The 227,358-nt window shown below is 68.9% G+C and carries 215 protein-coding genes, 3 tRNA genes and 5 pseudogenes (2 of these 223 cut by a window edge); 135 read left to right on the top strand and 88 right to left on the bottom strand.

What is annotated here, in order from left to right; all coding sequences use genetic code 11:
• From G6N45_RS14060 to G6N45_RS14080, 5 genes are all read left to right on the top strand, one after another.
• Nucleotides 1-781 carry the final stretch of a 2-oxoacid:acceptor oxidoreductase subunit alpha gene (locus G6N45_RS14060; RefSeq protein ID WP_179965179.1) on the top strand. The gene continues 1,178 nt to the left of window position 1, outside the view, so the window shows 781 of its 1,959 coding nt (coding positions 1,179-1,959); its start codon lies off the left edge, out of view; its stop codon occupies nt 779-781.
• Nucleotides 778-1,854, top strand: coding sequence for a 2-oxoacid:ferredoxin oxidoreductase subunit beta (locus G6N45_RS14065; RefSeq protein WP_163722865.1), 1,077 nt, complete (start codon nt 778-780; stop codon nt 1,852-1,854). Before G6N45_RS14060 ends, G6N45_RS14065 begins: the two co-directional genes overlap by 4 nt.
• 46 nt (nt 1,855-1,900) lie before the next feature.
• Entirely contained in the window at nt 1,901-2,503 is a 603-nt protein-coding gene (gene mobA / locus G6N45_RS14070; RefSeq protein WP_163722866.1) for a molybdenum cofactor guanylyltransferase, read from the top strand.
• A gap of 967 nt (nt 2,504-3,470) precedes the next feature.
• Entirely contained in the window at nt 3,471-3,794 is a 324-nt protein-coding gene (locus G6N45_RS14075; protein WP_057149005.1) for a transglycosylase family protein, read from the top strand.
• Between the two features lie 217 nt (nt 3,795-4,011).
• The gene (locus G6N45_RS14080; protein WP_057148833.1) at nt 4,012-4,515 is read left to right on the top strand and encodes a transglycosylase family protein; all 504 of its coding nucleotides are present in this window, start codon (nt 4,012-4,014) and stop codon (nt 4,513-4,515) included.
• A 7-nt stretch (nt 4,516-4,522) separates the two neighbouring features.
• On the opposite strand, the gene G6N45_RS14085 is transcribed toward G6N45_RS14080, so the two are convergent.
• Nucleotides 4,523-5,674: an FAD-dependent oxidoreductase gene (locus G6N45_RS14085; RefSeq protein WP_163722867.1), complete on the bottom strand. Its 1,152-nt coding sequence runs from the start codon at nt 5,672-5,674 to the stop codon at nt 4,523-4,525.
• A gap of 38 nt (nt 5,675-5,712) precedes the next feature.
• Here G6N45_RS14085 and G6N45_RS14090 point away from each other — a divergent pair, with 38 nt between their 5' ends.
• From G6N45_RS14090 to G6N45_RS14150, 13 genes and pseudogenes are all read left to right on the top strand, one after another.
• Entirely contained in the window at nt 5,713-7,698 is a 1,986-nt protein-coding gene (locus G6N45_RS14090; protein WP_163722868.1) for a S9 family peptidase, read from the top strand.
• Nucleotides 7,699-7,709: 11 nt separating this feature from the next.
• The gene (locus G6N45_RS14095) at nt 7,710-8,960 is read left to right on the top strand and encodes a saccharopine dehydrogenase family protein (protein WP_163722869.1); all 1,251 of its coding nucleotides are present in this window, start codon (nt 7,710-7,712) and stop codon (nt 8,958-8,960) included.
• A 45-nt stretch (nt 8,961-9,005) separates the two neighbouring features.
• Nucleotides 9,006-9,599, top strand: coding sequence for a DUF937 domain-containing protein (locus tag G6N45_RS14100; protein WP_163722870.1), 594 nt, complete (start codon nt 9,006-9,008; stop codon nt 9,597-9,599).
• A 27-nt stretch (nt 9,600-9,626) separates the two neighbouring features.
• Nucleotides 9,627-12,293, top strand: coding sequence for a valine--tRNA ligase (locus G6N45_RS14105; RefSeq protein ID WP_163722871.1), 2,667 nt, complete (start codon nt 9,627-9,629; stop codon nt 12,291-12,293).
• Complete coding sequence (gene folC, locus G6N45_RS14110) at nt 12,290-13,708, top strand: bifunctional tetrahydrofolate synthase/dihydrofolate synthase (protein ID WP_163722872.1); 1,419 nt, start codon at nt 12,290-12,292, stop codon at nt 13,706-13,708. The genes G6N45_RS14105 and folC overlap by 4 nt, the downstream gene beginning before the upstream one ends.
• Complete coding sequence (locus G6N45_RS14115) at nt 13,705-14,094, top strand: DUF4233 domain-containing protein (protein ID WP_163722873.1); 390 nt, start codon at nt 13,705-13,707, stop codon at nt 14,092-14,094. The genes folC and G6N45_RS14115 overlap by 4 nt, the downstream gene beginning before the upstream one ends.
• 91 nt (nt 14,095-14,185) lie before the next feature.
• Nucleotides 14,186-14,596, top strand: coding sequence for a nucleoside-diphosphate kinase (gene ndk / locus G6N45_RS14120; RefSeq protein WP_057148841.1), 411 nt, complete (start codon nt 14,186-14,188; stop codon nt 14,594-14,596).
• Between the two features lie 310 nt (nt 14,597-14,906).
• Nucleotides 14,907-17,843, top strand: coding sequence for a ribonuclease E (locus tag G6N45_RS14125; RefSeq protein ID WP_163722874.1), 2,937 nt, complete (start codon nt 14,907-14,909; stop codon nt 17,841-17,843).
• A 161-nt stretch (nt 17,844-18,004) separates the two neighbouring features.
• On the top strand, nt 18,005-18,328 hold the full coding sequence (rplU, locus tag G6N45_RS14130; protein ID WP_043410733.1) for a 50S ribosomal protein L21: 324 nt from the start codon (nt 18,005-18,007) through the stop codon (nt 18,326-18,328).
• Nucleotides 18,329-18,345: 17 nt separating this feature from the next.
• The gene (gene rpmA, locus G6N45_RS14135; protein WP_163722875.1) at nt 18,346-18,612 is read left to right on the top strand and encodes a 50S ribosomal protein L27; all 267 of its coding nucleotides are present in this window, start codon (nt 18,346-18,348) and stop codon (nt 18,610-18,612) included.
• 93 nt (nt 18,613-18,705) lie between these two features.
• Nucleotides 18,706-20,154 carry a GTPase ObgE gene (obgE, locus tag G6N45_RS14140; protein WP_163722876.1) on the top strand — a complete coding sequence of 483 codons (1,449 nt, stop codon included), beginning with the start codon at nt 18,706-18,708 and terminating at the stop codon, nt 20,152-20,154.
• The gene (gene proB / locus G6N45_RS14145; RefSeq protein ID WP_163722877.1) at nt 20,151-21,251 is read left to right on the top strand and encodes a glutamate 5-kinase; all 1,101 of its coding nucleotides are present in this window, start codon (nt 20,151-20,153) and stop codon (nt 21,249-21,251) included. Before obgE ends, proB begins: the two co-directional genes overlap by 4 nt.
• A 65-nt stretch (nt 21,252-21,316) precedes the next feature.
• A pseudogene (locus tag G6N45_RS14150) lies at nt 21,317-22,854 on the top strand (IS1182 family transposase).
• Nucleotides 22,855-23,013: 159 nt separating this feature from the next.
• On the opposite strand, the gene G6N45_RS14155 reads toward G6N45_RS14150, so the two are convergent.
• Genes G6N45_RS14155 through G6N45_RS14165 form a run of 3 tightly spaced genes read right to left on the bottom strand, consistent with a single transcriptional unit; the run spans nt 23,014 to nt 25,027 of the window.
• On the bottom strand, nt 23,014-23,610 hold the full coding sequence (locus G6N45_RS14155; RefSeq protein WP_163722878.1) for a hypothetical protein: 597 nt from the start codon (nt 23,608-23,610) through the stop codon (nt 23,014-23,016).
• A 5-nt stretch (nt 23,611-23,615) separates the two neighbouring features.
• Nucleotides 23,616-24,452 carry an NAD-dependent protein deacetylase gene (locus G6N45_RS14160; protein ID WP_163722879.1) on the bottom strand — a complete coding sequence of 279 codons (837 nt, stop codon included), beginning with the start codon at nt 24,450-24,452 and terminating at the stop codon, nt 23,616-23,618.
• 35 nt (nt 24,453-24,487) lie between these two features.
• The gene (locus G6N45_RS14165; protein ID WP_163722880.1) at nt 24,488-25,027 is read right to left on the bottom strand and encodes a cysteine hydrolase family protein; all 540 of its coding nucleotides are present in this window, start codon (nt 25,025-25,027) and stop codon (nt 24,488-24,490) included.
• Nucleotides 25,028-25,070: 43 nt separating this feature from the next.
• On the opposite strand from G6N45_RS14165, the gene G6N45_RS14170 reads away from it, so the two are divergent.
• Entirely contained in the window at nt 25,071-27,113 is a 2,043-nt protein-coding gene (locus G6N45_RS14170; RefSeq protein WP_163722881.1) for an NAD(+) synthase, read from the top strand.
• Nucleotides 27,114-27,123: 10 nt separating this feature from the next.
• Here G6N45_RS14170 and G6N45_RS14175 read toward each other — a convergent pair whose 3' ends face one another.
• The 3 genes from G6N45_RS14175 to G6N45_RS14185 are packed head-to-tail and all read right to left on the bottom strand — an operon-like array spanning nt 27,124 to nt 29,454.
• Nucleotides 27,124-27,732 (bottom strand): cation efflux transmembrane domain-containing protein, encoded by a 609-nt coding sequence (locus G6N45_RS14175; RefSeq protein ID WP_163722882.1) that lies wholly within the window; start codon nt 27,730-27,732, stop codon nt 27,124-27,126.
• An 18-nt stretch (nt 27,733-27,750) separates the two neighbouring features.
• Nucleotides 27,751-28,566, bottom strand: a complete 816-nt coding sequence (locus tag G6N45_RS14180) for an enoyl-CoA hydratase/isomerase family protein (RefSeq protein ID WP_163722883.1) — start codon at nt 28,564-28,566, stop codon at nt 27,751-27,753.
• Between the two features lie 24 nt (nt 28,567-28,590).
• On the bottom strand, nt 28,591-29,454 hold the full coding sequence (locus G6N45_RS14185; protein WP_163722884.1) for a ribokinase: 864 nt from the start codon (nt 29,452-29,454) through the stop codon (nt 28,591-28,593).
• A gap of 23 nt (nt 29,455-29,477) precedes the next feature.
• Here G6N45_RS14185 and G6N45_RS14190 point away from each other — a divergent pair, with 23 nt between their 5' ends.
• From G6N45_RS14190 to G6N45_RS14200, 3 genes are read left to right on the top strand one after another with little or no spacing between them, the layout of a single operon-like run.
• Nucleotides 29,478-30,737, top strand: a complete 1,260-nt coding sequence (locus G6N45_RS14190; protein WP_163722885.1) for a glutamate-5-semialdehyde dehydrogenase — start codon at nt 29,478-29,480, stop codon at nt 30,735-30,737.
• An 18-nt stretch (nt 30,738-30,755) separates the two neighbouring features.
• Complete coding sequence (locus tag G6N45_RS14195; protein ID WP_163722886.1) at nt 30,756-31,643, top strand: AAA family ATPase; 888 nt, start codon at nt 30,756-30,758, stop codon at nt 31,641-31,643.
• Nucleotides 31,643-33,076, top strand: coding sequence for a vWA domain-containing protein (locus G6N45_RS14200; RefSeq protein WP_163722887.1), 1,434 nt, complete (start codon nt 31,643-31,645; stop codon nt 33,074-33,076). The genes G6N45_RS14195 and G6N45_RS14200 overlap by 1 nt, the downstream gene beginning before the upstream one ends.
• Nucleotides 33,077-33,155: 79 nt before the next feature.
• On the opposite strand, the gene G6N45_RS14205 is transcribed toward G6N45_RS14200, so the two are convergent.
• From G6N45_RS14205 to G6N45_RS14220, 4 genes are read right to left on the bottom strand one after another with little or no spacing between them, the layout of a single operon-like run.
• A complete protein-coding gene (locus G6N45_RS14205) occupies nt 33,156-34,394 on the bottom strand; it encodes an NAD(P)/FAD-dependent oxidoreductase (RefSeq protein ID WP_163722888.1) in 1,239 nt (412 codons plus the stop codon).
• The gene (locus G6N45_RS14210) at nt 34,391-35,776 is read right to left on the bottom strand and encodes an NAD(P)/FAD-dependent oxidoreductase (RefSeq protein WP_163722889.1); all 1,386 of its coding nucleotides are present in this window, start codon (nt 35,774-35,776) and stop codon (nt 34,391-34,393) included. Before G6N45_RS14210 ends, G6N45_RS14205 begins: the two co-directional genes overlap by 4 nt.
• Nucleotides 35,773-37,194: an FGGY family carbohydrate kinase gene (locus tag G6N45_RS14215; protein ID WP_163722890.1), complete on the bottom strand. Its 1,422-nt coding sequence runs from the start codon at nt 37,192-37,194 to the stop codon at nt 35,773-35,775. Before G6N45_RS14215 ends, G6N45_RS14210 begins: the two co-directional genes overlap by 4 nt.
• Nucleotides 37,191-38,681, bottom strand: a complete 1,491-nt coding sequence (locus G6N45_RS14220; protein ID WP_163722891.1) for an amino acid permease — start codon at nt 38,679-38,681, stop codon at nt 37,191-37,193. The genes G6N45_RS14215 and G6N45_RS14220 overlap by 4 nt, the downstream gene beginning before the upstream one ends.
• A 140-nt stretch (nt 38,682-38,821) precedes the next feature.
• On the opposite strand from G6N45_RS14220, the gene G6N45_RS14225 reads away from it, so the two are divergent.
• The 6 genes from G6N45_RS14225 to G6N45_RS14250 are packed head-to-tail and all read left to right on the top strand — an operon-like array spanning nt 38,822 to nt 42,854.
• Nucleotides 38,822-39,550: a GntR family transcriptional regulator gene (locus tag G6N45_RS14225; RefSeq protein WP_163722892.1), complete on the top strand. Its 729-nt coding sequence runs from the start codon at nt 38,822-38,824 to the stop codon at nt 39,548-39,550.
• Nucleotides 39,551-39,593: 43 nt separating this feature from the next.
• Entirely contained in the window at nt 39,594-40,226 is a 633-nt protein-coding gene (nadD, locus tag G6N45_RS14230; protein ID WP_163722893.1) for a nicotinate-nucleotide adenylyltransferase, read from the top strand.
• Complete coding sequence (gene rsfS, locus G6N45_RS14235; protein ID WP_163728423.1) at nt 40,223-40,603, top strand: ribosome silencing factor; 381 nt, start codon at nt 40,223-40,225, stop codon at nt 40,601-40,603. Before nadD ends, rsfS begins: the two co-directional genes overlap by 4 nt.
• Entirely contained in the window at nt 40,600-41,277 is a 678-nt protein-coding gene (gene gpgP, locus G6N45_RS14240; RefSeq protein WP_163722894.1) for a glucosyl-3-phosphoglycerate phosphatase, read from the top strand. The genes rsfS and gpgP overlap by 4 nt, the downstream gene beginning before the upstream one ends.
• Nucleotides 41,267-42,013, top strand: coding sequence for a diglucosylglycerate octanoyltransferase (gene octT / locus G6N45_RS14245; RefSeq protein WP_163722895.1), 747 nt, complete (start codon nt 41,267-41,269; stop codon nt 42,011-42,013). Before gpgP ends, octT begins: the two co-directional genes overlap by 11 nt.
• A 1-nt stretch (nt 42,014) precedes the next feature.
• Nucleotides 42,015-42,854 carry a DegV family protein gene (locus tag G6N45_RS14250; RefSeq protein WP_163722896.1) on the top strand — a complete coding sequence of 280 codons (840 nt, stop codon included), beginning with the start codon at nt 42,015-42,017 and terminating at the stop codon, nt 42,852-42,854.
• Between the two features lie 3 nt (nt 42,855-42,857).
• Here the strand turns inward: G6N45_RS14250 and G6N45_RS14255 are convergent, their stop codons facing one another.
• On the bottom strand, nt 42,858-43,571 hold the full coding sequence (locus G6N45_RS14255) for a helix-turn-helix transcriptional regulator (RefSeq protein WP_163722897.1): 714 nt from the start codon (nt 43,569-43,571) through the stop codon (nt 42,858-42,860).
• Between the two features lie 105 nt (nt 43,572-43,676).
• Between G6N45_RS14255 and G6N45_RS14260 the strand changes: the two genes are divergently transcribed.
• Both G6N45_RS14260 and G6N45_RS14265 read left to right on the top strand, forming a co-directional pair.
• Nucleotides 43,677-44,189, top strand: coding sequence for a DUF2231 domain-containing protein (locus tag G6N45_RS14260; protein ID WP_246228688.1), 513 nt, complete (start codon nt 43,677-43,679; stop codon nt 44,187-44,189).
• Nucleotides 44,190-44,214: 25 nt separating this feature from the next.
• Nucleotides 44,215-44,640, top strand: a complete 426-nt coding sequence (locus G6N45_RS14265) for a hypothetical protein (RefSeq protein ID WP_163722898.1) — start codon at nt 44,215-44,217, stop codon at nt 44,638-44,640.
• 8 nt (nt 44,641-44,648) lie between these two features.
• On the opposite strand, the gene G6N45_RS14270 is transcribed toward G6N45_RS14265, so the two are convergent.
• On the bottom strand, nt 44,649-45,698 hold the full coding sequence (locus G6N45_RS14270; protein ID WP_163722899.1) for an NAD(P)H-dependent amine dehydrogenase family protein: 1,050 nt from the start codon (nt 45,696-45,698) through the stop codon (nt 44,649-44,651).
• Nucleotides 45,699-45,729: 31 nt separating this feature from the next.
• On the opposite strand from G6N45_RS14270, the pseudogene G6N45_RS14275 reads away from it, so the two are divergent.
• Nucleotides 45,730-46,164 (top strand): annotated as a pseudogene (locus tag G6N45_RS14275) (SDR family NAD(P)-dependent oxidoreductase); the annotation flags it as partial.
• A 30-nt stretch (nt 46,165-46,194) separates the two neighbouring features.
• Complete coding sequence (locus tag G6N45_RS14280) at nt 46,195-46,443, top strand: hypothetical protein (protein ID WP_163722900.1); 249 nt, start codon at nt 46,195-46,197, stop codon at nt 46,441-46,443.
• 73 nt (nt 46,444-46,516) lie between these two features.
• Here G6N45_RS14280 and G6N45_RS14285 read toward each other — a convergent pair whose 3' ends face one another.
• Nucleotides 46,517-46,933: a hypothetical protein gene (locus G6N45_RS14285; RefSeq protein WP_163722901.1), complete on the bottom strand. Its 417-nt coding sequence runs from the start codon at nt 46,931-46,933 to the stop codon at nt 46,517-46,519.
• 1,194 nt (nt 46,934-48,127) lie between these two features.
• Between G6N45_RS14285 and G6N45_RS14290 the strand changes: the two genes are divergently transcribed.
• The 12 genes from G6N45_RS14290 (at nt 48,128) to G6N45_RS28040 (ending at nt 55,087) form a co-directional block, all read left to right on the top strand.
• Nucleotides 48,128-48,277 carry a hypothetical protein gene (locus tag G6N45_RS14290; protein WP_163722902.1) on the top strand — a complete coding sequence of 50 codons (150 nt, stop codon included), beginning with the start codon at nt 48,128-48,130 and terminating at the stop codon, nt 48,275-48,277.
• Nucleotides 48,278-48,612: 335 nt separating this feature from the next.
• On the top strand, nt 48,613-49,845 hold the full coding sequence (locus G6N45_RS14295; protein ID WP_163722903.1) for a hypothetical protein: 1,233 nt from the start codon (nt 48,613-48,615) through the stop codon (nt 49,843-49,845).
• An 89-nt stretch (nt 49,846-49,934) separates the two neighbouring features.
• Complete coding sequence (locus G6N45_RS14300; RefSeq protein WP_163722904.1) at nt 49,935-50,108, top strand: hypothetical protein; 174 nt, start codon at nt 49,935-49,937, stop codon at nt 50,106-50,108.
• A 158-nt stretch (nt 50,109-50,266) separates the two neighbouring features.
• Nucleotides 50,267-50,446, top strand: a complete 180-nt coding sequence (locus tag G6N45_RS14305; protein ID WP_163722905.1) for a hypothetical protein — start codon at nt 50,267-50,269, stop codon at nt 50,444-50,446.
• Between the two features lie 88 nt (nt 50,447-50,534).
• Complete coding sequence (locus tag G6N45_RS14310; RefSeq protein ID WP_163722906.1) at nt 50,535-50,996, top strand: hypothetical protein; 462 nt, start codon at nt 50,535-50,537, stop codon at nt 50,994-50,996.
• Between the two features lie 196 nt (nt 50,997-51,192).
• A complete protein-coding gene (locus G6N45_RS14315; RefSeq protein WP_163722907.1) occupies nt 51,193-52,029 on the top strand; it encodes a phage major capsid protein in 837 nt (278 codons plus the stop codon).
• 121 nt (nt 52,030-52,150) lie between these two features.
• Complete coding sequence (locus G6N45_RS14320) at nt 52,151-52,345, top strand: hypothetical protein (RefSeq protein WP_163722908.1); 195 nt, start codon at nt 52,151-52,153, stop codon at nt 52,343-52,345.
• Between the two features lie 712 nt (nt 52,346-53,057).
• Complete coding sequence (locus tag G6N45_RS14325) at nt 53,058-53,423, top strand: hypothetical protein (protein ID WP_163722909.1); 366 nt, start codon at nt 53,058-53,060, stop codon at nt 53,421-53,423.
• A gap of 58 nt (nt 53,424-53,481) precedes the next feature.
• Nucleotides 53,482-53,742: a hypothetical protein gene (locus G6N45_RS14330; RefSeq protein ID WP_163722910.1), complete on the top strand. Its 261-nt coding sequence runs from the start codon at nt 53,482-53,484 to the stop codon at nt 53,740-53,742.
• Between the two features lie 142 nt (nt 53,743-53,884).
• Entirely contained in the window at nt 53,885-54,277 is a 393-nt protein-coding gene (locus G6N45_RS14335; RefSeq protein WP_163722911.1) for a Gp19/Gp15/Gp42 family protein, read from the top strand.
• Nucleotides 54,274-54,615: a hypothetical protein gene (locus G6N45_RS14340; RefSeq protein WP_163722912.1), complete on the top strand. Its 342-nt coding sequence runs from the start codon at nt 54,274-54,276 to the stop codon at nt 54,613-54,615. The genes G6N45_RS14335 and G6N45_RS14340 overlap by 4 nt, the downstream gene beginning before the upstream one ends.
• A gap of 226 nt (nt 54,616-54,841) precedes the next feature.
• Nucleotides 54,842-55,087, top strand: a complete 246-nt coding sequence (locus G6N45_RS28040; RefSeq protein WP_246228689.1) for a phage tail termination protein — start codon at nt 54,842-54,844, stop codon at nt 55,085-55,087.
• A gap of 393 nt (nt 55,088-55,480) precedes the next feature.
• On the opposite strand, the gene G6N45_RS14350 is transcribed toward G6N45_RS28040, so the two are convergent.
• The gene (locus tag G6N45_RS14350) at nt 55,481-57,031 is read right to left on the bottom strand and encodes a recombinase family protein (protein ID WP_163722914.1); all 1,551 of its coding nucleotides are present in this window, start codon (nt 57,029-57,031) and stop codon (nt 55,481-55,483) included.
• On the opposite strand from G6N45_RS14350, the pseudogene G6N45_RS14355 reads away from it, so the two are divergent.
• Nucleotides 57,022-57,447, top strand: a pseudogene (locus G6N45_RS14355) (short-chain dehydrogenase); the annotation flags it as partial. The gene G6N45_RS14350 and the pseudogene G6N45_RS14355 overlap by 10 nt on opposite strands.
• Nucleotides 57,448-57,450: 3 nt before the next feature.
• Here G6N45_RS14355 and G6N45_RS14360 read toward each other — a convergent pair.
• The 3 genes from G6N45_RS14360 to G6N45_RS14370 are packed head-to-tail and all read right to left on the bottom strand — an operon-like array spanning nt 57,451 to nt 60,229.
• Complete coding sequence (locus G6N45_RS14360) at nt 57,451-58,443, bottom strand: acyl-CoA dehydrogenase family protein (RefSeq protein ID WP_163722915.1); 993 nt, start codon at nt 58,441-58,443, stop codon at nt 57,451-57,453.
• Nucleotides 58,440-59,579 carry an acyl-CoA dehydrogenase family protein gene (locus tag G6N45_RS14365; RefSeq protein WP_163722916.1) on the bottom strand — a complete coding sequence of 380 codons (1,140 nt, stop codon included), beginning with the start codon at nt 59,577-59,579 and terminating at the stop codon, nt 58,440-58,442. Before G6N45_RS14365 ends, G6N45_RS14360 begins: the two co-directional genes overlap by 4 nt.
• Nucleotides 59,579-60,229 (bottom strand): hypothetical protein, encoded by a 651-nt coding sequence (locus G6N45_RS14370; RefSeq protein WP_163722917.1) that lies wholly within the window; start codon nt 60,227-60,229, stop codon nt 59,579-59,581. The genes G6N45_RS14365 and G6N45_RS14370 overlap by 1 nt, the downstream gene beginning before the upstream one ends.
• A gap of 108 nt (nt 60,230-60,337) precedes the next feature.
• On the opposite strand from G6N45_RS14370, the gene G6N45_RS14375 reads away from it, so the two are divergent.
• The 3 genes from G6N45_RS14375 to holA are packed head-to-tail and all read left to right on the top strand — an operon-like array spanning nt 60,338 to nt 63,575.
• Nucleotides 60,338-61,162: a ComEA family DNA-binding protein gene (locus tag G6N45_RS14375; RefSeq protein WP_163722918.1), complete on the top strand. Its 825-nt coding sequence runs from the start codon at nt 60,338-60,340 to the stop codon at nt 61,160-61,162.
• On the top strand, nt 61,159-62,625 hold the full coding sequence (locus G6N45_RS14380; protein ID WP_163722919.1) for a ComEC/Rec2 family competence protein: 1,467 nt from the start codon (nt 61,159-61,161) through the stop codon (nt 62,623-62,625). The genes G6N45_RS14375 and G6N45_RS14380 overlap by 4 nt, the downstream gene beginning before the upstream one ends.
• Entirely contained in the window at nt 62,622-63,575 is a 954-nt protein-coding gene (holA, locus tag G6N45_RS14385) for a DNA polymerase III subunit delta (RefSeq protein ID WP_163722920.1), read from the top strand. The genes G6N45_RS14380 and holA overlap by 4 nt, the downstream gene beginning before the upstream one ends.
• Before the next feature lie 7 nt (nt 63,576-63,582).
• On the opposite strand, the gene rpsT is transcribed toward holA, so the two are convergent.
• Nucleotides 63,583-63,843: a 30S ribosomal protein S20 gene (rpsT, locus tag G6N45_RS14390; protein WP_163722921.1), complete on the bottom strand. Its 261-nt coding sequence runs from the start codon at nt 63,841-63,843 to the stop codon at nt 63,583-63,585.
• 198 nt (nt 63,844-64,041) lie between these two features.
• Here rpsT and G6N45_RS14395 point away from each other — a divergent pair, with 198 nt between their 5' ends.
• From G6N45_RS14395 to G6N45_RS14405, 3 genes are read left to right on the top strand one after another with little or no spacing between them, the layout of a single operon-like run.
• Nucleotides 64,042-65,676, top strand: coding sequence for a circularly permuted type 2 ATP-grasp protein (locus tag G6N45_RS14395; protein ID WP_163722922.1), 1,635 nt, complete (start codon nt 64,042-64,044; stop codon nt 65,674-65,676).
• 13 nt (nt 65,677-65,689) lie between these two features.
• A complete protein-coding gene (locus tag G6N45_RS14400; RefSeq protein WP_057148878.1) occupies nt 65,690-66,664 on the top strand; it encodes an alpha-E domain-containing protein in 975 nt (324 codons plus the stop codon).
• 32 nt (nt 66,665-66,696) lie between these two features.
• On the top strand, nt 66,697-67,536 hold the full coding sequence (locus G6N45_RS14405) for a transglutaminase family protein (protein ID WP_057148879.1): 840 nt from the start codon (nt 66,697-66,699) through the stop codon (nt 67,534-67,536).
• Here the strand turns inward: G6N45_RS14405 and G6N45_RS14410 are convergent.
• Both G6N45_RS14410 and G6N45_RS14415 read right to left on the bottom strand, forming a co-directional pair.
• The gene (locus tag G6N45_RS14410) at nt 67,520-68,380 is read right to left on the bottom strand and encodes a ribonuclease Z (RefSeq protein WP_163722923.1); all 861 of its coding nucleotides are present in this window, start codon (nt 68,378-68,380) and stop codon (nt 67,520-67,522) included. The genes G6N45_RS14405 and G6N45_RS14410 overlap by 17 nt on opposite strands.
• Before the next feature lie 38 nt (nt 68,381-68,418).
• Nucleotides 68,419-68,994, bottom strand: a complete 576-nt coding sequence (locus G6N45_RS14415) for a mycothiol transferase (RefSeq protein ID WP_163722924.1) — start codon at nt 68,992-68,994, stop codon at nt 68,419-68,421.
• An 84-nt stretch (nt 68,995-69,078) separates the two neighbouring features.
• On the opposite strand from G6N45_RS14415, the gene G6N45_RS14420 reads away from it, so the two are divergent.
• Nucleotides 69,079-69,507: a CBS domain-containing protein gene (locus tag G6N45_RS14420; protein WP_057149008.1), complete on the top strand. Its 429-nt coding sequence runs from the start codon at nt 69,079-69,081 to the stop codon at nt 69,505-69,507.
• A gap of 64 nt (nt 69,508-69,571) precedes the next feature.
• Nucleotides 69,572-70,177: a GNAT family N-acetyltransferase gene (locus G6N45_RS14425; RefSeq protein WP_163722925.1), complete on the top strand. Its 606-nt coding sequence runs from the start codon at nt 69,572-69,574 to the stop codon at nt 70,175-70,177.
• A gap of 1 nt (nt 70,178) precedes the next feature.
• On the opposite strand, the gene G6N45_RS14430 is transcribed toward G6N45_RS14425, so the two are convergent.
• Nucleotides 70,179-70,766: a type II toxin-antitoxin system PemK/MazF family toxin gene (locus G6N45_RS14430; protein WP_163722926.1), complete on the bottom strand. Its 588-nt coding sequence runs from the start codon at nt 70,764-70,766 to the stop codon at nt 70,179-70,181.
• 44 nt (nt 70,767-70,810) lie between these two features.
• On the opposite strand from G6N45_RS14430, the gene lepA reads away from it, so the two are divergent.
• The 4 genes from lepA to G6N45_RS14450 all read left to right on the top strand — a co-directional run bounded on the left by lepA (nt 70,811) and on the right by G6N45_RS14450 (nt 75,011).
• Nucleotides 70,811-72,721, top strand: a complete 1,911-nt coding sequence (lepA, locus tag G6N45_RS14435; RefSeq protein ID WP_163722927.1) for a translation elongation factor 4 — start codon at nt 70,811-70,813, stop codon at nt 72,719-72,721.
• Nucleotides 72,722-72,728: 7 nt separating this feature from the next.
• The gene (locus tag G6N45_RS14440) at nt 72,729-73,388 is read left to right on the top strand and encodes a sensor domain-containing protein (protein ID WP_163722928.1); all 660 of its coding nucleotides are present in this window, start codon (nt 72,729-72,731) and stop codon (nt 73,386-73,388) included.
• A gap of 159 nt (nt 73,389-73,547) precedes the next feature.
• Nucleotides 73,548-74,282: a sensor domain-containing protein gene (locus G6N45_RS14445; protein WP_163722929.1), complete on the top strand. Its 735-nt coding sequence runs from the start codon at nt 73,548-73,550 to the stop codon at nt 74,280-74,282.
• A gap of 36 nt (nt 74,283-74,318) precedes the next feature.
• Complete coding sequence (locus G6N45_RS14450) at nt 74,319-75,011, top strand: sensor domain-containing protein (RefSeq protein ID WP_163728429.1); 693 nt, start codon at nt 74,319-74,321, stop codon at nt 75,009-75,011.
• 35 nt (nt 75,012-75,046) lie between these two features.
• Here the strand turns inward: G6N45_RS14450 and G6N45_RS14455 are convergent, their stop codons facing one another.
• The 3 genes from G6N45_RS14455 to G6N45_RS14465 form a co-directional block, all read right to left on the bottom strand.
• On the bottom strand, nt 75,047-76,504 hold the full coding sequence (locus G6N45_RS14455) for an APC family permease (RefSeq protein WP_163722930.1): 1,458 nt from the start codon (nt 76,502-76,504) through the stop codon (nt 75,047-75,049).
• 114 nt (nt 76,505-76,618) lie between these two features.
• A complete protein-coding gene (locus tag G6N45_RS14460) occupies nt 76,619-76,888 on the bottom strand; it encodes an ANTAR domain-containing protein (protein ID WP_163722931.1) in 270 nt (89 codons plus the stop codon).
• Between the two features lie 75 nt (nt 76,889-76,963).
• Nucleotides 76,964-78,973, bottom strand: a complete 2,010-nt coding sequence (locus G6N45_RS14465; RefSeq protein ID WP_163722932.1) for a glycoside hydrolase family 15 protein — start codon at nt 78,971-78,973, stop codon at nt 76,964-76,966.
• Between the two features lie 89 nt (nt 78,974-79,062).
• Here G6N45_RS14465 and G6N45_RS14470 point away from each other — a divergent pair, with 89 nt between their 5' ends.
• From G6N45_RS14470 to G6N45_RS14490, 6 genes are all read left to right on the top strand, one after another.
• Complete coding sequence (locus tag G6N45_RS14470) at nt 79,063-79,281, top strand: hypothetical protein (protein ID WP_163722933.1); 219 nt, start codon at nt 79,063-79,065, stop codon at nt 79,279-79,281.
• Between the two features lie 109 nt (nt 79,282-79,390).
• The gene (locus G6N45_RS28400) at nt 79,391-79,483 is read left to right on the top strand and encodes an Ms4533A family Cys-rich leader peptide (RefSeq protein ID WP_350355961.1); all 93 of its coding nucleotides are present in this window, start codon (nt 79,391-79,393) and stop codon (nt 79,481-79,483) included.
• A gap of 133 nt (nt 79,484-79,616) precedes the next feature.
• Entirely contained in the window at nt 79,617-80,654 is a 1,038-nt protein-coding gene (locus G6N45_RS14475; protein ID WP_163722934.1) for a sulfate ABC transporter substrate-binding protein, read from the top strand.
• A complete protein-coding gene (gene cysT, locus G6N45_RS14480; RefSeq protein ID WP_163722935.1) occupies nt 80,651-81,496 on the top strand; it encodes a sulfate ABC transporter permease subunit CysT in 846 nt (281 codons plus the stop codon). The genes G6N45_RS14475 and cysT overlap by 4 nt, the downstream gene beginning before the upstream one ends.
• Nucleotides 81,493-82,305 carry a sulfate ABC transporter permease subunit CysW gene (gene cysW / locus G6N45_RS14485; protein WP_163722936.1) on the top strand — a complete coding sequence of 271 codons (813 nt, stop codon included), beginning with the start codon at nt 81,493-81,495 and terminating at the stop codon, nt 82,303-82,305. Before cysT ends, cysW begins: the two co-directional genes overlap by 4 nt.
• A gap of 31 nt (nt 82,306-82,336) precedes the next feature.
• Complete coding sequence (locus G6N45_RS14490; protein WP_163722937.1) at nt 82,337-83,410, top strand: sulfate/molybdate ABC transporter ATP-binding protein; 1,074 nt, start codon at nt 82,337-82,339, stop codon at nt 83,408-83,410.
• A gap of 1 nt (nt 83,411) precedes the next feature.
• Here the strand turns inward: G6N45_RS14490 and G6N45_RS14495 are convergent, their stop codons facing one another.
• From G6N45_RS14495 to G6N45_RS14510, 4 genes are all read right to left on the bottom strand, one after another.
• Nucleotides 83,412-83,684 (bottom strand): metal-sensitive transcriptional regulator, encoded by a 273-nt coding sequence (locus G6N45_RS14495; RefSeq protein WP_163722938.1) that lies wholly within the window; start codon nt 83,682-83,684, stop codon nt 83,412-83,414.
• Nucleotides 83,685-83,804: 120 nt separating this feature from the next.
• A complete protein-coding gene (locus tag G6N45_RS14500) occupies nt 83,805-84,539 on the bottom strand; it encodes a sirohydrochlorin chelatase (protein WP_163722939.1) in 735 nt (244 codons plus the stop codon).
• Nucleotides 84,518-85,213: a phosphoadenylyl-sulfate reductase gene (locus G6N45_RS14505; RefSeq protein WP_275998305.1), complete on the bottom strand. Its 696-nt coding sequence runs from the start codon at nt 85,211-85,213 to the stop codon at nt 84,518-84,520. The genes G6N45_RS14500 and G6N45_RS14505 overlap by 22 nt, the downstream gene beginning before the upstream one ends.
• 18 nt (nt 85,214-85,231) lie before the next feature.
• Entirely contained in the window at nt 85,232-86,905 is a 1,674-nt protein-coding gene (locus G6N45_RS14510) for a nitrite/sulfite reductase (RefSeq protein WP_163722941.1), read from the bottom strand.
• Between the two features lie 342 nt (nt 86,906-87,247).
• Here G6N45_RS14510 and hemW point away from each other — a divergent pair, with 342 nt between their 5' ends.
• The gene (gene hemW, locus G6N45_RS14515; protein WP_163722942.1) at nt 87,248-88,435 is read left to right on the top strand and encodes a radical SAM family heme chaperone HemW; all 1,188 of its coding nucleotides are present in this window, start codon (nt 87,248-87,250) and stop codon (nt 88,433-88,435) included.
• Here hemW and G6N45_RS14520 read toward each other — a convergent pair whose 3' ends face one another.
• Nucleotides 88,436-89,296 (bottom strand): LLM class F420-dependent oxidoreductase, encoded by an 861-nt coding sequence (locus G6N45_RS14520; RefSeq protein ID WP_163722943.1) that lies wholly within the window; start codon nt 89,294-89,296, stop codon nt 88,436-88,438. It abuts the gene before it with no gap.
• Between the two features lie 47 nt (nt 89,297-89,343).
• On the opposite strand from G6N45_RS14520, the gene G6N45_RS14525 reads away from it, so the two are divergent.
• The 6 genes from G6N45_RS14525 (at nt 89,344) to G6N45_RS14550 (ending at nt 95,632) form a co-directional block, all read left to right on the top strand.
• A complete protein-coding gene (locus tag G6N45_RS14525; protein ID WP_163722944.1) occupies nt 89,344-89,730 on the top strand; it encodes a nuclear transport factor 2 family protein in 387 nt (128 codons plus the stop codon).
• Nucleotides 89,731-89,782: 52 nt separating this feature from the next.
• Nucleotides 89,783-90,658 carry a 1-acyl-sn-glycerol-3-phosphate acyltransferase gene (locus G6N45_RS14530; protein WP_246228690.1) on the top strand — a complete coding sequence of 292 codons (876 nt, stop codon included), beginning with the start codon at nt 89,783-89,785 and terminating at the stop codon, nt 90,656-90,658.
• A 171-nt stretch (nt 90,659-90,829) separates the two neighbouring features.
• On the top strand, nt 90,830-91,930 hold the full coding sequence (locus G6N45_RS14535; RefSeq protein WP_163728434.1) for a VOC family protein: 1,101 nt from the start codon (nt 90,830-90,832) through the stop codon (nt 91,928-91,930).
• A complete protein-coding gene (locus G6N45_RS14540) occupies nt 91,927-92,868 on the top strand; it encodes a fumarylacetoacetate hydrolase family protein (protein WP_163722945.1) in 942 nt (313 codons plus the stop codon). The genes G6N45_RS14535 and G6N45_RS14540 overlap by 4 nt, the downstream gene beginning before the upstream one ends.
• Nucleotides 92,865-94,424 carry a bifunctional 3-(3-hydroxy-phenyl)propionate/3-hydroxycinnamic acid hydroxylase MhpA gene (gene mhpA, locus G6N45_RS14545; RefSeq protein WP_163722946.1) on the top strand — a complete coding sequence of 520 codons (1,560 nt, stop codon included), beginning with the start codon at nt 92,865-92,867 and terminating at the stop codon, nt 94,422-94,424. The genes G6N45_RS14540 and mhpA overlap by 4 nt, the downstream gene beginning before the upstream one ends.
• Nucleotides 94,421-95,632 (top strand): cytochrome P450, encoded by a 1,212-nt coding sequence (locus G6N45_RS14550; RefSeq protein ID WP_163722947.1) that lies wholly within the window; start codon nt 94,421-94,423, stop codon nt 95,630-95,632. The genes mhpA and G6N45_RS14550 overlap by 4 nt, the downstream gene beginning before the upstream one ends.
• A 13-nt stretch (nt 95,633-95,645) precedes the next feature.
• Here the strand turns inward: G6N45_RS14550 and G6N45_RS14555 are convergent, their stop codons facing one another.
• Nucleotides 95,646-95,960 carry a type II toxin-antitoxin system VapB family antitoxin gene (locus G6N45_RS14555; RefSeq protein ID WP_163722948.1) on the bottom strand — a complete coding sequence of 105 codons (315 nt, stop codon included), beginning with the start codon at nt 95,958-95,960 and terminating at the stop codon, nt 95,646-95,648.
• Between the two features lie 152 nt (nt 95,961-96,112).
• Here G6N45_RS14555 and hrcA point away from each other — a divergent pair, with 152 nt between their 5' ends.
• From hrcA to G6N45_RS14605, 10 genes are all read left to right on the top strand, one after another.
• Nucleotides 96,113-97,144, top strand: a complete 1,032-nt coding sequence (hrcA, locus tag G6N45_RS14560) for a heat-inducible transcriptional repressor HrcA (RefSeq protein ID WP_057148931.1) — start codon at nt 96,113-96,115, stop codon at nt 97,142-97,144.
• A gap of 57 nt (nt 97,145-97,201) precedes the next feature.
• Nucleotides 97,202-98,347 carry a molecular chaperone DnaJ gene (gene dnaJ / locus G6N45_RS14565; protein ID WP_163722949.1) on the top strand — a complete coding sequence of 382 codons (1,146 nt, stop codon included), beginning with the start codon at nt 97,202-97,204 and terminating at the stop codon, nt 98,345-98,347.
• 9 nt (nt 98,348-98,356) lie between these two features.
• Nucleotides 98,357-99,097, top strand: a complete 741-nt coding sequence (locus G6N45_RS14570; RefSeq protein WP_163722950.1) for a 16S rRNA (uracil(1498)-N(3))-methyltransferase — start codon at nt 98,357-98,359, stop codon at nt 99,095-99,097.
• A gap of 101 nt (nt 99,098-99,198) precedes the next feature.
• Nucleotides 99,199-100,260: a PhoH family protein gene (locus tag G6N45_RS14575; RefSeq protein WP_163722951.1), complete on the top strand. Its 1,062-nt coding sequence runs from the start codon at nt 99,199-99,201 to the stop codon at nt 100,258-100,260.
• A gap of 8 nt (nt 100,261-100,268) precedes the next feature.
• Nucleotides 100,269-100,859: an rRNA maturation RNase YbeY gene (gene ybeY / locus G6N45_RS14580; protein ID WP_163722952.1), complete on the top strand. Its 591-nt coding sequence runs from the start codon at nt 100,269-100,271 to the stop codon at nt 100,857-100,859.
• Nucleotides 100,856-102,166, top strand: a complete 1,311-nt coding sequence (locus tag G6N45_RS14585; protein ID WP_163722953.1) for a hemolysin family protein — start codon at nt 100,856-100,858, stop codon at nt 102,164-102,166. Before ybeY ends, G6N45_RS14585 begins: the two co-directional genes overlap by 4 nt.
• Nucleotides 102,163-102,480: a cytidine deaminase-like protein gene (locus G6N45_RS14590; RefSeq protein WP_163722954.1), complete on the top strand. Its 318-nt coding sequence runs from the start codon at nt 102,163-102,165 to the stop codon at nt 102,478-102,480. Before G6N45_RS14585 ends, G6N45_RS14590 begins: the two co-directional genes overlap by 4 nt.
• Entirely contained in the window at nt 102,477-103,379 is a 903-nt protein-coding gene (gene era, locus G6N45_RS14595; RefSeq protein ID WP_163722955.1) for a GTPase Era, read from the top strand. Before G6N45_RS14590 ends, era begins: the two co-directional genes overlap by 4 nt.
• Nucleotides 103,380-103,499: 120 nt before the next feature.
• Nucleotides 103,500-103,907 (top strand): hypothetical protein, encoded by a 408-nt coding sequence (locus G6N45_RS14600; protein WP_163722956.1) that lies wholly within the window; start codon nt 103,500-103,502, stop codon nt 103,905-103,907.
• Nucleotides 103,897-104,358, top strand: coding sequence for a pyridoxamine 5'-phosphate oxidase family protein (locus G6N45_RS14605; protein ID WP_163722957.1), 462 nt, complete (start codon nt 103,897-103,899; stop codon nt 104,356-104,358). Before G6N45_RS14600 ends, G6N45_RS14605 begins: the two co-directional genes overlap by 11 nt.
• On the opposite strand, the gene G6N45_RS14610 is transcribed toward G6N45_RS14605, so the two are convergent.
• The 11 genes from G6N45_RS14610 to G6N45_RS14665 all read right to left on the bottom strand — a co-directional run bounded on the left by G6N45_RS14610 (nt 104,345) and on the right by G6N45_RS14665 (nt 130,224).
• Complete coding sequence (locus G6N45_RS14610; RefSeq protein ID WP_246228691.1) at nt 104,345-105,127, bottom strand: phthiotriol/phenolphthiotriol dimycocerosates methyltransferase; 783 nt, start codon at nt 105,125-105,127, stop codon at nt 104,345-104,347. The two genes, G6N45_RS14605 and G6N45_RS14610, sit on opposite strands and share 14 nt — an antisense overlap.
• A 13-nt stretch (nt 105,128-105,140) precedes the next feature.
• Nucleotides 105,141-106,535 carry a cytochrome P450 gene (locus G6N45_RS14615; RefSeq protein WP_163722958.1) on the bottom strand — a complete coding sequence of 465 codons (1,395 nt, stop codon included), beginning with the start codon at nt 106,533-106,535 and terminating at the stop codon, nt 105,141-105,143.
• A gap of 80 nt (nt 106,536-106,615) precedes the next feature.
• Complete coding sequence (locus tag G6N45_RS14620) at nt 106,616-107,506, bottom strand: SDR family NAD(P)-dependent oxidoreductase (protein ID WP_246228692.1); 891 nt, start codon at nt 107,504-107,506, stop codon at nt 106,616-106,618.
• 20 nt (nt 107,507-107,526) lie between these two features.
• Nucleotides 107,527-109,929 (bottom strand): MMPL family transporter, encoded by a 2,403-nt coding sequence (locus tag G6N45_RS14625; RefSeq protein ID WP_163722960.1) that lies wholly within the window; start codon nt 109,927-109,929, stop codon nt 107,527-107,529.
• Nucleotides 109,859-111,175 carry a phthiocerol/phthiodiolone dimycocerosyl transferase family protein gene (locus tag G6N45_RS14630; RefSeq protein ID WP_163722961.1) on the bottom strand — a complete coding sequence of 439 codons (1,317 nt, stop codon included), beginning with the start codon at nt 111,173-111,175 and terminating at the stop codon, nt 109,859-109,861. The genes G6N45_RS14625 and G6N45_RS14630 overlap by 71 nt, the downstream gene beginning before the upstream one ends.
• Nucleotides 111,172-112,335: an FAD-dependent monooxygenase gene (locus tag G6N45_RS14635; RefSeq protein WP_163722962.1), complete on the bottom strand. Its 1,164-nt coding sequence runs from the start codon at nt 112,333-112,335 to the stop codon at nt 111,172-111,174. Before G6N45_RS14635 ends, G6N45_RS14630 begins: the two co-directional genes overlap by 4 nt.
• Nucleotides 112,332-119,720, bottom strand: a complete 7,389-nt coding sequence (locus tag G6N45_RS28045; RefSeq protein WP_246228693.1) for a non-ribosomal peptide synthetase — start codon at nt 119,718-119,720, stop codon at nt 112,332-112,334. The genes G6N45_RS14635 and G6N45_RS28045 overlap by 4 nt, the downstream gene beginning before the upstream one ends.
• Nucleotides 119,614-127,173 carry a type I polyketide synthase gene (locus tag G6N45_RS14650; RefSeq protein ID WP_163722963.1) on the bottom strand — a complete coding sequence of 2,520 codons (7,560 nt, stop codon included), beginning with the start codon at nt 127,171-127,173 and terminating at the stop codon, nt 119,614-119,616. The genes G6N45_RS28045 and G6N45_RS14650 overlap by 107 nt, the downstream gene beginning before the upstream one ends.
• Complete coding sequence (locus G6N45_RS14655; RefSeq protein ID WP_246228694.1) at nt 127,163-128,170, bottom strand: glycine/sarcosine N-methyltransferase; 1,008 nt, start codon at nt 128,168-128,170, stop codon at nt 127,163-127,165. Before G6N45_RS14655 ends, G6N45_RS14650 begins: the two co-directional genes overlap by 11 nt.
• A 55-nt stretch (nt 128,171-128,225) precedes the next feature.
• Entirely contained in the window at nt 128,226-128,711 is a 486-nt protein-coding gene (locus G6N45_RS14660; protein WP_163722964.1) for a CAP domain-containing protein, read from the bottom strand.
• A gap of 10 nt (nt 128,712-128,721) precedes the next feature.
• Nucleotides 128,722-130,224, bottom strand: a complete 1,503-nt coding sequence (locus tag G6N45_RS14665; protein WP_163722965.1) for an amidase — start codon at nt 130,222-130,224, stop codon at nt 128,722-128,724.
• Between the two features lie 63 nt (nt 130,225-130,287).
• Between G6N45_RS14665 and recO the strand changes: the two genes are divergently transcribed.
• Genes recO through G6N45_RS14685 form a run of 4 tightly spaced genes read left to right on the top strand, consistent with a single transcriptional unit; the run spans nt 130,288 to nt 132,559 of the window.
• Entirely contained in the window at nt 130,288-131,124 is an 837-nt protein-coding gene (gene recO / locus G6N45_RS14670) for a DNA repair protein RecO (protein WP_057148941.1), read from the top strand.
• Entirely contained in the window at nt 131,057-131,953 is an 897-nt protein-coding gene (locus tag G6N45_RS14675) for a decaprenyl diphosphate synthase (protein WP_163722966.1), read from the top strand. Before recO ends, G6N45_RS14675 begins: the two co-directional genes overlap by 68 nt.
• A complete protein-coding gene (locus tag G6N45_RS14680) occupies nt 131,953-132,363 on the top strand; it encodes a hypothetical protein (RefSeq protein ID WP_163722967.1) in 411 nt (136 codons plus the stop codon). The genes G6N45_RS14675 and G6N45_RS14680 overlap by 1 nt, the downstream gene beginning before the upstream one ends.
• On the top strand, nt 132,338-132,559 hold the full coding sequence (locus tag G6N45_RS14685) for a hypothetical protein (protein ID WP_179965181.1): 222 nt from the start codon (nt 132,338-132,340) through the stop codon (nt 132,557-132,559). The genes G6N45_RS14680 and G6N45_RS14685 overlap by 26 nt, the downstream gene beginning before the upstream one ends.
• Here G6N45_RS14685 and G6N45_RS14690 read toward each other — a convergent pair.
• Both G6N45_RS14690 and G6N45_RS14695 read right to left on the bottom strand, forming a co-directional pair.
• Nucleotides 132,556-132,954: a Fur family transcriptional regulator gene (locus tag G6N45_RS14690; protein ID WP_057148945.1), complete on the bottom strand. Its 399-nt coding sequence runs from the start codon at nt 132,952-132,954 to the stop codon at nt 132,556-132,558. The genes G6N45_RS14685 and G6N45_RS14690 overlap by 4 nt on opposite strands.
• Nucleotides 132,951-133,316 (bottom strand): ArsR/SmtB family transcription factor, encoded by a 366-nt coding sequence (locus G6N45_RS14695; RefSeq protein WP_163722969.1) that lies wholly within the window; start codon nt 133,314-133,316, stop codon nt 132,951-132,953. The genes G6N45_RS14690 and G6N45_RS14695 overlap by 4 nt, the downstream gene beginning before the upstream one ends.
• An 87-nt stretch (nt 133,317-133,403) precedes the next feature.
• Here G6N45_RS14695 and G6N45_RS14700 point away from each other — a divergent pair, with 87 nt between their 5' ends.
• A complete protein-coding gene (locus G6N45_RS14700) occupies nt 133,404-134,798 on the top strand; it encodes a glycine--tRNA ligase (protein ID WP_163722970.1) in 1,395 nt (464 codons plus the stop codon).
• 1 nt (nt 134,799) lies between these two features.
• On the opposite strand, the gene G6N45_RS14705 is transcribed toward G6N45_RS14700, so the two are convergent.
• Nucleotides 134,800-136,776 (bottom strand): TPM domain-containing protein, encoded by a 1,977-nt coding sequence (locus tag G6N45_RS14705; protein ID WP_163722971.1) that lies wholly within the window; start codon nt 136,774-136,776, stop codon nt 134,800-134,802.
• A gap of 79 nt (nt 136,777-136,855) precedes the next feature.
• On the opposite strand from G6N45_RS14705, the gene G6N45_RS14710 reads away from it, so the two are divergent.
• From G6N45_RS14710 to G6N45_RS14720, 3 genes are all read left to right on the top strand, one after another.
• Nucleotides 136,856-138,142 (top strand): deoxyguanosinetriphosphate triphosphohydrolase, encoded by a 1,287-nt coding sequence (locus G6N45_RS14710; RefSeq protein ID WP_163722972.1) that lies wholly within the window; start codon nt 136,856-136,858, stop codon nt 138,140-138,142.
• Between the two features lie 7 nt (nt 138,143-138,149).
• Complete coding sequence (gene dnaG / locus G6N45_RS14715) at nt 138,150-140,090, top strand: DNA primase (protein WP_179965371.1); 1,941 nt, start codon at nt 138,150-138,152, stop codon at nt 140,088-140,090.
• Between the two features lie 61 nt (nt 140,091-140,151).
• Nucleotides 140,152-140,445, top strand: a complete 294-nt coding sequence (locus tag G6N45_RS14720; RefSeq protein WP_163722974.1) for a DUF7155 family protein — start codon at nt 140,152-140,154, stop codon at nt 140,443-140,445.
• Here the strand turns inward: G6N45_RS14720 and G6N45_RS14725 are convergent.
• On the bottom strand, nt 140,442-140,711 hold the full coding sequence (locus G6N45_RS14725) for a hypothetical protein (RefSeq protein ID WP_057148949.1): 270 nt from the start codon (nt 140,709-140,711) through the stop codon (nt 140,442-140,444). The genes G6N45_RS14720 and G6N45_RS14725 overlap by 4 nt on opposite strands.
• A gap of 176 nt (nt 140,712-140,887) precedes the next feature.
• Here G6N45_RS14725 and G6N45_RS14730 point away from each other — a divergent pair.
• Nucleotides 140,888-140,960, top strand: a tRNA-Asn gene (locus G6N45_RS14730).
• Nucleotides 140,961-141,022: 62 nt separating this feature from the next.
• On the opposite strand, the gene mbp1 is transcribed toward G6N45_RS14730, so the two are convergent.
• Nucleotides 141,023-141,265, bottom strand: a complete 243-nt coding sequence (gene mbp1 / locus G6N45_RS14735) for a microaggregate-binding protein 1 (protein ID WP_057148950.1) — start codon at nt 141,263-141,265, stop codon at nt 141,023-141,025.
• A 161-nt stretch (nt 141,266-141,426) separates the two neighbouring features.
• Here mbp1 and G6N45_RS14740 point away from each other — a divergent pair, with 161 nt between their 5' ends.
• On the top strand, nt 141,427-141,756 hold the full coding sequence (locus G6N45_RS14740; RefSeq protein ID WP_163722975.1) for a hypothetical protein: 330 nt from the start codon (nt 141,427-141,429) through the stop codon (nt 141,754-141,756).
• Nucleotides 141,757-141,786: 30 nt separating this feature from the next.
• Nucleotides 141,787-142,257, top strand: a complete 471-nt coding sequence (locus G6N45_RS14745) for an LppP/LprE family lipoprotein (protein ID WP_163722976.1) — start codon at nt 141,787-141,789, stop codon at nt 142,255-142,257.
• Nucleotides 142,258-142,260: 3 nt separating this feature from the next.
• Here G6N45_RS14745 and G6N45_RS14750 read toward each other — a convergent pair whose 3' ends face one another.
• Entirely contained in the window at nt 142,261-144,222 is a 1,962-nt protein-coding gene (locus G6N45_RS14750; protein ID WP_057148953.1) for an acyl-CoA dehydrogenase family protein, read from the bottom strand.
• A gap of 102 nt (nt 144,223-144,324) precedes the next feature.
• Between G6N45_RS14750 and G6N45_RS14755 the strand changes: the two genes are divergently transcribed.
• Nucleotides 144,325-145,035, top strand: a complete 711-nt coding sequence (locus G6N45_RS14755) for a VIT1/CCC1 transporter family protein (protein ID WP_163722977.1) — start codon at nt 144,325-144,327, stop codon at nt 145,033-145,035.
• A gap of 4 nt (nt 145,036-145,039) precedes the next feature.
• On the opposite strand, the gene G6N45_RS14760 is transcribed toward G6N45_RS14755, so the two are convergent.
• Both G6N45_RS14760 and G6N45_RS14765 read right to left on the bottom strand, forming a co-directional pair.
• A complete protein-coding gene (locus G6N45_RS14760; protein ID WP_163728448.1) occupies nt 145,040-146,251 on the bottom strand; it encodes an MFS transporter in 1,212 nt (403 codons plus the stop codon).
• Nucleotides 146,252-146,295: 44 nt separating this feature from the next.
• Nucleotides 146,296-146,736 carry a MarR family winged helix-turn-helix transcriptional regulator gene (locus tag G6N45_RS14765; protein ID WP_163728450.1) on the bottom strand — a complete coding sequence of 147 codons (441 nt, stop codon included), beginning with the start codon at nt 146,734-146,736 and terminating at the stop codon, nt 146,296-146,298.
• A 106-nt stretch (nt 146,737-146,842) separates the two neighbouring features.
• On the opposite strand from G6N45_RS14765, the gene G6N45_RS14770 reads away from it, so the two are divergent.
• The 6 genes from G6N45_RS14770 to G6N45_RS14795 all read left to right on the top strand — a co-directional run bounded on the left by G6N45_RS14770 (nt 146,843) and on the right by G6N45_RS14795 (nt 153,592).
• Entirely contained in the window at nt 146,843-148,900 is a 2,058-nt protein-coding gene (locus G6N45_RS14770; RefSeq protein ID WP_163722978.1) for an ABC transporter ATP-binding protein, read from the top strand.
• Nucleotides 148,897-149,733: a CbiQ family ECF transporter T component gene (locus G6N45_RS14775; protein ID WP_163722979.1), complete on the top strand. Its 837-nt coding sequence runs from the start codon at nt 148,897-148,899 to the stop codon at nt 149,731-149,733. The genes G6N45_RS14770 and G6N45_RS14775 overlap by 4 nt, the downstream gene beginning before the upstream one ends.
• A gap of 18 nt (nt 149,734-149,751) precedes the next feature.
• The gene (locus G6N45_RS14780; protein ID WP_163722980.1) at nt 149,752-151,269 is read left to right on the top strand and encodes a TldD/PmbA family protein; all 1,518 of its coding nucleotides are present in this window, start codon (nt 149,752-149,754) and stop codon (nt 151,267-151,269) included.
• The gene (locus G6N45_RS14785) at nt 151,266-152,639 is read left to right on the top strand and encodes a metallopeptidase TldD-related protein (protein WP_163722981.1); all 1,374 of its coding nucleotides are present in this window, start codon (nt 151,266-151,268) and stop codon (nt 152,637-152,639) included. Before G6N45_RS14780 ends, G6N45_RS14785 begins: the two co-directional genes overlap by 4 nt.
• An 8-nt stretch (nt 152,640-152,647) precedes the next feature.
• Nucleotides 152,648-153,490 carry a carboxymuconolactone decarboxylase family protein gene (locus G6N45_RS14790; protein ID WP_163722982.1) on the top strand — a complete coding sequence of 281 codons (843 nt, stop codon included), beginning with the start codon at nt 152,648-152,650 and terminating at the stop codon, nt 153,488-153,490.
• A gap of 28 nt (nt 153,491-153,518) precedes the next feature.
• Nucleotides 153,519-153,592, top strand: a tRNA-Ile gene (locus G6N45_RS14795).
• A 112-nt stretch (nt 153,593-153,704) separates the two neighbouring features.
• Here the strand turns inward: G6N45_RS14795 and G6N45_RS14800 are convergent.
• From G6N45_RS14800 to G6N45_RS14815, 4 genes are all read right to left on the bottom strand, one after another.
• Nucleotides 153,705-154,343, bottom strand: a complete 639-nt coding sequence (locus G6N45_RS14800; protein WP_163719582.1) for a hypothetical protein — start codon at nt 154,341-154,343, stop codon at nt 153,705-153,707.
• Between the two features lie 461 nt (nt 154,344-154,804).
• Nucleotides 154,805-155,458 carry a DedA family protein gene (locus G6N45_RS14805; protein WP_163722983.1) on the bottom strand — a complete coding sequence of 218 codons (654 nt, stop codon included), beginning with the start codon at nt 155,456-155,458 and terminating at the stop codon, nt 154,805-154,807.
• A 7-nt stretch (nt 155,459-155,465) separates the two neighbouring features.
• Nucleotides 155,466-156,275 (bottom strand): L,D-transpeptidase, encoded by an 810-nt coding sequence (locus G6N45_RS14810; RefSeq protein ID WP_246229102.1) that lies wholly within the window; start codon nt 156,273-156,275, stop codon nt 155,466-155,468.
• A 102-nt stretch (nt 156,276-156,377) separates the two neighbouring features.
• A complete protein-coding gene (locus G6N45_RS14815; protein WP_246228695.1) occupies nt 156,378-157,208 on the bottom strand; it encodes an adenylate/guanylate cyclase domain-containing protein in 831 nt (276 codons plus the stop codon).
• 9 nt (nt 157,209-157,217) lie between these two features.
• On the opposite strand from G6N45_RS14815, the pseudogene G6N45_RS28050 reads away from it, so the two are divergent.
• A pseudogene (locus tag G6N45_RS28050) lies at nt 157,218-157,507 on the top strand (hypothetical protein); the annotation flags it as partial.
• On the opposite strand, the gene G6N45_RS14825 reads toward G6N45_RS28050, so the two are convergent.
• Both G6N45_RS14825 and G6N45_RS14830 read right to left on the bottom strand, forming a co-directional pair.
• Nucleotides 157,429-160,005 carry a cellulase family glycosylhydrolase gene (locus G6N45_RS14825; RefSeq protein ID WP_163722985.1) on the bottom strand — a complete coding sequence of 859 codons (2,577 nt, stop codon included), beginning with the start codon at nt 160,003-160,005 and terminating at the stop codon, nt 157,429-157,431. The pseudogene G6N45_RS28050 and the gene G6N45_RS14825 overlap by 79 nt on opposite strands.
• Before the next feature lie 202 nt (nt 160,006-160,207).
• Entirely contained in the window at nt 160,208-160,489 is a 282-nt protein-coding gene (locus G6N45_RS14830; RefSeq protein WP_163722986.1) for a hypothetical protein, read from the bottom strand.
• A gap of 169 nt (nt 160,490-160,658) precedes the next feature.
• Here G6N45_RS14830 and G6N45_RS14835 point away from each other — a divergent pair, with 169 nt between their 5' ends.
• The 5 genes from G6N45_RS14835 to G6N45_RS14850 all read left to right on the top strand — a co-directional run bounded on the left by G6N45_RS14835 (nt 160,659) and on the right by G6N45_RS14850 (nt 164,674).
• Nucleotides 160,659-162,188 carry a S53 family peptidase gene (locus G6N45_RS14835; RefSeq protein WP_246229103.1) on the top strand — a complete coding sequence of 510 codons (1,530 nt, stop codon included), beginning with the start codon at nt 160,659-160,661 and terminating at the stop codon, nt 162,186-162,188.
• Nucleotides 162,185-163,378 (top strand): zinc ribbon domain-containing protein, encoded by a 1,194-nt coding sequence (locus G6N45_RS14840; RefSeq protein WP_163722987.1) that lies wholly within the window; start codon nt 162,185-162,187, stop codon nt 163,376-163,378. Before G6N45_RS14835 ends, G6N45_RS14840 begins: the two co-directional genes overlap by 4 nt.
• Nucleotides 163,375-164,100, top strand: coding sequence for a hypothetical protein (locus G6N45_RS14845; protein ID WP_163722988.1), 726 nt, complete (start codon nt 163,375-163,377; stop codon nt 164,098-164,100). The genes G6N45_RS14840 and G6N45_RS14845 overlap by 4 nt, the downstream gene beginning before the upstream one ends.
• 45 nt (nt 164,101-164,145) lie before the next feature.
• Nucleotides 164,146-164,310 (top strand): DUF7160 family protein, encoded by a 165-nt coding sequence (locus tag G6N45_RS28455; protein WP_456093949.1) that lies wholly within the window; start codon nt 164,146-164,148, stop codon nt 164,308-164,310.
• Nucleotides 164,311-164,377: 67 nt separating this feature from the next.
• Entirely contained in the window at nt 164,378-164,674 is a 297-nt protein-coding gene (locus G6N45_RS14850) for a hypothetical protein (protein ID WP_220100579.1), read from the top strand.
• A gap of 7 nt (nt 164,675-164,681) precedes the next feature.
• Here the strand turns inward: G6N45_RS14850 and G6N45_RS14855 are convergent, their stop codons facing one another.
• The gene (locus tag G6N45_RS14855; RefSeq protein ID WP_163722989.1) at nt 164,682-165,173 is read right to left on the bottom strand and encodes a DUF427 domain-containing protein; all 492 of its coding nucleotides are present in this window, start codon (nt 165,171-165,173) and stop codon (nt 164,682-164,684) included.
• Between the two features lie 71 nt (nt 165,174-165,244).
• On the opposite strand from G6N45_RS14855, the gene G6N45_RS14860 reads away from it, so the two are divergent.
• Nucleotides 165,245-166,699 carry a peptide MFS transporter gene (locus G6N45_RS14860; protein ID WP_179965182.1) on the top strand — a complete coding sequence of 485 codons (1,455 nt, stop codon included), beginning with the start codon at nt 165,245-165,247 and terminating at the stop codon, nt 166,697-166,699.
• Here G6N45_RS14860 and G6N45_RS14865 read toward each other — a convergent pair.
• From G6N45_RS14865 to G6N45_RS14875, 3 genes are all read right to left on the bottom strand, one after another.
• Nucleotides 166,671-168,320 carry an alkaline phosphatase D family protein gene (locus G6N45_RS14865; RefSeq protein ID WP_163722990.1) on the bottom strand — a complete coding sequence of 550 codons (1,650 nt, stop codon included), beginning with the start codon at nt 168,318-168,320 and terminating at the stop codon, nt 166,671-166,673. The genes G6N45_RS14860 and G6N45_RS14865 overlap by 29 nt on opposite strands.
• Before the next feature lie 67 nt (nt 168,321-168,387).
• A complete protein-coding gene (locus tag G6N45_RS14870) occupies nt 168,388-168,861 on the bottom strand; it encodes a hypothetical protein (RefSeq protein WP_163728462.1) in 474 nt (157 codons plus the stop codon).
• Nucleotides 168,862-169,150: 289 nt separating this feature from the next.
• Entirely contained in the window at nt 169,151-170,119 is a 969-nt protein-coding gene (locus tag G6N45_RS14875) for an aldo/keto reductase (protein ID WP_163722991.1), read from the bottom strand.
• Between the two features lie 66 nt (nt 170,120-170,185).
• Here G6N45_RS14875 and G6N45_RS28255 point away from each other — a divergent pair, with 66 nt between their 5' ends.
• Complete coding sequence (locus tag G6N45_RS28255) at nt 170,186-172,738, top strand: M4 family metallopeptidase (RefSeq protein WP_264060016.1); 2,553 nt, start codon at nt 170,186-170,188, stop codon at nt 172,736-172,738.
• Here the strand turns inward: G6N45_RS28255 and G6N45_RS14885 are convergent.
• Entirely contained in the window at nt 172,718-173,716 is a 999-nt protein-coding gene (locus tag G6N45_RS14885; RefSeq protein ID WP_163722992.1) for an alpha/beta fold hydrolase, read from the bottom strand. The genes G6N45_RS28255 and G6N45_RS14885 overlap by 21 nt on opposite strands.
• Nucleotides 173,717-173,764: 48 nt before the next feature.
• Between G6N45_RS14885 and G6N45_RS14890 the strand changes: the two genes are divergently transcribed.
• Nucleotides 173,765-174,418, top strand: a complete 654-nt coding sequence (locus tag G6N45_RS14890; protein WP_163722993.1) for an AzlC family ABC transporter permease — start codon at nt 173,765-173,767, stop codon at nt 174,416-174,418.
• Nucleotides 174,411-174,740, top strand: a complete 330-nt coding sequence (locus tag G6N45_RS14895; RefSeq protein WP_163722994.1) for a branched-chain amino acid transport AzlD family protein — start codon at nt 174,411-174,413, stop codon at nt 174,738-174,740. Before G6N45_RS14890 ends, G6N45_RS14895 begins: the two co-directional genes overlap by 8 nt.
• Before the next feature lies 1 nt (nt 174,741).
• Here G6N45_RS14895 and G6N45_RS14900 read toward each other — a convergent pair whose 3' ends face one another.
• Nucleotides 174,742-175,365 carry a TetR/AcrR family transcriptional regulator gene (locus tag G6N45_RS14900; protein ID WP_163722995.1) on the bottom strand — a complete coding sequence of 208 codons (624 nt, stop codon included), beginning with the start codon at nt 175,363-175,365 and terminating at the stop codon, nt 174,742-174,744.
• Nucleotides 175,366-175,411: 46 nt separating this feature from the next.
• Between G6N45_RS14900 and G6N45_RS14905 the strand changes: the two genes are divergently transcribed.
• The 3 genes from G6N45_RS14905 (at nt 175,412) to G6N45_RS14915 (ending at nt 179,163) form a co-directional block, all read left to right on the top strand.
• Complete coding sequence (locus G6N45_RS14905) at nt 175,412-176,446, top strand: 3-ketosteroid-9-alpha-monooxygenase, oxygenase component (protein ID WP_163722996.1); 1,035 nt, start codon at nt 175,412-175,414, stop codon at nt 176,444-176,446.
• The gene (locus tag G6N45_RS14910; protein WP_163722997.1) at nt 176,443-177,516 is read left to right on the top strand and encodes an NAD(P)H-dependent amine dehydrogenase family protein; all 1,074 of its coding nucleotides are present in this window, start codon (nt 176,443-176,445) and stop codon (nt 177,514-177,516) included. Before G6N45_RS14905 ends, G6N45_RS14910 begins: the two co-directional genes overlap by 4 nt.
• Before the next feature lie 222 nt (nt 177,517-177,738).
• Nucleotides 177,739-179,163, top strand: a complete 1,425-nt coding sequence (locus tag G6N45_RS14915; protein WP_163728468.1) for an HNH endonuclease signature motif containing protein — start codon at nt 177,739-177,741, stop codon at nt 179,161-179,163.
• A 23-nt stretch (nt 179,164-179,186) separates the two neighbouring features.
• On the opposite strand, the gene G6N45_RS14920 is transcribed toward G6N45_RS14915, so the two are convergent.
• A complete protein-coding gene (locus G6N45_RS14920; RefSeq protein WP_163722998.1) occupies nt 179,187-179,879 on the bottom strand; it encodes a hypothetical protein in 693 nt (230 codons plus the stop codon).
• A gap of 95 nt (nt 179,880-179,974) precedes the next feature.
• The gene (locus G6N45_RS14925) at nt 179,975-181,198 is read right to left on the bottom strand and encodes a cytochrome P450 (protein WP_163722999.1); all 1,224 of its coding nucleotides are present in this window, start codon (nt 181,196-181,198) and stop codon (nt 179,975-179,977) included.
• Between the two features lie 164 nt (nt 181,199-181,362).
• Between G6N45_RS14925 and G6N45_RS14930 the strand changes: the two genes are divergently transcribed.
• Nucleotides 181,363-181,938 (top strand): TetR/AcrR family transcriptional regulator, encoded by a 576-nt coding sequence (locus G6N45_RS14930; protein WP_163723000.1) that lies wholly within the window; start codon nt 181,363-181,365, stop codon nt 181,936-181,938.
• Here the strand turns inward: G6N45_RS14930 and G6N45_RS14935 are convergent.
• Genes G6N45_RS14935 through G6N45_RS14955 form a run of 5 tightly spaced genes read right to left on the bottom strand, consistent with a single transcriptional unit; the run spans nt 181,905 to nt 187,667 of the window.
• Nucleotides 181,905-182,645 (bottom strand): SDR family NAD(P)-dependent oxidoreductase, encoded by a 741-nt coding sequence (locus G6N45_RS14935; protein ID WP_163723001.1) that lies wholly within the window; start codon nt 182,643-182,645, stop codon nt 181,905-181,907. The two genes, G6N45_RS14930 and G6N45_RS14935, sit on opposite strands and share 34 nt — an antisense overlap.
• A 30-nt stretch (nt 182,646-182,675) precedes the next feature.
• Nucleotides 182,676-184,280, bottom strand: a complete 1,605-nt coding sequence (locus G6N45_RS14940; RefSeq protein ID WP_163723002.1) for a dipeptide ABC transporter ATP-binding protein — start codon at nt 184,278-184,280, stop codon at nt 182,676-182,678.
• Complete coding sequence (locus G6N45_RS14945) at nt 184,277-185,155, bottom strand: ABC transporter permease (protein ID WP_163723003.1); 879 nt, start codon at nt 185,153-185,155, stop codon at nt 184,277-184,279. Before G6N45_RS14945 ends, G6N45_RS14940 begins: the two co-directional genes overlap by 4 nt.
• Nucleotides 185,152-186,120: an ABC transporter permease gene (locus G6N45_RS14950; RefSeq protein WP_163728472.1), complete on the bottom strand. Its 969-nt coding sequence runs from the start codon at nt 186,118-186,120 to the stop codon at nt 185,152-185,154. Before G6N45_RS14950 ends, G6N45_RS14945 begins: the two co-directional genes overlap by 4 nt.
• 5 nt (nt 186,121-186,125) lie before the next feature.
• A complete protein-coding gene (locus G6N45_RS14955) occupies nt 186,126-187,667 on the bottom strand; it encodes an ABC transporter substrate-binding protein (protein ID WP_163723004.1) in 1,542 nt (513 codons plus the stop codon).
• A gap of 105 nt (nt 187,668-187,772) precedes the next feature.
• On the opposite strand from G6N45_RS14955, the gene G6N45_RS14960 reads away from it, so the two are divergent.
• From G6N45_RS14960 to G6N45_RS14970, 3 genes are read left to right on the top strand one after another with little or no spacing between them, the layout of a single operon-like run.
• On the top strand, nt 187,773-188,291 hold the full coding sequence (locus tag G6N45_RS14960; protein ID WP_275997541.1) for a hypothetical protein: 519 nt from the start codon (nt 187,773-187,775) through the stop codon (nt 188,289-188,291).
• Nucleotides 188,282-189,319: a glycoside hydrolase family 183 protein gene (locus G6N45_RS14965; RefSeq protein WP_163728475.1), complete on the top strand. Its 1,038-nt coding sequence runs from the start codon at nt 188,282-188,284 to the stop codon at nt 189,317-189,319. The genes G6N45_RS14960 and G6N45_RS14965 overlap by 10 nt, the downstream gene beginning before the upstream one ends.
• Nucleotides 189,316-190,401 (top strand): NAD(P)H-dependent amine dehydrogenase family protein, encoded by a 1,086-nt coding sequence (locus G6N45_RS14970; protein ID WP_163723006.1) that lies wholly within the window; start codon nt 189,316-189,318, stop codon nt 190,399-190,401. The genes G6N45_RS14965 and G6N45_RS14970 overlap by 4 nt, the downstream gene beginning before the upstream one ends.
• A gap of 6 nt (nt 190,402-190,407) precedes the next feature.
• On the opposite strand, the gene G6N45_RS14975 is transcribed toward G6N45_RS14970, so the two are convergent.
• On the bottom strand, nt 190,408-191,496 hold the full coding sequence (locus tag G6N45_RS14975) for a class I SAM-dependent methyltransferase (protein WP_163723007.1): 1,089 nt from the start codon (nt 191,494-191,496) through the stop codon (nt 190,408-190,410).
• Nucleotides 191,497-191,564: 68 nt separating this feature from the next.
• Here G6N45_RS14975 and G6N45_RS14980 point away from each other — a divergent pair, with 68 nt between their 5' ends.
• Complete coding sequence (locus tag G6N45_RS14980; RefSeq protein ID WP_163723008.1) at nt 191,565-192,212, top strand: SHOCT domain-containing protein; 648 nt, start codon at nt 191,565-191,567, stop codon at nt 192,210-192,212.
• Here G6N45_RS14980 and G6N45_RS14985 read toward each other — a convergent pair.
• Both G6N45_RS14985 and G6N45_RS14990 read right to left on the bottom strand, forming a co-directional pair.
• Nucleotides 192,206-192,826, bottom strand: coding sequence for an MBL fold metallo-hydrolase (locus tag G6N45_RS14985; RefSeq protein ID WP_163723009.1), 621 nt, complete (start codon nt 192,824-192,826; stop codon nt 192,206-192,208). The two genes, G6N45_RS14980 and G6N45_RS14985, sit on opposite strands and share 7 nt — an antisense overlap.
• Nucleotides 192,823-193,908 (bottom strand): S-(hydroxymethyl)mycothiol dehydrogenase, encoded by a 1,086-nt coding sequence (locus G6N45_RS14990; protein WP_163723010.1) that lies wholly within the window; start codon nt 193,906-193,908, stop codon nt 192,823-192,825. The genes G6N45_RS14985 and G6N45_RS14990 overlap by 4 nt, the downstream gene beginning before the upstream one ends.
• Nucleotides 193,909-193,954: 46 nt before the next feature.
• Between G6N45_RS14990 and G6N45_RS14995 the strand changes: the two are divergent.
• From G6N45_RS14995 to G6N45_RS15020, 6 genes and pseudogenes are all read left to right on the top strand, one after another.
• Nucleotides 193,955-194,221, top strand: a pseudogene (locus tag G6N45_RS14995) (dioxygenase family protein); the annotation flags it as partial.
• 128 nt (nt 194,222-194,349) lie between these two features.
• Complete coding sequence (locus tag G6N45_RS15000; RefSeq protein WP_163723011.1) at nt 194,350-195,960, top strand: LuxR family transcriptional regulator; 1,611 nt, start codon at nt 194,350-194,352, stop codon at nt 195,958-195,960.
• 90 nt (nt 195,961-196,050) lie between these two features.
• Nucleotides 196,051-197,130, top strand: coding sequence for a class I SAM-dependent methyltransferase (locus G6N45_RS15005; protein WP_163723012.1), 1,080 nt, complete (start codon nt 196,051-196,053; stop codon nt 197,128-197,130).
• Nucleotides 197,131-197,134: 4 nt separating this feature from the next.
• A complete protein-coding gene (locus tag G6N45_RS15010; protein WP_163723013.1) occupies nt 197,135-198,100 on the top strand; it encodes a homocysteine S-methyltransferase family protein in 966 nt (321 codons plus the stop codon).
• 12 nt (nt 198,101-198,112) lie between these two features.
• On the top strand, nt 198,113-198,937 hold the full coding sequence (locus G6N45_RS15015; RefSeq protein ID WP_163723014.1) for a serine hydrolase domain-containing protein: 825 nt from the start codon (nt 198,113-198,115) through the stop codon (nt 198,935-198,937).
• Nucleotides 198,938-199,065: 128 nt separating this feature from the next.
• Nucleotides 199,066-199,578 carry a DUF3145 domain-containing protein gene (locus G6N45_RS15020; protein ID WP_057149031.1) on the top strand — a complete coding sequence of 171 codons (513 nt, stop codon included), beginning with the start codon at nt 199,066-199,068 and terminating at the stop codon, nt 199,576-199,578.
• Between the two features lie 5 nt (nt 199,579-199,583).
• Here the strand turns inward: G6N45_RS15020 and G6N45_RS15025 are convergent, their stop codons facing one another.
• Together G6N45_RS15025 and G6N45_RS15030 are read right to left on the bottom strand one after the other, a co-directional pair.
• Nucleotides 199,584-200,483 (bottom strand): diacylglycerol kinase, encoded by a 900-nt coding sequence (locus G6N45_RS15025; protein WP_163723015.1) that lies wholly within the window; start codon nt 200,481-200,483, stop codon nt 199,584-199,586.
• Nucleotides 200,480-202,060: an FAD-binding oxidoreductase gene (locus tag G6N45_RS15030; RefSeq protein ID WP_163728478.1), complete on the bottom strand. Its 1,581-nt coding sequence runs from the start codon at nt 202,058-202,060 to the stop codon at nt 200,480-200,482. Before G6N45_RS15030 ends, G6N45_RS15025 begins: the two co-directional genes overlap by 4 nt.
• Nucleotides 202,061-202,113: 53 nt before the next feature.
• Here G6N45_RS15030 and G6N45_RS15035 point away from each other — a divergent pair, with 53 nt between their 5' ends.
• Both G6N45_RS15035 and G6N45_RS15040 read left to right on the top strand, forming a co-directional pair.
• The gene (locus G6N45_RS15035) at nt 202,114-202,692 is read left to right on the top strand and encodes a TetR/AcrR family transcriptional regulator (RefSeq protein WP_163723016.1); all 579 of its coding nucleotides are present in this window, start codon (nt 202,114-202,116) and stop codon (nt 202,690-202,692) included.
• Nucleotides 202,689-204,227 carry a glycerol-3-phosphate dehydrogenase/oxidase gene (locus tag G6N45_RS15040; RefSeq protein ID WP_163723017.1) on the top strand — a complete coding sequence of 513 codons (1,539 nt, stop codon included), beginning with the start codon at nt 202,689-202,691 and terminating at the stop codon, nt 204,225-204,227. Before G6N45_RS15035 ends, G6N45_RS15040 begins: the two co-directional genes overlap by 4 nt.
• Before the next feature lie 7 nt (nt 204,228-204,234).
• On the opposite strand, the gene G6N45_RS15045 is transcribed toward G6N45_RS15040, so the two are convergent.
• The 7 genes from G6N45_RS15045 to aceE all read right to left on the bottom strand — a co-directional run bounded on the left by G6N45_RS15045 (nt 204,235) and on the right by aceE (nt 213,794).
• Nucleotides 204,235-205,665 carry an acyl-CoA carboxylase subunit beta gene (locus G6N45_RS15045; protein ID WP_163723018.1) on the bottom strand — a complete coding sequence of 477 codons (1,431 nt, stop codon included), beginning with the start codon at nt 205,663-205,665 and terminating at the stop codon, nt 204,235-204,237.
• 15 nt (nt 205,666-205,680) lie between these two features.
• Nucleotides 205,681-206,934, bottom strand: a complete 1,254-nt coding sequence (gene kasB / locus G6N45_RS15050) for a 3-oxoacyl-ACP synthase KasB (RefSeq protein WP_163723019.1) — start codon at nt 206,932-206,934, stop codon at nt 205,681-205,683.
• A gap of 63 nt (nt 206,935-206,997) precedes the next feature.
• Complete coding sequence (gene kasA, locus G6N45_RS15055) at nt 206,998-208,248, bottom strand: 3-oxoacyl-ACP synthase KasA (protein WP_057148524.1); 1,251 nt, start codon at nt 208,246-208,248, stop codon at nt 206,998-207,000.
• Complete coding sequence (gene acpM / locus G6N45_RS15060) at nt 208,245-208,541, bottom strand: meromycolate extension acyl carrier protein AcpM (protein WP_043410381.1); 297 nt, start codon at nt 208,539-208,541, stop codon at nt 208,245-208,247. The genes kasA and acpM overlap by 4 nt, the downstream gene beginning before the upstream one ends.
• Before the next feature lie 63 nt (nt 208,542-208,604).
• On the bottom strand, nt 208,605-209,531 hold the full coding sequence (locus tag G6N45_RS15065; RefSeq protein ID WP_163728481.1) for an ACP S-malonyltransferase: 927 nt from the start codon (nt 209,529-209,531) through the stop codon (nt 208,605-208,607).
• 143 nt (nt 209,532-209,674) lie between these two features.
• Nucleotides 209,675-210,964 carry a PucR family transcriptional regulator gene (locus tag G6N45_RS15070; RefSeq protein ID WP_163723020.1) on the bottom strand — a complete coding sequence of 430 codons (1,290 nt, stop codon included), beginning with the start codon at nt 210,962-210,964 and terminating at the stop codon, nt 209,675-209,677.
• A 40-nt stretch (nt 210,965-211,004) separates the two neighbouring features.
• Nucleotides 211,005-213,794, bottom strand: a complete 2,790-nt coding sequence (gene aceE / locus G6N45_RS15075) for a pyruvate dehydrogenase (acetyl-transferring), homodimeric type (protein WP_163723021.1) — start codon at nt 213,792-213,794, stop codon at nt 211,005-211,007.
• Nucleotides 213,795-213,970: 176 nt separating this feature from the next.
• On the opposite strand from aceE, the gene G6N45_RS15080 reads away from it, so the two are divergent.
• The 4 genes from G6N45_RS15080 to G6N45_RS15095 all read left to right on the top strand — a co-directional run bounded on the left by G6N45_RS15080 (nt 213,971) and on the right by G6N45_RS15095 (nt 215,736).
• Nucleotides 213,971-214,549: an Rv2240c family protein gene (locus G6N45_RS15080; RefSeq protein ID WP_163723022.1), complete on the top strand. Its 579-nt coding sequence runs from the start codon at nt 213,971-213,973 to the stop codon at nt 214,547-214,549.
• A 108-nt stretch (nt 214,550-214,657) separates the two neighbouring features.
• The gene (locus G6N45_RS15085; RefSeq protein ID WP_048419171.1) at nt 214,658-215,083 is read left to right on the top strand and encodes a DUF3052 domain-containing protein; all 426 of its coding nucleotides are present in this window, start codon (nt 214,658-214,660) and stop codon (nt 215,081-215,083) included.
• Nucleotides 215,084-215,090: 7 nt separating this feature from the next.
• Nucleotides 215,091-215,552: a peroxiredoxin gene (locus G6N45_RS15090; protein WP_163723023.1), complete on the top strand. Its 462-nt coding sequence runs from the start codon at nt 215,091-215,093 to the stop codon at nt 215,550-215,552.
• 112 nt (nt 215,553-215,664) lie between these two features.
• A tRNA-Val gene (locus tag G6N45_RS15095) sits at nt 215,665-215,736 on the top strand.
• A 4-nt stretch (nt 215,737-215,740) separates the two neighbouring features.
• On the opposite strand, the gene G6N45_RS15100 is transcribed toward G6N45_RS15095, so the two are convergent.
• Nucleotides 215,741-217,450: an amidohydrolase gene (locus G6N45_RS15100; RefSeq protein ID WP_163723024.1), complete on the bottom strand. Its 1,710-nt coding sequence runs from the start codon at nt 217,448-217,450 to the stop codon at nt 215,741-215,743.
• A 36-nt stretch (nt 217,451-217,486) separates the two neighbouring features.
• On the opposite strand from G6N45_RS15100, the gene G6N45_RS15105 reads away from it, so the two are divergent.
• Nucleotides 217,487-218,455 (top strand): cobalamin biosynthesis protein, encoded by a 969-nt coding sequence (locus G6N45_RS15105; protein WP_163723025.1) that lies wholly within the window; start codon nt 217,487-217,489, stop codon nt 218,453-218,455.
• On the opposite strand, the gene G6N45_RS15110 is transcribed toward G6N45_RS15105, so the two are convergent.
• From G6N45_RS15110 to G6N45_RS15120, 3 genes are read right to left on the bottom strand one after another with little or no spacing between them, the layout of a single operon-like run.
• The gene (locus tag G6N45_RS15110) at nt 218,409-219,212 is read right to left on the bottom strand and encodes an SURF1 family cytochrome oxidase biogenesis protein (protein WP_163723026.1); all 804 of its coding nucleotides are present in this window, start codon (nt 219,210-219,212) and stop codon (nt 218,409-218,411) included. The two genes, G6N45_RS15105 and G6N45_RS15110, sit on opposite strands and share 47 nt — an antisense overlap.
• A gap of 2 nt (nt 219,213-219,214) precedes the next feature.
• Nucleotides 219,215-219,709: a low molecular weight protein-tyrosine-phosphatase gene (locus G6N45_RS15115; protein ID WP_163723027.1), complete on the bottom strand. Its 495-nt coding sequence runs from the start codon at nt 219,707-219,709 to the stop codon at nt 219,215-219,217.
• Nucleotides 219,702-220,379 carry an HAD-IA family hydrolase gene (locus G6N45_RS15120; protein WP_163728484.1) on the bottom strand — a complete coding sequence of 226 codons (678 nt, stop codon included), beginning with the start codon at nt 220,377-220,379 and terminating at the stop codon, nt 219,702-219,704. Before G6N45_RS15120 ends, G6N45_RS15115 begins: the two co-directional genes overlap by 8 nt.
• Nucleotides 220,380-220,466: 87 nt before the next feature.
• Between G6N45_RS15120 and G6N45_RS15125 the strand changes: the two genes are divergently transcribed.
• Genes G6N45_RS15125 through G6N45_RS15135 form a run of 3 tightly spaced genes read left to right on the top strand, consistent with a single transcriptional unit; the run spans nt 220,467 to nt 223,427 of the window.
• The gene (locus G6N45_RS15125) at nt 220,467-221,600 is read left to right on the top strand and encodes a Nif3-like dinuclear metal center hexameric protein (protein WP_163728498.1); all 1,134 of its coding nucleotides are present in this window, start codon (nt 220,467-220,469) and stop codon (nt 221,598-221,600) included.
• Nucleotides 221,590-222,327 (top strand): zinc ribbon domain-containing protein, encoded by a 738-nt coding sequence (locus tag G6N45_RS15130; RefSeq protein WP_163723028.1) that lies wholly within the window; start codon nt 221,590-221,592, stop codon nt 222,325-222,327. Before G6N45_RS15125 ends, G6N45_RS15130 begins: the two co-directional genes overlap by 11 nt.
• Nucleotides 222,324-223,427 carry a bifunctional RNase H/acid phosphatase gene (locus G6N45_RS15135; RefSeq protein WP_163723029.1) on the top strand — a complete coding sequence of 368 codons (1,104 nt, stop codon included), beginning with the start codon at nt 222,324-222,326 and terminating at the stop codon, nt 223,425-223,427. Before G6N45_RS15130 ends, G6N45_RS15135 begins: the two co-directional genes overlap by 4 nt.
• Here the strand turns inward: G6N45_RS15135 and G6N45_RS15140 are convergent.
• A complete protein-coding gene (locus G6N45_RS15140) occupies nt 223,418-224,002 on the bottom strand; it encodes a type II toxin-antitoxin system RelB family anti-toxin (RefSeq protein ID WP_163723030.1) in 585 nt (194 codons plus the stop codon). The genes G6N45_RS15135 and G6N45_RS15140 overlap by 10 nt on opposite strands.
• A gap of 47 nt (nt 224,003-224,049) precedes the next feature.
• On the opposite strand from G6N45_RS15140, the gene G6N45_RS27715 reads away from it, so the two are divergent.
• Complete coding sequence (locus G6N45_RS27715) at nt 224,050-224,967, top strand: NAD(P)/FAD-dependent oxidoreductase (protein WP_170312449.1); 918 nt, start codon at nt 224,050-224,052, stop codon at nt 224,965-224,967.
• On the top strand, nt 224,964-225,593 hold the full coding sequence (locus G6N45_RS27720) for a class I SAM-dependent methyltransferase (protein ID WP_170312450.1): 630 nt from the start codon (nt 224,964-224,966) through the stop codon (nt 225,591-225,593). Before G6N45_RS27715 ends, G6N45_RS27720 begins: the two co-directional genes overlap by 4 nt.
• A 4-nt stretch (nt 225,594-225,597) precedes the next feature.
• Here the strand turns inward: G6N45_RS27720 and G6N45_RS15150 are convergent, their stop codons facing one another.
• On the bottom strand, nt 225,598-225,813 hold the full coding sequence (locus tag G6N45_RS15150; protein WP_163723031.1) for a hypothetical protein: 216 nt from the start codon (nt 225,811-225,813) through the stop codon (nt 225,598-225,600).
• A gap of 200 nt (nt 225,814-226,013) precedes the next feature.
• Between G6N45_RS15150 and G6N45_RS15155 the strand changes: the two genes are divergently transcribed.
• Nucleotides 226,014-227,294, top strand: a complete 1,281-nt coding sequence (locus G6N45_RS15155) for an HNH endonuclease signature motif containing protein (RefSeq protein ID WP_163723032.1) — start codon at nt 226,014-226,016, stop codon at nt 227,292-227,294.
• On the opposite strand, the gene G6N45_RS15160 is transcribed toward G6N45_RS15155, so the two are convergent.
• Nucleotides 227,291-227,358, bottom strand: partial view of a VOC family protein gene (locus G6N45_RS15160; RefSeq protein ID WP_057148538.1) — the 3' end only. Its footprint extends 352 nt past the window's final position; the window shows 68 of its 420 coding nt (coding positions 353-420); the start codon falls outside the window, past its right edge; the stop codon is at nt 227,291-227,293. The genes G6N45_RS15155 and G6N45_RS15160 overlap by 4 nt on opposite strands.

Here is a 227,358-nt window from a genome sequence, read left to right on the forward strand (position 1 = left end):
CTGCTTCGACGTGGCGGTGGAGGCGGTGCGGATCGCGATCAACTACCACACGCCGGTGATGATCCTGTCCGACGGCGCGATCGCCAACGGTTCGGAGCCGTGGCGCATCCCCGACGTCACCGACACCTCCGCGTACCCGCCCATCGAGCACACCTTCGCCAAGGAAGGTGAACCGTTCCAGCCGTATGCGCGTGACCCCGAGACACTGGCCCGGCAGTTCGCCGTGCCCGGCACCCCCGGGCTCGCGCACCGCATCGGTGGACTCGAGTCGGCCAACGGCTCGGGCAACATCTCCTACGAGCCCAAGAACCACGACCTGATGGTGCGGCTGCGGCAGGAGAAGATCGCAGGCATCAGCGTCGAGGATCTCGAGGTCGACGATCCCAGCGGTGACGCGGACCTGCTGATGCTGGGCTGGGGCAGCAGCTACGGCCCGATCGGTGAGGCCTGCCGCCGCGCCCGGCGCAAGGGCATCAAGGTCGCCCACGCCCAACTACGTCACCTCAACCCCTTCCCGGCCAACCTCGGCGAGGTGCTCGCCCGCTACGCCACCGTCGTCCTGCCGGAGATGAACCTCGGGCAGCTGGCTCTGCTGCTGCGTGGGCGCTTCCTCGTCGACGTGCAGTCGGTGACGAAGGTGGAAGGGATGGCGTTCCTGGCCGATGAGGTCGAGGGCATCATCGACGCCGCGCTGGACGGGACGCTCGGCGAGAAGGAAAACGAGAAGGCGAAGTTCGCGCGGCTGGCTGCGGCCACCGTCGAGACCGGAGTGAACGCATGACCGACGTGATAGGCAGCGACCTCGGGCTGACGCCGCTGACCAAGACCAGCCTGGTGCCGGCCACCGACGAGCCGCAGAAGGCCAAGGACTTCACCAGCGATCAGGAAGTGCGCTGGTGCCCGGGGTGCGGTGACTACGTCATCCTCAACACGATCCGCAACTTCCTGCCCGAGCTGGGCCTGCGGCGGGAGAACATCGCGTTCGTCAGCGGCATCGGCTGCTCCAGCCGGTTCCCGTACTACCTGGAGACCTACGGCTTCCACTCCATCCACGGCCGCGCCCCGACCATCGCCACCGGTCTGGCGCTGGCCCGTCAGGACCTGTCGGTCTGGGTGGTCACCGGTGACGGCGACGCCCTGTCGATCGGCGGCAACCATCTGATCCATGCGCTGCGCCGCAACGTCAACCTGACGATCCTGTTGTTCAACAACCGCATCTACGGCCTGACCAAGGGCCAGTACTCGCCGACCTCCGAGGTCGGCAAGGTCACCAAGTCGACGCCGATGGGCTCGCTCGACTACCCCTTCAACCCGGTGTCGCTGGCATTGGGCGCCGAGGCGACCTTCGTCGGGCGCGCGCTCGATTCCGACCGCAAGGGCCTGTCGGAGGTGCTGCGCGGCGCCGCCGAGCACCGCGGCGCCGCACTGGTCGAGATCATGCAGGACTGCCCGATTTTCAACGACGGCTCGTTCGACGCGCTGCGCAAGGAAGGCGCCGAGGAGCGTCTGATCAACCTGCGCCACGGCGAGCCCATCACGTTCGGCGCCGACGCCGAGTACTGCGTGGTCAAGTCGGGTTACGGACTGGAGGTCGCCAAGACCGCCGACGTGCCGGCCGACCAGATCGTCGTGCACGACGCGCACCTGCAGGACCCCGCGTACGCGTTCGCGCTCTCGCGGCTTTCCGAGCAGAACCTCGACCACATGGTCATGGGCATCTTCCGCCAGGTGAGCAAGCCGACGTACGACGACGCAGCGCGTCAGCAGATCACGGAGGCGCGCGAAGCCCGGCCGCACGACACCGCGGCGCTGCAGGCGCTGCTGCGCGGCAAGGACACCTGGTCGGTCGACTGACCGGTCTTCGGCTCGAAGGGCGGCCCGCTGGGCTAACGTCACGCCTGTGACGTCTTCGCTGCCGCTGGCCGCTGTCATCCTCGCCGGTGGCGCCTCCCGGCGCATGGGCCGGGACAAGGCCACCCTGCCGTTCGACGGCCCGGACGGGCCGACCACGCTGGTCGAACGCGTGGTTTCGATTGTGCGGAGCCGCTGCGAACCGGTGTTCGTCATCGCGGCGCCGGGGCAGGCGCTGCCTGAATTGCGGGCCACGGTGCTCCGTGACGAGGCGCGCGGCGTCGGACCGCTGCTGGCCACCGGACGCGGACTTCGCGCGGCTGCCGACGCGGGTTTCGCGCATGCGTTCGTGTGCGCCGTCGACATGCCCGAGCTCACCACCGACGTCATCGACATCCTTGCCGGGCCGGCGCAGCGGCTCGGAAACGACATCGTGTTGCCCTGGGATGGCCGGGACCACTATCTGGCGGGCATCTACCGCACCGCGCTGTATCCCGTCGTCGACCAGCTGGTCGCCGCGGGCGCGCGCAGCATGCGCGCGCTCGTCGACGCAGTGGACACGCAGCGGATCGTCATGCCTGAGCAGGTTGCGCTGACGAACGTCAACACCGAGGCGGATCTGGCGTCCATCGTCCCGCCGCGATTGCACTAGCAAATTCGCAGAATATGCACGCCGAATAACTACCCGAACTCTGTGAATTCCCGGCACTGAAATTTCTACACCGTTCGGTGATCGAAAAGGTCGTGAATTGTCTCCTCGAACATCGGGCGACGTCGGACCGCTCGGGCCGCCGTAGGAGCGGAAACGCATTGCGCCGCAATGCCGCTGATGTCCATGGGTGCCGAAAGACCGATCGAATAACGCCTTTTCATCCGTCCCGCAACCGTGTTTCTGCCGCCGCTCGTGCATCTGAAGGATGGACGAACGTCGTCCAACAGCTCCGCGGGCAGCCGATCCCTGCCGCATGTCGTCGTAATGTTTTCTCCCGCAGGGGAATCGAAGTCCCCCAGCCGCAACGATAACAGTCATAGATCTCCACAACCGTTCACTCGCAGCAGATTTCGCTTGTCTCGCAGGGGGAATGGGCAAGGAGTCTCAGCGAAGTCGCGAGACCTCAGGAGGCCCGTGGCGGCCGATGCGCGACCGGAAAGGGACTTTCAACGCGTCGAACTCGGCGGAGGGGCGGTTCGGCACGTGGCCCAGCTCACAAAATGATCGTGATTTGGCTCACGGACCAGTGCGGGCCGACCGTCCCACGCGGCGCCCGAAAACCCGCGAATGACCTGCGTCAACACCTGACCGTGCGCGTCGTGATCCTTCCGTGATCTGCCCGCGACCGCGGCGACATCAAGATGACTTTGCTTAGCCAGGTTTGTACGGTCCCAAACAGCTTCTAACGGAGCAAATAACTCAAAACCACGAACCAGCGTGTGTGTGGGCCACGAGAGGCGCGTCAGCCTCCACCGGCCACCGGGTCGATCCCGGTGAGGTCATCTGCGACCTCCCCAGTCGCACCCGACCGAGACGGTGCGACCCGACAATCCCGCCTGCCTGCAGGCAGCACGGCCGTGTCTTCCGCACGGCCATGTCTCGGCCGCGCTAGGCGAAAGGAATGAAGTTGAAGAACATCCGCAAGACGTTTGGGCTGGCCACCATCGCCGGGGCGCTCGCTGTGGCGCCGATGGCGCTAGCGACCGGCACCGCGAGTGCGGACAGCGTCAACTGGGATGCCGTCGCGGCGTGCGAGTCGGGCGGCAACTGGGCGATCAACACCGGCAACGGCTACTACGGCGGCCTGCAGTTCACGCAGAGCACCTGGAGCGCCAACGGAGGCTCGGGCTCGCCGCACAACGCCAGCCGCGCGGAGCAGATCCGCGTGGCCGAGAACGTGCTGCAGTCGCAGGGCATCGGTGCCTGGCCGGTGTGCGGTCGCCGCGGCTGACCACTCCATACGTGCTTTCGAGGCGGTGCCGGCATCATGCCGGCACCGCCTCAGCGTTCTCAGAGGCCTCTTACACCAGATAAGTAACGACTAAAACTTTCATCTCTTCCGTAACAGGTGATGTTCGTCACCCGACAGACCTGACAGCCGCAGCGTGAGACAGCGTCACCGTCACATGCGGGCCTTGGGTCACAACGGTCGGGGAAGGACCGCAGAGATGAACGTTCGCAACATGGTCAGCAAGGGCCTGATGGCCGCCGGGATCGCCGGAGCGCTCGCCGTCGTGCCGATGGCGATGGACGGCTCCACCGCGACCGCCCACGCCGACTCGGTGAACTGGGACGCCATCGCCCAGTGCGAGTCGGGCGGCAACTGGTCCATCAACACCGGTAACGGCGCCTACGGCGGCCTGCAGTTCAAGCAGGCCACCTGGTCGGCCAACGGCGGCACCGGCAGCCCTGCGACCGCCTCGCGCGCCGAGCAGATCCGCGTCGCCGAGAATGTCCTGCAGACTCAGGGTCTCAAGGCCTGGCCCACGTGCGGTGCCGCGGGCATGAGCGCCGCGCGGGTGTGGGGCAGCCCGACGCCGGCTGCGACCGTTCCTGCCGCCGTTCCGGCCACCGCGAAGGGATGCGCGAACCTGCCGACCAAGGCATTCGGTGGCTTCGTCGACCTGCGCAAGATGTGCACCACGATCTTCACCCCCCGCGCCGCGCGCTGAGCCTGGCTCAGCTGTCGGGCAGCACGAACGCCGACCTGGCCGCGATCGACGCCAGATGCCGGGTCACCACCCGCTCCGGGATGAGCGCGCTGGCCCGGCTGGCCGCGCCGCTGAGCGCGGCCGGGCGCAGGTTGACGATCCGTCCGATCGTCGCCGACTCCAGCACCAGGGCGCGGACGCGCCGCCGGCGGAACGCGGCGAAGCGGGTGAAGGCGGTCGCCGCATCGGGCGCCAGGGTGAGGCATCGCGCCACGATCGCGGCGTCCTCGATGCCCTGGCAGCCGCCCTGGCCGAGGTGCGGACGCATCGGATGGGCGGCGTCGCCGACGATCACCGCCGGTCCGCGGGACCACTGCTCGGGCTGCGCCCGGTCGTAGAGATCGTTGCGGATCAGGTCTTCCGGTGCCGTCGTGGCGATCAGCCGCGGGATCGGGTCCGCCCAGTCCGCGAACTTGCCTGCGAGGTAGCGGTGCTCCCCACCGGCAGCGCGGCCGCCCTCCGGGGCCCGCTCTGTCGCGAACCAGTAGGTGTGGTCGGGTCCGAGGGGCACGTGGCCCACCTCCACCCCCGCGCCGAACGTCTCGCCGGCCAGTTCGGGATCGAGCCGGTGCTCGGCAACCCCGCGCCACGCGGTGTAGCCGACGTAGCGGCTCCGCAGGGGACCGTTGAGAGTGGACGCCACCAGGGAGTTGACGCCGTCGGCCCCGATCACCGCATCGGCCTCCCGCACCTCGCCGTCCGAGAGCACGATCTGCACCGACGACCGATCGATGGTGACCGCTGTCGCCGTCGACCCCGTCTGGACAGCGGCAGGCGGGAGCGCGTCGCGCAGGATGTCGGTCAACACCGAGCGACGCACGACCACCAGCGGTTCGCCGAGCGCGGTGACGATGCGCTGCGCTGACGGCCGTCGCAGCCACCTGCCGTCGCGCCAGCGGATCGCACCTGCGGTCACCCTGCCGCCCGCCTCCCGCACGGCGTCGCCCAGGCCGATCTCGTCGAGGGCGGCCAGCGCGTTGGGCCAGATGCTGATGCCCATGCCCGAGGTCAGATCGGTGCGCTGCTCGAGAACGGTCACGTCGTGGCCGGCGGCGCGCAGCGCCACGGCGGCCGCCAGTCCGGCGATCCCGGCGCCGACGACGATGATCCGCGCTGGCATGGGCTGACCATAACGGTTGGCTGTGTTACGAAGTGGGCATGGCCCCCGACCCGTCGCCCGACACGTCGTTCGGAGATCTCGACAGCTTCCTGACGCTGCCGCGGGTGTCGGGACTCGCCGTTGCGCCCGACGGGTCGCGGGTGGTCACCACCGTCTCCGAACTCAACGAGAAGCGCACCGAATTCGTCACCGCGCTGTGGGAACTCGATCCTGCGGGCCACGCGCCGGCGCGCCGGATCACCCACGGCGCCAAGGGGGAATCCTCGCCGGCGTTCACCGCGGACGGTGATCTGCTGTTCGTCGCGTCCCGGTCCGGCGCAGACGACGACCCGCCGCCGTCGCTGTGGCTGCTGCCCGCCGCCGGGGGAGAAGCCGTCGAGGTCGCCGCCTTCCCCGGCGGCGTCGACGGTGTCGCGCCGGCCCGCGCAGGCGCGGGCACCGTGGTCGCGTCGTCGCTGCTGCCGTCGGCCGGCGGAATCGACGAGGACCGGCGGCTGCGCGACATCCGCAAGCAGGGCAAGATCTCGGCGGTGCTGCACACGGGATACCCGGTGCGCCACTGGGACCACGACATCGGTCCCGCTCAGACGCACCTCTTCGCGGTGGACGGACCCCGCGATCTCACACCCGATCCCGGCGGGGCGCTGCGTGACGCACACCTCGACGTGAGCCCCGACGGAACCTTCGTGGTGACGACGTGGCAGGTTCCGGCACCGGGGGCGGCGGTGCGTTCCACCCTCGTTCGGGTCGACGTCGCGACGGGGCAGCGGAGGACGATCGTCGACGACGCCGGCGCCGACCTCGGGTCCCCGGCGATCTCGCCGGACGGGACAGCGGTGGCTTTCACCCGGGAGACCTTCTCCACCCCGACTCAGGCCCCGCGAATCACCCTGTGGCTGGCACGGTTCGGCGAATCGCCGGTCGAGCTGACCGGTGAATGGGACCGCTGGCCGACCTCGGTGACCTGGACGCTCGACGGTGCGTCACTGATCGTGACGGCCGACCAGAACGGTCGCGGACCGGTCTTCGTCGTCGACCCGGCGTCGCAGCAGGTGCGCGCGCTCGTCGACGACGACTTCACCTATTCCGACGTGCGCCCCGGCGCCGACGGAAACCTGTTCGCGCTCCGCAGCTCCTACCGCACCCCGCCGCATCCGGTGCGGATCGACCCCGACGGCGCGGTGGCCGTGCTGCCCTGCGTGCCGCTGCCCGACGTGCCGGGCACGCTGACCGAACTGACGGCCGTCGCCGAAGACGGGTTGCCGGTGCGGTCATGGCTGGCGCTGCCCCGCGGGGAGGACCCCGCGCCACTGCTGCTGTGGATCCACGGTGGCCCGCTGGCGAGCTGGAACGCCTGGCACTGGCGCTGGAATCCGTGGCTGATGGTCGCGCACGGGTACGCGGTTCTGTTGCCCGACCCTGCGCTGTCCACCGGCTACGGCCAGAGTTTCATCCAACGTGGCTGGGGTGCTTGGGGATTCGCGCCCTACACCGATCTGATGGCGGCGACCGACGCGGCGTGTGCGCACCCGCGCATCGACGAGACCCGCACCGCGGCGATGGGCGGCTCGTTCGGCGGCTACATGGCCAACTGGATCGCCGGGCACACCCACCGATTCGCTGCGATCGTCACCCACGCCGGCCTGTGGGCGCTCGACCAGTTCGGAGCCACCACCGACGGCGGCTACTGGTGGGCCAGGGAGATGACCCCGGAGATGACGGCGGCCAACTCGCCGCACCGCTTCGTCGCCGACATCGGGACCCCGATGCTGGTCATCCACGGCGACAAGGACTATCGCGTGCCGATCGGCGAGGCGCTGCGGCTGTGGTACGAACTGCTCAGCGCCTCGGCCCTGCCGGCCGCCGCGGACGGGAGCACCGATCACCGCTTCCTCTACTTCCCGTCGGAGAACCACTGGGTGCTCAGCCCGTCGCACGCCAAGATCTGGTACCAGGTGGTGACGGCGTTCCTGGCCCGGCACGTGCTCGGGCGGGACACCGACCTGCCGGAGACGCTCGGGTAGCGTCGGATCGCATGAGCGATCGCGAATACGACATCGTCCTCTACGGCGCAACCGGGTTCGTCGGCGCGCTGACCGCCCGGTACCTCGCCACCGCGGCCGGGGATGCACGCATCGCCCTGGCAGGCCGGTCCACGGAGCGACTGCTCGCGGTCCGGGAGACGCTTCCGCCCGCCGCGCAGTCGTGGGCGCTGATCACCGCGGACGCGTCAGAGCCCTCGACGCTGGCGGCCATGGCAGCCAGCACGCGGGTGGTCATCACCACCGTCGGGCCCTACCTGCGCTATGGGCTTCCCCTCGTCGCGGCCTGCGCCGCCGCCGGCACCGACTACGCCGACCTGACCGGCGAGCCGCTGTTCGTCCGTAAGGCCATCGACCTCTACCACAAGCAGGCCGCCGACACCGGGGCCCGCATCGTGCACGCCTGCGGGTTCGACTCCATCCCGTCGGACATGACGGTGTTCGCGCTGTACCGGCAGGCCGAACGGGACGGCGCCGGCGCGCTGGGCGACACCGACTACGTCGTGCGGCGCTTCGCCGGCGGGATGTCGGGCGGCACGATCGCCTCGATGACCGAGCTGGCGCGGGAGGCGGCCACCGATCCCGAGGCGCGCCGGCTGCTCAACGATCCCTACACGCTGTCCCCGGACCGCGGTGCCGAACCGGAACTCGGCGGCCAGTCCGACGCGCGGTGGCGCCGCGGGCGCGACATCGCCCCGGAACTCGACGGCTACTGGGTGGGCGCGTTCGCCATGGCGATCCCGAACTCGCGCATCGTCCGGCGCAGCAACGCGCTGCTGGACTACGCCTACGGCCGGCGGTTCTGCTACGCCGAGCAGATGAGCCTGGGCAAGTCGGTGCTCGCGCCGGTGGCCGCGGCGATGGCCACCGGCGGCAACGTGGCCGCAGTCGAGCTCGGCGGCCGGTTCCTCAACCGGGTGCCCCGCGGGGCGCTGGAGCGGATCCTGCCCAAGCCGGGCACCGGTCCCAGCGAGCAGACCCGCGAGAACGGCCACTACACCGTGGAGACCTACACCACGACGACGACCGGGGCCCGCTACGTAGCCCGGATGTCGCAGAAGGGCGACCCCGGATACAAGGCCACGTCGGTGCTGCTGGGTGAGAGCGGCCTGGCCCTGGCCCTCGATCGCGATGCGCTGCCCGACCTGCACGGCGTGCTGACACCCGCGGCCGCGATGGGCGACGCGCTGCTGGCCCGCTTCCCGGCCGCAGGAGTGTCGCTCGACGTCACCAAACTGGCCTGACCGAACGCCGCTCGAACGGCGCAGGCCGGGTCTACCCTGACGCTCATGAGCGGCCTCGATGACCTGTACAGCCAGATCCCCGTCCAGCAGATCGCCGGCAGACTGGGTGTCGACGAGAGCGAGGTCGACAGCGCCGTCAAGACGCTGGTGCCCGTCCTCGTCGGCGGTCTGCAGCACAACGCCGAGGACCCCGGCGCCGCGGACAGCATCGCCTCGGCGGCCAGCTCGCATGCCCGCAGTGGACTGCTGGACGGCGGAGTCAGCGTCGATCAGGTCGACGAAGCGGACGGATCCCGGGCGATCACGAAGATCTTCGGCGGCAACGACACCGGGCAGGTGGCCTCCGCGCTGTCCGGCGGCGGGGCCGGCAACAGCGACCTGATCCAGAAACTACTGCCGATCCTGGCGCCGATCGTGCTCGCCTACATCGGGAAGCGACTCACCGGCGGTCAGGCCCAGCAGGTACCCGGGCAGTCCGGCGGGGGCGGTATCGGCGATGTCCTTGGCAGCATTCTCGGCGGGGGCGCGGCACCCGGCGGGAACAACCCGCTCGGCAGCATCCTGGGCTCTGTGCTGGGCGGCGACAAGGCCGGCGGGCTGGGTGACATCCTCGGCGGGCTTCTGGGCGGGAAGAAGTAGCTCGCAGCGTCTTCCTAGAATGGCGCGGTGACCTCCCAGCCGCTCGCCCGCACCGGACCCTCCGGTCTCGACGCCCTGCCCAAGTCGTGGGACCCCGGGGCGGTCGAGAGCGATCTCTACGAAGGCTGGGTGAAGGCCGGCTACTTCACCGCGGACCCGTCCAGCTCCAAGCCCGCGTACTCGATCGTGCTGCCCCCGCCCAACGTCACCGGCAGCCTGCACATGGGCCACGCCCTTGACCACACGCTGATGGACGCGCTGACCCGCCGCAAGCGGATGCAGGGCTACGAGGTGCTGTGGCTGCCCGGCATGGACCACGCGGGCATCGCCACCCAGACGGTGGTGGAAAAGCAGCTCGCGGTCGACGGCAAGACCAAAGAGGACTTCGGCCGCGAACTGTTCGTCGAGAAGGTGTGGGACTGGAAGCGCGAGTCCGGCGGCACCATCGGCGGCCAGATGCGCCGCCTCGGTGACGGCGTCGACTGGAGCCGCGACCGGTTCACCATGGACGAGGGCCTGTCGCGCGCGGTGCGCACGATCTTCAAGCGGCTGTTCGACGCCGGGCTGATCTATCAGGCCGAGCGTCTGGTCAACTGGTCGCCGGTGCTCGAGACCGCGATCTCCGACCTGGAGGTCAAATACGAAGACATCGAAGGCGAAATGGTCTCGTTCCGGTACGGGTCGATGTCCGACGACGAGCCGCACCTGGTGGTGGCCACCACGCGCCTGGAGACGATGCTGGGCGACACCGCGATCGCCGTGCACCCCGACGACGACCGGTACCGCGACCTCGTCGGCACGACGCTGCCCCACCCGTTCCTGGACCGGCAGATCGTTGTTGTCGCCGACCACCACGTCGACCCCGAATTCGGCACCGGCGCAGTCAAAGTCACCCCGGCCCACGACCCGAACGACTTCGAGATCGGCCTGCGCCACCAGCTGCTGATGCCGTCGATGCTCGACACCAAGGGCCGGATCGCCGACACGGGAACCCGATTCGACGGCATGGACCGCTTCGAAGCCCGTGTCGCGGTGCGCGAGGCACTGGCCGAGCAGGGCCGCATCGTCGCCGAGAAGCGCCCCTACCTGCACAGCGTCGGACACTCCGAGCGCAGTGGCGAACCGATCGAGCCGCGGCTGAGCCTGCAGTGGTGGGTGAAGGTGGAGTCGCTGGCCAAGGCTGCAGGTGACGCGGTCCGCAACGGAGACACCGTGATCCACCCGGCCAGCCTCGAGCCGCGGTGGTTCGCCTGGGTCGACAACATGCACGACTGGTGCATCTCCCGGCAGCTGTGGTGGGGCCACCGCATTCCGATCTGGCACGGTCCCGACGGCCAGACCGTCTGTGTCGGGCCCGACGAGACCCCGCCGGAGGGCTGGGAACAGGACAGCGACGTGCTCGACACGTGGTTCAGCTCGGCGCTGTGGCCGTTCTCGACGATGGGCTGGCCCGATCACACCCCCGAGCTGGGGAAGTTCTATCCGACCACCGTGCTGGTGACCGGCTACGACATCCTGTTCTTCTGGGTGGCCCGGATGATGATGTTCGGTACGTTCGTCGCCGACGATGCCGCGATCACCGGCAACGGAGCGCGCGGCCCGCAGGTGCCGTTTCAGAATGTGTTCCTGCACGGGCTGATCCGCGACGAGTTCGGCCGCAAGATGAGCAAGTCGCGGGGCAACGGCATCGATCCGCTGGACTGGGTGGAGACGTTCGGCGCCGACGCGCTGCGGTTCACCCTCGCCCGCGGCGCCAGCCCGGGCGGCGACCTCGCCATCGGCGAGGACCACGCCCGAGCCTCGCGCAACTTCGCCACCAAACTCTTCAACGCCACGCGGTTCGCACTGCTCAACGGCGCCAGCCCGGCACCGCTGCCGCCGGCGCAGGCGCTGACCGACGCCGACCGCTGGATCCTGGGCCGACTGGAAGAAGTTCGCGCGGACGTAGACGATGCGCTCGACGGCTACGAATTCAACCGCGCCTGCGAGGCCCTCTACCACTTCGCCTGGGACGAGTTCTGCGACTGGTATGTCGAACTCGCCAAAGTGCAACTCGGCGAAGGTGTTTCGCATACCACCGCCGTGCTCGCCGCGGTGCTCGACACGTTGCTCAAGTTGCTGCACCCGGTGATGCCGTTCGTCACCGAGGTGCTGTGGAAGACGCTCACCGGCGGGGAGTCGCTGGTGATCGCCGAATGGCCCACGGCCAGCGGAATTCCCGTCGACACCGCCGCGGCACAACGGATCGCCGACATGCAGAAGCTGATCACCGAGGTGCGACGGTTCCGCAGCGACCAGGGGCTGGCCGACCGCCAGAAGGTGCCTGCCCGGCTGTCGGGCATCGACACCGCGAACCTGGACGCCCACGTGCCCGCGGTGACCGCGCTGGCGTGGCTGACCCCGCCGGCCGACGGTTTCGCGGCCTCCGCGTCGGTGGAGGTCCGCCTTTCCGGCGGCACCGTGCTGGTCGAGGTCGACACGTCGGGCACCGTCGACGTCGAGGCCGAGCGGCGCCGACTGGAGAAGGATCTGGCCGCCGCGCAGAAGGAGTTGTCGGGCACCTCGGCCAAGCTGGGGAACGACGCCTTCCTGGCCAAGGCCCCCGCCGACGTGGTCGACAAGATCCGTGCGCGGCGTCAGCTCGCCTCCGAGGAAGTGGAGCGGATCACGGCACGGCTGGCTGCCCTGACGTGAGTTCCCCCGAACCCGCGCCCGACGAGATCGCAGCGCTTCTGCAGGTCGAGCACCTGCTCGACCAGCGCTGGCCGGAGACCAAGATCGAGCCGAGCACGGCCCGCATCGCAGCGCTGCTGGAACTGCTGGGCTCACCGCAGCGTGGGTACCCGTCGATCCACATCGCCGGGACCAACGGCAAGACCTCGGTGGCGCGCATGGTCGACGCGCTGCTGACCGCGCTGCACCGGCGCACCGGCCGCACCACCAGCCCGCACCTGCAGTCCGCGGTCGAGCGCATCTCGATCGACGGCAGGCCGATCAGCCCGGCCACGTACGTGGACACCTACCGGGAGGTCGAACCCTTCGTCGAGCTGGTCGACCGGCAGTCGGAGGCCGGCGGAGGCCCGCGCTGCAGCAAGTTCGAGGTCGTCACCGCGATGGCGTTCGCCGCGTTCGCCGACGCCCCGATCGACGTCGCCGTCGTCGAGGTCGGCCTGGGCGGGCGCTGGGACGCGACGAACGTGGTGAACGCACCCGTCGCCGTGATCACCCCGATCGGCATGGACCACACCGACTACCTCGGCGACACGATCGCCGAGATCGCCGGCGAGAAAGCCGGGATCATCACCAGGCAGGACGACGACCTGGTGCCCACCGACACCGTCGCGGTGATCGCCCGCCAGGTGCCCGAGGCCATGGAGGTGTTGCTCGCGGCCGCGATGCGCGCCGACGCCGCGGTCGCCCGCGAGGACTCCGAGTTCACGGTGCTGAGCCGCCAGGTCGCGATCGGCGGTCAGATGCTCGAGCTGCAGGGCCTCGGCGGGGTGTACTCCGACATCTTCCTTCCGCTGCACGGCGAACATCAGGCCCACAACGCCGTACTGGCGCTGGCCGCCGTGGAGGCGTTCTTCGGCGCCGGGGCGCAGCGGCAACTCGACGTCGACGCGGTCCGGGCCGGCTTCGCGGCGGTCACCTCGCCCGGCAGGCTGGAGCGGATGCGCAACGCGCCCACGGTGTTCATCGACGCCGCGCACAACCCTGCAGGCGCCGCGGCGCTCGCGTCCGCGTTGACCGACGAGTTCGACTTCCGGTTCCTGGTCGGCGTCGTCTCGGTGATGGCCGACAAGGACACCGACGGCATCCTGGCCGCGCTGGAGCCGGTCTTCGACCAGATCGTGGTGACCACCAACGGTTCGCCGCGGGCCCTGGAGGTCGAGGCGCTGACGGTCAAGGCCGAGGAGATCTTCGGTCCCGAGCGCGTCGTCACCGCGGCCACGCTGCCCGACGCCATCGAGACCGCGACCGCACTGGTCGAGGAGTCGGGCGGTGACGTCGACGGCGCCGGCGGCATGAGCGGTGCCGGCATCGTGATCACCGGCTCGGTCGTCACCGCCGGGGTCGCGCGGACGCTGTTCGGCAAGGACCCGGCATGAGCGGGCCGACCGCGCCACCCGATCCGTGGAAGAGCTTCCGGGGCGTCATGGCCGGCACGCTGATCCTCGAAGCCATCGTCGTGCTGCTCGCGCTCCCGGTCATCGACGCGGTCGGCGGGGGCCTGACGGGGGCGTCGACCGCCTATGTGATCGGGGTGGCGGTGCTGCTGATTCTGATGGCCGGCGTGCAGCGCCGGCCCTGGGCGATCTGGGCGAACGTGAGCGTGCAGCTGCTGCTGGTCGCGGGCTGGGCCGTCTACCCGGGCGTCGGGTTCATCGGTCTGCTGTTCCTGGTCGTGTGGCTGCTGATCGCCTACCTGCGCGCCGAGGTGCTCCGCCGGCAGAAGCGCGGCCTGCTCCCCGGCCAGCAGCCCGATCCCGAGTAGTCGCCCGCTCGGCCGAGTCGACCTGTCGGGCTCCTCAACGCGGCTCGTCCCTCGCCGCTTGATCGTCGCCCGACCAAGTAGGCTGTCGGCCGTGTCTGAGCGAACCCTCGTCCTGATCAAGCCCGACGGCGTGCAGCGCCGCCTCGTCGGAGAGATCATCAGCCGGATCGAAGCCAAGGGGCTGACCGTCGCCGCGCTGGAACTCAAGAATGTCGACGACGCGCTGGCGCGCGCCCACTACGCCGAGCACGACGGCAAACCCTTCTTCGGGTCTCTGCTCGAATTCATCACCTCCGGCCCGGTGGTCGCGGCCATCCTCGAGGGCCCGCGGGCGGTGGCGGCGTTCCGTCAGCTGGCCGGCGGCACCGATCCTGTGGAGAAAGCCGTGCCCGGCACGATCCGGGGCGACCTGGGCCTGGAGACGCAGTACAACCTGGTGCACGGGTCCGACTCGACCGAGTCGGCAGCGCGCGAGATCGAGCTCTGGTTCCCCGGCCGCTGAGCGACGCGCAGACCCGCTGACGCCGCGTTTCGGGTCCACCCGCAGTGATGTGGGATACTGGGGCCGGGTGACCGGCCTGACAACCCGGGTTGGTCATCCGGATGAAGACTTCGACGAGTGCGACCATCGTTCACCTACGGTGCGGCGCCGACCGTCCAGCCATCATTCAGACCGGCACCGAGACCGATCCTCCGGGATCACTCGGAGCGAGACCAACAACAGTTCGGGAGTGACTGGCCCGGGCGCAATAGTCAAAAGCCCTCGCGTGGCCGCGTCAGCAACGACGCGCCCGGGGGCTTGAGGAGAATACGTGGCCGACAATGAGAATCTGCACGATCCCGCCCACGCTCTCCCGGAAGAGGCGCAGCAGACCGCTGACTCGACCGGTGAGACGGCGGCCGCACCGCCCGAACGGCTGAGGGTTCACTCCCTGGCCCGGGTGCTCGGCACCACCAGCAGGCGCATCATCGACGCGCTGGTCGAGCTCGACGGCCGCACACGCAGCGCGCACTCCACCATCGGCCGCGAAGAGGCCGACCGGGTACGCGAGGTGCTGGCCGAGCCGGAGCCCGAGGCGGCCTCGCTCGAGCCCGAGGCCGTCGCCCCCGAACCCGGGGTCGCCGCTGCCGCACCCGAGCCCGAGGGCGCGCCGGAGGAGGAGCCGGAGTCGCGGCTGATCCTGGAGACGCCCGCCGCTGCGGAGGCCGAGCCGGCCGACTATCTGCCACTGTTCGTCGCGCCGCAGCCGGTGCGACCCGACCGCGTCGCCGACGCCGACGATGACAGCGACGACGACACCGACGACGACGAGGACGACACCGAGGCGGACTCCGACGAGGAGCAGTCCGAGCGCCCGTCAGCCAAGCGCCGACGGCGCGGACGCCGTGGCCGTGGCCGAGGCCGAGGCGAGCAGAACGGTGAGGACGCGAACGCCGACGACGAGGACCAGTCCGCCGAGGCGGGCGAGACCTCCGACAACGGTGACGAGTCCGACGACGACAACGCCGAGGACGACGGCAACGGCGGCGATGGCGGCAGCCGACGGCGACGCCGGCGGCGGCGCCGCAAGTCCGGTTCGGGTGACGACGGCGACGCCTCGCCCGACGATCCGCCCAACACCGTCGTGCACGAACGCGAGCCCCGGCAGGCGGGCAAGGGCAACAAGGGCTCCAGCGACTCCGAGATCCAGGGCATCAGCGGCTCGACCCGGCTCGAAGCCAAGCGGCAGCGCCGCCGGGACGGTCGCGACGCCGGCCGCCGCCGCCCACCGATCCTCAGTGAGGCCGAGTTCCTCGCCCGGCGCGAAGCCGTCGAACGCACGATGGTGATTCGCGACAAGGTCCGTACTGAACCGCCGCACGAAGGCGCCCGGTACACGCAGATCGCGGTGCTCGAGGACGGCGTCGTCGTCGAACACTTCGTAACGTCGGCAGCCTCGGCTTCGCTGGTGGGCAACATCTACCTCGGCATCGTGCAGAACGTGCTGCCCTCGATGGAGGCGGCGTTCGTCGACATCGGCCGCGGCCGCAACGGTGTGCTCTACGCCGGTGAGGTGAACTGGGAGGCCGCCGGCCTCGGCGGCGCCCAGCGCAAGATCGAGCAGGCCCTCAAGCCCGGCGACTACGTCGTCGTGCAGGTCAGCAAGGACCCGGTCGGCCACAAGGGCGCCCGCCTGACCACCCAGGTGTCGCTGGCGGGCCGCTACCTGGTGTACGTGCCCGGCGCGTCGTCGACGGGGATCAGCCGCAAGTTGCCCGACACCGAGCGGCAGCGTCTCAAGGAGATCCTGCGCGAGGTCGTCCCCGCCGATGCGGGCGTGATCATCCGCACCGCGTCCGAGGGCGTCAAGGAAGACGACATCCGCAGTGACGTCGAGCGCCTGCAGGGGCGGTGGAACGAGATCGAGGCCAAGGCCGCCGAGGTCACCGCGAAGAAGGCCGGCGCCGCGGTAGCCCTCTACGAAGAGCCCGATGTGCTGGTCAAGGTGATCCGCGACCTGTTCAACGAAGACTTCTCCGGTCTCATCGTGTCGGGTGACGACGCGTGGACGACCATCCACGACTACGTCACCGCGGTGGCGCCCGAACTGCTGCCGCGGATGACGAAGTACGAGCCCGCCGGCTCGGACGGGCCCGACGTGTTCGCCGTGCACCGCATCGACGAGCAACTGGCCAAGGCGATGGATCGCAAGGTGTGGCTGCCCTCGGGCGGCACCCTGGTGATCGACCGCACGGAGGCCATGACCGTCGTCGACGTCAACACCGGCAAGTTCACCGGTTCGGGCGGCAACCTGGAACAGACGGTCACCCGCAACAACCTGGAGGCCGCTGAAGAGATCGTGCGCCAACTGCGGCTGCGCGACATCGGCGGCATCGTGGTGATCGACTTCATCGACATGGTCCTCGAGTCCAACCGCGATCTGGTGCTGCGCCGGCTCACCGAGGCGCTCGCCCGGGACCGCACGCGTCACCAGGTCTCCGAGGTGACGTCGCTGGGTCTGGTGCAGCTGACCCGCAAGAAGCTGGGCACCGGCCTCATCGAGGCGTTCTCGACGTCGTGCACGCACTGCGCGGGCCGCGGCATCGTGCTGCACGGTGACCCCGTCGACTCCGCCTCCGGCAACGGGCGCAAGTCCGAGCCGGGCGGCGGCGGTGGCAATGGTGGTGGCGGCGGCCGGCGCGGTAAGCGCGGCAAGCGCGGCGCCCGCGAGCCGGAGGTGCAGGTGGCCAAGGTGCCGGCGCATCTGCCCGGGGAACACCCGATGTTCAAGGCGATGGCCGCCGCCAACGGCAAGCACGAGGACGACGGCGACGAGCACGATGACGAGTCGACCGACGTGGTCGACGAGGCCGCCGAGCTGGAGCCCGGCACCGTCCGTCGGGCGGTCACCGACGCCGAGGACGAGGACCTCGACGACGACTTCGACGACTCCGACGACGACGAGTCGGATGATGACGATGACTCCGAGGACGACTCCGACGAGATCGATCTCGACTCCGACGACGAGGACGATGACATCGACGACGACATCGAGGTGCTCGACGACTCCGATGACACGGACGATGACTCGGACGACGACGAGGACGACGATGACTCGGACGACGACGAGGACGACGATGACTCGGACGACGACGAGGACGACGAGGACGATGACGATGAGGAGGAACCTGCGCCCGTCGCCGCCGCTCCGGTCCGCCAGCGCCGGCGTGCCGCGGCACGACCCGCCGGTCCACCCAGCCAGGACTGAGCGGTTTGACCCTCTCCCCGCTGGTCACGTACCCTTGACCAGTTGTCTCCAGGGCCAGCCCACCGGCTGGCCCGGGGCAGGGACTGCAGATCCCGCACCCAGACCCGCACGCACACCCTCGGGTGATGCGCGCCCGCACGCGAAGTAGAGGATGACCAACGATGGCAGCGCAAACAGCCACGTACGCGATCGTCAAGACCGGTGGCAAGCAGTACAAGGTCGCCGCCGGTGACATCGTCAAGGTGGAGAAGCTCGACGTCGAGCCCGGCGGCACCGTGTCGCTGCCCGTCGCACTGGTCGTCGACGGCGCCACCGTGACCACCGACGCCAAGGCGCTGGAGAAGGTCGCGGTCACCGGCGAGGTCCTCGAGCACACCAAGGGTCCGAAGATCCGCATCCACAAGTTCAAGAACAAGACCGGCTATCACAAGCGCCAGGGGCACCGTCAGCAGCTGACGGTCCTCAAGGTCACCGGCATCAAGTAGCGACGGGAGCGACAGACATGGCACACAAGAAGGGCGCTTCCAGCTCACGCAACGGGCGCGACTCCGCAGCCCAGCGGCTCGGCGTGAAGCGATTCGGCGGTCAGATCGTCAAGGCCGGCGAGATCCTGGTCCGTCAGCGTGGCACCCACTTCCACCCGGGTGTCAACGTCGGCCGCGGCGGCGACGACACGCTGTTCGCGACCGCCCCAGGCGCTGTCGAATTCGGCACCAAGCGCGGCCGCAAGTTCGTCAACATCGTGCGCGTCGCCCGCACTGACGCCTGACTTCTTTCTCCATCGTCGAGATCGACGTTCCGGCGCCGTGCACCCGCACAACCGCGCCCATACGTCGGTTTCGGCTGAGAGAGGAGGACTCCGATGACCCGGTTCATCGACCGCGTCGTCATCCACGCCCGCGCGGGTAACGGCGGGAATGGCTGCGCCTCGGTGCACCGCGAGAAGTTCAAGCCTCTCGGCGGTCCCGACGGCGGCAACGGCGGGCGCGGCGGCAGCATCGTCTTCGTCGTCGACCCGCAGGTACACACGCTCCTCGACTTTCACTTCCATCCCCATGTGGTGGCGCCCTCGGGCAAGCAGGGCGCGGGCAGCAACCGCGACGGCGCCGCGGGCGCCGACCTCGAGGTCAAGGTTCCCGACGGCACCGTCGTCCTCGACGAACAGGGCCGTATGCTCGCCGATCTCGTCGGTGCAGGCACCCGCTTCGAAGCCGCCGCCGGCGGACGCGGCGGGCTCGGCAACGCCGCGCTGGCCTCACGGGCGCGCAAGGCCCCGGGTTTCGCGCTGCTCGGCGAGAAGGGCGAGGTCCGCGACCTCACGCTCGAACTGAAGACCGTCGCCGACGTCGGCCTGGTCGGCTTCCCCTCGGCAGGCAAGTCGTCGTTGGTGTCGGCGATCTCGGCGGCCAAGCCGAAGATCGCGGACTACCCGTTCACCACGCTTGCGCCCAATCTCGGCGTGGTCTCGGCGGGCGATCACACGTTCACCGTCGCCGATGTCCCCGGTCTGATCCCGGGCGCCTCCGAAGGGCGCGGCCTCGGTCTGGACTTCTTGCGCCACATCGAACGCTGCGCGGTGCTGGTGCACGTGGTCGACTGCGCCACCCTGGAACCCGGGCGCGACCCGGTCTCTGACATCGAGGCGCTGGAGGCCGAGATCGCGGCCTACACCCCGACCCTGCAGGGTGACACCACGCTCGTGGACCTCGCCGAGCGGCCACGTGCGGTGGTGCTCAACAAGATCGACGTGCCCGACGCCCGGGAGCTGGCCGAGTTCGTCCGCGACGAGATCGATCGCCGGTTCGGCTGGCCGGTCTTCGAGGTCTCGACGGTCACGCGAGAAGGACTGCGGCCGTTGACTTTCGCTCTGTGGGACATGGTGGCGGCCTACCGTGCCGCTCAACCGGAGGTGGTGCCGCGCCGCCCGGTGATCCGGCCGATCGCCGTCGACGAGACCGCGTTCTCCGTCGAACCCGACGGCGAGGGCGGCTTCGTCGTGCGGGGCACCCGCCCTCAGCGCTGGGTGGCGCAGACGAACTTCGACAACGACGAAGCGGTCGGATATCTCGGTGACCGGCTGGCCCGGCTCGGCGTCGAGGACGAACTGCTCAAGCTCGGCGCGAAGCCCGGGTGCGCGGTCACGATCGGCGACATGACGTTCGACTGGGAGCCGCAGACCCCGGCCGGGGTCGACGTGCACCTGTCCGGCCGCGGCACCGACATCCGCCTCGAGCAGAACGAGCGGGTGTCGGCCGACGAGCGCAAGGCGGCACGGAAAGCCCGCCGGGAGAGCCCGGACGACGATCGATGAGCCGGCACCGGGACGCGATCCGTACCGCGCGGTCCGTCGTCGTCAAGATCGGCACCACCGCCTTGACCACCCCGAGTGGCGAATTCGACCGGAGCCGTCTGGAACACCTCGCCGACGCGATCGAAGCGCGGATGAAGTCGGGTTCGGATGTGGTGATCGTGTCCTCCGGGGCGATCGCCGCGGGCATCGAGCCGCTGCGGTTGACCCGGCGGCCCACCGATCTGGCGACCAAGCAGGCCGCGGCCAGCGTGGGCCAGGTCGCGCTGGTGAATTCCTGGAGTGCGGCGTTCGGACGCTATCAGCGCGCGGTGGGGCAGGTGCTGCTGACCGCGCATGACATCTCGATGAGGGTGCAGCACACCAACGCCCAGCGCACGCTTGACCGGTTGCGGGCGCTGCACGCGGTGGCGATCGTCAACGAGAACGACACGGTGGCCACCAACGAGATCCGCTTCGGCGACAACGACCGGCTGTCGGCGCTGGTGGCACACCTCGTCGGCGCCGATGCGCTGATCCTGCTCTCCGACGTCGACGGGCTCTACGACAGTGATCCGCGAAAAGGTGATGCGCACTTCATCTCCGAGGTTGCCGGACCCGCGGATCTGGACGGGGTGACAGCGGGCCGCGGGAGTCACCTGGGGACCGGCGGCATGGTCTCGAAGCTGTCCTCGGCGCTGCTGGCGGCCGACGCGGGCGTACCGGTGTTGCTGGCCGCGGCCTCCGACGCGGCCGCCGCCCTGGACGGCGCCTCGGTGGGCACCGTGTTCGCGCCGCGTTCCGAGCGGATGTCGGCACGCCGGTTCTGGGTGCGCTACGCCGCCGAAGCGGCCGGCGCCTTGACCCTCGACGAGGGTGCGATCAATGCCGTTGTGCGCCAACGTCGCTCACTGCTGCCCGCCGGCATCACGGCGGTGTCCGGCCGATTCTACGGCGGCGATGTCGTCGAGCTGCGGGCCCACGATTCGACCATGGTCGCCCGCGGCGTGGTGGCCTACGACGCGGCGGAACTGGCGACGATGCTGGGCCGTTCGACCTCGGACCTGCCCGCCGAGATGCGGCGTCCCGCTGTGCACGCCGACGACCTCGTCGCGGTCTAGGAGTCTGCTGAATTAATCCCGCGTGCCGGGGTGGGTTGTACTGGGGTTTTGGGGACAATTGGTGGGTGCAGGGTCGTTCTGATGATCAGCGTGAGTTGTTGGATGCCGAATCAGTAGCGGGGCATCTTCTGAAGTCCGACAGTGTGTTTGCGTTCCTGGCCACGCATCGGTCGGAGTTGTTTCCCGAGGAGATGTTCGCCGATCTGTTTCCCTCGCGCCGTGGCCGGCCGAGTGTTCCTGCTGAAGTGATGGCCAGTGTGATCACCTTGCAGGCCCTGCATGGCTTGTCCGATAACGAGACCGTGGACGCGGTGACCTTCGATCTGCGGTGGAAGGCGGCCTGCGGGCTGCCGATCACCGAGGCTGCGTTCCATTCGACGACGTTGACGTATTGGCGGCGGCGGCTGGCGGGTTCGCAGCGCCCGAACCGGATCTTCGAGGCGGTCAGGGCGGTGGTCGCAGCGACTGGGGTGTTGGCAGGACGGACGCGGCGGGCGTTAGATTCCACGGTCCTCGACGATGCGGTCGCCACGCAGGACACCGTGACACAGTTGATCGCCGCGATCCGGCGGGTCCGCCGGGAGGTCGGCGGTGCGGTCGAGGTCGTCGAGGTTCATTGCACCGCTCACGACTACGACGATGCGGGAAAGCCGGCGATCGCGTGGGATGACAAGACCGCTCGCGAGCTGCTGGTCGACGGACTGGTCGGGGATGCGCACCGGCTGCTCGGGCATCTGCCCGAGCAAAATCTCGCGCAGCGGCGGTCGCGTTGTTGGCGCTGCTCAGCGGCCAGGATGTCGAACCCGTCGAGGGCTCTGACGGCACCGACGGGCAGTGGCGCATCGCTCGGCAGGTGGCCTCGGATCGAGTGATCTCCACCGTCGACCCCGAAAGTCGCCACGTGCACAAGTCGGTGCACCGTCGCCAGGACGGGTTCAAGGCCCACATCGCCGTGGAACCCGAGACCGGAATCATCACCGATTGCGCGTTGCGCCGCGCCAACGGAACCGCCGATAGTGAGGCCACCGTCGCAGCGGATCTGCTCGAAGCCGAAAGCGGCCCGGTCGCGGTCCTGGCCGATTCGGCATACGGATCCGGGCAGTTCCGCGCTCATCTGGTCGAGCGCGGCTACCGCGACGTGGTCAAGCCCGCGCCGGTGCGTCCAGCGGTTCCCGGTGGGTTCACCGTCGACGACTTCACCGTCGATCACGCGCGAGCACAGGTGACCTGCCCGGCGGGTGTGACCCGTTCCCTCACAGCGGCCGGCAATGCGGTGTTCGGTATCGCGTGCGCCGACTGTGTTCTGCGGGCCCGCTGCACCGCCGCGATCGACGGCAAGACACTGAAGGTGCGACCGCACGACGCGCTGCAACGACAAGCCCGCCGCCGAGCCCGGGATCCATTGTGGATCAACGAGTATCGACAACATCGCCCCATGGTGGAGCGTTCGATCGCGTGGCTGACTCGAGGCAACCGCAAAGTCCGATACCGTGGCGTGGCGAAAAACGATCACTGGCTGCACCATCGCAGCGCCGCGTTGAATCTGTGCCGCCTGCTCACCATGGGCCTGACCCACACCGGCACCGCCTGGGCGCTGGCCTGAGGCCGACACAAACCAGAGGCTTGCCCTCACCCGCGACCGATGCCACGCGCAAGACGGCGGGGTGACCCTCGACCTGTCGACCTCCGGGTCTGACTTAACCCACGCGCCGCAGAGCGCTTTGAGACACCCCGCCCCACAAGCCACTAATTCAGCAGATTCCTAGCGGTCCTTCCACCGCTGCACGCGCCGCTCGGCGGCGTCGATCGCGTCGTCGTCGGCGCGGCGGACCGGCACGCCGTGCGCCTGCGCGGTGGCGATCAAGGCGTCGCGCACGGCCGGGTCGGCCATCAGCAGCGTGGCGAGCACGCCCGCCGACAGTGTGCGGTTGCGGATCATGCCTCGGTAGTTGACCTCTGCGGGAATACGCACGTCCAGCAGACCCGCCACCGCGCCACCGGCGGTCGCCACGAGCGCCGTGAGCACCGCGTCGGAGGCCAGGTCGAGCAGCAGCCCCCGCCCGGGGAAGCGGGGCAGCGGCAGCTTGCCGATCTGTGCGTCGAGCGCGTCGGAGAGCAGATAGCCGATCAGACTGTGCGTTTCGACGCTCTTGACGTCGGCCCAGTCCACCGCGTCGCCGTCGAACTCCACCGCGTCAGCGCTGATGCCCAGGCCCCCGACGTGATTGAGCAGACGCAACACGGTGCTCAGCGGCGCGGGCGCGCGGGTGAGGCCGGCGACGGCGTCGCCGATGCCGGCGCTCCAGCGGCCCGACACCGGCCCGGCCGGGGGACGCAGCCTCGGCAGCACGGAGGTCACCACCGCTACGCCGAACTCGCCACGGCGGGCAGCTCGTCGGCGAGCAGCGCGAGCATCGGTGAGCACCCGTTGTCGATCTTCACCGTCGCCAGGTCGTCGCCCCGGGTCCGGCCGCGGTTGACGATCGCGACGGGCACGCCGCGGGCCGCCGCGTGCCGGACGAAGCGGTAACCGGAGTACACGGTGAGCGACGAGCCGGCGACCAGCAGTGCGTCCGCGTCGTCGACCATCGAATACGCCTCGTCCACTCGGCTTTTCGGCACACTTTCACCGAAGTAGACGATGTCGGGCTTGAGCATGCCGCCGCACTTCGGGCAGTCGACGATCCGAAAGCTGGTGGTGTCGCCGACGACTGCGTCGGCGTCCGGGGCGACCGCGATGCTGTCCACCCCGCGAACCCTCTCCCGGAACCCGGGATTGGCCGCCTCGAGCAACTCGTCGAGCGCCGCCCTGGACATGCCGTGGCCGCAGTCCAGACACACGACGTGCACATAGGTGCCGTGCAGGTTGATCACGGCACGACTGCCCGCCTTGGTGTGCAGCAGGTCGACGTTCTGGGTGATCAGCCCCGTCACGACGCCGGCGCGTTCCAGCGCGGCCAGCGCGCGGTGCCCGGCGTTGGGTCGGCGCTCGTCCATGTGCCGCCACCCGACGTGGTTGCGGGCCCAGTACCGCTGCCGGAACACCGGGTCGGAGGTGAACTGGCGGATCGTCATCGGGTTCGCCGGCGGCGAGTCCGGTCCGCGGTAGTCCGGAATCCCGGAGTCGGTCGACATTCCCGCCCCGGTGAGGACGGCGACGCGCCGGCCCCGCAGGGCGGTGACCAACTCGGGGGATTCCACGCTGTCGAGGATAGGTGGCCGCGCGTCCGCGCTGCTCAGGGCAGGCAGTCGGCCGCCGTGACGATCTCGGCGCTCATGTTTCGCTCCATCATCTGCAGCGCCGCGTCACCCAGCGCCGGGTCGATGTGGGCGACCGCGTCGCGGGGGATGACCACGGGGAAGTGCCGCACGTAGGCGTCCAGGGCGGTGTAGAGGATGCACTGTTCGGTGACCTGGCCGGTCAGCACGAGACGCTCGGGTTCGAGCTGTGTGAGCAGGTACGCCAGTGAGGTCGCGTAGAAGGCGCTGTGCCGCACCTTCGTCATCACCCGCAGGCCCTGCTGCGGCACGATCGGCTTCACGAGGTCGGGCCGTTCGCCGTCCAGGGCACTGCGCACGATGTCGCTGAACTCGGCGCTGAAGTCGCCGTAGTTGTCGTTGACGTAGACGACGTCGGCGTCGTCGCGATCGTGGGCCGAGGCGACCAACCGGCTCAGCGGGTCGATGATCGGCTCGACGTGCGGGATCAGCTTCTCGGCATCCGGGTGCCGGTAGGTGTTCATCATGTCGATGACGAGAATGACCGTGTCGCTCATGGGGCCGTGCATACCCGGGAAAATTGCGGGGACACAATGAGGCATGGACTTTTACTCGGCGTATCAGCAGGGCTTCGTCCGTATCGCCGCGTGCACCCATCACACCGCGCTGGCCGACCCCGCCGCGAACGCCGAGACGGTGCTGCGTATCGCCCGGGACTGCGATGACGACAACGTCGGCTTGGCGGTGTTCCCGGAACTGACGCTGTCGGGTTACTCGCTCGAGGACATCGTGATGCAGGACGCGCTGCTCGACGCGGTCGAGGAGGCGGTCCTGCAGGTGGCGGCCGGGTCGGCGGCGCTGCTGCCGGTGCTCGTCGTCGGCGCGCCGTTGCGGCACCGGCACCGCATCTATAACACCGCGGTCGTGATCCACCGCGGCCGGGTGCTGGGCGTGGTTCCCAAGTCCTACCTGCCGACCTACCGCGAGTTCTACGAGAAGCGCCAGATCGCGGCAGGCGACGACGAGAGCGGCGAGATCCGGCTCGGCGATACGGACGTGCCGTTCGGGCCGGACCTGCTCTTCGCCGCCGACGACCTGCCGAACTTCGTGCTGCACGTGGAGATCTGCGAGGACATGTTCGTGCCGGTCCCGCCGAGCGCCGAAGCCGCGCTGGCGGGTGCGACCGTGTTGGCCAACCTGTCGGGCAGCCCGATCACGATCGGCCGGGCCGAGGACCGCGCGCTGCTGGCCCGTTCGGCCTCGGCGCGATGCCTGGCGGCCTACGTCTACGCCGCCGCGGGGGAGGGCGAGTCGACCACCGATCTGGCCTGGGACGGCCAGACCATGATCTGGGAGAACGGCGTCTGCCTCGCGCAGTCCGAACGGTTCCCGAAGGGTGAGCGGCGCTCGGTCGCCGACGTCGACCTCGTGCTCCTGCGCAACGAGCGGACACGGATGGGCACCTTCGACGACAACCGGCGCCATCACCTGATCGACGACGACGCGTTCCGGCGCATCGGATTCCGGCTCGATCCGCCCGGGGGTGACATCGGGCTGCTGCGTGAGGTGGAACGGTTCCCGTTCGTGCCCAACGATCCGGCTCGGCTCGAGCAGGACTGCTACGAGGCATACAACATCCAGGTCTCCGGGCTCGAGCAGCGGCTGCGCGCGCTGCACTACCCCAAGGTGGTGCTCGGCCTGTCGGGCGGTCTGGATTCCACGCACGCTCTGATCGTCGCGGCGCGGGCGATGGACCGCGAGGAGCGTCCCCGCAGCGACATCCTCGCGTACACCCTGCCGGGTTTCGCCACCGGCGAGCGGACGAAGAGCAACGCGACCCGCCTGGCCGAGGCGCTCGGGGTGACGTTCGAGACCATCGACATCAAGGCCACCGCCGAGCTGATGCTCAAGGAGATGGACCACCCGTTCTCGCGCGGCGAGAAGGTCTACGACGTCACGTTCGAGAACGTGCAAGCCGGCTTGCGCACCGACTACCTGTTCCGCCTGGCCAACTTCAAGGGTGGCATCGTCCTGGGCACCGGGGACCTGTCGGAGCTCGCGCTGGGCTGGTCGACCTACGGGGTGGGCGACCAGATGTCGCATTACAACGTCAACGGCGGCGTGCCCAAGACGCTGATCCAGCATCTGATCCGCTGGGTGATCTCCTCGGAGCAGTTCGACCCGACCGTCAACGAGGTGCTCGCCGACGTGCTCGACACCGAGATCAGCCCGGAACTGGTGCCCGCCGGGGAGGACGAGGAGATCCAGAGCAGCCAGGACAAGGTGGGTCCGTATGTGCTGCAGGACTTCTCACTGTTCCAGGTGCTGCGCTACGGATTCCGGCCCTCGCGGGTGGCGTTCCTGGCCTGGCATGCGTGGAGCGACGCCGACCGCGGGGACTGGCCCTTCGGCATCCCCGAGGAGAAGCGACCGTCGTTCACGCTGAAGGAGATTCGGCACTGGCTGCAGGTGTTCGCCCAGCGCTTCTACTCGTTCAGCCAGTTCAAGCGCTCCGCGCTGCCCAACGGGCCCAAGGTGTCCGCGGGCGGCTCACTGTCGCCGCGCGGCGACTGGCGCGCTCCGTCCGACATGTCGGCGCGCACGTGGCTCGACGAGATCGAAGGTTCGGTGCCGGAGAGCTAGCGGCGCGGTGTCATGCGCAGCACGGGTCGCCGCGCCAAGCGTTGACGCCCTCGCGCACCGCGATCGCCGCGATCCCCAGGGCTGCAACCGAATCCGCCCATCCCCAGCCGAGGGTGCTGTTGAGCACGAGCCCGATCAGCAGCACGGCGGACAGGTAGGTGCACAGCAGGGTCTGCTTCGAATCCGCCACCGCCGACCGCGACCCCAGTTCGCGTCCGGCGCGGCGCTGGGCCAGCGACAGCACGGGCATCACCGCAAGGCTCAGCGCGGCGACCACGATGCCCAGCACGGTGGGCCGCGGTTCCCGGATGCCCGCCAGCGACAGGGCGGCGTCGACGGTGACGTAGGCGGCCAGAGCGAAGAAGGAGAACGCGATGAAGCGCAGCGCCGACTTCTCCCGAGTCTCGGGGTCCGCCGCCGAGAACTGCCACGCCACCGCAGCAGCCGACGACACCTCGATCACCGAATCGAGCCCGAAGCCGATCAGCGCCGAAGAGGACACCCGCGATCCTTCGGCGAGCGCCACGACCGCCTCGACGATGTTGTAGGTGATCGTTGCGGCGACCAGCAGGCGCACGCGGCGGGTGAGTACCGCCCGGCGGTCGCCGGAGATCGTCATCAGCAGCACGCCTGCCCGTCAGAGCCGGCCGTCGATGCGCAGTTCCGGGTGCACCCACTCGGGCGACCGGCGCTCCTTGAACGCCAGGAACCCCTCGATGGATTCGGGCGCGCCGAGGCTGGCCTGCATGCCGATGCGGTCGTAGAGCCCGAGGTAGCTGTCCAGGCTCGCCTTGATCACCGACCGGGCGTGCGGCGCGGTGCGACAACACTGGGCGAGCACCTCCCGGGCGGCGTCCTGCAGCTCGTCATGCGGCACCACCCGCGCGACCATGCCCCACTCCAGCGCCTCGGCCGCCGACAGCGTACGGCCGGTGAACATCAGGTCGCGGGTGCGTACCGGACCGATCAGGCGCGCGAGCATGTGGCTGTAGTACGTGTCGGCGATGCCGCGGTAGAGCTCGGGAACGCGGAACGTCGCCCGCTCGCTCACCACTGCCATGTCGGCGCACAACGCGATCTGCAGGCCACCGCCCTGGCACAGCCCGTTGACCGCGGCGACGACCGGCTTGGCGGACTGGCGCAGCGTGTCGAACGGCAGCGCGTCCATGCCCAGCGCCGACCCGAAGGTCAGCCAGTTGTCGGCCCCGCCGCCACCCATGTCGCCGCCGGGGGCGAACACGTCGCCGGTGCCGGTGATGAGCAGACCCGCCAGATCCGGATCGCCGTCGACGTGCTTGACCGCGTACTTGATGCCGAAGTACATCGCCGGGGTCATCGCGTTGCGCGCTTCGGGCCGGTCGAGGGTGCACACCCCGAACGCCTTCTCCCGGGTGAAGCGCAGATACGGCGTGCCGAGCCAGTCGCCGTCAGGGGGTCGGGGCGAAGTCGTCACGGCGTCGTCCTCACGGTCGGGACGTCACATGTCTTGGCCAAGGACGTCGTCGATGGCCTCACTGTAGGGCGCGCAGTCGCCGGCGCCGTGCACCAGTGTCGCCAGTGCTCCCGCAGCCGCGGCGCGCCGCAGCGCGGTCTCGACGCCGGTGGTCCACGCGGCGGCCAGCACCCCGGCGAACACGTCACCGGCCCCGGTCGTGTCCACCGCCTCCACTGCGGGTGCGGGCACGTCGACGCCGATGCCGTCGCCGCGGTAGGAGACGCCCTCGGCGCCGCGCGTCACGACCAGGTGCGCCACGCCGGCCTCGACCCAGTCCGGCGCCTCGGTCTCGTTGACGACGATGACGTCGGCGTGGTCGGCCAGGCGGGCCCGCTCGCCGGGGTCGGGGACGGCTGGCGAGGCGTTGACGACGACCACCGCCCCGGCCTCCCGCCCGACCCCCGCCGCGGCGACCGCGGTGGCGATCGGGATCTCCAGCGAGATGAGCACGACGTCGCTGTCGGCGATCACCGACCGGATGGCGGCCGAGCTGAGCGCCAGGTGTGCGTTGGCCCCCGGTGCGACGACGATGGAGTTCTCGGCGTCCGCGTCGACGATGATCGCTGCCGTCCCGCTGGGGCCGGGCACCTCGACCGTCGCCTCCAGGCCCACACCATTGGCCCGCAGATGCGCCCGCAGTTCCGCCGCCGCGCCATCGGTGCCCAATGCGGCGACCAGGTCGACGCTCGCACCGTCCCGGGCCGCCGCGACGGCCTGATTCGCCCCCTTGCCGCCGGGGGAGAGTGAGAGCTCCGACGCCAGCACCGTCTGGCCCGGCCGGGGCAGCGACGCGACCGTGAAGGAGAGGTCGGCATTGACACTGCCGACCACGCAGATCCTCGCCATCGCGGCAACGCTACGCTGGGCTAATGAGTCTGCACGCACCGGAGCGCAGCGCGGTGGCCGACGATCTGCGCGGGCAGGTGCACGACGCCGCCCGCCGCGCCCGCGTCGCGTCGCGCGGGCTGGCGACGCTGAGCACCGAGGCCAAGAACCAGGCGCTGCGCACAGCCGCCGACCACATTCTGATGAACACCCGCACCATCCTGGAAGCCAACGAGGCGGATCTGGCCGCGGCGCGCGACGCGGGCACGCCCGAGGCGATGCTGGACCGGCTGGCGCTGACCCCGACGCGGGTCGAGGGCATCGCCGACGGACTGCGCCAGGTCGCCGGCCTGCCCGACCCGGTCGGTGAGGTGCTGCGCGGGCGGACCCTGCCCAACGGCCTGCAGTTGCGTCAGCAGCGCGTCCCGCTCGGGGTGGTCGGCATCGTCTACGAGGGCCGGCCCAATGTCACCGTCGACGCGTTCGGGCTCACCCTGAAATCCGGCAACGCCGTCCTGCTGCGGGGCAGTTCGTCGGCGGCGCGGTCCAACGCCGCGCTGGTCGACGCTTTGCGCGCCGCGCTGGCCACCGAGGGACTCGACGTCGACGCAGTGCAGTTGCTTCCGAGTGCGGACCGGGCCAGCGTCACGCACCTGATCCAGGCGCGCGGCCTGGTCGACGTGGTGATCCCGCGCGGCGGAGCCGGGCTGATCGACGCGGTCGTGCGCGACGCGCAGGTCCCCACGATCGAGACCGGTGTCGGCAATTGCCATGTCTACGTTCATTCCTCGGCTGATCTGGACATGGCCGAGGCCATCGTGCTCAACGCCAAGACGCGGCGGCCCAGCGTCTGCAACGCCGCCGAGTCGCTGTTGATCGACGCGGCCGTCGCCGACGTCGCGGTGCCGCGGCTGACCGGCGCGCTGCAGGCGGCCGGGGTGACGGTGCACGCCGACCCGTCCGACGAGGAGTTGCGCGCGGAGTTCCTGTCGATGGACATCGCGCTGGCGGTCGTCGACGGGATCGACGCGGCGATCGCCCACATCAACACCTACGGGACGGGCCACACCGAGGCCATCGTCACCACCGATCTCGCTGCCGCGCAACGGTTCACCGAACGAGTCGACGCCGCGGCGGTGATGGTGAACGCGTCGACGGCGTTCACCGACGGGGAGCAGTTCGGTTTCGGCGCCGAGATCGGCATCTCCACCCAGAAGCTGCACGCCCGCGGCCCGATGGGGCTGCCCGAGTTGACGTCGACCAAGTGGATCGTCTGGGGTGACGGCCACACCCGTCCGGCCTGAGTCAGGAGAAAACCACACGTGAGCGTCCCCGCACGCCCGGCGCCGCTGTTCGCCGACATCGACGATGTCGCGCGCCGGCTGGCCGAGACCGGCTACCTGCCCGACACCGCCACCGCGACCGCGGTGTTCCTCGCCGACCGGCTCGGCAAGCCCCTGCTGGTCGAGGGCCCGGCGGGCGTGGGCAAGACCGAACTGGCCCGCGCGATCGCCCAGGCCACCGGCTCGGGGCTGGTGCGGCTGCAGTGCTACGAGGGCGTCGACGAGGCGCGTGCGCTGTACGAGTGGAACCACGCCAAGCAGATCCTGCGCATTCAAACGGGCAACCAAGGCGGTCAGGGCGACTGGGACCAGACCAAGATGGACGTCTTCTCCGAGGAGTTCCTGCTCTCCCGGCCGCTGCTCACCGCGATCCGGCGCACCGACCCGACGGTGCTGCTGATCGACGAGACCGACAAGGCCGACATCGAGATCGAAGGTCTGCTGCTCGAGGTCCTCAGCGACTTCGCGGTCACGGTGCCCGAACTCGGCACGATCGTCGCCGAGCGCAAACCGCTGGTCGTGCTGACCTCCAACGCGACCCGCGAGCTGTCCGAGGCGCTCAAGCGCCGCTGCCTGTTCCTGCACATCGACTTCCCCGACCCGGATCTGGAGCGGCGCATCCTGCTGTCGCGGGTGCCCGAGCTCCCCGAGCACCTGGCCGGTGAGCTGGTGCGCATCGTCGGCGTGCTGCGCGGCATGGCGCTGAAGAAGGTGCCGTCGGTGGCGGAGACGATCGACTGGGCGCGCACGGTGCTGGCGCTGGGTCTGGACACCATCGACGACGAGCTGATCGCCGCGACGCTCGGGGTGGTGCTCAAGCATCAGTCCGATCAGGTCAAGGCGTCAGGGGAGCTGAGGCTCAACTGATGGCGCCCCGACGCACCCGCCCGCCCCAGCCCCTGGCGCCGCACGGAATCCCCGGCCACCTGGTCGAATTCGTCGAGGCGCTGCGCGGGTCCGGGATCGCGGTGGGTCCGTCGGAGACGGTGGACGCCGGCCGGGTGATGAGTGTGCTCGGTCTGGGAGATCGGCTGGCGCTGCGCGAGGGCATCGCGTGCGCGGTGCTGCGCCGACCGGACCACCGGGACACCTACGACGCGCTGTTCGATCTGTACTTCCCGGCCGCGCTGGGCGCCAGGACCGTGCTGGACGACTCCGAGGACGGCGAGGGGCTGCCGCCCGACGACGTCGAGGCACTGCGCCAGGCACTGGTCGACATGCTCTCCGAGAACGAGGAACTCGCCAACCTGGACGAGCGGCTGGCGGCGATGATCGCCCAGATCGTCGAGGCCTACGGCCGGTACAACTCCAGCCGCGGACCGTCGTACTCGTCGTACCAGGCGCTCAAGGCGATGAGCCTGGACGACCTCGAGGGGCGGCTGCTGGCCGGTCTGCTGGCGCCCTACGGCGAGGAACCCAGTCCCACGCAGGAGCAGATCGCCAAAGCGCTTGCCGCTCAACGTATCGCACAGCTCCGCCGGATGGTGGAGGCGGAGACCAAGCGGCGCACCGCCGAGCAGCTGGGCCGCGAGCACGTGCAGACCTACGGGGTGCCGCAGCTGGCCGAGAACGTCGAGTTCCTGCGCGCTTCGGGGGAGCAGCTGCGGCAGATGCGCCGCGTGGTCGCGCCGCTGGCGCGGACGCTTGCCACCCGGCTGGCCGCACGCCGGCGGCGTTCCCGCGCCGGGGAGATCGATCTGCGTAAGACGCTGCGCAAGTCGATGTCGACGGGCGGCGTGCCGATCGACGTCGTACTCAAGAAGCCGCACCCCGCCCGGCCGGAGCTGGTCGTGCTGTGCGACGTGTCGGGATCGGTGGCCGGTTTCAGCCACTTCACGCTGCTGCTGGTGCACGCACTGCGGCAACAATTCTCACGCGTCCGGGTGTTCGCTTTCATCGACACCACCGACGAGGTCACCGAATTGTTCGGCCCCGACGCCGATTTGGCCGTCGCGGTGCAGCGCATCACCCGGGAGGCGGGTGTGTACACCCGCGACGGGCACTCCGACTACGGCCACGCGTTCGTGTCGTTCCTCGACAGGTTCCCGAACGTGCTGTCGCCACGCAGCTCGCTGCTGGTGCTCGGCGACGCCCGCAACAACTACCGCAATCCCGAGGCCGACCTGCTCGCCCACATGGTCAACGCCAGCCGCCACGCGCACTGGCTCAACCCCGAGCCGCGGCACCTGTGGGGCAGCGGCGATTCCGCGGTGCCGCGCTACGAAGACGTGATCACGATGCACGAGTGCCGCTCGGCCAAGCAGCTCGCCTCGGTGATCGACGCGCTCCTGCCCGTCTAGGTCTTCCCGCCGAACTTGCATTCCGCGTGGGTTTTTCGCGGGATTGTGCGCGTGGAATACAGTTTCGGCGCTGGGAAAGCTAGGCGAAGGAGACCATGACCTCGCCGCCCTTGGGGTCGGCGTCGGCGACCAGCGACCACGGCGCCCGGTAGACCCGGCCCGGCGCCGCCGGCCACAGCGTGCGTGTGGTGCCCAGCACCCGTCCGTCCTGCACGGCCCGCAGCACCGGCAGCCGTCGGTACTCGTCGGTCCACAGCAGCAGGTCGCCGCGCGCCGCGGCTCCGCCGTCCAGCGACACGAGTTGCGGCGCAGCCCATCTCAACGGCGGCGTGACCCGGATGCGGGCAGCGGCACGCACCGGCTCCGCGCGGTCGCCGGTGCGCAGCCAGTGCCGTACGGCGGTCGCGACGTGGCGGCCGTCGAGCGCGGCACCGTCGGCGGTGTCCACCGGATGCAGCAGGTTGCCGACCGCGAACACGCCGGGATGGCTCGTCCGGAGCGCGGCGTCGACGGCCGGTCCCCGGGTCGCCGGGTCCATCCGGAGCCCCGCGGCCCGGGCCAGTTCATGGTCGGGTATCCAGTCGCCGGTGAAAACAACCGTGTCGCAATCGATTTCACGGCGCTCAGCACCGCGTTCCACGGTGACCGAACGTACCCGGCCCTTGCCGTGCACGGCGACCAGCCGGGCGCTGGTCAGCACCGGGCCCTTGAGTAGCCCGCGGCCCGCCGCGCGGAACGCGGCGTACGCCTCGGCGCGGGGGTAGCCGCTGATCATCGCCACCGTCGCGCACCCGGCGTCGCGCAGGGTCAACACCGCCGACCAGCTGACCAGTTCGGCACCGACGATCACGGCGCGCGTGCCGACGCGGCCGTGGTGCAGGTGCACGAGGTTCTGCAACTGGCCGGTGGTGTAGACGCCGTCGGGCCGGTCGCCGGGAATCAGCCGCGCCGGACGCGGCCGTTCCCGCGCCCCGGTCGCGAGGATCACCGCGTCGGCGGTGACGGTGCGCACGCCGCGGGGCGAGGTGATCTGCAGCGTCCGCTCACCCGCCCACCCGGTGACCATCGCCTCGGTCTCCAGGTGCGCGCCCGCGTCGGCGGCCATCGCGGTGAGCCGCCGGGCGTAGGCCGGCCCGGAGACGAAGCGCCGCAGATCGCGCAGACCGTACCCGGGATGGTCGCTGTGCCGGGGGATTCCGCCGGTGGCGGCCTCCCTCTCGAGCACCAGCACCTCGCCGTCGACCTCCGGTGCCAGTGCGGCCGCGGCGGTCAACCCGGAGGGTCCACCGCCGACGATCGTGATCGCGACGCGGTTCACCGCGCGGTCCCGGCGGCCAGCAACTGCGCGGTGTGCGCGCCGCAGTAGAAGCCCTGGCACCGCCCGTTCATCACCCGGGTGCGCCGGCGCAGACCGTCCAGATCCGCGGGCGGGATCGGCGAGGCGAACGCGTCGCGGATCTCGCCGGCGCTGACCCGCTCGCAGAAGCACACGATGCGGCCGTATTCCGGGTCGGCGGCGATGCGTTCGGCATCCTGGTACGGCCGCACGCCGACCTCGCCGATGTTCGGCATACGCGGCGGCGGGGGCAGGCCGTCGCGCTCGGTGACGTCCACGCCGGCCTCGGCGAGCAGGCCGGTCACGTACTCGGCCACCGCCATCCCCGAGGTCAGGCCCGTCGACCGGATGCCGCCGACCAGGACGTAGCGGGCGGCGGGGTCGACGTCGATCAGATAGTCGTCGTGATCGCTGGCTGCGCGCAGCCCGGCATAGGTCGCGGTGATCTCCTCGTCGAACAGCGCAGGCATCAGCGCGCGCCCCTTCGACACCAGGAAGTCGAATCCGCTCTCGGAGGTGCCGGTCGCGGTGCGGTCGGTCAGGTTCTCCGACGTCGGGCCCACCATCACGTTGCCGTAGATGGTCGGGCTGACCAGCACACCCTTTCCGCGCGACGACGGCACCGCCAGCACGATCACCGGCACCATCGGCCGGGCGAGCTTGTCGAACACGAGAAGCTCACCGCGCCGCGGTGTGACGGTGAAGCGCTGGTGGCCGAACGCGGCGTCGAGGTGGTCGGCGCCCAGTCCGGCCGCGTTGATCACCCATCGGGCCCGCACGTCGCCGCGGGTGGTGTGCAGGGTGGTGTGCTCGGGTCCCGCGGTCGCGGCCGTCGCCCGGGCGCCGCGCAGCAGGGTGGCGCCCCGGGCGACGGCGTCGGTGGCCAGCGCCAGGTTGGTGGTCCACGTGCAGATGATCGACTCGCCGGGCACGGTCAGTCCGGCCAGCGCGCCGGGCCCCAGATCGGGCACCCGGCGGTAGATCTCTTCGGTCTGCACCAGTCCGCAGTCGCGGTAGCCGTTGCGTTCGGCCTTGACCATCAGGCCGGGCAGCGCGTCGGCCTCCTCCTCGGTCCAGGCCACCAGCATCGCGCCGGTGCGCTCGACCGGGATGCCGGTCTGCTCGGCGTAGGCGCCGAGCAGGTCGTACCCGCGGGCGACGAGCCGGGACTCCAACGTTCCCGGGGTGGCGTCGAAACCGGTGTGCAGCAGGGCCGTGTTGGCCTTGCTGGTGCCGTCACCGACGTCGTCGCGTGCCTCGACCAGCGTGACCGTGAGGTGCGTGGCGGCCAGGGCCCTGGCGATCGCGCATCCGACGATCCCGGCCCCGACGACGACGACGTCGGAGGTGACGTCGGAACTCATGGCGTGCTCTCCTCTACGGCGTGGCGCCAACGCGCCAGGAACTCGGCGGCCCGTGCGGCCGGCCATTCCGGTTGGTAGGTGTGTTGCGGTGCCCAGGTGCCGACCGCGTCGGCGACGGCCAGATCCGGTTCGACGGCGAGCCGGGCGCACGCGGCGGCCCCGAGCGCGGTGGCGTGCTGCGAGGGATAGACGTCGACGGGCATCCGGGCAAGATCGGCCTGCGCCTGCATCAGTGCCGCCGACCGGGTGAGGCCGCCGTCGACACGCAGCCGGGTCAGCGGCCGGCCGAGATCCGCGGACACCAGCTCGGTCAGCGCGGTCACCTGGGCGGCGATTCCCTCGAGCAGCGCGCGCATCAGGTGCCCCCGCTGGCTGGACAGGGTCATCCCGGTGAAGCTGGCCGTCGCCGCGGCGTTCCACCACGGCGCGGCCAGCCCCGCAAGGGCGGGTACGCAGAGCACGCCGTCGCTCGACGGTGCGGCCACGGCGTCGATCTGGTCAGCGGCGGGCACCAGGCCGAGGTCGACGGCCCACCGGATGGCCGAGGCCGCGGTGTAGACCTGGCCGTCGACGCAGTACGCCGTCTGGTCGCGCAGCCGCCACGCCACCGATGTCGTGAGTCCCCACCGGGAGCGCACGGGTTGGGTGCCGAGCTGCGCCAGCAGGAACGCCCCGGTGCCGTACGTGCATTTCGCCGAGCCCGCGTCCAGGCAGCTCTCGGCAAGCAGCGCGGCCTGCTGGTCGACGATGAGTCCGCCCACCGGCAGTGTCGGCCCGAAAACGTCGGTGTGGCCGACGATCTGGTCGCAGGCCACGATCTCGGGCAGGGCTTCGCCGGCCAGTCCGAAGAGGGCGACGAGGTCGTCGTCCCAGGCCGGGTCGTCCAGCGCGGTCAGCAGCGACCGGCTGGCGGTCGACGCGTCGGTGACGAACGCGCCGCACAGCCGGTGCACCAGCCAGGCGTCGGTCGTCGTCACGACGCCGTCGCGGGTCAGGTTCGCCCGGATCCAGGCCATCTTCGGCGCCGAGAAGTAGGGGTCCAGGACGAGCCCGGTCCGCTGGGCGACCTCCCCGGCGTGGCCGGCCAGGGACGCGCACAGGGCTTCGGCGCGCCGGTCCTGCCAGACGATCGCCGGGGTGAGCGCGCGCCCGCTGCCGCGGTCCCAGGCCAGCACGGTCTCACCCTGGTTGGCCAGCGCGACCGCGAGCACGGGCACGCCTGCGTCGGCCAGTGCGCGCCGTCCGGCGGTGACCACGCTGTCGAACAGCGCTTCCGGGTCCTGCTCGACGCCGCCGCCGGGCAGGTATTCCGGCCGCAGGGACACCTCCGCCAGAGCGCACACCTCCCCGCGGTCGTCGACGACGACGGCCTTGGTGCCTGAGGTGCCCTGGTCGATCGCCAGGATGTGTCCGCTCACTCCCGCAGCTCGGCGTCGATGGAAGCCATCGCGGGCATCGTCAGTCCGGCCCGGCCGCGCCGGATCAGCAGGTAGCCCAGGTAGGCCGCGCCGATGGCGACCATGACCAGGACGTAGGCCCAGGCCTGCTTGAAGGCCGCGTCGCGGAACAGCGCCAGCTCGAAGGCCAGCCAGACGACCGCCACCACCAGGATCGGGATCTCCCACACTCCGAGGTCGAACTTGCCGTTAACGGGAAGCGACGTGCGCTTGACCAAGTAGAGCACCACGGTCGAGGCGTACATCACGGCCGGGAGCAGTGTCGCGGCACTGAACAGTGTGAACAGCGCGGTCTCCGAATGCGCGAAGATCGCCAGGATCAGCTGCGCCAGGGCCAGGTAGAGCAGTGTGGCCTTGAACGGGGTGTGGAAGCGCGGCGAGATCTGGCTCCACTGCTGCCAGCCCGGGAACCGTTCGTCTCGGGACATGGCCCAGGTCAGCCGGACGCCGGTGATCATGATGACCAGCCCGCAGGCGAAGATCGCGAGCACCACCATCAACAGCAGCAGCGTGGCGACCACCGACCCGAGGGTCGTGTTGATCACGTCGGCGATCGGGGTGCCCGACTCGGCCAGCGCGACGGGATCCCCGGCGGCCAGCGTCACCGCGATCAGGAACACGAAGCCCAGCACGCCGGAGGCGAGTACGGCGTTGCACATCGCACGCGGCACCACCCGCTCGGGGTCGTGGGTCTCCTCGGCCAGATTGGCCGCCGATTCGAAGCCGACGATCGTGAACGCGCCGAGCAGGAAGCCGAGCATCCACGGCCCGGCCGACGTCCAGTCGCCGAAGCTCCAGAACCCTTCGGCCGGTACGGCGCCCTTGCTGAACAGGTTCGAGAACTCCATGTCGCCGCGCACCGCGGCGACGACGAGCAGCAGAACGGTCAGCAGCGCCATGCCGACGAGCTCCAGGGTGACCAGGCTGTTGTTGACCCTCTCCGCCCACGGCGTCGAGAAGGCCACCAGCAGAGCCTGGATGATCAGCACCGCGGCCGTCATCACCCATGCGATCGTCGCGGTGCTCTCGTAGTCGAGCAGGACGGGCAGGATCGTCGAGGCGATCGTGTAGTCGACCGCGACCACGACGATCGCCAGGAACGTGAACGAGATCCAGCCGATGATCCAGCCCAGGATCGGGTTCGCCAGCCGCGACATCCACTGGTAGTGGTAGCCGGTGACGGGGATCCGGGAGGCCAGCGCGCCGAGCACGAACGCCACGGCGAGCTGCCCGACCACCGCTATCGGCCACGTCCAGATCCCGACCGGGCCGGAGCTGTTGAGCACCGCCCCGTAGGTGGTGAAGATGCCCGTGGCGATCGAGACGAAGGCGAACGCGACGGCGAACGACGCGAACCGGCCGGTTCTGCGCTCCAGAGACTGCGTGTACCCGAACTGCGCAAGCTCTGCCGAGTCGCGGGATTCGCTGCGCGGCGACGGATCGGTCACTGGACCTCCTGCGAGTGGTATAGACCATGTGGTTGGACCACAGTATCGGGCGGGAGGACGGTCCCGTCAACGCCCGGCGTCGATGTTTTACCCGGCTGTCATACGCGCCCCGCGGGCATCGGCGCGACTACTCTGCATGGATGGCATCCGGCACGCCGCTCTACATGTCGATCGCCGCGGACGTCCGCGACCGGATCGCCACCGAGCAGTTGGGCCCGCACACGCTGCTGCCGTCGGAGCGGGAACTCGCCGAACAGCACGGCGTCAGCCGGATGACCGCGCGGCAGGCCCTGTCCCTGCTGGAAAGCGAAGGAGCGGTGTACCGCAAGCCGCCGCGCGGCACGTTCGTCGCCGAACCGCGGGTCCGCTTCCACGTCGGCAGCTTCTCCGAAGAGGTGGCCCGCATGGGCCGCAGGCCGGCGGCCAAGCTGCTGTGGGCCGAGCACCAGATCGCCAAACCCGCTGTCCGCCGCGCACTGGACCTGCCCGAGGGTGCGGCCGTGCACGTCTTCCACCGGTTGCGCACCGTCGACGACGTGCCGTTCGCGTTGGAGACCACGTTCCTGCCTGCCGATCTCACCCCCGGCATCCTCGCCGAGCCCGACGACGGATCGCTGTGGGCGCTGCTGCGCTCGCGCTACGGCATCGAGCTGGCCCGCTCGACCGCCGTGCTGGAGTCGATCGTGCTCGACGATGCGTCCAGCGTGCAGTTGGGGGTGCGCGCCGGGTCGGCAGGCACCCTGCTCACCCGCAGCACCCGCGACGTGCAGGGCCGGTGTGTGGAGTACGCGCGCGACGTCTACCGGGCCGATCGGGCCGCGTTCGAGGTCTCCGAGGATCTGGGCGCGGACCGGCTGTCCTCGGTCTGAGCGCACCCGCGGGCTCGTTTTCGGTCCCGTAAGCTCGCTATTCGTGCGATCGCGACGGCGTCTCGGGGTGATGGGCGGAACCTTCGACCCCATCCACAACGGGCACCTGGTCGCGGCCAGTGAGGTGGCGGACCTGTTCGACCTCGACGAGGTGGTGTTCGTGCCGACCGGGCAGCCGTGGCAGAAGCGCAGCCGGCCGGTGACGGCTGCCGAGGACCGCTACCTGATGACCGTCATCGCCACCGCGTCCAACCCCCGCTTCTCGGTCAGCCGCGTCGACATCGATCGCGGCGGCCCCACCTACACCAAGGACACTCTCCGGGACCTCGGCACGCTCAATCCCGACGCCGATCTGTACTTCATCACCGGCGCGGACGCGCTGGCGTCGATCCTGTCGTGGCAGAACTGGGAGGAGATGTTCTCCATCGCCCGTTTCGTCGGCGTGAGCAGGCCCGGCTACGAACTCGACGGCAAGCACATCTCCGCAGCGATGGCCGAGTTGCCCGCCGACGCGCTGCACCTGGTGGAAGTGCCCGCGCTCGCCATCTCGTCCACGGACTGCCGTGAGCGTGCGGAGACGTCGCGCCCGATCTGGTACCTGGTGCCCGACGGCGTCGTGCAGTACGTCTCGAAGAGAAGCCTCTATCACCGCCCCACAGAAGGAGACCGCCCCTGACCGCCACAGCAGAAGCCATCCACATGGCCGAGGTCGCCGCGCGCGCGGCCGCGGCCAAGCTGGCCGACGACGTCGTCGTCATCGACGTGTCCGATCAGCTCGTCATCACCGACTGCTTCGTCATCGCCTCGGCGTCCAACGAACGTCAGGTCAACGCGATCGTCGACGAGGTCGAGGAGAAGATGCGCCGGGCCGGGTTCAAGCCGGCGCGACGCGAGGGCACGCGCGAAGGCCGGTGGACCCTCCTCGACTACGTCGACGTGGTGGTGCACATCCAGCATCAGGACGAGCGCAACTTCTATGCCCTCGACCGGTTGTGGCGGGACTGCCCGCTCGTGCCGGTCGACCTGGACGGCACGGCCGAGGACGACGCATGACGATCCGCCGGCTGGTGATGCTGCGGCACGGCCAGACCGAGTTCAACGCGGGCAGCCGGATGCAGGGTCAGCTGGACACCGACCTCTCCGACCTGGGTCGTGAGCAGGCCGTGGCGGCCGCCGAGGTGCTGGCCAAACGTCAGCCGCTGCTGATCATCTCGTCGGATCTGCGGCGTGCGCTGGACACCGCGGTCGCTCTCGGTGACCGCTGCGGTCAGTCGGTCAACATCGACGCCCGGCTGCGTGAGACCCATCTCGGTGACTGGCAGGGGATGACGCACGTGGAGGTCGACGACGCCGCACCCGGCGCCCGGCTGGCTTGGCGGGAGGACGCGCGCTGGGCCCCGCACGGCGGCGAGAGCCGTGTCGACGTCGCCGACCGCAGTCTGCCGCTGGTGCGCGAACTGGTGGCCGGTCAACCGGAGTGGGGTGTCGAGGACCCGGATCGACCGGTCGTACTGGTGGCACACGGCGGCCTGATCGCGGCGCTGACCGCGGCGCTGCTGCATCTGCCGGTCGACAACTGGCCCGTGCTGGGCGGCATGGGCAACGCGAGCTGGGTGCAGTTGGCCGGGCACACCCGCCCCCGCGGGGCCGCCGGACAGTTCGACGACATCCGGTGGCGCCTCGACGTGTGGAACGCCTCGGCGCAGGTCGCCAACGATGTCCTCTGACGCGGACCCCGGCCGCAGAACCCTGCTGGTTTTCTGCGATTCCCTGTCGTACTACGGCCCGACCGGCGGACTGCCCGTCGACGATCCGCGTATCTGGCCGAATATCGTTGCCGAACAATTGGATTGGGATGTCGAGCTGATCGGCCGGATCGGCTGGACCAGCCGTGACGTCTGGTGGGCGGCGACGCAGGACCCGCGGTCGTGGGCGGCGTTGCCGCGCGCGGGCGCGGTCGTCTTCGCGACCTCGGGCATGGACTCACTGCCCTCGCCGCTGCCGACGGCGCTGCGAGAATTGATCCGGTACGTGCGGCCGCCGCGGGTACGGCGCTGGGTGCGTGACGGTTACGCGTGGGCGCAACCCCGGTTCTCGCCGATCGCCCGCGCCGCGCTGCCCCCGCATCTGACCGTCGAGTACCTGGAGATGACCAGGGCCGCCATCGATTTCAACCGGCCCGGGATCCCGGTGGTGGCATCCCTGCCGTCGGTGCACATCGCCGCCACTTACGGCAAGGCCCACCACGGCCGTCCCGGCACCGTCGCCGCGATCACCCGCTGGGCCGGCGAGCATAACGTGCCCCTGGTCGACCTCAAGGCTGCGGTCGCCGAACACGTGCTGAGCGGGCGCGGGAACCCTGACGGCATCCACTGGAACTTCGAGGCCCACGAGGCAGTCGCCGGGCTGATGATCAAGGCTCTCGCCGAAGCCGGTGTCTCCGTCTCGGATTCGCGGAGCTGACATGCCGGTGGTGGTGGTCAGTGACTCGTCCTCGCGGCTGGGCGTCGACGACGAGAAGCGCTGGAACATCCGCGAGGTGCCATTGCACGTCCTCGTCGACGGCGACGATCTGCGCGACGGAGTCGACGAGATCCCCTACGACATCCATGATCGCCCCAAGGTGACGACGGCGGGGGCCGCGCCGGCCGACCTGGAGGAGACGTACCGGCAGGCATTGGCCGACAGTGCCGGGGATGGCGTCGTCGCGGTGCACCTGTCGGCCGCTCTGTCGAGCACCTACAGCGCGGCGGTCATCGCTGCTCGGGAGTTCGGATCAGCGGTGCGCGTGGTCAATTCGCGCTCGGCGGCAATGGGCGTCGGGTTCGTCGCCCGCGAGGCGGCGCGCTGCGCGGCCGCGGGCGGGGACGTCGACGCCGTGGAGGCGGCCGCACGCGCCGCCCGGGGACGCTCGCACGTGTTCCTCGTCGTGCACCGGCTGGACAACCTGCGCCGCAGCGGGCGTATCGGCACCGCGTCGTCGTGGCTGGGCACCGCGTTGTCGCTCAAGCCGCTGCTCCGCCTCGACGTCGACGGCCGGTTGGTGCTCGATCAGCGCATCCGCACCATCAGCAAGGCGCATGCAGCGCTGGTGGACCGCGTCGCCGATGTCGTGGGCGAGGCGCCGGCCGACGTCGTGGTGCACCACGTCGACAACCACGACGCCGCTGACGAGCTGGGAGCCGCTCTGACACAGCGGCTTCCGCAATTGACCTCGCTGACCGTCGCCGACATGGGCCCGGTGCTGTCGGTTCACGTTGGCTCCGGAGCCGTCGGCGTCGCCGTGCAGGTCGCCGCGTCGTAGTCGTCAGATCAGTGCCACCGGCCGCAGTTCCACGCAACATTCGCCCCCGGCGGGCGCGAGCACAGCCTCGACGGTCTCGGACTGCAGTCCGTCGAGGACCCCACGCGCGAAGGAAAGGTTGAGCTCGCACACGAGCTTGGGCAACTGGCGCGCAAGCGGGTGGAAGGGGCAGTTGCGAAGCCGGACACACTGCTGCGGAGCGGGGTAGGGCTCGAATCCGTAGTCGGCAAGTGCTTTCTCGGCCAGGCGCATGGTTCGCTCGGCGCTCAGCCGGCCGCCGCGTACCGGCTCGCTCGCGGCCGCCGCCGCGGTGACACCGCGCTCGTGGGCCACACATGCCGCGGCGACCCGTGCCGATCCGTGCTCGTTCTCGGCGAGCACCGCGTGCGCGAGGATGTCGGCGAGCAATCCGTGGCGGCGCGTCGGGATGCTGACATCGAGTTCCGTGTCTGCGAGTGCGTACACCTTCGGCGGGCGACCGGCGCGAGCGTCCATCGGCTGCCGGAAATGGAATTGCAGCAGCCCGGCTTCGACGAGCTTGTCGAGGTGGAAGGCCGCGAGTCTGCGGGAGATGCCCGCCGCAGAGGCCGCTTCGTCGCGGCTGACCGGGCGGCGCTGAGCCCGCGCGAAGTCGTACAGCCGCCAGCGCATGTCGTCGCTCAGCGCTGCCACCGCGCGGATCGACTGGTGACGCGGGGAGCGCGGGGGTCGCTGCACGCTGACACGATAGCGCCAACTGAGCCGGCCGAAATTGCTTCTTGACCCGCGGAGCGGAATAAGACCAAAATCAGTTAACCAAATCCACGACGAGTGGAGGTGGCCGTGAGCACTCGGTCAGAGCAGGCGAAGCACCCCGTCAGCGCGATGCTGGCCGGACCGTACGGGCATCCGTTCCATCCCATCCTGGTCACCGTTCCGATCGGCGCGTGGCTCGCCAGTCTGGTCTTCGACATCGCGTCGCACGTGGTGGCCGATCCGGGCTTCCTGGTCCGAGGAGCCTGGTGGCTGATCGCGATCGGTGTGATCGGCGCGGCGGCCGCTGCCGCGGTCGGCTTCCTGGACCTGCTCGCCATCCCCACGGGCACCCGGGCATTCACGGTGGGCCTCGTGCACATGACGCTGAACCTGGCCGTCACGGCGGGCTATATCGCTGGTTACCTTTGGCGGCAGACACTTTCGATGGACGGGCCGGTGGCTCTCGGACCGCTGGCGTTGTCAGTGGTCAGCTTCGCGGTGTTGGGGGCGTCGGGCTATCTGGGCGGCATGTTGTCCTACCGCTACGGTGTCCGCGTCGCCGACGAGGCCACTCAGGCGACCGGCTTCGTCGGTAGGTGAGAAGTACAGCAGAGGAGGGACTCTCATGGGTATCGCATCGGCGATCGCGTGGATCCTGACGGCCGGAGGCGGCGCTTTCATGCTCGCCAAGTGGGTGAGCGGCGGCGGCCACCGAAAACCGAGCGGCACACACCTCCCGCCGGCGGCCGTCTTCGGGCACTTCGCCCTGGCCGCCCTCGGGTTGGTGCTGTGGATCGTCTACCTGGTCGCCGACAACGATCCCATCGGATGGGTCGCGCTCGCCCTTCTCGTTCCGGTGGCGATCCTCGGGGTGGTGATGCTGGCCCGCTGGCTCCCTGTGCGCCAAGGGCGATCTCAACCCGTCGGCGCGCGAGTGCAGCAGGCGGGCGAGGCGCCAGAGCGGTCGTTCCCGGTGCCGGTCGTGGTGGGGCACGGTGTCCTCGCCGTGGTGACGATCGTGCTTGCGCTGTTGGCGATCAGAGCCAGCTGACCCGAACGTCAGACCGCCGCCCGGCCCGTGATCGGCGGAAGATCGGCCAGCGTCACGATGCCCGGCGGTGCGGCGACCACGGCGGGTACCGCGTTGGTCACCGGCATCGCGGTGTAGATCATGCCCAACCCCATGAAACCCGGTTCGGTCCAGTCCCTGGGCGGCAGGCAGTGCACGACGGTGCGCATGTTGGGCAGCCCGAACACCTGCACGACGTGGCCGTGCTCGAGGGGTTTGGGAGGGCTCACGTGCTCACCCATGATCCAGTTGAACCCGACGCTGACGACGTTGCGCTCGCCCACCCAGCCGCGGTGATAGCCCATCACCCCGGCAACCGTGCCCTGCGGAATCGTCATGAAGCCGAGGTCGCTGTCCCCGGTCGCGGCAGTGAACGTCACGTCGAAGGTCAGCCGGTCCAGCGTCACGCCGATGGCGTCGGCCATCATGGCGGCCGATTCGGCGAACACCTCGCTCTCGCGGCGCACGCTCTCGGCCAGCCCCGGGGTGTCGGGGTCCTGCGAGAAGCCCATCGCGGTCTGGGTGCCTGCCGACTCGTAGGTCGAGCAGTCCACCGATTCGGTGATGCGGATCTCGTCGACGCGCTCGCAGGCGCCGCTGAGGACCATGCCCACCAGATTCGACATGCCAGGGTGTGCGCCGCTGCCGAAGATCGTCGAATTGCCTCGCTCACAAGCGGTTCGGATGCGCTGCAGATCCTCGGGCGACTGCTTGCCCCCGGTGATCCACGCGGCCGACGTACACACGTTGACGCCGGCCTCGAGCAGGCGGACCAGCTCGTCGATGCTGGGCCACAACGGGTTGTAGCAGCATGCGTCGGGCCGCAGGGCGAGCAGCGCGTCGATGTCGTTCGTGGCCGTCACCCCGGTCGGTTCGGGCCGGCCGGCGAGTTCGGCCGCGTCGACGCCGACCTTGTCCGCGCCGTGCGCGTAGACCCCGACGAGGTCCATGTCATCGCGGCCGATGATCGCGTGCAGTGAGCGGCGGCCGATGTTGCCGGTGGTCCACTGGATGACGCGCAGAGGTCGCTCGGTCGGCATGGCGTCAACCTACCGCCTCTAAGGTGGCCGCATGACTGACTCGACACCCGTGGCTGTCGTGACCGGTGCCAGCCGCGGAGCGGGCCGCGGCATCGCCACCGCCCTGGCCGCCCGAGGATGGCGGGTGTACGGCACCGGCCGCCGCATCGACGAGGCCCCCGGCTGGGGCGTCGGAGTGCGGGTCGATCATCACGACGACGACGCCGTGGGCGCGCTGTTCGAACGGGTCGCGAGCGAGGCCGGCCGACTGGATCTTCTCGTCAACAACGCCGCGGTGATCTCCGACGACCTGGTGAGGCCGGAACCGTTCTGGCAGAAGCCGCGCGGCCTGGCCGACGTGCTCGACGTCGGCCTGCGGTCGTCCTACATCGCATCCTGGTATGCCGCCCCACTGCTGACCGCGCGGGAGCGGGCGCTGATCGCGTTCACCTCCTCACCCGGATCGGTGTGCTACATGCACGGGCCGACGTAGATGCCGATACGCAGAAGGAGTCACATGCCCGTCAACACCGCCGAATGGTTGTTAGCCATCGACGCTCACCCGGAGACCATCGACACCGATCTCGTTGTCGCAGTTGCCTTATCGAACGGTGACGCGGCAGTCGAAGGGGTAGAGCCTGCAGACGTCGCGGACGCTGTAGACGCGCTCGTCGGGCTCGGGTTCTTGGAGCCGGTCCTCGCGACGGACCACCCGCTGGGGGAGGAGCACGTGCTGGAGCTGCGCTTGCCCGCAGGGCTGCGCTGAGTAGGGGCTCAGCTGTGCTGACCCCGTGAGGCTCCCGTAGGGAGCCGAAGGGCGGTCGCTGAGCGGGCCCCGGTCAGACCAGGCCCCACACCCGCTCGATGCGGCTGATCTCCTCCGCGAGCAGCACGACGTTTTCCTCGTCAGCGAACCCGTAGTCGAGCTGGAAGATCTGGGTTTCGGTCAGATCGAGCAGTGGACGCAGAGACTCGAACCACGGGTGACCTACGAGGGCTCCACGGGCCGGGGGAGGGCTATCGGCCTGTTGGCGGTCGAATGCCTGCGTATGGGCGTCGTGCAGGCCCTCCCGCCACTCCTTCACCAAGGCTTGCCGATGCTCTCGCAGAGCTCTGAGCTTGTCGGACTCCTCCGCTCGGTCTAGCTTCCTCGACTCGATACGCCAACCGACGAAAGGTGTTGCCAGCGAAATCAGCATCGTTGATCCGCTGCCTATCGCGCCGCCGATGACACCTGCCCAGACCGGATCGACCATGCCCAGAATGGTGCCGCAGCCAGGAGACAGAACGCGGCAACTGACGCACCGTGTCCTCTGCACAAGGGAGCCGGCTCGGGGCTCGAGAGAGCGTGAGGTCAGTCACACTTTCATGGGGAGGCTTGAAAAACGCCCGTATATACACTATGAGACGCCACCGGCTCAGGCCGGATGCTAGGGGGCACTGACACTTTCTCGCGAAGTGTCACCTACTACTGGTTGTAGGGGTACCCGAACTTCTTCGCGAAGTTCGACCTATTACAGGGTGTAGGGGTAAACGCCGGATGGCCCTCCGAGGCACCGGCTCCACGCCGGCTGTGCCAAGAGCACACACTCTGATTTTCTCCCAGTATCAGACCTACTACTGGTTGTAGGGGGCAGTGCGATCTGACCCTCCCCGGAGTGAGCCCGCTCACACTGCTTAGGGTTTCTCGCGAACCCTCACCTACTACTAGTTGTAGGGGGTATCGGCCCAGGGCTTCGGGTTTCTCGCCAACCCGAACCTATTACAGGGTGTAGGGGTACTGACACTTTCTGGCGAAGTTTCACCTACTACAACATGAGGGGGTACTGCGCTTTCGCAGGCTCCCTGAGCAGGCTCTCGTATGTTTTCCGTGGACATACACCTACTACTGGTTGTAGGGGTACTGGTTGTAGGGGTAGAGCCTCTGGCTCCCCCTTCTCACCCCAAGCTTCCTGCTCGGGCTCAGCGGCCCCTGAGCAGGACGGCGGGATGACAGCGGCACTTCCTTCCCGCTGACGTCCCCACTGAGAGGCCCCCTGCGGCTCGGTCACCCCGAGCCTCGGGGGGTCTTCTCATTTGCCCACACCACATAGAACTACGACACCGAGGAGGTGGCCGAATGGCCCGCCAACGCTGTACCCGCCACCCGCACCGTGGCCCGCAGGACTACCGACCCACAGGCGGCTGCATCCACTGCAGTCGAGAAGCGCAGCGGCGCTACATGGCCCGCTGCCGGGACGCTCGTCGCCGGCTGCAGGCAATCGAGGCTGCACTAGCTTCCTGACGCCTCGTTGAGGCTTCCCCAGTACTGCCACCCCAGATGGGTGGCGTTAGGCCGTCCAGAGCGATCTGAGCGGCTCGCACCCGACTGAATGTCGGGGCTACTGACCACCGATGACCCGGTGGTCTTTTTCATGCCCTGAATGGGCACCTACCGAGAAGGAGAACGAATGTCGCACAGCACCCCGTTCGAGGATCTGCCCGAGTCGTGGAGGGACACGATCAAGGAGCTGCGCCGGGAGAACGCCAAGATGCGTCACCAGCGCAACGAGGCACGCGAGGCCCTAGCCGAGCTCGCCCTCAAGGTGGCGAGCCAGTGAGCCTCTGCCTACACGACAACGTGGTGAGCTGCACGGTCACATGCCTACATCGACTGAGCTCCGCAGAGCTGGAGGACGTGTTCGCTGACTACCAGCGTGTGGTCAAAGGGCTGAAAACGGCCCAGGCCGAACGCGACCGGTCCCAGCAGGAGCTGCAGGCTCTGCGGGACTACCTCGGGCCAGAGCTCCCGCAACGAAGGCGGTGCAGACGCTGCGGGGACAGGCTCCCGTATGGCAGCCGTGGCTTGTGCGCCGACTGCCGCTGATCTATTCGCCCCAGGAGGGCATCCCTTTGAGAGGCAACGATTATGGAACCATTCGAACCTGACCAGCTCTTGCTTGAGCTGCTGCAGGCCGAGCACGAGAACGGCACGTGGGTCGGCAAAGAGCTGATCAAGATCGCGAGCAAGGTCCGCAACCTCGGCGGCAACGAGGATGACTACCGCCGCTGGGTGCTCGCATCAAACCTCTGGCTGTCCTACACGGGCAGCACCGGAGACAAGATCAAGGATCAGGAGAAGCACCTCGACGGAGCGTGGGAACGTGCCCAGCGCGATGAGGACTTCGACCTGGAGGAGAGCCTGACCGCTCTCGGTGAGCGGATCAGGGCCTACGCCGATTGGCCGAAGCGAGGTACTGCTGGCCGGGACCGAGCGGTTGCGCTCGCTCTGGTGGAGTTCTGCGTCGAGCACAACTGCTTCACTCGCACGCTCTCCAGCTACGAGCTCGCCAAGTGGACGGCGGGGATCTCGCAGAAGTCGGTCAGCCGCGCTCTCTCGGCGCTCACTGACCTCGGACTGATCAGGGAACTGGACAGGACGGACAGACGGACCTCTCCGAGGTCTGCCAAGAGGTACCGGTTGAACCTGCAGTGGGCGGCTCATACCCGCCCTACCAACCCCGACAAGGGGGGTACAAATACTGACTTAAGGAGTACCGGCATAGCCTCATTGAGTCACGAGTTGCACCCCCCTCACGACGTCTGGTCCCGCAAGGGTCTCGGGCCGAGTGCCCAGCGGGTTTACGAGGTCCTCAGTGATGAGCACGTAACGGCTAGGTCGATCTCGGAGAAGACCGGGATGAACGTCCGAAGCGTGACGCGGTACCTCAAGATTCTGGCTGACCATGCTCTGGCGGGGACTGTCCCGCCGCCGCCAGGCGGTGCTCCTCGGTACTTCGTGGTCGAGACGCCGCTCGACGCGGTGGCCGACGCGCTCGGGATCTACGGGCACGTCGAGATCCGACGCTGGGAGATCGAGCAGCGACAGCGTGCCAACCGTGAGGCATTCCCAGGTGCCTACCGGAGGTTGGCCGACGAGGACGGGGCACCGCTGCCCCAGCCCGAGGCTGTCCCTACCCGAGACGAGGTCCTCGACGCAGGCCCCGACTGGAGCCGGCGATCCGCGCCAGAGCGCGTGTCAGTTCCTCGACACGTAGTGCCGACAACGGAGGACCCGTTCGCAACCGAGCCGCCCTGGCGGGCTCGGCAGGCAGCACGCCGGGAGACGTCCGAGACCGCAGCGTCCCGTGCCGTATCCCTGCAGCCGCCAGACCCGTTCGCAGCCTGACAGCTGAGAGCAGCAACACCGAGGGCCCCAGCCAACCAGCTGGGGCTCTCTTCGTTCGACCACACACAACACACACAGAAGGAGATCGAATGATGAACGAAGCTAACCAGCTGGACCGAGCGGTGATGGGCGCGGTCCTGACAGACCGGCGCGTCGGCACGACCGAGGTCTTGGAGGCACCGCTGGATCACTCCACGGTCATCCTGGGCCAGCCTGGGCTCTGGGATCAACTGGTGATCGCGACGTGGGACCACTCTCGATGAGTGGCCTGAAAGCTGAGCTGTTCCCCGAGACGTCCCCCGCAGGCCCTCCAAGCCTCGGCTCGGACACCGGGCTCTCGTTCCGCAGTTGGTGGGACACCTTCGGGTCTCGCTACGAGGCAGCCGTCCGCGAGGCTGGCGGCGAGCCTTGGACTGACTCGATGGAGGAGCGCCTTGCGCTGTGGGAGCGCCGGTACAGCCGGCCGGCTCCTCCGGTCGATCTCGGCATCCCACCGAAGGTGGGTGCCTACAAGCGCAGCGACTACGCCGCAAGCGCCTACCGAGATCCCCGGAGTTCCGTCGTGAATCGCGACGGAACCCACTACGTGGATGCCGCATGACTGTCCCTGAATTCCTCGCCGCTCTCTCCGAGATCCGGCGCGAACTGTCCGAGCTGAACCGACGAATCACCAAACTGGAGGAAGACCGATGACCGAAGGCACCACAACCCCCGACACTGGAGCTGAGTCCAACGCTGACGGCCCAGAGGGCCTGCCCGAGGGTACTGACACCGGGGAGCAGCAGGACGGCTCTGAGAGCCCAGGCTCGAAAGAGGCGCGTTACCGCATCCGTGCCCGCGAAGCGGAGACGGCCCTGGCCGAGGCTCAGTCGCGGATTGAGGCGATGAACCGGCGAGAGCTGGAGCGGCTGGCCGGTGAGGCCGGTCTGTCGCATCCGACCGATCTCCTGACCCTGAGCGCCAACGAGATCTCGGACTACCTCACCGAGGACGGTGAGATTGATCCGGAGAAGGTGGCCGCAGACGTCGAGGCCATCCTAACCGAGCGTCCGGGCCTCAAGAAGGCGCGGCGCTATGTCGATCCGACGCAGGGCCTCGGCGGCAAGGTGCCGATGCCGAAGAAACCATCGTGGGGCAGCCTGCTCGGCTGACCAATTGAACTTCGCTCGGGTCTCCGTCTGTGGCGGGGCCGAGCACAAAAGCTTGTCCCGTACAAGCAAGCGTCTGTGACGCAGCTAGATCCCGGTCTGTGACCGGGTGACGTTCCCTATCCCTATGCGGCCCTCCGAGATTCGTCAAAAGGACGAACTCTCCGGGGGCCTCAGTCATCTCTGAAGGAGATACAACATGGCAGTTCTGAATTCTGGTCTCGAAACCGCTTGGACCCCCGAGGATTACGGCAAGCTGGTCGATCTGGTCCTGGCCGAGAAGTCGATTGCGTTCCGCGCCGGCACCGTGGTCGGTACCGCGAACGAGTCGATCCGGTTCCCGATGCTCAAGGCTGACCCGGCGGTCGGCTGGTACGCCGAGAACACCCAGATCACGCTCACCGATCCGGACACCGACGAGCTCATCGTCACCCCGAAGGCGGTCAAGGGTCTGACCCAGATCAGCAACGAGGCAGCCGCCGACAGCAATCCGGCTGTCGCGGACGAGATCGGTCGAGGTCTGGCTCGCAACATCGCGAAGAAGATCGACGCCGCGTTCTTCGGCAACACCGTGGCTAACGGCCCCTCGGGCCTGCTGTCGCTGGCTGGTGTCAACGTGGTCGATACCGGCACGGTCCTGCTGGACTCGCTGGACCCGTTCCACGATGCGAAGGCCGCCGCGCTGGCTGATGGCGCGGAGGTCTCGGTGTGGATTCTGGCCCCCGATGTGGCGCTGGCCCTGAGCAAGGCGAAGACCGCCACCGACTCCAACGTCGGCCTGCTCGACGCCAACGGTGTGGGCGACGGTGTCTCGCTGGCTGGCATCCCGGTCCTGGTCTCGACCGACGTCGAGGCTGGCAATGCGTGGGGTCTGGACAGCTCGCAGGTCAAGGTTGTGCAGCGCACGGGCACCAAGGTGACCCGCTCGCTCGACGCCGCGTTCGACTACGACGCGGTCCAGGTCCGTGCGACGGCCCGCGTGGGCTTCGGGTTCACCAACCCGGCTGGCGTGGTCCGTCTGCACGACGCTGCCTGATCTGACAGCGGACGCCTAGGTCCGCTCCTGAGCGCGGTCCTCGGAGTGGCCGGTCTAACGACCGGCCCTCTGGGGGCCGTTCTCCTCTTCTCAATCAACGAAACAAGAAGGAGCAGAACAAATGTGGAATCTAGACAACCCGGACGCTGTCCGGACTATCGCCGTGATCGGCGGGAAGGTGTGGCACGTCGCGCCGGGATCACTGACCGTGGACGGGGAGATCCTCCGGTTCCGGCTGAACCGCTCGGGTCAGACCGTGCAGCTGCACGCCAGCGAGCTCGCCTCTATCGTCTCCGAGGGCACCGACGATGCCTAGTCCCGCTGACTTGGCCGCTGCAGCGCGAGCGAGGGCATCCGAGGAGACCTCCGGTCTCCGAGGGTCGGACCTCAGCTCTGCTGAGTCCTCCGCTGAGACCCCCGAGGGAGCCGACGCAGGACTCCCGACGGTACCCCCTGCCAAGCGCCGACGCCGCCGCAAGCGGTCGGGGGCCGAGGGCGTGGGAGATACAGCTCCCCGTACTCCATCAGCGAGTACCCCGCCGCAAGCACCCCGACGTATCCCGTGTGCGCGGGAGGGGTGCGTCCGGTACACCCCGGATGGCGCGGCGAGCGAGCACACAACTTGCTGTCTCCTGTGCTCTCTGGTCATGTCCCAACTGGAACGGGCACAACGGATCTGCGAGGTAACGCAAGACGCGAGTCATTGGCTCGCTGCTGTCGGACTCAGCGATGCACTGACTGAGTACTTCCGCTCGGAGACGCGAGTGCGCGGTCAGTCGATGAACCGTGGTCTCACCGCGCAGGAGTGGCAGGCGATCAGGAGAGTCACACCCCCCACGGGGGTTACCCCTGCCCCCGGCGCATGACCGGGAGGTTATGCGGACGAGAGGTCCGATGCCGTGGCATCGCTGTATTTTCCCAGCTCAGGCCAAACATCGCGAATCACGATGTTTGGGCTGACCTGCGGAGACCTCAACCGAGGTCGAGATTCGACATTCACTCAATCGAGGCCCGAAAGGAGCCTGAACATGCCTGAAAACACCGTTCCGAAGGCCCCCACGGGCCTCAAGGCCCGAGGTCGCCAGCTCTGGCGCGAGATCCAGGCCGTCTACAGCTTCGATGACGCACCGGAGAAGCAGATCCTTCTGGAGGAGGCGTGCCGTACCTCCGACGTGATCAAGCGGCTGCAGGACACCGTGGACGCCGCCGCAGATCTCCGTGTCCGTGGCTCTCAGGGGCAACCGGTGGCTATGCCCGAGGTGGCCGAGCTGCGGCAGTTCCGCGCTCTGCTGACTCAGCTGCTCAAGTCGCTGACGCTTCCGGACGATGAGGACGCTTGGACCCGCAGCCAGCTCGGTAAGGCTGGCGCACGGGCACGTTGGGGCAACCGCTGATGACGACGAACGAAGTTTGGTCGTCCGAGAGCTTCGACCACCTGGAGGTGGTCTAGCGATGGCTAGTCCCAAGAGACGCAGCCGGGGGACTTCCGATCCCACGGCGCTGGCCGCTCGTCTTCCCGCCGAGCTCCGCTCGCTGAGCTCGCATACCGACGCATTCGCCTACATGGCCGCGCTCCGTGCGTGGCTCGGCCCGCTGGCCGCTGCCGACATTGCCGAGGCCCGCCGGGGCGAGGACAAGGTGTCACCCGCCGACGTCGCCACGTCGGCTGGAGTATCAGCCGTGCAGGCGTGTTATCGGCACTGGCTCGCCTGATGCCACGCCGTAACGGCCCCCGCAGGCCGCACCAACCGTTACCGATCAACCGAATCCGAGCCGAGCTCGGGCTCCCCGAGGAGGAAACCAGAATGACGACAAGGTCGTCTAGGAGCTTCGACCACCGGAAGGTGGTCTAGCAATGGCACACGCAACCGCCGCTGATGTCGCCGCGCTACTGGCGCGTGAACTGTCAACCGAAGAGACCACGATGGTCGAGAGGCGGCTGGAGCAGGCCGAGAGGCTGATCCTGCGCCGTATCCCCGATCTGGACGAGAAGATCACCGCCGGCGAGCTGGACGAGGCCGACGTGATCGACGTCGAGGCCGAGGCCGTGCTCCGCATCGTGCGGAACCCGGACGGCTACACGATGGAGTCGGACGGCAGCTACACCTACCAGCTCTCGCAGGAGACCGCCTCGGGCAAGCTGGAGATCCTCCCGAGCGAGTGGGAGCTCCTCGGGGTCCGGGCCCGAGGCATGTTCCAGATCGTGCCGAACGTCGCACGCAGCACTTGGGACGGGAGGCTCGCATGAGCCTCCTCAGCCGTGCAACCGACGTCGTGACCGTCTTCCCCGAGGAGGCGGTTACCGACTCTGACGGCAACACCAAGACCCGAGCATCTGCGGTCGGCATAGTGGCGAAAGCCGTTGTGCAGCCGATGGTTCAGTTCGTCGGCTCCGAGAAGGCCGAGATCGGATTTGAGACCGAGGAGCGGCTCAGGCTGCGACTCGTCGGCTGGCAAGGCGGCGAGCTCGGCGCTCAGTCGCAAGTGGAGTGGCAAGGACGCCGCTACAGCATCCACGGTGAGCCACGCCGGTATGGCGGGTCTCGTCGGACAGCGCACGTGATCTACCAGCTCGTCCGCAAGTGATGGGTACGCAGAAAGTGCGTCCCCCTGCCGTCGCGATTCACGATGTCAGCTCGCTGAGCAGGGGCCTAGCGTGATCAGACCGGCGCAGGTTGTCCTCCCGCTGCTCCGTGCGGCTCTGCCAGGGGCCTCGGTCGTCTCCGAGGTTCCGGACGTGGACTATCGGACGTTCCCTCTCGTCCTGGTCCGGAGAGCCGGCGGGCCTCGCCTGGCGAAGGCCCCGAGGCTGATGTCTCTACCGGAGATCGAACTGTCGGTGTACTCCGACGAGGGCCTGGTCGAGTGCGAGCAGCTCTACGAGGACGCACTGGAGGCGCTGTACGCCGCCCAGCACGCTCAGACGGTCGTCCCTGACGTCGGCTACCTGCATTCGATCCGTGAGGCTCAGGGAGCGACTGACGCGGAGTCCCCGTTCGCAGACAGTTGGGCCGTAGCCGGAACTATCCGGCTCGGCGTGAGAGCTCCCCGTCCCTGACGGGTAGCGATGGTTCAAGGAACCATCCGCTTGGGCGTCCGCAGCTCGGAGTGAAGGGTGTCGCGATTCGCGACCCCCCGTTGACGCAGGTCAGGCCAAACCTATCGAATCGGTATGTTTGCAGGTCACGCCACTATCGTGATTCGCGATGTCCGGGCTGACCAGGGGTAACGATTCGTTACGGCAGGGGGTAACGATTCGTTACACCCCCGCGCTGAGCAGGAGTCTATCAATTCGATAGCCCCTTCTGACCTGCGGAATAACCTCCGGACCACCCCCTCAGTAGAGGGGGGTCCACCGAATGGACACCCTCGGGGGTCATCCAGTTGATGACACCCTCAGTCGGGGACTCCGCTAGGCCACGCTGTGGCCGACGCCCCCAGGTACCCGGACCTAGTCCGGTACCCCGTGCTTCCGGCGCTCCTCCAGAGACGCCGTCTCGTCCAGCGGCACGGGTGAGTGGATCTCGGCATGCCAGACGCCGCCGTTGTTCTGATGCCGTTTGCCCACCCCGGAGATCCCGATGCGGATCGTGATACCGGCACGCTTGAGCAGTTCCCGCCGCTCGGCGGGTTCCGCTGCCTGCTCCCACGCATCCCGGTACTTCCGGCCTGTCGGTCGGTCCTCGTACCGGCCCTCTCGGGTCGGTGTGGACTCCAGCTCGGCTATCCGGGCGTCCAACGCGCTCAGCTGCCGCTGTAGTCGATCCTGAGCGGCTCGGGACGTCATCCGTCCCGCCGTAGCGGACAGCTCGTCAAACGCCGCCAGGGCGGCTCTCAGCTCGGTCTCGTGGTTGTCTCCGGGCACCCACACGCGCTCGGTGACGTCTCGACTGCCGTAGTCGTCCAAGAACGTGGTCTCCGCGAGCTCTTCGGCTGCATCCGCAGGGATCAGCGAGGAGCAGGCTTTCGGGCACCGGTAGTACCGGTAGACGCGTCCGCTCTTCTTGTTCGTCGTGAGCGTCAGCGTGGTTCCGCAGAAGAAGCACGCAGCGATACCGGCGAGGGGGGCCGGCTGCGCCCGCTCACGCGGTGCGCCGGTCGTCCGGTCGAGCTCAGCGAGGATCAGCTCGCGCTCGTCGTCTGAGACCAACGGCTCGGCCATCCTGACGGGCTGGCCCTGGTCGTCTCGGACGGTCACACCACCGAGGTGGGCGTGTCCGACCAGCGTCGGTGATCGGAGCATGTGCTTCAACGGCCACGTTCGCCACGTGCCTTCTGTGGCAGGCGGTTTCCCCACAGAGACGCGGTAGTGATCGGCGGGAGGCAGGATGCCGTCCGCGTTCAGCTCGCGGGCAATCCGTCCGAGCGGCTGCCCGTCAAGGACAGCGTCCACGATGCGCCGCACCACCGCGTGCGCCTTCGGGCACTCACACGGTGAGCTGCCCTTTGGACAATCTCGCCTGTGCGAGATGGTCTCGTCTATCTGCAGCACCTTCCCCGAGCCCTGCTCGGCGGGGACCACCCGGTAGCCGTATGGTGGCCTGCCTCCGGGCCACCGGGCCGTCTCGCGCAGCTTCCGGCGAGAGGAGATGGTCCGCTCTCGGATGGCCTCCAGCTCGCCCTCCGCGAGGAACGCGATCACGTTCGCGATCAACCGACCGACAGGGGTACCGAGGTCGATGGCCTCGGAGCAGGAGACCACGGTCTTGCGGTGGTCGATGCACCACCCGAAGAGCTTGTTCAGCCGGATTGCGTCTCGACCGAGGCGGTCGAGCTTCCAGCAGACGATGACGTCGAAATCGTCTGCTCGGTTGGCGAGCCAGTCGCCCAGTCGGGGAGTGTCGAACGGGTCCACCGATCCGGAGACGTCGGTGTCCTCGGCCCAGCCGATGACCTGATGTCCGTTCGCCTGAGACCAGCTCTCGACAGCCTCCCGCTGTCGTTCGATGGACGTGGACTCATCCGATGCGACAGAGAGTCGCAGCCTGCCTAGTACTCGCATGGTGCGATGCTACGCTGGTTCTGCGCCAGGACATGCACGGCCCGGCCTACGGCGCCCAGAAGGCGGGTGTCGACAAGATGGCCGCGGACATGGCGGTCGATTTCCGCGGCACCGGGGTCGCGACGGTGTCGATCTGGATGGGCATCCTGCTCACCGAGCGGCTGCGCAGCGCCTTCGACGGCAAGCCAGACACCCTCGCCGAGTTCGCCTTGCAGGCCGAAACCCCGGAGTTCACGGGCCATCTCATCGACGCGCTGTTCGCCGACCCCGGTCTCGGGGAGCTCAGCGGACGAACTGTGATCGGCGCCGAACTGGCGCGCACCTACGGGCTCACCGACGCCGACGGCCGTATTCCGCCATCACACCGGGAGATGCTCGGCGCTCCGCGCGAACCCAGTCCGGTGATCGTGCGCTGAGGATCAGGGCGCGATCAGCGCCCACAGGCCGTCCGGGCCTGCGTGCAATGCCATGTCGGTGAGCAGGTCGTCCCAGTGCCGCATCGAGCCGAACTCCGAGCGCCAGGCCAACGCCGCCCGGGTGAAGACGTGTAGCCGGTGCTCGCTCGTGGTGCCGATGGCGCCGAGCACCTGATGGGCGTTGCGCACCACCACCGACGTCGCATGGCCGGCGCACGAACGGGCCGATGCGACAAGGAATTCCAGATTCGGCGCCGACCAGTCCGAGGCGATTGCGGCCGACAGCGCCGCCTCGGTGGCCGACCGTGCGAGCGCGGCCTCGCACGCGATGTCGGAGATCAGGTGCTGCACGGCCTGGAACTTCGACAGCGTTCGCCCGAACTGCTCACGCGTCGTCGCGTGCTCGATCGACAGCTCGAGCGCCCGATCCAGCGCCGCACAGATCTGGACGGCGCGGATCAGCGCCGCCTTGAGCCGCAACGTCGCGATCTGCCCGGCGGTGACGGTGGCGCCGGACAGGATGGCCAGGTCGGCGACGACGGTGTCGCGCGGCTCACCGATCATGTTGGCGCCGGCGGTGATCGAAAGGCCTGCGGGGTCGAGGTCGGCGACGACATGGTCGTCGCCGCGCTGCCACACCGCGACCACCCGTTGTGCGCTCGACGCCCACGGCACGCCGGCGGCCCGGCCCTGCGCGTCGAGCAGGCACACGGTGCGCCGTGCGCTGTCGGCCGGAACCCCCGCGGTGTCGAGCAGCCAGCAGGCCAGCAGATCGTGTTCGGCCAGCGGGATCCGGGCGCCGTGGCGCGCCGCGGCGGACACGAGCTCGGCGGCCTCGAGCCATCCGGCGCCGCTGCCGCCGGCGTCTTCGGCGCCGGTGAGCCGGACCAGACCCAGATCGTCGAGCCTGCTCCACAGGTCGGCGTCCTGGCCGTGCTCGGCGAACACGGCGTCCATCATGTCGGCGAGCGCGGGCTCGATGTGGGGGGCGCTCATCGCATCCCCAGCCCGCGGGCGATCACGCCGCGCAGCACCTCATTGGTCCCGCCGCGGATCGTGAATCCGGGCCGCTGATCCACCGCGGCTGCCGCCAGCTCCGCGAAGGCGGTTGTGTGATCGCTTGCCAGATGGGCGAATTCGGCGATGTCGCCCTCAGTCGTGGTGCCCAGCACCTTGACGACGGCGGCGGGAACCTCCGCGGGTTCGTGACGCTGCAGCGCATCGGCCACCGCTGACGACATCTGGTGCAGCCCGGCGAGCCTGCCCACCAGCCGGCCCAGATCCGCGTCCCGCGGCAGTTGTTCGGCAGCCATCGCGTCGGCGGCCGCCTGCAGCAGCATGAACGTCGACAGCACCCGCTCCGGACCGCTGCGCTCGAAGGCCAGTTCCGACGTCACCTGCCGCCATCCGTCGCCGATCTCACCGAATACCATGTCGTCGGGCACGAAGACGTCGTCGAGGATCACCTCGTTGAAGTGGTGCGCCCCGTTCATCGACCGGATCGGCCGGATCTCGACGCCCGGGCCGCGCAGGTCGACGATGAACTGGCTCAGACCGGCATGCCGGTGCGCGGGGTCGACCGGCGCGGTGCGGACCAGCGCGATGAACGCGTGCGCCAGATGGGCGCCGGACGTCCAGACCTTCGCCCCGGTGAGCCGCCACCCGCCGTCGACCTGCTCGGCCCGGCTACGCACGCTCGCGAGATCGGATCCGGAGTCCGGCTCGCTCATGCCGATGCCGAAATAGCATTCTCCGGCAACGATTCTGGGCAGGAAGTGCCGCCTCTGCGCCTCGGTGCCGTACTTGAGCAGCGACGGCACGATCTGCCGGTCGGCGATCCAGTGCGCGGCCACCGGGGCGCCTGCGGCGAGCAGTTCCTCGGTGACGACGAACCGTTCGAGGAAGGAGCGGCCGTGCCCGCCGTAGTCGACGGGCACCGTCATGCCCAGCCATCCGCGGGCGGCCAGTGCCGCGGTGAACGCTTCGTCCCAGCCGGACAGCCACGCGTCGACCGACGGAGTGAAGGCGCCTGCGGCGCGTTGGTCGGCGAGCCACCGGCGGACCTCGGCGCGCAGCTCGTCGCGGCTCGACGGGTCGGTGCCGGATCGGGGTACCAGGCGGGGGAGCGCCATCAGTCTCCTACGGGTTCTTCGGTGTCCTCGGGAACGGCGTCGGGCGCTTCGTCGGCGAGGGCGTCTGCCGGCAGTGTCAGGGCGATGCCCAGCGCGAGGACGAACACCACCGACAGCGTGCCACCGAGGTAGTGGTTCATCGGGCCGCCGGGGGAGATGAAGCTGCCGGGCGGTCCGATCAGCGTGATCGTCTCGATGAGCTGCTCGACGGTGAACACCGCGGCGATGATCCCGAGCCAGCGCGGCAGCCGCCCTTCGTTGGCGCTCAACAGAATCGGGGCGGCCACGGCGATGTTGGCGATGGTGGCCACCGGCAGCCACAAGGCGCCGACGTCCTCGATGGCGCGTGCGGTCCCGGTGGTCGCCTGGCCGGGTCGCAGCGACGGACCGCCGGCGAACCAGATCGCGACGCAGAGCTGGGCGACCAGCAGCGCGGAGCCGATCGTGAACAGGTGCCCGGGTGGTCCGGTGAGCCGGTCGCGGGCGATGGCCAGCACGACGACGAGCGCCAGCGTGGCGAAGGTCAGCAGCAGAGCCTGGACGCGGGTGACGGCGGGATCGGAGCCGGGCAGCGCGTGCAGGAAGACCACGGCCGTGGCGTACAGCACCGCGAACGCTGCGCCGGCGATCATCGGGGCTCGACCGTTCATATGCGGTCATGCTATCCCGCTGTCCACAGAGCCGAGTTCATCCACAGACCGCGTCGCCGGGGCCGTCGCCGCACCGTCGCCGTCGGCCCGGGTGCTTACCGTCGCCGTATGTCGACCGAACTGCCCGCTGAGCGCCTCCTGCGCCGTCTGGGCACCGACGGTGCCCGCGATGGTCAGGCCGCCGCCGCAGACGACGACGAGGCGTCCGAGACCTCGCTGTCGCGCTGGCTCCCCGAGCCCGGGCCGGGGCGCTCCGCGGCCTGGCTGTCGCGGATCCGCGGCGATCCCGGCAGGGCGGGTGTCCTCGCGCTGGGCGTCGTCGGTCTCATCGCCGTACTGGTGACCGTGGTGAGCCTGGTGCGGGACCGGCCGCCGGCGGTCGTCTCCGCGAAGCTCCCGCCGGTGGAGATGGTGTCATCGGCGGCACCGGCGCCCTCGGGGGCGCCCACGCAGGCTGGACCCGTGATCGTCAGCGTGGTCGGGCTGGTGCACCGCCCCGGTCTTGTCACCCTCGAGCCGGGGGCGAGAATCGCCGATGCCCTGGAGGCCGCAGGCGGGCCGGTGGACGGCGCCGATGTCGTGGGTCTGAACATGGCCCGCCGGGTCGCCGACGGTGAGCAGATCGTCGTCGGCATCGGGGCGGCGCCGGGTCAGCCCACGCAGATGGGTAGCTCGGTGGTGTCCGGCTCGGCGCAGTCGCCCGGCCCGCCGACGGGCGAAACAGTTTCGGGTGCAACAGATGTCGTGGACCTGAACGCCGCAACCGTGGAGCAGCTCGACACACTGCCGGGCATCGGGCCGGTGACGGCGGCCGCGATCGTGGCGTGGCGCGACGCCAACGGGCGGTTCACCAGTGTCGACCAACTCGGCGACGTGGACGGGATCGGACCGGCGCGACTGGACAAGCTGCGCACCCTGGTGGCCGTGGGATGACCGACCTGCGGTTGGTGCCCGCGGCGTTGACGGCGTGGGCGGTGACCGCGGCAGGGATCCTGTGGGCGTTCCCGGGTGTGCTGGCAGCGCTGGCCGGCGGGATCGCCGCGACCGTCGGGTCGGGGTGGTGGGCGGGCAGGCACCGTACCCGGGGTACCGACCGCCGCGCGCTGCTCGGTGCCACGGCGGCGGTCGCGCTGGTCGGGGTCGGATTCGCGGTGGCGGTCTGCCTGCGGGTCGACCAGGTGCGCGACCATCCGGTGTCGAGCTACGCCGGGTCGGCGACCGCGGTCGTCGTGACGCCCGACGAGACACCGCGCGTGCTCGCCGGCGGACGGGTGATGTTCCGTGCGACGCTGGCGCGCCTCGAGGGCCTGCCGTCGTCGGGCTCGGTGCTGGTGTTCGCCTCCGGTGCCGACTACGCGGGGCTGCAGGCCGGCCGGCCCGCGGCGTTCCGGGCGCACGTCCGCCCGCCCACCCGCCGCGACCTGACCGTGGCGGTGCTGTCCGCGACCGGCCGGCCGCGGCTCGGGGAGGCGGCGCTGATCCACCGCGCCGCACATCACGTGCGGGCGGAGTTCGCGGACGCGGTGCGCCTGGTGCTGCCCGCCGGGCAGGCCGCGCTGCTGCCCGCGCTCGTACTCGGCGACACGTCGGCGGTGCCGGCCCAGGTCACCAGGGAGTTCCGGGTCGCCGGGCTGACGCACCTGACCGCGGTGTCGGGGGCCAACGTGACGATCGTGTGCGGGGCCGTGCTGCTCACCGCCGCGCTGATCGGGCCACGCGCCGCGGTCGTGCTCGCCGCGCTGACGCTCGCGGGTTTCGTCGTCGTGGTACAGCCGTCGGCCAGCGTGCTGCGGGCCGCGGTGATGGGGGCGATCACGCTGCTGGCCGTGCTGACCCACCGGCGCCGTCAAGCGCTCCCGGCGCTGGCAGCCGCGGTCGTCGCGCTGATGATCGGCGCCCCCGAGCTCGCCGTCGACGTCGGGTTCGCGCTCTCGGTGTCGGCCACCGCCGGGCTGGTGATCGTCGCGCCCGTGTGGTCGCGGCGCCTGAACGGCAGGGGCTGGCCTCGCCCGCTGGCCGACGCGGTCAGTGTCGCGCTGGCCGCGCAGCTGGTCACCGCCCCGCTGGTAGCGGGGGTGTCGGGCTCGGTGAGCCTCGTCTCGATAGTGGCCAACGTCCTCGTCGCGCCGGTGATCCCGCCGATCACGCTGGTGGGTACCGCCTCTGCGGCGCTGGGTCCGCTGTGGCCCGCCGGTGCGCAGCTACTCATCCGCTTCACCGGCCCGGAAGTGTGGTGGCTGACCACCGTCGCGCGCTGGGCCGCCGCGATGCCCGCGGCGTCGGTTCCGGTGCCGTCGGGTCTGGCCGGCGTGGGGATCGTCGCCGCCGTTGCGGTTCTGGTCGCGGTGGTCTGGCATTGGGCGCTGTCGGGTCGGCGTGACACCATCGTGCGGTGAGCACCGGTCTGCACCTCATCCTCGGTGACGAGGAGTTGCTCGTCGAACGCGCTGTGGCAGCGATCCTCCGGCAGGCGCGCGCGTCAGCAGGCACCGCCGACGTTCCCGTCGACCGCCTGCGGGCCGGTGAGGTAAGCGTCAGCGAGCTCGCCGAGTTGCTCAGCCCGTCCCTGTTCGCCGACGAACGCGTGGTGGTGCTCGAATCGGCCGCCGAAGCCGGCAAGGACGCGGTCGCCGTCATCGAGAACGCCGCGGCCGACCTTCCCGAGGGAACACTGCTGGCCGTCGTGCACTCCGGCGGGGGCCGCGCCAAGGCGCTGGCCGACCGGCTCAAGAAGCTCGATGCCGAGGTCCATCCGTGTGCCCGCATCACCAAGGCGGCCGAGCGCGCCGACTTCGTCCGCAAGGAGTTCCGTGCGCTGAAGATCAAGGCCGACGAGGACACCGTCACCGCGGTGATCAACGCGATCGGCTCGGATCTGCGGGAGCTCGCGTCGGCGTGCTCGCAGCTGGTCGCCGACACCGGCGGCGCGGTCGACGCGGTCGCGGTGCGCCGGTATCACTCCGGCAAGGCGGAGGTGAAGGGCTTCGACATCGCCGACAAGGCGGTCGTGGGCGATGTGGCGGGGGCCGCCGAGGCGTTGCGATGGGCGATGATGGCCGGCGAACCGCACGTGGTGCTGGCCGACGCGCTCGCCGAGGCCGTGCACACGATCGCGCGGGTGGCGCCGCTGTCCGGGGATCCCTATCGCCTGGCCGGAGAGCTCGGGATGCCGCCGTGGCGCGTCCAGAAGGCGCAGAAGCAGGCGCGACGGTGGTCGCGTGATTCGGTGGCCGAGGCGCTGCGCCTGGTCGCGGCGCTCAACGCCGACGTCAAGGGCGCGGCGGCGGACGCCGACTACGCGTTGGAGAGCGCGGTACGAAAGGTGGCGTCGCTGGTCGGCGACTGAGGGGCGCTCAGATCCTGTTGAACGCCTTGGCCAGCGCCGACTTGCGGTTGGCGGCCTGATTCTTGTGGATGACACCCTTGCTGGCGGCCTTGTCCAGCTTGCGGTTGGTGGTGAGCAGCAGCTCGCCCGCCTTGTCCTTGTCGCCGGAATCGACGGCTGCACGGAAACCACGGACAGCCGTGTGAAGCGACGACTTCACCGACTTGTTGCGCAGTCTGCGGCGCTCGTTGGTGCGGTTCCGCTTCTCCTGCGACTTGATGTTGGCCACGCGTGTATTCCTTCGACAATCTCGGCTGGATGGGTTGAGTCTGTGGGCGCCCTGTAGGGGGCAGCGACTGTTCAGGTTAGCAGCGAGCGGGTAAATCGACCAAAGCGGAGCCCACTGGCCTGCCGAAACTGCCGGAATGTTGCAGCATGGCATGCGTGCGCGCCGCGCACGCATGCGTACGGGAGGAGCACGAGACCTTTGCCGACAGAAACCGCACGAACCACGCGCAGCACCGCGAAGGCGGTCAAGCGCCACCAGGGGATCTTCGGGGGGTACAACAGGCTCGGCACGTACGCCCAGGCGTTCGATGAGATGTTCGATGCGCACGGCAGCGTCCGCGGGCCCTACAAGAGCATCCACTCCGAGCTCGCCCCGTCGGATGTCGCCGACCTCGAGGCTCGCGCCGACGCCCTGGGTCGGGCGTTCATCGACCAGGGCATCACCTTCTCGCTGTCCGGTCAGGAACGGCCGTTCCCGTTGGATCTGGTGCCGCGCGTCATCTCGGCCGCCGAGTGGACGCGGCTGGAACGCGGGATCCGGCAGCGCGTGCAGGCACTGGAGATGTACCTCCACGACATCTACGGCGAGCAGGAGATCCTGCGCGACGGTGTCATCCCGCGCCGGCTGGTCACGTCCTGCGAGCATTTCCACCGAGAGGCGGTCGGCATCGTCCCGCCCAACGGGGTACGCATCCACGTCGCCGGTATCGACCTGATCCGCGACGCCCAGGGCAACTTCCGGGTGCTGGAGGACAACCTGCGTTCCCCGTCGGGGGTGTCCTATGTGATGGAGAACCGGCGCACCATGGCCCGGGTCTTCCCGAACCTGTTCGCCACCCACCGGGTGCGCGCGGTCGCGGACTACCCGTCGCACCTGTTAAGGGCACTGCGCAACGCCGCGGCCAACAACGTCGCCGACCCGACCGTGGTGGTCCTCACCCCGGGCGTCTACAACTCCGCCTACTTCGAGCACTCGCTGCTGGCCCGGCAGATGGGCGTGGAACTCGTCGAGGGCCGCGACCTGTTCTGCCGCGACAACACCGTGTACATGCGCACCACCGAGGGGGAGCGTCAGGTCGACGTGGTCTACCGCCGCATCGACGACGACTTCCTGGATCCGATGCAGTTCAAACCGGATTCGGTGCTCGGGGTGGCCGGCATCCTCAACGCCGCGCGCGCCGGCAACGTGGTGATCTCCAGCGCCGTCGGCAACGGGGTCGGCGACGACAAGCTCGTCTACACCTACGTGCCCACGATCATCGAGTACTACCTCGGCGAGAAACCGCTGTTGGCCAACGTCGACACCTTCCGCTGCTGGCTCGGCGAGGAGCGCGAAGAGGTCCTCGACCGGGTCGACGAACTCGTCATCAAACCGGTGGAGGGTTCCGGCGGGTACGGCATCGTGTTCGGGCCAGACGCGTCGCCCAAGGAGCTGGCGACCATCACCAAGAAGATCAACGCCGATCCGCGCGGATGGATCGCCCAGCCGGTCGTGCAGCTCTCGACGGTGCCGACCCAGATCGGTGACGAGCTGGCGCCCCGCCACGTCGACCTGCGTCCGTTCGCGGTCAACGACGGCGACGACGTCTGGGTGCTGCCCGGTGGGCTCACCCGGGTGGCGCTGCCGGAAGGCTCGCTGGTGGTCAACTCGAGTCAGGGTGGCGGGTCGAAGGACACGTGGGTGCTGGCCTCGCGCACCTCGGTGGCCGATCGCGAGCTCGGCGCCGCGGAGGTGGTGCGTTCGCTGCCCAAGGCCGCCGCGAGTAAGAACGGCAGCCGCACCGCCAAGGCGGAGGCGGCCACCCTCGATCAGCAACAGCAGCAGCAGCAGTAGGGGGCGTTCGACGATGCTGGCGAGAAACGCGGAATCGCTCTACTGGATCGGGCGCTACGTCGAGCGTGCCGACGACACGGCCCGGATCCTCGACGTCACGGTGCATCAGCTGCTCGAGGACTCGAGCGTGGATCCCGACCAGGCGTCGCGCACGCTGCTGCGGGTGCTGGGCATCGACCCTCCCGACGAGTACCTCGACGTGTGGTCGTTGACCGACATCGTGGCGTTCAGCCGCGAGACCTACGGTGCGTGTTCGATCGTCGAGGCCATCTCCGCGGCGCGCGAGAATGCCCGCGGTGCACGCGAAGTCACCTCCACCGAGATCTGGGAGTGCCTCAACACCACGTACAACGCACTGCCCGAGCGGGAACGGGCCGCCAAACGCCTCGGCCCGCACGAGTTCCTGTCCTTCGTGGAGGGTCGCGCGGCGATGTTCGCCGGACTGGCCGACTCGACACTCTCGCGGGACGACGGCTACCGCTTCATGGTCCTGGGCCGCGCGCTGGAGCGGGTGGACATGACGGTGCGCCTGCTGCTGTCCCGTGTGGGCGACAGCGCGTCGTCGCCGGCCTGGGTCACGCTGCTGCGCTCGGCCGGTGCCCACGACACCTATCTGCGGACCTACCGCGGTGTCCTCGATGCCGGCCGGGTGGTCGAGTTCATGTTGCTGGACCGGCTCTTCCCGCGGTCGATCTTCTATTCGCTCAAGCTCGCCGAACACAGCCTCGACGAGCTGATGAACCGGCCGCACGGTCGCCTCGGTGCGACCGCGGAGGCGCAGCGGCTGTTGGGCCGCGCCCGCAGCGAGCTGGAGTTCCTCCGGCCGGGGGTGTTGCTCGAAACTCTGGAGACACGGCTGGCCTCGCTGCAGACGACGGTCTTCGACGTGGGAGAGTCGTTGGCGCTGCAGTACTTCCACTCCGCTCCGTGGGTCGCCTGGACCGATGCGGGACGCAATGCGTTGGTGATCGAAGAAGGGGAGATCTAGTCGATGAGCGCTTGCGCGAAGAGGAGAACCTGATGTGGCGGATGCGCGTGGTGCACGCGACGGGATACGCCTACAAGTCGCCGGTCACCGCGTCGTTCAACGAGGCCCGGTTGACCCCGCGCTCGGACTCGCGCCAGAACGTCATCCTCAACCGTGTCGAGACGGTCCCGGCAACCCGGTCCTACCGCTACGTCGACTACTGGGGCACGGCGGTCACGGCGTTCGACCTGCACGCGCCGCACACGGAGTTGGAGGTGACGGCGTCCTCGGTGGTCGAGACCGATCGGCCAGAGGCGCCCAAGGAGAAGGCCTCGTGGGCGGACCTGGCCGGCGCAGCGGTGATCGACCGGTACGACGAGGTGCTCGCGCCGACCCACTACGTCCCGTCGAGCAAACGCATCGAGCGGGTGGGCCGTCGCATCGCGAAGTACCACGACCCCGCCGAGGCCGTCATCGAGGCGGCGCGCTGGGTGCAGGGTGAGCTGCAGTATGTCCCCGGCACCACCGGTGTGCACACCTCCGGGGTGGACGCCCTTCGCGAGGGCAAGGGAGTGTGCCAGGACTTCGCACATCTGACGCTGATGTTGTTGCGTGGCATGGGAATTCCGTCCCGCTACGTGTCGGGTTACCTGCACCCGAAGCGCAACGCGAAGATCGGTGACACCATCGACGGGCAGAGCCACGCGTGGATCCAGGCGTGGACGGGCGAGTGGTGGCACTACGATCCCACCAACGACGCCGAGATCAACGAGCAGTACATCAGCGTCGGTGTGGGACGGGACTATTCGGACGTGACGCCGCTCAAGGGCATCTACTCCGGGGAGGGGTCCACCGATCTCGACGTCGTCGTCGAGATCACCCGGCTGGCTTGACGCACACCCCCGGGTGGACCTCGACGCGGTGCAGGTCGTCGCCGAGCTCGATCTGGCGGTCGAATGCCGTTGCCGCCAGCGCCCGCCAGTCCTCCTCCTGGCCGGGCACCAGCGCGGGGACATAGTGCGTCAGGATCAGGATGCCGACCCCGGCCCGCGCGGCGGTCTCGGCTGCCTGCTGCACCGACGAGTGGTAGTCGCAGATGTCGCGGATGCGTTGCATCGGCATCGGGTCGATCAGGTCCTTGCGGATCACCGTGTGCACCAGTGCGCCTGCGCCGGAAGCCAATTCATCCAGCGTCGGGCACGGGACGGTGTCTCCGGCCAACACCACGGACGCCCCGTTGTGTTCGACCCGGAACCCGATGGTGGGCGCCACCGGCCGGTGATCGGTCGGTGCGACCAGGATCCGGACGCCGTCGCGGCCCCACACCACCCCTTCGGTCACCTCTTCGACCTCGACCGGGGGAGGTGTCGTCAGGTCGGCATGGTGGGCGATGCGGTAGCCGATGTCGAATTGCAGTGCCTTGAGCGTGTTCTCGACCACCTCGGCGGTGCCGGGCGGCCCGATGATCGGCAGCGGGGTCAGCTCGGGCGCGAAATTGCCCACCCACCGGGTGATCAACACGTCGCCCAGATCGGTGATGTGGTCGCTGTGCAGATGCGTGAGCAGCAGCGCGGTCAGGTTGTTGGCGCTGACGCCGACCGCGGCGGCGCGTTGCAGCACGCCGCGGCCGCAGTCGACCAGGAATGTCTGCCCGCCGGCCCGCACCAGCGTCGAGGGCCCGGCGCGCTGCGGGTCCGGAATCGGGCTACCGGTGCCCAGTAGCGTCACTTCGATCATGGGACCCAGGTATACCGCGACCGGTGACCCCGCGCGGCCTAAACGGTGCCGGAGGCGGGCGTCCATCCCGGTGGCGGATCCTCGCCGGTGCGGCCGTCGACGGCCTCGCGCAGAAGGTCGGCGTGCCCGGTGTGCCTGCCGTACTCCTCGATCAGATCGCAGAGGAGACGGCGCAGGCTCGCGTGCCGGCCCTCGGGCCCGCTGATGTGCACCAGCTGGTCGAGCCCGCCCCGGGCCAGCGCGCTCTCCAGTCGGCATCGGGACCTTTGCACCGCGCCGTCCCAGTACGCGTACAGACGGTCGGGCGGGTCGCCCGCCGCGGAGGTGAACTCCCAGTCCTCGGGGACATCGTCGAGGCCGGCCCACTCCGGCTCCCACGGGGCGCCGACCGGTTCTCCGGTCAACTTGTCGGTGAAGAGCAGATCCTCGGCGAAAGCCAGGTGCTTGAGCAGACCGCCCAGTGTCAGCGCCGAAGCGCCGACGCGGGCCTGCAGTCCTGCGGCGTCGAGGCCGTCGGCCTTCCAGCGGAACGTCGTGCGCAGCCGCTCCAGCGCGCCGACCAGGTGCTCCAGTTCAGACCCCGCCAGCGGCGGTTCCCAGGGCGTGGCGGTCATCCCACCGGACTATAGGCGGCCAGCGGTTTTGATCTGCGACGATCCGTCCCGGCGTATTGTGGGCCGCATCACAAGGAGGTCGTGATGCGGATATCGGATGTGCTGCGCACCAAGGGGGCGTCCGTCGCGACGATCACCCCGGAGACGTCGGTGGCAGCCCTGCTCACGGAGCTGGCCGTGCACAACATCGGCGCGATGGTCGTCGTGTCGGCCGACGGACTGCAGGGGATCGTGTCCGAGCGCGACGTGGTGCGGGGACTGCACGAGGTCGGCGCCGATCTGCTGCGCCGCCCGGTGTCCGACATCATGACCACGCTGGTGGCGACGTGCTCCCCGGACGACTCGGTGGACAGCCTCAGCGTGCTGATGACGACGAACCGGGTGCGCCACGTTCCCGTCGTCGTCGACGGGCGGCTGCGCGGAATCGTCAGCATCGGCGACGTCGTCAAGACGCGGATGGAAGAGCTGGAGACCGAACAGCAGCGGCTGCAGGCCTACATCACCCAGGGATGACGGCTCGGCGCGCGAATGACATTTTCGCGCAACTACTTCCAGGTCGACGCGTAGAGTCCTGCGCGTGACAATCGATGTCGCCGCGGCCCGCCGACCGGACGTCAAGGCGCTGTCGCGGGTGCTCGGGCGGGCGTTCTTCGACGACCCGGTGATGATGTGGATGGTGCCCGACGACGCGCGGCGGGCCAAAGCGCTGCCCCGCATCTTCGCCGCCATGACGCGGCACCATTTCCTGGCGGGGGAGGCGGTGGAGGTGGCCACCCGCGCCGGCGAGGTCGGCGCCGCCGCACTGTGGGACCCGCCGGGACGGTGGAAGACGACCTCGCGGGAGGACCTCGCGATGATGCCGAGCTTCCTGCTGGCGATGCGCGGCGAGGCCAAGCGCGGCATGGAGGTCTCCGAGCTGATGAAGCGCCACCACCCCGAGGAGCCCCACTGGTATCTCGCCGTCATCGGCAGCGATCCCGACGTGCGGGGCGCTGGGTTCGGTCAGGCGCTGATGGCTTCCCGCCTGGCCCGCTGCGACGTCGAGGGCGCCCCGGCATACCTGGAGTCGACCAAGGAGTCGAACGTGGGCTACTACCTGCGGTTCGGGTTCGAGGTGACCGGCGAACTGACCATCCCGGGCGGCGGGCCGACGATGTGGCAGATGTGGCGCGCGCCGCACTGAGTCAGCTCCAGCTGTACTCGGCGCGCAGGCGGGCGGCGACGGCTTCGAAGGTGCCGCGTTCCAGGATCGCGCCCTCGCGCCGGATGCCCTCCTCGGGCACGTCGAGCACCCGGTCCAGGCGCACCCAGCTGGCCCGGCCGTCGTAATCCCAGGATCCCGAGCCGATGGCGACCCAGTTCGGGTCGTCGCGGTGATGGTCCTGGCTGGAGAGCGTCAGGCCTAGCAGCTTGCTGCGGTCACGCCCGACCACCAGCACCGGCCGGTCCTTGCCGCGGGTCGGATCGTCCTCGTAGACCACCCACGTCCACACGATCTCGCCCGGGTCGGCGCGGCCGTCCAGGTCAGGGGCGTAGGTCACCCTGCGCGCCCGGTGCGCGGTCGGGACGAAGGTGTTCGACACCGGCCGGCCAGCGGGCAGCGCGGACTGCGGCGTGGTGGAGGCGCCGGCGATCGCGTCCAGACCGATGCGGAGCCCCTGCGCGAGCCCGCGCTGCAGGGTCTCCGAGCGCTGGAGGTGCCGCACGAGCTTGGGAGCTTCGGAGAACACCAGCCTCTGGAACGTCTTGAAGGGCGAGGACGACGACGCCATAGCCGCCAAGTCTAGGCGTCGCCGGATCGGTCGATTGTGTCCCGATGGCGTCGGCTCGTTACTCTGGACTGGCCATTTCCGGTACCCGTACAGCGCTCACCAGGAGATTCCCAATTAGTAGTTTCGCCGACAAGACCTTCACTGCGCCGGCGCAGATTCGGAACTTCTGCATCATCGCCCACATCGACCACGGCAAGTCGACCCTGGCCGACCGGATGTTGCAGCTCACCGGCGTGGTCTCCGACCGCGACATGCGGGCGCAGTACCTCGACCGGATGGACATCGAGCGGGAACGCGGCATCACGATCAAGGCGCAGAATGTGCGCCTGCCCTGGAAGATCGGTGACGAAGAGCACGTTCTGCACCTGATCGACACGCCCGGCCACGTCGACTTCACCTACGAGGTGTCGCGCGCGCTGGAGGCCTGCGAAGGGGCGGTGCTGCTCGTCGACGCCGCGCAGGGCATCGAGGCGCAGACGCTGGCGAACCTGTACCTGGCGCTGGACCGCGACCTCGTCGTCATCCCGGTGCTCAACAAGATCGACCTGCCCGCCGCCGACCCGGACCGCTACGCGGGCGAGCTCGCCCACATCATCGGCTGTGAGCCGTCGGACGTGCTGCGGGTGTCGGGTAAGACCGGCGAGGGCGTGGCCGAGCTTCTCGACGAGGTGGTCCGCAAGGTTCCGGCCCCGACCGGCGACGCCGACGCTCCGGCGCGGGCGATGATCTTCGACTCGGTGTACGACACCTACCGCGGCGTGGTCACCTACGTCCGCGTCGTCGACGGCAAGATCGTCCCGCGCGAACGCATCAAGATGATGTCCACCGGCACGGTCCACGAGCTGCTGGAGGTGGGCATCGTCTCACCCGAACCGAAGGCCTCCGACGGTCTGGGCGTCGGCGAGGTGGGCTACCTCATCACCGGCGTCAAGGACGTCCGCCAGTCGAAGGTCGGCGACACCGTGACCACGGCGCGCGGCGGGGCGACCGACCCGCTGACCGGATACCGCGAACCCCGGCCGATGGTGTACTCGGGCCTGTATCCGGTCGACGGATCCGACTACCCGAACCTGCGCGAGGCGCTGGACAAACTGCAACTCAACGATGCGGCGCTGACCTACGAGCCGGAGACGTCGGTGGCGCTGGGCTTCGGTTTCCGCTGCGGGTTCCTCGGTCTGCTGCACATGGAGATCACCCGCGAGCGTCTGGAGCGCGAGTTCGACCTGGACCTGATTTCGACCTCACCCAACGTGGTGTACCGGGTGGAGAAGGACGACGGCTCCGAGATGGTCGTCACCAACCCGTCGGACTGGCCCGAGGGCAAGGTCCGCAGCGTGTACGAGCCCATCGTGAAGACGACGATCATCGCGCCCAGCGAGTTCATCGGCACGATCATGGAGCTGTGCCAGTCCCGGCGCGGCGAGCTCGGCGGCATGGACTACCTTTCGCCCGAACGCGTGGAGCTGCGCTACACGATGCCGCTCGGCGAGATCATCTTCGACTTCTTCGACTCGCTGAAGTCGCGCACCCGCGGCTACGCCAGCCTCGACTACGAGGAGGCGGGCGAGCAGGAGGCCGCGCTGGTCAAGGTCGACATCCTGCTGCAAGGCGAGGCCGTGGACGCGTTCAGCGCGATCGTGCACAAGGACAGCGCCGCGGCATATGGCAACAAGATGACCACCAAGCTCAAGGAACTCATCCCGCGCCAGCAGTTCGAGGTGCCGGTGCAGGCCGCGATCGGCTCGAAAATCATTGCCCGCGAGAACATTCGGGCCATCCGCAAGGACGTGCTGTCCAAGTGCTACGGCGGTGACATCACCCGTAAGCGCAAACTGCTGGAGAAGCAGAAGGAAGGCAAGAAGCGGATGAAGACGATCGGCCGGGTCGACGTCCCGCAGGAGGCGTTCGTCGCGGCGCTGTCGACCGAGGCCGCCTCGGACAAGGCCAAGAAGTAGGGCCGTCATGCTGCGGAGGGGGAGCCATCGATCCCGCTGCCTCGTCGTCCTGCTGGCCGCTGTCGTGACGGGATGCGGTGGCGGGGTCGACGGCACGCCCGTCGCGGTCCCGGCCGGGGGTCTGGATTCGATCGCGCTCAGCGACGTCGATCTCGACGACGTATTGGGCACCAAGGGGATTCAGAGCGAGCCGGATACGGGGGAGACGACCGACGAACTCGCAGCCGGGACGGTGCCTCCGGGCTGCACCGGTACGGTGCGCACCGCAGAGGCCAACGTCTACCGGGACGCCGGCGCCACCGCTGTGCTCACCCGGGTGGCCCGAGAGCCCGGCGACGGAGACTCGGTCGAGCAGAGCGTGGTGGTTGCCGGCTCACCGCAGCAGGCGCAGCACCTTCTCGAGATCGCGAAGCTGTCGTGGAGCGCCTGCGTCGGCACCCCCGTGAGGCAGGGTGGGGACACCCCGTCGACCTGGGATCTGGAGCCGGTCGACGTTCGCGACGGCATCGTCAGCCAGCGGTCCACGAACTCGGTTCACGGGCACTGCCAGCACGCGATGGGAGCGGCGGATGCCCGGGTCGTCGAGGCACTGGTGTGCGGCGCGAACATCCGCAACCAGGGCGTTGCGGTGGTCGCCGCGATGATCGCCAACGCCGACGCGCCCTGACGGCGCCACATCCGAGCCCGCTTCCTGCGCCCAAACGTCGGTTTGGGTGACGACACGCCGCATTCCGGCGCCCAATCGTCGGTTTGGGCGTAGTCAACCCGCCGGCCGGTTCTCGCCGAAGCGGTCGCGCGCGGGCGCGCGGCATGCTATCGAAGGGGGGTGTCCACCAAACTCGCGGCGCTCGCCGGTGCCTGCGTCGTCCTGGCCGGCTGCGCCGGGGCGCCGGTGGACGACCGACCTGTCGTCCGGATCGTCGAGGCCGCCCAGCCGACGACGGCGATACCGCTGGGGCACTTCCTGCCGACGACGCAGGAGTTGTCGACGGCGCTGGGCACCGGACCCAATGGCTTCGCAGGGCAACTCGTCGAAGGCGGTGCGGACATGCTGCTGCGCAGCCTCGGGGCCGCCGAGGCCAGCCCGCCCGACTGTGCCGGGGCCGCATACCGCCTGCAGCAGGCCGTCTACGACGGCAGTCCGGTGCAGTCGGTCGCCACGAACTCCTGGGCGGGCGGTGGGTTCGACGGTCCGCCGGTGACCGGATTCTTCGGTGTGGTGCAGATGACGAGTGCCGCTGCCGCACAGGACTTCTTCGCCGCCGCGACCGAGCGCTGGCGCCGGTGCAACGGAGCGACGGTGACCCGGCACGAGGCCGGGGACGGTGGCGACGAGCTCAGCAGGATCGCCGACGTCACCTTCGAGCGCCGAGTGGTGTCGGCGAGCGTGCTGCACGCCTCGGCGGGCACCGCATCGCCGACCGCGCTGCGTGCGGTCGGGCTGGCCGGTGACTGCATCGTCGAGGTCGACCTCACCGACCCCCGCCCCACGGATCAGGCTGCCCGGCCCGCTGTGGGAGTCGCCGAACTGATTCTGAACAAGATCACGACACAGCGCTGACCGCCGGTGGACAATGGCGCGGTGAAACCTGTGCCCATGCGTCGCGTCTGCGGTCTGCTGCTCGCGGCGTCCGGGTTGCTCTGCGGGTGTGTGAGCACCGTCGAGGGCGCCGCGGTGCGTGCCAACGGGGTGGCGCCGGTCGACGTCGGCGTGCTGGACGAGGCCGCCCTGGGGCGCCTGATGCTGACGATCGGCGAGGTCAACGGGATCATGGGCAGCACCCAGATGCAGGTCACGGGCGAACTCGACCAGATGACCGACCACTCCGAGCAGGTGTCGGATCCCGACTGCCTCGGAGCGGTCTACGGCGCCGAAGAGCCCGTGTACGCCCGCACGGGATGGACGGCGGTGCGCGATCAGGTGGCCCGCGAACCCAGCGACGACAACGACCACTGGGTCGAGCAGACTGCGGTGCTCTATCCGACTGCGCAGGACGCCACGACGTTTCTGGACACGTCCTTCACGATCTGGCAGGGCTGCGCCAACGAATCGATCGAGGTCGGCGACGGCGAGTACTCGTGGCAGCTCGGCGACGTCGACGCCACCGACACGGGCGGGCCCAACCTGATCACCCAGATGACCACACAGCAGGGCGCCGACGGCTGGGAGTGCCAGCATGCGCTCTCAGCGGTGTCCAACGCGACGGTCGAGGCGTGGGCGTGCGGCTACAGCATCAACGGTGAGGCAGCCGAGATCGCCACGGCGATGGTCCAGAAGGCAGGGAAGTAGCCGGTCGATGCCGTTGCAGTCCAGCATCATTCGCCTCAGTCCAGGGTGACCTGCGGACGCCTGACCGCGATCGCGGCGCCGCCGGCGAACACGGCGACGAGCAACACAACGACACCGATCGCGATCGGCGTGGAGCCGCCCACCAAGGTGGGCAGGTTCTGGAAGACGAGCAGCAGCACCGCGACGAGTCCGGCCAGACCGATGCCCGGTGCGACGAACGCCCGCCACACCGACACGTCGGACTCCCCGCTGCGCCGGCGCCGGGCGAAGAACGCCAGCACCGCGACGCTGGTCGCGATGAGCAGGATGATGATGCCGACCGTCGAGATGCCGGCAAGCCAGGTGTAGAACTGGGTCACCGGGTCCAGGCCCAGCGCGATGCCGGCGATCAGGAACACCAGCACGACGATCCCGTCGATCCCCGACGCCAGATGCGGGGAGGCGTGGCTCGCGTGCGCCTCACCGAGCGAGGCGGGGAACACCTTCCGGTTGGACAGCGTGAACACATAGCGCGCCACCACGTTGTGGAACGACAGGATGCACGCGAACAGGCTCGTGACGAACAGCACCTGCACGATGTGCAGACCCACCGAACCCAGGTACTGCTCGGTAGCTACCGGGAGCAGCCCCGACGGATCCGCGACCGCCTGCTCGACGACGCGGCTGTCGCCCCATGCGGTGATCAGCGCCCACGTCGAGACCGTGTAGAACACCCCGATCAGCAGCAGCGCGACGAACGTCGCACGGGGGATCGTCCGCAGCGGGTCCCGCGCCTCGTCGCGGAACACGGCGGTGGCCTCGAACCCGATGAAGCTCAGGAACGCGAACAGCAGCGCGATTCCCGGTGCGCCCGAGACGATCTCCGACGGCGACAGGAAGCCGGTCGAGAGGCCTTCGTGCCCGCCGGTCACCGCGACCACGGCATCGAGGACGAGCACGATCGCCACTTCGGCGATCAGCAGCACGCCGAGCACGTTGCGGGACAGGTCGATGTTGCGGTGACCGAGCACCGCCACGATCAGCAGGGTGATCAATGCCCATACGCCCCAAGGGATGTCCGGTGCGCCGTAGGAGGAGAACAACGCCTGCGCGCCCTGCCCGATCAGGCCGTACACACCGATCTCGAGGGCCAGATAGGAGATCAGCGCGACGAAGGCGAAGCCGAATCCGGTGACCCGGCCGAGGCCCTTGCCGATGTAGGAGTAGAACGCGCCGGCGTTGGGCACGTGCGGGGTCAGCGCGGTGAAGCCGACCGCGAACAACAGCACGATGACCGTGCTGATGATGAAGATCGCCGGGAAGCCGGTCCCGTTGCCGCTGGCGATGCCCAGTGGCACCGGCCCGCCGATGACCCCGAGCGGGGAGGCGGCCGCCACGACGACGAAGACGATGCTCCAGACGCCGAGAGTGCCGCGCAGTCTGCGGTGGGACTGGGGGTCCGCCGCGTCGTCGGCGATGCGGGCATCGCCGGTTTCGTCAATCCGATTCGCCATGGTTCTTCCTCGGGGCCGGTTCACAGGTCGACGGACAGTAACGCCACCTGTGCCCGGCCTCGGAGAGTTCCGATCAGCGGGATTGCTGCTCCTGAGGGACGGCGGACCCTGAGGTCAGGCCGTGGCGGACAGTGCTGCCCGGCGCCGCGGCCCGATCAGCTCACCCCACGCGGCGAACGCCTCGGCATGGTCGGCCGACGACGAGCCGGTGGCCACGGCGACGAGCCCCGTGGCGAGGCTGCCCAACCCGACGCCGGTCTGGTGCACCACGCGCACCAGTTCGTCGAACGCCTCCCGGCGCGAATAGCCCCGCAGGCCGATCAAGATGCCCACGGCGATGTCGATGACCTGACGAGACGTGTCGTCTGCGGCACGAGAATTCATGCATTCGATGGTCGGCCGCTGGGCTTCCCGCTGCCAGCGTTGCGCGCAGGCAGACGCAAAACCGGAACGCTCCTGTTACACAGGCGCGTTCGCCGGCTGGAAGTTGCCGGAGCTGTCGGCTTCCTCCTCGGCGCGGATCACGTGCACGACCGCGTTGATCAGTGCCAGGTGGGTGAACGCCTGCGGGAAGTTGCCCAGGTGCCTGCCCGTGCGGGGCTCGATCTCCTCGGCGTACAGATGCAGCGGGCTGGCGAAGGACAGTAGGCGTTCGCACAGGTGCCGCGCCCTGTGGATCTCGCCGATCTCGACCAGTGCCGACACCAGCCAGAACGAGCAGATCGTGAACGTGCCCTCCTCGCCGGACAGGCCGTCGTCGGTCTCCTCCACGCGGTAGCGCAGCACCAGGCCGTTCTCGGTCAGCTCGTCGGCGATGGCCAACACCGTGGCGCGGATCCGCGGATCATCGGACGGCAGGAACCGGGTCAGCACGGCCAGCAGCAGCGACGCATCGAGTGCGTCGTCGCCGTAGCGCTGGGTGAGCACGCCGCGGGAGTCGACGCCGTGGGTCAGGATGTCGTCCTTGATCTCCTCGGCGATGGCGCGCCACTGCTGGGCGTAGGACTTCTCGCCCTCCAGGTCGGCCAGTTTGGCGCCGCGGTCAAGCGCCACCCAGCACATGATCTTGCTGGACGTGAAGTGCTGCGGTTCGCCGCGCACCTCCCAGATGCCGCGGTCGGGTTCGCGCCAGTGTTTGATGGCCTCCTCGACCTGTTCCTTGAGCACCGGCCACAGTGTCTCGGGAATCTGCTCGCGGGACTTGGTGTGCAGATACACCGAGTCGAGCATGGTGCCCCAGATGTCGTGCTGCATCTGGTTGTAGGCGCCGTTGCCGATGCGCACCGGGCGGGCGTGGTCGTACCCCGAGAGGTGGTTCAGTTCCTCCTCGACCAGACTGCGTTCCCCGCCCACGCCGTACATCACCTGCAGAGGGTGGCGCTGGCCGTTGTTGGCGCCGGACACGTCGGCGATGAACGCGAAGAAGTCGTCGGCCTCGCGGTCCAGACCCAGTGTGTAGAGGCCCCACAGCGCGAACGTCGAATCACGCACCCACGCATAGCGGTAGTCCCAATTGCGTTCGCCCTGAGGGGTTTCGGGCAGCGATGTGGTGGGCGCGGCCAGCAGCGCGCCGGTGGGGGAGTAGGTCAGGCCCTTGAGGGTCAGGGCACTGCGCTGCAGGTACGACCGCCACGGATGGTCGGGGAAGTCGCCGACGTTGATCCACTGCCGCCAGCACTCGCTGGTCTTCCACATCTTGTCGGCGGCCTCGTCGAAGGTCTGCGGCGACGGATGCTTCGACCAGCTCAGCGCGACGAACACGTTGTCGCCTTCGGACAGCCGCGTCCGGGCGCGGGCTTCACGGCCTTCCAGGCCGATGCGCAGGTTGGTCGTCAGCCGCAACGTCGGATGGGAGTCCGGGTTCTTCGTCGCCCGGGCGATGGCCTCCCCGTAGGCCTGAGCGGAGTACTCCCAGCTGGCGCTGGTGCGGTGGTAGTCGAAGGACGGCTCGCAGCTCATCACCAGTTCGACGGTGCCGCTCACGCAGCGCACGGTGCGCAGCAGGATGTGCTCGGCGTCCCAGTCCATCGGGGTGCGCCGGTGGGTGCGCGAGCGGGTCTCGAGGTCGTGCCACGGTCCCATCACCAGCGCGTCGCGCACGATCACCCAGCCGGTGTGGGTCTGCCAGGTGGTCTCGAGGATCAGGCTGCCGGGCAGGTAGCGCCGGGCGGCGGGTACCGACACCCCGTACGGGCCGAGCCGGAAGTGGCCGGCGCCGCGGTCGAGGATCGCGCCGAACACGCTCGGTGAGTCCGGCCGCGGCACGCACAGCCACTCGACCGATCCGGCCGACGAGATCAGGCAGGTGTTCTCGCAGTCGGACAGGAATGCGTAGTCGGCGATCGGCGGGAACGGGTTGCGCAGCGGACCGGTGGTCGCATACGACGGCGTCGTAGCCAGCGCGAATGCCGATGATTCACCGTTGGCGCTCACCGCGCTGGAGACGGCCTGGGTGGGCTGCAGAACCATTTGCTCATCATCGACTGCCGGATACCTCGGCGTCTACCCGAACACGCCTGCGCCTCGCCCCCAGGACGCGTGCGCCTAGTCTGGGCCGGGTGGGCGGATTCCTGAGCTGGTGGGACGGAGTGGAGCTCTGGCTGACGGGGCTGCCGTTCGTCGCGCAGTCGGTGGTGGTGATCCCGGTCGTGCTGGCCCTGGCGTACACCGTGGCGGTGGTGCTGGATGCGGCGCTCGACCGTGGCATTCAGCTGCAACAGCGCCTTCGGCACTCGCGTGGTGAGGCGGCGGACGACACCGAGGGGAGTGACGGATGAGCGGGATGCCGCGATCGCGGGTCACGCTGGTGCTGATCGCGCTGATCGTGCTGGTGATCCTGATGTGGCTGCTCACCCGCTGACCGGGACTGGTGTTATTCTTCGCGCCATGCAAACGGCGTGCGGCAACAAGGGCGGCCACATCGTGGCGCTCATTGCTGTCGGTTTCTCGGCCGTTGCTGACGTGTGTTGTTGTTGCTGATTCCTCACCCCCGATCGGCGGTCAGGTGTTCGGCAACGATGTCTTCGTGCCGTCTGCGTACGGCGACGACGCCACCACCTTCCGCGTGACCGGATCCCCCGACAGGTTCGATTCCCTCCCGGAAAGGTCACCCATGAATCTCCCCAAGCCAGGTGCGCGGTGGCGCGCGGTCGCAGCGCTGGCCCTGACCACGTCGCTGGTCGCCGCCTGCGGCGGCGGCGGCTCGAGCGACGTTGCCGGTGAGAGCGGCGGCGCGAACGCCGAGACCACGCTGACGCTGGTGGCCTACGCGGTGCCGGAGCCCGGGTGGAGCAAGATCATCCCGGCGTTCGCGGCCACCCCGGAGGGCAAGGGCGTCGCGGTGACGACGTCCTACGGCGCCTCGGGCGACCAGTCCCGCGCCGTCGTCGACGGCAAGCCGGCCGACATCGTCAACTTCTCGGTCGAGCCCGACATCACCCGGTTGGTCAAGGCCGACAAGGTGTCGAAGGACTGGAGCGCCGGCGCCACCAAGGGCATCCCGTTCGGTTCCGTGGTCTCGCTCGTCGTGCGCAAGGGCAACCCCAAGAACATCCGGGACTGGGACGACCTGCTGCAGCCCGGTCTCGAGGTCGTCACGCCGAGCCCGCTGAGCTCGGGGTCGGCGAAGTGGAATCTGCTCGCGCCGTACGCGGCCAAGAGCGACGGCGGGAAGAACCCCCAGGCCGGGCTGGACTTCGTCAACAAGCTGGTGACCGAGCACGTCAAGACCCGGCCAGGGTCGGGCCGTGAGGCCACCGACGTGTTCCTGCAGGGTGCCGGCGACGTCCTGATCTCCTACGAGAACGAGGCGATCAACGTCGAGCGTCAGGGTAAGCCGGTCGAGCACGTGAACCCGCCGCAGACCTTCAAGATCGAGAACCCGGTGGCGGTGGTGACGGCCTCACAGCATCAGGAGCAGGCCAACGCCCTGAAGAACTTCCTCTACACCCCCGAGGGTCAGAAGCTGTGGGCCGAGGCGGGCTTCCGGCCGGTCGATCCCGCGGTGGCCGCCGAGTTCACCAAGGACTTCCCGGCGCCGCAGAAGCTGTGGACGATCGCCGACCTGGGCGGTTGGGGTGACGTCGACCCGGCGCTGTTCGACAAGGAGAACGGCTCGATCACCAAGATCTACAAGCAGGCCACGGGATGACCTCGACCGTCGCGGAGGTCGAGCCGGCGACGCCCCCAGGAGGGCACAACCGCCACGGCAGCACCTCGCTGCGGGTCGGCTCCGCGACGCTGTGGCTGTCGGTCATCGTGCTACTCCCGCTCGCCGCGATCGTGTGGCAGTCGGCGACCGGAGGGTGGCGCGCGTTCTGGCTGGCGGTCACGTCCAACGCCGCGCTGGAGTCCTTCCGGGTGACGTTGACGATCTCGATCGGCGTGACGCTGATCAACGCGGTGTTCGGGGTGATCGTGGCCTGGGTGCTCACCCGCGACGATTTCCCGGGCAAGCGGCTGGTGGATTCGGTGATCGACCTGCCGTTCGCACTGCCGACCATCGTGGCGAGCCTGGTGATGCTCGCGCTGTACGGTCCCAACAGTCCGGTCGGACTGCACCTGCAGCACACCAAGTGGGGTGTCGGCATCGCGCTGCTGTTCGTCACACTGCCGTTCGTCGTCCGATCCGTGCAGCCGGTGCTGCTCGAGCTCGATCGTGAGGTCGAAGAAGCGGCCGCCTCGCTGGGTGCCAACAACTACCTGATCTTCACCAAGGTGATCCTGCCCGCGCTGCTGCCGTCGCTGCTGTCCGGTGCCGGCCTGGCGTTCTCGCGGGCGATCGGGGAATTCGGCTCCGTCGTGCTGATCGGCGGTGCGGTGCCCGGCGAGACCGAGGTGTCCTCGCAGTGGATCCGCACACTGATCGAGAACGACGACAGGGTGGGCGCCGCGGCGATCTCGATCGTGCTGCTGGTCATTTCGTTCGTCGTGCTGTTCGTCTTGCGGGCGGTCGGCGCCCGCGCGGCCAAGCGGGAGGAGTTGGCGGCGTGATCCTGTCCCCGGCGGTCCGGCTCCTGCTGCGGTGGGTCGCGATCGGCTACATCGCGATCCTGGTCCTCGTGCCCGTCGGCCTTATCCTGTGGCGCACCTTCTCCCCGGGCGTCGGAGCCTTCTTCGCCTCCGTCGGTACCCCCGCGGCCATCTCGGCGCTGCAGCTCTCGCTGCTGGTGGTCGCGATCGTCGTACCGCTCAACGTGCTGTTCGGAGTGCCGACGGCACTTGTGCTGGCGCGCAACCGGTTCCGCGGCAAGAGCATCCTGCAGGCCATCATCGACCTGCCGTTCGCGGTGTCGCCGGTGGTGGTCGGTGTCGCGCTGATCCTGCTGTGGGGCTCGGCGGGATTGTTCGGGTTCGTGGAGAACGACTTCGGGCTCAAGATCATCTTCAGTTTCCCCGGCATCGTGCTGGCCAGCATCTTCGTCACGGTGCCCTTCGTGATCCGGGAGGTCGAGCCGGTGCTGCACGAACTCGGCACCGATCAGGAGGAGGCCTCGGCCACGCTGGGCGCGCAGTGGTGGCAGACGTTCTGGCGCATCACGCTGCCGTCCATCCGGTGGGGGCTCACGTACGGCATCGTGCTCACCGTCGCGCGCACGCTGGGGGAGTTCGGCGCAGTCATCATGGTGTCGTCCAACCTGCCCGGCCAGTCCCAGACCCTGACACTGCTGGTCGCCGACCGGTACAACCGCGGCGCCGAGTACGGCGCCTACGCGATCGCCACGTTGCTGATGACGGTGGCGGTCCTCGTCCTCGTCGCGCAGGTGATCCTCGACGCCCGCCGGGCCAAGGCCGCACAATGAACACCGACGACCACTCGGAAGACCGACGATTGTGAAACGCCCACCGACCCGCCCGACGACTCACGCGATCACCGTGACCGGCGCCAACAAGCGCTACGGCGATTTCGCCGCGCTCGACAACGTCGACTTCGTCGTGCCCGCCGGATCGTTGACCGCCCTTCTCGGACCCAGCGGGTCAGGCAAGTCGACGCTGTTGCGGGCCATTGCCGGCCTCGACGAGCCGGATTCGGGATCCATCACGATCAATGGCCGGGACGTGACCGACGTGCCGCCGCAGAAGCGCGGCATCGGCTTTGTGTTCCAGCACTACGCCGCCTTCAAGCACCTCACGGTGCGCGAGAACGTCGCGTTCGGCCTCAAGATCCGAAAGCGTCCCAAGTCCGAGATCAAGGACAAAGTCGACAACCTGCTCGAGGTGGTGGGCCTGGCCGGTTTCCAGACCCGGTACCCCAATCAGCTCTCCGGCGGCCAGCGTCAGCGCATGGCGCTGGCACGGGCGTTGGCGGTCGATCCGCAGGTGCTGCTGCTCGACGAGCCGTTCGGCGCGCTGGACGCCAAGGTCCGCGAGGATCTGCGGGCGTGGCTGCGCCGCCTGCACGACGAGGTGCACGTCACCACGGTGCTGGTGACCCACGACCAGCAGGAGGCGCTCGACGTCGCCGACCGGATCGCGGTGCTGAACAAGGGCCGCATCGAGCAGGTCGGCTCGCCCACCGAGGTGTACGACACGCCCGCGAACGCGTTCGTGATGTCGTTCCTGGGTGCGGTGTCGCCGCTGAACGGCGCGCTGGTGCGCCCGCACGACATCCGCGTCGGCCGCAACCCCGACATGGCGATCGCCAACGGCGACAACTCGATTCAGACCACCGGCGTCACCAAAGCGGTGATCGACCGGATCGTGATGCTGGGCTTCGAGGTGCGCGTCGAGCTGACCAACGCGGCGACACACACACCGTTCACCGCCCAGATCACCCGCGGCGACGCCGAGGCACTCGGCCTCAAACAGGGCGACACCGTCTACGTGCGGGCCACCCGGGTGCCCAGTCTGCCCGACGAGGCGCCGCAGAGTCCCGTGCTCGACGGGGAGCCGGCCCGGCTCTCATAGCTCAGGCCAGCGCGAGGAACAGCTTCTCGAGCTCGTCGACGCTCATCTCGCGTTGGCCGTCCGCCGCGGTGCCCTCGGCGATGCACTCCCGCAGACCGGTCGCGACGATCTTGAAGCCGGCGCGATCCAATGCGCGCGACACCGCGGCGAGCTGGGTCACGACGTCCTTGCAGTGGCGGCCCTGCTCGATCATCGAGATGACGCCGGCCAGCTGACCCTGAGCTCGGCGGAGCCGATTCAGAACGGCGCTGATGGCTTCCTCATCACCGACCACGACGGCTCCCTTCCACCACTGTTCGGACGAACACACAGATGTTACCCACGGGGGTATAACGCGCGGAGCGGCCAGAAGCATCCCGTCCGGCCAGCGTGGGATGAACTCGTGAAACGTGACTCAAGCCGCTACGCGGGCCGTCAGTGCGGCGTCGTAGCGGTCGAGCACCGTCTCGGCCACCTGGCGATGCGCGCCCAGTGGCGCCGACATCGAAATACCTTGGGCGCGTGCGAATCCTGCGACACGATCGGTGATGCGCCCCGGCGCCAGGAACCAGGGGGCGACGACCAGCCGCGAAGCGCCGCGGTCCCGCAGCACGGCGGCCGCGTCGGCCAACGAGGGCGACGGGCCGGTGGCGAACGCCGTGGTCGCGGTCCACCGCGTGGTCATCGTCAGTTCCCGGGCCACCGTGGCGGTGCGGGTATTGGCCTGCGCGTGCGACGAGCCGACCGCGGTGACGAGCACGCCGACATCCGGGTCGAGCCGGGACACCCCGGCATGTTCGAGCCGTTGCCGCAGCACGTGGATCAGCCGGTCGTCCTCACCGAGAACGGCCGCCTGGCGCGCATCGGACCCGGAGTCGGCGATCATCGCCGGGATGTCGACACGGGCATGGTAGGCATCGGCGAGCAGCAGTGGCACGACCACCGCGCCCCGCCCGACGGCTGTGAGCACGTCGGCCAGATTCGGTGTGTTCTGCTCACAGAACGCGACGCGGGCTTCCAGCCCGGGCCGCAGGCGAGCGATGCACTCGACGATCGCCCGCGCGGTGGCCGCCGAGCGGGGATCGGCGCTACCGTGCGCCGTCAGCACCAACGTGCCCGCCCCCGCGTTCACGATGCGTGCAGCCCGCACTCCGTCTTGGACTGTCCGGCCCAGCGTCCACTGCGCGGGTCGGCGCCGGCGATCGGCTTGGCGGTGCAGGGCGCGCAACCGATCGACGGATAGCCCTCGTCGACGAGGGGGTTGACCAGCACACCGTGGGTGTCGATGTAGCCCTGCATGTCGTCGTCGGACCAGGCGGCCAGCGGGTTGATCTTCACCAGCCCGAACGCCTTGTCCCAGCTGATCAGCGGTGCGTTGGCGCGGGTCGGGGCCTCGACCCGGCGGATCCCGGTCACCCAGGCCGAGTAGCCGCGCAGCGCCTTGGACAGCGGTTCGACCTTGCGCATCCGGCAGCACTCGTTGGGAGTGCGCTCGAAGAGGTTCTTGCCGAAGAGCGAGTCCTGCTCGGCGACCGACTTCTCCGGGCGCACGTTGACGACGTTGACGTCGTAGACGGCCTCCACGGCGTCGCGCGTGCCGATCGTCTCGACGAAGTGGTAGCCGGTGTCGAGGAACAGCACGTCCACCCCGGGCCGCATCTTCGCGGCGAGGTCGACCAGGACCGCGTCCTGCATGTTGGACGCGACGATGTAGTTGCCGCCGAAGTTCTCGTCGGTCCAGCGCAGCAAGTCAGCGGCCGAGGCGTTCGGCCCCAGCTCCGCCGCGCCGCGCTCGGCCAGCTCTTGTAGATCGGTCTCCGTCATCACATCGGTCACGTCACATCACCTCAAGTCCGCGTCGTCTGCTCGTAGTGCCCACGTAGCGAAACGCTCACCGTGCTCGCGTTGTTTCACGAAGTTGCGCACCACCCGCTCGATGTAGTCGCCGAGCTCGCTGGAGAGCACCTTGTGCTGGCGCAGCTTGCGGCCGAAGCCGCTGTCCAGGCCGAGGCTTCCTCCCAAGTGGACCTGGAAACCCTCTTGCGGGCCGTCGCCGTCGTCCACCATCTGACCCTTGAAGCCGATATCGGCCACCTGGATACGCGCGCACGAGTTCGGGCAGCCGTTGATGTTGACGGTGACCGGGACGTCGAGCTCGGCGTTGAGGTCCTCGAGCCGCTTTTCCAGCTCGGGCACCAGCACCTGGGAGCGCTTGCGCGTCTCGGCGAAGCTCAGCTTGCAGAACTCGATCCCGGTGCAGGCCATCAGGTTGCGTCGCCAGTGCGACGGCGTCGATGGCAGGCCCAGTGCGTCAAGCTGTTCGACGAGCTTGGCCACATTCTCATCGGGGACGTCGAGCACGATGAGCTTCTGGTACGGCGTGAACCGGATCCGGTCACTGCCGACCGACTCGGCGAGGTCGGCGACCTTCGACAGGATGGTCCCGGACACCCGGCCGGCGATCGGTGCGACCCCGACGGCGTTCAGGCCGTTCTTCAGTCGCTGCACACCCACGTGGTCGATCGGTCGGCTCACCGGATCCGGCGCAGGCCCGTCGATCAGCGGTCGCTCGAGGTACTCGGTCTCGAGAACTTCCCGGAACTTCTCGACGCCCCAGTCCTTGATCAGGTACTTCAGCCGGGCCTTCGACCGCAGCCGGCGGTAGCCGTAGTCGCGGAAGATGCTGACCACGCCCTCCCAGACGTCGGGCACCTCGTCCAGCGGAACCCAGACCCCGACCCGCTGGGCGAGCATCGGGTTGGTCGAGAGCCCGCCGCCGACCCACAGGTCGAATCCCGGTCCGTGCTCGGGGTGCTCGACCCCGATGAAGGCAACGTCGTTGACCTCGTGCACGACGTCCTGCAGACCCGAGATCGCGGTCTTGAACTTGCGCGGCAGGTTCGAGTACTCCGGCTTGCCGATGTAGCGCTTGACGATCTCGTCCACCGCCGGCGTGCCGTCGATGACCTCGTCCAGCGACTCTCCGGCCAGCGGGGAGCCGAGTACGACGCGCGGGCAGTCGCCGCAGGCCTCGGTGGTCTGCAGGCCGACCGCGTCGAGCCGCTGCCAGATCTCGGGCATGTCCTCCACCCGAATCCAGTGGTACTGGACGTTCTGCCGGTCGGAGATGTCGGCGGTGTCGCGCGCGAACTCGGTCGAGATCTCGCCGAGGGTGCGCAGCGCCGCCGCCGACAGCGCGCCGCCGTCGCAACGCACCCGCAGCATGAAGTAAGAGTCTTCGAGCATGTCGGTGTTCTCGTCCCCGGTCCACGTGCCGTCGTAGCCGGGCTTGCGCTGGGTGTAGAGGCCCCACCAGCGGAAACGGCCGCGCAGGTCGCCCTTGTCGATGGACTCGAAGCCGCCCTGGGCGTAGATGTTCTCGATGCGCGCCCGCACGTTGAGCGGGTTGTCGTCCTTCTTGGCCTGCTCGTTGGCGTTGAGGGGCTCGCGGTAGCCGAGCGCCCACTGTCCTTCGCCGCGTGGGCGCTTGGCGGGCTTGGGTGTCGCTGTCGTCATGGTGGGCTCCTGGATAGAAGCCAGCGTTCGTCACCGCGCGGTCTCACCGGGGGGCTGTCCGGCGGCGCAGATCCGGCGGCCAGCTGAAAGTGCAGGTGGGCAGGGTCTACGGGGTCACGAAGGACAACAACAGCAGCTACACACGCGCTTGAAGTCGACGTGACGACGAATCACCAGCGCTACGCGGGTGGGCACGATGCCGGCGTCGATCACGTGGGCCATTGTGCCACGGATAGGGGCATCACCTCCAACCGGCCCATATTTGTACTCACGCTGAGTAGAAGGGGCCACCGGCCGGACTCGGCCGCCGGTCGCGGCGCGACCTGCTGGGACAATGGGGGCATGTCCGGTTCCGCGTCCGTCCGTCCGGCACCCGTGCAGCTGCCCGACCTGGCCGTGACGCCCGGGGCGCCGTTCGGCATCTACGTCCACGTACCGTTCTGCGCCACCCGCTGCGGATACTGCGATTTCAACACCTACACCCCGGCCGAGTTGGGCGGCGCGACACCGGCCGGGTGGTTGACGGCGCTGAGAACCGAACTCGCCCTGGCTGCCGCCCGCCTCGGTTCCGTCCCGGACGTGTCGACCGTCTTCGTCGGAGGCGGCACGCCGTCGCTGCTCGGTGCCGAGGGCCTGGCCGAGGTGCTCGACGCGGTGCGGGAACACTTCACGCTGGCGCCGCGAGCCGAGGTCACGACGGAATCCAACCCGGAGTCGACGTCGCCGGCGTTCTTCGCGGGGCTACGGTCCGCCGGGTACACCCGGATCTCGCTCGGTATGCAGTCCACCGCTGCTCACGTGCTGGTGGCACTGGACCGGGTGCATTCGCCCGGCGGGGCGATCGACGCCGCCCGGGAGGCCCGGGACGCCGGCTTCGACCACGTCAACATCGATCTGATCTACGGCACGCCGGGGGAGACCGACGACGACCTGCTGCGGTCCGCTGACGCGGCGATCGGGGCGGGGGTCGACCATGTGTCCGCCTACGCGCTGATCGTCGAGGACGGCACCGCGCTGGCCCGCAAGGTCCGGCGCGGCGAGATGCCCGCGCCCGACGACGACGTCCTGGCGCGTCGCTACGAACTGCTGGACCGCCGGCTCGCCGACGCCGGGCTGGACTGGTACGAGGTGTCGAACTGGAGCCGGCCCGGAGCCGAATGCCTGCACAACATCGGGTACTGGGCCGGGGGCCGATGGTGGGGCGCCGGACCGGGCGCGCACGGTTTCGTCGGCGCCACGCGATGGTGGAATGTCAAGCACCCCAACGCCTATGCCGCCGCGCTAGGTGAACGCCGCCTTCCCGTCGCCGATTTCGAGAGCCTCGACGAGGACACGTCGCACGTCGAGGACGTGATGCTGCGGGTGCGCTTACGCTCGGGGCTGCCGACCGCGCTGCTGACCGAGGCCGAGCGAGCCGCGGCCGCGCAGCTGGTCGCCGACGGCCTGCTGCGCGCCGAAGTGGACCGCCTGGTGCTGACCGACCGTGGGCGACTGCTCGCCGACGCGGTGGTCCGCACGCTGCTGGGGTGACTACTCGAGCGCGGCCGCCAGGCGGCGCCACTGCTCGCGCGGGAACTCCCGCGGGTCGGCGGTGAGGACCTGCACGCACACGTGGTCGGCGCCCGCGTCGCGGTGTTCGGCGACGCGTCGCAGCACGGTCTCCTCGTCTCCCCAGGCGATCAGCGCGTCGAACAACCGGTCGCTGACCGTGCTGATGTCCTCCTCGGTGAAGCCTGTGCGCAGGATGTTGTTGGCGTAGTTCGGCAGCGACAGATAGGACTTCAGCCAGTCCGTACCGATCTCGCGAGCCTGCTCCCTGCTGTCGGTGAGCAGCACGCTCTGTTCGGGCAGCAGCATCGGCCCCTCGCCGAGGACCTCGCGCGCCTGGTGGGTGTGCTCGGGCGACGTGAGGTAGGGGTGCGCTCCGGCGGCGCGGGTCGCCGACATTTCCAGCATCTTGGGGCCCAGCGCAGCGAGCACCCGGTTGCCCGTCGGTACCGGCTGCGGCGAGGCGTCGATGCCGTCGAGGAAGGCCCTGGTGGCCGCAAGCGGCTTGCGGTAGCGGCCAGGCTCCTGCGAGTCGATCAGTGGCGCGTGGCTGACGCCGATACCGAGGAGGAAGCGTTCCCCGTGGGTCTCGGTCAGCGTGGCGTAGCGGGCGGCCACCTCAGCCGGATCGTGCATCCACAGGTTCAGGATGCCCGTCGCGATCACGGTCTTGGTGGTTGCCGACAACAGGTTGTCAACCACGTCGAGGACCGGTCCGCCCACGTCGGGAATCCACAGGGCGGGGAAGCCGAGCTCGTCGAGTTCCGCGGCGGCATCGGCCGCCTCACCCGGGTTTCCGTAGCGCAACTGCGAACTCCACAACCCGACACCTGTCAATTGCATGTGTCCACTCATACCGTGCGCGCGGGCGCGGGCGCTACCGTCGTTGCATGACATTCGATTCCGGCGCGGTCGGCCTCGCGTTCTCCGAGCACCGGTTCGACGACGCGTTGGACCACCTCGCCAAGGACGTGACGTGGACCATCGTCGGAGGCATGGTCCTCGAGGGCGCAGACGCGGTGCGCCGCACGTGCCGGGACACCCTCGAGAGCCTCGAGGGCACCCGACGGGAGTTCGACCGCTGTGTCACCGCCGTGGGTGCCGGCGTGGTCGCCGTGGACACCGTCGTGCGCTACATCCGCCCCGACGGGGTGACGGCGGTGGCCAGCTGTGCCATCTACGAGTTCGCCGACGAGAAGATCACGAAGATCACCTCCTACGCGGTCGAGATCGACCCCGGTGACCCGGGCGCGCAGCCACGGCCGCAGAACAGGTAGCCCCTTGCGCGGCGCCGAGGTCCTGACTTCGGCGGTTTGCCACACTGACGGGATGGGCGACGATTCCGACGGCGGACGACAAGGGCTCGAGAAGCTCACCGAGGGCGCGCTGGCCGCACTCGAGAACATCGCCGAGAACCTCGGGGCCGACGGGATCGTCGACGATGCGATAGCGCGCGCCATGTCCGGGATCGCCGCGGCCGGGGAGGAATTCGTTCGTCGGTATCACCGGCTGGAGATCGACGCGGACATGGCCGCACCCGAGGAGCCGGTGCTCTTCGTCGCCAACCATGGTTTCGGCGGCGTCATCGACCTGAACGTGTTCGCCGTGCGCGCTGCGTTGGACGCGCTGACGCTGGACCGCCCCGTCACGGTGTTGACGCACCAGCTGGCGTGGACGCTCGGGGTCGGGAGGCTGCTCGAGCCGCTGGGTGCGCGGCCGGCGGGCCGGGACAGTGCCGTCGAGGCACTCGACGCGGGACATCACGTGCTGGTGTTTCCCGGCGGCGACAAGGACGCAGGGAAGACCTTCGCGGACCGCAATCGCGTGATCTTCGACGGCCGCGCGGGTTTCGCCGACCTCGCCCTCGAGCAGAACGTGCCGATCGTTCCGGTGGTGACCGCCGGGGCCGGGGAGTCACTGCTGGTGCTCTCCAGCGGGGAGGGGCTCGCCCGCGCTCTCCGGCTCGACAAGATCGCGCGCCTCAAAACGTTGCCGGTGAGCGTGTCGCTGCCGTGGGGCCTCAACATCGGCGCCGTGGGCCTGCTTCCGTATCTTCCGCTGCCGACCAAGCTCGTCACCCGGGTGCTCACGCCGATGACTCCGGAGCGGGACGAGACCGCGCAGCAGTTCGCGGCTCGCGTCGAGCACGCGATGCAGGACGCCTTGACCGCACTCACCAGCGGGCGTCGACCCCTACTGGGCTGAGGCAAGCCCCGACGGCCGATTCGCGGGTTCCCGGCTGCTCATATCAGTGTTGAGCATTTCGTCAGATGACCTTGACTGAGCCCAGCATCGCATGTGACGATTTCATCAGTCACAGCGAAAGGCGGCAATGTGGCAGACACCTCCGCGCCCGTGCACCACGGGCACAAAGACATGCACAGCGAGCAGGGCGGCCTGCGCGGCGAGCATCCCGGCCGCGCGGCGAACCCCCTCATCCGGGTGGCCGACATCGCCTGGCTGGAGTTCGACAAGCCCGACCTGTCGAAGGCGGAGGCATTCGCTCGCGCCTTCGGCTTCGGCGTGGCGCTGCGCACCCCCCAGCAGCTGCACCTGCGCGGCACCGACGCGGGGGGTCCGTGCGCGATCCTGCGCAGCGGCACTCGCAGCCGGTTCGGCGGCGTCGCGTTCCGTGCCGCCGACGAGGTGGACGTGCTGCGGCTGGCCGACAAAACCGGCGCCGCGGTGCACGCCCTGCCCGAGGTGATCGGAGGAGTGGCGGTGCAGTTGGCCGACCCGAGCGGCACACCGGTGAAGGTCGTCGGGGGACTGCAGCAGCTTCCCGCCCAGCCGGTCCAGGTGCCGCAGCTGGGGAACACCGCGCGGAGCGGCCCGCGCATCAACGCCACGGTGCGGCCGCCCCGGGTGCCCGCCCGCGTGCAACGGCTCGGGCACGTGGTTCTGCAGTCGACCACGTACCTCAAGACACTCAACTGGTACCTGGACACCCTCGGCATGATCGTCAGCGACTTCCTGTACTTCCCCGGGCAGCGCGACCGCGGACCGGCGATGAGCTTCATCCGCTGCGACCGGGGCGCCACCCCGGCCGATCACCACACCTTGGCGTTGGCGCTGGGTCCGGCCAACCGGTACGTGCATTCGGCCTATCAGGTCAGCGATCTCGATGCGTTGGCCGCCGGCGGTGAGTATCTGCTCGAGCGCGGTTATCGCCGCTCTTGGGGCATCGGCCGCCACATCCAGGGCAGCCAACTGTTCGACTACTGGCGCGACCCCGACGGCTTCCTGGTGGAGCACTTCGCCGACGGGGACCTGTTCGACAACACGCTCGAGCCGGGTTGGGCGCCGTTCACCGCCAGCGGCCTGGCTCAGTGGGGTCCGCCGGTGACCAAGGACTTCCTCGACGCAGGCCCGAAATCAGCAGGCCGACAGGCCATGTCGATGTATCACGCCCTGCGCGACGACAACGAGTTCGACCTCAACCGCCTTCTGGGCCTCCTGAAAGTCGCCACCTCGTGAGCATCTCCGTCCTCCGCACCTCCGACGCCTGGTGGGTACAGACCCCGACGGGCGCAGCCGAGATCGCCACCAACGCGGTCAGCACCGCCGAACTGCTGGCCGACCGGGCGGCCGTCTCCGCCGCTGCGGCCACCGGCGGCTCCGTCGCGATCGACGACCTGCAGCTGGTATCGCCGGTGACCGCGCCCTGCCGGGTGGTCGCGCAGATGACGAACTTCGAGTCCCACGTCAAGGACGCCGGGATGGACCCGAAGACCGTGCCGCTCACCTTCTTTCGCAAGTCGTCGGCCTCGATCACCGGGCCGCACGGCGAGATCGTGCGGCCCGCGCATGTCCGGCTGCTCGACTACGAGGTCGAGATCGGTCTGGTCATCGGCCGCGACATTCCCGTCGGCACCACGATCACCGACGCGAATCTGACCGATCACGTTGCCGCGCTGACGATCACCAACGACGTCTCGGCGCGCGACATCCAGCTTCCGCAGACCCAGTTCTACGAGGCCAAGTCCTACCCGACCTTCACCCCGGTGGGGCCCGCGCTGGTCCTCCTCGAGGGCGACGAGTTGTCCCGCTTCGGGGATCTGCGCCTGAGGCTCGGTGTCGGCGGGCAGGAGCGCCAGAACGCGCTCGTCGAGGGCGACATGCTGTACCGCCCGCTGCAGGCGCTGCAGGCGTTGACGCGGTTCCAGGATCTGGCCGCCGGGGACCTCATTCTCACCGGCACTCCCGTGGGGACCGCGCTGAGCGCGCCGCCCAAACCGATCGAGATCATCGGCAATCTCCTTCCCCCAGCCGTCAAGTGGAAGGCGTTCTTCGCCCGCCAGGCGAAGAACCCGAAGTACCTGCAGCACGGTGACGTCGTGGAGGCCTCGGTCGCCACCGACGACGGCGCCCTCGATCTGGGCGTCCAACGGCTCACGGTGCGATACGCGCAATGAGTGGGGCGGATGCTCCCGTCCGGCACGTCACAGTCGCCGTCGTCGGCGGCGGGCCCACCGGCGTCACGGCTGCCACGCTGCTGGCGCAGTACGGCGCCGACACCGTGGTGCTGGATCGGTGGGCGCAGGTATACCCGCAGCCCCGGGCGGTGCACCTCGACGACGAGATCTGCCGGATCGTGGCCAGGCTCGGGATAGCCGAGGAGTTCGCCGCCATCTCCCGGCCGGCCCGCGGTCTGCGCCTGGTCGACCGAGATCTGACGGTGCTCGCCGAGTTTCGCCGCGATACCGCGTTGACACGCAACGGTTTTCCTGCCGCCAACATGTTCGATCAGCCAGAGCTGGAAGAGCTGCTGCGACGCAATCTCACCCGCTACCGGCATGCCGAGTTCTGTGGCGACACCGAGGTGCTCGATGTCACCGAGGAGTCGGGCGGCCGACTGCGGCTCCGCGCCGCGGACCGGGCGAGCGGTCGAGAGTTCGCGATCACCGCCGACTACGTACTGGGCTGCGACGGTGCCAACAGCATGGTGCGCAACGCGATGCGGTCGACGATGCGGGACTTGAACTTCGAGCAGCGCTGGCTGGTGGTGGACATCGCCACCGCCGCCGATCTGGGCCAGTGGGAGGGTGTGCACCAGGTCTGCGATCAGCACCGTGCCGGTACCTACATGCGTATCGGTCGGACGCGGTACCGATGGGAATTCGCCCTCCTGCGGCATGAGTCGGCCGCCGACTTCCAGACGTTGGACGCACTGCGGCCGTTGATCGCCCCGTGGACCCATACGGCCGGCGACGCCGAGCTGGAGCTGATCCGGGTGACCGAATACACGTTCCGCGCCCAGATCGCCGATCGCTGGCGGGCCGGCAACATCTTCCTGCTCGGCGACGCGGCGCACCTGACACCTCCGTTCGTCGGCCAGGGCATGGGCGCCGGACTGCGGGACGCGATGAACCTGACGTGGAAGATCGCCGCCGTCCACCGGGGCGCCTTGGCGCCCAGCGCGTTGGACAGCTACGAACGGGAACGCCGACCACACACCCGGCAGATGATCTCACTGGCGCGCAACATCGGACGCGCCATGACCGCCGGTGGCGAGACCGGTTCTGCGATAAGGCGGTTCGTTCTGCCGCGCCTGCACCTGGTTCCCGGCTTGCGTGCCAAGGTGGTCGACTCCGAGACCCCGCCGCTGTCCGCCTCGCCGTTGATTCGCCGCAGCCTCCGCACCCGCCGTATCGCGGGGCGCCTGTGCCCGAACCCGGTGCTGGACGACGGGCGCCGCCTCGACGAGGAGTTGGACCTCGGCTTCGCCCTGCTCACCACGGTGGCGCTCACACCGGCGCAACACACCGTCGTGGCGGATCGGGGTGCGCGGGCGATCTACGCCGCACCGAACTCAGAACTGGCCCGCTGGCTCGAGAACCGCCGCGTGACCGCCGCCGTCATCCGACCCGACCGCACCGTCATGGCGGCCGGCCACGACATCACCGCGCTGTGCCGGACGCTGCCGTCGTTCGCCACGCATGCAGGCTTCGCACCGGGGGTGCGTCGATGACGGCAGGAAAGGTGCACGTGTTTCGTCGCTCCGAGGACGTCCCCATTTATCGGCCCAGCGTCTACAGCAGATCAGCCATCCTCGACCCCTATCCCCGCTACCGGGAGTTGCGTGCCCTCGGTCCCGTGGTGTGGTTGGCCCGCCACCGGCTCTATGCACTTCCGCGGTACGCCGAATGCAAAGCGGCCCTGCGCGACGACGGAACGTACCTGTCCGGCGACGGGGTGGCCGCCAACCCAGTGGTCAATCGTCTCTCGCGCGGCACGACGCTCAACAGCGACGGCCCCGAGCACGAGCGACGCCGCCGACTCGTCGCCCACCGTCTGATGCCTCGCGCCCTGCGCGGTCTCGGCGAGGCCGTCGACGAGCAGGCTCACCGCATCGTCGACGCCGCCGTGCGCCGGGGCACCGTCGATGCGGTGACCGATGTCGCCACCGTGCTTCCGCTGGCGGTCGTGCCCGATCTCGTGGGATGGCCGCATGATCAGCGTGACCATCTCCTCGGCTGGGGCGCAGCGACGTTCGACATGCTGGGGACGGCCAACTGGCAGGCCCTCACGGCGGTGCCCCGCAGCGTGCAGATGCTGCGGTTCGCCCGGCGCGTGGTCCGCGAGCGCAACGTGCTGCCCGGCAGCATGGCGCACGAACTGCTCGCCGCAGCCGACGACGGCGACATCGGGCGCGATGAGGTGCCGGCGCTGCTGATCGACTACATCGCGCCATCGTTGGACACCACGATCAGCGCCATCTCCAGCGCGATCCACCTCTTCGCAACCCATCCCGAGCAGTGGGAGCTGCTCAAGGCGGACTCGTCGTTGCTGCCCAACGCGATCAACGAGGTGGTGCGCTTCGAGTCACCGTTGCGGGCCTTCACCAGGAAGGCCGGCGCCACCAGCGTCATCGCGGGGGTCAGCGTCCCGGCGGGGGCACGCGTGCTCGCCTTGTACGCCTCGGCCAACCGCGACGAACACGAGTGGAAAGATCCGTGGCTCTTCGACATTCGTCGGGATGCCGGGCGGCACGTCGGGTTCGGCAACGGCGCTCACGCGTGCGCGGGGCAGGGGCTGGCGCGGCTGGAGACCGCCGCCGTGCTTCGAGCGCTGCTCGATCGTGTCGAGCGCATCGAGACTCTCGGAGAGCCGATCTGGGCCGTCAACAACATCATTCGCCGCCTCGAACACGCCCCCGTCCGCCTGGTCGCCGGGTGACCGCGGCCGGCTCTCAGCGCGAATGCGGCAGCGGCTCGTCCATGTCGAACACCCGGGCGTGCAGCACCGTGCGGTTGCGCAGCGCGGCCCGCACCGCGCGGTGCAGCCCGTCTTCGAGGTAGATGTTGCCCCGCCACCTGACCGCGTGGGGAAACAGGTCGCCGTAGAACGTCGAGTCCTCGGACAACAGCCGATCGAGGGCGAGCACCGTGGTCGTCATCACCAGTTCGTCGAGGCGGATCTGGCGCGGCGGGATCTGGGCCCACTGCCGGTGCGACAAGCCGTGGTCAGGATAGGGCCTGCCATCGCGGACACCCTTGAAGATCATCGACGCGCCTTTGCTTGCCCCGTACCCCCGCACACACCCAGCCCTGCAAGGTTAACCCGGCCCTGCGCCGCCGGCCTCTCGGTCGAGAACACCGCCGTTGAGCACCGTAAACTGAACCCGACGGTCACGATCTCGATGAAGTGGGGTGAACAATGGGCAGCGCTGACGAGCGCCGATTCGAAGTCCTCCGCGCGATTGTCGCCGATTTCGTCGCGACCAAGGAGCCCATCGGATCCAAGACCCTGGTCGAGCGGCACAATCTGGGCGTGTCCAGCGCCACCGTCCGCAACGACATGGCGGTACTGGAGGCCGAGGGCTACATCGCCCAGCCCCACACCAGCTCCGGTCGGGTGCCCACCGAGAAGGGCTACCGGGAGTTCGTCGACCGCCTCGACGACGTCAAGCCGATGTCGACCGCGGAGCGGCGCGCGATTCTGACGTTCCTCGAATCCGGCGTCGACCTCGACGACGTGCTGCGCCGTGCGGTCCGGCTGCTCGCCCAACTGACCCGGCAGGTCGCGATCGTGCAGTACCCGACGCTGTCCACCTCGTCGGTGCGGCGGCTCGAGGTCGTCGCGCTGACGCCCGCCCGCTTGCTGCTCGTCGTGATCACCGACTCCGGGCGGGTCGACCAGCGCATCGTCGAACTCGGCGACGGGATCGACGAGGGTCAGCTCGCGCAATTGCGGGAGCTGCTCGGGCAGGCGCTCGAAGGCAAACCGCTGGCCGCGGCCTCGGTCGCGGTGTCCGACCTGGCGTCCCATCTCAACGGGCAGGGCGGCCTGGCCGACGCGGTCGGCAGGGCGGCGACCGTACTCGTCGAGACCCTGGTCGAGCACACCGAGGAACGGCTGCTGCTCGGCGGGACGGCGAACCTGACCCGCAACACCGCCGACTTCGGCGGCTCGCTGCGCTCGGTGCTCGAGGCGCTCGAGGAGCAGGTGGTGGTGCTGCGGCTGCTGGCCAAGCAGCAGGAGGCGGGCAAGGTGACGGTGCGGATCGGGCACGAGACCGAGGCCGAGCAGATGGCAGGCACCTCGGTGGTGAGCACCGCTTACGGTAGTTCTGGCAAGGTCTTCGGCGGCATGGGTGTGTTGGGTCCCACACGGATGGACTATCCGGGAACCATCGCCAACGTCGCCGCAGTTGCTCTTTATATTGGCGAAGTCCTAGGTAACCGCTGATCCGCGCGGCCCCTGCGGGGGTATACCGCGCGGAGCGACGGGTGGGAGAGGTTGAGCGTGGCACGCGACTATTACGGCTTGCTCGGGGTGAGCAAAGGCGCCAGTGAGACGGAGATCAAACGCGCCTACCGCAAGCTCGCCCGGGAGCTGCACCCCGACGTCAATCCCGACGAAGAGGCGCAGGCGCGCTTCAAGGAGGTCAGCGCCGCGTACGAGGTGCTCAACGACCCGGAGAAGCGCCGGATCGTCGACCTCGGCGGCGATCCGCTGGAGTCCGCGGGCGCTGCCGGCGGCGGCTTCGGCGGGTTCGGGGGCCTCGGCGACGTCTTCGAGGCGTTCTTCGGCGGCGGCGCCTCGTCGCGCGGTCCGATCGGCCGGGTCCGGCCGGGCTCGGACTCGCTGCTGCGGATGCGCCTCGACCTCGAGGAGTGCGCGACCGGGGTGACCAAACAGGTCACCGTCGACACGGCGGTGCTGTGCGACCTGTGCCAGGGCAAGGGCACCCACGGCAACTCGACGCCGGTCACCTGCGACACCTGCCACGGACGCGGCGAGGTGCAGACCGTGCAGAGGTCGCTGTTGGGTCAGGTCATGACGTCGCGGCCGTGCCCGGTGTGCGGCGGCGTCGGTGAGGTGATCCCCGACCCGTGCAACCGGTGCGCCGGCGACGGCCGCGTTCGGGCCCGTCGCGAGATCAGCGTGAAGATCCCGGCCGGTGTCGGCGATGGCATGCGGGTGCGGCTTGCGGCTCAGGGCGAGGTCGGACCCGGCGGCGGACCGGCAGGCGACCTCTACGTCGAGGTGCACGAGAAGCCGCACGACGTCTTCGTCCGCGACGGGGACGACCTGCACTGCACCATCTCGGTGCCGATGGTCGACGCCGCGCTGGGCACGTCGGTGACGGTCGAGGCGATCCTGGACGGGCCGACCGAGATCACGATCGCGGCGGGTACGCAGCCGGGGTCGGTGACCACGCTGCGCGGCCACGGCATGCCGCACCTGCGCTCCGGCGTGCGCGGCGACCTGCATGCGCACATCGACGTGGTGGTGCCCTCCCGCCTCGATCACGACGATGTGGAACTGCTGCGCGCCTACAAGGAACGCCACCGCGACACCGCCCAGGTGCGCAGTTCGGCGGCCGCGGCGTCGAACAACGGCGGCGGACTGTTCTCCCGGCTGCGCGAGACGTTCACCGGCCGCTAGGCCCGTCGGGTGCGGACCCTCTTCTACGTCGACACGGTTCCCGGCGTCGGTGACCTGGCCGTCGTCGAGGGTGACGAGGGGTTCCACGCCGCCACCGTGCGCCGGATCCGTCCCGGCGAGGAGCTCGACCTCGGCGACGGTGCGGGCACCGTGGCTCGCTGCGTCGTCGAGGGCGTTGCCAAGGGCCGGCTGACGGCGCGCGTGCACGAGAGACGGCATCTCGACCGCCGCGCGCCGACGGTGACCGTGGTGCAGGCGCTGCCCAAGTCCGAGCGGGCCGAACTGGCCGTCGAGCTGGCCACCGAAGTGGGGGCCGACGCCTTCGTCGCCTGGCAGGCCGCGCGCTGCGTGGCGCGCTGGGACGGCGCCGCGAAGATCGACAAGGGGCTGCGCCGGTGGGCAGCGGTGGCACGGTCGGCGGCGCGGCAGTCCCGGCGTGCCCACATCCCCACCGTCGAGGGCGTGGTGTCCACCGCCGACCTGGCCGACCGGGTGCGATCACAGCGCCCGGGCACGGTGTTGGTGCTGCACGAGTCGGCCAGCCGTCCGCTGAGCGACGTGCCGTTGTCGGACACCGGCGCGGTGACGCTGGTCGTCGGACCGGAGGGCGGCATCACCGACGCCGAACTGGCCGCGCTCACCGACGCGGGTGCCGTGGTGGTGCGGCTGGGCCCGACGGTGCTGCGCACCTCGACGGCGGCGGCCGTCGCGTTGGGCGCGCTCGGGGTGCTGACGTCACGCTGGGCCTGACGAGGTCGACGCCCGCATACCGACTGGACCTGTTTCGCCGCGGCGCTAAACTGGGACGTCAAAGCACTCGATCAGCACAGGAAGCAGGCAGAAAAGCCCACGTGACGCCCCGCGAGACGAACGCAGGCTCGGACGACGACTTCGGTCGAAGCACCAGCCGAATCGACGTGCCGCCCGACCTGGTCGTGGGCCTGCTTGGCCGCTCCGACGAGAATCTGCGGGCGCTGGAGACTCTGCTCTCCGCTGACATCCACGCCCGCGGCAACGCCGTGACCCTCTCCGGCGAGCCGGCCGACGTCGCGCTGGCCGAGCGGGCGATCTCCGAGCTGATCGAGATCGTGGGCAGCGGCCAGCGGCTGACGCCCGAGGCCGTGCGCCACAGCGTCGCGATGCTCACCGGGATGCAGGACGGCACGGTGGACGAGTCGCCGGCCGAGGTGCTGACGCTCGACATCCTGAGCCGGCGCGGCAAGACGATCCGGCCCAAGACGCTCAACCAGAAGCGCTACGTGGACGCGATCGACAACCACACCATCGTGTTCGGCATCGGCCCCGCCGGCACCGGCAAGACGTATCTGGCCATGGCCAAAGCCGTCAGCGCGCTGCAGACCAAGCAGGTCAGCCGCATCATCCTGACCCGGCCCGCCGTGGAAGCCGGTGAGCGCCTGGGCTTTTTGCCCGGCACGCTGAGCGAGAAGATCGACCCGTACCTGCGACCGCTGTACGACGCCCTGCACGACATGATGGACCCCGAGCTGATCCCGAAGCTGATGAGCGCCGGTGTCATCGAGGTGGCGCCGCTGGCCTATATGCGCGGCCGCACGATCTCGGATGCGTTCATCATCCTCGACGAGGCGCAGAACACCACCGCCGAGCAGATGAAGATGTTCCTCACCCGGCTCGGATTCAACTCCAAAATCGTTGTCACCGGCGACATCACGCAGGTCGATCTGCCCGGCGGGGCACCCTCGGGTCTCAACGCCGCGACGCGCATCCTCGCCGGCATCGACGACATCCACTTCGCCGAACTCACCAGTGCCGACGTGGTCCGGCACCGGCTGGTGTCCGAGATCGTGGACGCCTACGCCAGGGCCGAGGAGCCGAGCCTGATGAACCGGGCCCAGCGACGCGCGTCGGGCACCGGGAACCGGTCGAGGCGGTAACGCGACCCATGACCATAGAGGTGTCCAACGAGTCGGGCATCGACGTCTCCGAGTCCGAACTCGTCAGCGTCGCGCGCTTCGTGATCCGGAAGATGGACGTCAACCCCGCCGCCGAGCTGTCCATGGTGCTGCTCGACTCCGCGGCGATGGCCGATCTGCACATGCGCTGGATGGATCTGCCCGGCCCCACCGACGTGATGAGCTTTCCGATGGACGAGCTCGAGCCCGGCGGGCGGCCCGACGCCCCCGAGCCGGGCCCGGAGATGCTCGGCGACATCGTGCTGTGTCCCGAGTTCGCCGCCGGCCAGGCCGCCGATGCCGGCCACACCCTCGGTCAGGAACTGGCGTTGCTGACCGTCCACGGTGTGCTGCATCTGCTGGGGTACGACCACGCCGAACCCGACGAGGAGAGAGAGATGTTCGCGCTGCAGCGGCAGCTGCTCGAGGAGTGGGTGGCCGAGCAGGTCGAGGCCTACCACCAGGACCGGCAGAACGAGAAGGACCGTCGGCTGCTGGACAAGTCCCGATACTTCGATGATCTGAACCACGGCGATGATCTGAACCACGGCGATGATCTGAACCACGGCGACACTCCGTGACCGGGCTCGGACAGCTGATCGGCGCGATCTTCCTGATCGGCTTCGCCGGCCTCTTCGCCGCGATCGACGCCGCCATCAGCACCGTGTCGATCGCCCGGGTCGAGGAGCTGGTGCGCGACGAGCGCCCCGGCGCCGTCCGGCTGGCGCAGGTGATGGTCGACCGGCCGAGATACATCAATCTCGTTGTGCTGCTGCGTATTGCGTGCGAAGTCAGCGCGACGGTGCTGCTCGCGGCCTATCTCGACGACTACCTCGGTGTCAGCGGCGGCCTGATGACGGCCGCGGCGATCATGACGGTGATCAGCTTCGTGGCCATCGGCGTCGGTCCGCGCACGGTGGGCCGGCAGAACGCGTACACGATCGCGTTGGTGTCGGCGCTTCCGCTGCAGGGCATCTCGGTGGTGCTCGTCCCGGTCAGCCGGCTGCTGGTGCTCATCGGTAACGCGCTGACGCCCGGCCGCGGTTTCCGCAACGGACCGTTCGCCTCGGAGATCGAACTGCGCGAGGTCGTCGACCTGGCCCAGCAGCGCGGCGTGGTGGCCGACGACGAACGCAGGATGATCCAGTCGGTGTTCGAGCTCGGCGACACCCCGGCCCGCGAGGTGATGGTGCCGCGCACCGAGATGGTGTGGATCGAAAGTGACAAGACAGCGGGTCAAGCGACGTCTTTGGCGGTGCGCAGCGGGCATTCCCGCATCCCGGTGATCGGGGAGAACGTCGACGACGTCGTCGGCGTGGTCTACCTCAAGGACCTCGTGCAGCGCACCTACTACTCGACGACCGGCGGCCGGGACACCAAGGTGTCCGACGTGATGCGCAAACCGGCGTTCGTGCCCGACTCCAAGCCGCTGGACGCGCTGCTGCGCGAGATGCAGCTCGACCGTGTCCACATGGTGCTGCTGGTCGACGAGTACGGCGCGATCGCCGGGCTGGTGACCATCGAGGACGTGCTCGAGGAGATCGTCGGCGAGATCGCCGACGAGTACGACACCGACGAGGTCGCGCCGGTCGAGGAGCTGGGCGACCGGCAGTACCGGGTGTCGGCGCGACTGCCCATCGAGGATCTGCGCGAGCTCTACGACCTGGAGTTGGACGAGGACCTCGACGTCGACACGGTCGGTGGCCTGCTCGCCCTCGAGCTGGGCCGGGTGCCGCTGCCTGGTGCCGAGATCACGTGGGACGGGCTGATGTTGCGCGCCGAGGGCGGACCCGATCCCCGCGGGCGCGTCCGCGTCGGCACCGTGCTGGTCAGCCCCACCGAACCCGAATCCGTGCCGGACGGCGACGGACAGGAGGGACGGGAATGACCGAACTCGACGCGGAGGACGCCAAACTCGTCGTGCTGGCGCGCGGTGCGATGGGTCGCGCCGACGCCGCCAGCGGCGCCGCGGTGCGCGACGCCGACGGCCGCACCTATGCCGGGGCGCCGGTGGCGCTGGCCGCGCTGGAGCTGACTGCGCTGCAGGCCGCCGTCGCGGCCGCGGTGTCCAGCGGCGCGACAGGCCTGGAGGCCGCCGTGCTCGTCGGCGGCGCGGCCGACGACCCGGGCGTCGCCGCGGTGCGCGAGCTGTCGGCCGATGCGGCCGTCATCGTCACCGACAGGGCCGGGAATCCCCGATGAGCGTCGAATTCCGTTCGGGTTTCGCCTGTTTCGTCGGCCGGCCCAACACCGGCAAGTCCACGCTGACCAATGCGCTGGTCGGCGCCAAGGTCGCCATCACGTCCAACCGCCCGCAGACCACCCGGCACACGATCCGCGGCATCGTGCACCGCGACACCTTCCAGATCGTTCTGGTCGACACCCCGGGCCTGCACCGGCCCCGAACCCTGCTCGGGCAGCGGCTCAACGATCTGGTCAAGGGCACCTACTCCGAGGTCGACGTGATCGGGCTGTGTATCCCCGCCGACGAGAAGATCGGTCCCGGCGACCGCTGGATCTACGAACAGATCCGCGCCATCGCGCCGAGGACCACCCTCGTCGCGATCGTCACGAAGATCGACAAGGTGTCCAAAGACGCTGTCGCGCAACAACTCATGGCGGTCAGCGAGCTCGTCGGGCCCGACACCGAGATCGTGCCCGTGTCGGCGACTTCGGGCACCCAGCTCGACGTCCTCACCGACGTGATCGTCGCGCAGCTGCCGCCCGGCCCGGCGTTCTACCCCGACGGGGAACTCACAGACGAACCCGAAGAGGTTCTGATGGCCGAGCTGATACGCGAGGCCGCGCTCGAAGGCGTGCGCGACGAGCTGCCGCACTCGCTGGCGGTGGTGATCGACGAGGTCGAAGCTCGCGAGGGCCGCGATGATCTGATCGATGTCCGCGCCATCCTCTACGTCGAACGCGATTCGCAGAAGGGCATCGTGATCGGCAAGGGCGGCGCCCGGCTGCGCGAGGTGGGCACCGCGGCGCGCACTCAGATCGAGAAGCTGCTCGGCACCAAGGTCTACCTCGACCTGCGCGTGAAGATCGCGAAGAACTGGCAGCGCGATCCCAAGCAGCTGGGCCGGCTGGGTTTCTGAAGCGCGTGAAGGCGCCGGCGCCGGCGTCGGCGACGCAGTAGCGCCGCCCCGCCTTCGGGGCTGATTGCAGTGGTTCGCTACTGAATCGACCGGGTCGCGCCACAGCGATCATCTGTAGTTGTGAAGCCGGCACGCGACGTCCGAACGAAGCGGATCACGCTGAACATCGATCCGGTCGAGGCGCGCGATCTCCTGGAGCGCGTTCCGCGGGCGTGCGTGGCATTCGTCGACGCCGACGGTCCACGTGTGGAACCGGTCGTCGTTCGCTGCACGGACGGTCACTACATGGTCGGCATGCCGCCGAACGCCGCGCGCCGGATCACTGATGACGCAGAAGTGGTGCTGCTCATCGACGAGGGCTTCCAGTTCTTCGACCTCCGAGCGATCTACGTGCGCGGACATGTCCAGCTATGCGATGTCGCGGCGAGCGCGGACGACGATCGCGTGTGGGCGAGGCTGCAGCCGACGAGAATCCTCGCTTGGGATTACGCGAGTATCAGGGAGGTGGAGGTGGACGATGAATCCTGACGATTCGGTGGTCACCGACGTCCTTCGCCGTGCGATGGTCGCGCGTATCGCGACCGTCTCCCGCTCTGGGCGACCGCACGTAAATCCGCTCTACTTCGTGTGCGGGGCAGGAAAAATCTACCTCGGCACGACGGACCGAACTCTGGCCGCGCGAAACGTCAGGGCCGACCCGCGGGTGACGGTGCTGTTCGACATCGAGGGCGATCCGGCCGATCGGAGGATCGTGAGGATCCGCGGCGATGCCATCGTCAGGACCGACGCCAAGATGATCCGCTGGTACATACCGCGCGATCTGCGGAAGTACATCCTCAGCCGCCGGGGGATGGCCGACACCCTCGAACACGCTCGACTCCTGCCGATAGTCGCTCGCTTTGTCTCATCGGGGGAGAAGGGCAAGGCGTGTGTGCTCGTAGTCCGACCGCTGGACGCGGAAGTCATCACTCAGCGGTGAAGCAGTGCATGCGGTACAGGTACTCCCCGCGCTGCATGGCGCGGTAGAACTTGGTGCCTTCCATGCCTGAGTACTCGCGACCAAGGGGTTGCAGGATTCTGGGCATCCGACCGACCAAATCCGCTATGCGGCAGGCGTTCCTCTCCAGCCCCCGCAGGACTTGCGCATTGATGTCCTCGCGGGAGCGCATCAGCAGCGGGGCGTCGGCCAGGTCCGTCTGCCACTGAGCAACCTCGCCGCGGGGCCGGAGGTCGGTGTAGTGGAAATGGCCTCCTGGCCGCAACACACGGGCCGCCTCGGCGAGGAATCGAGAGAAGTGTCTGTAGGCAGCGGACGATTCGACATTGATCACGGTGTCGAAGGATCTGTCAGGGAAGGGCAGGTGCTCCGCGTCACCGTGCACGAAGTCGACGTTGGCCAGATTGTGCCGCCGACGGCAGAATGCGACGGCGCTTTTGTTCAGGTCCAATCCTGTGTACGTCGCGGGTTGCAGCGTACGCATCACATACGAGGCTCCACCGCCGTGGCCACAACCGACCTCGAGCACCTGTTTGTTCCGGAGCTCGGCCTGTGTAGCCGTGCGGTGATAGAGCTGGATGTAATACCGGTGCGGTTCATCAGATTCGCTCAGCGGCAGAGCCATCGGGGGATCCTCCTCGTAGCCGACGTTGAGGAACACGACGTCGTCGTCATCGAACATGCGGGTCTGGACCCGATAGAACGACTTCGAGACCAATCGATTGAACGACAAGAAATAGGTCAGTTCCACAGGACACCCGGTTTCATGTTGAGACGATCATGTTGTGGTCCAGCGTCTCGATTCGGCGAACGAGCACGGGGAAGCCGTCGGTCGGGGTGGGCATCGAGGTCAGATCCCATTCCAACGTGTACCCGGGTCGCAGCTCGATCCGGTGTTCCCGCAGCACATGCCAGACCACGACCTTCACCACGGTGGTCGCGAAGTGCATGCCGATGCACTTGTGTGCTCCCGCACCGAACGGGACGAATGCAAGGCGGTGCGATTTGTCCTCGCGGCGATCGTTGCCGAACCGCTCCGGATCGAACATCTGTGGGGTGGTCCACAGCTGCGGCAGGTAATGGTTGAGCAACGGGGCGACGGCGATCATCGTGCCCGCGGGGACGAAGTGCCCCTGAATCGAGCTGTCCACCAGTGCTTTCCGAAAAAGCACAGGAACCGGCGGAAATAGTCTTATCGACTCGTTGATGACCATCCCCAGCCAGTGCATGCGCTCCAGCGCATCCAGGTCGAGCGGCCCCGCTCCCGCCACAGCCGACGACTCAGTCCGCACGCGATCCTGCCACTGGGGTTGAAGCGCCAACTGGTGAAGCACGGCTGTCGCGGCGGCCGCCGACGTTTCTATGGCAGCTGCCATGAGGAAGATCATGTGGTTGACAACGTCGTCGTCGCGGAGCCGATTGCCGTCCTCGTCGCGAGCGCGGCACAGCACGGCGAAGAGGTCCGCGCCGCCGGACCGGCGCCGTGCGTCGATCCCGGCGCGGAAGTATCGCTCGAGGGTGCGTCTGCCGCGTACACCGGCTGACCACCGCAAGCCGGGAAACGGGGCCCTGATCACCGCGGAGGCGGCCCGCAGACAATCGGCGGATGCCTGGTTCACCAGGTCGCGCTGCGGTCCCGGGTCGTCGCCGGTGAACACGGTGGCAGCGATATCCAGCAGCGTTCGCTTGAGGTACGGATAGGCCAGCATTTCGCCGCGGTCGCACAGGGTCGCCGCGGCCGCACCGCCGACGGCGTCCATCGAATGCACGTACCCGCTGAGTCGTTCCCGGGTGAACGCCTCCTGCATGATGCGGCGGTGACAGCGGTGCTCCTCGAAGTCCAACAGCATCAGTCCCCGGTTGAAGAATCGGCCGGAGAAGAACTCCTGACCCTTCTGTGAGAATGCGTGATCCTTGTTGGTGAGCACTTCGTCGGAGGCCTCGGGGCCCAGTGCCAGAACGATCGGCATCGCAAATCCACGCATCCACGAGACCGGACCGAAGTTTTCCAGCCGACCGTGCAGGAAGTCGATGGGCTGCGTTGCGGCCGCTAGGATGTGGCCGACTATCGGCATCCCTTTATTGCCGGGAACTGGTTTCAGTCCGGTGCCTTCCGGTGCCGGACAGAAGTCGCGTGAAACCGGTTCTGCGCTCAGCATCCTACGGCTGAGGATCGCACCCGCGCTCAGAGCGCGTCTTTTTGCGCGGAGACGGATCGCTTCTGCGAACCCTGGTCCTGTCACGGTGCCACTTCCCGGATCTCTCGGTGCCGGTACGTCGACCTCGCGGCAGCATCAAGACCAAGGGGTAACAGGGCGTCCATCATGCGATCCGGCACCAGGGCGCGGGCGAGTGCGCTGCCTGTCGAATCGACCCCGACCCGGTACCGGACCTTCGGCCGTTTCGCTCCGAGCGCAGCCGCCACGGCATCGGCGAAGTCCGAGGGCAGGGTCATGCTCGCGCGGGCCAGGCGTTCACTCACGTTCAGGAAGTCGATGAACCGCTCGCGGTAGACCTCGAGGATCTCAGTGGGGGCGGAACCGATGATCTCCTCGGCGGATTCCCGAATCTTGCCCCAGATCGGGGTATAGACCGTCCCGGGTTCGATCACCGAAACACGCACTCCCAGGGGCCGCAACTCGCGCCGCAGAGCGTCGCTGAGTCCTTCTTTTGCGCACTGGGCCGCCGCATACGCTGCCAGATAGGGGCCGGGGAGGTTGGCGACACCGGAGCCGACGTTGACAATCCTGCCTTCAGATGCGCGGAGCAACGGAAGGAAGCGCTGCAGGACGGCGATTGAGCCGACGACGTTGGTTTCGAGTTGGGCACGCAGAGCCGCCAGCGGAAGGCATTCCAGGGGTGAGCTGACCGAGATGCCTGCGTTGTTCACCACACCCCAGAGCCCGGTGTCGACGCACGCGTGCTCGAGATTACTGCCGGCCCGAGAGATCGAAGCTGCATCGGTGACGTCGAGAATGACCGGGATCAGCTCGCCCGGTGACGGTGGTACCGAGGCCAGGGCGGAGGAACTCGACTCGGTTCGCACTCCTGCGAACACCCGATAGCCGAGTTCGGCCAGGCGGACGGCCGCGGCCCGTCCCAATCCGCTCGAAGCGCCGGTGATCAGCACCGACTTCGACCGGGCCGGCGTCAGGGTTGTGGAACGCATTGTGCACCTGCTTCGGCGGCCTGGCCTGGTGCGCGGACACGTCCGCGCCGGTGTCTGCCTCGATGAGGCGTCACGAACGTGGGCAGCCACCAGTTCCATCGGCCCATCAGTCGCATCGCCGCCGGCACCATGACGAGCCTCACGATCGTTGCGTCTATGGCGATGGCCACGGCCGCCGCAAAGCCCAGCTGCTGAACCGTCACAAGCGGAGTGATCACAAACGCCGCGAAGATCGTCGCCATCAGCAGGGCAGCGCCCGAGATCAGGGGAGCGGTCTCCACCACCCCATGGACCACACTTTCCACGTTGTCGCCGGTCTGGTCGTGATGTTCACGCACTCGGCTCAGCAGGAACACCTCGTAGTCGGTGCTGAGGCTGAAAAGCACGGCGACGAGAAGTATGGGGACATAGTTCTGTATCGGCCCCACTGATGCGATCCTCAATGCGTCTGCGAGGAAGCCGTGTTGGAAGACCAGCACGACCGCGCCCAACGCTGCGCCGACGGACAGTAGATTCAGGACGATCGCCTTGCACGGAAGGAGCAGTGAGCGAAAGGTCAACGCCAGCAACACGTACATGACGACGAGCATGGTGGCTACGACAACCGGGCTGCTGTCCGAAAGCTGCTGGGTGGCAGAAGACAAGACCGCCGCCAAGCCGCCGACTGACACCTGCCAGCCGGGTGCGGCGTTACTCCTCGCGACGGCTCGGACCTGGTCGAGAAGTGTTCTGATGCCGGAGTCTCCCGCTCGCCCATCGGAGAACACGTCGATGGCGATCGTCTTGCCGTCGGCAGACACGAATCGGTTCACAGCGGTGCGGGCCCCAGCGCTCAGGCGCTGGAAGTTCTGGTGTTCGATCGCGGTCAACGGGTCTGCGGGCGCTGCGGATCGCAGGACGGGGACCGGCGAGGCCACCCGTGCCGTGTGCTCCAATTGGCCCACGGCGGCGGTCATCGCTGCCAAACGGGCGAAATCTGCGGAGCTGGAGAATGATCCATCAGATCTGAGGACGACCAGGATGGGTTCGACCGCGCCTTTCCCGAACTGTTCCTCCACCAGGTCGTAACCCTGGCGAACCGACGAACTCCTGGGGAGGACCGAGGCGTCACCGCTCTCGGTCTGAAGTCCGAACGCCGGCACCGCGAGGGCGAGTAGGGCCGCGGATGTGAGGGTCAACGCGGCGACCGGCCTTGCCATGATGGTTCGGGCGAGGCGGTCCCAGCGCTGGCGTGACCTATCCCGGGTGGACGGCAGCCACGGTAGGCGCAGGCCCGCCACTCGAGGACCGAGGAGGTGCAGCACTGCGGGAAGAACGAGGAGGCAGGCGACTACGGCGGCCGCCACACCGGTGATTCCGGCGACCGCGATCGAGTGGATCTGAGGAAGGTCGACGATGAACAGGGTCGCCAACGCGGCTGCCACCGTCGTACCCGAGGCGCCAACCGTGCGCCCAGCGGTCCGCATGGTCGTGAAGAGTGCGGTTCGTCGATCTGAGGCGGCAGATTCGTCGATGTAGCGGCGGATCATGATCAGTGAATAGTCCACGCTCACACCGAGTCCCAGCATCGTGGCGATGCTCTGCACGATGACGGTGAGGTCCATCACGCCCGCGAGGCAGGTGAGGGCGCCCGTTGCCAGAACGATCGCGGTCACGCCGACGCCCAGCGAGATCAGGGCCGCGACGGCGCTGCGGTACAGCCACAGGAGTATCCCCACGATCAGCGGCAGTAGAATCAGTTCCACCCGCGCAAGAGATGCCGACCCGACCTCGTCGGTGGCGGCAAAGGCGGCCGCCTGCCCCACCAGATACACGCGCATCCCGTCCGCTTCGAAGGCGGACAACTCCCGCTCCACCTGGGGCAGGACCCGTTTCGCGGTGCCGTCGTCGAGTCCGAGTTGCAGGGTTGTGAGCGCAGTTCTGGCATCTGCCCCGAGAAACTCACGCCGTTGCGGGGAGGGCAGAGAAGCCCAACCGACCTCGCCGCGCGTCTGCAGCCGCGGGTCGGCGGAAACCCGTTCGACCACCGACGCGACGCGCCGGTCGAAGGCGGCCGACGGTGCGCTGAACCGCTCGTCGCGGATCAGCAGCATCACGCTCGAGGAACCCCGTCCGACGAAGCCGGCATCCTGCGCGCCTTCGGCTTGCGCTTCTTCGGATCCGGGAACTGTCCACCCGGCGCCGCTGAGCCGACCGTTCAGCTGTGTCGAGTAGAGCCCGCAGACGACGAACAGGATGACCGCGGCCGCGAGGATCCCACCGGCGTACCGGTACAGCCATCGCGCAAGACACTCCATCACGATCGCCTGCTCGTCATTCGATGACGTTGAGCACAGCCCGGATGCAGCCGTCGGCGAAGTGCCGCGCGGACCGTTCGGAGACAATGCCTTCGGTGTAGGTGAAATTCCAGTACAGCTGGTCGTGGCTCGTGTTGACCGTCGCCAGGAAATAGCCCGTGGGGGAGACGCCCGAGATGAACTGAGCGCCGGACAGCCGCCAGTCACCGATCTGCGTTGCGAAGTGGTAGCGACCGACGTTGGAGATGCCGACGTTCAGCGGTCCGTTGCGCTCGATCAATCCGAACATCCCAGAGCTCTTCGGTTCCGACGCGGGGCAGATGAAGCGCATCGCCCACAGCAGATTGAGGTGTTGTCCGAATCGCTGTCGCCTGCCGAGGGACCGATTGATCTGCCGGGCCATCGACCACAGGTCACGGTCTTGGCCGAAACGCACCATCGACGCCATTGTGTTCACGTAACTGCCAGCCTCGTGGGCAGAGACGGGAGGGTGCAGTTCCGACCGGAAGTCGACTGGCGAGCCGATGCACATTCGCCCCGAAGCAGCACCCGCGGCGACGGGGCCGATCACCATCGCCATCGCGGCGGCGAGCGCGCCGTGCACCGTCACTCCTTCCCGTCGGCAACGGCATATCAGGCGCTGCACCTGTGTCGAAGTCAGCGTGCGCCGCACGAGCCTGGTTCTGCGCTGCACGGGGTGCACCGTCGACTCCGGGGCGAGCCGGCACGGTCGGCAGACGAGCGCGGCCACCGTTTCGATCGCCCCGGTCACGGCGAGTCGGGCGATGCCCCGCGCACCTCGATACTGTGCGGGCAGGCGGTCTTCGGGGGCGCCGATGTCGGGTCGCGGTTCGAGGCAGGTTGACCCGGCCGCGGCATGTTCGATCAGCCTTTGCAGCAGTGTCAACGCGGTGGTCCCGTCGGCGATGACGTGCGACGCCGTCAGAACGAGATCACGGCTGTCAGGCGTTCCTTCGCAGATGATCTCGGCGATCCGGAGTAGAGGACCACTCTGCCAGTCGATCGCCGTCCGGAGTTCGTGCTCGTCGACGAAGCGCTCCCACGCCGCTCCGTCTCCGCGCACACGTCTGATGGGAATGTGCCGGGACGATCGGATGAACGCCGGGTCTGACCCGTCGGGTTCGGCCCGGATCGCCGTTTGCAACAGCGGATGCTCGGCTGCCAGATGACCGGCTGCGACACGCAACACGCCATCGGGGAGACGTCCTGCGAGGTGCACGCGGGCAATCACGTTGAAAGGTGCGATCTGGCCGCCGATCCAGAACCACCGCTCGACCGGGCTGAGTGGACGGTGCACGTCTGCCGGGGTCACTGCGTCCACCCGAGGTCGAATTTCATGGGACGGACGGTCTGCCCGATCACCGACCTCATCGGCGCCCAACGCATCCCGAGATTCCTTGCCGCGCAGACGACGGGGTTCTGTGCCTGTTCGAGTCTGTTGAGACGACGTGAACTGTTCACCAGCATCCTCGTACGACTTCGGCGCATGTTCTCGTAGGTCCGCAGCGCCTGGACCGGGTCTGGCACGCGGGCCATCGCCTCCGCCAGGATGTAGCCGTCCTCCACCGCAGAGCTGGCGCCTTGTGACCTGCTGGTCAGCATGGGATGCGCGGCGTCTCCCAATAGCGTGACCGGGCCCGTGCCCCATTTCTTCAGGAACGGACGATCCTGGCCGGGCACGCTGATGAGGGCCTCCGCCGGTGTGTGGTCGATGGTTTCGACCACCTCGGGGGCCCACCCGTCGAACATGGCGAGGATTTCTTCTTTTCCTCCGCCCCAGTCGCGCGCCTGCGCGGCCGGCATGTTCTTCGTCGCCCACCAGTACGTCATCCCGCCACCGATGTCGATGAGCCCGAAACGCTGTCCCCGGCCCCAATAATGTCCGGTGTACCCGGGCATCATTCGCGGGTGGGCGAAACGCACGGTGGCAAGCCAGCAGGCGTAGCCGTAGTCGATGGGCGTCTGGTCGCCGGCGACCATCGACCGGACGGTAGATCGGAAACCGTCGGCACCGACCAAGACCGCTGCGCGGATATCCGGAGCGGCTATGCAGGTAGCACGCACACCGCGGCCTTCGATGGCGACCTCCGTCACCTCGGTGCCGTAATGGATGGGCGTGTCGCCGGCCGCGGCACTCAGCGTGCGGATCAATTCGTTGCGGTGGATGCTGACGAACGGATGTTTCAGTGCGGCCGTGATCGCAGTTCCGGGCAGTGCCCGGATCAGCGCTCCACTGGCCGTGCGCAACTCGAAGTGCTCGAGTACGCGGCAGCAGGCGTCCGTCGTGAGGTCGATACCCAGCGATCTGAGTACCTTGGTGGCGTTGCTCGCGATTCCGAGCGCCGTGCCGGTAGCTCGCGGCGCTGGTGCGGATTCGAAGACCTCGACATCGATTCCCATGGCACGCAGAGCGATAGCGGCTGTCAGGCCGCCGACTCCGGCCCCGACCACCGCGATGGCCGGCGGGCTCATCGCGTGGCTCCCGCGATGGGCCGCAGCGCGCCGAGTTCGACTGACAGCTTGGCCCCGACGTCTGCGACATGGGGCTCCGACATCATCGACAGGTGATCGCCCGCGACAGGGATCACCCGCAAGCTGCGCGGCGTCAGTCGTTCCCAACCGTTGGTCGGGCTGGCGAACATACTGCCCACGGCGTGGTGGGGGCCGGTCAGTTCCTCCGGGAGCTCTTCGATCGACCTCAGCAGTGTGATGTCGCGGTCCAGAGGCTCATGACAGTAGTCGAGTGTCGCCTGGTAATTGGCCCGGAAGATTTCGTAGAGCCGTCGGATCAAGCGAGGCGAACTGCCGGCGGGAACGATTCCCGCCTCGATCGTGTATTGCAGGGCGGAGTCGAAGAGTGATCCGGGCTCTACGCTGTCGAAGTCCGGCGTGTGCCGCAGTGCATCCATACCCTGGGCCTCCAGGAGGAGTTCCCCGAAGAACCACATGATCAATTCTGATTCCGGCACGTCCTGACGGGGCTCGTCGCTGAGCGCGGTGGTGTCGAGCAGGACGAGACCCGCAAGGTCCTCGTCCGCCAACTTCCGTGCCATCTCGACAGCAACGTAGCCGCCGAAAGACCAGCCGCCGACGATGTAGGGACCGTCGGGGCACACCCTGCGCATCGCGGCGATATAGGACGCCGCCAGTTCGCCGACGGTGTCCAGGGGCGTCGCGCCGGGCTCGGCTCCTGCGGCCTGTAGCGCATAGACGGGCTGGTCGACGGGAAGATGCTTGACGAGATCGAGATAGCACAGGACGTTGCCACCGATCGGGTGGACCAGAAAAAGGGGGACGCGAGCGCCAGAGGCGCGCAGCGGGACAATAGGATCGAACCCACGCATGGGGGCGCCGGCAGAGACCAGCCGGGCGATGTCGGCGGGCGTGGGCGCACTGAGGAACACATCCAATGGGATCTCGATGTCCCACAGTCGCGCGATGGCCAACACCACCCGCATGGCTCCGATCGAGGTGCCTCCGGCGTCGAAGAAGTCGGTATGTGCCGCAAACCCGGGACTACCCGCGAACTCCGCCATGATCTCGGCCACCGCTTGCTCGTATGCACTGACCGGTCCGTCGGCGATCGGTGGGGAATCGATCTCGGCGAGCGGCAACTCACGCAGCGCCTTGTCATCGCGCTTGCCGCTGGGGGTCAGCGGGAACTCATCGAGCCAGCGGAAATGCATCGGGACCATATACGCGGGTAGCACATCCCGCAGGCGCGCCCGGATCGCGGTGACGTCGGCTTCAGTCCTGTCGCCGAGTAGATAGGCCACCAGTGTGGAGTCCCGGGAGTCGAGATCCTTCGCGACGACGGCCGCCGCCTGAACAGCCTTGTCGTCGAGATGCATCAGTGCGAGTTCGACCTCCGCGCACTCGATGCGGAAGCCACGCACCTTCACCTGGGTGTCGGCGCGTCCGAGGTAGACGAGGTCACCGGTGGGTAGCTGCACTCCCAGGTCGCCCGTGCGATACATCCGCTCACCCTGCGTGCCGATCGACACGAACCGCTCCGCGGTCAGGTCCGGTCTTCCCTCGTAACCGAGTGCCAAGCAACGACCTCCGATGTATATCTCGCCCTGGCTTCCCGGCGGGACCGGCCGTCGGTTGGAATCGAGCAGCCTGATCGTCGCCCCGTCGATCGGGGTACCGATCGGCGGTAGCGTGGGGTAGTCGTCAGGTGACCCGCGCAATGTATAGCCGGCGACTTCATGCGTCTCCGTGGGGCCGTACTGATTCTCCAGGACGAGGCCGGGGTTCTCAGCGCACAGCTGCCTGATCTCCGTTGTCACCCTGAGCTGTTCGCCCACATTGACCGCCACCCGCAGCGAATGCAGTCGTGTTCGGCTCACCAGTGCGGCCTCTGCGAAGGCCTGCAACGCAACGCAGGTCAGGAATACGCGGTTGACCGACTCATCCGCGACGAGGCGCACGAGTGCCGATAGATCCCTCCGTTGCGCCTCGGAAACCAATCGCAGCGTCCCGCCGCCGCACAGCGTGGAGAAGATCTCCTGAAACGACACGTCGAAGGAGAGCGGGAAGAACTGGAGCGTCGTCCCGCCGACTGCACCGGATGGGCGCCGGTTCTGCCATTCGATGACGTTGTGCAGAGCCCGGTGCGGCATCGCAACGCCCTTGGGCTCGCCCGTCGACCCTGACGTGAACAACACATACGCCGTGCTCGCGGGATCGATGCCCGGTAACGCCGTCGATGCCGGCACCGCCAGCAGCGCTCGAACTTCGGTGATATCGGAGATGACCCGGAATGGGCGGGCGCGTTCGATCATCAAGTCGATTCGCGCGCTCGGATAGCTCACATCCAGCGGCACAACCGCCGCACCCGCCTTCAGGACACCGAGAACAGTCGCTATCAACTCGGGGGAGCGCTCGAGCTTCACGCCCACCCGCGCGCCGACCGGCATGCCCGCGCTCACCAACCCGGCCGCGATCCGCTCGGCGCCGCGGTCCAGCTGGCCGTACGTCCAGCCGCCGGTGTCGCCGTTGACTGCGGTCGCCTGCGGGTGGGCCGTCGCCTGCTCGGAGACGAGTTCGACGACGTCGCGAACCGCCATCTCACCGGCGGCAGGATCACAGACTCCCTCGGGTGTGCGAACGATCGTTGCCAGCACGCGAAGGAAGGCATGCGCGAACTCGCCTGCCTGCGCCGCCGTGAGCAGCGTCGGATCACCGGTGACCCGCAGCGACAGTTGGCCGGTCTGCGGGTCTGTGGAAGCGGTCGCCCACAGTGGATAGTTCGTCCGCTCGCGCGCCTCGAAGTCGAGGAGTTCCGCGCCGGTGACGGTGCCCAACTCGCCGAACAGGTGGTAGTTGATGAAGTCGAACACTGCCGTGAACAGAGGCCGGCCGACATCGGATTGCATGACCTGCAGTGGGTATCGACGATATCGGTGGCTTGCGCGTTCGAACTCGGCGACGTGGTCGACGACGTCGAGCCAGGTCGTAGGTGTGTCGTCGAGCCGGATCGGAATCGTATTGAGAAACAGCCCGGCAGCCACTTCGGCGCCGGTCCGGCTGGGGCGGCCGTGAGTGACCAGACCGGTCGTGACGTCCATGTCGCCGGAGAGCCGCTGAAGAGTCACGCAATGCGCGGCGAGTAGCAGCGACTTCACCGGGACGCCCCGAGACCGCGCAAGCTGACTCGCGGCGCGCTGCAGCCACTGCGGAAGCTGCACGACGACGCTCGGGGCGCCGGTCACCGGGGCCTCGTGGGGCACGTAGGAGGCTAGCGTCGTGGCGCGGGATCCCGCCAGCACGCGACGCCAGAATGCCTGCGCTGCAGGGTCATCGATCGTCTCCCTCTCCAAGCGGACATGCTCGGCCAGGAGGGTGGTGGCGTCCGGGTCGGCCTCGACCGCAGGCACGTCGAATCCGAGATGGTTCAGGTAGTCCTGCACCACCTCGCGGACGAGGTTGGCAGCACTCCAGCCGTCCAGCAGCGCGTGGTGGAATGCGAAGACCAGATCCAGCCAGTCATCGCCGACGAACGCGCGCAGGCTGTAGAGAGGAGCGCTGCTGAAGCTGTAGCGGTGTGCCTGGCGTGCGGTCATGTAGTCGTCGACGTCCGCGTCGGTGGCCGCGGTCACGACATCGAACGCTCGCGGTACCTGCGAGCTGACCACCTGAACGGGCAGTGAATAGCGAGTCAGTTCGAACGAGGATCGCAGTGCGGGGTGCCGGTCGACCATGCGATCAAAGGCGTCCTGGAACTCGTCTTCGCGCCATGGCATCGCGATCCGGTATCGGAAGACGTCCTTGTACATCGTCGACTCGGCGCGCTCGATGCTGTGGAACAACATGCCGAGTTGCAACACGTTCGCAGGGAAGGCGTCGTCGGCGTCGTGCAGCGCGGCGCGGTCGATCAGCGGCAGCAGGGCGAAAGGCGTTGTGATGCCGAGATTCTCGGGTGCCGGCTGGGAACTGGACCTGGCGAGTCCGGCGACCGTCGGGCTTGCATACAGTTCCTCGATGTCGAAGGTGATCCCACGTTTCTCTGCCCTGCTGCGAACCAGCAGGGCCAGGATCGAGTCGCCCCCTATGGTGAAGAAGTCATCGTGGACACCAACAGATTCGACTCCGAGCGTCGAGGCGAACACATCGACCAGGACCGCCTCGGCCGCAGAGTCAGGGGCAACAGATTCGTCGGTGTAGGCCTCGATCGCCTGCTCGGGTGTGCGCGCTATCGTGCTCAGCGCATCGACGAATGTCTGCGCATACTCGTGGACCTGTGTGCCGTTGACACAGTGCGGATCGCCGGTGACGCGAACGAACATCCGCTGTGTTCGTGGGTCGACGCCGACGGTTGCGAGGAGGCCGAAATTGGTCTGCTCATGCACCTCCATGTCGAGCAGCTCGATCCCGGGCATCCCGGCCAGCTGAGCCAGCGGGCGGTAATTGACGAAGTTGAATGCGGTGGTCAACAAGACCCGACCTGCGTCGGATTGCATGGCCTGCAGCGGGTACCGCCGATAGTGGTGGCAGTCGCGTTCGAGTTGGGTCACCTGCTCGACGACGTCCCTCCAGGTCGGGTGCTCGCTGTCCAGCCGGATCGGGATGGTGTTCAGGAACAGCCCGGCGGCTGCTTCGGCGCCCGCAATGCCCGGCCTTCCGTGCGTGACCAGCCCCGTCGTGACGTCCGTCTGACCCGAGAGCTTCTGCAGGGTGACGCAATGCGCGGCCAAGAGAAGAGATTTCAGCGGCCAACGACGAGACTTCGCGAGCTGGCTCAGGGAATCCGGCAGCCACTCCGGAATCGGTTCCGTCGCAACGATTTCAGAAGACCGCTTCGGCTCGCCGATGCCGTCGGACCGTAGCGCCGTCGGATGAGATCCGGCTACCACGCGACGCCAGAACTCTCGTGCAGCGGGGTCCTCGGAAGCATCTCTCACCAAGCGGGCGTACTCGGCGAGCACCGTTGCCGGCTGCACCTCGGCTTCCACCGCAGGCACCTCGAGACCCACCCGGAACAGATAGTCTCGCAGCAACTCACAGAACAGGTTGGCGACGCTCCAGCCGTCGAGGATCGCGTGGTGGAACGAGAAGACCAGATCCACGCCCTCGTCCCGGACAAACGCACGCAGGCTGTACAGCGGGCCGCTGTCCAGGTCATAGTGCTGCGAATGCCGGGCGGTGACGTAGTCGCGGACCAGCGCTTCATCGCCGCCGGTCACAACGTCGAACGCGCGCGGCACCCGCGGTCTGACGACCTGCACCGGCACCGAACATTCGGTCAGATCGAATGACGACCGCAGCGCGGGATGCCGAGCGACGAGCTGGTCGAACGCTGCCGTGAAATCCCCTTCACGCCATGGCATCGCCATGCGGTAGCGAAAGACGTCCTTGTACATCGACCCCACACGCCCGAGGCTGTGGAACAACATGCCCAGTTGCAGCACAGTCGCCGGGAAGGCGTCCTCGGCGCCGCGCAAGGCGCTGCGGTCGATCAGCGGAAGCAAGGCGAACGGCTCTGTAGTAAGGCGCGGTTCGGGGTCCGGCCGCGATCCGGACTCGGCGAGTTCGGCGACCGTCGGCCGGACGAACAGCTCCTCGACGTCAACCGTGACGCCGCGCTTCTCGGCCTCGCCGCGCACGGCTATGGCCAGGATGGAGTCACCGCCGATGGCGAAGAAGTTGTCGTGCACACCGACCGAGTCGACGCCGAGTACCGTGGCGAACACCTCGGCCAGCACCGACTCGGCCGAGGTGCGTGGCGTCACGGCCGAGTGGTCCGGTGCACCGGGCCGGGGTAGCGCCCGTCGATCCACTTTGCCACTGGCGGTGAGCGGGAACGCCCTCAGTGACACGAAGTTGGTGGGAACCATGTAGGTGGGCAGCCGCCGCGTCAGGTGCGCGCGGAGTTCGTCTACGGAGACGGATTCGCCGACGAAGTAGCCGATGAGGTGGACGTCGGGCATGTTCGACGGTTCGGCGAGAACCACCGCTGAGTGCACGCCGGGGCATGACTCCATGACTGCCTGGACCTCGCCGAGACTCACACGATTTCCTCGGACCTTCACCTCGTCGTCGCTGCGGCCCAGGAACTCCAGGTTCCCATCCGCCCGCCATCGCGCGAGGTCGCCGGTTCGGTACCGCCGACCGCCCGGCACGTGATCATCCCTGACGAATGCTGCCGCGGTCAGATCGTCACGACCTCGGTAGCCACGTGCCAGCCCCAACCCGCCGATGTTCAGCTCACCGGGAACGCCTATCGGACAGGGGTTTCCGCGCTGGTCGAGCACGAGCAACGTCGTGTTGTCGATCGGCTTCCCGATCGGGACGACATCGACGCGGCCGGACGACGGACAGTCGAAGTAGCTCACATCCACCGTCGCCTCGGTCGGCCCGTACAGGTTTACCAGCCGAGGCGCTCCGATCGCACTGAACGTCCGGTTGAACCGCTCGACCAGCGTCGGCGTGAGTGCTTCTCCGCTGCAGAACACGGTGCGTAAGGAGGTGAGCCGGAGTATCGAAGCAGGGCGGTCTGTCAGTTCGTCCAAGAACGGGCCGAGCAGCGACGGCACGAAATGCATGACCGTCACCCGATGCTGCTCGACTGCTGCCACGATCTTGCGAGGGTCACGCTCGCCGCCGGGCTCGAGCACCGCGACGCATGCACCCGCCATCGACCACCAGAGCAACTCCCACACCGACACGTCGAAGGTGGCCGGTGTCTTGTGCAGAATGACGTCCTGGTGGTAGAGCGGATACCGGCGCTGCATCCACTGCAGCCGGTTGGCCACCGACCGGTGTTCGACCATCACACCCTTGGGCCGCCCTGTGGACCCCGACGTGTAGATGACGTAGGCGAGGTCCTCGGGTGAGGCGACGGGTTCAACCGGGTCGGCCGGCGATATCGACGGATTCACTCGATCGATGCCGAGTTCGTCGAGCAATTCGATGAACTCGGGTCCGGCGATCACGACATGCGCGCCGCTGTCGCCGAGGACGGTCTGGATACGTGTCGCCGGATGTCCGGGATCGATCGGCACGTATGCGGCCCCCGCGCGCAAGATCCCATGGATCGCCACTACCAGTTCGGGTGAGCGGGGGATGATGACCCCAACGCACTCATCGCGCCCGACGCCTCTGGCGCGCAATACTTCTGCGATGTGACTGACGGCCCCGTCGAACTCCCCGTAGCTCAGCGTCCCGGCCGCCGACACCACCGCGGGCCGCTCGCGGGGGGTGTCGGCCGCGACTTGGTCGATCCTGGTCTCCGACGCGATTCCGAGGTCAGACACCGATCGGCCCCCCGCGCGAGAACATCTGGAGCACGGCGCGGTCGGCGGCCGACAGCATATCGACATCGCCGAGCGGCATCTCTGGTACGTCCAAGGCATTGGTGATCAACGTCAGGACGTGCCGCATAGCGTCTGCGAACTGATAGTCGGTGTCGAAGACGTCGCAGGCGTAGAACAGGTCGACCTCGAGCGATCCGTCCCGCTCGTGGTCGCGAACGACGATGTTCACCGCGTCGAGCGAGTAACCGGACGCGAGGAGACTGGAGTCTCGCCAGATCATCTCGGCGTCCTCAAAGTCGGGAACCGTGAGGTAGGAGTACGTGACGTCGAACAGCGTCGTGTGCGGTCCCGCGCCGTTGTGCAATGCCGCGACGATGTCCCCGTACGCAAACCTCTGGCGTGCCTGCAATTCCCACACCTGTGCCGAGATCTGATCGGCGAGTGCGGTCATGCACATTCTGCCGTCGACCGGAATCCGTAGCGGCAGCATGTTCACCATGCAGCCGACGGTCCGCAGTTCGTCTTCCCCTGACCGGTTCAAGAACGGTACGCCGATGACGATGTCGCCGCCACGATGTATCCGGCGCAGGTATTCGCCGATCGCCGCCGCGGTGAATGCGAAGATCGAGCGGCCGGTATCTCGCATACGTCCGGCGCTCTCGGCCGTCACGTGCATGGTCTGGTGCCCGCGCCGTCTGCTGCGAACCGAGCCGCCGCGCGCGAACAACGCCGGTTCCACGTCGAGGTACTTGTCGAGGAAGTACTGCCGGTCGGCCGCCCACTCCGGGGAGTGGCGGAATTCGCGATCGGCCCGGACGAAGTTCAGGTAGCTCGGCGCCTCGGGCTGGTCCGGTCGCCGGATGTGGTCGCCGAGGTCGGCGTCGCCCACATACTCGTTCAAGACTTCGCACAGCGCGAGATTGATCCCCCACGCGTCTGTCACGGCGTGATGGAAACACGCGTAGACCACGAACGAGTCGGGTCGATCGACGAGGACGGCGGCGCGGGTCAAAGGCCCGTCAGTGGGGAGGACGTGATCGTCGGCCTCGTCGATCCACCGCGCGCAGGCGGCCGCAGGATCGGGCTGGGCGGTGAAATCGGCGAACTCGAGTTCCGGCAATTCCGTCCCGACGTGCTGGACGATCTCGCCGCCAAGAAGCTCAAAACGCAGTCGCAGCGCGTCGTTGCGCATGCACGTTCGCCGGACACATTGGCGCATACGCTCGAGATTCACCGTGCCTGCCAGCCTTGCGTGGGCGACGATCTGGGCAATCGGCAGGTCCGGATATCGTGCGCCGATGGCGACGATGTCGCGTTGGCACCCGGCCAGAGGCCAGCGATCGAGCTCGACCCGGTCGCTGCCTTCTCCGTGGGCCTGGCGGAGATCCCCGTCGAGTGCATCCGCGAGGTACCGGGCCAGCGCCGCCGGTGTCGGATTCTCGAAGACAGCGGTGGTCGACAACTTGACGCCGGTCGCAGATTTCAGCCGGTTCCGAAGCTCGACCGCGCCCAGTGAGTCGAAGCCGAGCACCTTGAACTCCTGGTCGGCGCCGACCGCGTCCCGGGACTCGTGCCCGAGCACCGCGGCTGCGTTGGCGCGCACCACGTCGAGGAGTTCGTGTTCACGATCGGAGGTACTCATCGCGCTGAGGCGCTGTCGAAGGTCACCCGACGATTCCCCGCCGACGGCTGCCGCGGCCGTACGTCGCACGGGGCGAATCAGGCTGCGGAACATCGGTGCCACGCCAGCTGCGACCGAGTGAGACCGGACGGCGTTGAGGTCGAACCGTGCCGGTATCAGGAGCGAAGGTCCCTGCCGGAGCGCTGCATCGAAGAGTGCGAGCCCATCTGCCGAGGACATCGCGATGTACCCGCTGCGGCTCATGCGCGAACGATCGCGCACGTCCAGATGCCCTGTCATCCCGGTCGCCTGCCCCCACCATCCCCATGCCATGGCCACGCCCGGAAGGCCCTGCTGCCGCCGATGCTGTGCGAGCGCATCGAGGAATGCGTTGGCGGCCGCGTAATTCGCCTGGCCCGGTGACCCGAGAACCCCTGCTGCCGAGGAGAACAACACGAACATCGACAGATCCGCGGATGCGGTCAGTTCGTGAAGGTTCCACGCGGCGTCGACCTTCGGACGCAGCACCGAGTCCAGGCGGTGAGGCGTCTGCGCGGTGAACACCGCGTCATCGAGCACTCCGGCGGCATGAACGACGGCGGTCAACGGATGGTCGGCCGATATCCCGGACAAAAGGACCTGTAGTGAGTCGCGGTCCGATGCGTCACATGATTCGACCTGTACGGAAGCGCCGAGCTCGGCGAGCTCCGATTCGATCGCAGCGGCGCCCTCGGCGGCCCGCCCCTGTCGGCTGATGAGCAACAGATTGCGCGCACCGTGGCGGGTCACCAGATGCCGGGCGATCAACACGCCGAGCACGCCCGTCCCGCCCGTGATCAACACCGTGCCCTCGTGATCGAGCGGCGGCGGCACGATGAGCGACAACTTGCCGACGTGGCGTGCGCGGCCGAGGAATCGGAAGGCGTCCGCCGCCTGTCGGATGTCCCAGGACCTAACGGGAAGTGGCCGCAGATCACCCGCCTCGAAGAGCTCTACCAGCTCCCCGAGCATTTCGCTCAGGAGGTGTGGAGCGACATCGTCGACGAGATCGAACGCGCGGTACACAACACCCGGGTGTTCCGTCGCGATATCGCGCTGTCCACGGATGTCTGCTTTGCCTAGCTCGATGAACCGTCCACCGCCGGCCATCAGCCGCAACGATGCATCGACGAATTCCTCTTTGAGGCAGTTGATCACGACGTCCATGCCCACACCGTTGGTGACCTCTGAAAACTTGCGCTCGAAGTCGAGGGTGCGCGAGTTCGCGATGTGATCGTCGTCGAAGCCCATGTTGCGCAGGGTCTCCCATTTGCCAGGGCTGGCAGTCGCGAACACTTCCGCACCCCAGTGGCGGGCCAGCTGGACCGCAGCCATGCCGACACCGCCGGTGGCGGCGTGTATCAGCACGCGCTCGCCCGCGCTGACGCGCGCCGCATGCGCCAACGCGTAGTACGAGGTCAGGAAGACTGCAGGCACCGTTGCCGCCTGTGCAAGAGACCAATTTGTGGGAATGTGGGTGATTCTCCAGTGATCCACGACCACAACGGGTCCCGCTCCGAAGAATTGACCCATTACACGGTCGCCCGGCACGAACTCGAGCACGTCGTCGGCGACCTCCAGGATGACACCGGCCCCTTCGAGGCCGACGTCGTGATCCGACGGGTGCCCCAGGGCGGTCAGCACATCGTGGAAATTCACGCCGCAACACCGCAGGCCCAGTCGCACCTGACCCGGTTTCAGGGGCATCGAAGCATCCGGACATGGACGCAGCGCAAAGTTGTGTGCATCCAGCGTGCCTTCGCCTAGGGTGGCAAGCTGCCAGGTGCCTGTCTCGAACAGCTCAGCCCCGTCGATGCGACCGGTGCGAATCAGGCGAGGGGCCAAGCATGCACCATCGCGCACCGCGAGCTGGGGTTCGTCCATGCCCCTGATCTCGGTGACAGCGTGATCGGCGCTGGCGCAGTCGTCGAGGTCTGCCACAACGATACGGCCGGGGTTCTCGGTCTGCGCGCTCCGCAACAAGCCCCACACGGCGGCCTGGCCGAGATCTGTCACGTCTTCCGACGAGTCGACTGCGATCGCCCCACGCGTCAGCACCACCAGGCGTGTGCTGTCGTCGTGAGCATCGCTGGACAGCCAATTCTGTACCCGATCCAACACGTCCGCCAGGATCCGGTGTGTGCCCTCCGGCACCGTGACGTTCTCGGCGGCAAGGGACGGGCAACGCAGCACGGTAATCTCACGCGTGGCGACTTTTTGGGCGGGTGTGACCGCGGGGCTGCCGGCGCAGCTGTCGATGCGCGGTAAGGCGACCCAATCCACTGTGTAGACGCCGTCGTCGGTATCTGCGCTCTGGAGCAGCTGACGCGTCGAAATACTCAGGAGAGCAAGTGATTCGATACGGCCAATCGGTGTGCCGCCGCCGTCCATCAGGGTGATCGCGACCCGGTCGTCACCGACGCGCGTGATGTGTGCGCGTAACCGGCTCGAGCCTACGGCATGCAGCGACACGCCGTCCCATTCAAACGGCAACCTCGTCAGCTCCGATTCTGCGAGGACGCCACCGGCGGCAATGCCGTGCAGGACCGCGTCGAGCAGCACCGGATGCAGGGCGAATCTGCCCGCATCGGGTGCCAGCCCTGCCGGCAGCGCCGCTTCGACGAAGACCTCGGTGCCGCGGCACCATACCGACTGCAGCCCGCGGAACGCCGGACCGTAGTCGTAACCACATTCGGCCAATCTGGGGTAGACCGTCGCGATGTCGACCGATGTCGCATCCTGCGGCGGCCACCGGGTCAAGTGTTGCTCGTCGGGGGCTGAGTCGCCGGACGGGGCCAGTGATCCCTCGGCGTTGCGCGTCCACGCCCGCTCGGCGCCATCGTCGACGCGCGAGTAGATGCGGACCTGGCGATCGCCGGACTCGCGCCAACCGCCGACGACCACCTGTATAACGACACCGCCGTGTTCGTCGATGATCATCGGCGCCTGAAGTACCAGCTCGCTCACCTGCGGGCACCCCGCTTGCTCGCCCGCATGCAGCGCCAGCTCCACCATCGCCGCTCCCGGCGCGAGCACCACGCCGTGCACCTTGTGGTCCGCGAGCCACGGATGGGACGCGAGCGACAGCCGACCTGTGATGATGATGTCATCCGAATCCGCGCTGGCCACAACGGCTCCGAGTAACGGATGCTCGGCGGTACCGACGCCGAGGCTGCTCGCGACGATGGAACCGGTTCCCGGGTTCATCCAATAGCGCTTGCGCTGAAACGCGTAGGTGGGTAGGTCGACCCGGTGCGCGCCGGTACCGTCGAACATCCCCTCCCAGTCCGTTGCCGTCCCGTGGACGTGGGCGTGGGCGGCCGCGAGCAGGAACCTGTGCATGCCACCTTCATTGCGACGCAACGTTGCGGCGACAGTGCATTCCTCGACGCAGTCCTCCAGCGATTCCTCGATGGCGGTGGTCAGCACCGGATGGGGGCTGACTTCCAGGAACGTGCGATGGCCGTGGTCATACGACCATCGGAGCGCCGGTGCGAACAGCACCGGTTGACGCAGGTTGGTGAACCAGTAGTCGCCGTCGAGGATCTGCGTGTCGAGTTCTCTGCCGCTGACCGCAGAGATGAACGTGGTCTCACTCGTCCGTGGCTGCAGCCCGGAGAGCGACTCCCGCAGCGTTTCACGCAACGTCTCGACGTCGGGCGAATGCGACGCATAGTCAACGGGGATCCGGGTTGCGGGCACCTCCTCTCGTTCACACACGGCCATCAGTTTGTCCAGAGCCGTCACACGCCCCGTGACAACCGTCGAGGACGGGCCATTATGCGCAGCAACGGAGATCGACCGGGGCCACGCGCGGATGAGCGTGTGGACTTCTTGTGCCGACCTGGCGATCGATGCCATGCCGCCGGTTCCCGCGATGGCGCGGATCGCCCTGCTGCGCAACGTGACGACTCTGGACGCGTCTCTGAGCGACAGGGCACCGGCAACATAGGCGGCGGCGATCTCGCCCTGTGAATGGCCCAGCACAGCGTCGGGCCGAATTCCGAGCGCACGCCATTGCGCGGCCAACGACACCATGACTGCGAACAACACGGGTTGCACTACGTCGACTCGGTTGAGATGGTCAGAATCGTGGCCGCCTCGTGCGACCTCGAGCAGCGACCAGTCGACGAACTCGGCGAAAGCTGCATCGCAGAGCCGCATCTGATCGGCGAACGCCGGCGCAGAATCCAGCAGCTCGGCCGCCATCCCCGGCCACTGCGAACCCTGACCGGGAAAGACGAAGACGGTTCCGCCCGTGGCAGCGGCCTCACCGGTAATTACATTCGGCGCAGGCATGCCGGAGGAGATCGCGGTCAGCCCACCCAGGAGGTCCTCACGGCCGGTTCCGACTACGACGGCGCGGTGGTCGAACAACGTCCGGGTGGTGATCAACGAGTACGCCATGTCGTGTGAATCCACGTCGGGATGCTGGTCGACGAAGCGCCGTAGTCGGTGCGCCTGCGCGGCCAACGCCGACGCTGTCTTCGCTGACAACACCCATGGCGTCGCCAGTGGACGCCGGTGCGCCGGTGCCACGGTCGCGGTCTCCGGTGGGTGCTGTTCGAGTACCACGTGGGCGTTGGTTCCGCTGAGGCCGAACGAGGACACCGCGGCCCGTCGCGGCCGGCCGGTCAGGTCGGGCCACGGGCATGCGCTCTCGACCACTCTGGTTGTCCCGGATGACCAATCCACCTGTGGTGTGGGCGAATCGAAGTTCAAGGTGGCGGGCACTGTCCCACTGTTCACCGCCGTCACGATTTTGATCACGCCGGCGACACCGGCAGCGTACTGCGTGTGTCCGATGTTCGACTTGACCGATCCGATCAACAGCGGGCGCGCCGCAGAGTGTGCTTCGCCATACGTCGCCTGCAACGCCCGCGCTTCGATGGGATCACCGATCCTGGTGCCCGTGCCGTGTGCCTCGACCACGTCGATGTCGGCCGCGGTCAGACACCCATCCAGCAGGGCCTGCGCAATCACCTGCTGCTGTGCTTGCCCGCTTGGGGCCGAGAGCACATCGGTGGCGCCGTCCTGCCCGACGGCGCTACCCCTGATCAGTGCCAGCACCGGATAGCCCTTACTTCGCGCGTGCGACAGCGTGGCCAACACCAGTATGCCGGCGCCTTCGGCGGCACCGAACCCGTCGGCGGCCGCGGCGAACGGCTTGGAGCGACCGTCCGCGGCCAGCGCGCCCTGCCGGCCCAAGCCGATGTAGACGCTCGGCGAGCACACCACGCTCACCCCACCTGCGAGGGCGAGGTCACATTCGCCCGACCGTAACGAGCGCACGGCGAGATGAATGGAAACCAGAGACGAGGAGCAGCCCGTGTCCACCGTCAATGCTTGGCCGCGCAGTCCGAATGTGTAGGCCAAGCGACCCGATGCGATGCATGTCGGGATGCCGGTGGCCAGATATCCGGCGTACCCCTCCGCCTCGTCATAGAGCCGGGGACCGTACTCCTGGGCGGCCGCGCCGATGAACACACCGGTGGCACTGCCGTGCAGGGAGATCGGATCGATTCCGGCGCGTTCCAATGCCTCCCAGGTCGTTTCCAGCAGCAGTCGCTGCTGCGGATCCATCGCGCGTGCTTCGCGCGGACTGATCCCGAAGAACGAAGCATCGAAATGAGCGACGTCGTCGACGAATGACCCCGCCCGCACGTATGTGGCACCCGGCGCGTCCGGATCGGGACCGCACAGCGCGGCGAGATTCCAGCCGCGATCAGCGGGAAACCCCGACACCGCATCGCGTTCCTCGGTCAGCAGTCGCCACAAGTCATCTGGGCTTTGCACCCCGCCGGGAAATCGACAGCCCATCCCGAGGATCGCGATGGGCTCGGTGCTGTGCTCAGACCCCTCCACCGCATGGCACACGTCTTCAGCGGCCATTGAGCACCTGGCTTTCGCTGCCCGATGGCCGCGACCAGGTGCCGTCCAGGTGATCCGTCACCGCGTGACCGTTCGGGACCGGCGACTTCTCCGCTACATGAACGAAGAAGTCTGACTCGTGCTCGTCATACGCCTCCTGGAAATCGCCGTACGTTCGTAAACCTTCGAAACCCGCCTCGCACAGCAACTGCCGAAGGTAGTCCTTCCGAAGCGGGAACATGTTCAGCGTGTAGTGAAGCCCCTCTGCGAAGGTGTATTTGAAGCGAGCGAGGCTCTCGTCCAGGTACTCGGGTTCCGCCGTGACCCGCTTTCCGCAGTAGTAGTACTTGTGCTTCGTGGTGAAGCCGTGGTCGAGCATCTCGTCGTAGTTCCGGTGGTCGACGATCAGGATGCCGTCATGTCGCAGCGCGGCGTAGAACTCCGCCAGTACCTTTCGGCGATCCTGTTCGCAGTGCAGATGGGTGAACGAGTTGCCGAGGCAGACGATGGCGTCGAACTTGCCGCGAATCGCCTGGTTGAGGCGGCGCCAATCTGCGTGCACGGTGTTGAGGATCAGGCCCTGTTTGGTGCCGTTGTCGAAAGCTTTGGCCAGCATGGCCGCCGAGCCGTCCAGACTGGTGACATGAAATCCGGCCGTCGACAGGCTGACCGAGTGGAACCCGGTACCGGTGGCGACATCGAGCACCGTCTTTTTGTTCGACGTGCGAAGGAGGTCGATGAAGAATTGGCCCTCAGACTGGGCGCGCGCTGGCCAATCGATCAACTCGTCCCACTTGTCGACGAACCCCTTGACGAACTCCCTGCGGTAGACGTCGGGGCCGCGATCATTCAGTTGGTCGACGTGATAGTGCTGCTCGGACGACTGCTGTTGCGGGCTGCCCGATACTCCTGAATTCGACATCGGCCACCGATTCCGATCTTCGTTGAAGCGTTTCCAGCCTGCGAAGATAGGGTCACTCGTTGAGGGGGCAGCGAATGCAGTAGAGCGGTACTGCAATCAAAGTCGAACCGACCCGAAACTACTGACGCGGGCGATCCGGCCGGCTGGGCTTCTAGGTCGGCTGGCCGTACACCGCGACCACCACGGTGCGGTCCAGGCGGTTCTCCGACCAGACGCCGATCTGGGTGTTGGCGCAGTTGCTCATGATCGCCATGTAGTCGGGCCGGTAATACCACTGGTTCAGGATCTCGATGCCGCTGATCGCCAGCGCCGGATTGATCGCGACGGTCTCCGAGACCGTGCCTACGAAGCCGGCCTTGTTGGCACGATCCTGCGCTGTGGAGCCGTCGGAGCCGATGTCGCCGTCGAGCGCGCGGTTGTTGAGCACGTCGTTGGTGTGCCACTGCGCGGCCAGCCGCAGCTGCGGGTTGATCTCGATCTCGGTGGCGCAGCCGTGCTGCTTCTGGATCGTGAACACATTGACGACGACGCTCTCGTTGAGGCGCCTGTTGTCGGCGTGCGCGGCCGGTGTCCCCACGATCGCGCCCGCCACCAGCACCGCGACAGGTAGCGCGCGCACGATCGAGACAGCGGTCACAGCCGGGAGACTACGCGACCTCGTCGACGACCGAGTGTGGAGCGGGCATATTCGTCTCGGCCGCCGGTGCCGCGGCGCGGGTGTCCCACCAGTTCTCCGGCTGATGGATCGCCCAGCCGTTGATGGCTTCGAGGGCGGCGGCCAACGACACCAGCAGCGGTTCGCTGTTGGCCGGACCCATCAGTTGCACGCCGATCGGCAACCCGTCGGAGGTGAACCCCGCCGGCACGTTGATCGACGGCCAGCCGAGCAGATTCCACGGCCACGTGGCGGGGCAGGCGCGGATCATGGCCCGGTCGGTGGCCAGCCCGCTCAACCCGTCGAACGCGTCGACCCGTGGCGGGGGCAGCGCGGTGGTCGGCGCGAGCACCACGTCGGCGAGGTTGAAGATCCAGCCGATCCGCTGCCGGGTGGCCGCCTCGTGGGCGCGGGCCTTGCGCAGCACGTGCTCGGAGAGCAGCCGTCCCATCCGGGCGTTGGCCACTGTGCGCTCGTCCCAGACGACGCGGTGGCCCAGCCGGTCCACCCAGTGCGGGATCCCGGCCGTCGAGCGGGCCAGGAAATTCCACGACATCCGCAGGTCGTAGTCGGGGTCTGCGGTGACGATCGTGTGGCCGAGCTGTTCGAGTTGTCGCGCGACCGCCTCGAGCGCCGCGCGGATCTCCGGGTGCAGCGTCGCCCGGAACACGGTGAACGGAAACTTCGTCGACAGCGCGACCCGCAGCGGGCCCGGCGCGCGTGAGATGTGGTCGGACACCTGCACCGGCGGTGGCGTGTGCAGATCACCCGGGGCGTTGCCCGAGGCCGCGTCCAGCACCAGGGCGGCGTCGGACACCGTGCGGGCGAGCACCCCGTTGACCGTGATCCCGTTGAACGCCTCGGCCAGTGGCGACGTGGAGATCCGTCCGCGCTGCGGTTTGATGCCGACCAGATGCGTCCACGCGGCGGGGATGCGCACGCTGCCCGCCCCGTCGGACCCGATCGCCGCGGCCACCAGACCCGCCGCGACGGCCGCGGCGCTGCCGCCCGACGATCCGCCCGGGGTGTGCTCACGCGACCACGGATTGCGGGTGTGCCCGAACGCCGGCCCGCTGGTGAACGGCCACTGGCCCAGCTCACAGGTGTTGGTCTTGCCGACGATCACCGCGCCGGCGGCGCGCAGGCGCCGCACCACCTCGGCGTCGGCGGCGGCCTCGGCCACCTCACCGTCGGCGCCGAACCGGGTCGGCACGCCGGCGACGTCGACGTCGTCCTTGACCGCGATCGGGATGCCGAGCAGGGGGAGAGTCGAATTGGTCTGTCCGGCAGCGCGTTTGCGATCAGCGGCGGCTGCCTCTGCGAGGGCGGAGTCGCGGAGCACCACGCGGAACGCGTTGAGGGTCGGCTGGCTCGCCTCGATCGCGTCGAGGGACCGGCGGACCAGGTCGACGGACGTCGTGCTGCCGCTGGCAAGGGCGAAGAGCTGGTTTCCCAGGGTGGGGAAGCGGGTGCGGGGAGAGGGAGTTGCGGCCATCACCGACCAGAGTATCGGCGCTGCGAACTCGGTTTCACCGACCAACAGTGGAAGACTGTCCGGATGCGTCTGTACCGGGACCGGGCGGTGGTGCTGCGTCAGCACAAGCTCGGTGAAGCCGACCGGATCGTGAGTCTGCTCACTCGCGATCACGGGCTGGTGCGCGCGGTGGCCAAGGGGGTACGGCGCACCCGCAGTAAGTTCGGGGCGCGGCTGGAACCGTTCGCGCACATCGATGTTCAGCTCTACCCGGGCCGCAATCTCGACATCGTCACCCAGGTGGCTGCGATCGACGCGTTCGCCTCGGACATCGTCAGCGACTACGGCCGCTACACCTGCGCCTGCGCGATGCTCGAGACCGCCGAGCGGATCGCCGGGGAGGAACACGCACCCGTGCCCGCCCTGCACCGGCTCACCGTGGCCGCGCTGCGCGCGGTGGCCGACGGTGCCCGCCCCCGCGAGCTCGTGCTCGACGCCTACCTGCTGCGCGCGATGGGGGTCGCGGGATGGGCGCCGGCGCTGACGGAGTGTGCCCGGTGCGCCGCCCCGGGACCGCACCGCGCTTTTCATGTCGCCGCGGGCGGCAGCGTGTGCGTGCACTGCCGGCCGTCGGGCTCGGTGACTCCGCCCCAGGGGGTGATCGATCTGATGGCGGCACTGTACGAGGGCGACTGGGAGCACGCCCAGACGTCCACCGCGCCGCACCGCAGCCAGGCCAGCGGACTGGTGGCCGCGCACCTGCAGTGGCATTTGGAACGGCAGTTGCGAACTCTGCCCCTCGTGGAGCGGGTGGACCGGAAGAGCGGGCAGACCATCAGGCAGGATGTGGCGCATGGCAACGGAACGGACCGGGAGGCGGAAGGGCAAGAACAGCTACCCTCAGCTGCCCCCGGCGCCTGACGACTATCCGACGTTCCCGGACAAGTCCACCTGGCCGGTGATCTTCCCGGAGTTGCCGCCAAGGACCAACGGCAAGTTCGCCCGCCCGCCGCAACACACCTCCAAGGCCTCGGCGCCGCAGATCCCGGCCGACCAGGTCCCCCAGCACGTCGCGGTGGTGATGGACGGCAACGGACGGTGGGCCACCCAGCGCGGGCTCGGCCGCACCGAGGGGCACAAGATGGGCGAAGCGGTGCTCATCGACATCACCTGCGGAGCGATCGAGCTCGGCATCAAACACCTCACGGTCTATGCGTTCTCCACCGAGAACTGGAAGCGCAGCACCGACGAGGTCCGCTTCCTGATGGGCTTCAACCGCGAAGTGGTGCGCCGGCGCCGGGAGAACCTCAACGACATGGGCGTGCGGATGCGCTGGGTCGGATCGCGGCCCCGGATGTGGCGCAGCGTCATCAAGGAATTCGACATCGCCGAGGAGATGACCGTCGACAACGACGTCATCACGATCAACTACTGCGTCAACTACGGCGGCCGCACCGAGATCGTCGAGGCGGCACGCCAACTGGCCCAGGAGGCGGTCGACGGCAAGGTCAATCCCGCCCGGATCAGCGAGGCGACCTTCGCCAAGCACCTGCACCGCGCCGACATCCCCGACGTCGACCTGTTCATCCGCACGTCGGGGGAGCAGCGGGCGAGCAACTTCCTGCTGTGGCAGGCCGCCTACGCCGAATACGTCTTCCAGGACAAGCTGTGGCCCGACTACGACCGCCGTGACCTGTGGGCGGCGTGCGAGGAGTACGTCCACCGCAACCGTCGCTTCGGCAGGGCGTGATGGAGCTCGCCGAGCGCCTGCCCACGGTGCTGGCCGAGATCCTGCCGGTGCAGCGCGAGGACGACGGAGCGCTGACCGTCCAGCACGAGCAGACCTTCGCCTCGCTGCGGGTCGTGACGATCGCCGAGGGTCTCGAGCTGGTGTCGCTGACGCAGGTGCTGGCCTGGGATCTGCCGCTGAACGCGGCGATGCGGGCCGAGGTCGCCAAGCACGCCCAGGACACGCTGCTGGGCACGGTGTCGATGGTCGAGAAGATCGGCGCCAAAGGCTCGGGCGGGCCGAGGAAGACCGGGGACGTGCTGCTGCGCTACAACTTCCCGGCCGCGGGTCTGACCGACGACGCGCTGCGCACGCTGGTGCTCATGGTGCTGGCGACCGGGGCCGATGTGCGCCGCGCGCTGGTGGCCTAGTGTCACAGAGGTGCGCACAGGTCTGATCGTCGTCGGGGTCGTGGTCGCGCTGTTCGGCCTGCTGTTCACGTTGCAGGGCGTCGGGGCGGTGGGCGGCAGCCCGATGAGCAACACCACCACGTGGTCGGTGCTCGGCCCGATCATCGCGCTTGTCGGTGTCGTCCTCGCCGTCGCCGGCTGGCGCCGCAGGCGCTAGCCGCGCGCCGTGCCGCAGCGCCCGCAGATCCCGAAGATCTCGATGGTGTGACTGACGTCGGAGAAGCCGTGGTTGCGGGCGATCTCGGCAGCCCACGTTTCGACCTCACCGCCGGAGATCTCGACCGTCGACCCACACTGCCTGCACACCAGGTGATGGTGATGCTGCTCCGAGCAGAGCCGGTACACCGACTCGCCGGTGTCGGTGCGCAGCGTGTCGACGGCGCCGGCGGCGGCCATCTGCTGCAGCGTGCGGTAGACCGTGGTCAGGCCGACGCCTTCGCCCCGCTTGCGCAGTTCGTCGTGCAGTTCCTGCGCGGAGCGGAAGTCGTCGATGTTCTCCAGCAGCGCGGTCAGGGCGGCGCGTTGCCGGGTCGCGCGGATCGCCCCGGTCACGGTCCGGGCTCCTCGTCCTCGGCCGAGTGCGTCACGGCGGCGACGACGATCTCGGCCAGATGATCATCGACCAAGCGGTACAACACTTCCCGGCCCGATCGCTCACCGGCCACCACGCCGGCCGCCTTCAGGATCCGCAGATGCTGGCTCACCAGCGGCTGCGGCACGTCGAGCGCGTCGACCAGCTCGTGCACGCAGCGGGCCTCCTGGTGTAGCTGCAGCACGATCGCGATGCGCACCGGTGCGGCCAGCGCGCGTAGCAGATCGCCCGCGGTGTCGAGAACCGCACGCGACGGCAACGCCGGCGCTGGGGCGCCGGCATTAGCGTGCCGCTGCTCCTCGATACTGGAAACGATTTTCATTAGTGCTCACGATACATGCGTGCCTGTGCATGTCAATCGGCATGTGAGGCGCGGGGCGGCGCATCGGCCTCGCTACGCTGTGGAGCCGTGGCCCGAACTTCCTCGATCATCGACACCGTTGCAAACCTGGCCAAGCGGCGCGGGCTGGTGTTCCAGTCCGGTGAGATCTACGGCGGCACCAGGTCGGCCTGGGACTACGGGCCACTCGGCGTCGAGCTCAAGGAGAACATCAAGCGGCAGTGGTGGCGGTCGGTGGTCACCAGCCGCGACGACGTCGTCGGCCTGGACAGCGCCATCATCCTGCCGCGCGAGGTCTGGGTGGCCTCCGGACACGTCGAGGTGTTCAACGACCCGCTGGTGGAGTGCCTGAACTGCCACAAGCGCCACAGGCAGGACCACATGCAGGAGGCCTACGCCGCCAAGAAGAGTCTCGACGATCCGGATTCGGTGCCGATGAGCGAGATCGTCTGCCCGGACTGCGGCACCAAGGGCCAGTGGACCGAGCCGCGCGACTTCAACATGATGCTCAAGACCTACCTCGGACCGATCGAGACCGAGGAGGGACTGCACTACCTGCGGCCCGAGACCGCGCAGGGCATCTTCGTCAACTTCGCCAACGTGGTCACCACGGCGCGCAAGAAGCCGCCCTTCGGTATCGGCCAGATCGGCAAGAGCTTCCGCAACGAGATCACCCCCGGCAACTTCATCTTCCGCACTCGCGAGTTCGAGCAGATGGAGATGGAGTTCTTCGTCGAGCCCGATTCGGCCCCCGAGTGGCACCAGTACTGGATCGACACGCGGCTGCAGTGGTACGTCGACCTCGGCATCGACCGGGACAATCTGCGGCTCTACGAGCATCCCAAGGAGAAGTTGTCGCACTACTCCGACCGCACCGTCGACATCGAGTACAAGTTCGGTTTCGCGGGCAACCCGTGGGGCGAGCTCGAAGGTGTGGCCAACCGGACGAACTTCGACCTGTCCACGCACTCCCAGCATTCCGGCGTCGACCTGTCGTTCTACGACCAGGCCACCGACACCCGCTATGTGCCCTATGTCATCGAGCCCGCAGCGGGTCTGACCCGCTCGCTGATGGCGTTCCTCGTCGACGCCTACCACGAGGACGAGGCGCCCAACGCCAAGGGCGGCGTGGACAAGCGCACCGTGCTGCGGCTCGACCCGCGGCTGGCGCCGGTCAAGGTCGCGGTGCTGCCGCTGTCCCGGCACGCGGACCTGTCGCCGAAGGCCCGCGACCTGGCCGCGGAGCTGCGCCGCTCCTGGAACGTCGAGTTCGATGACGCCGGCGCGATCGGACGGCGCTACCGGCGCCAGGACGAGATCGGTACGCCGTACTGCGTGACCGTCGACTTCGATTCCCTCGACGACCACGCGGTGACGATCCGCGAGCGCGACGCGATGACCCAGGAGCGTGTCGGGATCGACGCGGCGAGCGACTACCTCGCGACGCGGCTGAAGGGCTGCTGAGCTAGAAGCGGCCGCCGCCGCCGCTCATCCCGCCGCCCCCGCCACCGCCGAAGCCACCGCCGAAGCCGCCACCGAACCCCCCGCCGCCGAAGCCGCCCCGCATAGCCCCCGACAGCACGTTGCCGAGGATGATGCCGCCGATGACGGCGCCCATCTGGCCACCGCCCCCGCCGCCGTACGGTCCGCTGTAGTGCCGCTGGGCGGCGACGACGTCGTCGTTGGCCAGCGACTGCGCCTGCGCGGCCAGCATCGCGGCGCCGTTGGCGTGGGCGATCGCCTCGTTCAGGTTGGACGCCCGCTTGTCCTGCGCGGCCTGCAACTGGCGCACCGCCTCGGACAGTCGCGTGCGGGCCTCCGGGCCGATGACACCGCGGCGGGTGCCGATGTAGTCCGACACTGCGCGCACCCGCGACTGCGCGGTGAACAGCGCCTGGTCGTAGGTGCGCGTCAGTCGCGCGGTGGTCTCCCGCTCCTCCGCGACGTCGGCGAGGAGGCGGTCCAGTTCGGCGTCGGCCTGGGTCAGCCGGGTGAACGCGCCGAGCGGATCGGCGTTGCCCGCGCTCTGGGCGTGGGCGACCGCCTGCACGGCGGCGTCGCGGGCCGCGCTGAGCTGGGTCGCCACCGCGATGCTGCCCTGTGCCAGTTGGGTGCCTGCGGCCGTGATGCCGTCCTGCGCGTCGGCGATCGCCGCCGGTAGCCCCGCCACCGCCCGGTTGATGTCGGTGGACGCGCTGTCCACCGCGTCGAGCATCGTGCGGGCCTGGCCCAGCGCGGCCTCGGCGGCGTGGATTGCGTCGACGAGCCCGACCTGGCGGTCGGCCGGGCGCGCCACCAGGCCGCGGGCGGTGTCGATGTTCTGCTCGGCGAACGTCAGCCGCTGCCGGGCCTCGTCGATGTTCTCGGCGACCGACACCAGTGCCGTCTCGGCGAACTGAGACTTCAGCCGCGCCAGCGTCTGCCCGGCAGGGTCCAGCCGCGCGGTCAGGTCCACCACCTGCTGGGTCAGCGTGTCCAATCGGCTGGGGGCGTTGATGACCAGATCTCGCAACCGGGCGAACGCCTCGCGCTGGGCCTCGAGTTCCTGGTCGGCCTTCGCGGCGGCGACCACCACCCGGGTCAGCAGGTCGCGCCGCTGCAGCGGCGTCTCCGGCACCGCGTCGTCGAGGATGTGTCGGACGTTGAGGGCCTGCGCGAGGGTGGTCCTGGCGCCCCCGACCGCCCGGGTGAACGCCGCGGTGTCCTGCTCACCGAATTCCTCCACGGCGAGCGCCAATTCGCTCTCGCTGGTGCGCACGGCATTGTCGACCTCGACCACGATCCTGCGCGACAGGTCGTCGAGCGCCTCGAGGGACACCCCGGCCAGCGCGGCCGGATCCGACGGGTCCACCCGCTGGGCGGCGGCGATCTCGGCTTCGCGGCGGCGACGCCGACGGCGGCGCTGCCACAGCACCAGCACCACGATCGCCACCGCGATGACACCCAGCGCGATGACCATCCCGAGCCAGCTGCCCGAACCGCCCTTGTCGGCCAGGCCGTTCGCGGCGGCGACAGCGGCGCCCGCCCAATTGCCGTCGCGCAACAGCGGTTCGACCTCGTCGCGGCGCAGCTTGTCGATGTCGACGCCGCCCAGCGCCTGCGTCGGGGCGAGGAAGGCATAGGCGCGGTCGACGGTCGCCACCGCGAGGATCGCGTCCTGACTGCCCAGATCGCTGCGCTGGCGGGTGGCCTGCGCCCACGACTGGGCGTCCTGGCCGGAGAAGTCGTCGACGTACACGACCCACAGCCGGATGCGCCGATCGTTGTACAGCCGGTCGATGGCCCCCTGCACCTCACCGGTGCCTGCGGCGTCGAGCGCTCCCGCGCGGTCGGTGAGGTACGTCGGCAGCCGCAGCGGCGGCTCGGCCGCCGCGGCGGGCGCCAACAGGGCCGCCACGATCGACAGGACGCCGAGCAGGCCGAGTGATCGGGCAATGCGCATGTACGTCAATGTAGTGGGCCGCACCCGGGGGGCGAGCGTGCGTCGGGAACCCGCAGCCGTGCTGGCAGACTGTGGTTCGGTGAACCCACGACAGCAGGACAGCTACGACGCGTCCGACCACCAGCGGCTGGTGGCCGAGCCGGCGAAGAGCGCCGCCCTGCCCGGGACCGACACCGAGCACCGCTCCGATTTCGCCCGCGACCGCGCCCGCGTGCTGCACTGCGCGGCCCTGCGCAGGCTCGCCGACAAGACCCAGGTGGTGGGCCCGCGCGAGGGCGAGACGCCCCGGACCCGGCTGACGCATTCGCTGGAGGTGGCCCAGATCGGCCGGGGGATGGCCATCGGGCTCGGCTGCGATCCCGACCTCGTCGACCTGGCCGGCCTGGCCCACGACATCGGCCATCCGCCCTACGGCCACAACGGTGAACGCGCTCTGGACGAGATCGCCAAGACGTTCGGCGGTTTCGAGGGCAATGCGCAGAACTTCCGGATCCTGACCCGGTTGGAGCCCAAAGTCCTTGACGCACAGGGGCATAGCGCAGGTCTGAACCTTACCAGGGCGGCCCTGGACGCCGTGACCAAGTATCCGTGGCCGCGGGTCGGGGAGCGCCGCAAGTTCGGCTTCTACGGCGGATTCCCCGGCGACGACATGGCCGCGGCGGCCTGGGTGCGCGCCGGCGCGCCCGCCGAGCGCCCCTGCCTGGAGGCCCAGGTGATGGACTGGGCCGACGACGTCGCGTACTCGGTGCACGACGTCGAGGACGGCGTCATCTCCGGACGCATCGATCTGCGCGTGCTCGCCGACGCGGACGCCGCCGCGTCGCTGGGGCACGTCGGCGCGGGGTCGTTCCCGACGCTGACGCCGGAGGATCTGATGGCCGCCGCAGAACGGCTCTCGCAGGTCCCCGTGGTGGCCGCCGTCGGGAAGTTCGACGGCACACTCGCGGCGTCGGTGGCACTCAAGACGCTCACCAGCGAGCTGGTCGGCCGGTTCGCCAACGCGGCGGTCACCGCGACCAGGGCCGCGGCGGGTCCGGGACCGTTGCGCCGCTTCGACGCCGACCTCGAGGTGCCGACGCTGGTGCGCGCCGAGGTCGCGGTGCTCAAGACGCTTGCGCTGCAATTCATCATGTCCGACCACCGGCACCTGCAGATCCAGGCCGATCAGCGCATCCGCGTCCAGGAGGTCGCGCTGGCGCTGTGGGGCCAGGCGCCGGGCAGCCTGGATCCGCAGTTCGCCGCCGAATTCGTCGCCGCCGACGACGACGGTGCCCGGCTGCGCGTGGTGGTCGACCAGATCGCCTCCTACACCGAGGGCCGGTTGGAACGAGTGCACGAGGCACGGACGCCGCGGCCTCTAGACTGACCGCGTGGTGGGCGACGGGGCGCGGGGACGGGGCAGGATCCCCGATCGCGACATCGCCGCCATCCGGGAACGCGTCAGTATCGACGACGTCGTCGGCGACTACGTCCAGTTGCGCCGCGCCGGCGCGGATTCCCTCAAGGGGCTGTGCCCCTTCCACGACGAGAAATCTCCGTCGTTCCACGTCCGCCCCAATCACGGCCACTTCCACTGCTTCGGCTGCGGCGAGGGCGGGGACGTCTATGCGTTCCTGCAGAAGATCGAACACGTCAGCTTCGTCGAGGCGGTCGAGTTGCTCGCCGACCGTGTCGGCTACACCGTCACCTACACCGGCTCCTCGACCACGAACGTGCAGCGTGACCGGGGCAGCCGCAGCAGGCTGCTGGCCGCCAACGCCGCAGCACAGGAGTTCTACGCCGAGGCCCTGCAGAGCGCGGAGGCCGCGCCGGCCCGCCAGTACCTGATCGATCGCAACTTCGACGCCGACGCGGCGGCGAAGTTCGGGTGCGGGTTCGCCCCGTCGGGCTGGGACTCGCTGACAAAGCACTTGCTACGCAAGGGTTTCGAGTTCAAGGAGCTGGAGGCCGCCGGTCTGTCGCGGGAGGGTCGCCGCGGGCCGATGGACCGCTTCCACCGGCGGCTGCTGTGGCCGATCCGGGCCAGCGGCGGCGAGGTGATCGGCTTCGGGGCGCGGCGGATCTTCGACGACGACCAGATGGAAGCCAAGTACGTCAACACCCCCGAGACGGTGCTGTACAGGAAGTCGGCGGTGCTGTTCGGGCTCGACCTGGCCAAACGCGACATCGCCAAGGCGCACCGCGCCGTCGTCGTCGAGGGCTACACCGACGTGATGGCCATGCACCTGGCGGGGGAGACCACCGCGGTCGCGTCTTGCGGCACGGCCTTCGGCGACGGGCACCTCGGGCTGCTGCGGCGGCTGATGATGGACGACAACTGGTATCGCGGCGAGTTGATCTTCGTGTTCGACGGCGACGCCGCGGGTCAGGCGGCGGCGCTCAAGGCGTTCGACGGTGACCAGCAGGTGTCCGGGAAGTCGTTCGTCGCGGTGGCCGCCGACGGCATGGACCCGTGCGATCTGCGGCTGAAGTCGGGCGACGGGGCGCTGCGCGACCTGGTGGCGCGACGCATCCCGATGTTCGAGTTCGCGATCCGCAGCCTGATCCCGGCCGGCGATGTCCTCGACAACGACCCGCAGGCGCAGGTGGACGCGCTGCGCCGGTGCGTGCCGCTGGTCGCCCGGATCCGGGACTACGCGCTGCGTGACGAGTACGCCCGCCGGCTGGCGGGCTGGACCGGGTGGCGCGACGAGGCCCAGGTGCTGACCCGGGTGCGCGAGGAGGCAGGCAAGCACGGCATGCCCGACCGGACGCGCCGCCGCGCAGCGGCCGAGCCGGCGCCGGCTTCGCGGTCACGTCCGGCCGCGCCCACCGTAGACCGGCCGAACCCGGCGGACCCGACCCTGTGGCCGCAGCGGGAGGCGCTCAAGTCCGCGCTGCAGTATCCGGCGCTGGCCGGTCCGGTGTTCGACTCGCTGGCCGCGGAGAGTTTCACCCACCCCGGCTACGCCGCCGTCCGGTCGGCTATCGAAGCTGCGGGCGGCACGTCGGGCGGCCTGACGGGGGCGCAATGGATCGAGGCAGTCCGCGACCAGGTGGCGAGTCCGCCGGCGGCCGGCCTGGTCAACGAGTTGAGCGCGGAGGCGATCAACGCCGACGAGGACAAATTGCCGCGCTACATCGGCGGCGTGCTGGCCCGGCTGCAGGAAGTGTGGATCGGCAGGCAGATCGCGGAGGTGAAGTCCAAACTGCAACGGATGTCACCGGTCGAGCAGGGCGACGAGTACCACGCGCTGTTCGGCGATCTGGTCGCGATGGAGGCCTACCGGCGCAGTCTGCTCGAACAGGCAAGTGGAGACGACCTGACTGCGTGAACCGGCCTGCCGGGTTATGGTGTGTCTGCTGTCATCCAGTCGGGGAGAAGGCGAGTTGTCGATGCTGGTGCACACCCTTCGGGCCCACGCGGCCCGGCTGATCGTCGGGGCCGTCGCGGCCGCGGCCGTCGCCGTCCCGCTGTACGCGTCGCTGAGCAGCCCCGATGCCAGCGCGCAGGCCGGTCCGCGCTGCCTCGCCTGGTTCGGCAACAAGGACGACGGCCAGTGCCTGGGCTACTCGAACGGGACCGGAGGGCAGATCGGGACGCCCTCGATCGGGTTCGGCGGGAACGGCCTGGAGTTCAGCACCGGACCCCTGTTCCCCGGCACCACCATCAACCAGGGCATCGGCTAGCGGCTCTCGCCCGCGGCTCTTCTCTTCTTCTCCGGCTGGCCCGGCTCGAACACCTCGGTGCCGGCCTCGATCGGCGTCACCTGCACCATCGCCGGATCCGGCGATACCCGCTCGGCGATCTTGCGCCGGCTCGCGTCGATGACCGCCCGCGCGGCCGGGCTGCCCGTCACCGCGCGGTACGTTCCAGCCAGCTGCTCGTAGCGTTGCCTGCCTGCCTTGGTGCCCAACACGTAGCCGACGGCCGCAACGGCGACATACCCGATCACAGGGCTCCTCCAGAACTGTCTCGCGTGACGACGCAACCGAATCCGACGCCGTCCATCCCTTCCCATCCTGCCTCACCTTCGGGACTGCGCGCCCTGCCGGGAACGCATTGGCGACCGCGGCCGGACGTAGGCTAGAGTGCTCTCTGGCCCGCGGCACAGCGTCCGCGGGAGGGCAATCCCCTGTAGCTCAATTGGCAGAGCATTCGGCTGTTAACCGAAGGGTTGCTGGTTCGAGTCCAGCCGGGGGAGCCGAGAATTCATGAAGCAGGGGCCACACCCCGTTGTGGGTGTGGCCCCTGTTCATGTGGCTGCTAGCTGTTGCGAGCAGCCTTCTCTCGAGTCTCCTGAGTCTTCGCTTCTGCGCGGGCCTTCTCGGCTTCGGCCTCTTTCTTCGCCACGTCCTTCTGGGCCTCGGCCTTGTCCTGCTGCGCCTTGCCCTCCTCCTGGAGGCTGTCGCGGTTGAGAACGATTCCGAGCACCTGCTTGACGATGCCCACTGCGCCGTTGATGAGGCTGTTCACCGCGGCGAGCGGGCCGCTGTTGCTGTCTGCCATGTCCATAGCTCCTTTTCGTTACGTCGTCTGTCCCGGTACGCTTACCCCCGCGCTAACTTTTGCAAGCATCCAGCTAGCAGTTAGTGAGAGGTGTCACGCCAAAGTCCACCCGCAGTGGTGGGCAGGGGTTGTAATGGGGTTCACCGCCGAAAGAGGGAGCCATGACCCACGCGCCCGACCATCTGCCTTCACCTGATGACTTCCGCAGGAAGTCGGCCCACGTCGACCGGGAATTCTCCGATGCCCGGCGCTATCTCTCGGCCCTGCACAGTGAGGACAACGACGCGCTGCACGCGATGATGGTCGAGATCCACGGCAGCGGCCGGGCCATGAAGATCCTGGCCGCGATGGCCGTGCAGGCCCTCGACTTCGCTGAGCTGGCCGCCGACCGCCTCGGGGGCGACGTCCAGAAGTGGCTCGACCAGTCGGTGATGGCCCAGGACACCGCGGAGAACGAACGCGACCAGACCGAGCTCGGTGGCGAGGGTTGACCAGACTCGGGCCTGCCTATTCTTGAGCCCATGCGAATTTCGCGTGCCCTCGTGGCGCCGATCATGGCGGGGCTGCTGACCGCCGCATGCGGGTGGAGCCCTCCGGCGCCGGCGCCGACGAGCACCAAGGCGTGCGGACCCGGTCCGGGCGCGGCTGCGGTCAGCGACGAGATTTCCCTGCTTCCGCCGGCTTCGTGGACCGAGGCGGCGCGCGGGCACGCGGCCGACTGCCGCCTCAACTGGGTGGTCGTCAGCGCCGGCAGCGCATCCGACAGCCCGCAGCAGGTGCTGTTCTTCGACGGCGAGAAAGGGGTCGGCTCACCGACGCCCGAGCCACGTCCCTACATCACCGTGACGGCCCAGGGTGACCACGACGCCGTCGTGCAGTATCAGTGGCGCCAAGGCTCCGAACCGGCGTGCTGCCCGACCGGTATCGGGTCGGCCCGGGTCACCCTCGAGGACGGCAGGCTCACCATCCTCGACCCTATCCCCGGCCCCTGAGGATCAGATCACGCCCGAGCTGGTCGCGTTCTGGCTGACGTGGTCGTCGGCGTCCGGGATGTGCTCGGGATGGAGCATCTCGGCGTAGCGCAGGGGCTCGGGGATGCCGAAGCCGTCGACGAGCAGCTCGGCGTACGGCCGCAGACGGCGGCAGCGATCGTTGATGGCCCGCGTGACCGCCTTGGCGCGCTCGGTGGACAGGAAGCGGTGCTCGACGAACCACGCCTTGTCCTCCTCGATCACCGACAGGGCGTACAGATCGCACACCATGCCGAGGATCTCGCGGGCGGTCCGGTCCTGGCAGCCGTCGATGCCCGCGACGAACGCCTCGAGGACGATGCGGTCGATGTGGGCCTGCGCGACGTGCAGCACGTGGTCCTGCACGGAGTTGAACGCCTCGAACGCGCTCATCTCCTTGGACTTGCTCTGCAGGCGCCGGGCGACCGAGGCCACCATGTACTCCTCGCGGTCCTCGAGCATCTTGACCTGCGTGCCGCGGTTGAAGAGGCTGCCTTCTTCCTCGTTGTCCTCACGGCTGTCCAGGATTGTCTGCATGATCGTCTGTGCCGCAGTGCGTTTCAGCACCCGCTCGCCGGCGAACCGGGCCGCGAACCCCACCCACTCCACCGGGCTCATGCCCTTGATGTCGTCGGCGTAGGCGGTCAGCAGCTCCTTGGCCACCAGCTGGAACAGCACGTGGTTGTCGCCCTCGAAGGTGGTGAACACGTCGGTGTCGGCCTTGAGCGCGATGAGTCGGTTCTCCGCGAGATAGCCTGCGCCGCCGCAGGCTTCGCGTGCCTCCTGGATGGCGCGGGTGGCGTGCCAGGTGTTGGCGGCCTTGAGCCCGGCCGCCCGCGACTCCAGCTCCCGCTGCTCCTCGGGATCCGGGTCGTCGGCGGTCTGCAGCTCGTGGCACTTGGCGACCAGTTCGTTCTGCGCGAACTGCAGCGCGTACGAGCGGGCGATCAGCGGGAAGAGGCGACGCTGGTGGATGAGGTAGTCCATCAGCAGCACCTCGCCGCCGTCGGGGTCGGAGAACTGGCGGCGCTGCAACGCGTAGCGCGTCGCGATGTCGAGGGCGACACGGGCCGCGGCGCCGGCACTGCCGCCGACGGTGACCCGCCCGCGGATCAGCGTGCCGAGCATCGTGAAGAACCGCCGGTTCGGGTTCTCGATCGGCGAGGTGTAGGTGCCGTCCGCGGCGACGTCGGCGTACTTGTTGAGCAGGTTGTCCCGTGGGATGCGGACGTGGTCGAACTGGATGCGGCCGTTGTCGACGCCGGGCAGCCCGCCCTTGTAGTGGCAGTCCGAGGTGACGACGCCGGGCAGGTCGTTGCCGTCCTCGTCGCGGATGGGCACCACGAAGCAGTGCACGCCGTGGCCCTCACCGTCGGGGGTGATCAGCTGTGCGAAAACCGCGGCCACACGCGCTGTTTCGGCCGCACCGCCGATGTAGTCCTTGCGGGCGGACGGGGTGGGGGAGTCGATGACGAACTCTTCGGTGGCCGGGTCGTAGGTGGCCGTCGTCTCCAGGGACTGGACGTCGCTGCCGTGCCCGGTCTCGGTCATCGCGAAACAGCCGAGCACGTCGAGGTCGATGAGTTTCTGGACGTAGGCCTCGTGATGGCGCTCGGTGCCGAGGTTCTCGATCGCGCCGCCGAACAGGCCCCACTGCACGCCGGCCTTGACCATCAGCGACAGGTCGCTCATCGCGAGCATCTCGATCTGCGTGACGGCCGCGCCGACGTCGCCGTTGCCGCCGTGCTCCTTCTTGAACCCGTCCTCGGCGGCGCCGCGCGAGGCCATGATCTTCATCTGTTCGCCCACTTTGGTGCGGGCGATCACGGTGTTCGGGGTGTAGTGCGGCCGGAAGATCTCGTTGCTGAGTTCCCTCCGCATCCGGTTCTTCACATCGCGCCAGCGTCCGTCGAGAGAATTCCGCAGATACTCCGCAGTGGTGGTCATACCTCGACGGTAGCCCGCAAATCCTTCGCGCAAACTGTGATGTCGCAAACCGTCACCATCGGCGATTGTCCCGATGCGCCGACACGGCGTTGAATCGTCGCTATGACCGAATCAGGGGCTGCCCACGTCGAGGATCACCGGCACGCCGACGTGACGGGAGGGTGGCTGCGCGCCGCCACGTTCGGCGCGATGGACGGCCTGGTGAGCAACACGGCACTGATTGCGGGGGTGGCGGCAAGTGCGGGCCCGAGGACGGTGGTGATCAGCGGGGTCGCGGGACTGCTCGCCGGCGCCTTCTCGATGGCGCTGGGCGAATACACGTCGGTGACGACGGCCAATGAGCAGATCGACTCCGAGGTGCATGTCGAGCGGTCGTCGTTCCAGCGTCAGCCCGAGGCCGAACAGGCCGAGTTGGTCGCCAAACTGGTCGCGCTGGGGATGTCCCCGGAGACGGCGGCCAAGGCGTCCGAGGAGATCCACCAGGACGACCACAAGGCCATCAACTTCCACCTGATCCAGGAGCTCGGCGTCGATCCCCAGGAGAAGCCCTCGCCGTGGCTGGCCGCCGGATCGTCGTTCGTGATGTTCGCGATCGGTGCGGTGATCCCCCTGATCCCGTACCTGCTGGGCTACGAATCCCTCTGGGCGGGGCTGGCTTTCGGCGGGTTCGGGCTGATACTGGCCGGCGCCGCGGCGGCGCGCATCACCCGCCGGTCACCGGCGTGGGGGTCGTTGCGGCAGTTGACGTTCGGCGCGGTGGCCATCGCCGCCACCTACCTCGTCGGGCACCTCATCGGCGCCGCCGCGACCTGAGCGGTCAACTCTCGTTGCCGACGGTGACGGCGCGCGCCTCGTCGGTGAGTTCCTCGAGCGCGGTCTCCTCGTCGTCGATGTGGCTGAGATGCGTGCGCGTCAGCGTGAGGACCACCGCGGCCAACAGCACCGCGCCGGCGCCGACCCAGAACGGCAGGTGCATGCTGACCTGCTCGCCCAGGACACCGGCCAGCCACGGCGCCACCGCGGCGCCGCCGAACCGCATGAAGCTGTATGCCGCCGACGCGACACCGCGTTCCACCGGGGCCGCCTTCATCACGGTCTCGGTGATGAGGGTGTTGTTGATGCCGATCCACAGACCCGCCACCACCACACAGGCGGCCAGCACCGGCTTGTGGTCGGTCCACACCGCCATCGCGGCGAGCGTGGCCGTCATCAGCAGCAGGTTGACCACCAGCGTGCGCACGGTTCCGAAGCGGTGCTGCAGCCGCGGCGCGACGAACACGGACGTGAAGGCGAGCGCCAGACCCCAGCCGAAGAAGATGAGGCCGATCTCCTGGGCACCCATGTCGAGGGGGAACGGGGTGAACGCCAGCAGCGTGAAGAAGCCGAAGTTGTACAGCAGTGCTGTCGTCGCGACACCGAGCAGTCCGCGGTGCGCCAGCGCCCGGAACGGGTCGGCGAGCGTGGTGGCCCGTGCGGCGGGCGGAGTCGAGGGCAGCAGGAACGTGGTCACCAGCAGGGCGACGGCCATCAGCGCTGACACTCCGAAAAACGGCCCGCGCCAGGAGATTTCGCCGAGCAATCCGCCGACGAGGGGGCCGACGGCGATGCCGAGGCCCAGGGCGGCCTCGTAGAGGATGATCGCCTGGGCGACCGACCCGCGCGCGGAGTTCACGATCGTCGCCAGTGCCGTCGCGATGAACAGCGCGTTGCCCAGGCCCCACAGCGCCCGCCAACCGACGATGCCCATCACGGTGTCCGACATCCCGGCAAGTCCGGCGCCGGCGATGATGATCACCAGGCCGATCAGCAGCGTGCGTTTGGGCCCGATGCGACTGGACACCACCCCGGTGATGAGCATCGCCACGCCCATCACCGCCATGTAGCTGGTGAACAGCAGGGAGACCTGCGACGGCGAGGCGTTCAGGTTGTCGGCGATGGGCTTCAGGATCGGGTCGACGAGACCGATCCCCATGAAGGCGACGACGGAAGCGAACGCGACGGCCCAGACGGCCTTGGGTTGGCGCCACATCTGTGTGTGAACAGACACCGGCGAACCACTCCTTTCAGAGGTATCTATCGTGCGGTGGTGCGGGGGGAGGTGGCGTCGGTGATCAGGCGACGCATCACGTCGACCGCCTCGGTGAGGGACGCGCGGTCGGCCTCGCTGAGGCGCTCCAGGTAGGGGTCGACGGCGGCGCCGCGATCGGCACGGGCCTGCCGCAGCGCCTTCTTCCCCTCCGCGGTGATCTTGATCAGAACGGCCCGCGCATCCTGGGGGTCCGCGGTCCGGGTCACCATGCCGGCGTCCTCCAGGCGACGCACCTGCGTGGTCATGGTGGGCTGCGAGCAGTGGTCCAGTGCGGCGAGGTCGGAGATGCGCGCCTCGCCCCTGTCCTCGATCGTGGAGAGCAGCCGGGCCTGGGCGAACGGGATCGGCATCCGTACCCGCTGATTGGCCAGCCGGTTGAGCCGCGCCACCACCGAGAGCAGATCTGCGCCGAGCGTCGAGGACATGACGGCCATGTTTCCATAGAATTCCTATGTATTCCAGCGCGCGTGCCGTGGCAGCGGTCACATGCCGGCCGGCGGGTGCGCGCGCACGGGCTGGCAGAATCGTGAAATGACCACGGCAGGCCCGCAGCGCACCTCGCGACGGTCGGGTTCCCTGCAACCGGTCGAACTGGCCCAGGCCTCGGTGATGGCGGCGCTGTGCGCGGCCATCGCGATCATCGCCGTCGTCGTGCCCTTCGCGGCCGGACTGTCGCTGCTGGGGACCGTCCCGATGGGTCTGCTGGCCTACCGGTACCGGCTGCGGGTGCTGATCACCGCCACGGTGGCGGGTGGTCTGGTCGCCTTCCTCATCGCCGGCATGGGCGGCTTCATGACCGTCGTCAACTGCGCCTACATCGGCGGGCTGACCGGCATCGTGAAGCGCCGGGGACGCGGCACGCCGACGGTCGTCGCCTCCTCGCTGGTGGCCGGCGCGCTGTTCGGGGTGTTCGCCGTCGCCGCACTGACCGTGCTGAGCCGGTTGCGGCACCTCATCTTCGAGTCGATGACCGCCAACGTGGACGGGGTGGCCGCCATCATGGCCCGCGTACCCCAGCTGGAAGGGGCGGCCGAGCGGCTCAAAGACGACTTCGCGACCGCGCTGCAGTACTGGCCGGTGCTGTTGTTCGCCATCGGCGTGGGCACCATCCTGTGGGTCAGCCTCGTCGGCTGGTGGGCGCTGTCGCGGGTGATGACGCGCCTTCTCGGCGTTCCCGACGTACACAAGCTGGAGACCCCGATCGGCGATGGCCCGATCGACCCGGTTCCGCTGCAACTGCACGACGTCCGGTTCCGGTATCCGTCCTCGCCCAAAGACGCGCTGGGCCCGGTGTCGATGTCGGTGCAGCCCGGTGAACACGTCGCCGTCACCGGGGCCAACGGCTCCGGTAAGACCACGCTGATGCTGGTGCTCTCCGGCCGCGAACCGACCGCGGGGACGGTGCAGCGTCCGGGTGCGGTCGGGTTGGGCCGTACCGGCGGCACCGCGGTGGTGATGCAGCATCCCGAGAGCCAGGTGCTGGGCACGCGCGTCGCCGACGACGTGGTGTGGGGCCTGCCGCCCGGGACGTCGATCGACGTCGACCGGCTGCTCGGCGAGGTCGGACTCGACGGATTCGGCGAGCGCGACACCGGTGGGCTGTCGGGCGGTGAACTGCAGCGCCTCGCCGTGGCCGGAGCGTTGGCACGCGAACCCGCCCTGCTGATCGCCGACGAGGTCACCAGCATGGTGGACCAGGACGGCCGCGAGGGACTGATGTCGGTGCTGTCGGGTCTCACCCGCCGTCACCGCACCGCGCTGGTGCACATCACGCACTACAACGACGAGGCCGAGGCGGCAGACCGCACGGTCACGCTGAGCGGGAACGGCGCCAGCGCCGACAACGTCGCCGGCCCGGAGATGGTCGAGACCGCCGAGGCGCCGGTGGCCTCGGCCGACCCCGACCGCCCCGCCGGGCCGCCGGTGCTGGAACTGCGCGGAGTCGGTCACGTGTACGGCTACGGCACGCCGTGGGCGAAGACGGCGCTGAGCGGAATCGACTTCGCCGTGCACGAGGGCGACGGCGTGCTGATCCACGGCCTCAACGGGTCGGGCAAGTCGACGCTGGCGTGGATCATGGCCGGGCTCACCGTGCCAACCGTCGGTGAGTGCCTGCTCGACGGCGCACCGGTGTCCGAACAGGTTGGGGGCGTGGCGATCTCGTTCCAGGCGGCCCGGCTGCAGCTGATGCGCAGCCACGTCGCGCTGGAGATCGCCTCGTCGGCCGGGTTCTCGATGTACGACCAGGCCAGAGTCACCGAAGCCCTGAACACCGTCGGCCTCGACCCGACGCTGGCCTCCCGCCGCATCGACCAGCTCAGCGGCGGTCAGATGCGGCGCGTCGTGCTGGCAGGCCTGCTGGCCCGCAAGCCGAGGGCGCTGATTCTCGACGAGCCGCTGGCGGGGCTGGATGCGGCCTCGGCACGCGGATTGTTGCGGCTGCTCGAGGATCTGCGCCGGCGCCGGGGGTTGACCGTCGTGGTGATCTCGCACGACTTCGCTGGGCTGGAGGACCTCTGCCCGCGCACACTGCACCTGCAGGACGGCGAGCTGGCGACCGCTCCCACCACCGCGGGAGGGCTGTCATGAGCGCCCGCAAACAGCGCAGGCAGGTGGTGTTGCTGCGGCCGGTGCCGGGACGCACGGTGATCCACGACCTCTGGGCGGGCGCGAAACTGCTCATCGTCGCCGGCATCGGGGTGTTGCTGACGTTCTATCCCGGCTGGGTGCCGATCGCGGCGGTGGCGATCCTGGTCGCGGTGGCCGCCAGGATGGCCCACATCCCGCGCGGGGTGCTGCCCACGATCCCGCGCTGGCTGTGGTTCCTGCTCGCATTGGGTGCGCTGACCGCCACCTTCGCCGGCGGCAGCCCGGTGATCGCGCTCGGCTCGGTGGAGATCGGTCTCGGCGGGCTGCTGAACTTCCTGCGCATCACCGCGCTGTCGATCGTGCTACTCGGCCTCGGTGCAATGGTGTCGTGGACCACCAACGTCGCCGAGATCGCTCCCGCGGTGGCCGCTCTGGGCCGCCCGTTGCGCCCGCTGCGGATCCCCGTCGACGACTGGGCGGTGGCAGTGTCGTTGGCGCTGAGGGCGTTTCCGATGCTGATCGACGAGTTCAGCGTGCTCTACGCGGCGCGCCGGTTGCGACCGCAGGACGTCGACGTGCACCGGCGGGCGCGGGGACGTCGCTGGGCCGCCGAGCTGATCGACCTGCTCGCCGCCGCGATCACCGTGGCGTTGCGGCGGGCCGACGAGATGGGCGACGCGATCACCGCGCGCGGTGGGGCCGGCCAGATCTCGGCCGCGCCGTCGCGGCCCGCACGACGTGACTGGGTGGCGTTCGCGGTCGTCATCGTCGTGTGCGCGGTGGCGCTGGCCGTCGAGCTGACGGTGTTGCCCACCAGCGCCGCGCGCAGCTGAGCCATTACGGTGAAGGGCGTGACGGCGCCCCGAACAGTCGACGCGGACTTCCTCGCTCTGCCCCGCCAGGCCCTCGCTGACGCGGCGTTGAGCACGGCGCTTCACGCCGGTGCGAGCTACGCCGATCTGCGGATCCACGCGATCACCACCGAGACCGTGCAGTTGCGCGACGGCGCCCTGGAGAACGCCGTCGTCGACTACGAGATCGGCCTCGCGGTGCGGTTGATCGTCGACGGCACGTGGGGTTTCGCGTCGCACGCAGAGTTGAGCCTCGATGCGGCCGTCGAGACGGCGCGGCGCGCGGTGCGGGTGGCCACCACGTTGGCGGCACTCAACGCCGAACGCATCGAACTGGCGCCGGAACCGGTGTACCGCGACATGACGTGGGTGTCGGACTACCGCATCGATCCGTTCGCGGTGCCCGTCGGGGAGAAGATCGCCGTGCTCGAGGACTACTCGGGCCGGCTGCTGGCGTCCGACGGGGTCGACCACGTGTCGGCGTGGCTGCATGCGGCCAAGGAGCAGACGTTCTACGCCGACACCTTCGGTTCGTCGATCACCCAGCAGCGTGTGCGGGTGCTGCCGAATCTGGACGCGGTCACGGTGGACGCGGCGGCGGGCACGTTCGAGACCATGCGCACGCTGGCCCCGCCGACCGCGCGCGGCTGGGAAGCCGTTGCCGGTGACCAGGTCTGGGACTGGACCGGTGAGCTGGGCGAGCTGCCCGCCCTTCTGGCGGAGAAGGTCAAGGCGCCCAGCGTCGTCGCCGGCGCAGTCGATCTGGTGATCGACCCGTCGAACCTGTGGCTGACGATCCACGAATCCATCGGGCACGCCACCGAATACGACCGCGCCATCGGCTACGAGGCGGCCTACGCCGGCACGTCGTTCGCCACGCCCGACAAGCTGGGCCGGATGGCCTACGGTTCGGCGGCGATGAACGTGACCGCCGACCGCACCGTCGAGCACGGGCTGGCGACCGTGGGGTTCGACGACGAGGGCGTGCGCGCGCAGAGCTGGGATCTGGTGCGCGACGGGCTGTTCGTCGGTTATCAGCTCGACCGGGTGTTCGCGCCCCGGCTGGGGGTGGCCCGCTCCAACGGCTGCTCCTACGCTGATTCGGCCCACCATGTCCCGATCCAGCGGATGGCCAACGTGTCGCTGCAGCCCTCACCCGAGGACGTCAGCACCGAGGATCTGATCGCGCGGGTGGACGACGGGATCTACATCGTCGGCGACAAGAGCTGGTCGATCGACATGCAGCGGTACAACTTCCAGTTCACCGGTCAGCGGTTCTTCCGGATCCGGGACGGCAGGCTCGACGGGCAGGTGCGCGACGTCGCCTACCAGGCGACCACCACGGAGTTCTGGGGTTCGATGGAAGCCGTTGGCGGACAATCGACGTGGCGTCTCGGTGGCGCGTTCAACTGCGGCAAGGCCCAACCCGGGCAGGTCGCCGCGGTCAGTCATGGCTGCCCGTCGGCGCTGTTCCGCGGCATCACCGTGCTCAACACCCGTGAAGAGGGCGGACGATGATCGGCGCGGCACAGGTCGTCGACGTCGCGCTGGCCGAAGCGGCGCGGCTGGGCCGGGCCGACGAGACGATCGTCCTGGTCACCGATCGCGTCGACGCGGCACTGCGGTGGGCGAACAACACGATGACCACCAACGGCGAATCGACCAGCCGGACCACCACCGTCATCTCCATCGTCCGCAGTGGCGACGACGCGCACGTCGGTTCCGTGCGCTCCAGCGCCGTCGATCCGGCGGTGCTCGTCGACCTGGTCGCCGCGTCGCAGCGGGCCGCAGCCGCGGCGCCCCCGGCCCGCGACAACGCGCCACCACTGCCCGGCGGCGAGCCGCCCTCGGACTGGGACGCGCCCGTTCCCGGGACCGGTGCCGACGTGTTCTCCAGCTTCGCAACAGATCTCGCGCGTGGCTTCCGAGGTCGCGACACGTTGTTCGGGTATGCCCGCCACATCCTGGAGACCACGTTCGTCGCCACGTCGGGTGGGCTGCGGCGGCGCTTCACCCAGCCGACCGGTTCGGTCGAGATCAACGCCAAGCGAGATGGCGCCAGCGCGTGGGCGGGGGTGAGCACCCCCGACTTCGCCGGGGTGTCCACCGATGCCCTGCTCGAGGAGTTGAACACCCGGCTGTCGTGGGCGCGGCGCACCGTCGAGTTGCCCGCGGGCCGCTACGAGACGATCCTGCCGCCGTCCACGGTGGCCGACCTGATGATCTACGTGACGTGGACGATGGGTGGGCGTGGCGCACAGGAGGGCCGCACCGCGCTCGCGGCGCCCGGCGGCGGCACCCGGGTGGGGGAGCGGCTGACGGATCTGCCCCTCACGCTGTACTCCGACCCGCACGCATCGGGGCAGAAGTGCGCGCCGTACGTGGCGGTGTCGACGTCCTCGGAACGAGCCTCGGTGTTCGACAACGGAATGGACATCGAGCGGGTCGACTGGATCCGGGACGGCGTGATCAACGCCCTGGCCTATCCGCGGGCGGCGGCCGCGGAGTTCGGCGCCCCGGTCGCCATGGGTGCGGACAATCTGCTGATGACCGGAGGGTCGACCGCGCTGCCGGACATGATCGCGTCCACCGAGCGGGGACTGCTGCTCACCACGCTGTGGTACATCCGGGAGGTGGATCCGTCGGTGCTGCTGCTGACCGGCCTGACCCGCGACGGGGTGTATCTGGTGGAGGACGGGGAGGTGACCGCTGCGGTGAACAACTTCCGGTTCAACGAGAGCCCGCTGGACCTGCTGCGCCGGGCCACCGAGGCGGGGCTCAGCGAGGCGACACTGCCGCGCGAGTGGGGCGATTGGGCCACCCGCGCACAGATGCCTTCCCTGCGGATTCCCGACTTCCACATGTCTTCGGTCAGTCAGGCGCAATAATCACTCGGGTGAGCGACCGCGCGCTGCCCGAACGGCTGGCCGATCTCGTCGCGCTGTCCTCGGGGGACAGCCGCGCCGACACCATGATCCGGTTGACGTGCGGGCGGGCGCTGTCGCTGCCACCGCTGCCGGTGCCTGCGGACCTCGCCGACGGTCGCTCCGATGCCGAGCTGGTGCTGGCCGCGTTCGCCGAGCAGTTCTGCACCGACGTCACCGGCATCGGCGACAACCAGCGGCAGCGATTCACGCAAGCCTACGGAGACAACGCCTTTCGCGTGGTGGTCGCGGTGTTCGTCGCCGACTTCGTGCCCCGGGTGTGGGCGGGCTGCGAGGCCCTCGGGCTCGGCAGGCCGGGCTCGGTCTCCGAGGTGGCCTGGGACGCCGACGGAGATCCGGTGGAGCACCTGCTCGGTGGGTTCGTGCCCGCGGTGGCGCGGCTGCGCGAGCTCGATGCCGTGACCACGGAGGTGGTGCGGCTGCGCGGAGCCGCGGCGCACAACTGCCGGCTGTGCAAGTCACTGCGCGAGGCGCATGCCCTCGACGAGGGAGGCTCGGAAGACCTGTACCGCCAGATCGAGGACTTCGAGACGGCGCCGGACCTGTCGGAGGCGCACAAGGCGGCGCTGCGTTACGTCGACGCGCTGATCTGGTCGCCGTCGCAGATCGACGACGCGGTGGTGGACGGGGTACACAAGCACTTCTCGGAGAAGCAGTCGTTCGAGCTGACGCTGGACGTCATGCGCAACGCCGCCAACAAGATCGCCGTGTCGCTGGGCGCGGACGCGCCTAGGGTGGCCGAGGGCGCCGAGCGCTACGAGGTGGACGAGGCGGGACAGACGATATTCGCCTGACCGGCGGTGTGCGACCATGGTGCGCGCCGGGGCGGTAGCTCAGTCGGTCAGAGCCGTGGACTCATAATCCATTGGTCGCGGGTTCGAGCCCCGCCCGCCCCACAGAACTTCGAGGTGGACGACAGTCAGACGATCTGTGCGTGTGAATCACCGCCCGCACCCTTGCGGGATACGGGCGGTGATTTCACGAGGCGCTATCAGACTCGGGCGTTCCTTAGAGCTGTCCGAGGATCTGGTTGAGAAGGTTGATGATGTTCTGCAGGATGCCACTGAGAATGCCGTTCGGCCCCGCCAGTGCGCACAACAACTGTCCGAGCAGACCATCGGACGGGATCGCCGTGATGACCAGGTGGACCTGATTCAGTTGAACCCGAAGACCGAGGAGGTTCAGGTCCAGCGGCCCGAGGGTGAGGTCGAGGACGGAGCAACTGGCCTGCTGGTTCGCGAGCTGAACCTGGGTGCCATCGGCGGATGTGTACGACGACGGCTGAGCAGGCGCGGCCGGGGGGAACTGAATATCGGCAACGGGCATGGCGACCTGCTGCTTGACATTGCCCTTGCCGGGGTTCCCGGGTGATCCCGGTCCCTGACCCGGCTTGGGACCCTGTGCCTGGGGCGGGGTCACCAGTCCGGTGAGCTCACCGAGAAGCGCAATGCCCTTGGGAGCCGACTTATCGGCCTGAGCACTGTTGGCGGTGAAGGTACCGGTGAACACCTGCTCTCCGGTGGCCAGGTCTTTACCGGTGACGGCAATGGTCTTCTGGCTGACGGGTGCGTTCGGTGGCTGGGCCGATGCCACGTTCCCTGACACGAACCCGAACAGCGCTACCAGCGCGGTGCTCAGCAGCACCACCAGCGCCCTTGTTAGTGCTCTCATTAACTGACTCCTTTGTTCCTGCGGGGTGGGAGAGGTGACGCTGCGCCAGTCGGCGCAGAGCCCGCAGGTGGAGCCCGACCCCCCTAAGGCGGCTCTTCCTGCCCCACCGCCGGGTTTGCCCCGCAGTATTGGTTCTAACCCCAATTCAAGGATCTTTTTTCGTGGGCGTTAGTTTGCCTTCAAAGGACTAATTAACTGGCGCGTAGCTTTGGACTTGTCAACGTGCAGCTCTACCAGTAGATACTGCCAACGGCCGCCTTGGTGAAAGATTGCGGCCGTCAATCCTGGAGTGCCCACGCGGCCCCGGAAGCTTTGCGGCGGCGGCGGCGCGTCCCTCGGGACGGTTCGGGGGACCGAGGGACTCGGTAGCTGCCTCATACACCGGCGCCGGTGAGGGCGGCCTCGTACTCGCCCGGTGGAACGTGGCGCGCACGGCGTCAGCGACGCCGCAGCGACTCCCAGTCGTGCTCGGCTTCGAGTTGCGCGATGAGTCGCGACGTCTGTTCGCGCATGAGCAGGGTCAGGCCGACGCCGATCACGATGGCCACGACGAGCGCGATCCAGGAGAATCGCGAGAGCCAGCGCTCGGCGGCGACGCCCGCGTAGTAGATGACGGCGGTGGTGCCGCCGGCCCAAACCACCGCTCCGCCGGCGTTGGCCGCGAGGAAGCGGGGGTAGCGCATCCTCATGGCGCCGGCCAGCGGACCCGCGAAAATCCGCAGCAGCGCGATGAATCGACCAAAGAACACCGCCCAGACGCCCCACCGTTCGAACAGGCCCTTCGCCAGCGCGACGTGCCCCGGCCCGAAATGTTTCGGGAAACGGTTGCCCAGTCGTTCGAACAGCGACATCCCGAACCGTCGCCCGATCGAGTATCCGATGGTGTCGCCGACGATGGCTCCGGTGGCGGCGGCCGCCGCCACCCCCACCGGGCTGATGTCGAGGGTGTGGCGCGACGACAGCAGCGCGGCGCTGACCAGTGCGATCTCGCCGGGCAGCGGGATGCCGAGGCTCTCGATGCCGATGACGGCGCCCACCACCAGATACACCGCGATCGGTGGAATCGCCTGCAGGAGTGCCTCGACGTTCATGCCGGTGCTACAACTGCCAGTCGTTGGAGCCGTCGTGCCGGGAGTACGTGCCGCCGCTGGAGTTCTTCACGACGATGGGGTCGCCGGCGCCGAAGTTGTCGTAGAACCACTGGGCATTGGCCGGGCTGATGTTGATGCAGCCGTGGCTGACGTCGCGCTTGCCTTGGTCGGCGACCGACCAGGGAGCGCTGTGGACGAAGTCGCCGCTGTCGTCGAAGCGGACGGCCAGCTCGACGGTCGTCTTGTATCCGTAGGTGGAGTCGACCGGAACCCCGTAGGTCGAGGAATCCATCACCACCGACGGCATCTTCTCCTGGACGTAATAGGTCCCGTTCGGCGTCTGGTGGCCGCCGGCGGCCATGCCCATCGACATCGGAATCGTCTTCTCCACGGTGCCGTTGCGGGTGATGGTCAGTTGGTGGGTGGCGTCGTCTGCTGTGGCGATGAGGCTGTCGCCGGTCTGGAAGCTCGATACCGCGCCACCGGCATCGACGGTCACCGCGGTGTGCGCCGGCCAGAATTCGAGTGGGCGCCACCGCAGCTGTGTGGGTGTCATCCAGTAGAACTTGCCCGGAACCGGCGGGACCGAGGAGACGTGGATGGCGGTTTCGGCGGCGACGGAGTTGTCGACGAGTCCGGGGAAGTCGATGATGATCGGCTGGGCGACGCCGACGGTGGAACCGTTGACCGGAGCGACTTTCGGCGGACCGAAGGGCGCCACTCCGACGAACGGCGTCGGGTCCTGTCCCGCAGGCGAACCCGCGGCGGGCTGGGCGACTGCGGTTCCTGCGCCCACCATCACAACCACGCACACCATCGATGCAATGCCGACTGCCTTGCCGGCGGCGAAGGCCCTTCTCCACGTCAAGTCCGACATACCCGTCCTTCCGTCGTGGCAACAGTGTTCCACAGCGGTGCTTCAGTTCTCGGCGTCTCGGGAGGTGAGCTTGACGGAGGACACCGACTGCGTGCCGCTGAGTCCCTTGAGTTCGACCTCGACCGGCTCCTCGAATTCGATGTCGTCTGACCTCATCGCGTTCCGCAGCTCGCCGCTGACGAGGATCTCGCCGCCGGCCGCGAGATCTGCGATCCGCGCCGCCATCGCGACATTGCGGCCGAACAGGTCGTCGCCCCGCCGGACCGACGTGCCCGCGTGGATACCGATCCGCACCCGGATGCCGTCGTAGCGCTCTGTCTCGTCGAGCAGGGCCCGCTGTATGGACATACTGCACCGCACGGCGTCGGCGGGTTCGGCGAAGGCGACCATGAAGCCGTCGCCCTGGTTCTTGAGGACGTAACCGTGGTGGTCTGCGACCTGCCGCTGGACCAGCCCGTTGTGCCGTTCGAGGACCTTGACCCATTCCCGGTCGCCGAGTGACTCGTTGCGTTGCGTGGAACCTTCGATGTCTGAGAAGACCAGCACGACCCGGCCATCGGAGGTGATGCGGGCCAGGTCCGGTCGTTCGACGCGGGCCCACGCAGCCAGCTCGTCGACCGAGCTGCGGACGTTGCCGACGATGCCGTGCCGGATCAGCGCGTCGGCGTTCTTCAGTGTGTGGGTGACGGTCTTGACCGCCAGCGGCGCAACCCCGGGTCGCCTCCGGCGGCCGTCACGCGGTGGACGTTCGCGGCTGCGTCGCAACTCTTTTCGCGCATTCGCGAGTTGGCGCCGCGACACGATGAGCAGCACGCCGAGCGTGATCAGCCCTGCCGACAGAATCAGGGCGATGACCAGCAGCGCGATGTCCACGCGCTCAGTATGGCAAGAGGCCGGGGTTCTCCGACGGTGCCGCCGCCCGACGTCTTCTCCAGCCTCGACGGCTTCGGCAGCGTCAACGGCGGCGACTGGGGTGGCTATTGGGCGGCGCGAACACCTATCGACTGTTCGCGCAGATGCTGGCCGGAAGCACCGAGGATTGCGCTGTGCGCGACCCCTGGGTCACTCAAATGAGCGAACTACCGGCACAAGTTCAGATACTCAGGGTGACCGCGGTCACGACGACCTCGACGGTCTTCGCCCCGGCGTCCGACGCGACGACCAGTACGGGCGCCCCGGGTGCCGAAACGACGTGCCCGCCCGTGACGGCCACGGAATAGCCTGCAGGGAAGGCAATCTCGGGAACCGCGAGGACGGTCTGTGAACCCGCCTCGAAATCGCCCGCGCCGTCGGCCCTTTGGGTCGCGTACCGCAACGTCATCGTGCCGTCGGTGAAGGCATACGACAGTGGGACTCCCGAGATCACCTGCGGGTACGGCTGAGCCAGCAGCGCGAGCTTCCCTGTGTCGACGTTGTCGCCCACCGGCGGAAGCGCCGGATCAAGCACCAGCCACTCGGTGTCGGGAGAACCGGTGACATCGCCGACACCGCTGTAGGCCCATTCGATCCAGCCCAGGAGTCTGTCCTGCGCCCCGGACATCTCACGGGCCAGGATCGTCAGGTCGTCGGTGGCGCCGAACTCGGTGAGCAGCGCCGGCATGTCGTGCCGCCTGGCGTAGTGCTGGGCCGCGGCGCCCATCCGGTTCGCGATGAACCCGCAGATCGGCGTCAGTCCACCGCAGTAACCGTGATAGGACAGCACGGTGTCGGGATCGTCGACGGGGCCCAGGCTGACGTGCAGCGACAAGACCATCGGGATCTCGGAGACGCCGGGGTTCGGCGGCTCGACGTAGACCGTCGTGGTGGGGTCGACGGAGCGGATGGCGGCGATCACCTGGTTGTACAGCGGGGTCAGCTGCTGGCGGCCGTAGAAGTCGTTGCCGAGGGCGGCGCGCAACCACTTGCTCCCGGGCCACGGCTCGTTGATGATCTCGTAACCGATGACGTCGGTGTTGCCGCTGAACCTGGCCGCGACCTGCTGCCACGTCAGCGCGAAGTGATCCGACAGGCCCAGCCCGTCGGGCGCGGATGCGTTGGCCCAGAACATGTCCCAGGCATGCCACTCGGCGGGGTTGGTGAAGTAGTTGCCCGGGAAGCCGTTGCTCGGATTGGGCAGTCCGCCGTCCTGCGTCGCCCAGTCGGGAGCACCCTCCCCCTGGAACGCCTCGCTGTAGTTGTCCTGATGCATGTCGATCACGGTGTGGATCCCGTGGGCGGCCAGCGTCTGCACCGTCTGCTCGATCGAGTCGAGGTAGGCGGAGTCGTAGACGCCGGGCTCGGGCTCGATGGCGCTCCAGATGACGCCGAGCCGTACGACGTTGAATCCGTTGGCCGCCAGGAACGCGGCGTCGTCGTCACCGAACCCACTGGCCGCCGGTGTGTACGGCGCGATCTTGTACACCTCGTTGAGGCCGTGCAGCAGCACGACCTGGCCGGTGCCGTTCGTCACCCACGTCCCCGTGGTCCCCAGCGGGGGGAGCGTTCCGCGCGACGGAGGTGTGACGGCGCCGACGACTCCGCCGGAACGGCCGACGACGCCATGACTACCGAGCAACCCGGCGGTGCCGCCCGCGCCGCCGAGGGCGGCCAATCCTGTACCGGCGCCGCCGGATCCGCCGTGGCCTCCGCTGCCCAGGAACGCCGACCCGTTCCCGCCGGTGCCGCCGCGGCCGCCCCGCAGGCCGTCACCGCCGTCGCCGCCCACACCGCCGACGCCCAGCACGAATCCGCGCCCTGCACCGCCCGCCCCGCCGGCGCCACCGGCGAGCGCGTCACTGCCCTGCCCACCGCGTCCGCCGGCGCCGCCGACGCCCATCACGGTGCCGCCCGTGCCGCCGGTCCCTCCGTCGGCACCGGCTCCGCCTTCGCCGCCCCGCCCGCCGACACCGAATGCTCCTGCGCCGCCACCTTTTCCGCCCGAGACGCCCGCGACGGTGCTGTTCCATCCCGGGCCGCCGTCGCCGAGCAGCCAGCCGGCGTCGCCGCCATCGGGACGCTCGGCGGTGCCTGCCGTTCCGTTGCCGATCACGTACGAGCCGAACACCCTGTTGATGTAGCTGTCGACGACGAGTCCCACGTCGCTATTGATCCACGCCTGCACCAGGGTGTGGATCGGGGTGAACACCACGGCCTGCACGAGGGTCGGCACGTCGGTCACATCGACGGGCTCGTTCGCGTCGATGACCTGGGCGGTGCGCTCGGCGGTCGCGGGCCGCGGCGCGGTGTCGGTGGGGGAGTCCGGTGTCTGCTCGGTCGCGAGCTCGCGACGGGCGGCGGCGGCCGTCAGCCACGCGCCGGGGCCTGCTCCCTCCGGCCGCTTCGGTGCGCGTCGTGCCGGTGGTTCCGTCCCCTCGCTCGGGGGGTCGTCGTCGATGCGCACGCGTGCCCGTCGTGCAGGCCCTCGCGCCGGTTCGGAACCCTCGGCGGCCCGCGCGTCATGCCGGGTCCGGTTCGCGATCCGCGCGAAGGGCCGCGCGGTGTCCCGCTCGCCCGGGCCGCTCGCGGTGTTGCTCTGCGCTCCCGCCCCGGCTCCTGACGCCTGCCCAGACTCCGCGCCGGTTTCGGTGCCGGTGTCCGCGGATGCCACCGCCAGACCGCTGCTCACCGCCAGGCCGATGCCCAGGGCCACGGCGAGACCCCCGACGCGACCGATACACGACGCCCCTGTCATGACCTTCTGTATAGGTCACCGGCGACCGCGCCGGCGGCGAATCGCCGAACGACCGTAACGCCGGGCACCTGAGCTGACACACCAGCACGTGACGTCACGGCATATTTTGCATCGTCGGGGGCGTTCAACTAGAGCGCCGAGTGGCAGAACCGGGGCAAGATACTCTCTTGCGCTGGTCGAGACGACGGCGGAATGTCAAGATCTAGTCGCTACCCGGGACAACCGGGAACGCTCGCGGCTCGACGAACAGATGGGAACGCAGTATGAGATCACCGACCAGTCGCCTGTCGCTGGTTGCCGGCGGTATCGCCCTCTCGGCGATGGCGTGGCTGGCTGTGGGGTGTAGCTCGAACGAGAGCAACGCGCCGGAGACCTCCACCACGACGACAACCACGACCACGACGACCGCCACGACGCCTGCGGCACCGCCGCCGCCTCCGCCGGCGTCGCCGACGGAGAACGCGCCCCGGACCGCCGGTGGCAACCCGTTCACCTCGATTCCGCCCAACGCGGGTGACAACGGCAGGAACCCGGGGGCGCCCCGCGCGCCACAGTGACCGTGGTGAGCCATCTTCACTGAACGACACGCCGGTCTCGCGGCACTGGTGGTGAGCGTCTTCGTACTGCTCACCGCCAGTGTCAGGCCGGCGCCGATGTCCGTGCGCGGAGGTCCCGGCGAGGTGATCGGCGGGCCCTACGCCGCGCTGCTGGCACATTCGGTCGATCTCGGGCCGTCGAACGACCGCACCGCACAACTCATCATCGAGCTGCGCGACGCCGTCCCACCGCAGACGTTGCAGAGCTGGGCCGGCACCCGGTCGCTGACCGTGCGATGGCGTCCAGGACAGCACTGGGCGGTCGTCGAGGGCGCCGCGCAGAGGGTCGCGCGAGCTTTCGGCGTGGACATCCACAACTTCCGCGAGCGGCACGGCCGGGTGTTCTACGCTTCGCGGCGCCAGCCCGCCGTCCCCGACGTCCTGGCCGGTGAGGTCAGCGGGATCGGCCGGATCCTGGGCTACACGCCCTATCGCAACTCACAGCCGCGGCAATTGCCCCTCGACGTCCCCGAATTCGGGTTGACGCCCGCCGCGCTGCGCACCACCTACGAAGCCGACGGCTTGTTCGGCGACGGCTACACCGGCAAGGGGCAGACGATCGTCATCTTCGCGTTCGGCGGCTTCGATCAGGCCGACCTCGACGCGTTCGCCACCCGATACGCGCTGCCGCGGTTCGCTCCGACAGTGATCGGCGGACCGCCCGGGGAATCGAGCGCGGAGACGACGATGGATCTGTCGATCGTGCACGCGATCGCGCCCGATGCGCAGAAGGTGGTGGTCAACGCGCGTCCGACAGTCGAGGGTGACGGTGCCTACGTCAAGATCGGCCAGATGATGGAGGACGTCGACCGGCTGTTCCCCGGCGCGGTGTGGAGCTTCTCGATCAGCTGGGGTTGCGACAAACTGCTCACCGCTACGGATCTCGCGCCCGCGCGGTCGGCCTTGGTGGCCGCGGCCGGCCGCGGCACGACGGCGTTCATGGCCAACGGTGACCTCGCCGGACTGGAGTGCAAGAGCGGCGACGACTGGTCGTCGGCGCCGGAGGCTGACAACGTCGGACTGAATTCGGTTGCCTCCCTTCCGGAAATGGTCAACGTCGGCGGGACGACTCTGTCGACCGACGCCCGTGGTGGCTGGCTGGGTGAGCAGACGTGGTACGACATTCCGCTGTCGCTGGGCACCAGCGGGGGAGTGTCGGAGTTGTTCGACCTGCCCGGGTGGCAGGGCGCCGCTGCCGGCAGCGTCGCCGCGGACCGCAACACCGGACAGCGGTTGACCCCGGACGTGGCCGCGGTCGCCGATCCGTTCACCGGAGTGAGCTTCATTCTCGACGGCCAGCCGACCATCGGCGGCGGCACATCGCAGGCCGCCCCGATCTGGGCCGGCTTCGCCGCAGTGATGAACGACTACCTGCTCTCCACCGGGGGGCGACGCCTCGGCGACCTCAACCCGCAGCTGTATCGCATCGCCGCGGGGGCACGCCTGCCGGCGTTTCGCGATGTGACCCTGGGCGGCAACGCCGTCGACAACGCCGCGCCGGGCTACGACCTCGTCACCGGGCTGGGCACCCCCCGGGTCGGCAACCTGGTCCGAGACGTCGCGGATCTGCAACGGGAGACCTCATGAGCGACGACGAACAAGTGCCCACCACCGAGTGCCGGGTCTGCCGCGTCGACGTGCCCGCGGGCACGTTCTGCGGTCTGTGCGGATGCCATCTGACGCCCCGAAAGTTCGAGGGCCCGGACTGGTTGCGGATCCGCAACTTCGGTGCCGCCCCGGGTGAGAGCGTGCTGTCGCCGTCACTGGTCAGTTCGCTGTTCCCACAACTGACGCATCGCGGCGCGTTCCGGCTGGCGTTGGGGGCGATGCTGGTGTCGCTGGTGGCCTTCGCGCTGCTGCGCATGCCGGCGGCGCTGATCGCCGTCGGCGTCCTGGGCCTGCCCACCCTGTTCGTCATCTATCTGCGCGAGGCCGACGCGTTCCGCGACCTGCCGCCCCGCGTGCTGGCGCTGACCGCGGTGCTGGGGATCGGTCTCGGTGTCGGTTTCGCGCTGTTCAGCGGTGCCGCATTCGACCGGTCCTCCGGGTTCGCGCTCGGCGTCGGGATGACCGGCGAGCAGATGCTGCTGGAGGGCATCGCGATCCCGCTGGGCGGCGCGGTACTCATGCTGGTGCCCGTCGTCGTCATCCGGCTGATCGGGCGGCCCTCTCGAGAGTCGTTGGAAGGCTTCATGATCGGTGCGCTCGGCGCGCTGATGTTCACCGCGGCGGCGATGATGACCAGGCTGGTGCCCCAGCTCGACACCGGGCTCGTCAGCACGGCGCCGCTGAGCTTCTACATCGTCGAAGCAGGCATCCGGGGCGTCGCGGTGCCGTTGACCTCCGCCGCGACGGGTGGACTGATCGGCGCCGCCCTTTGGTTCGTGCGTCCGGAGAGCAAGAAGCACCAGCGCCCCGGCGTCGCCCGCGCGGTCCTGGTGTTCTTCGCGGTGGCGATCCTGCTGCTGAGCATCGCCCTGGGACTGGTCGACGTCTCCCGCTCACACCAGTGGCTGATGCTGGCACTGTATGCGGCCGTGGCGGCGGTTGCCGTGTTGCTGCTGCGGATCAGCCTGCACCTGGCGCTGCTGCACGAGGCGCACGACGAGATCGCCGCCGACGAACCCGTGCTCTGCCAGAACTGCGGCCACGTGGTGCCCGACATGGCGTTCTGCCCGGGCTGCGGAGTGGCGGCCCGGGCGTCGTCGCGGTCCTCCCGCGCGCTGCGCCGCACCGCGCGCCCGCAACCCGTCGACACCGACGGCGACGGACGTTGACCACCACCACGTTCTTTCCCGGCTACGCGGTCACCGGGAAGCGCTACCAGGCGACGTCCACACAGCGCAGTTCGCACCGAAAAGTGTTGTTGCTGTGGCTGATTCCGGTCATCGTCGTCGGTGCGGTGCTCGCCGCCATCTCGTCCAAGGTCACCCAGGCGCCGGTGCGCTATGTCTGCCCGCCGGACTGCGGCCGGTCTCCCACCGGCACGCCCGTCGCCATCAATCCGCGCTTCACCGCGCCGGACGGATCCTTCTCGGTGTCTTATCCCGCCTCCGGTGCGGCCTACCGCGTCACCACCCAGGGCGACGGCGTCACCGCCGAGTTCACCGGCGGGGAGGGTGGGACGATGCGACTGTTCAGCGAACCCGCCCGGGGCAGGACCGCGCAGCAGGTCGCCAACGACCTGGTGGCCGCGCACGTGCCGGATCCGCGCAGGGCCTACGAGATTCCCAACGCGATGGTGGGCTACCAGCCGGGCTACGGGGAGGCGATCGACTACTACCCGCAGGGCGGCATGAGCAGCTACGCCCGGATGCGCGTGATCGCCATGGTGGCGGTCAAGAACGATCTGGCACTGGTCGCCTCGGTCGTCGGTCCCTACCACCAGTTCGGACCGGACTTCGGCCCCGGCAAGCCCTCGGGCGCCAACGTGCAACTCGCCCTCGACATGGGCAAATACGTCAACAGCTTCTCGTGGCGGGGCGATCCACCCCGCTGAGCGCAGACGGTGGCCAAGGGCCTCGAACACGGTTACGTTCGAAGGGTGACCGCTCCGACCGAGGCCCGATGTGGGAAATGCGGCCGGACGTCGCCGGTCGTGTCGTCACAGCCCACCTGGTCAGCCGGGTCCGACCGGATCAGCCGCTGGTTTCTCGACGTCGAATGTGCCGACTGCGGTCAGCAGTACGGGTGGCTGGGCGACTGCTGAACGGCGCGTTCGTCTTCCGGGCACCCGTCGCCCGTCCTAGGATGTCAGCAACGACAGGGGGCTGGATGTGAAGCGATCGGTGATGACGCGCATGGGTCTGTGTGGGGCGGCCGCTGCGACCTCGCTGCTGACTCTCGCGGCGCCCGCCGGGGCCGACACCGCGTCCTTCCTCAGCGGGCTGGAACCCGTCTACACGTCGCTGACCCGCGAACAGCTGCTGAACGCGGGCGCGATCTCCTGCGGGATCCTGGACGCCGGACAGCCGGCGCCGGTCGCCGTCGAGACCCTTTACCGGCAGATGGGCATCGCCCTGGCCACCGGCAACGACATCGTCGCCGCTGCCGCCCTCCACCTCGGCTGCTGAGGCGGGCTCACCACCCCATGGAGCCCGGCACCCCTTTGAAGGGTCCGGCGACCCAGCTGGTGATCCAGCCGCCGTAGAACCCGCCGGGTTGCGGCACCACGACCTCGCCGTTGACGGTGCACCGGTCCACCGCGGTGGCCATCACGGCGACCGCACCGGCGATCGCGGCGAACCCGCGCGTCGGCGACCGGTAGGTCCACGCCGCCCGCGGGGCGATGACCGTCGGCGTCACCAGGTCGAAATAGCTTGCCTGCCCCTTCCATTCGCACCACGACGCTCCGTCGGCGTCACGCAGAACCCCGTCGCCGAAGCTTTCGGCGGGAAGGTAGTAGGTGGGGGGATGGCTGGTCTCGAGCACCCGCCAGGCGCGCTCGGTGGACGCGATCACCTGACCGCCCAATTCGATGGTGATCGACCCGGCGAACTCCTCGAGTCGTGGGGGTCGAGGGTAGTCCCAGACCGACTCCTGTCCAGGTCGGGGCTTGTCCGGTACCGGCATGCCGCCGAGTGTAGGCCGAGATTGGCGCATCGTCTGTTTCGATCACCGCCCCCAAGGGGCACCTTGATTCCATGACCATCCGAGACCATCAGCGTCAACGCACGTTCTTCGGGCACCCGATCGGACTGACCAACCTGTTCGGTGTCGAGTTGTGGGAGCGATTCTCGTTCTACGGGATGCTCACGATTCTGGCGTACTACCTCTACTACTCGGTGACCGAAGGCGGCCTCGGGCTGCCGCAGAGCACGGCCACCGGGATCGTCGGCGCCTACGGCGGACTGGTGTACCTGTCCACCGTGCTCGGCGGCTGGGTGGCCGACCGGTTGCTGGGTATGGAGCGCACCGTGTTCTACGGCGGTGTGGTGGTGATGATCGGGCACATCGCGCTGGCGGTGCTACCCGGGTTGACCGGTGTCGGCGTCGGATTGGTGTGCGTGGCACTGGGCTCGGGCGCACTCAAGGCGAACGCGTCGTCGCTGCTGGGCACGCTCTACGACAAGGGTGACGCGCGCGCCGACGGCGGCTTCACGCTGTTCTATCTGGGCATCAACCTGGGCGCGTTCATCGGTCCGCTGATCACCGGGCTGCTGCAGACCCGCGTGGGGTTCCACTACGGGTTCGGTGCGGCGGCCGTCGGGATGGCACTGGGCCTGGTCCAGTACGTGGCGTTCCGGCGCAACCTCGGCGAGTACGGCCGCGACGTGCCGAACCCGTTGCCGCGCAACGCTATCGGTAAGACGGTCGGCGTCATGGTCGCCGGACTGGTGGTGATCGGACTCGCGATCGCGATCGAGCTCGTCACGCTGGCGAACCTGTCACAGGTGACCACCGGCGTCATCGTCGTCGCGTCGGTGCTGTACTTCGCGGTCATGCTGCGCAGCGCGCACGTCGCCACCGAGGAGAGGGTCCGGGTCCGCGCGTTCATCCCGCTGTTCATCGCCAACGCGGTGTTCTGGTCGCTGTTCCAGCAGATCTTCACGGTGCTGGCCGTCTACTCCGACGAGAGGATGAACTGGACGATCTTCGGCTGGACGGCGCCGTCGAGCTGGATCGGTTCCATCGAACCGGTGTGGATCATCGTGCTGTCGCCGCTGTTCGCGCTGCTGTGGACCCGGCTCGGCAACCGGGCGCCCACCACGCCGCGCAAGTTCGCCTACGGCGTGATCGGGATGGGTCTGGCGTTCCTGTGTTTCGTGCCGCTGGCCGGCACGACGGGCCGCGCGACGCCGGCGCTGCTGGTGATGGCGATCATGGCCGTGTTCGCGGTGTCCGAACTGCTGCTCTCGCCGATCGGCCTGTCGGTGACCACCAAGCTGGCCCCGGCGGCGTTCCGCGCGCAGATGATGGCGCTGTACTTCTTCTCGGTAGGCCTCGGCACCGCGATGTCAGGCGTGCTCGCGCGGTACTACGACCCGTCGCGGGAGTTCGCCTACTTCGGCATCCTGGGCGTGGTCGCGGTGGCCGCCGGTGCGGTGGTGTTCGTCATCTCGCCGTGGATCAGTCGCCAGATGGAAGGGGTGCACTGAGCGCGACGGTGGTCACCTCGGTCAGCGTTCCGTCGTCGGTGGGCTGCTCGAAGACCACCTCGGCGTGACGGCCCTCGGCGTTCAGCGAGGCGATCGTGTTGCCGAACAGGGGGCCGCTCAGGTTGCGCCACGACACCGGCAGCTCCGGCGAGCCGGCGCGGCGGGCCCAGCGTCGGGTGAGCCGGGCCGCGGGCGCCGACCAGCCCAGCTTGAACGCGGGCTTGACGAACGCCGGCACGTAGTTGTGCACCGGCGAACAGACCAGTTGATGCACCCGCGCCGGCGTCGGCACGCCGAAATCGGCGCGTGCGGCGTAGCTGTGGTGGACGTCGCCGGACAGCACCGAGATCGTGGCAGGCCCCTGGGGCGACGCCGCCGCGGCGGCGATCAACTCGCCGAGCCGCAGGAACGACGCGAAGAACGCCGGCCAGTGCTCGAGATCGGCGGCCTGCCGGATCTTTTCGGCGATCCGCCCGCGCAGCCCGTCCCGGCCGGCCGCGATCTCGTTGACCGTCTGCAGGTCGGCGAGCGCGGGCGGCAGCAGCCACGGCAGCGACGACCCGATGATCAGGTGGTCGACGGTGTCCAGGTCGTCACCGACCTGCCGCTCGACCCACGCGAACTCGCGGTCGCCCAGCATCTTCCGTTCGCCGCCGTCGAGGATGCGGGCGTTGCGTGAGTCCACCATGACCAGTCGGCTGCGACCCAGGTCCCAGCGGAAGCTGAACCGCAGCCCCTTGTCGCCGTCGACTTCGCTGTCGGCGCGGTCCGCCAGCTCGACGATCAGTGGCCAGCAGTCACCGTCGGCGGCCAGCACCTTCTGGTAGTCCTCGTCGGTCTCGAGTTCGCTCGGGCTCAGATTGCCCAGGTGCTGGTACACCCAGTAGGACCCCAGCCCGGCGCGGATGCGGTCGCGCCACCACGGCTCGGCGTTGATGTCGGCCCGCCACGCCGCCGAGGTGTTCCAGTCGTCGCGAATGTCGTGGTCGTCGAAGATCATCGCGGTCGGCAGGGTGGACAGGATCCACCGGATCTCCGGATCGCCCCAGGTGTGCCGGTAGAGGCTCTCGTACTCGGAGAACGAGACCACCTCGTCGGGCGGGCGGCGGTTGGCCGAGCGCCGCGAGGAGCGGCGGCCCGCCAGATGACGGCGCGCCTCGGGAGTCAGCTCGTCGGCGTAGACCTGATCGCCGAGCAGCAGCAACGCATCCGGCCACTCGTCGACCGGCAATGACGTCAGCCGGGTGGCGTAGCAGTCGAGGGCATCCAGGCCGAGCTTCTCGTCGAGCTTGGCGTCGCCGGTCTTCGGGTAGCGGCACGATCCGAAGATCACCTTCAGCCGGTCGGCCGTGCCCGGACCGCGTGTCCTGATGACGCTCGGCGGGAACGGTGTGTCTGCCTCCGGCCAGCACCTGGTGCCGTCGACGCGCACCTCGTAGGCGGTGGTGGAGTCGGGAGCCAGCCCGCTGACCGGAACGAGGGCGAAGTGAGCGCCCTGCACCTCGAACGTGCGGGTGCGGCAGCCCAGCACCTCCACCTCGGCGGAGGTGTCGGTCTGCACCCACACCGTCGCGGTCGTGTCACCGACGTGGCGCAACACGGGGCCGAGCAGAAGGGTCACCGTGACAGCCTAGAGGGACCAACGGCCGCCCCGCCGTGGTGGCGGAGCGGCCGTCGTTCCTCGATTCTCAAAGGCGGACGAAGGTCCCGGTCGAGCTGTCCCAGACACCCCAGACACCGAGGTCCGGGTTCCACACCACGGGCAGGCCCTCGGCCCAGTCCGGAAGCTCCGGAGCCGGCGGGGTGCCCTCCGGCGGCGTGACGGGCGTGGTGACCCAGGACGGCGCCTCAGGGAACGTGATGCGGTCCTGCGGCATCGGACCACCGTGTCCGGGAGGCGGCAGGTAGCCCAGCCCCGGAGGCAGCGGCGTGCTCGGATCGCCGGCGTTCACGCCAGGCCCGGTGACGGTGGTCGGGCGCGGACCGGGATTGCCGGCGCCCTGCCCGTTGCCGCCGGGATTGCCCGGGTGGTCGGTGCTGCCCGGGCCGTGCGGTGGCGGCGACGCAGGGTCGGCCTGCGCCAGGCCCGCGACGGCTCCGAAGCCGCCGAGTCCCAGAACGCCGGCCGTCGCGAAACCTGCCGCGATCTTCTTCACATCCATCACGAGAACCTCCTCGTTGACCTGATCAGGCTGCGGTGCCGAGCAACACAACCTGTGACGTGCCGTGTGCACTGGAGCCGTTGCCGCCGCAGCGCGACGAGCTCGGCCCCACCCCGACCCGCACCACGGATGTCTGCCCATCCGCGGCGCTAAACCGGCCACTCACAAGAATTTTCCGACTGTGCGGTTGAGCTGCGTAGGTGCGGCGAAGCAGTCTCTGCGCCCGTTGTGAGTTAGCTGTGAATCCCCGTCAGCCTGTAACGCTGCAGCGTCGGCAACCGAAACGCGGTCACCGCCCCAGCTTTTTCCTGATCAGGTCGGTGAGGATGCGCGTGGGCGACACGGGACGGAATGCCCGTGCGGCGGCGGTGAGCGCGTCGCGTGCCTGTTGGGTCAGCTCGAGGTCCGCCGCGGCGACGTTGAACTCGAGCTGGGCGACGCTGGAGGCCCCTGGGATCGCGACGACGCCGGGCAGCGCGATCAGCCACGCCAGGGCCACCTGTGCCGGCTCGGCGCCGAGATCAGCGGCCACGTCGCGCAGGATCTGCAGCAGCGGCTCGATGCGGCGCAGGTTCTCGGGCGCGAACAGGGGATTGACCGCGCGCACGCCACCCGGCCGGTTGTGCTCGCCGTACTTGCCGCCCAGCAGCCCCTGGGCCAGCGGGCTGTAGGCGATGACGATCCGGTTCTCTCGTTCAGCGAACGGAACCAGATCGTCCAGCGCGTCGGGATGGGCGAGGGAGAAGTGCACCTGATTGCTCACCACCGGCCGGCCCAGCGCGGCGTCGGCCTTGCGCCAGCGGGCCAGCGAATAATTCGACACCCCAACCGCGCCGATAAGCCCGCTGTCGAGCAGATCGCGCATGCCGGGCATGATCACCGAATCCGGCACCACCGGGTTGGGCTGATGGATCTGGTAGAGCGGGATGCGGTCCAGCTGCAGCCGCTGTGCGCTGGCCCGGGCGCGTTGCTTGATCACCGCGGGAAACGGCGCCACCGGGAACACCTTGCTGGCGACGGCCACCTCGGAGCGCTGATCGCCGAGTGCCTCGGCGAGAATGCGCTCGCTACGACCGAACCCGTAGACCTCGGCGGTGTCGAACAGCGTCACCCCGAGGGCGAGCGCCCGGGAGACGATGTCGCGGGCCGCGCCCGAGGCGTAGGTGTCGCCATAGCCCCATTCGCGCGAGCCGAACTGCCACGTCCCCAGGCCGATCCGGCTGACCCGGCCGACCCCTTCCACGTCGATGTATTTCATGGCTCCACGGTAGGTGAGACCTGGTAAGTTCCCCGCTACAGCACACCTTCGCGGAGGGGGGTCACCGTGGCCCGGTGTGACCGACCGCAGAAGAGTTGGTCGACGTCGACGCTGTACACGGGCGTCGCGCTGATCGGGATCGGCATGGGCCTGGCCGCCGGACCGGGCGTGGCCGCCGCCGCTCCCACGGACTCCGCCGACAACGCGGCGACCGCCGACACCGGCACCACACAGGCCGTCACCGACACCGAGCCGGCCCCCCGATCGGCTGTGGCCGACACCGGGCCCGCCGACACCGAAGACGTCACCGAAAACGTCACCGAAGACGTCACCGAAGACGTCACCGAGGCCGGGTCCCGGGCCACGTCGACGGCCGGCGGGCGTCACCGCCGTGCCGCCCGACACGTCGAGGCGCGGGCCGAGCGCGCCGACACATCCGCGGACCGATCTGCTGCCGACCGGTCGGCGGCGCCCGAGCCGGAACCCGCAGAACCGACGGTCGCCGCCCGTCCCGAACCGCAGGCCGCACCCACGAGCGAGGCGGTCGCGGTCGACGAGCCGCCGGAGCGGCCGACGCTGCGCAGCGTGGTGAGCGCCCGACCCGTGACGGTGAAGAGCATCGCCACCGATGTGCTGACGTGGTCCGGACTGCGCCCGCTGGCCGACGGGCTGCCGATGCCCAGCGCCCCGGTGTCGGCCCTGGTGGAGTCGATGTGGCTGGCGGTGCGGCAGTCGCAGTACACGCTGCACAACCAGCGGCCGACCGCGGCGCCGACCACCTCCGGGCCCGCCCCCGACGGCACACTGCGCGGAAGCCTCAACGCCACCGACTACGACGACGCCTCCCTCACGTACACCGTCAGCTCGGCCGCGGCCTACGGCACGGTGAGCATCGACGCCGGCGGCGGCTTCGTCTACACCCCGTTCGCTGGAAAAGCCGGTCGCGCAGACAGTTTCACCGTCACCGTCGACGACGTGGCGGGCAACCCCTTCCACGTCCACGGCCTGCTCGGTCTCCTCGGCGTGAACCGGCCGACGGAGGTCGTCATCGCCGTCCCCGCCGACGCTGCCGCCTTGGCCGCGGCCAACACGCCGCCCCGCAGCATCGACGGCCCGTTCACCGACCGGGTGGTCACCGATGCCGCCGCGGCGGCATCAGTGATGAATGACGTCGCCGCCACGCTCGGCGCCGCCGCCGGGTTCGCCGATCCCGCGGCCATCTCCACCGTCACCGCCGGGACCGGGGACACCGCCGAGACCTTCTACCGCTACACCGAAACCGTCGGCGGAATCCCCGTCCTCGGCAGCGACGTCATCCTGGTGACCGACGCACACGGCACGGTGACCGGACTGTTCAACAACTACCGGGGTCTGTCGGCGGCCTTCGACGTGACCCCCGACGCCCGGGTGGACGGCAACGCCGAGATCGCGGCGATCGCCCGCCCGCGAGCCACGTTCACCAAGGAACTGGTCGTCTACGCCCCCGACGACCAGACGGCTCCGAGCCTGGCGTGGCGTGTGGTCGGCGCGGCGCCGCGCGCCCTGTTCTACCGGCCGGGCACCACCTCGCTGGTCGGCGCCGAGGGGGCATGGACCGGCACGGTGATCGTCAGCGTCGCCAACGCGGTGCCGCTCACGGCCGTGAGCGCCGGCAAGGACTGGCTCGGTGCGACGCGGGTCATCACCATCGACGTTCGCAAGACCCCCTGGTTCACCACCTATCGACTGGTCGACGCCGGCCGCGACATCACCACGTACAAGACGTCGTATCCGTTCTTCGGTCTCGGCGGCGGCGTGCTGCCCGGGACCGTGGTCAAGCGCGGATGGCTGGGCTGGAACACCGGCGGGGTGTCCGCGCACGCCAACACCGCGCTGGTCTACGACTACTACCGAGATGTGTTGGGCCGCAGGTCTTTCGATGGAAACGGGGCGCCCGTCGAGGTCAGCATCCTGTACAACCCACAGAAGTCGGCCGGCGGTTATGCCAACGCGTTCTGGGATCCCGGCCTCGAGCAGCTCGCCTTCGGCGACAGCGGGCACCTCGAGGCCGCGGTCGATGTCATCGGCCACGAGTTCACCCACGCCGTGACCAGCTTCGTCGTGGGCGGACCTGCAGGTGGTTCGGTGCTCGACTACGGCGAGCCCGGCGCCCTCAACGAGGCGATGGCCGACATCATGGGCGTGCTGATCGAGAACAAGTCCGGACCGGACCGCTGGCTGCTGGGGGAGGACTCCCAACTCGGGGCGGTCCGAAACCTCGCCGACCCCACCTCGATCAGCACGTCGATGGGTCCCTACCGCGACACCTACGCGAGCCGCTACAAAGGGTTGGGCGACGACGCCGGCGAGCACGTCAACAGCACGATCTTCAGCCATGCCGCATACCTGATGATGACCGACCCGGCGACGGCCGGCATCTCGAACGACATGTGGGCCAAGGTTTTCTACCACGCGCTGTACCGGCTCAGCACCGATTCGGTGTTCACCGACGGGCGGGCGGCGGTACTCAGCGCGGCACGTGCCCTCGGCCTGACCGCCGCGCAGCAGAGCGCGATCGGCGAGGCCTTCGACACCGTCGGAATTCCCAACGGCGCAACGTCATCGGTGGTCGCGGCCTGACTGATCCACCAGCACTGCCCCGTCGGGTCGGTCACCGATCGTCTGCAGCTCGACCGGGTCATCGGCCATTGTCAACCGGATGATCTGCGCGAGCTCGACCGGTGCGTCGCACTGCAAATAGTGGTCGGCGCCCGGCACCACCCAGTAGCGGTTGCGGCCCGGCTTGGACCGCAGGTAGGTCTGCCAGACGTGGTTGGCGACCCGCAGCGGCGCGACGCTGTCATGGAGCCCCCAGATCAGCGTGGTGTCGAGGTCGATACCCGACAGCCGCTGCAGCCACCCGGTCTCGTCGGCGGCCCGTTCGTGCAGATAGCGGACGGTGTCCGGCAGCACCGCGATTCCGTCGTTGTGGGCGAAACAGCCAGCCAGCGCAGCGATCTCGGGATCCTGGAGATCGCGGCGCGGAAGGAACGTGGTCGCGCCGAGGCCAGCCGCCAGCAGCTCCGGGGTGGTCGCCGCCGCCGTGGCGCGGCCGGTCGCGTCATCGAGCAGCGCCACCTGGAACGCGGTCAGATTGGCCAGCGGGAGATAGATGTTGGCGTTGGTCAGGAACAGTTCTCGCGGGAGCGCGGCGGCGTCGAGGTCGGCGAGCATGGCGAGCGCGATCATGCCGACGCTGCTGCCCCGGTCGTGGGTGATCATCCGGTACTCGTCGAGGTGCCACACCTCGGTGATCGCGTGCACGAGCAGCCGCGCGTCGTCGTACAGCGAATAGACGTACGGCGCCTGCGGCTTGTCCGACAGCCCGTACCCCGGGAAGTCCAGGGTGAAGATCTCGACGTCGGCAGCCAGTTCACCCGCCAGGGCGCGGAAGTCGATGCTCGCCGTGGGGAACCCGTGCACGCACACCAGCGGCGGCGCGCCCGGTGTCCCGCAGCGGCGGGCGAACACGCCGACCGGTCGTCCGCCGTTGGCGGGCGTGGTCGAGGCCCAGGTGAAAGTCGCTCCCGCTCGTTGCCATTCGTCGAAGACATCCACGCGTGAAAAGCTAGCGTGTCGGTGGCGGATCGGAGGGGGTGTTCAACGATGCGGCGCGTGCTCGCCCTTGTCGCCCCGCTCGGGCTCGCCTTCATCCCCCTCGGCATGGCCCTGGGTTTCCTGGTGGTGCACGCCGGGCTGTCGTGGTGGTGGGCGCCGGTGTTCGCCGGGGTGATCTACGCCGGCTCACTGGAGTTCCTGATGGTGGCGCTGGCGGCGGGTGCCGCTCCGGTGGCGGCCGTCGCGCTGACCTCGCTGGTGGTCAATTCGCGGCACATCTTCTACGCGCTGTCCTTCCCGCTGCACCGCGTCACCGGTCTGCCGGCGAAGCTCTACAGCACGTACACGCTGTCCGACGAGGCGTACGCCGTCGCCGTCAGCCCCGACGCGCAGGGCTGGACGACCCGCCCGATTTTGTTCATGCAGGTGATGTTTCACCTGCTGTGGGTGACCGGTGCGGGGCTGGGCGGACTGGTGGGGGAGGCGCTTCCGATCGACCGGCTCGTCGGCCTGGACTTCGCGCTGACCGCGCTGTTCATCGTGCTGGGCATCGAGGCGTACCGGCAGCGGCCGGACCGGCTCACCGCCGCGATCGCCGTGGCCTGCGCGGCCGGCGCGTGGCTGGTGGTTCCCGGCCAGATGCTGGTGTGTGCGTTCGCCGCGTTCACCGCCATGCTGCTGCTGCGGCGACGGTATGCCTGACACCGGCTACATCGCACTGCTGGTCATGACCAGCGCGGCGGTGACCTGGGCGCTTCGCGCGCTGCCGTTCGCGGCGCTGGCGCCCATGCGGGACAGCGCCGTCGTGCGCTACCTCAGCGTGCACATGCCCGTCGGCGTGATGGTGATGCTGGCGATCTACTCGCTGAAGACCGCCGTGGGGGACACCGCGCTGCAGCTGCTGTGGCTGGCCTGCGCGGTCGCGGTGACGGCGGGCCTGCAGCTCTGGCGCGGGCGGGCGCTGCTGAGCATCCTCGCCGGGACCACGTGCTACGTGACGTTGATGACCGCGTGGGGCGGCTGACTCAGTCGGCGCCCTGTAGGTAGGCCACCAGCGCATTGGTCAGGCCGCGGCGTGCGACATCCAGATCGGCGTACGAGCCGAGTTGGCGTTCGGAGACCAGCCCGCGCATCGCCCCGGGGATCAGTGTGCCGACCTCGCGGACGCGTTCGGGGTCGACGTCCAGGCCCGCGAACGCGTCGTGACAGATCGCCAGCCACGACTGCCCCCATGAATACAGTTCGGCCGCGGTCCGCGGATACAGCCGCTCCAACTCCGCGTGATCGCGGGGGAGGGCGGCGCGCAGGTTCTCGATCGCACGTGAATCCCGTTCTGCCAGGCCGTCGTACAGCGTGTCGATGATCGTCGCGACACGGTCCCGCAACGGCGCGTCGGTATCGGCGGGCGCGAACACATCCGCCCGGCGCTCGGCGGTGCGGTGCAGCACTGCGGCCCAGAACCCGTCGGCGTCGCCGAACTGGTACTGCACCGCGCCCCACGTCGCGCCGATGTCCTTGGCGATGCGGTTGGCCGACACGGACCCCGGATCGCCGGAGGCCAGCGACCGCAGGGCAGCTTCGAGCATGTTCTCGCGCGTGGCCTGACCGCGCCGGTTGGGTCGTCGCGCGGAGGCCGCTACGTCGGTCATGATCCGAGGGTACCGAAAGTTTCATTGAGTGTTCTATGATCCGCTTATGGCCCCACCGCCCCTGTCGATGAAACCGACCGGTTGGTTCCAGGTCGCATGGTCGGACGAGATCGGTGTCGGCGCCGTCCACACGATGAAGTACTTCGGCCGGGAGATGGTGGCCTGGCGTGCCGAGTCGGGGCGGCTCACCGTGATGGACGCTTATTGCGAACACCTGGGCGCCCACCTCGGTTTCGGGGGGACGGTGCACGGCGAGGTGCTGCAGTGCCCATTCCACGGGTGGCAGTGGAATCAGCAGGGTCGCAACGTCTGTATCCCCTACGAGGACCGGCCCAACCGTGGCCGGCGCATCACCACCTATCCGGTGGTCGAACGCAACGAGTCGGTCTACCTCTGGCATGACGTCGAAGGCCGCGAGCCGTCCTTCGACGCCCCGGACGTGTTCGCCGGCTTCGACGATGGAAGCAGCGCCGTCGACTACTACCCGCAGCAGCGGCTGTTCGAGCCGGGCCTGGAGATGCACCCGCAATATGTGCTCGAGAACGGCGTCGACGTCGAGCATTTCCGGTACGTCCACGACACCCCGATCAGCCCGGTCTTCACCCGGCACGACTTCGACGCCCCGGTGGCGTTCGTCGACTTCACGATCACGTTCACCGGTGACGACGGCCAGCGCATCGAGGACGTCACCAGTGGTGTCGAGGCCATCAATGGCGGACTCGGCATCGCGGTCACCAAGAGCTGGGGGATGATCGACAACCGCACGATCTCGGCGATCACGCCGGTCGACGACACCACCTCCGATGTGCGGTTCATGGTCTACATCGGCCGTACGCGCGGCGAGTCCGCCGCTAGTGATCCGGAGCGGGCCCGGGCCCGGGCCGACGAGTTCGGCGCCGAGGTCATCCGGCAGTTCCGCCAGGACATCTACATCTGGTCGCACCAGCGCTACTCCGATCCGCCGGCGCTCGCAGGCTCGGAGCTGGCCGGCTTCACCGCAATCCGCCAGTGGGCCAAGCAGTTCTATCCCGACGGCAAGGGCGGCAGCGCCGCCGAGCTGATGCAGAAAGGCATTCGATGACGTTAAGGGTGTTCCAGGTGGCGACGGGCAACGTCGGCTCGGAGATGATCAAGAGAATCGCAACCCAGCCCGATCTCGAACTGGTGGGAGTGCACTGCTACTCCCCGGAGAAGATCGGCCGCGACACCGGCGAACTCGTAGGGCTGGCGCCCAACGGGGTGATCGCCACCGGCACCGTCGAGGAGATCATCGCCGCCCAGCCCGACGTGCTGACCTTCCACGGTGTGTTCCCCGACGAGGACCTCTACGTGCAGGTGCTCGAGGCGGGCATCAACGTCGTCACGACAGCCGACTGGATCACCGGCTGGCACCGTGACCGCAACCACCCGCACCACTCGGGCAAGCCGGTCACCCGATTACTCCAAGAGGCTTGCGAGAAGGGTGGTTCCACGTTCTACGGCACCGGGATGAATCCGGGCGTCAACCAGATCCTCGGGGTGGTGTGCTCGGCCGATGTCGCCGACATCGAGAACGTCACCACCATCGAGTCGGTGGACGTGTCATGCCATCACTCCCGCGACACCTGGATCGAGGTGGGATACGGCCAGCCCGTCGACGATCCGTCGATTCCGGGCAAGCTGGAGAAGTACACCCGGGTGTTCGCCGACAGCGTGCTGATGATGGCCGACTGCTTCGGCCTGACACTCGACGACGTCGCCTTCAGCTACGAGCTCGGCGCGTGCACCAAGGACGTCGACCTGGGCTGGTATCAGCTGCCGAAGGGTTCACTGGGCGGCAACTACATCAAGTATCAGGGCATGGTCGACGGGGTACCGCGGGTCGAGACGCACCTCGAATGGCAGATGACGCCGCACACCGACCCGTCATGGGACATCAAGGGCTGCTACATCACTCAGATCAAGGGCGACCCGAACATCTACAACAAGCACATGATCTTCCCGAAGCCCGGCGTCGACCTGTCCGACCCGGCGAGCTTCGCCTCGATTGGGATGACCGTGACGGGCATGCCGGCGCTCAACGCCATCGCCGCCGTTGTCGCGGCCCAGCCGGGAATCCTCACCAGTGCCGACCTGCCGCTGCGCGGATTCGCCGGGCGCTTTCGGCTCTGACCGATGTCGACGTTCCGCCAGAAGGCAATCCAAGCACTGGCACCGCGGGTACTTGCGGATGCTGTCGGTCCGGATCGAATACGGACCGGCGATGCAGCGCTATCGTGGCGGAGATGCTGGGGCGGCGGATGATTCAGTCCGGTGACGGGACTCTGGCGAGCCTAGCGGCCTTCGAGGAATCTCTGCACTGATCTGTCGTACCCCCGTGGCATGATCGAAAGTATGTTCGAATCGGCCGAGGGGATCGATTGCATCCTCGCGATGGGATCCGCCGCTCAGGCGGAGTCGCGCGCGATCGCCGAACGCCTCGCCGCGGTGGCCCGGCTCCACGCACTCCGGACGCGGGAGTACCCCCACGTCGAGTACTGGGTCACGGACGTCCACGAGGCGGTCGCCGCCGAAGTGTCGGCGGCGCAGAACATCAGCCGGTCACGCGCGGGAAGCCAGGTGCGAATGGCCGTCTCACTGCACCAACGCCTCCCTCGAGTCGCCGAGATCTTCGCCCGGGGGCAGATCGACCTGCGGATGGTCCAGATCGTGCTCAACCGCACCGACAACGTCGAGAATGACGTCCTCGCGGATTTGGACGCCGCGTTGGCGCCCGAGCTGGTCGGGTGGATGCGGTTCTCGGAGAAGAAGTTGAAAGAACGCGTGGACCGGTGGGTGGCCACGTTTGATCCTGCCGGGGTGCGCGTTCCGCCGAATGTCCGGGACAACCTGTACTTCACCGTGGAACCTCACCTGCCGGGCACGGCGTTCGCCGGCGGGCTGCTCGACGCACTTGATGCCGCGGCGCTGGACCAACGCCTCGACGCCCTGGCCGCCACGGTGTGCGATGCGGATCCCCGCACCCCCGGGCAACGGCGGGCTGCCGCTTGCGGCGCTCTGGGCCGCGGCGAATCGACGCTGGCGTGCCGGTGCGAATCTCCGGAATGCCCGGCGGCGGCACTGAAGGCATCGGCTGCTGACGTTGTCGTTCACATTCTGGCTGAGCAGGCCACGATCGACGGAAGTAGCAATGCCCCAGGCTATCTGGAGGGCTTCGGCGTCCTGCCCGCCGAAGAGGTGCGTCAGGCGGCCGCGGCGGCGGAGTTGCGCCCGGTCAACCGGCCCGGCGACGATCCGGAGCCCGGATACCGGCCGTCGCGCCGGCTCAAGGACTTCCTCCGATGGCGTGACCTGACGTGCCGCTTCCCGGGCTGTGACGCTCCGGTGCAGCGGTGCGACGTCGACCACACCGACCCATGGCCCCTCGGGGCCACGCACCCGTCCAACAACAAGCATTACTGCCGCGACCATCATCTGATCAAGACCTTTTACACCGGTGCGCACGGGTGGCGCGACGAGCAGCGACCCGACGGCACGGTCGTGCTGATCGCCCCGACCGGACTGGTCTATGTCACCGACGCCCATGGTGGACAACTGTTTCCGACGCTGGCGGTGCCGACGGCCGAGCTGCCCGGCTCCGTCGCTGCGCCGGTGGGAGCGGACAAGACCGCGATGATGCCGCGCCGCAAGAAGACCCGCGATCAGGACCGGCGGGATCGCGTGGAGCGCGAGCGGCGGCAACGCATCGAGCTCGATGCGCAACGCGAACGAGCCCATCAAGCGTGGCTGGCCGAGACCTACGAGCCTCCACCATTCTGAACCTCGCGCGGATTCACCGGTTGTCAGTTTGCCTCGACGAGGTATCCGGTTGTCGGCGCTGCCAAGTGAGGTCGATCGTTGACCACGTAGAGGGGCGTCCATGCCGGCGTGCCAGATGCGTCGAGATACAACGTGATTGCCTGAGCTGTCGGCGGACTGCGTTTCAGTGATGCGTGGCCTGTGCCGCGGGTGTGGTCGATCGCTTCCTCCAGCAGGGCAGCCGCATCCGCGAGTTCACCATCGGAGACCGCCAGCAGCAGGTCCTGATCGATCTGGACGTCGGCCGGAAACACTCCCAGCACATGCGCGGGTGCTTCCCACTGCAGCCAGCGGAACAGTTCGTTGCCGGACAAGTCTGCCACCGCGTCGATCGGCGGCAGCCCGACGCACCAACGGCGCAGCGTGGCGTAGTCGGCCGGGGTGAATATGGGCATGCCCTGCGCGAAGTGCGGAGGCGCATACTCGCTTGGCGCCCAATCGCCGGTCAGCATCTCGTGGAACGCCGGCACGAACGCGACCCCGACACCGACGTTCCGGACCACCAGCCAATTACCGCTGGCGCAGTGCTCCATACCGCAGTGCTCGCAGATGCGGACCTGCACAGGCGTCTCGTCCCACGTGGTCAATTCAGCGGCGTTCGAAAAGACAGCGCCGTCGATGACGATCTGGGTCACTCTCTGGTCGGGCCCGCCCGAGGAGCTGAGATCGAGTGTCACGGGGTGTGTGGTGAGGCGACCAACGACCCACATCGTCGCCTCCCCTCTCCGGCCGGCCGCGACCTACGAACAGCCTCATTCTGAACCAGGCGCGGTCAGCGCGCGGGGTCGATGGAGAGCACCAGGGTTTCCAGGCGCCGCACCAGCAGGCTCGGCAGCCAGCGTGCCGCGCCGACGGCCTCGAAACCGCGGGTGTGCGTCAGCAGATGTTCGAGTACGATTCTGGCCTCGAGACGGGCCAACGATGCGCCGACGCAGAAGTGCACGCCTCTGCCGAACGCTATGTGGCCCCGGCCGTCTCGGCGATCGATCCGGAACTCCTCGGGTGCTTCGACATGCGCGGGGTCGCGGTTAGCCGCTCCCCACAACAGCACCAGGCGGTCGCCGGCGCGCAACGGGTATCCCTGGAGTTCGCAGTCCCGCAGCACATGCCGATAGTGACCCCGAAACGGCGGCTCATAGCGCAGCACCTCCTCGAGGAAGGGCGGAATCAGGGCAGTGTCGTCCCGGAGCGCCCGCTGTAGGTCGTGCCGGGTCGCCAGGATCCGGGTGGCCGAGCCGATGAGCGATGCGGTCGACTCGCCGCCCGCGCTGAACAGCGTGACCATGATGACCTGTGCGGTGATGGCGTCGAGTTCGCCTGTGGTGCAGGCTTTCACCAGGCCGTCCAGAAGCGTGTCCGGCGGCGCCGCACTATCCAACAGCCGCGAGATGTACGCCGCCAGTTCGGCGACGGCGGTACCCGCCGCGGCGAGCTGATCGGGACCGACCAGGCCCTCCAGCAGCTGGGTGCTGGCATAGCCCCACGCCGTCAACTGATCGGCGTCTTCCTCGGGGACGCCGATGAGCCGGCACACCACCATCATCGGCAGGCGATTCGCGATCGCGGACATCCATTCGATACGGCCCCCGTCGACCGCCTCGTCCCACAGCCGGTCGATCGTGTCGGTGACGAAGCACTCGAGCTCGCGGATGCGCTTGGCCGCCAGATGGGGCACCAACAACTTGCGGTGCGCAGCATGTGCGGGATCGTCGGCGATGGCCAGCACCTGCGTCGGGCCGCCGACCACATCCATGCCGAAGCCGCCGATGGAACCCCCGGGCTGGTAGGTCATCGTGCCGGTCAGGTTCGACGAGAAGTCCTCGGTGCGCGCCACCGCTTCGGTGACGGCGTCCCAGGAACACACAGCGTGGAAGTCGGAGTCGCCGATGCGGTGCACAGGGCCTGCGGCCCGCATCTGCGCATACAGCGGATACGGATCCTGGATGACCCGGTCATCGAACAACGCGGCGCCGAGCGGGCCGGCCTGAACTGCCATGTGAGTCAGGCTGAATGGTGTGCCGGGCACGAGTCAACGGATCATCGAAATCCGAGTAGCCACACCCCCGACCCGGCTCCGGCGCCGTCTCAGTGCACCGCTCCGACCAGCGGCGACGAGTGAGAAACATTGACCAACCCGTCTCACGCTGAGAACATCGGCCGATGACTTCTCGCGGCACGACGAACGACTGGCTGGTCGGTGACCGGCGGGCGGCGGCGGCCGAACGGATCTACGCCGCGGCCACCGAACTGATCGCACGGGACGGTGTCGAGGCGTTCGACATCGCGGCTCTCGAAGCCCGGGTGCACTGCTCGCGGGCCACGATCTACCGGCGCGTCGGCGGCAAGGCGCAGATTCGTGATGCGGTGCTGGCGCGTAACGCCGAGCGCATCGTCGACGCCGTGCGGTCCGCGGTCGACGGGATGAGCGGTCCCGACAGGGTGGTGACGGCGGTGACGGTGGCGCTGGAACGGATCAGGGCGGACCCGCTCGGTCAGGCGCTGATCACCTCGATGCGCGCGGCGGCCGAGATGGCCTGGATCGTCGACTCGCCTCAGCCCGCCGCCATCGCCGCGGATCTGACCGGCATCGCCGAGGAGGACGAGCTCGCCTCGCAATGGATTGTGCGCGTAGTGCTCTCGCTGCTCTACTGGCCCGTCGCCGATCCAGCTGCCGAACGCGAGATGGTGCGCCGTTTCCTCGGTCAGCCCGCACCCTTGCCGTTGTCGACGCGGTAGACGGCACCGTGGATCGCGGCGGCGTCGTCACTGGCCAGGAACGCGATCACCTTGGCGACGTCCTCGGTGGCCATGAACCCGCGCGGTGAGGCGATCCGCATAATCAGATCCCAGTCGGCGTCCTCAGGCGCCTCGAACTCGGTGGTCTGCGCGGTCGGCATGCCGCCCGGGCACACGGCGTTGACGCGCAGGCGTTCCTTTGTGAACTCGATGGCCAGCGCCCGGGTCAGGCCGACTAGCCCGTGCTTGGCCGCGCAGTAGCCCGCCGAATACACCTCGCCCTCGACACCGGCGATCGACGAGACGTTGACGATGTTGCCGCCGGTTTCCAGCAGGTGCGGCAATGCCGCGCGGCACAGCGCGAACGGCGCGGTCAGGTTCACCGCGAGGTCGACGTCCCAGTCGTCGTCGGTCATCGTCGCGGTGTGGCGCATGCGGTGGAACCCCGCGATGTTGGCGAGCACGTCGAGCCGGCCGAATCGCTCGACGCAGTCGGCCACCGCCGAGGCGCACGCCTCCCGCGAGGAGATGTCCACCGAGGCGAACGCGCTGTCCGGCATGTCCGCGAACACCTCGGCCATCCGCGAGGCGTCCCTGGCGATACCGAACACCGTCGCGCCCTTCTCGGCGAACAACCGGGCCGTCGTAGCGCCCAGCCCCGCCGACGCCCCCGTGACCAATGCGACCTTGCCGCTGAGCTGACTCATGGAAGGACCTTCTCACGGGCCCCTTGCGGCTCAGACCGCGGCGCGCGGTCGGACCGGCGGCACCGCCGCCAGCAGCGCCCGGGTGTACTCGTGCTCGGGTGAGCTGAACAGCTCCTCAGCGGGCCGGTTCTCCACCACCTCACCGTCGCGCATCACCAGCACGTCATGGCTCAGCTGCCGGATCACCGCCAGGTCGTGTCCGATCAGCAGGTAGGCCAACCCCAGCTCGTCCTGCAGCCGCGCCAGCAGCCCCAGGACGCGGGCCTGAACAGACACATCCAGCGACGCGGTGGCCTCGTCGAGGATCAGCAGATCCGGCTCGGCGGCCAATGCGCGCGCGATGCTGACCCGCTGACGTTGCCCGCCCGAGAGCTCGTGCGGGTAGCGCTGCGCGAACTCGGCCGGCAGGCCGACCAGGTCAAGGAGCTCGGCCACCCGCGCCCGCCGCGCCGCGGCGCCGTCGGCCAGCCGGTGCACCGCCAACGGCTCGGCGACCGAGGACTCCACGCGCGCACGGGGATTCAGCGACGAGAACGGATCCTGGAACACCAGTCCGATCCGCCGGCGCAGCGCCTTCACGTCGGCCCTACGCACCCCGAAGATGTCCGCACCGGCCAGCGTCGCGGTGCCGCGGTCGGGTTTCGCCAGACCCGTGAGCGCGGCGGCGACCGTAGACTTGCCCGAGCCGGATTCGCCGACCAGACCCAGTGTGGTGCCCCGACGGACGCGCAATGACACGTCCTTGACAGCGTGGATGGTCGAGCGGCCCACCGGGGTGGACACCGTGAACGACACGTCGAGTCCGTCGACCTCCAGCAGTGGATCGGCGTCGGGAACAGGTTGCGGCCCAGACGCATTCAGCACCGGCCGGGCGGCCAGCAGATCCCGGGTGTAGTCGTCACGGGGCCGGTCGAACACGTCGAGGATCGGAGCCTGCTCCACGACGCCGCCCTCGCGCAGCACGGTCACCTCGTCGGCCACCTGCCCGATGACGCCGAGATCGTGGCTGATCCACACCACCGCGGTGCCGAAGTCGCGCTGCAGGGTGCGGACCAGCTCGATGATCTGGGCCTGGGTGGTGACGTCCAGCGCGGTGGTGGGTTCGTCGGCGATCAGCAGTTCCGGGTCGCACGCGAGTGCGATGGCGATCATCACCCGCTGACGCTGGCCGCCCGAGAGCTGGTGCGGGTAGGCGTGCAGCCGTGTCGAGGGCTCGGGCAGGCCGACCGCGTCGAGCAGTTCCAGCGCCCGCGCCTGTGCCTCACGGCGCGTCACCCGACGGTGGGTCTCCAGTGACTCGGTGATCTGGCGCTCCAGCGTCAGCAGCGGATTGAGCGACGTGCCCGGATCCTGGAAGACGAATCCGATGCGGGAGCCGTGCACGCTGCGCAGCGTCCGCGGACTCGCGCCGACGAGCTGCACCGGCTCGTCACCACCCAGCGTGCTCGACCCGGACACCCGTGCCCCCGGCGCGTCGAGCAGACCTGTTGCGGCGAGCACCGTCATCGTCTTGCCGGACCCGGATTCGCCGACGATTCCCACCGTCTGCTCGCGGGCCACCTCGAATGACACGCCGTCGACGATCGTGCGTGCGCCGATGCGCACCCCGAGATCCTGCACCGTCAGCACCGTCATCGCTGCGCCCTCCGGGCTTCGGCGATGTTGCGCTGCTTGGGGTCTAGCACGTCGCGTAGCCCGTCGCCGAGCAGGTTGAACGCCAGCACGATCACCACGATCGTCGCGCCCGGGAACACCGCCATCCACCAGGCCATCGTGACGAACCCCTGTGAGTCGAAGATCATCCGGCCCAACGACGGTTGCGGAGGCTGGATCCCGAGGCCGAGGAAGGACAGCGCCGCCTCGGAGAGGATGGCGAACGCCAGGGACAGCGACGTCTGCACGATCAGCGGGCCTGCGATGTTGGGCAGGATGTGGCGACGCAGGATCACGTGATCGGGGGTGCCCATCGCGCGCGACACCGCCACGTACGGCTCGGTGCGCACACCCAGGGTGCTGGCCCTCGCCACCCGCGCGAAGATCGGCGTGTACACGATGCCGATCGCGAGGATCGTCGTCGTCACCCCCGGCCCCAGAATCGCGACGACGGCGAGCGCGAGCAGCAGCACCGGGAACGCGAACATCACGTCGACCAGGCGCATCAGCACGGTGTCCAGCCAGCCGCCGCGGTAGCCCGCGAGCACGCCGACCGTCACCCCGACCACGACGGCGAACGCGACACTGACCACGGCGATCCGCATCGAGGCCTGCGTGGCCACCAGCACACGCGACAGCACGTCGCGGCCCAACTCGTCGGTGCCGAACCAGTGCCCGCCGCTGGGCGGGCGCAGTGCGTCGGGCACGTCGACGTCGTTGACACCTTGCGGCGCAATCAGATTGGCGGTCACTGCGACGACGGCGACGGCCAGCAGGATCAGCGCGCTGACCGCGGTGACGGGATTGCGCAGCAGAAGCCGCCACGACGCGACGCGAGTGCTGTCGGTGGTCGTCATGCCAGCCGGATCCTCGGGTCGACCACCGCGTAGAGGACGTCGACGAGCAGGTTGATCGCCAGGAACAGCGCCGCGATCAGCAGCACCGCGCCCTGGATCACCGGGTAGTCGCGCGCGGCGACCGCGTTGTACACCAGCCGGCCCAGCCCCGGCCAGGCGAACACCACCTCGACGACGATCACGCCGCCCAGCAGCGTCGCGAGCTGAATGCCGGTGATGGTCAGGATCGGCACCAGCGCGTTGCGCACCGTGTGCCGGAAGGTGACGACGCGCGGCGGCAGCCCCTTGGACCGCGCGGTGCGCACATAGCCCATCGCGGCCACCTCGAGCACCGCCGCGCGCACGTAGCGCGTCATGATCGACGCGGCCACCACGCCGACCGTCAACCCGGGCAGGATGATGTGGCGCAGCCACCCCCCGGGATCGGAGAACAGCGGGCGGTACCCGGACGTCGGCAGCCACCCGAGCGTCGTCGAGAACAGCGCGATGAGCAGGATGCCCATCCAGAAGTCGGGCACCGAGACGCCGAACTGACTGGTAACCCGGACGATCGCATCGCTGACGCGGCCCTCCCGCAGCGCCGAGTAGGTGCCGGCCGGCAGCGCGATCGCCAGCGCGATGACGATGCCGGCCAGCCCGAGCGACAGCGTCGCGGGCAGCCGCTCCAGCAGGGTCACCGTCACCGGGTCGCCGTTGCGGAAGCTCACCCCCAGGTTCCCGGTCAGCGCCGAGCCCACGTAGCCGAAGAACTGCGACACGATCGGGCGGTCGAGCCCGCTGGCGCTGCGCAGCGCGTCGTACGCCTCCGGGGTGTAGCGGGTGCCCAGGGCGATGCGGACCGGGTCGCCCGGCACCAGGTGCACCAGCGCGAAGACCACCACCGTGACGCCGACCAGCACGACGAGCGAGTACAGCACCCGGCGCGCGACGAACCGGGCGATCGGATGGGTCAGTACCGTCGGCATGCTCATCACGACTCGCTCCCGCCGGTGTCGAGCACCGCATGCCGGAAGCGCACCGCACCGTCGCGGCGCGCCTCGTATCCGGTCAGCGCCGGATTCCACGCCTGGATCACCGACGAGTTGTACAGGTAGATGTAGCTGACCTTGTCGGCGATCAGCGTCGCGGCGCGCGCGTAGTCGGCGACCCGGGCGGCGTGGTCGGTCTCGACGCGGCCGGCGTCGAGCAGCCGGTCCACCTCGGGATCGGAGAACTTCTGCGCGTTGCTGGTGCCGTCGGTGTGGTGCTGGGCGTAGTAGAAGTCGTCGGGATCGATGTTGCCCAGCCACCCCAGCATGAGCATGTCGAAGTGGCCGGAGTTCTGTTCGTCGAGCCACGTCGCGAAGTCGACGGTGCGGATCTTGACGGTGAAGCCGAGCGGCGCGAGGTTGTCGGCGACGATCTGGGCCGCGGTCACCGTCTCCGGATACTCGGAGGTGACCAGCATGTCGAGATCGCCCGGCGTGACACCGGCCTCGGACAGCAGCTCGCGCGCCTTGTCCACACCGCCCTGGCGGTAGCGGTCGTACGGCGTGTACCACGGGTTGCCCTCGGGGATCGCGAGCTCGTTGGCCTTGGCGGTGCCGTAACTGGTCGCCTGCACGATCCCGTCCCGGTCGATGGCGTAGGCGATCGCCTGGCGGACTCGCACATCGTTGTACGGCGCGTGCGCCTCGTTGAGTGCCAGATACCAGTAGTCGTTGCTCGGGGTGACCGCCAGCTTCACCGAGTCGTCGTCGGAGAGCTGCTGAACCCGTTGCGGCGGAATCGAATCCGTCCAGTCCACTTCACCGGCCTGCAGCGCGGACAGCGCCGTCGACGGCTCGGAGATGAACCGGAACGTCACGCCGGGCACACCGGGCGGACCGTCCCAGTAGTCCGGATTGGCCACCAGCGAGATCGAGTCGCCGCTCTTGCGTCCGGCGAAGCGGAACGGCCCGGTCCCGACGGGATGAGTGGCGATCTGGCCACTCTCGACGTTGCGGCGCGACACGACCGCCATGCCCTTGAAGCCGCCGATGTTGGTCAGCATGTTCGGTGTCGGCCTGCTGACCCGGATCACGACGGTCGCCGGATCGGGCGCCTCGACGGAAGTGACCGCGCTGAACTTGTCGGAGTTGGCCAGCTTCTCGTCGATGATCCGGCGGTAGGAGAACACCACGTCGTCGGCGGTCAGCGGCGTACCGTCGTGGAATTTCACCCCTGGCCGGAGGTGGAACGTCCACTCCCGCTGGTCGGGACTGACCTCCCACGACGTGGCCAGCGCCGGGCGCATCTGCAGGTTCTCGTCGGGTTCGACCAGCGTGTCGAAGACGTTCTCGAGCACCTCGAACGAGAAGTAGGCCGTGGTCTTGTGCGGGTCGAGTTGATCGGGCTCCCCGGCGATCGCGGCGACCAGTGCACCCGAGGCGCCCTCGCCGAGATCGACCCGCCGGCCCGTCGAACACCCGGTCACCGACGCCACCATCACGACAATGGCGAGGACAGCGGTCCACACCGCGGTCCTCGCCATCATGTATCACCCCGGACTCGAGCCTGCTCGAAACCTGTTACCCGATGGTCTGACACGACAAACCCGTGACTTTGTCCGCGCCCGGCTGAAATACTCGTCGGCGTGATGATCGCGCGCGCACTGGCCGCCCTCCTGGTCGCCCTCGGCGCGGCCGTGACCTGGCCGGTACCGGCCAAGGCCGACCAGGTGATCGAGGGCATCTTCACCTACACCCCGGCCGAGGGGACACCGGGTCTGTGGACGATCTACCCGTCATGTGTGCCGGTGGTCGGCGATCTGCGTGAGCCCCTGTACCTGCCCGTGGGCTGTCGACTGCACGTCCAGGGGTCCACCGGCGTGACCGGCGGCGACGCCGTGCTGACCGGAGGCATGTGGGTCTTCACCACACCGAAGGACCGGGGCATGCAGTGCCCCGACGGCACCTGGGCGCCGACGGTCGAGGTGATCAAGTTCGACGACGTCACCATGACCGGCACGCGCAGCGTCACCCACAACGGCAACTGCGGCCTGCCGCCGGGGATCATCAACACCCCGTTCACGCTGGCCTACAAGGAACCGCTGCCGATCCCGGTCGACCGGTACCCCCTGATCTGCGAGCCGGGCGGACTGCGGCGCTGCTTCTGACGATCGGGAAGGTCGCCGACATCACCGGTCCGGGCATCACCGATCGGTGGGGCGTGACATGCGCCGACCTGGGGCAGTGCGTGCAGACCGCCGACGGGTCGCTGGTGGCGGTGTTCGGCGACACGTTCTCGGGCAGCCGAGTCGGCAGGGGCGACTGGCGGTCGCCGGTTGCGCTGATCGGCCGCGGCGACGCCCGTCACGCGATCGTGTGGGAGCGTGCCGGCGGCCCGGATCCCGACTATGCCCGCCGACTGCTGCCCTACGTCCACGACCACGCGGGCATCAGCACCGTGATCCCGTCGGATCTGCTGCGGATCGGGGACGCGATCTATCTGCACGCCATCGTCAACCGGGGGCTGGGCAACGTGCTGCACACCGAGCTCTGGCGTTCCGAGGACGGCGGGCAGCAGTGGCGCCCCCTCGGGGAGAACGCGACGTTCCCCGCGGAGCTGCACCACGGCCACGCGCAGTGCTGGTCGTGGGACCTGGACCCGGACTGCGGCTGGGTGTACGTGATGGCCACCGGCTTCCAGCGCGACAAGGGCATCATCGCGATGCGGGTGCGGCCGTCGGACATCGGTGACCGGTCGAAGTATTCGGCGTGGGGCCTTGCCGGTGGCCGGTGGGGGTGGGGTCGCAGAGCCACCCCGATCACGCCGCCCGGCGAGCGGTGGGGCGAGCTGACGTTCCGGCGGCTCGCGCCGCGCACCTGGGTGCTCGGCGGATTCTTGGCCTCGCGATACGCGTTGGGCTACCGGGTGATCGAGTCCCCGATGGTCGACGTGCGGACCGCGCCCCTGCAGCTGCCGGTGCGGGGCTGCGGGTGGCACGCCGAGGACCACGCCGGCAACCGCATCGCCCAGCTCTACGGTGGGTACCTGCTGCCCGGGTCGCGCCTCGACGTCCACGGCGGGGTCGGTCTGGTGGTGTCGCAGTGGCACACCGACGCCGGATGGCCTTATCGCGCCATGCAATTCAACGTCACCCTGCACGACACCAGACAGCGCGAGGAGAGGCGGAACCCGTGACGGCATCAGATAAGAAGCGAGTGGTGATCTGGGGGACCGGCTTCGTCGGCCGGATGGTCATCGCGGAGGTCGTCGAGCATCCGCGCTTCGAACTGGTCGGTGTCGGGGTGAGCAACGCCGACAAGGTCGGCCGCGACGTCGGGGAGATCTGCGGGCTGCCGGCTCCGCTGGGCCTCACCGCGACCGACGACATCGACGCGCTGATCGCGCTCGAACCCGACGCGCTGGTGCACTACGGGCCGACCGCGGCCCACGCCGACGTCAACATCGAGGTGATCACCCGCTTCCTGCGCGCCGGGATCGACGTGTGCTCGACGGCGATGACGCCGTGGATCTGGCCGACCATGCACCTCAACCCGCCCAACTGGATCGAACCCGTCACCGTCGCTTGCGAACTCGGGGAATCGTCCTGCTTCACCACCGGTATCGACCCGGGTTTCGCCAACGACCTCTTCCCGATGACGTTGATGGGCCTGTGCTCGGAGGTGCGCACCGTGCGCGCATCGGAGCTGCTCGACTACACCAACTACACCGGTGACTACGACCGCGAGATGGGTATCGGCAAGCCCCCGGAGTACCGGCCGATGCTGGAGAATTCCGACATCCTCGTGTTCGCTTGGGGCGCAACGGTTCCGATGATCGCTCATGCGGCGGGCATCATGCTCGACGAGATCACCACGACGTGGGAGAAGTGGGTCACGCCCACTGAGCGCACGACGGCCAAGGGCGTCATCGCGCCGGGCAACGTGGCGGCCGTCCGGTTCACGATCAACGGGGTGTACCGGGGCGAGACCCGCATCCAGCTCGAGCACGTCAACCGGATCGGCAACGACGCCGCGCCGCAGTGGCCGTCGGGCAACCAGAACGACGTCTACCGCGTCGACATCGAAGGCACGCCGAGCATCTTCCAGGAGACGGCATTCCGCTTCACCGACGGCTCCGGGCGGGATGCCGCCGCGGCCGGCTGCCTGGCGACCGGGCTGCGGGCGCTCAACGCCGTCCCGGCGGTCAACGATCTGTCGCCGGGGTGGGTCACCGCGCTGGACCTGCCGCTGATCCCGGGAGTGGGGACGATCCGCTGACCGCGCTCAGCTGCGCGGCCGCTTGACCAGAACAATGTAGGCCAACGGGATCTGGGTGCGCTCGGGTGCCGCCGCCAGCCGCGCGGCGATGCCCTTCTCCAGCCGATCGTGCAGCTGCGCCACGCGCGGATCCGTCGGACCGCCCTCGAGCGCGGTCGACAGCGCCGCGAACGTCGACGCCCGCGCGAAGCCGGCCCACCGCGCGCCGAAATCCGTTGCGTCACCGTCGACCTGGTAGCGATCCCAGAACCGGTCCTGGGCGTCGACGATCTCCAGGTGGGCGATCTCGAGGCGCTCGAACAGACCCGACGGCGCGAACGGTGCCGCGAAGTCGGCGGCCCGGCGGGCGAAGGTCGGTATGCACATGCGGCCGACCTCTTCGGCGGTGACCATTCCGGCCGCCGCGATCTCGTCGAGCGTGTCCGCCATCGCGGTCAGCAACGGGCGGAAGCCGAGCTCACCGTCCTCGCCGATACCCATCGTCGTCACGACCAGGCGTCCCCCCGGGCACAGTTCGCGGCCGCGGAATGCGACGAACTCGTGCCAGTCGCGCGCGGCCTGTTTGGCGTAGGCGGCCTGCACCTCTTCGTCGCCGCACGTGGCCACCTGCAGGTGGCCCCCCAGGATCGGCGCCGGCACCCGGCTCAACCATTGGATCGCCCACGAACTCCAGCCCAGATTGACGCTGTTGGACGGCAGGATCTGGGCATAGAACGAGCGGCCGACCGCCGACGCGAACGCCGCACGGTCCTTCGCCAGATAGGTGTCGGGGTCCTCCTCCAGCGTGCGGAACAACGCGGTGAAATCGTTCTCGGGCCGGTCGGTGTGGGCGACGAGCACCGAGTGTTCGGGCCGAGTCCTGCTGCGCAGCACGCCGATTGCGGCGCCGATCGGCAGCAGCGAGTTGTGTCCGCTTGCCGCGCCGTAGTCGGCGATCACGATCGGCTGGGGCGGCGAGGGCAGCGGAACCTCCGCGGCGGCCTCGGAGAAGATCTCGATCGCCCGGGCCAGACCGGCGGCCTGCAGCCGCGACGCGGCGGTATAGGTGCCGCTGCCGACCGGTTCCGGTCGGACCACGATGCTCGACTCGGGCATCTTCTGCACGGTAGTCCCCGCGCGTCACCCGCGCCGCCGAAAGCGCGGCGCATGCGAAACTGTCGCCCATGACGGGACGGGCCGGGCCGCGCATCGCGATGATCAGCGCCGTCCTGGCGCTGGTGGCCGGTGTGGTGGGGGTGATCGTCACGCTGGCGCTGGGCGCCTTCGTGTTCGACGACTACGACGCCTACGGCGAGGTGCCGGTCCCCGGGTCCGGACGGGTGAGCCTGCCCGCCGGCGAGGTGACGATCAGCTTCCACACCGCGGTGACCGGTGGTGTCGGCGGCGGCTTCCCGGTGCCGCCGCTGAAGCTCGGCATCGACCCGCCCGAGGGCGTGCCGGACCCGGTGATCACCGAGACCATCGGCACCACGACATCGGTGAACAACGATGTGCACCTGCGCATCTGGGTGGCGCAGATCCCGCGGGCCGGCATGTACGACGTCCGGGCCGGCGGCGACGTCGGCGGCTACATCAATCCGCGCCTGGCGTTCGGCCGCGACAGCTCGCCGGGGTGGCCGATGTGGGTGTTCGGTGCCCTCACCGCGCTGGGCGCCGTCGCGCTCGCCGCGGCGATCGCGTGGCGGGTGCGGGCGGGTCGCCGGGCGCGTCCGCTGCCCGGACCGATGATCCTCGACGAACCGAGCTGGCCCGGGCCGGTTCCGCCGCCGGTGCACGAGTACCCGCCCCTCGACGAGCCGGGCGGTCAGTGACCTCTGGCGACCCACTCGTCGTAGTGCACGATCTCGTCACCGACGCTGGTGGTGTCGCCGTGGCCGGTGTAGACGACGGTCTCACCCGGCAGGGTGCCGAGCCGGCCTGAGATCGACTCGAGGATGGTCGGGAAGTCGGAGTAGGAGCGGCCGGTCGCGCCGGGACCGCCGGAGAACAGGGTGTCCCCGCTGAACACCGCGTCGAGGTCGGGGGCGTGCCAGCACACCGAGCCGGGGGAGTGGCCCGGCGTGTGCAGCGCACGCAGCTCGATGCCGGCCACCCGTAACGTCTGACCGTCGGCTACTGCGCGAAAGTCGCTGTCGGGGTGGGTCATTCGCCACAGCACGTCGTCGGCCGGGTGCAGGAACACCGGGGCGTCGAGCGCCTTGCCGAGCTGCGGGGCGACCGTGACGTGGTCGTTGTGGCCGTGGGTGCACACCACCGCGACGACATGACGGCCAGCGACCGCGTCGATGATCGGGTCGGCGGTGTGCGCGGCGTCGAACACCACCACCTCGTTGTCGTCGCCGACGAGCCAGATGTTGTTGTCCACCTCCCAGCTGCCGCCGTCGAGTTCGAAGGTGCCGCTGGTGACCAGCCGCTGAATGCTCACAACACCACCACCGATCGCAGCACCTCTCCGGCGTGCATCTTCGCGAAAGCGTCCTCGATCTGGTCGAGCCCGATGCGTTCGGAGACGAACTTGTCCAGAGGGAACCGGCCCTGCAGATACAGACTGATCAGCGTCGGGAAGTCGCGCTCGGGCAGGCAGTCGCCGTACCAGGACGATTTCAGGGACCCGCCGCGGGAGAAGAAGTCGATCAGCGGCATCTGCAGCGTCATGTCCGGGGTCGGCACGCCGACCAGCACGACGGTGCCGGCCAGGTCGCGCGCGTAGAACGCCTGCTTCCACGTCTCGGGCCGCCCGACCGCGTCGATGACGACGTCGGCGCCGAAACCGTCGGTGAGGTCCTGGATGGTCTCGACCGGATCGAGCTCCTTGGCGTTGATCGTGTGGGTGGCGCCGAACTCACGGGCCCAGTTCAACTTCCGGTCGTCCATGTCGACGGCGATGATGCGCCGGGCGCCGACCAGCCGGGCCCCGGCGATGGCGGCGTCGCCGACGCCACCGCAGCCGATCACCGCGACCGTGTCGTCCCGGTTGACCGCGCCGGTGTTCATCGCCGCGCCCAGCCCGGCCATCACCCCGCAGCCCAGCAGCCCCGCCGCGGCCGGGTCGGCCGCCGGGTCCACCAACGTGGCCTGACCCTCGTGCACCAGCGTCTTGTCGGCGAACGCGCCGATGCCCAGCGCCGGGGTGAGCTCCGTGCCGTCGGTGAGCGTCATCTTCTGCGCGGCGTTGTGGGTGTCGAAGCACAGGTGTGGACGGCCCCGCTTGCAGGCCCGGCACTGACCGCACACCGCGCGCCAGTTGAGGACCACGAAGTCGCCGGGCTCGACGTTGGTGACGCTGTCGCCGACGGACTCGACGATGCCTGCAGCCTCATGGCCGAGCAGGAACGGGAACTCGTCGTTGATGCCGCCCTCGCGGTAGTGCAGATCGGTGTGGCACACACCGCACGCCTGGATGTCGACGACCACCTCACCCGGGCCGGGGTCCGGGATCACGATGTCCACCACCTCGACCGGCTGGCCCTTCGTCCGTGAGATCACTCCGCGCACCGTCTGAGTCATGCCTGAACCCTAATATGTCGGGCACACTCGATACATGCCTGTCGGCATGCCGGCGGTGTTCCTCTCGCACGGCGCCCCGCCTCTGGTCGACGATGCACTGTGGGTATCGCAACTGCGGGCCTGGGCGGGCGTGCTGCCGGTGCCGACGGCGATCCTCGTGGTCTCCGCGCATTGGGAGGCCGCCCCGCTCACCATCGGGTCCACCGACGCGCGCACCCCGTTGACCTACGACTTCTGGGGATTCCCCGACCGCTACTACGACGTCACCTACGATGCGCCCGGCGCGCCGGAACTGGCTGTGACAGTGCGCAAGTCGTTTCTGGATGACCCGTCGCCCGGCGCGGTGCCGTCCGGATGGTCGGTGGAACGGGCGCAGGCCCCGGACGGGCCTGGCCAAACGCTCCCTCGAACTGGCCTGAACGGAGTTACGGTGGTCATCTGATGGCGACCGATCTGCAGACCGATCTGCTCTGCGCCGCGCGTCGAGCGCACCAGCGGCGGGACTGGCGGGCGAGCTACGAAGCGTTCGACCTCGCAAGCCGGCAGACTCCGCTGCGCACCGACGATCTGGACGCGTTTGCGTTCGCGGCGTGGCGGCTCGGCCACATCAAGGAGTCGAGCCGCGCCGCCGAGCGGGTGTTCGCGGAGCTGACCAGAACCGACCCGGCGGCCGCGGCGATGAAAGCCAACGAGCTGGCGCTGGCGTGGCTGGTGCGCGGGGACGTCAACATCGGCCAGGGCTGGATGAACCGGGCCCGCCGCCTGCTGGCCAGCACCGACGAGAGCCCCGCGCACGGGTATCTCACCTACCTGGAGGCGGCGGTCGCCGCGATCACGTACGACGTCGACGGCCTGAGTGCCCACGTCGGCGCACTGCGAGAGTTGAGCGCGCGTCTCGACGTCCCGGCGGTGACCGCGCTCGGTCTGATCGCCGCCGGCGTTGAGGCGATCCTGCAGGCGCGGACGGCCGAAGGCTACGCGCTGATCGACGAGGCGATCCTGCCGCTGGTGGCCGACCAGGTGCCGATCGAGTGGGCCGGCGACCTGTACTGCATGGTGCTGCACCACTGCCACAAACTCGCCGACCTGCCCCGGATGCGCGCGTGGACCCAGTCGATGGAGCAGTGGTGCGGGCTGTCGGGCTCGGTGCCCTACGGCGGGGTCTGCGACGTGCACCGGCTGCAGGTCCGCGCCGCCACCGACGACTACCGGGGGCTCGAGGACCGGCTGACGCTGGCCAGCCGCGCACTCGAGGAGGTCAATTCCTGGGCGGCCGCCGAAGGTTACTACCAGCTCGGTGAGGTACGCCGGATCCGCGGTGACGTCGATGGTGCGGCAACAGCTTTCGAGCAAGCCAGGACACTGGGCATGGACCCGCAGCCGGGTGCGGCGCTGCTGGCGTGCCGGCGCGGGGACCGGCAGGGCGCCTGGACCGCGATCCGGGTCGCGCTGGCCGGGCGCGACCGGCTCACCAGGGTGCGGCTGCTGCGCGCTGCGGTGGAGATCTCATTGGGCCGCGACGCCCTCGACGAGGCCGAAACCTACTGCGCCGAACTGGAAACGGATGCCGCGGCGTTCCGGACGCCCGGCTTCCGCGGGTGGGCGGCGCACGCCCGCGGAGCCGTGCTGGTGCGGCGGGGGTCGTTCGGTCCCGCGCTGGCAATCCTGCAGGAGGCGTTGGCCGAGTACCGCACCCAGCAGTCTCGCTACGAGACCGCCGAGGTCTACGAATGGATGGCGCTGGCTCACCGTGGACTCGGCCACACCGACGCCGCGGCCGCCGACGCTGCCACCGCCGACGCCATCTACGCCCAGCTCGGGGTCGAACCTGCGGGCATCTGCGGTGCACCGTCACCCGGCGGGTTGACGCGCCGGGAACGCGAAGTGCTCACCCTGATCGCGGCCGGCGCCACGAACCGCCAGGTGGCCCAGCAGCTGCACCTCAGCGAGAAGACCGTGAGCCGGCATCTGGCCAACATCTACGCCAAGGCGGGGGTGTCCTCCCGCACCGCGGCGGTGGCCTGGGCGCGGGAGAACGCGATCCTGCCCTAGGTTCTGCACCATCCACCCCAGGACCGGACGAGAGAAATGCACGATCTGACCGATACCGGCGCCCACCTTGGCGGCCTACCGTCTGCAGGCATGACAACTCTCACCGACCCCACGACCGCCATCGAGGACACCCAGCAGTTCGCCGAACGCATTGTCGGCACCATCGACGCCGCCAGCCTGGCGATCCTGATGTCCATCGGGCATCAGACCGGACTGTTCGACGCCCTTGCCGCACTGCCACCGGCCACCAGCACTCAGATCGCCGACGCCGCCGGGCTCGACGAACGCTACGTGCGGGAGTGGCTCGGCGGGATGGCCGCCGGCCGGATCGTCGATTACGACGCTGCGGCCCAGGCGTATTCGCTGCCCGAGCACCGGGCGGCAGTCCTGACCCGCGCGGCCGGCCCCGACAACCTCGCCCGCGTCGCGCAGTTCATCCCATTGCTGGGGGAGGTGGAGCAGAAGGTGATCGGCTGTTTCCGCGACGGCGGAGGCCTGTCCTACGGCGAGTACCCGCGCTTTCACACGCTGATGGCCGAGGAGAGCGGCGAGGTGTTCGACGCCGCCCTGGTCGATGTCATCCTGCCGCTGGCCGACGGGCTGCCCGGCCTCCTGCTCGCCGGCGCCGACGTCGCCGACTTCGGTTGCGGCAGTGGGCATGCGATCAACGTGATGGCCCAGGCGTTTCCGGCGAGCCGATTCCGTGGCCTCGATTTCTCCGACGAGGGGATTGCGGTGGGAAGGGAGGAAGCCCGCCGGCTCGGCGTGCCGAACGCGTCCTTCGAGCGGAACGACCTGACCCACTACGACGCGGTGGAGGCCTTCGACGTCATCACCGCGTTCGACGCGATCCACGACCAGGCGCATCCCGCGCGGGTGCTGGCCAACATCCATCGCGCGCTGCGGCCGGGCGGGGTGTTCCTGATGGTCGACATCAAGTCGTCGAGTCGGATCGAGGACAACGTCGGCGTCCCTCTGGCGCCCTACCTGTATACGGTCTCGACGATGCACTGCATGAGTGTCTCGCTGGGGCTGGGCGGTGACGGCCTGGGCACCTGCTGGGGTCGCGAGCAAGCGCTGTCGATGCTGACCGATGCCGGCTTCTCCGATGTCACCGTGCGCGAGATCGAGTCCGACCCGATCAACTACTACTACGTTTCCAGGAAGTGACGCGATGACGATCGTCGACGTGGCGCGCCCCGACCGAGAAGACCTTCCACAATTGCAGCGTGACACGCTGTTCGTGACCGACGGCGGACTCGAGACCGAGCTGATCTTCCACGACGGCCGCGACCTGCCTTGTTTTGCGGCTTTCCCCCTGCTCGACACCTTGGGCGGCCTGGCGCGGCTGCGGCGTTACTACGACGGCTACCTCGACATCGCGCGGGCGCACCGGGCCGGCTTCATCGTCGAGACGCCGACGTGGCGCGCCAACCCGGATTGGGCCCGACAGCTCGGTTACTCCGCGCAACGGCTTGACGAGGTCAACCGGGCCGCGGTGGCACTCGCCCGAGAGGTACGCGCCGTCGCAACAGCCGACGGCCTCACCACCGTGGTGAGCGGGTGCATCGGTCCGCGCGGCGACGGCTACGACCCGGAAGTCGCGATGAGCGCCGAGGAAGCCCAGTGCTATCACGCGGAACAGATCGGCGCCTTCGCGGACGCCGGAGCCGATCAGGTCACGGCGATCACGATGACCAACACGGCGGAGGCCATCGGTGTGGTCCGGGCGGCCGTGGGGACAGGGCTGGCAGTGGCGATCTCGTTCACCGTCGAGACCGACGGCCGCCTGCCGACCGGTCAGCAGCTGAGTCGTGCGATCGAGCAGGTAGACGCTGAGACGAACTCTGCCGCAGCCTATTTCATGGTGAATTGCGCTCACCCGACACACTTCCGGAGTGCCTTCGACCATGGCGGAGAATGGCGGCACCGGATAGTCGGTGTGCGCGCCAACGCCTCCACGCTCAGCCATGCCGAGCTCGATGAGGCCACCGCGCTGGACGAGGGAGATCCGGCCGACCTGGGTGCTGCGCACGCGGCGATGCGTGACCGGCTGCCCTCGGTCACCGTGCTCGGCGGCTGTTGCGGCACCGACGCCCGCCACGTCGCCGCGATCGTGTCGGCGTGGAGCGGAGACTAAGCTCGTCGCTCGATGAGCGCACTCGACGTCTTGGCCGACTGGCCCGTCCCGACCGTCGCGGCCGCGGTGGTGGGGCCGGCCGGCACGCTGGACAGTCACGGGGATCAGGCACGGCGGTTCCCGCTGGCGTCGGTGACCAAGCCGCTCGCCGCGCGGGCGGCGCAGATCGCCGTCGAGGAGGGCGCGGTCGAGTTGGACACCGCGGCGGGACCCCGGGGCGCGACGGTGCGCCATCTGCTGGCCCACGCCGCGGGATACGACATGAACTCGGCGAAGGTGCTCGCCGCGCCGGGCACCCGGCGTATCTACTCCAATCACGGCTTCGCCGTGCTCGCCGAGACGCTCGAGCAGGAGGCGTCCATCCCGTTCGCGACCTACCTCGCCGAGTCGGTGTTCGCGCCGCTGGGAATGTCGGACACCACCCTCGAGGGAGGGGTCGAGGCGGCAGGGTACGGCGCCACGTCGACGGTCGCCGATCTGGTCGCGTTCGCCGGTGACCTGCTGGCACCGTCGCTGGTCTCCGAACAGATGCACGACGACGCGACCTCGGTGCAGTTCCCTGGACTGGACGGCGTGCTGCCCGGCTTCGGCCGGCAGCGGCCCAACGACTGGGGCCTGGGCTTCGAGATCCGCGACGGCAAGTCACCGCATTGGACTGGCCCGACCAACTCGGCCCGCACCTACGGCCACTTCGGCCAGTCGGGCACCTTCCTGTGGGTGGATCCGGACGCCGGGTTGGCGCTGGTGGTGCTCACCGACCGGCCGTTCGGTGAGTGGGCGCACGACGTGATGCCGGCCCTGTCTGATGAAGTTCTGAGAGATTATCGGCCGGACTAGCGCAACAGGCGTCTCACGAGGCACAATATCCTCGTAAGTCACTGCTAGCTACAATTTCATCTGCTGACTCACTCGGAAACACCAGGTCGTTGGGGAAGACGTCCCTCGTGGAGCCGAAGGAGCAGGAGATGCGTGCAGCGAACCAATTCGCCGACGCGACGACGGGCGTGGTGTACATCCATGCCTCACCCGCGGCGGTGTGCCCGCACGTCGAGTGGGCGTTGTCGTCGACCCTCAACGCGAGGGCGAATTTGAAGTGGACGCCGCAACCGGCCATGCCCGGACAGCTGCGTGCGGTCACCAACTGGGTCGGCCCTGTCGGCACCGGAGGGCAGCTGGCCAACGCGCTGCGCTCCTGGTCGGTGCTGCGCTTCGAGGTCACCGAGGATCCGAGCCACGGCGTGGACGGCCACCGATGGTGCCACACCCCGCAACTCGGGCTCTGGAGCGGGGCGATGAGTGCCAACGGCGACGTGATGGTCGGCGAGATGCGGCTGCGCACGCTGATGGCCTCGGGGGCCGACACCTTGGCCGCCGAACTGGACTCCGTGCTGGGCACCGCGTGGGACGAGGCGCTGGAGGCCTACCGTGACGGCGGCGTCGGTGCCGAGGTCAGCTGGCTGAGCAGGGGAGTCGGCTAGGCAGGTTACGGCCGCAACACCCGCAACGCGCGCGGCACCGCCGACACCTCGACCGGGAGCGGGCAGACGTACTCGCCGTCGGCGTAGGCATTGATCGGGGGCGAGATTCCGGGTGAGTCGACCGTGATGGTGCAAGCCCGCCGCGTGGTCACCTCGTCGAGATGCACATGGGTGCCCTTGAACACGGTCGGGAAGAGCCGGATCAGCCGGCTGCGTGACGCCGAGGCGACCATCGTGACGTCGAGCAACCCGTCTCTCGGATCGGCGTCCGGGCAGATCTGCATGCCGCCGCCGTAGCTGCGGGTGTTCCCGAACGCGGCCAGTGTCAGCTCGGTCACCACCTCAGCCCCGTCGAAGGTCAGCCGAAACGGCAGCAGCCGCAGCTTGGACAGCTCGGCGACCATCGCCACGTTGTAGCGCATGCGGCCGTGCGGCCAGCGCATCCGGTTGGTCCGGTCGGTGACCAGCGAGTCGAAGCCGGCCGCCATCACCGTCCCGAACCATCGGTCCGTGCCGTCGGCACCCCGGATCCGGCCGAGATCGATCTCGTCGACCACGCCGTCGACCACGATGTCGGCGGCCGCCTCGGGGTCCTTCTCGGGGATGCCCAGCGCCCGCGCGTGATCGTTGCCGGTACCCGCCGGGATGATGCCGAGCGGCACCGGCGTTTGCGCGAGCACCTGCAGCGCCAGCGAGATGATCCCGTCCCCGCCGACCACCACCAGCGCGTCCATGCCGCGTTCCAGCGCGCCCTCGACCAGCTCGCGGGCATGGGGGGCGTCCCGGCCGGCGAGGGCGACGACGTCGACACCGCGCTCCTGGAACCGGCGGACCGCGCGTTCGGCGGCGTGGGGCGCGTTGCCGTGCCCGGACGCCGGATTGGTCAGGACGGTGATCCTGTTCACGGAATCAGCTTGCCCGGGTTGAGGATTCCGGTCGGGTCGAGGGCGGCCTTGATCGCGCGCAGCACGGTCACCCCGAGGTCGCCCACCTCGTCGCGCATCCACGGGCGATGATCGGCGCCCACCGCGTGGTGGTGGGTGATGGTGGCGCCCGTGCGCACCATCGCATCCGACGCCGCGGCTTTGGCGGTGCGCCACTGCTCGATCGGGTTGCCGCGCTGCGCCGCGACGACGGTGAAGTACAGCGACGCCCCGGTCGGATAGATGTGCGAGATGTGGCACAGCACCAGCGCGGGAGTGCCGGAGTCGGCGAGCGAGCGGGTCAGCGCGTCGGTGACGGCCGCCTTCAGCGCGGGCACGTTCGACCAGGTGGTCGCGGTTTCGAGGGTCTCGCACAGCGCCCCGGCAGACAGCAGGGCGTCGCGTAGGTACGGCGCGTTGAACCGGCCGTGCTCCCACGCCCGGGCCGGCGCTTCGCCCAGCGACGTTGCGCCCTTGGCCAGCAACAGATTTCGTGTCTCGGCGTGCCGGCTCGCGACGTGGGCCTCGGTGCCCTCGAACGCCGTGACGGCCAGGCAGCCGCCGGTGATCTGCTGCTCGCCGATGCTTTCGGTGGTGGCGAGATTGACTCCGGTCTCGGCTTCGTCGGAGAGCCGGATCACGGTGGGCCCGGAGCCGGTCTGCACCACCGCACGCAGCGCGTCGGCGCCGGTCGCGAAGTCGGGAAACGACCACGCTTCGTAGCGGGTGACCTCGGGCACGGGATGCACGCGGACCCGCACCCGGGTGATGACGCCGAACGCCCCCTCCGAGCCGATCAGCACCTGGCGCAGATCCGGTCCCGCGGCCGACGCCGGCGCGCGGCCCAGGTCGAGCACGCCGGCCGGGGTGATCGCCCGTAGCCCGCGGACCATGTCGTCGAACCGGCCGTAGCCCGCCGAGTCCTGACCCGACGACCGGGTGGCGGCGAACCCGCCGATGGTGGCGAAGCAGAAGCTCTGCGGGAAGTGGCCGAGTGAGAATCCGCGCTCGGCCAGCAGTTTCTCCGCCTGCGGTCCGGTCAGGCCGGCACCGAGTTCGGCTTCCCCGGACACATCGTCGAGCGAGTGCAGTCGGTCGAAGCGGCGCAGGTCCAGCGACACCACCGCCTTGAAATCGCCCCGCAGCGGGTCGAGGCCGCCGACGACGCTGGTACCGCCGCCGAAGGGCACGATCGCGATGCTGTGGTCTGCGCAGAACCGCAGCAGGGCGGCCACGTCGTCGTCATCGCGGGGGACCAGCACGGCGTCCGGGGCGTCCTGCACGCCGAAGTCCTTGCGCCGCAGAAGGTCCAGGGTGGACTTGCCGCCGGCGCGCAGCAGTCGCCCGCGGTCGTCGACCACCACGTTGTCGGCGCCGACGATCGCGGTCATGGCGTCCAGATCGGCCCGCGACAGCGCCGACGGGCGCACCCGGACCTGCTCGAGCGTCGGTTCGGCGACGGCGTCGGCCTCGACGCCCAGTGCCTGGTGGAGCAACGAGCGGATGCCGGGGGACAGCGGGGTGGCTGCATTCGGGTCTCCCCAGGCGTTCCACGCCATCGGTGGGTCGGACGGGTGGCCATCATGCGCAGACATGCGTTACAGTATTACAGATGGTGTCAATCCGTAACCCCGATTCGAGCGTCGAACAGCGCATTCTCGACGCGGCGGCGGCGTGCATCCTCGCCTACGGCGTCGAGCGGACGACCATGACGGAGATCGCGCGGCGTGCCCGGGTCAGCCGGCCGACGATCTACCGCCGTTGGCCCGACATCCGATGGGTGATCGCCGAACTGCTCACCGTGCGGATCGCCGGCGTGCTCGAAGACGTGCCGGACCGCGGGCCCGGCCGGGAATCCATGGTCGAGCGCGTGGTCGCGGTCGCCGAACACCTCCGTAACGACGAGATCGTGCAGTCGGTCATCCGCAACGCGCCGGGCCTCGCGATGGTCTACATCGCCGAACGGCTCGGCACCAGCCAGCAGATCCTCATCGACGCGCTGGCCGACGCGATCACAGCGGGCCAGGAGGAAGGCAGCATCCGGTCCGGCGATCCGCACGAGATGGGTGCGATGTGCCTGCTCATCACCCAGTCGACCATCCAGTCGGCGCAGATGGTCGAGAAGCTCCTCGACGCCCGGGCCCTCAACGTCGAACTGGGCCGCGCCCTGAACGGATACCTCGCCCCATGACCGGCTCGACCGCATTGAACGCTGCGCGCCGCACGCAGGAGCTGACCGCCCTGGGCGACGGTGCGCCGCTGGATCTGATCGTCATCGGGGGCGGGATCACCGGCGCCGGGATCGCGCTGGACGCCGCGACGCGTGGGCTGTCGGTGGCGCTGGTCGAGAAGCACGACCTGGCGTTCGGCACCAGCCGGTGGAGTTCCAAGCTTGTGCACGGCGGGCTGCGCTACCTGGCCAGTGGCAACGTCGGCATCGCGCGGCGCAGCGCCGTCGAGCGCGGAATCCTGATGACGCGCAACGCGCCGCACCTGGTGCACGCGATGCCCCAGCTGGTTCCGCTGTTGCCCGAGATGAACCCCGCGTCGCGTGCGCTGGTCCGGTTCGGGTTCGCCGCCGGCGACGGACTGCGCAAGCTGGCGGGCACGCCGGCCTCGGTGCTGCCCCGGTCGCGGCGAATCGGGGTGTCCGAGACGGTCCGGCTGGCGCCGACCGTGCGCCGCGACGGCCTCGACGGCGCGCTGCTGGCCTATGACGGACAACTCGTCGACGACGCGCGCCTGGTGACCGCGGTGGCCCGAACCGCGGCCCAGCACGGCGCGCGCATCCTGACTCGCGTCGAGGCGGTCGCCGCGTCACGCACGTCGGTGACGCTGACCGACACCCTGTCCGGGGAGTCGATCGAGGTACGCGCCCGCGCCGTGGTGAACGCGACCGGCGTGTGGGCCGGACAGGTGGACCCGTCCCTGCGGCTGCGGCCCAGCCGCGGCACCCACCTCGTGTTCGACGCCGCCGCGTTCGGCAATCCCACTGCGGCGCTGACCATCCCGATCCCCGGGGAGATCAACCGGTTCGTGTTCGCGATGCCCGAGCAGTTGGGCCGGGTGTACCTGGGGCTGACCGACGAGGACGCACCGGGTCCGGTTCCCGACGTGCCGGAACCGACGCCCGGCGAGATGGCGTTCCTGCTCGACACCGTGAACACCGCGCTCGCGACCGCTCTGGGTTCCTCGGATGTGCTCGGGGCGTACGCCGGTCTGCGGCCGCTGATCGACACCGGCGGCGGTCGCACGGCCGACGTGTCGCGGGAGCACGCGGTCACCGAGTCGCCGACCGGGGTGCTGAGCGTTATCGGCGGCAAGCTCACCGAATACCGCTACATGGCCGAAGATGTGGTCGACCGGGCCGTCGCGGTGCGGGGTCTGTCGGCCCAGCCGTGCCGGACGCGCAACATGCCGCTCGTCGGTGCTCCGGCGAATCCCGTTGCCGCGCAACAGTCGTCGACGGACCTGCCCGGCTCGCTGGTCGAGCGCTACGGCGCCGAGGCGCCCAATGTGATCGCACGCGCCTCCTGCCCGCGGCCCGTCGACCCCGTCGCTGACGGCATCGACGTCACCCGGGCGGAATTCGAGTACGCGGTGACCCACGAGGGCGCGCTGACCGTCGACGACATCCTCGATAGGCGCACGCGCATCGGCCTGATCGCCGCCGACCGCGAGCGCGCACTGCCCGCCGCGGAAGAGATGCTGGCCACCGCGGAATAGGCGCGGGTTACAGCGGGATGTTCTTGTGGCGGCCGCGGCGTGCCGGGGCCTCGGCCAGCGCCTGCGTCAGCCTCGAGCGGGTGTGGGCGGGGTCGATCTTCTCGTCCACCACGCCGATCTCGATCGCGGAATCCACACCGCCGGCGATCTTCTCGTGCTCGATGGCCAGCGCCTCGTGCAGCGACTCGCGCTCCTCGGGCGCGGCGGCGGCCAGCTTCTTCTTGTGCAGGATGCCGACGGCGGCCTTCGCGCCCATCACGGCGACCTCGGCCTCGGGCCACGCGAACACCTTGGTGGCGTTCAGCGATCGCGAGTTCATCGCGATGTAGGCGCCGCCGTAGATCTTGCGGGTCACCAGCGTGACGCGGGGCACCGACGACTCGCCGAAGGCGTGCAGCAGCTTGGCGCCGCGACGGACCACGCCGCCCCACTCCTGATCCACACCGGGCAGGTAGCCCGGCACGTCGACGACCACGACCAGCGGGATGCCGAAGGCGTCACACAGGCGCACGAAACGCGCCGACTTCTCGGCACTTTCGGAGTTCAGACAGCCGCCCAGGCGCAGCGGGTTGTTGGCGATCACGCCGACGGTGCGCCCGGCCAGCCGGCCCAGGCCGACCACGATCGACGGCGCCCAACGCGACTGGAACTCCTCGAACGGCACGCCCTCGTCCAACAGAGCCTCGACCAGCGGGTGCACGTCGTAGGCACGCCGCGCCGACTCGGGCAGCAGCGCCTTGAGGTCGGTGTCGCCGGCCTCGGCCTTGGTGCGGTCGAAATGCCCCTGCTGGCAGAACAATCCGACCAGACGGCGACCGCGCTCGTAAGCATCGAGCTCGTCGTCGGCGACGATGTGGCACACGCCGGACTTCTTGTGGTGCGCCTCGGGGCCGCCGAGGGAGACCATGTCGACGTCTTCGCCGGTGACACTGCGCACGACGTCGGGTCCGGTGACGAACACCTTGCTGTCCGGGGCCATCACGATCACGTCGGTGAGCGCGGGGCCGTAGGCGGCGCCGCCGGCCGCGAAGCCGACCACCACCGAGATCTGCGGGATGTAGCCCGACGCGCGGATCATCGCCTCGAACACCAGCCCGACCGCGTGCAGCGCCTTGACGCCCTCGGCCAGCCGGGCGCCTCCTGAGTGCCAGATGCCGACGATGGGGCTCTGCTCGTCGATCGCGACGTCATAGGCGTTGACGATGTGCGCGCAACCCTCCACGCCCATCGCGCCGCCCATGACGGTTCCGTCGGTGCAGAACGCGATCGTCCGCACGCCGTTGACGGTGCCAGCGGCGGCGAGCACCCCCGACTTGTCGCGCTCGTGCAGCAGCTCGACGCTGCCGTCGTCGAAGAAGGTCGACAGCCGCAGCAGCGGATCGCGCGGGTCGAGGGAGTCGTCAACTGCTTCGGGGAGGCGGTTTTCGATGGTCGTCATATGTTCTCCTGCTTGTCAGTACTTCCCGAAGGCGAGTGCGACGTTGTGCCCGCCGAATCCGAACGAATTGTTGATGGCGTAGTCGTAATTGCCCGGCCGAGGGCCGCCCGCGACGACATCGAGGTCGATCTCGGGATCGAGGTTCTTCAAGTTGAGGGTGGGGGGAATGATGCCGCTGCGCAGCGTCTGCACCGTGAGGATCGACTCCACCGCGCCCACTGCGCCGACAGAGTGGCCCAGCGCGGACTTGGGTGCGTAGACGGCGGGCCGGTGCCCGCGCATCGCGTTGTTGATGGCCTTGCCCTCCGCGACGTCACCGACGCTGGTGCCGGTGGCGTGCGCGTTGACGTGGTCGATGTCCGACGGCTGCAGCCCGGCCAGCTCGATGGCCCGTGCCATCGCGTAGCCCGCCCGCTCACCGTCGGGGTCCGGCGCCACCATGTGGTAGCCGTCGGAGGTGATGCTCGCGCCCATCAGGCGTGCCAGGATCGTCGCGCCGCGCGCCTTGGCGTGTTCCTCGGTCTCGATCACCATCAGCGCCCCGGCCTCGCCGAACACGAAGCCGTCGCGGTCCTTGTCGAAGGGCCTGCAGGCGCCGGCGGGGTCGTCGTTGTTGGTCGACATCACGATGCGCATCTGCGCGAAACCGGCGATCGGCACCGCCTCGATGCGCTGCTCGACGCCACCGCAGATCGCGATGTCGGCCTCACCGAGCACGATGTTGCGCCACGCCTGCGCGATGCCCTCCGAACCCGACGCACACGCCGAAACCGGGGTGACCACCCCGGCCCTGGCATGGCGTTCGAGCCCGACGACGGCGGACGGGCCGTTGGGCATGTACATCTGCACCGCCAGCGGGGACACGGCGGTGATTCCGCGATCCCGCATGCCGTCGTAGGCGAACACCAGCGCCTCGGCACCGCCGAGGCCGGTCCCGATCGACACCAGCATGCGCCTGCTGTCGACCTCGGGGTTGCCGGCGTTCTCCCAGACACGACGCCCCAGCACGGTGGCCATCTTCTGCGGGTACGACATCCGCCGGTTCTCGGCGTCGGTCAGTTCCCCGACGAAGTCCTCGAGCAGATGGCCGCCGATGCGCACCGGCAGATCGAACTCCTCGACGAAGGGATCGTCGAGCAGACGGATGCCGCTCTTGCCCTCCAGCAGCGCCTTCCAGGTGCCCTCGGCATCGGTGGCGACGCTCGTCGTCATCGCCATCCCGGTCACCACGACATCGGGAAGTCCGCTACCAGTTGTCGGCGAAGCCATGCTGGGGCGCGTGTCCTTCCTGCTACGTGTTCTCTACTTGTCGGCCCTGGTCACTCGTCAGCCCTAGTAGCGACCGAAGGCCAGAGCCACATTGTGGCCGCCGAAGCCGAACGAGTTGTTGATGGCGTAGCGGTAGTCGCCGTATCGAGGCTCACCCGCGACGACATCGAGATCGATCTCAGGGTCGGGCGTCTCGTAGTTCAGCGTCGGCGGGATGACACCGTCACGCAGCGCCATGACCGTCAACGCCGACTCCAGGGCGCCCACCGCACCGATCGAGTGGCCCAGCGCCGACTTCGGTGCGTACACCGCGGCGTGGTCCACACCGGCGACCCGGATCGCATTCGCCTCGGCAGTGTCACCGATCGAGGTGGCCGTGGCGTGTGCGTTGACGTGCTGGATGTCCTTGGGCTCCAGGCCCGCGGTCTCCATCGCACGCTTCATCGCCTGACCCGCCCGCAGGCCGTCGGCCGCGGGAGCCACCATGTGGAAGGCGTCGGAGGTGATGCCTGCGCCCATCAGCCGTGCCAACGGCGTGGCGCCGCGGGCCTTGGCGTGCTCCTCGGTCTCGATGATCATCAGGGCGCCGGCCTCGCCGAAGACGAAGCCGTCACGGTTCTTGTCGAACGGCCGCGATGCTCCCGCCGGATCCTCGTTGTTGGTCGACATCGCGCGCATCATCGAGAACGCCGCGATCGGCAGCGCCTCGATGCCGCCTTCGACACCGCCGCAGACCGCGAAGTCGGCGTCACCCATCACGATCGAACGCCACGCGTGGGCGATCGCCTCCGAACCCGACGAGCACGCCGACACCGGGGTGATGACCCCGGCGCGGGCGCCCAGTTCGAGACCGGCGACGGCCGCCGCACCGTTCGGCATGATCATCTGTACGGCGAGCGGCGACACCTTGCGGGGGCCGCCCTCGTTCATCGCGTCGTAGGTCTCGACGATCTTCTCGCCGCCACCCAGACCGGTACCGATGACCACCGCGAACCGGTCGGGGTCGACCTCGGGCTTGCCCGCGGTCTCCCACAACCGGCCCGACAGCAGCTTCGACATGCGCTGCACGTAGGACATGCGGCGCATGTCGAGCCGGGACATGTGGCTGTCGACGTTGTCGACCAGGTGGCCACCGATGCGCACCGGCAGGTCCCACTTGGTGACGAAGTCGTCCTCCAGAATCCGGATGCCGCTTTCGCCCGCCAGCAGGCCCTTCCACGTGCTCTCGATGTCGCCGGCGAGGGCCGTGGTGGCCTCGACGGCGGTCACCACGACGCTCGGGAAACCTCCGTTAGCAGTGGAAGGCCTGCTCATTCTGCCGCGAACTTCTCGCGCAGGGCGGCAGCGGCCTCGGGGTTCTCTTCTTCCAGCTTCTGGATGTAGGCGACGACGTCACCGACGGTGCGCAGACCGGCGAGGTCCTCGTCGGGGATCTTCACGCCGTACTTGTCCTCGGTCTGCACGGCGATCTCGACCATCGACAGCGAGTCGATGTCCAGGTCGTCGACGAAGGACTTCTCCGGGGTCACCTCGGAGGGCTCGATACCGGTGACCTCTTCGATGATCTCGGCGAGACCGGCGATGATTTCTTCCTGACTGGCGGGCACAGTGGCTCCTTCTATTTCTATTTTCGGGTTGTTACCTGGTGAAACGATGGGGTCGTGCTCTCGTCACCGGGCGGCGCGCAGGGCTTCCGCGAGTCCGTCCAGATCGGAGGGGGTCTTGATGGGATGGGTCGGGGTGCCCTTGAGCTCACGCTTGGCGATGCCGCTCAGCGTCCCGGCCGGGGGGAACTCGACGAGCGCGGTGGCTCCGAGCTCGCGCAGGGTGTCGTTGCACAGGTCCCAGCGCACCGGACGGGTCATCTGGGCGACGAGCTTGGTCATCGCGTCGGCGGCCGACGCGACCGGACGGCCGTCGGCGTTGGACAGCAGCGTGACGGTCGGCTCCGACGGGGTGATCCGGCCGGCGACGGCGGCGTACTCGTCCAGGGCCGGGGCCATGTACCGGGTGTGGAACGCGCCCGCGGTCGCGAGCGGGCGGACCCGGGCGCGTGCCGGCGGGTCCTCGGCCAGCTTCTCCAGTGCTGCGACGGCACCCGCGGCGACGATCTGTCCGGTCGCGTTGCGGTTCGCCGGAACCAGGTCGAGGGCGTCGAGTCGGGCGAGCACCTCGGCCTCGTCGCCACCGAGCAGCGCCGACATGCCGGTGGGCTCCAGCGCACAGGCCTTGGCCATCTCGCGGCCGCGGGTGGCGGCCAGGGCGACGGCCTCGTCGGCGGTGATCACGCCGGCGATCGCGTACGCGGCGATCTCGCCGACCGAGTGTCCCGCTGCGACGATCTCCTCGGTGCCGGTCAGGATGTCCCGTGCGGACAGTTCCTCGTAGGCCAGCAGCGTGGCGGCCACCACGAGGGGCTGGGTCACCGCGGTATCGGTGATCTCCTCGGCGTCGGCGGTGGTGCCGAGCCGTGCCAGGTCCAGGCCGCTGATCGCCGACCACGACGCGATGCGCGTCGCGGCGCCGGGGAGCTCCAGCCACTCGGCGAGCATGCCGGGAGTCTGGGAGCCCTGTCCGGGCGCGAGGAATGCAAGCACTGTCTTGTCAGGCACGTCTCTAAGAAAACATTGTGAAGACGGTTTTGCGCCGTGTAAGAGACTATGAACTCTTTCTTAGGTTTTTGTGGAGAGCCCACAAAACCGCATGTGATGCGACGTCACCGAGACCGCATCGCAATGTGTCACCTCGGAGAAGGCACCGCAGATGTGACCGATGCAACAGCAGTGACCTGCTCAGATCCGGCCCTTGATGGAGTGCTCGCCTGCGCTTGACGCCGCAGTCGGCCCACCGTGGAGGCCACTCGCAGCACGTAGGCGTCCCGGGGAACCGTGGCGTCACGGCCCGTGAAGTCTGCGATCCGTTTGAGCCGGTAGCGGACGGTATTTGGATGAACGAACAATTTGCGCGCGCAGGCTTCGATCGCGCCACCGGAGTCGAGGTAGGCGTCGAGTGTCTCCACCAGCGTGGGTCCGGCGTCCGCGAGCGGGCGCATCACGTCCGCTTCCAGGGCGGCGGCGGCCGAGGCGTCGCCGAGCAGCGCCCGTTCGGGAAGCAGCTCGCGGGCGGCCACCGGGCGCGGCGCGCCCGCCCAGCCGGCGACGGCGTTCATCCCGGCGATGGCCTCGGTGGCGCTGAGGTGGGCCGCGCCCAGCGTCGGCGCCATCGGCCCGATGACCACCGGACCGTCACCGAACACCGTCATCAACTCCGACAGGAAGCGGTCGGTGTGCGACAACCCGCCCGAGACGACGGTGACCAGCCAGGTGCCGTGGACGTCGGCCAGGGCCGCCCTGCCGTTGCGGGTGGCGACGTCGTGCACGTCCTCGCTCGTCAGGTCCATCCGGTCGGGGCGCGGCAACCCGACGATCACCGTCGCCGCCGCGGTGGCGTCCCAATTCAGCGCGGCGGCCTGCGACTGCAGATCGGGTCCGATGTCGCCGCGCACCACGGCGTCGATCAGGTTCGCCTCCATCCGGGTGTCCCACGCACCGCGGGCCTCGGCCTGGTCGGCGTAGGCGGTGGCCGCGGCGAAGGCCAGATCACGGCTGTAGCGCAGGATGCCGGCCGTCAGCGCGGTGAGCTGTTCCTCGCTGCGCGCCAGCAGCGGGACGACCTCCTCGAAGTACTCCATCGTCACGCGCACCATCTCCACCGACTGGCGCAGCGCGATGCGCCTGCGCAGATCCTGCGGCACCACCTCGAACGCCTGCGCGGTGTAGCTGACATCGCTGTCGGGCTGGCGCATCCACTCGACGAAGTTCACCACCGCCGTCTGCACGACCAGCTGCACGCTGGCCCGCTGCGAGGCCTCCAGATCGGCGAAGAACGGCAGCCGTTCCTCCATGTAGTGGACGGCCTCGGTCGCCAGCCGTCCGGAATACTGCTTGAGTCTGCGCAGCGCGGAGTCGGGAACGTTCTCCAGCACCTCGACCGTCGAGCGGGGCGGGATGTACCGATTGTTGTCGGCCATCCCTAAAAGCTACGCCGCGATTTCGTGCAGGACCTCCAATTCAGGCCACGCCCGGATCCGACGTCTGCTCCGGCGCCGCCATCACATTGTCGATCTCGTACTTGCGGGCCGCCTCGACCGCCACCGCCATGTCGATGTTGCCGTCGCGGGCGAGACCTTCCAGCACCGCGACCGTGATCGACTCGGCGTCGGTGTTGTAGTAACGCCGCGCCGCCGGCCTGGTGTCGGAGAAGCCGAAGCCATCGGTGCCGAGCGTGATGTAGGTGCCGGGCACCCACGGCCGGATCTGCTCGGGCACCGCCCGCATCCAGTCCGACACGGCCACCACGGGGCCCTCGGCGTCGGCGAGCGCCTGGGTGATGTACGGCGTGCCGGCCGTGCGCTCCGGATGGCGCAGCGCCTCCTTCTCGATCGCCACACCGTCGCGGTTGAGCTCACCCCAGCTGGTCACCGACCACACGTCGGCCGCGACGTCCCACTCCTCGGCGAGCATGTCGGCGGCGTTGAGCGCCGAGGGCATCCCGACTCCGGACACCAGGATCTGGGCGCGGTGACTGCGCTTGTCCGGCGCCTGCCGGTAGCGGTAGATCCCGCGCAGCAGACCCTCGACGTCCAGGTCCTCCGGCTCCGCCGGCTGCACGTAGGGCTCGTTGTAGATCGTCACGTAGAAGTAGACGTTCTCCGGGTTCTCGCCGTACATGCGGTGCAGGCCGCTCTCGATGATGTAGGCGATCTCGTAGGCGAACGCCGGGTCGTAGGCGACGACGGCCGGGTTGGTCGCGGCCAGCAGCAGCGAATGCCCGTCGGCGTGCTGCAAACCCTCGCCGACCAGCGTCGTGCGGCCGGCCGTCGCTCCGAGCACGAAACCGCGCGCCATCTGATCGGCCGCAGCCCACAGGCCGTCGCCGGTGCGCTGGAACCCGAACATCGAATAGAAGATGTAGACCGGGATCATCGGCTCGTTGTGGGTGGCATAGGACGTGCCGACCGCGGTGAACGACGCCGTCGAGCCTGCCTCGTTGATGCCCTCGTGCAGGATCTGGCCGATTTCGCTCTCCTTGTAGGCCAGCATCAGCTCCGCGTCGACCGAGGTATAGAGCTGGCCGTTGCGGTTGTAGATCTTCAGGCTGGGGAACCACGAGTCCATCCCGAACGTGCGGGCCTCGTCGGGGATGATCGGGACTATCCGATCCCCGATGTTCTTGTCCCGCAACAGCTCCTTGAACGTCCGCACGGTCGCCATCGTGGTGGCCACCTCCTGCTTGCCCGAGCCCTTCTTCAGCGCCTTGTAGGTGTCGCGGCCGGGCAGCTGCAGGGTCTTGCTCTTGGTGCGGCGCTCGGGCAGGAACCCGCCAAGGGCGCGGCGCCGGTCGAGCATGTAGCGGATCTCCGGCGCCTCAGGACCGGGGTGGTAGTAGGGCGGCAGGTAGGGGTCGTTCTCGATCTGCTCGTCGGAGATCGGGATGCGCTGGGCGTCGCGGAAATCCTTGAGGTCTTGCAGCGCAAGCTTTTTCATCTGGTGCGTGGCGTTGCGGCCCTCGAAGTGCTTGCCCAGGGTGTAGCCCTTGATGGTCTTGGCCAGGATGACCGTCGGCTGACCCTTGTGTTCCATCGCCGCGTGGTACGCGGCGTAGACCTTGCGGTAGTCGTGGCCGCCGCGCTTGAGGTTCCAGATCTCCCGATCGGTCATCGGCTCGACGAGCGCCTTGGTCCGCGGATCGCGGCCGAAGAAGTGGTCGCGCACGTAGCCGCCGTCGTTGGCCTTGTAGGTCTGGTAATCGCCGTCGGGGGTGGTGTTCATCAGGTTCACCAGCGCGCCGTCGCGGTCGGCGTGCAGCAGCGCGTCCCACTCGCGGCCCCACACCACCTTGATCACGTTCCAGCCCGCACCGCGGAAGAACGACTCGAGCTCCTGGATGATCTTGCCGTTGCCGCGCACCGGGCCGTCGAGGCGCTGCAGGTTGCAGTTCACCACGAACGTGAGGTTGTCCAGCGCCTCGTTGGCCGCCACCTGGATCAGTCCGCGGCTTTCCGGCTCGTCCATCTCGCCGTCGCCGAGGAACGCCCAGACGTGCTGGTTGGTGGTGTCCTTGAGGCCCCGGTCCTGCAGGTAGTGGTTGAACCGCGCCTGATAGATCGCGTTCATCGGGCCCAGGCCCATCGAGACCGTGGGGAACTCCCAGAAGTCGGGCATCAGCCGCGGGTGCGGGTAGGACGGCAGGCCGCCGCCGGCGTGGCTGTGCTCCTGGCGGAAGCCGTCGAGCTGGTCGGAGCTGAGCCGGCCCTCCAGGTACGCGCGGGCGTAGATGCCGGGCGAGGCGTGGCCCTGGATGAACACCTGGTCGCCGCCGCCGGGGTGGGATTTGCCGCGGAAGAAGTGGTTGAAGCCGACCTCGTAGAGCGCCGCCGAGGACGCGTACGTGGAGATGTGGCCGCCGACGCCGACGCCGGGCCGCTGCGCCCGGTGCACCATGATCGCGGCGTTCCACCGGATCCAGGCCCGGTAGCGGCGCTCGACGTCCTCGTCGCCGGGGAACCACGGTTCGAGTTCGGTGGGGATCGTGTTGACGTAGTCGGTCGACGTCAGCGACGGGATCGCCACCCGCTGCTCGCCGGCGCGTTCGAGCAGCCGCAGCATCAGGTAACGCGCCCGCGACGGCCCGGAACGCTCGAGAAGATCGTCGAAGGACTCCAGCCACTCGCCGGTCTCGTCGGGATCGATGTCGGGCAGGTAGGACGCCACCCCCTCCCGGATGACGCGAACGCGATCGTGTTCGGCTGTGCTGCTGGAGTTTTGGGCCAGATCCTGGCGCACGAACTCGGTGGTCAACTTCCGCTCCTTGTCAGGCGGTTTCGCGCACGCGATCGGCCGAGTGGGTCTGCTCGCTCTTCATGTGCACAGGTGGGTTCCATCCTTCTCCAATCCTGCCCCATGTGCAGCACCGGGTGTGAACGGTTGCATTTAGTACACCCAACCCGTTGATCGGCCGGTAACGTCTGCAGACCGTGCTGATCGGTTGGGGGAGCGCCGCCCGTGTGCGGTTGGCCGCCTTCGCGACCGGCACCGTCGCGGCGTTGGCGATGGTGGTCGTCGGCTGTACGAACGTCACCGACGGTGCCGCCTCGGCGCCCGAGGGCGAGGCGCCGCTGTACCGGGCGTCGGTGTCGGCCTCGCTCGAGGAGTCCGCCGCGAGTTCGTCGGCGCGTGAATCCGAACGCCAAGCCTCGCTGACCACCCAGGCGGTGCAGAGCACCTGCGAGACGATGAGCTCGAGCAGTGCCGACGCGATCGCCGCGGTCAACACCTACGTCGACGCGTTCAACACCGATCCGGGCGGCTCGGCGAGCAACGCAGGCCCCGCCGTCGACGCGCTGAACCAGAGCGCGGACCTGGTGGCGAGCGGCATGAGCGACGCGTTGCCCGGGGAGCTGCGCGACGCGCTGACCGGCTGGGTCGACGCGGCGCGGGCAGTCGCGACCGCGATCGCAGGCAACTATCCGGCCGATGATTTCAACGCCGCGATCGCCCGCCTCAACGACGCGAAGACCACCGCACTGGACCGTTGCGATGCGGCGTTCCGGTGACGTTGCCGCCAGATGGCTTGCCGTCGTCACCCGGCGTGCGACGATAGGGGGCAACGTGGCACAGCGCACAGCGCACAGCGTGCCGACCAGACGCAAGGAGGACTGACCGTGGTGTCGGCGGGTGACCCCCCGAACTACGCCCGCAAGCTGGGCATCCAAAAAGATCAGGTTGTGCAGGAACTGGGCTGGGACTCCGACGTCGATGACGACATCCGGGCCGACATCGAAGACGAGTGCGGTGGTGAACTCCTCGACGAGGACGCCGACGAGGTAGTCGACGTGGTGCTGCTGTGGTGGCGCGACGACGACGGAGACCTCGTCGACACGCTGATGGACGCGATCACGCCGCTGGCCGACGATGGTGTCATCTGGGTCGTCACGCCCAAGACCGGCCAGCCCGGTCATGTGCAGCCCGCCGAGATCGCCGAGTCGGCGCCCACGGCCGGCCTGATGCAGACCTCGTCGGCCAATCTCGGCGACTGGATCGCCAGCAGGCTGGTGCAACCGAAATCCAAGGCCGCAGGGCGGCGATGACTTTCCGATGAGGCAGGTCGGCGACATCGCGCCGGACTTCACGCTCGCCGATCAGAACAACCAGCGGGTGTCGTTGAGCGCGTTCCGCGGCACGAAGAACGTGCTGCTGGTCTTCTTCCCGCTCGCCTTCACCGGGATCTGTCAGCGCGAGCTCGACGAGATCCGCGATCACCTCGACGACTTCGTCGACGACGCGACGGCCACGCTGGCGATCTCGGTGGGTCCGTCGCCCACCCACAAGGTGTGGGCCGGGCAGCGTGGGTTCACGTTTCCGGTGCTGTCGGACTTCTGGCCGCACGGCGCGGTGAGCCAGGCTTACGGCGTCTTCAACGACGCGTCCGGCTTCTCGAACCGGGGCACGATCGCCGTCGACCGCGACGGGGTGGTGCGGTTCGCCGACTGCAGGCAGCCGGGGGAGGCGCGCGATCAGGCAGTGTGGAGGGCGGCGCTGGACGCGGTGCGGGGCTGACTTCCGCGCCGAGTGTGCGCGCAGGGCGGGATTCTCGCGGTTTCGGCGCCCTGGACGCACGCTCGAGTGAATTTCAGATTCGCCGCGCCCGCCGATTATGCTGCCCGGGATCGGGCGCGTAGCTCAGTGGTAGAGCTCTGGTTTTACACACCAGCGGTCGGCGGTTCGATACCGTCCGCGCCCACCGTTCAGCAGCAGCCGGTCGCCTTCCGTTCGGCCAGGTGCGCATGCGCGGCGTTGTCGCCGCCGCGGACCGCGCCGACGAACTCGTCGAGGTCGATCCGGCGTCCGCCCAGCCACGTCCCCGCCACAGTGACACGCTCGACGAGATCCGCGGGGTCGACGGCCCACGGGTCGGCGGTGAGTTCGACGAAATCGGCGAGCTTGCCGGGGGTGATCGAGCCGATGAGGTGATCGCGGCGCAACGTGCGGGCCGCGTCGATGGTCTGCGCGCGCCAAGCCCGGTCCAGTGGGATCGCCTGCTCCGGACAGTGCACGGTGCCTTTGCGGGTGCGCCGCGTGACCGCGGTGGCGATGTTGACGATGGGCGTCGGCGGCGACACCGAACCGTCGTTGTGCAGCGACACGCACGCCCCGGAGTCGACGGCGTCGGCGAATGCCGACCACCGCGCCCCGTGCTGCGGCTCGAACATCGCGCCGTCGAGCAGCTCGCCCCAGTAGTAGTACTGGAACGGCGCCAGACAGACGTGCACGCCCAGCCGGGCCGCGCGCTCGAAGTGCCCCCGGGTGCCCGCACCGCAGTGCTCCAGCCGCCAGCGGTGGTCGCTGCCCGTCAGGCCGTGCCGGTCCAGTGCGTCCTCGTAGGCGTCGAGCGCGAGGTCGAGCGCCAGGTCGCCGTTGGCGTGGAAGGCCATCTGCCAGCCGGCCGGCGCCGCCCGGTCGAGGATCGCGTCGAGCTGCTCGCGGCTGTAGTTCATCGACCGCGCCCCGCCGGCCACCGCCGGATCGATGCCTGCGGTGCGGGTGGCCTCGCTGTCGAGGTAGGGGAACGAGATCGCGATGTTGCCGACCCACGGCGAGCCATCGGTCCACAGCTTGACCCCGGTCTTGGTCAGCCACTCGTCGCCCGCGGTGAATGTCGTCGGTTCCGCATAGGTGTCGGTGACCGACATCTCCCACATGCTGACCCGCAGCGGGCACGACGGCGCGGCGGCGAGTGCCTCGTAGCCGGCGGCGAACCTGGGGTCGTAGGTCATGTCCGACGTCGAGGTGTAGCCGCCGCGCGCCATCAACGCGAAGTAGCCGGCCGCCGAAACCAGCGGGTCGCCCATCTGCTCCATCAGCGGCATCGTCACCGCCGTCACCACGGGGAGTTCGAACCCTTGCCCGTTCAGCGTCCCGTCGGCGTTGCGGCCGAATTTCCCGGCGACCGGATCGGCCGGTGGGGTGGCGTCCCAGCCGTGGCGTCGGATCACCGCGGAGTTGAAATACACGCCGTGGCCGGAGTTGTCGGTGACCACGGTGATGCGGTCGCCGAAGATCTCGTCGAGTTCGCCGGCCTGCGGTGCCGGATGTCCGTGCAGCAGTGCGTCATACCCGGCGAACCACAGCGGCGTCTCGGGATCGGTGTGGGCCAGCGCGTCGGCGAAGATGGCACGGACGTCGGACCAGCTCGCAGCGACCCACGGCGCGATCGAGCGGGCGGGCGCCTGGGTGGCGATCCCGCTGATCAGTGGATGTCCGTGCGGTTCAACGAAACCCGGCGCGAGGACGGCGGCGCCGGTGTCGACGACCTCGGCGCCGGGCAGCGCGTCGCGGCACTCGGCGACCGTGCCCACCGCGACGATCCGCCCGCCGGACACCGCCACCGCCTCGGCCCGCGGCACGGTCTCGTCCATGGTGATGACGGTCCCTGCCTTCAAGATCACCTCGGTCATGGGCACAGTGTGACACCGATGTGACAAGCTGCCGGGGTGTTCGCAGCAGTCGGCCGGGGCCGCGCAGCCGGGATCGCGGCGGGCGTGCTCGCCGACCGCGTGTTCGGCGATCCGTCGCGGGGGCACCCGGTAGCGCTGTTCGGCAGCGCCGCAGCGGGGCTCGAGCGACGTGTCTACGCCGACAGTCGCAGCGCCGGTGCCCTGCACACGGCTGCACTGCTCGGCGTCGTCGCCCTCGCCGGAGCCGCGGCCGAACGCACCGGCCGGCGCGCCGGCGTCGTCGCCGAGACGGTGTGTGTCGCCGGCGCGACGTTCACCGCGCTGGGCGGTACGTCGCTGACCCGCACCGGCGCGCAGATGGCCGATCTGCTGGCGGCAGGCGACCTCGACGCAGCCCGCCGCCTGTTGCCGTCGCTGTGCGGACGGGACCCGTCGGTGCTCGACGCCGCCGGCCTGACCCGCGCCGCGCTGGAGTCGGTCGCGGAGAACACCTCCGACGCGCAGGTGGGTCCGCTGGTGTGGGCGGCGCTGGGCGGAATCCCGGCGGTGCTGGTGTACCGCGCGGCCAACACGCTCGACGCGATGATCGGCAACAAGTCGCCGCGCTACCTGCGGTTCGGCTGGGCCGCAGCTCGACTCGACGATCTGCTGAACCTGGCCGCGGCCCGGCTGACGGGCCTGTTCGTCGTGGCGTGCGCGCCGGTGGTGGGCGGCTCGCAGGCCGGCGCGGTGCGGGCCTGGCGCCGGGACGCGAGCAGGCACCCCAGTCCCAACGCGGGGGTCGCCGAGGCGGCGTTCGCCGGCGCGCTGGGGATCCGGCTGGGGGGGCCGACGCAATACGCCCACGAGCTGGAGATTCGCCCGACACTGGGCGACGGGCGGGCGCCCGACATCGCGGATCTGGCGCGAGCCGTGCGGTTGTCGCGCGCCGTGCAGGTCGTCGCGGCAGCCGCCGCGGTCAGCGTCGCCTGCCGTACCGGTCGGCGAGCTTGTCCTGCCGTGTGACGGGTTCGGCCGCCGCCTTCTCCTGCCTGCGGGCCTTCACCTCGGCGTAGACGAAGTAGCCCACGCCGATCGGGGCGATGATGCCGAACGCGATCCACTGGATGCCGTAGGACAGGAACGGTCCGGCGTCCAGACGCGGCAGCGGGACCACGCCGAGGCCCCCGGGCTGGTCGTCGACCAACTGCAGATAGGACCCGGCCAGCGGAACACCGGTCAATGCGGAGACCTGGCCGGGATTGATCGAATAGACCTGCTGCACACCGGCGTCCCGGAACGGAGCCTTACCGGCGGGCACCGGCTCGGCGTCGCGCAGCCGGGCGGTGATCGTCACGGTGCCCGTCGGGGCGGCGTCGAACTCCGGTACCGCGGTGCCTTGCACCGGCTTGACATAGCCGCGGTCGACGAGCACGGTCGGGCCGCCGTCGACGGCGAACGGCACCAGCACCTCGAAGGCAGGGTCACCGTCGATCACCCGCAGCCGGGCCAGCACCTGCGCGTCGTCGAGGTATCTGCCCGTCGCAGTCACGCGCTTCCACTGCTGATCGGGCGCCGCCGAATCCTGCTGGGGTAGAAGCGTGGTCAGCGGTACCGGCTCGGCGTCCAACGAGGCGGCGATCTGCGAGTTCTCGCGGGAGGTCTTGGTGTTCTTGCCCAGCTGCCACGGCGCCAGCACCGTGAAGCACAGATAGGCGAACGCGATCACCACGACGTAGAGCGCCAGCCATTGCGGCCGCAGCAGGAAGGTCAGCCGGCGCATCGTCAGACCGCCTGTCGCCGCTCGGCCAGTTGGTCGTCCACCCACCCGTGCAGCCCGGGCAGCGCGGCGTCGATCACCGTGAACACGTCCTCGAAGTCGTCCCGGGTGCCGTAGTAGGGATCGTCCACGTCAGGGACGTGGGCGCCCGAGCGCGGGTCGAAGGACCGCAGCATGCGCAGTCGCTCGGTGGGCACCCCCAGGTGGGCCAACATGCGCTGATGCTCGCGGCCCAGCGCGATCACCAGATCGGCGCTCAGATGGTCATCACCGATCTGGGTGGCGCGGTGCGCGGTCGGGTAGCCGTGGCCGCGCAACGTGTCAGAGGCGCGGCGGTCTGCGGGCTCACCCTCGTGCCAGTGGCCGGTGCCTGCGCTGCTGACGCGCACGACGTCGGCCAGTCCGCGCTCGGCGATCTGATGGGCGAACATCTTCTCCGCCATCGGGCTGCGGCAGATGTTGCCCGAACAGACGAACGTGACGTGCAGCAGCTCAGACACCCAGCACCTCCCGCAGGGCGTCGACGCTGTCGACATGGGCCAGCGCACCGCTGGGGCGGTCGGTGAAGTCGTCGCGGCCGTAGCCCCAGTCGACGACGATGGTGCCGATGCCGTGCGCCGCGGCGCCCTCGACGTCGTGCGACCGGTCGCCGATCATCACCACCCGGTCGGGGACCGGCGCGAGCTGATCGAGGGCGTGGGCCAGCACGTCGGCCTTGCGTGCGCGGGTGCCGTCGACGCTGGCGCCTGCGATCACCTCGAACCGGCCGTCGAGTTCGAAGTGGGCGAGGATGCGCCGCGCGGTCGGCTCGGCCTTCGACGTGGCCACCGCCAACCGCACCCCGGCCGCCGCCAGGTCGGCCAGCAGGTCCGGGACGCCCGTGAAGGGCCGGTTCATCGACCAGCCGCGGCTCGTGTAGTCCGCGCGGTAGGCCGCGATCGCCCCGTCGACGCGCTCACCCAACCCCATCGACTCCAGCGTGTGCAGCATGGGCGGCCCGACGATGCGGCTGACCAGGTCACCCTCGGGAACGGTGGCGCCGACGGCGGTCAGGGCGTGGCGGAAGCTGGCCACGATGCCCTCGGCGGAGTCGGTCAGGGTGCCGTCCAGATCGAAGATCACCAGATCGCCGCGGCGCAGGCGGGCGACGCCGGCTGAGCTGTCCAGCATGTCGGTCACCCGCCCATTGTCCCTGATGCCCGGAGTGGCTGGACCCGCGCACTACTGTCGTGATGTGGCATGTCAGCTGGTGATGCGATGACGGTGCGGCTCGCCGACGTCATCGAGGTGCTCGACACGGCCTACCCGCCGCGGCTGGCGCAGAGCTGGGACTCCGTCGGCCTGGTGTGCGGCGATCCCTCGGAGCCGGTCGAGTCGGTGACGGTCGCAGTGGACGCGACGGCCGAGGTGGTGGCGACGGTGCCCGAACGCGGCCTGCTGCTGGCGCACCATCCTCTGCTGCTGCGCGGGGTGGACACGGTGGCCGCCGACACCGCCAAGGGCGCTCTGCTGCACGCCATGATCCGGACCGGCCGCGCACTGTTCACCGCGCACACCAACGCCGACAGCGCCGACCCGGGCGTCTCCGACGCGCTGGCCGCTGCGCTGGGCCTGGAGGTCACCGACGTCCTGTCCCCGGTGCCGGCCGGACCCGCGCTCGACAAGTGGGGCGTGTACGTCCCGCCCGAGAACGCCGACGCGGTGCGGGCGGCGATGTTCGGCGCAGGCGCGGGTCAGGTCGGCGACTACTCGCAGTGCAGTTGGAGCGCCTCGGGCCTCGGCCAGTTCCTGCCCGGGGACGGCGCCTCGCCGGCGATCGGCTCTGTCGGGACGGTGGAACACGTCGCTGAATACCGGGTGGAGATGGTGGCGCCCCGGTCGCGGCGGACCGCGGTTGTCGCCGCCCTGCGCGGCGCCCATCCGTACGAAGAGCCCGCGTTCGACGTCGTGGCGCTGGACACTCCGCCGGCGGGCACCGGGTTGGGTCGCATCGCCGTCCTCGCCGAACCGGAACCGTTGCCGGCCTTCGTCTCTCGCGTCCGCCGCGGCCTGCCCGCGACGTCATGGGGCGTTCGCGCCTCCGGTGACCCGACGACGACGGTGTCGCGGGTCGCGCTGTGCGGCGGGGCGGGTGACTCCCTGCTCGCCGAGGTGGCCGGCGCCGGAGTGCAGGCCTACGTCACCGCCGACCTGCGGCATCATCCCGCCGACGAACACCGCCGCGTCTCCGGCGTCGCACTCGTCGACGTCGCACACTGGGCCAGCGAGTTCCCGTGGTGCGGACAGGCGGCCCACCTCCTGCACCAGCACTTCGGCGACGCCCTGCCCGTCACCGTGTCCGAGGTGCGCACCGACCCATGGAATGTCGAGGAAGCAGCCGATGAAAGCTGATGTTTCGCAGCAACGTTCACTGCTGGAGCTGGCCGAGCTCGACGCGGAGATCAGCCGGCTCGAGCACCGGGTGAAGAACCTTCCCGAGCAGTCGAGGCTGGAGAGCGCGCAAGGCGCCCACCGCGAGGCCAACGACCGGCTGGCCGCGGTCCAGCTCGCGCTCGCCGACCTGGACGCGCAGATCGCGAAGTTCGAGAGCGAGATCGACGGCGTGCGCCAGCGTGAGGACCGGGACCGCAAGCTCCTGGAGGGCGGCACCGTCGACGCCAAGCAACTCACCGAACTTCAGCACGAGCTCGAGACCCTGCAGCGCCGGCAGGCCAGCCTCGAAGACTCGCTGCTGGAGGTGATGGAGCGGCGGGAGGAACTCGCGGCCGACCAGGACCGCGAGCTGGCCGGCATCGACGACCTGCAGACCGCGCTGACCGACGCGCAGCAGTCGTGTGACAGCGCGCGCACCCACCTGTCCCAGCTCAAGCACCAGCGCGTTTCGCGGCGTGAGGAACTCGTAGCCGCCATCGACGAGGCGCTGGTGTCGCTCTACGAGCGTCAGCGGGCGCGCGGCGGAGTGGGCGCCGGGCAGTTGCAGGGACGACGGTGCGGTGCGTGCCGCATCGAGATCGACAAGGGCGAGCTGGCGCGGATCGCCGCCGCAGCCGACGACGAGGTGCTGCGCTGCCCTGAGTGCAACGCGATCCTGTTGCGTGTGAAGGAAACCGGCGCGTGAAGGTGATCGTCGAGTGCGACGGCGGCTCGCGCGGCAACCCCGGCCCGGCCGGATACGGCGCGGTCGTGTGGTCGGCGGATCGCGGTGAGGTGCTGGCCGAGGTCAAAGAGGCGATCGGGCGCGCCTCGAACAACGTCGCCGAATACCGCGGGCTGATCGCGGGTCTCGAGGCCGCGGCGGACGTAGGTGCCACCGAGGTCGAGGTGTGCTTGGACTCGAAGCTGGTGGTCGAGCAGATGGCCGGGCGCTGGCGGGTCAAGCACCCCGACCTCGCCCCGCTGTACCAACAGGCCCGTGAGCGCGCGCAGACGTTCGAGCGTGTCACCTACACCTGGGTGCCGCGCGCCCGGAACGCCCACGCCGACGCGCTGGCCAACCAGGCGATGGACGCAGCCGCCGGCGTCGAGGACGACGATCCTGTGCCGGCCGAAACATCAACGCCCTCAACGCAGGTGGTCACGAATCCGGCGGGCTGGACAGGCGCCCGAGGAGCGCCGACGCGGCTGTTCCTGCTCCGGCACGGGCAGACGCCACTGTCGGTCGAACGCCGTTACTCCGGGCGCGGCAATCCCGCCCTGACCGATCTGGGCAACCGGCAGGCCGACGCGGCGGCCCGCTACCTCGGACAATCCGGTGGTATCGACGCCGTGGTGTCCTCGCCGCTGCAACGCGCGCACGACACCGCCAAGGCGGCCGCGAAGGCCCTCGGTCTCGACGTCGAGATCGACGACGACCTGATCGAGACCGACTTCGGCTCGTGGGAGGGGCTGACGTTCCGCGAGGCGTCCGAACGCGACCCCGAACTGCACCTGCGATGGCTGCGCGACACCGCCGTACCGCCTCCTGGCGGAGAGAGCTTCGACGCGGTGGCCTCCCGTGTCGCCCGCGCGCAGCAGCGCATCATCGCCGAACGCCCCGGCCAGACGGTGCTCGTCGTGTCCCATGTGACGCCGATCAAGACGCTGCTGCGCCTCGCACTCGACGCCGGTTCGACGATCCTGTACCGACTGCATCTCGACCTGGCCTCGCTGTCGATCGCGGAGTTCTATCCCGACGGCGCGGCCTCGGTGCGACTGGTCAATCAGACGTCCTATTTGTGATCGGTGTGCAGGTGCACGCGTTCGCCGTGCACGCCGAACAGCGCGATCGCCTCGACCGGGCCGTCGACGACCCCGAACCAGTGTGGCGTCCACGTCGAGAACTCCACGGCCTCACCGGGTTTGATGGTGAAGTCACGCTCACCCAGCATCAGCCGCATCCTGCCCGACAGCACGTACATCCAGTCGTGGCCCTCGTGGACGGGCAACTGCGGCGGCGGTGTGCGCCGGCGGGCGCTGACGCGGATCTTGTAGGCGTGTAACCCGCCCGCCGGGCCCTGACCGGTCAACGGCCAGAACGTGATCTGGTTACGGGTGTGCGCGCCGCCGCGGACCCGCGGGTCCTCCACCTCCGGGGCGCGCAGCAGTTCGTCGGCACTCACCGACAGGGCGGCGGCCAGCCGGGGGAGATGGTCGAGGGCCAGCCGCCGCTTGCCCGATTCCAGCCGGCTCAGCGTGGACACATCGATGTTGGATCGGCTCGCCACATCATCGAGCGTCATGCCGCGCTGCAGCCGCAGTTCCCGTAGTCGGCGCCGCACCCGGGCGTCGACACCGTCGTCGTCATTTGCCTGCATGGCAAACAAGCTTGGCATGTCGGTGTGGGGGCGAGCAAGGTGGTGGTATGAGTGAGCGATGGGATTGCGTGGTCGTCGGTGGTGGAGCCGCGGGACTGAGTGCGGCGCTGGTGCTGGGCCGAGCGCGGAAGCGGACACTGGTCGTCGACGCCGGTGCGCAGAGCAACAGGGCCGCGCACGGCATCGGCGGCCTTCTCGGTTTCGACGGTGTTCAGCCGGCGGAGCTCTATGCCCGAGGCCGCGACGAACTGGCGCGCTATCAGTCGGTCCAGGTGCGCGACGGCGAGGTAGCCGACGTCACCGCGCACGAGGGTGGATTCACGATCGCGATGTCGGACGGCGGATCCGAGCGCACCCGTAGGGTGCTGCTCGCGACGGGCATGCGGTATCAAGCCCCAGCCGTGCCGGGCCTCGACGCGTTCTGGGGCCGTTCGGTGTTCCACTGCCCGTTCTGCCACGGCTGGGAGGTGCGCGATCAGCCTTTGGCGGTCCTCGCGGCGGGGGAGCGGGGTGTGCACATGGCGTCGCTGTTGAGCGGGTGGAGTAAGGACGTGGTGCTGCTGACCGACGGTCCCGCCGGCCTGGCCGACGCGGACCGTAAGCACCTTGCCGCGGCCGGGATTCCGGTGGACGAGCGTGGGGTTGCGGGCGTGTCGGGCGCTGACGGAGAACTGGAGGCAGTGGTGTTCGCCGATGGGACCAGCCTGGCCCGCCGAGGGTTGCTGGTGGCAGGCACGTTGCATCAACGCACCGGACTGGCTCGGGCACTGGGCGTGGCGTTCGCCGCGCCGGGACCCGTTTCCGCCGAGGCGATCTCGGTGGATGCGCTGTGGCGCACTTCGGTGCCAGGAGTGTATGCCGCGGGCGATGTGTGTGCGCAGATGCCGCAGGTGGCTGCGGCCATCGCGGCGGGTTCGGGCGCCGCGGTGTCGATTGTCGGAAGTCTGACGGAGGAGGATCGGTGACGGAATCGGAGAAGGCGCACTGGGAAGCCAGATACGCCGAACGGGAACGGATCTGGAGCGGCCGGGTGAATCCGTGGCTGGCCGAGGTGGCGGGTGCGCTACCGCCCGGCCGGGCGTTGGATCTCGGCTGCGGCGAGGGTGCCGACGTGCTGTGGCTCGCCGAAAGTGGTTGGCGCGCTGTCGGAGTGGACATCTCCGATACCGCGCTGGCGCGCGCGGGTGCCGAGGCCGACCGTCGTGGCGTCACCGACCGGGTGAACTTCCGACAGATCAATCTGTCCGACCAGTTCCCCGACGGTACGTTCGACCTGGTGTCGGCTCAGTTCCTGCAGTCGCTGGTGCGGTTGGACCGTGAGAGCATGTTCACCGCCGCGGCCCGCGCCGTCGCGCCGGGCGGCATCCTGCTGATCGTCGACCACGGCGCCGCGCCGCCGTGGGCGCCGCCGCACATCCACGACCACGTGTTCCCGACCATCGACGAGGTCCTCGCGGGGATCGACCTCGAGCCGGGGCAGTGGGAACGGCTGCGAGCCGACGCCCTCGAACGTGACGCGGTCGGTCCTGACGGTCAACAGGCGGTGCTGATCGACAACGTCATCGTGCTGCGACGCGCGGCTTCGGGCTGACGTTCTATGTTCGGCGGTCGAGGACGACGAGGCCGGGACCGGTGAGATCGGCCAGCGCGTCGGGCCGACGGGCCATCGCCATGAGCAGAGCCTCGCCGGTGCCGCGGACTTCGGGGCCTTGCCCGACCGCCCAATCGATGTCGGTGGCGATCCTTCGCACCCCGCGGGTGTGCCAGGCGCCGCCGATGAGCGGAGCTACTCGCGCGAAGTCCAATGCCACCACCAGGCGGTCGGCCGGGATCGTTCGCGGGAGGCTGAGGGTCCGGCGAATGTCTTGCTGATGAATCATGCACTCGGTCAAGGCAATCCGAGCGCCGAAGCCGGATCCGACGCCGCGGGGTTCGTCGGTCGCCAAATTTGTAGCGCGCATCGGGGTTCACGGTCGCATACCTGTCGGTGGGGGGTTGTAGTGTCGGTGACATGTTCGAACACACGTTCGAGATTGACGCGACGGTCTCGGAGGCCGAGCTGCGCGAAGTCGTGGCGCACTGCGAACGCCTGAAGGCTTCCGCAGCGGCGGCCCAAGCCCGGGCCACGGCGCTGTGGGCGGCCAAGCGGCGCGCCACCGAGAACGCCGCCGGCATTCCGGCCCGCAAACGGGGTCGCGGGTTGGCCTCGGAGATCGCGTTGGCGCGGCTGGACGCGCCGGTCAACGGCAACACCCACCTCGGGATGGCCAATGCTCTGGTCCACGAAATGCCGCACACCCTCGCCGCGTTGGAGGCCGGGGTGCTCACCGAGTACCGGGCCACCCTGATCGTCAAAGCCTCGGCCTGCCTGACCGTGGAAGACCGGCGCGCGTTGGATGCCGAACTGTGCGCTGATCAGCAAGCTCTGGTGGGGTTGGGGAATGCGCGGATCGAGGCCGCCGCCGCCGCGATCGCCGCCCGCCTCGACGCCGCCGCAGTGGTAGAGCGCAAGAACCGGGCCGCCCAGAGCGCCGGAGCCTGGACCCGCTGCGCCCCCAACGGGATGGTGTACCTGACCTTCCTGATGCCGCTGTCTCGGGGCGTCGGCGTCTACGCGGCGCTCAAGCGGGAGGCCGACGCCACCGGCGACGGGCGGCCGCGGGGGCAGGTCATGACCGACACCCTCTATGAGCGGGTCACCGGACGGCCCGCCGACAAGCCCGCCCCGATCGCGCTGAACCTGGTGCTCGCCGACACCACGCTGTTCGGGGAGGACGACGCCCCGGGCTGGATCCAGGGCTACGGCCCCGTCCCGGCGGTGGTGGTGCGCGACCTGGTCTCCGACGCCGTCACCGACGAGGACGCGAAAGCCACGCTGCGCCGGCTCTACCGGCACCCCACCAGCGGGCAACTGGTCGCGATGGAATCCAAGGCGCGGATCTTCCCGAAAGGGTTGGCGGCGTTCATCGGGCTGCGCGATCAAACCTGCCGCACCCCCTACTGCAACGCCCCGATCCGCCACCACGACCACGCCACCCCCCACCACAAAGGCGGGCCGACCAGCGCGGGCAACGGGGCAGGATCCTGCGAAGCCTGCAACTACACCAAAGAAGCCCCCGGCTGGACCGTCCGAACTCACGACAGCGATGGCCGGCACACCGCCGAATACACCACCCCGACCGGGGCGACCTACCACTCGACCGCACCACCACTACCCGGACCCACACGACGACACAGCGTGATCGAGGGCAGGCTGAGCATCGACATCGTCGAGCTGAAACGGACTGCCTAAGAAGCGAGCTGGGTGAGCCGGACGCTGTTGCCGGACGGGTCGCGGAACCCGCAGTCGATGCCGT

The organism is Mycolicibacterium psychrotolerans (assembly GCF_010729305.1).
Classification (GTDB): domain Bacteria; phylum Actinomycetota; class Actinomycetes; order Mycobacteriales; family Mycobacteriaceae; genus Mycobacterium; species Mycobacterium psychrotolerans.

Bases quoted from the DNA above. Each gene is read 5' to 3' on its own strand.
- G6N45_RS14065 (WP_163722865.1), top strand. From the start codon at position 778: ATGACCGACGTGATAGGCAGCGACCTCGGGCTGACGCCGCTGACCAAG.
- G6N45_RS14080 (WP_057148833.1), top strand. From the start codon at position 4,012: ATGAACGTTCGCAACATGGTCAGCAAGGGCCTGATGGCCGCCGGGATC.
- G6N45_RS14085 (WP_163722867.1), bottom strand. From the start codon at position 5,674: ATGCCAGCGCGGATCATCGTCGTCGGCGCCGGGATCGCCGGACTGGCG.
- G6N45_RS14090 (WP_163722868.1), top strand. From the start codon at position 5,713: ATGGCCCCCGACCCGTCGCCCGACACGTCGTTCGGAGATCTCGACAGC.
- G6N45_RS14095 (WP_163722869.1), top strand. From the start codon at position 7,710: ATGAGCGATCGCGAATACGACATCGTCCTCTACGGCGCAACCGGGTTC.
- G6N45_RS14100 (WP_163722870.1), top strand. From the start codon at position 9,006: ATGAGCGGCCTCGATGACCTGTACAGCCAGATCCCCGTCCAGCAGATC.
- G6N45_RS14115 (WP_163722873.1), top strand. From the start codon at position 13,705: ATGAGCGGGCCGACCGCGCCACCCGATCCGTGGAAGAGCTTCCGGGGC.
- rplU (WP_043410733.1), top strand. From the start codon at position 18,005: ATGGCAGCGCAAACAGCCACGTACGCGATCGTCAAGACCGGTGGCAAG.
- rpmA (WP_163722875.1), top strand. From the start codon at position 18,346: ATGGCACACAAGAAGGGCGCTTCCAGCTCACGCAACGGGCGCGACTCC.
- obgE (WP_163722876.1), top strand. From the start codon at position 18,706: ATGACCCGGTTCATCGACCGCGTCGTCATCCACGCCCGCGCGGGTAAC.
- proB (WP_163722877.1), top strand. From the start codon at position 20,151: ATGAGCCGGCACCGGGACGCGATCCGTACCGCGCGGTCCGTCGTCGTC.
- G6N45_RS14165 (WP_163722880.1), bottom strand. From the start codon at position 25,027: ATGAGCGACACGGTCATTCTCGTCATCGACATGATGAACACCTACCGG.
- G6N45_RS14170 (WP_163722881.1), top strand. From the start codon at position 25,071: ATGGACTTTTACTCGGCGTATCAGCAGGGCTTCGTCCGTATCGCCGCG.
- G6N45_RS14175 (WP_163722882.1), bottom strand. From the start codon at position 27,732: ATGACGATCTCCGGCGACCGCCGGGCGGTACTCACCCGCCGCGTGCGC.
- G6N45_RS14185 (WP_163722884.1), bottom strand. From the start codon at position 29,454: ATGGCGAGGATCTGCGTGGTCGGCAGTGTCAATGCCGACCTCTCCTTC.
- G6N45_RS14190 (WP_163722885.1), top strand. From the start codon at position 29,478: ATGAGTCTGCACGCACCGGAGCGCAGCGCGGTGGCCGACGATCTGCGC.
- G6N45_RS14200 (WP_163722887.1), top strand. From the start codon at position 31,643: ATGGCGCCCCGACGCACCCGCCCGCCCCAGCCCCTGGCGCCGCACGGA.
- G6N45_RS14210 (WP_163722889.1), bottom strand. From the start codon at position 35,776: ATGAGTTCCGACGTCACCTCCGACGTCGTCGTCGTCGGGGCCGGGATC.
- G6N45_RS14225 (WP_163722892.1), top strand. From the start codon at position 38,822: ATGGCATCCGGCACGCCGCTCTACATGTCGATCGCCGCGGACGTCCGC.
- gpgP (WP_163722894.1), top strand. From the start codon at position 40,600: ATGACGATCCGCCGGCTGGTGATGCTGCGGCACGGCCAGACCGAGTTC.
- octT (WP_163722895.1), top strand. From the start codon at position 41,267: ATGTCCTCTGACGCGGACCCCGGCCGCAGAACCCTGCTGGTTTTCTGC.
- G6N45_RS14250 (WP_163722896.1), top strand. From the start codon at position 42,015: ATGCCGGTGGTGGTGGTCAGTGACTCGTCCTCGCGGCTGGGCGTCGAC.
- G6N45_RS14265 (WP_163722898.1), top strand. From the start codon at position 44,215: ATGGGTATCGCATCGGCGATCGCGTGGATCCTGACGGCCGGAGGCGGC.
- G6N45_RS14270 (WP_163722899.1), bottom strand. From the start codon at position 45,698: ATGCCGACCGAGCGACCTCTGCGCGTCATCCAGTGGACCACCGGCAAC.
- G6N45_RS14280 (WP_163722900.1), top strand. From the start codon at position 46,195: ATGCCCGTCAACACCGCCGAATGGTTGTTAGCCATCGACGCTCACCCG.
- G6N45_RS14285 (WP_163722901.1), bottom strand. From the start codon at position 46,933: ATGGTCGATCCGGTCTGGGCAGGTGTCATCGGCGGCGCGATAGGCAGC.
- G6N45_RS14290 (WP_163722902.1), top strand. From the start codon at position 48,128: ATGTCGCACAGCACCCCGTTCGAGGATCTGCCCGAGTCGTGGAGGGAC.
- G6N45_RS14300 (WP_163722904.1), top strand. From the start codon at position 49,935: ATGATGAACGAAGCTAACCAGCTGGACCGAGCGGTGATGGGCGCGGTC.
- G6N45_RS14305 (WP_163722905.1), top strand. From the start codon at position 50,267: ATGGAGGAGCGCCTTGCGCTGTGGGAGCGCCGGTACAGCCGGCCGGCT.
- G6N45_RS14310 (WP_163722906.1), top strand. From the start codon at position 50,535: ATGACCGAAGGCACCACAACCCCCGACACTGGAGCTGAGTCCAACGCT.
- G6N45_RS14315 (WP_163722907.1), top strand. From the start codon at position 51,193: ATGGCAGTTCTGAATTCTGGTCTCGAAACCGCTTGGACCCCCGAGGAT.
- G6N45_RS14320 (WP_163722908.1), top strand. From the start codon at position 52,151: ATGTGGAATCTAGACAACCCGGACGCTGTCCGGACTATCGCCGTGATC.
- G6N45_RS14325 (WP_163722909.1), top strand. From the start codon at position 53,058: ATGCCTGAAAACACCGTTCCGAAGGCCCCCACGGGCCTCAAGGCCCGA.
- G6N45_RS14330 (WP_163722910.1), top strand. From the start codon at position 53,482: ATGGCTAGTCCCAAGAGACGCAGCCGGGGGACTTCCGATCCCACGGCG.
- G6N45_RS14335 (WP_163722911.1), top strand. From the start codon at position 53,885: ATGGCACACGCAACCGCCGCTGATGTCGCCGCGCTACTGGCGCGTGAA.
- G6N45_RS14340 (WP_163722912.1), top strand. From the start codon at position 54,274: ATGAGCCTCCTCAGCCGTGCAACCGACGTCGTGACCGTCTTCCCCGAG.
- G6N45_RS28040 (WP_246228689.1), top strand. From the start codon at position 54,842: ATGTCTCTACCGGAGATCGAACTGTCGGTGTACTCCGACGAGGGCCTG.
- G6N45_RS14350 (WP_163722914.1), bottom strand. From the start codon at position 57,031: ATGCGAGTACTAGGCAGGCTGCGACTCTCTGTCGCATCGGATGAGTCC.
- G6N45_RS14360 (WP_163722915.1), bottom strand. From the start codon at position 58,443: ATGAGCGCCCCCCACATCGAGCCCGCGCTCGCCGACATGATGGACGCC.
- G6N45_RS14365 (WP_163722916.1), bottom strand. From the start codon at position 59,579: ATGGCGCTCCCCCGCCTGGTACCCCGATCCGGCACCGACCCGTCGAGC.
- G6N45_RS14370 (WP_163722917.1), bottom strand. From the start codon at position 60,229: ATGAACGGTCGAGCCCCGATGATCGCCGGCGCAGCGTTCGCGGTGCTG.
- G6N45_RS14375 (WP_163722918.1), top strand. From the start codon at position 60,338: ATGTCGACCGAACTGCCCGCTGAGCGCCTCCTGCGCCGTCTGGGCACC.
- G6N45_RS14380 (WP_163722919.1), top strand. From the start codon at position 61,159: ATGACCGACCTGCGGTTGGTGCCCGCGGCGTTGACGGCGTGGGCGGTG.
- G6N45_RS14400 (WP_057148878.1), top strand. From the start codon at position 65,690: ATGCTGGCGAGAAACGCGGAATCGCTCTACTGGATCGGGCGCTACGTC.
- G6N45_RS14405 (WP_057148879.1), top strand. From the start codon at position 66,697: ATGTGGCGGATGCGCGTGGTGCACGCGACGGGATACGCCTACAAGTCG.
- G6N45_RS14410 (WP_163722923.1), bottom strand. From the start codon at position 68,380: ATGATCGAAGTGACGCTACTGGGCACCGGTAGCCCGATTCCGGACCCG.
- G6N45_RS14415 (WP_163722924.1), bottom strand. From the start codon at position 68,994: ATGACCGCCACGCCCTGGGAACCGCCGCTGGCGGGGTCTGAACTGGAG.
- G6N45_RS14420 (WP_057149008.1), top strand. From the start codon at position 69,079: ATGCGGATATCGGATGTGCTGCGCACCAAGGGGGCGTCCGTCGCGACG.
- G6N45_RS14430 (WP_163722926.1), bottom strand. From the start codon at position 70,766: ATGGCGTCGTCGTCCTCGCCCTTCAAGACGTTCCAGAGGCTGGTGTTC.
- lepA (WP_163722927.1), top strand. From the start codon at position 70,811: ATGGCGTCGGCTCGTTACTCTGGACTGGCCATTTCCGGTACCCGTACA.
- G6N45_RS14440 (WP_163722928.1), top strand. From the start codon at position 72,729: ATGCTGCGGAGGGGGAGCCATCGATCCCGCTGCCTCGTCGTCCTGCTG.
- G6N45_RS14450 (WP_163728429.1), top strand. From the start codon at position 74,319: ATGCGTCGCGTCTGCGGTCTGCTGCTCGCGGCGTCCGGGTTGCTCTGC.
- G6N45_RS14455 (WP_163722930.1), bottom strand. From the start codon at position 76,504: ATGGCGAATCGGATTGACGAAACCGGCGATGCCCGCATCGCCGACGAC.
- G6N45_RS14460 (WP_163722931.1), bottom strand. From the start codon at position 76,888: ATGAATTCTCGTGCCGCAGACGACACGTCTCGTCAGGTCATCGACATC.
- G6N45_RS14465 (WP_163722932.1), bottom strand. From the start codon at position 78,973: ATGGTTCTGCAGCCCACCCAGGCCGTCTCCAGCGCGGTGAGCGCCAAC.
- G6N45_RS28400 (WP_350355961.1), top strand. From the start codon at position 79,391: ATGCAAACGGCGTGCGGCAACAAGGGCGGCCACATCGTGGCGCTCATT.
- G6N45_RS14475 (WP_163722934.1), top strand. From the start codon at position 79,617: ATGAATCTCCCCAAGCCAGGTGCGCGGTGGCGCGCGGTCGCAGCGCTG.
- cysT (WP_163722935.1), top strand. From the start codon at position 80,651: ATGACCTCGACCGTCGCGGAGGTCGAGCCGGCGACGCCCCCAGGAGGG.
- G6N45_RS14505 (WP_275998305.1), bottom strand. From the start codon at position 85,213: ATGACGGAGACCGATCTACAAGAGCTGGCCGAGCGCGGCGCGGCGGAG.
- G6N45_RS14510 (WP_163722941.1), bottom strand. From the start codon at position 86,905: ATGACGACAGCGACACCCAAGCCCGCCAAGCGCCCACGCGGCGAAGGA.
- hemW (WP_163722942.1), top strand. From the start codon at position 87,248: ATGTCCGGTTCCGCGTCCGTCCGTCCGGCACCCGTGCAGCTGCCCGAC.
- G6N45_RS14520 (WP_163722943.1), bottom strand. From the start codon at position 89,296: ATGCAATTGACAGGTGTCGGGTTGTGGAGTTCGCAGTTGCGCTACGGA.
- G6N45_RS14525 (WP_163722944.1), top strand. From the start codon at position 89,344: ATGACATTCGATTCCGGCGCGGTCGGCCTCGCGTTCTCCGAGCACCGG.
- G6N45_RS14530 (WP_246228690.1), top strand. From the start codon at position 89,783: ATGGGCGACGATTCCGACGGCGGACGACAAGGGCTCGAGAAGCTCACC.
- G6N45_RS14535 (WP_163728434.1), top strand. From the start codon at position 90,830: ATGCACAGCGAGCAGGGCGGCCTGCGCGGCGAGCATCCCGGCCGCGCG.
- mhpA (WP_163722946.1), top strand. From the start codon at position 92,865: ATGAGTGGGGCGGATGCTCCCGTCCGGCACGTCACAGTCGCCGTCGTC.
- G6N45_RS14550 (WP_163722947.1), top strand. From the start codon at position 94,421: ATGACGGCAGGAAAGGTGCACGTGTTTCGTCGCTCCGAGGACGTCCCC.
- G6N45_RS14555 (WP_163722948.1), bottom strand. From the start codon at position 95,960: ATGATCTTCAAGGGTGTCCGCGATGGCAGGCCCTATCCTGACCACGGC.
- hrcA (WP_057148931.1), top strand. From the start codon at position 96,113: ATGGGCAGCGCTGACGAGCGCCGATTCGAAGTCCTCCGCGCGATTGTC.
- ybeY (WP_163722952.1), top strand. From the start codon at position 100,269: ATGACCATAGAGGTGTCCAACGAGTCGGGCATCGACGTCTCCGAGTCC.
- G6N45_RS14590 (WP_163722954.1), top strand. From the start codon at position 102,163: ATGACCGAACTCGACGCGGAGGACGCCAAACTCGTCGTGCTGGCGCGC.
- era (WP_163722955.1), top strand. From the start codon at position 102,477: ATGAGCGTCGAATTCCGTTCGGGTTTCGCCTGTTTCGTCGGCCGGCCC.
- G6N45_RS14605 (WP_163722957.1), top strand. From the start codon at position 103,897: ATGAATCCTGACGATTCGGTGGTCACCGACGTCCTTCGCCGTGCGATG.
- G6N45_RS14615 (WP_163722958.1), bottom strand. From the start codon at position 106,535: ATGCTGAGCGCAGAACCGGTTTCACGCGACTTCTGTCCGGCACCGGAA.
- G6N45_RS14635 (WP_163722962.1), bottom strand. From the start codon at position 112,335: ATGAGCCCGCCGGCCATCGCGGTGGTCGGGGCCGGAGTCGGCGGCCTG.
- G6N45_RS28045 (WP_246228693.1), bottom strand. From the start codon at position 119,720: ATGCCTTGGACGTACCAGAGATGCCGCTCGGCGATGTCGATATGCTGT.
- G6N45_RS14650 (WP_163722963.1), bottom strand. From the start codon at position 127,173: ATGGCCGCTGAAGACGTGTGCCATGCGGTGGAGGGGTCTGAGCACAGC.
- G6N45_RS14665 (WP_163722965.1), bottom strand. From the start codon at position 130,224: ATGGCCGCAACTCCCTCTCCCCGCACCCGCTTCCCCACCCTGGGAAAC.
- recO (WP_057148941.1), top strand. From the start codon at position 130,288: ATGCGTCTGTACCGGGACCGGGCGGTGGTGCTGCGTCAGCACAAGCTC.
- G6N45_RS14675 (WP_163722966.1), top strand. From the start codon at position 131,057: ATGGCAACGGAACGGACCGGGAGGCGGAAGGGCAAGAACAGCTACCCT.
- G6N45_RS14680 (WP_163722967.1), top strand. From the start codon at position 131,953: ATGGAGCTCGCCGAGCGCCTGCCCACGGTGCTGGCCGAGATCCTGCCG.
- G6N45_RS14685 (WP_179965181.1), top strand. From the start codon at position 132,338: ATGTGCGCCGCGCGCTGGTGGCCTAGTGTCACAGAGGTGCGCACAGGT.
- G6N45_RS14695 (WP_163722969.1), bottom strand. From the start codon at position 133,316: ATGAAAATCGTTTCCAGTATCGAGGAGCAGCGGCACGCTAATGCCGGC.
- G6N45_RS14705 (WP_163722971.1), bottom strand. From the start codon at position 136,776: ATGCGCATTGCCCGATCACTCGGCCTGCTCGGCGTCCTGTCGATCGTG.
- G6N45_RS14720 (WP_163722974.1), top strand. From the start codon at position 140,152: ATGCTGGTGCACACCCTTCGGGCCCACGCGGCCCGGCTGATCGTCGGG.
- mbp1 (WP_057148950.1), bottom strand. From the start codon at position 141,265: ATGGCAGACAGCAACAGCGGCCCGCTCGCCGCGGTGAACAGCCTCATC.
- G6N45_RS14740 (WP_163722975.1), top strand. From the start codon at position 141,427: ATGACCCACGCGCCCGACCATCTGCCTTCACCTGATGACTTCCGCAGG.
- G6N45_RS14745 (WP_163722976.1), top strand. From the start codon at position 141,787: ATGCGAATTTCGCGTGCCCTCGTGGCGCCGATCATGGCGGGGCTGCTG.
- G6N45_RS14750 (WP_057148953.1), bottom strand. From the start codon at position 144,222: ATGACCACCACTGCGGAGTATCTGCGGAATTCTCTCGACGGACGCTGG.
- G6N45_RS14755 (WP_163722977.1), top strand. From the start codon at position 144,325: ATGACCGAATCAGGGGCTGCCCACGTCGAGGATCACCGGCACGCCGAC.
- G6N45_RS14760 (WP_163728448.1), bottom strand. From the start codon at position 146,251: ATGTGGCGCCAACCCAAGGCCGTCTGGGCCGTCGCGTTCGCTTCCGTC.
- G6N45_RS14765 (WP_163728450.1), bottom strand. From the start codon at position 146,736: ATGTCCTCGACGCTCGGCGCAGATCTGCTCTCGGTGGTGGCGCGGCTC.
- G6N45_RS14770 (WP_163722978.1), top strand. From the start codon at position 146,843: ATGACCACGGCAGGCCCGCAGCGCACCTCGCGACGGTCGGGTTCCCTG.
- G6N45_RS14775 (WP_163722979.1), top strand. From the start codon at position 148,897: ATGAGCGCCCGCAAACAGCGCAGGCAGGTGGTGTTGCTGCGGCCGGTG.
- G6N45_RS14785 (WP_163722981.1), top strand. From the start codon at position 151,266: ATGATCGGCGCGGCACAGGTCGTCGACGTCGCGCTGGCCGAAGCGGCG.
- G6N45_RS14805 (WP_163722983.1), bottom strand. From the start codon at position 155,458: ATGAACGTCGAGGCACTCCTGCAGGCGATTCCACCGATCGCGGTGTAT.
- G6N45_RS14810 (WP_246229102.1), bottom strand. From the start codon at position 156,275: ATGGTGTGCGTGGTTGTGATGGTGGGCGCAGGAACCGCAGTCGCCCAG.
- G6N45_RS14825 (WP_163722985.1), bottom strand. From the start codon at position 160,005: ATGACAGGGGCGTCGTGTATCGGTCGCGTCGGGGGTCTCGCCGTGGCC.
- G6N45_RS14835 (WP_246229103.1), top strand. From the start codon at position 160,659: ATGTCCGTGCGCGGAGGTCCCGGCGAGGTGATCGGCGGGCCCTACGCC.
- G6N45_RS14840 (WP_163722987.1), top strand. From the start codon at position 162,185: ATGAGCGACGACGAACAAGTGCCCACCACCGAGTGCCGGGTCTGCCGC.
- G6N45_RS14855 (WP_163722989.1), bottom strand. From the start codon at position 165,173: ATGCCGGTACCGGACAAGCCCCGACCTGGACAGGAGTCGGTCTGGGAC.
- G6N45_RS14860 (WP_179965182.1), top strand. From the start codon at position 165,245: ATGACCATCCGAGACCATCAGCGTCAACGCACGTTCTTCGGGCACCCG.
- G6N45_RS14870 (WP_163728462.1), bottom strand. From the start codon at position 168,861: ATGGATGTGAAGAAGATCGCGGCAGGTTTCGCGACGGCCGGCGTTCTG.
- G6N45_RS14875 (WP_163722991.1), bottom strand. From the start codon at position 170,119: ATGAAATACATCGACGTGGAAGGGGTCGGCCGGGTCAGCCGGATCGGC.
- G6N45_RS14890 (WP_163722993.1), top strand. From the start codon at position 173,765: ATGCGGCGCGTGCTCGCCCTTGTCGCCCCGCTCGGGCTCGCCTTCATC.
- G6N45_RS14895 (WP_163722994.1), top strand. From the start codon at position 174,411: ATGCCTGACACCGGCTACATCGCACTGCTGGTCATGACCAGCGCGGCG.
- G6N45_RS14900 (WP_163722995.1), bottom strand. From the start codon at position 175,365: ATGACCGACGTAGCGGCCTCCGCGCGACGACCCAACCGGCGCGGTCAG.
- G6N45_RS14905 (WP_163722996.1), top strand. From the start codon at position 175,412: ATGGCCCCACCGCCCCTGTCGATGAAACCGACCGGTTGGTTCCAGGTC.
- G6N45_RS14910 (WP_163722997.1), top strand. From the start codon at position 176,443: ATGACGTTAAGGGTGTTCCAGGTGGCGACGGGCAACGTCGGCTCGGAG.
- G6N45_RS14915 (WP_163728468.1), top strand. From the start codon at position 177,739: ATGTTCGAATCGGCCGAGGGGATCGATTGCATCCTCGCGATGGGATCC.
- G6N45_RS14925 (WP_163722999.1), bottom strand. From the start codon at position 181,198: ATGGCAGTTCAGGCCGGCCCGCTCGGCGCCGCGTTGTTCGATGACCGG.
- G6N45_RS14930 (WP_163723000.1), top strand. From the start codon at position 181,363: ATGACTTCTCGCGGCACGACGAACGACTGGCTGGTCGGTGACCGGCGG.
- G6N45_RS14935 (WP_163723001.1), bottom strand. From the start codon at position 182,645: ATGAGTCAGCTCAGCGGCAAGGTCGCATTGGTCACGGGGGCGTCGGCG.
- G6N45_RS14940 (WP_163723002.1), bottom strand. From the start codon at position 184,280: ATGACGGTGCTGACGGTGCAGGATCTCGGGGTGCGCATCGGCGCACGC.
- G6N45_RS14945 (WP_163723003.1), bottom strand. From the start codon at position 185,155: ATGACGACCACCGACAGCACTCGCGTCGCGTCGTGGCGGCTTCTGCTG.
- G6N45_RS14950 (WP_163728472.1), bottom strand. From the start codon at position 186,120: ATGCCGACGGTACTGACCCATCCGATCGCCCGGTTCGTCGCGCGCCGG.
- G6N45_RS14955 (WP_163723004.1), bottom strand. From the start codon at position 187,667: ATGGCGAGGACCGCGGTGTGGACCGCTGTCCTCGCCATTGTCGTGATG.
- G6N45_RS14960 (WP_275997541.1), top strand. From the start codon at position 187,773: ATGATCGCGCGCGCACTGGCCGCCCTCCTGGTCGCCCTCGGCGCGGCC.
- G6N45_RS14975 (WP_163723007.1), bottom strand. From the start codon at position 191,496: ATGCCCGAGTCGAGCATCGTGGTCCGACCGGAACCGGTCGGCAGCGGC.
- G6N45_RS14980 (WP_163723008.1), top strand. From the start codon at position 191,565: ATGACGGGACGGGCCGGGCCGCGCATCGCGATGATCAGCGCCGTCCTG.
- G6N45_RS14990 (WP_163723010.1), bottom strand. From the start codon at position 193,908: ATGACTCAGACGGTGCGCGGAGTGATCTCACGGACGAAGGGCCAGCCG.
- G6N45_RS15000 (WP_163723011.1), top strand. From the start codon at position 194,350: ATGGCGACCGATCTGCAGACCGATCTGCTCTGCGCCGCGCGTCGAGCG.
- G6N45_RS15005 (WP_163723012.1), top strand. From the start codon at position 196,051: ATGACAACTCTCACCGACCCCACGACCGCCATCGAGGACACCCAGCAG.
- G6N45_RS15010 (WP_163723013.1), top strand. From the start codon at position 197,135: ATGACGATCGTCGACGTGGCGCGCCCCGACCGAGAAGACCTTCCACAA.
- G6N45_RS15015 (WP_163723014.1), top strand. From the start codon at position 198,113: ATGAGCGCACTCGACGTCTTGGCCGACTGGCCCGTCCCGACCGTCGCG.
- G6N45_RS15020 (WP_057149031.1), top strand. From the start codon at position 199,066: ATGCGTGCAGCGAACCAATTCGCCGACGCGACGACGGGCGTGGTGTAC.
- G6N45_RS15030 (WP_163728478.1), bottom strand. From the start codon at position 202,060: ATGGCGTGGAACGCCTGGGGAGACCCGAATGCAGCCACCCCGCTGTCC.
- G6N45_RS15035 (WP_163723016.1), top strand. From the start codon at position 202,114: ATGGTGTCAATCCGTAACCCCGATTCGAGCGTCGAACAGCGCATTCTC.
- G6N45_RS15040 (WP_163723017.1), top strand. From the start codon at position 202,689: ATGACCGGCTCGACCGCATTGAACGCTGCGCGCCGCACGCAGGAGCTG.
- G6N45_RS15045 (WP_163723018.1), bottom strand. From the start codon at position 205,665: ATGACGACCATCGAAAACCGCCTCCCCGAAGCAGTTGACGACTCCCTC.
- kasB (WP_163723019.1), bottom strand. From the start codon at position 206,934: ATGGCTTCGCCGACAACTGGTAGCGGACTTCCCGATGTCGTGGTGACC.
- kasA (WP_057148524.1), bottom strand. From the start codon at position 208,248: ATGAGCAGGCCTTCCACTGCTAACGGAGGTTTCCCGAGCGTCGTGGTG.
- G6N45_RS15070 (WP_163723020.1), bottom strand. From the start codon at position 210,964: ATGGCCGACAACAATCGGTACATCCCGCCCCGCTCGACGGTCGAGGTG.
- G6N45_RS15090 (WP_163723023.1), top strand. From the start codon at position 215,091: ATGAGGCAGGTCGGCGACATCGCGCCGGACTTCACGCTCGCCGATCAG.
- G6N45_RS15100 (WP_163723024.1), bottom strand. From the start codon at position 217,450: ATGACCGAGGTGATCTTGAAGGCAGGGACCGTCATCACCATGGACGAG.
- G6N45_RS15110 (WP_163723026.1), bottom strand. From the start codon at position 219,212: ATGCGCCGGCTGACCTTCCTGCTGCGGCCGCAATGGCTGGCGCTCTAC.
- G6N45_RS15120 (WP_163728484.1), bottom strand. From the start codon at position 220,379: ATGCTGGACAGCTCAGCCGGCGTCGCCCGCCTGCGCCGCGGCGATCTG.
- G6N45_RS15125 (WP_163728498.1), top strand. From the start codon at position 220,467: ATGACGGTGCGGCTCGCCGACGTCATCGAGGTGCTCGACACGGCCTAC.
- G6N45_RS15130 (WP_163723028.1), top strand. From the start codon at position 221,590: ATGAAAGCTGATGTTTCGCAGCAACGTTCACTGCTGGAGCTGGCCGAG.
- G6N45_RS15140 (WP_163723030.1), bottom strand. From the start codon at position 224,002: ATGCAGGCAAATGACGACGACGGTGTCGACGCCCGGGTGCGGCGCCGA.
- G6N45_RS27715 (WP_170312449.1), top strand. From the start codon at position 224,050: ATGAGTGAGCGATGGGATTGCGTGGTCGTCGGTGGTGGAGCCGCGGGA.
- G6N45_RS15155 (WP_163723032.1), top strand. From the start codon at position 226,014: ATGTTCGAACACACGTTCGAGATTGACGCGACGGTCTCGGAGGCCGAG.